A 230,686-nucleotide genomic window follows, 5' to 3' on the forward strand; every position below is an offset into this window, starting at 1 on the left:
CGTGCCGACGATGGTGCTGCCGATGAGGTGTTTAATCGTCGTTGGATAATAAAAAACCCCGCAATCGCTTGCGGGGTTTTTAGTGTTACAACATCAGCGCTTGCGCGGTGGCGGCAAGTCCGTACACACGCCTTCGCACACTTCGGCGCGCTTTTGCCAACCTACCGATCGATTCACCCAGCGTCGGGTGTGGGTGGATGGTCTTGCCGATGTCGGTGCCGTCGCAGCCCATTTCGATGGCCAGCGCGATTTCGCCGCTTCATCGTTCACCTGTCACCCGCATGCGTGCCGACGATGGTGCTGCCGATGAGGTGTTTAATCGTCGTTGGATAATAAAAAACCCCGCAATCGCTTGCGGGGTTTTTAGTGTTACAACATCAGCGCTTGCGCGGTGGCGGCAAGTCCGTACACACGCCTTCATACACTTCAGCGGCCATACCGATCGATTCGCCCAGGGTCGGGTGCGGGTGGATGGTCTTGCCGATGTCGGTGCCGTCGCAACCCATTTCGATGGCCAGCGCGATTTCGCCAATCATGTCGCCCGCATGCGTGCCGACGATGGTGCCGCCGATGATGCGGTGCGTTTCCGCGTCGAACAGCAGCTTGGTGAAGCCTTCGGCGCGGCCGTTGGCCACGGCACGGCCCGAGGCGGCCCACGGGAAGTGGCCCTTCTCGACCTTGATGCCCTTGGCTTTCGCTTCGTCTTCCGTGATGCCGGCCCATGCCACTTCCGGGTCCGTGTAGGCGACCGATGGAATCACCTTGACGTCGAAGTGCGACTTCTGGCCGGCGGCAGCTTCCGCTGCCACGTGGGCTTCATGCACGGCCTTGTGCGCCAGCATCGGCTGGCCGACCAAATCGCCGATGGCGAAGATGTTCGGCACGTTGGTGCGCATCTGGCTGTCGACTTCGATGAAGCCGCGGTCGGTGACGTTCACGCCGGCCTTGTCGGCAGCGATCTTCTTGCCATTAGGGCTGCGGCCCACGGCGACCAGCACCAGGTCGTAGACTTGCGGCGCCGGCGCCGTGGCGCCCGCTTCGGCCGCTTCGAACGTGACCTTGATGCCTTCCGGCAACGCTTCCACGGCGACCGTCTTGGTCTTGGTCATGATGTTGTCGAAGCGCTTTTCATTGAACTTCTGCCACACCTTGACGGCATCGCGGTCGGCGCCCTGCATCAGGCCATCCATCATTTCGACCACGTCGATGCGTGCGCCAAACGTGGAATAGACGGTCGCCATTTCCAGGCCGATAATGCCGCCGCCGATGACCAGCATGCGTTTCGGGATCTGGCGCAATTCCAGCGCACCCGTCGAATCGACGATGCGCGGGTCTTCCGGCACGAAGGGCAGCTTCACCACGGACGAACCGGCGGCGATGATGGCTTGCTTGAACTGCACGACTTTTTTCGAGCCGTCGCCTGCCGTCACTTCGATGTGGTTCGCGCTGAGGAACTGGCCCACGCCCGTCACCACTTGCGTCTTGCGCGCCTTGGCCATGCCGGCCAGGCCACCCGTCATGTTCTTGATGACGCCTTCCTTGTACGCGCGCACCTGGTCGATGTCGATCGTCGGCTTGGCAAACGTCACGCCCGTATTGGACATGTGCGCCGTTTCATCGATGACGGAGGCGACGTGCAGCAGCGCCTTCGACGGGATGCAGCCCACGTTCAGGCACACGCCGCCCAAGGTGGCGTAGCGCTCGACGATGACGGTGCTCAGGCCCAGATCGGCCGCGCGGAACGCCGCCGAATAACCGCCAGGACCGCCGCCCAATACCATCATGTCGATATCGATGTCGACCTGGCCGCTGTAACTGCCGGCCGGGATGGCGGCGACAGGTGCCGCTGGTGCCGCAGCCGGAGCTGCTGCCGGAGCGGCTGCGGCAGGTGCAGGAGCCGCCGCAGGAGCGGCTTCAGCCGCACCTTCAGCCGCTTCCAGCACCAGCAAGGCGCTGCCTTCGGCGATCTTGTCGCCGACCTTGACCTTGATTTCCTTGACCACGCCCGCGTGGGTCGATGGAATCTCCATGCTGGCCTTGTCCGATTCGACCGTGATCAGCGACTGGTCCACCTTGATGGTGTCGCCTACCTTGACCATCAGTTCGATGACTTCGACTTCCTTGAAGTCGCCGATATTCGGTACTTTTACCTCTACTGTGCTCATCAATCGCTCCTTACAGCAGAATTTTGCGCATGTCGGCCAGGACTTCGCCGAGGTACACGGAGAATCGCGCGCCCATCGCGCCATCGACCACGCGGTGGTCGTAGGACAGCGAGGTGCCCATCATCAAACGTGGCTGGAAGGCCTTGCCATCCCATACCGGCTTGATCGAGGCCTTCGACAGACCCAGAATCGCCACTTCCGGCGCATTCACGATAGGCGTGAAGTGCGTGCCACCGATGCCGCCCAGGGACGAAATCGTGAAGCTGGCGCCCTGCATGTCGGCCGGTTTCAGCTTGCCTTCGCGCGCCTGCAAGGACAGTTCCGTCATTTCGCGGGCGATCTGCGAGACCGACTTCTGGTCCGCGCCCTTGATCACGGGCACCACCAGGCCATTCGGCGTGTCGGCCGCAAAGCCGATGTTGTAGTACTGCTTGAGGATCAGGTTTTCGCCCTTGGCGTCGAGCGAGGCGTTAAACGCGGGGAATTTCTTCAGCGCGGCCACGGAGGCCTTGATGACGAAGGCCAGCATGGTCAGCTTGGCCGCATCCTTGTTCTTCGCGTTGGCCGCGTTGGTGTCGACGCGGAACGCTTCCAGGTCGGTCACATCCGCTTCGTCGAACTGCGTGACGTGCGGGATCATGACCCAATTGCGGTGCAGGTTAGGACCCGAGATTTTCTTGATGCGCGACAGCGGCAGCAATTCTGTGGTGCCGAATTTGCTGAAGTCCAGCGACGGCCATGGCAGCAAGTCCAGGCCCACGCCGGAACCGGCCTTGGCGACCGGCGCACTGGCGGCGCCTGGTGCGGCAACAGCGCCCGACATCACGCCCTTGACGAAGTTCTGCACGTCTTCCTGCGTGATGCGGCCCTTCGGACCGGAACCGCCCACGCTGGTCAGCTCCACGCCCAGTTCGCGCGCGAACTTGCGGATCGATGGCGACGCGTGCGCCAGCTTGCCGTTGACGGCAGGCGCGGCGGCAGGCGCCAGGGCAGCGGCGACCGGCGCCGAAGCGACGGCAGCGGCTGGTGCGGCGGCGGCTTGCGCTGGCGCAGCGGCAGCAGCGGCAGCGGCGCCGGTCGTTTCCACCACCAGTACCAGACTACCCTTGGCGACCTTGTCGCCGACCTTGACCTTCAATTCCTTGACGATACCGGCGTGGCTCGATGGGATTTCCATGCTGGCCTTGTCCGATTCGACCGTCAGCAGCGACTGCTCGACGGCGATCGTGTCGCCGACCTTGACCATCAGTTCGATGACTTCGACTTCCTTGAAGTCGCCGATATCGGGCACGGTCACTTCGACCAGACCGCCAGCGGCGGGCGCTGCGGCAGGTGCGGCGGCAGCGGCAGCTTCAGCAACTGGCGTGGCTGCCGGTGCAGGCGCAGCGGCGGCGGGTGCCGGAGCGGACGCGTCGTCCGCCACTTCCAGCAGCAGCACCAGCGAACCTTCGGCGATCTTGTCGCCCACGTTGACTTTCAATTCCTTGACGACACCGGCGTGGCTCGATGGAATCTCCATGCTGGCCTTGTCCGATTCGACCGTGATCAGGGACTGGTCAACCTTGACCGTGTCGCCCGGCTTGACCATCAGTTCAATGATCTCGACTTCCTTGAAATCGCCGATATCCGGGACTTTGACTTCCACAATGCTCATAGCTTGCTCCGTTATTTTATTTGTCAGATGGACCCGCACACACGCCAGGGCGGCGCTTTCGCACCGCCCTGGCATCATCGGGTCCGCACAACGATTACTGGGTCACCGGATTCGGTTTGTTCGCGTCGATGCCGTACTTGGCGATCGCCTGCTCCACCACCGACACGTCGATCTTGCCTTCGTCAGCCAGCGATTTCAACGCGGCCACGGTGACATAATAACGGTTCACTTCGAAGAACTCGCGCAGCTTGGCGCGGCTGTCCGAGCGGCCAAAGCCATCGGTGCCCAACACTTTGTAGGTGCGGCCCTTCGGCATGAAGGCGCGGATCTGTTCTGCAAACGCGCGCATGTAGTCGGTCGTGGCGACGATCGGGCCGTCCGTGTCCTGCATCAGCGACGTCACGTAAGGCACGCGCTGCTGTTTCGACGGGTTGACCATGTTCCAGCGTTCCGCATCCTGGCCATCGCGGGCCACCAGCGTCAGCGACGGTGCCGACCACACGTCCGCAGCCACGCCCCAGTCGTTTTGCAACAGTTCGGCGGCGAAGATCGATTCGCGCAGGATGGTGCCGCAGCCGATCAGTTGTACGCGCAGCTTGGCGTCAGCCTGGCCTTCCTGCAGCTTGTACATGCCATTCAGGATGCCTTCTTCCTGGCCTGGCTTGATGCCTGGCTGGGCGTAGTTCTCGTTCATGATCGTGATGTAGTAGAACACATCTTCCTGGTTGGCGATCATGCGGCGCAGGCCGTCCTGGATGATGACGGCGACTTCATGGCTGAAGGTCGGGTCGTACGGCATGCAGGTCGGGATGGTCGCGGCGAAGATATGGCTGTGGCCATCTTCGTGCTGCAAGCCTTCGCCGTTCAGCGTCGTGCGGCCGGCCGTGCCGCCCATCAGGAAGCCACGGGCGCGCATGTCGGCCGAAGCCCATACCTGGTCGCCGATGCGCTGGAAGCCGAACATCGAGTAGAAGGTGTAGAACGGGATCATGATGCGGTCGTTGGTCGAATACGACGTCGCCGCAGCGATCCACGAGCTCATGCCGCCCGCTTCGTTGATGCCCTCTTGCAGGATCTGGCCGGCCTTGTCTTCGCGGTAGTACATGACCTGGTCTTTGTCGACCGGCTCGTACAACTGGCCTTTCGGGTTGTAGATGCCGATCTGGCGGAACAGGCCTTCCATGCCGAAGGTACGCGATTCATCGACCAGGATAGGCACCACGCGCTGACCCAGGTTCGGGTCCTTCAGCAGGGTCGAGATGACGCGCACGAACGCTTGCGTGGTCGAGATTTCACGACCTTCCGGCGTGGCTTCGAGCACGTTCTTGAACGCGTCCAGGCCAGGCACGGGCAGGGTTTCTTCCGACTTCTGGCGGCGCTGCGGCAGGTAGCCACCGAGGGCCTTGCGGCGCTCGTGCAGGTAGACCATTTCCGGCGCGTCGTCGGCTGGCTTGAAGAACGGAATGTCGGCCAGCTTGTCGTCAGGGATAGGCAGCGAGAAGCGGTCGCGCATTTCGCGAATCGCTTCGTCGTCGAGTTTTTTCGTCTGGTGCGCCGTGTTGCGCGCTTCGCCGGACTTGCCCATGCCGTAGCCCTTGATGGTTTTCACCAGCAGGACGGTAGGCTGGCCCTTGTGTTCCTGGGCGATCTTGAAGGCCGCGTAGATCTTGTGCGGATCGTGGCCGCCACGGGTCAGGCGCCAGATATCGTCGTCCGTCATGTTGGCAACCATTTCCAGCAGCTTCGGATGCTTGCCGAAGAAGTGCTTGCGCACGTAGGCGCCGTCCTTGGCCTTGTAGTTCTGGTATTCGCCGTCGACGGTTTCCATCATGACGCGCTGCAGGATGCCGTCCTTGTCTTGCGCCAGCAGGGCGTCCCAGCCCGGACCCCAGATGACCTTGACGACGTTCCAGCCGGCGCCACGGAATTCGCCTTCGAGTTCCTGGATGATCTTGGTGTTGCCGCGCACAGGGCCGTCCAGGCGCTGCAGGTTGCAGTTCACCACGATGACCAGGTTGTCGAGCATGTCGCGGGCGGCCAGGCCGATCGCGCCCAGGGACTCCGGCTCGTCCATCTCGCCATCGCCGCAGAAGGCCCAGATTTTACGGTTGTCGGTTTTCGCGATGCCGCGTGCGTGCAGGTATTTCAGGAAGCGCGCCTGGTAGATCGCCATGTGCGGGCCCAAGCCCATCGACACGGTCGGGAACTGCCAGAAGTCAGGCATCAATTTAGGATGCGGGTACGAGGACAGGCCCTTGCCGTCGACTTCCTTGCGGAAGTTCAGCATCTGCTCTTCGGAGAGGCGGCCTTCGAGGAAGGCGCGCGCGTAGACGCCGGGCGAGGAGTGGCCCTGGATGTACAGCAGGTCGCCGCCGTGGTCGGCCGTTGGCGCGTGCCAGAAGTGGTTGAAACCGATGCCCAGCATGTTCGCCAGCGAAGCGAACGAGGACAAGTGGCCGCCCAGGTCGCCGTCGGCGCGGTTGGCCTTGACCACCATGGCCATGGCGTTCCAGCGCATCCACGAGCGCAGGCGCTCTTCGTATTCCAGGTTGCCTGGGCAGTGTGCTTCTTGTTTGGTGGGGATGGTATTGACGTAGGCGGTGGTGCTGGAGAACGGGATCTGGGCGCCACGGCGGCGGGCCAGGTCAACCATGCGCTCCATCAGGTAATGCGCGCGTTCCGGACCTTCATTTTCCAGCACGGCTTCGAGCGCGTCCAGCCACTCCTTGGTTTCCTGCATATCCGGGTCGGTGCCGATCTGTGTCGTTACCTGGTTCAGTTGAGCTGACATCTGTTGAGTCTCCTTTGTGAACGCCCCACCCCGATTTTCCGGATCGCTGTCGGACGGTATTTCGCTGATTATTTACTATTAAGTCGGTTTAGTGTGGGGATTCTAACAGCGTATTTAGTATTTTTCAAATTACGATATAGCATTTCATATTATGAAATCACCCTATGGAATTTATGCTGCAGTGCCGCAAATTCTGCCCGGAAATTAGGATGAGTAGAGTAGCAAATAGCGCCGAAACCGGAAAACTTGCCTACCCTGGCCGCCCCTGCTCTACGAGCACATTAGCAAACCGAATTAAAACCCCAGTCGTCCGCACAGGCATACCGGGCCAAGCGGGCCTGAAAAATGTCGAGGGCAAGGCGCAGCGACGCAGACAGTACGCCAGTACGGCAAGGAGCTGCAACGCCGCCATCGGCATTTTCTCAGGCTCGCGTTTCCGGCCCGCTGTTGTTAAGCCTTGCGCTTTGAAACGCATGGCACTGATTAACTTAAAGGCTTGGCGCCAAAACCGCCCCTTTGCGCCGGCCGGCTTTATAATCTGTCTTTTCCCTCCCACACAGCCTCCCTACCATGCCAGCACAACTGATCGACGGAATCGCCCTCTCCCAAAAACTGCGCAGCGAGATCGCCACGCGCGCCGCCGCCCTCACGGCCAAGGGCACCCAGCCCGGCCTGGCCGTGATACTCGTCGGCGAAGACCCGGCCAGCCAGGTGTATGTCCGCAACAAGGTCAAGGCGTGCGGCGACGTGGGTTTCCACTCGGTGCTGGAAAAATATGAAGCGGACCTGTCCGAAGCGGACTTGCTGGCACGCATCGCCAGCCTGAACGCGGATCCCGCCATCCACGGCATCCTCGTGCAAATGCCCTTGCCCAAGCACATCAACCCGCACAAGGTCATCGAAGCGATCTCCACGACGAAAGACGTGGATGGCTATTCCGTGCTGAGCGCCGGTGAACTGATGACGGGCTTGCCGGGCTTCCGCCCGTGCACACCGTATGGCTGCATGAAACTGATCGAAAGCACGGGCGTCGACCTGCGCGGCAAGCACGCCGTCGTCATCGGCCGCAGCAACACCGTCGGCAAACCGATGGCCCTGCTGCTCTTGCAAGCGAACGCTACCGTCACCATCTGCCATAGTGCGACCCCGGACCTGGGCCTGTACACACGCCAGGCGGACGTGGTCGTGGCCGCCGTCGGCCGCCGCAACACCCTGACGGCCGACATGGTCAAGCCGGGCGCCATCATCATCGACGTGGGCATGAACCGCGACGATGAAGGCAAGCTGTGCGGCGACGTGGATTTTTCCGGCGTGAAAGAAGTCGCCTCGCACATCACCCCGGTACCGGGTGGCGTGGGTCCGATGACCATCACGATGCTTCTCATGAACACGGTAGAAGCTGCCGAGCGCATTTAAGAATCACCCGGGGCGGCATGACCGCCCTTTTATATATGGAACCGACGATGAAACCCAATCCCCTGCTTGATTTTTCCGGCCTGCCACGCTTCGACGCGATCACGCACGAGCATGTCACGCCCGCCATCGATACCTTGCTGGAACAGGCGCGCGCCACGGTGGCGCAGCTGGAAGCGCCCATGGAAGAAGTGAGCTGGGACAACTTCGTCGCGCCCCAGGACCAGATCGCCGAAACCCTGGGCCGCGCCTGGAGCATCGTCAACCATCTCAACAGCGTGATCGATACGCCGGAACTGCGCGCCGCCTACAATGCGAACCTGCCCAAGGTGACGGAATTCTTGACCGAGCTGGGCCAGAACGAAATCCTCTTCGGCAAATACAAGCAATTGCAGGCCCGCGCCGATTTCGCCAGCCTGTCGCCGGCGCGCCGGCGCATCGTCGAGAATGCCGTGCGCGACTTCCGCCTGGGCGGCGCCGAGTTGCCAGAGGACAAGAAAGAGCGCTTTGGTGCCATCCAGGAAGAACATGCGGCCGTCGGCACGCGTTTTTCCGAGAACGTGCTAGACGCCACGAATGACTACAAGTTGCTGGTCGAGAACGAAAGCGACCTGGCCGGCCTGCCCGACGACGTGAAGGCCGCCGCGCGCGCCGCCGCCGAAAAAGCGGGCAAGCAAGGGTACGAATTCTCGCTGCACTTCCCGTCGTATTACCCGATCCTGCAGTTTGCCGACAATCGTGCGCTGCGCGAAACCATCTACCGCGCCAACGCCACCAAGGCCTCGGACCAGGGCGACGTCTTCAGCAAGAAAGAGGACTGGGACAACACGCAAAACATCGTTACCTTGTTGCGCCTGCGCAACGAAGAAGCACAACTGCTCGGCTACGCCAATTTCGCCGAAGTGTCGCTGGTGTCCAAAATGGCCACCTCGCCCGCGCAAGTCATCGCTTTCCTGGAAGACCTGGCCCAACGCGCCCGTCCGTTCGCCGAGAAGGACCTGGCAGAACTCAAGCAATTCGCCCAGGAAGAACTGGGCCTGGACGAGCTGCAGGCGTGGGACGTGCCCTATGCCTCCGAAAAGCTGCAGGAACGCCGCTACGCGTTCTCGGCCCAGGAAGTCAAACAGTATTTCCCTGAACACAAGGTGATCGACGGCCTGTTCCGCCAGATCCAGAACCTGTTTGCGGTCGAGATCAAACTGGATACGGCGCCCGTCTGGCACCAGGACGTGCGCTTTTACCGCATCGAGCGCGACGGCACGCTGGTCGGCCAGTTCTACCTGGACCTGTATGCGCGCGCGGGCAAGAGCGGCGGCGCCTGGATGGACGATGCGCGCGGCCGCCGTGCCGACGCTCAGCACGTGCAAACGCCGATCGCTTATCTCACCTGCAATTTCACGGAACCGGCCGTGGTCGATGGCCAGGTTCAGCCGGCGCTGTTTACGCACGACGAAGTGATCACCCTGTTCCACGAATTCGGCCACGGCCTGCACCATATGCTGACCGTCGTCGACGAACTGGGCGTGTCGGGCATTGCCGGCGTCGAATGGGATGCCGTGGAACTGCCATCGCAATTCATGGAAAACTTCTGCTGGGAATGGGAAGTGCTCGAACACATGACGGCACATGCCGTCACGGGCGAGCCGCTGCCGCGCGCACTGTACGACAAGATGCTGGCGGCCAAGAATTTCCAGTCCGGCTTGCAAACCCTGCGCCAGGTGGAATTTTCCTTGCTCGACATGCATTTGCACTACGATTACGATGCCAGCACGGGCCAGAGCGTGCAGCAGCTGATTGACGGCGTGCGCGCCAAGTTCGCGCTGATCATCCCGCCCCCGTTCAACCGCTTCCAGAATTCCTTTGGGCATATCTTCGCTGGCGGCTACGCGGCTGGCTACTACAGCTACAAATGGGCCGAGGTGCTGTCCGCCGATGCCTATGCGGCGTTTGAAGAAGCCAGGACGCTGGGACCGGCCGCCACCACGGCAGCGGGCAAGCGTTACCTGCAGGAAATCCTGTCCGTCGGCGGCTCGCGCCCGGCGCTGGAATCATTCACCGCCTTCCGTGGCCGCGAACCGTCGATCGACGCCCTGCTGCGCCATAGCGGCATGGCAGCCTGAGTTCGCCATGAGCCGAGTCGATTTTCACAGCAACGTGCCCGACAAGCTGGCCTACGCCTGCCGTCTGGCACGCAAAGCCTATATGGCGGGCAACAAGGTCGTCGTGCTGGCGGCCGACAGCGTCCAGCTCGACGCCTTGAACAGCGCCATGTGGACCTTTTCCGCCACGGATTTCCTGCCGCACGTGCTGGCCGGCGACCCGCTGGCGGCGCAAACCCCAATCATATTGACCGATGACGCGGCGGCCGAGTTGCCGCACCACGACATCCTCGTCAACCTGTCGCAGGTGCCGCCGCCCAACTATGCACAGTTCCAGCGCGTGTTCGAAATCGTCTCCATGGATGAGCAAGATGCGCAGGCGGGCCGCCAGCGCTTCCTGCACTACCGCCAGCAAGACGTGCAGCCGACGCACTTCGTGGCGGGTAACTCAGTGGACAAACAATGAGCCAGCAGCCATTCGACCAGGGCATTCCCCTGCTGACGGAGGTGCTGCTGGGGCCGGAGGTGGCTGAGGTGGCGCCCGCCATGCCAGCCGAGCCTGTTGTCGAGGCAACGCCAGCGTTGCCGCCCAGCATGCCGCAACCCGACTGGGACGCCATCGAACAGCGGCTGACGCAGCGCATCCTGCACCAGGTGCAGGGCAAGATCGACCATCTGCTGGAAGAGCGCATCGCCCACGTCCTGCAGACGGCCCTGCAAAACGCCCTGATCGGCATGCGCGGCGCCCTGCGCGCAGACTTGCAGCAGTCGCTGGAACAGATCGTGGCGCATGCCGTCAGCCATGAACTGGGGCATTTGCACCCACCTGCACAGCAATCAAGCCACCTTTACCCCTAACAGCGAATTGCCGGGGTCGGACCCTGAGGGTCCGACCCCAGTCCTTGCCGCTGGGTTAATGTCAGCATTCCCCCTACACCTTTCCCCCTCCCAACGCCATTCTTTGGTGCGCTCGCGCCTGCGAAATCGGTGCATCACGCCTCACTTTGGTGATTGTTGCGACAAAATGCAAAAAGCCCCAAAAGCGCCTTTGCGCCGCCTGTTTTTTGTTGTACCTTTCTTCACACGTACCGCCATTCGAAGCGGTTTCACGAGACGCCGCCGTATCTTTATCCATTGGAGAATGTTTATGCTGCTCAAGACCAAAGTCCTTCCTCTCGCCCTCGCCCTCGCTTTTGCCGGCCATGCGGGCGCGCAGGAAATCATCAAGATAGGCCACGTCGCCCCGGTCTCTGGCGCCAGCTCCCACCTCGGCAAGGATAATGAGAACGCGGCCAAGATGGCCATCGAGGATTTGAACGCCAAAGGCTTCAAGATCGACGGCAAAGTCGTGAAATTCGTGCTGGTGCCCGAAGATGACGCAGCCGATCCCAAGCAGGGCACGGCTGTGGCGCAAAAACTGGTCGACGCCAAGGTCAATGGCGTCGTCGGCCACCTGAACTCGGGCACGACGATTCCCGCCTCGCGCATTTACTTCAATGCCGGTATTCCGCAGATTTCACCGGCGGCCACCAACCCGACGTACACCCAGCAGAAATTCAACACGGCCTTCCGCGTGGTGGCCAACGACAACAAGCTGGGGGGAACGCTGGGCGCGTATGCCGTGGGCAAGCTGCAGGCGAAGAAAATCGCCGTCATCGATGACCGCACGGCCTACGGCCAGGGCGTGGCGGAACAGTTCGTCAAGGGCGCCAAGAAAGCGGCGCCTGGCGTACAAATCGTCGGCAAGGAATTTACGAATGCCAACGCGACCGACTTCAATGCCATCCTGACCAGCATCAAATCGAAAAATCCCGACCTGATCTTCTTTGGCGGCATGGATTCCGTGGGCGGCCCCATGCTGCGCCAGATGAAGGCGCTGGGCATCAAGGCCAAGTTCATGGGTGGCGATGGCTTGTGCACGGAGCCGCTGGGCAAGCTGGCGGGCGACGCCGTGGGCGAAGACATGGTCACCTGCGCGGAAGCGGGCGGCGTGACGGGCGCGCAGCAAAAAGGCATGGACGATTTCCGCGCCCGCTACAAGCAGAAATACAATATGGAAGTGCAGCTGTACGCGCCGTATGTGTACGATGCCGTGATGACCATGGCCACCGCCATGGCCGACGCCAAATCGTCGAAACCGTCCGTCTACCTGCCATTCCTGGCCAAGGTGCACTACCAGGGCGTGACGGGCCCGATCTCGTTCGATGCCAACGGCGACATCAAGGATGGCGCGCTGACGCTCTTTACGTACCGAGATGGCAAGAAAACCAAGATGGAAGTCATCAAGTAAGCGGCTGTTCCGCCACGTAATCGCGTAAACCTGCGGCCAGCGCGTCGAAGGTGGCGCGGCAGCGCAGGCTGCCGCGCAAGTCTGCATGCATGGTGACCCAGGTTCCCATCGGTAGCGAAAACGCTTGCGGCAACACGCGCCGCAGGGCCGGATTGCGCGCCGCCAGCCCCGCCTGGCACACGCCGATGCCGGCGCCCGCCCGTATCAGAGCCAGTTGCGCCAGGTCGCTGTCGCTGCGCCAGGCAAAGTTTTCCCGCGAAAAACCCTCAAAGGCGGCGCCCGCGTTGCGCACGAACGGACTCGCCTCGTCGTAGCCGATGACGGCGTGCTGTGCCAGATCAAGCAATCCCATCGGCGTGCCATGGCGCGCCAGGTAATCCGCGTGCGCATGCAGGCCCAGTTCGATATCGCCCACCTTGCGCGCCACCAGCTGCTCCTGACGCGGACGCAGCATGCGCACGGCAATGTCCGCCTCGCGGCGCAGCAAATCCTGCACCTTGTTGCTCAACACCAGTTCAATGACCAGTTCCGGATGGCGTTCGCGCAAGCTGGCCAGGATGGGCGGCAGCACTTCCACGCCCACCACTTCGCTGGCGGCGATGCGCACGACACCGGCCACGCCCTGCCCCTGGCTGCTGGCGGCGCGCTGCATCAGGGCGGCCGTGTGCTCCATGGTTTCCGCATGGGGCCGTAGCGCCAGCGCCACTTCCGTGGGCAGCAAGCCCTGCTGGGAGCGCGTAAACAGGGTCGCACCCAGCTCCTTTTCCAGAGCGGCGATGTGCCGGCCGACGGTGGGCTGCGTGATGCCCAGCGCGCGGGCCGCGCCGGACAGCGAGCCGTGCTTCAGCACGGCCAGCAGCGAACGATAGTATTCCCAGGCAATGGCAGTAGTCATGCATAAATGTATAGCCTCTGCTCGATGTTCGTCAATTCTCAATTAGGCTTGCGCGGCAGATACTGGCGCCATCAACCACACGGAGGACAATATGGACAAAACAGTATTGGTACTGGGCGCCACGGGCGGCATCGGCGGCGAGATGCTGCGCCAGCTCCTGGCGGCGGGCTGGCAGGTACGCGCCTTGACGCGGGGAACAATACAAGCGCCACGGGGAGACAACATCGCATGGCTGCGCGGCGATGCGCTGTCGCGCGCGGATGTGCTGGCGGCCGCCAAAGGCTGCGCCGTCATCGTGCACGCCGTCAACCCGCCCGGCTACCGCCACTGGGGCCGGCTGGTGCTGCCCATGCTCGACAACACCATCGCCGCGGCGATTGCCGAAAACGCCACCATCGTGCTGCCCGGCACCGTGTACAACTTTGGCCCCGATGCCTTCCCCGTGCTGGCAGAGGACGCGCCGCAGCACCCGCAGACGCGCAAGGGCGCCATCCGCGTGGAACTGGAAGCACGGCTGGAGCGAGCCAGCACGCAGGGCGCCAGGGTCATCATCGTGCGCGCGGGCGACTTCTTCGGCCCCCGCGCCGGCAACAACTGGTTTTCGCAGGGCCTCGTCAAGCCTGGCCAGAGCGTGCGCAGTATCCTGTATCCGGGCGCGCCCGGCGTGGGCCACCAGTGGTCCTACCTGCCCGACGTGGCGCGCACCATGCTGCAATTGCTGGCCATGCGCGCTACCCTGCCCGCGTTTGCGCGCTTTCACATGGCCGGCCACTGGGACCACGACGGCCGGCAAATGACGGGGGCGATTGCCCGCGTGGTGAAACAGGCCACGGGAACCACGCCCGCCATCCGGCGCTTTCCGTGGTGGCTGGTGGCGCTGGCGTCGCCGTTCGTGGCGACCCTGCGCGAGATGCGCGAGATGCGCTATCTGTGGCAAACGCCCTTGTCCATGGAGAATGCGCGGCTGCTGGCCGTGCTGGGCCAGGAGCCACATACGCCGCTCGACGAGGCGGTGCGGGCAAGCCTGGAAGGCATGGGCAATTTAGATGCAGCAGACAAAAAAAATGCGCCGGGATTGCCGGCGCGCTAATTGCAGGTACTGCGGCACAGATTATTTCTGTGCCAGTACCCATTTAACCAGGGTATGGGCTTCCGCATCGCTCACTTGCGGATTGGCTGGCATCGGGATCGCGCCCCAGGTGCCGGAACCGCCCTTCATGACTTTCGCCACGAGCTTGGCTTCCGCGTCTTTTTGACCGGCATACTTGGCAGCCACGTCTTTATACGCAGGGCCCACCAGTTTCGTGCTCACCGCATGGCAAGCCATGCAGTTTTTTGCTTTCGCCAGGTCCGGATTGGCCAACGCTGCTTGCGATGCCAGAGCCGATACGGTCAATACACTCACCAACATAAAACGTTTCATTGTCTTTTCTCCAAAGTTACTTCCTGCGGCATTTTACTGTGTTTCCGCAGATGCACCACGAGCCCAGATCAAGCGTTTCAATGTAGGAACGCAATGTAGTAGCGATTAGGCACTCATATTCTGCCCCATCTGCGCGTGCCTGACCATGTTGTTTGTAAGGCGATGTAACGCCAGGCGGCCCCGCACGGTCAAACGGGGCCGGCCGTCGCACTTATACAACAAATCAGCGTTTCTGTTTTTTCAGCTGCGACAGGTCACGCACGGCGCCGCGGTCGGCCGAGGTCGTCAGCGCCGCATACGCCTGCAGCGCCTGCGACACGTAGCGCTCGCGCTTGACGGGCAGCCAGGCATCGTCGCCCTTCGCTTCCATGGCGGCGCGGCGCGCGGCCAGCTCGGCATCCGTCACGCGCAGGTTGATGCTGCGCTCGGGGATGTCGATGTCGATGAAGTCGCCCTCTTCCACCAGGCCGATGGCGCCGCCTTCGGCCGCTTCCGGCGAGGCATGGCCGATCACCAGGCCCGAGGAACCGCCCGAGAAGCGCCCGTCCGTGAACAGCGCGCACGCCTTGCCCAGGCCCTTGGATTTGATGTACGAGGTCGGATACAGCATTTCCTGCATGCCGGGACCGCCTTTCGGGCCTTCGTAGCGGATGATGACGACGTCGCCCTCATGCACGGTATCGGCCAAAATCGCTTCAACAGCGGTATCCTGGCTTTCGAACACGCGCGCCTTGCCCGAGAATTTCAAAATGCTTTCATCCACGCCGGCCGTCTTGACGATGCAGCCCTTTTCGGCCAGGTTGCCGTACAAGACCGCCAGGCCGCCATCCTGCGAATACGCATGCGCCTTGTCGCGGATGCAGCCGGTGGCGCGATCCGTGTCGACGGCCGCAAAACGCTCCGACTGCGAGAACGCCGTCTGCGTCGGCACGCCGCCCGGGGCGGCGCGGAACAACTCATGCACGGCCGGATTGTCCGTGCACATGATGTCGTTTTGCGCGATGGCGTCGGCCAGGGTCGGCGCGTGGATGGTCGGTAAAGTGGTGTTGAGCAGGCCGGCGCGTGCCAGTTCGCCCAAAATGCCCACGATGCCGCCCGCGCGGTGCACGTCTTCGATATGGTATTTGTCCGTCATCGGCGCGACCTTGCACAGGCACGGTACCTTGCGCGAGATGCGGTCGATGTCGGCCATCGTGAATTCCACTTCCGCCTCGTGCGCGGCCGCCAGCAAGTGCAGCACGGTGTTGGTCGAGCCGCCCATGGAGACGTCGAGCGCCATGGCATTTTCAAATGCGGCCTTGGTGGCGATCGAGCGTGGCAGCACGGTGTAATCGTCCTGCTCGTAGTGGCGCTTGGCCAGTTCCACGATCAAACGTCCCGCGCGCAGGAACAGTTGCTGGCGGTCCGAGTGCGTGGCCAGAATCGTGCCGTTGCCGGGCAGGGCCAGGCCCAGCGCCTCGGTCAGGCAATTCATCGAGTTGGCCGTAAACATGCCGGAGCAGGAACCGCAGGTCGGGCAGGCCGAGCGTTCGATTTCCGCCACGTCGGCGTCGGACACGCTGCTGTCGCCCGCCTTGATCATGGCGTCGACCAGGTCCAGCTTGATGATCTTCTGCGTGCCGTTGACCACCTTGACGACCTTGCCCGCTTCCATCGGCCCGCCGGAAATAAACACGACGGGGATGTTGATGCGCATGGCGGCCATCAGCATGCCCGGCGTGATCTTGTCGCAGTTCGAGATGCACACCATGGCATCGGCGCAGTGGGCGTTGACCATGTATTCGACGGAGTCGGCGATCAGGTCGCGCGAGGGCAGCGAATACAGCATGCCGCCGTGGCCCATGGCGATGCCGTCATCGACGGCGATGGTGTTGAATTCCTTGGCCACGCCGCCGGCCGCCTCGATTTCGCGCGCCACCATCTGGCCCAGATCTTTCAGGTGCACGTGGCCGGGCACGAACTGGGTAAATGAGTTGACGACGGCGATGATCGGCTTGTCGAAGTCGCCATCCTTCATGCCGGTGGCGCGCCACAGGGCGCGGGCGCCAGCCATGTTGCGGCCGTGGGTGGTGGTGCGGGAGCGGTATTGCGGCATGATGGGGTCCTTCCAAGGATGATTGATGCCTGACTGCGCGGATTTTCAACAAAACCCTGCATGCAGTGGGGGTACGTCAGATTGCCTTGCGCGCGCGCCCCTGTCAAATATATGATGCACATGTCTGTGAGTCGTTTTGTATATCACAGCAATCAATCCACATGGAAACACATATGAATCTTGAGCTGCGCCAGCTGCGCTACTTTGTCACCGTTGCCGAGGAATTGCACTTCGGCCGCGCCGCCGCGCGCCTGCACATGACGCAGCCGCCCCTGTCGCAAACCATCATGGCGCTGGAAGAGCTGCTGGGCGCGCCCCTGTTCGTGCGCACGCGCCGCGAAGTGCAGCTGACGCCGGCAGGCAGCGCCCTGCTGCCCGAGGCACGCCGGTTGCTGGCGCAGGCGCTCGATTTGCCCGCGCTGGTGCGGCGGGCCGCGCAGGGCGAGGCGGGGCGTCTGAGCCTGGCGTTTGTCTCCTCGGCCGATTACAGCGTGCTGCCGCCATTGCTGCGCGCTTATCAGACGGCCTATCCGCAAGTGCAAATCCAGCTGCAGGAAGCCACCTCCGACTTGCAACTCGACGAATTGCTGGCCGGACGCACGGATGCTGGCCTGTTGATCCCGCCCCTGCCCGAGAAGGCGAAGGGAGAACTCGACTACCTGCCCGTGCTGACCGAACCTCTGGTGCTGGCCGCGCCGTCCGGCCTCGACATATTGAAGTCGCCGGGCCCCGTGCGCCTGCGCGACCTGCCGCCCCTGCCTTTGATCATTTTCCCGCGCGCGATATCGCCCGCCCTGCACGACGCCATCCTCGGCGTGTTCCGCGCGGCCGGCATCACGCCGCAGATCGGCCAGGAAGCGATCCAGATGCAAACCATCGTCAGCCTCGTCTCGGCTGGCATGGGCATCGCGCTTGTGCCACAATCGGTATCGAATCTGATGCGCCCGGGCGTAGAATACAGGCCGTTGCAGGACGCCACGCCGCTGGTGGAAACGGGCCTGGCCTGGCGCCGCGACAATCCGTCCGCCGTGCTGCAGGGTTTCCTGGCGCTGCTGCGCAAGCAGATCAACGCGACCGCCGATTAAATTAAGTGGCCGCTAAGGCAAAAAACCGCAAGCGCCCCCATACTACGCAACCTTGGCTTTAAACAAAGAAAGAAACCCCATGCTGATACACCCGATGCCCGACCCGATCGCCATACAAATCGGCCCGCTCGCCGTGCACTGGTACGGCCTGATGTATGTGCTGGCCTTTGCCCTGTTCATTATCCTGGGCAGAGTGCGCATCAAGCAGCCGCATATCGCCGTGCTGGGCTGGAAGAAGGAAGACCTCGACGACATGCTGTTCTACGGCATGCTGGGCGTGGTGATCGGCGGACGCCTGGGCGAAGTGCTGTTCTACCGCCCCGAATACTTCATGCACAATCCGCTGGAGATCTTCATGGTCTGGCATGGCGGCATGTCCTTCCATGGCGGCTTCCTGGGCGTTATCCTGGCCATGTATCTGTGGAGCCGCAAGGCGGGCCGCAACCTGTTCGACGTGCTCGACTTCATCGCCCCGCTGGTGCCGCTCGGTTATGCGGCCGGCCGCTTGGGCAACTTCATCAATGCCGAACTGCCGGGCCGCATCGCGCCGGAGAGCTTGCCGTGGGCCATGCAGTGGCCGGGCATTCCGTATCCCGTGCACCCGTCGCCCCTCTACCAGATGCTGGTCGACGGCATTTTGGTGTTCATCATCCTGTGGCTGTATGCGCGCAAGCAGCGTCCGCGCATGGCCGTGGGCGCCATGTTCACCCTGCTGTACGGCTGCGCGCGCTTCTTCACGGAATACTTCCGCACGCCGGACTGGGAAGTCGTGTGGCTGGGCGTGCCCATCACCTCGGGCCAGATGCTGTCGCTGCCGATGATCGTCGGCGCCATCGCGCTGCTGGTGTGGGCGTATAAAAGCCAGGTGATGGGCACGCCGCCCACCAAGGCCCGCGTGGCGGACGCCTGATCGGCCGCCCTAGGCCTTCAACCTGCTGGTAATCACTTTCCATTGCGCCGGCGTCACGGGCGTGATGGACAAACGGCTGCCCTTCTTCAACAACAGCATGTCTTCCAGCTCCGGCATCTGGCGCATCTCGGACAGGGGCAGCAGCGCCGTCTTCTTCACGCCGCGCACGTCGACGCTGATCCAGCGCGGCTGTTCAAGCGTCGCCTTCGGATCGAAATACTTGCCGCCCTCTTCAAACTGGCTGTGATCGGGATACGCGCCGCTGGCCACTTCGGCCACGCCCGCCACGCCCGGCTGCGGGCAGCTGGAATGATAAAACAGCACGCCATCGCCCGGCCGCATGCCATCGCGCATGAAGTTGCGCGCCTGGTAGTTGCGCACGCCGAACCAGGGCATGGTGTGCTGCGGTGCTGCCATCAGGTCGTCGATGCTCACTTCATCGGGTTCGGATTTCATCAGCCAATATTGTTTCATGCAGACTCCGTGTGAAAGCGACAGACGTAAAAAAACAGTTGCGCATGATGCGGCAACCGTTTTCAGTGGTAGTGCAAATTAGGCCCCGCCTGTGCCGCTATGCCGGCATCCCGAACCAAACGGTTCAAGGTGGTCACGTTAGTTCAATTTCGGGTTCGTCGAACGAGCGACGCTCACTCCCATCAAACAAAATTCGCAACCGATGCGCATAAATGGTTCAAGGAATATATGGCAATCGCGAACACCGCAGGGTAGACCCAAGTTTACTCCTTTGATCGCGCATCGCAAAGACAAATCGTACTGTGTCCGCTTAAAATCCAATTAATAACACTGAACAAAACCGTAGCGAGCGGCGATGAATTGTGGCCAAGAAGCGCAGCTGTGCTTGAGCACAGCGAGCATCGCAGGCCGCAAGGCGCGACGCGTAGTAGGTTTGGTTCGGTGTTTAAAAAAGATTTTCCTGGGGCGTCAGTGCACTATCCAGGACGGTGTGCATGGCCGAGATTTTCTGCTTCACTTCGAGTATCGTCAACTCCGACAGCGGGCCTTGCGGCGACTTCACGGAGAGGAATTCCGCGGCCACGCCCAAGGCGGCCAGCACGGCGATGCGGTCATTGCCCTTGACCTTGCCCGCGTCGCGGATGGCTTTCATTTTACTATCGAGATAGATCGCCGCTTCGCGCAGCGCGCGCTCTTCACCGTCGCGGCACACCATGCTGTAGGACTGGCCCATGATATTGACATCGACACGCGGCATTACGCTTCCTTCTCGTTCTCGGCAATATAGGCACCCGCTTCCGAAGCGGCTTGCTCCAGGCCGGCTTGCACCAGTTCGGGAATTTTTTCCAGCAACGCTTCCACCCGCTCCTGCGCCTCGCGCATGCGTTGCACATACAGGGCGTTCTCGGCGGCCAGCGCGGCATTGTCCTTGCGCAGTTGCGCGTTTTCACGGCGCAGCGCATGGGTCATTTCGGCCAGCAGGCCTATTTTGTCGGATAATTCGTTGAATTCGGAAATCATCCCGCCACTATAGGGCGGACGCTCCATGGGCGTCAATCGAATCACGCCGCTGTCACACATATTTACATCAATGCAGGGCAGTTGGCGGACAATACACGCTTTTTCCGGCGCTTTTCGCCAAGTGCGCGCATCTGCCAGCGCCGCGATGGCAGCGTTTTACTCGTCGACGTAATCAGGTTCGATATCGAGTCCGCCATAGCGGTTTTCGCAAGAGCGGCGCACCAGCGTCTGTTGTCCGCCCTTGCCGTCAAGCACCATCGTCAAGTCGCGGCAAGTACGGCGGTAGCTGCCAGGCTTGGCGTCCGTCCCCGAGGGCGTCAGGCGCACTGCCAGCGGCACCGCATTGCCCAAGCCCTTGTTGCTCCACTGGCGCGTCTTGCCATCCTCTTCATCTTTCAAGGTACGCACGGCGGCCGTCAGCAAGGCTTGCTGTTCCCTGGCATTGAGCCTGGCGATGGTGACGTCGGACAGGAAAGGCGGATACACGACGGGCGCCGGGTCCTTGCCCTGTACATCCCACTTGCCGCTGTTCTGCGTACAGGTGCGGCGGCTCAGGTCCTGCGACTTGTCGCCCGCCGTGACGACGAATTTCAGGTCGCGGCAGACGTGCGCCTTCAGGCTATGTTCCGTCATGCCGGAGTTGCTGAAGTTATACGTGACTTTCACCAGCACGCCGCTGTCGCCACCGTTGTCCCACACATGCGCTTCCTGGTCGTCGTCATCCTTGTTGAGGTCGTTGAACAGGTCGCCCAGCAACATTTCCTTTTCCAGCGGGCTCAAGGTAGCCACAGTGATCTCGTCAACGATGGTGGGCGTGTGCGCGCTAGCATTACCCAGCCAGGCGAGGCCGATGACGGTGGCGCCCAGCAGGCGCAGCACGGGACGGAAAACAGGAAATGGCATGGTATTCTTTCTGGAGCAAGTGGCGATATGTGGCGATATTGATATGCAATAGCAATCATCTTATCAAATTCCATAGTACAACTCTGTTTCCTGCGCGTACAGGAACGTCCCCCTTTCGTACGGCATGCTAGAGTCGCTGCTGTTGCTGACGCCCGGGAACGCGGCTTGTGCTGGCGCAAACCCAGTGCAGATGCAGGCTCTGCTGATCATGTATGTATATGCTCCTCTTGAATAAGCCCTTGAAGTTGACCCATACCGTCCCTATAATTAGCACTCGTTAGTAGAGAGTGCTAACAAACTCTTTCGTAGCAATCCTCAGGACTGATGGTGCTTGCCAGACCACTGCAGGGAACGCTACGCGGCGGGCGACGCCGCGATGCACCACTGCCGCAGACAGGCAAGGACAGGATGACATGGGGTTTGCTTGACCGTTGCGGGCTGCTTTCAACGGCGGTCACTGAAAGCACGTCTGGCGCTGTGCCGGACATGTATTCATTTAGCAACACCTATCCATTGAACTTTAAGGAGTTTTGTATGAATCTGCGCCCATTGAACGATCGCGTCATCGTCAAACGCCTCGACCAGGAAACCAAAACTGCGTCCGGCCTCATCATTCCTGATGCAGCTGCTGAAAAACCGGATCAAGGCGAAGTCCTTGCCGTAGGCAATGGCAAGATTCTCGACGACGGCAAAGTCCGTCCTCTGGATGTCAAAGTGGGCGACCGCGTCCTGTTCGGCAAGTACGCCGGCCAAACCGTCAAAGTTGACGGCGATGAGCTGCTGGTCATGCGCGAAGAAGACATCATGGCGATCGTCGTCAAGTAATTGTTTCCACGTTGTAGACAGATACATCCCGAAACTCAGGAGAATTGAACATGGCAGCTAAAGAAGTAGTATTCGGCGACGCAGCGCGCGCCAAGATGGTCGAAGGCGTCAACATCCTCGCCAACGCAGTCAAAGTAACGCTGGGCCCGAAAGGCCGCAACGTCGTCCTGGAGCGCTCGTTCGGCGCCCCTACCGTCACCAAGGATGGTGTGTCGGTAGCGAAAGAAGTTGAACTCAAAGACAAGCTCATGAACATGGGCGCGCAAATGGTCAAGGAAGTTGCTTCCCGCACCAGCGACAACGCCGGCGATGGCACCACCACCGCCACCGTGCTGGCACAAGCCATCGTGCGCGAAGGCATGAAGTTCGTTGCCGCCGGCATGAACCCGATGGACCTGAAGCGCGGTATCGACAAAGCAGTTGCCGCGACCGTCGAAGAACTGGCGAAAATCGCCCGTCCTTGCACCACGACCAAAGAAATCGCCCAAGTTGGCGCGATCTCGGCGAACTCGGACTACTCGATCGGCGAGCGTATCGCTGAAGCGATGGAAAAAGTCGGCAAAGAAGGCGTCATCACCGTGGAAGACGGCAAGTCGCTGAACGACGAGCTGGACATCGTTGAAGGCATGCAGTTCGACCGCGGCTACCTGTCGCCATACTTCATCAACAACCCAGAGAAACAAGTTGCCGTACTGGACAGCCCATTCGTCCTGCTGTGCGACAAGAAAATCTCGAACATCCGTGACCTGCTGCCGGTACTGGAACAAGTCGCCAAAGCTGGCCGTCCACTGCTGATCATCGCGGAAGACATCGAAGGCGAAGCGCTGGCAACCCTGGTTGTGAACAACATCCGCGGCATCCTGAAAACTTGCGCAGTGAAAGCACCTGGCTTCGGCGACCGCCGCAAAGCCATGCTGGAAGACATCGCTGTCCTGACGGGCGGCCAAGTGATCGCTGAAGAAGTCGGCCTGACCCTGGAAAAAGTGACCCTGGCCGAACTGGGCCAAGCGAAACGCATCGAAGTGGGCAAGGAAAACACCATCGTCATCGATGGCGCCGGCGAAGCTGCCTCGATCGAAGCACGCGTGAAACAAGTGCGTGTACAGATCGAAGAAGCGACCTCGGACTACGACCGTGAAAAACTGCAAGAGCGCGTCGCCAAACTGGCTGGCGGCGTTGCCGTGATCAAGGTTGGCGCTGCCACCGAAGTCGAAATGAAAGAGAAAAAAGCCCGCGTTGAAGATGCACTGCACGCGACGCGCGCTGCCGTGGAAGAAGGCATCGTGCCAGGCGGCGGCGTAGCCCTGCTGCGCGCACGCGCCAACATCACGGTCAAGGGCGACAATCCTGATCAAGATGCCGGTATCAAGATCGTCCTGCGCGCAATGGAAGAGCCACTGCGCATGATCGTGCAAAACGCTGGCGAAGAAGCTTCGGTCGTCGTGGCAGCCGTACTGGCTGGCACGGGCAACTATGGCTACAACGCTGCCAATGGCACGTATGGCGACATGGTGGAAATGGGCGTCCTGGACCCAGCCAAAGTGACCCGTTCGGCGCTGCAAAACGCCGCTTCGATCGCTTCGCTGATGCTGACAACCGACTGCATGGTCTGCGAAATCGCTGACGACAAAGCAGGCGGCGGCATGGGCGGCGGCATGGGTGGTATGGGCGGCATGGGCGGCATGGACGGCATGATGTAATGTCCGGCATCCCCGTGCGCAGGCGACGGCGCACGGGGATGCATAGCCGGGACAGGACAGGCAGACCAAAAGCTGCCAGCGCCTGCCCGGCGGCCCCGAGAGCCATCTTCTACGGAAGGTGGCTTTTTTTCGCCTATTCATTTGGCAAGCCCGTTAGCAAGCCCGTTGGCAAGCCCGGCGATTGCCCACCCGCGCGTTTTGCTTTAGCATGGCCGCCATCGTCCCTCTTTCTCACGCCACCATCATGCAGCCACGCGCCTCCTCTTCCAAAACCACCATCATCGCCGGCATCCTGGCCGGCTTGCTGGCCGCCGGCCTCGGCGCCTTTTACCTGCACCAGCAGTCCGCCCCGCACGCTGACAATGCCCCGGCCGCGAACAGCCAGGCGGCGCAGGAGCAGAACGCGCGCGCCGTCGATGCGCTGATGGCTTTGCCGGAAATCAAGGCTTGGTCGGCGCATATCGAAAAGGCTAGCGGCGGCCGCGCGCACGGTGCCGTGATGGAAACGTCGCCGGAAACGCGCCTCGTCGATGGCGTCGTTTGCTATCAGCTGAGCTTTTTCGAAAGCACGCCCGACGCGGCCCACCGCTGGGAAAGCTTTGTCGTCACGCCCGACGGCAAGCGCATCCTTGTCGACGATATCGTCAACGGTGACCTGATCAGCCTGGAACAATGGCGCAAGGACAGCGCGCCCATGCAGCGCATCGCCACGCAATAACGCCCCAGGCCGGCTGCGGGCGCGATGGCCAGGGATGCTGGTGTTGCAGCGCAAGCTTTACTTTCTGACATCGAAGCCCGATACTCGCCCACATGCCCGCCACCTCTGTCCGTCCCCTCGCGCCAGACGACGCCAGCGCCTACCGCGCGCTGCGCCTGGCCGGCATCGCCGAACTGCCCGCCGCCTTCTGCACCACGCACGCAGCGGAAAGCGGCTTGCCGCTGGCACAGATCGCCCAGCGCTTGCGCGCCACCTCACACCAAATAATATTTGGCGCTTTCAACGAAGAACAATTGATCGCCATTGCCGGCCTGCGCCGCGAACCGATCGCCGTCGTGCATGACAAGGCCAGCCTGTGGGGCGTGTATGTGGCGCCGCAGGCGCGTGGATGCGGCGCGGGACGGCAACTGGTGCAGGCGACCATCGCCCATGCCTGCACCATTCCCGAGCTGGGCCGCGTGCGCCTGGCCGTGGCGCAGGATAACTACGCGGCATTGAGCCTGTACCTGGGCTGCGGTTTTACCCTGGCGGACGGTCCCGCAGCGGAAGGCATGCTGCAATTGCAGCTGCTGCTGCCCCGCCCCGCTCGTGCAAGTGCCTGTGCAAGTGCAAGCCCAAGTGCCGAAAGTAATGTCTTTATGAAAATCAATACCTTACAAATCCCTGCGAAATAGCGGACAGGCCGTTTTTTCTGTTGCAAGCAAACGCGGCAGGCCTTAGCATCGCGGCTTACAAAAAAAACTTGGGGGAGAGCCAATGTCATCGGCCGAGACACAAACCGCCACGGGCAAAATGCCGCGGCAAATACCATACATCATCGCCAACGAAGGCTGCGAACGCTTCAGCTTTTACGGCATGCGCAACATCCTGACCGTTTTCCTGATCAGCACCCTGTTGCTGCAGCTTCCGGCCGAGCAGCGCACGGGCGAAGCCAAGCACGTCTTCCACACCTTCGTCATCGGCGTGTATTTCTTCCCGCTGCTGGGCGGCTGGCTGGCCGACCGCTTCTTTGGCAAGTACAACACCATCTTCTGGCTCAGCCTCGTGTATTGCGCCGGGCATGCCTCGCTGGCCATTTTCGAGAACAATGTCAAGGGCTTCTATTTCGGCCTGTTCCTGATCGCCTTCGGCTCCGGCGGCATCAAGCCTCTTGTCGCCTCGTTTGTCGGCGACCAGTTCGACCAGACCAACAAGCACAAGGCCAAGCTGGTCTTCGAGCTGTTTTACTGGATCATCAACTTCGGCTCCTTCTTCGCGTCTTGGCTGATGCCGATGTTCCTGCGTGACTTCGGCCCGGCCGTCGCCTTCGGCATTCCCGGCATCATGATGCTGGCCGCCACCATGGTGTTCTGGATGGGCAGCAAGAAATACGTGCACGTGCCGCCGGCGCCGCCGAATCCCGACTCGTTTACCCGCGTCGCCCGCACGGCTCTGCTGGCCCGTGTCGATGGCGGTTCACGCCCTGGCCTGTACGTGGCCTATGTCGGCGTGATCGGCGCGCTGTATGCGTTCTACAGCGTTCCCGAATGGGGTTTCGTGATTTCGGCGTGTACCGCGCTGGTCCTGCTGCTGGCCTTCGGCAGCATCGGCACGGCCATGCAGCTGGAACGCGCGCGCGGCATCCACCCGGATGATGCCGTCGAAGGCGTGCGCTCGGTCCTGCGCATCCTCGTCATCTTTGCCTTGGTCACGCCCTTCTTCTCACTGTTCGACCAGAAGGCCTCGACGTGGATCGTGCAGGCCGAATCGATGACCAAACCGGAAGGCTTCCTGCCATCGCAGATGCAGGCGCTCAACCCGTTGCTGGTAATGCTGCTGATCCCGTTCAATAACCTGGTACTGTACCCTAGCCTGCTGCGCTTTGGCTGGCAGCCGACGGCATTGCGCCGCATGACGGCCGGCATCGGCTTTTCCTCGCTGTCGTGGATCGTCATCGGTATGCTGCAACTGTCGCTCGACAGCGGCAATTCCGTTTCCATCTTCTGGCAGATCCTGCCCTACGCGCTGCTGACCCTGGGCGAAGTACTGGTGTCGGCCACGGGCCTGGAGTTTGCCTACAGCCAGGCGCCAGCATCGATGAAGGGCGCCATCATGAGCTTCTGGAATCTGTCGACCACCGTCGGCAACCTGTGGGTGCTGATCGTCAACAAGAGCGTGATGAACGAAGGCGTGATCAGCAAGATCGGCCAGAGCGGCATCAGCGTGACGGCCTTCCAGATGTTCTTCTTCGCCGCCTTTGCCGCCGTCGCCATGCTGGCCTTCGGCCTGTATGCAAGGCGCTACAAGATGGTGGACAACTACCGCCAGACGGCCATCCCGGCAAAAGCGTGATGCACGCCTGATCTGCCGCAATGAAGAAGGGCGCCCTCGGGCGCCCTTCTTTACGTCGTCACCGTCGGTGCGTCGCGCCCCGTGCGCTCGCGGATCTGCGCCACTTTTTCCGCCACGGCGATCAGTCCCGCCAGCGCCTCCTGGGTCGGAATGCCATGTTGCGCCGGATCGGCTTCATAGCGCTCCAGGTACAGGCGCAAGGTGGCGCCCTCGGTGCCCGTGCCGGACAGGCGCAGCACGATGCGCGCGCCGTCCGTCATGATGATGCGGATGCCCTGCTGCCTCGTCACCGAGCCGTCGACGGGGTCGGTGTAGCTGAAATCGTCGGCCAGCGCCACCGTGTAGCCACCCAGCACCTGGCCCGGCAAGGCGGCCAGCCGGCCGCGCACGGCCTCCATCAGCTGCTGCGCACCGGCGCTGTCGATGTCTTCATAGTCGTGGCGCGAATAGTAGTTGCGGCCATACGTGGCCCAGTGCGCGCGCACGATGTCTTCCACCGGCAGCCCTTTCGCCGCCAGCAGGTTGAGCCAGAACAGCACGGCCCACAGGCCATCCTTTTCGCGCACGTGGTTCGAGCCCGTGCCGTAGCTTTCCTCGCCGCACACGGTGGCCATGCCGGCGTCGAGCAGGGTGCCGAAGAATTTCCAGCCCGTCGGCGTCTCGTGGCACGGGATGCCCAGCGCGCTAGCCACCCGGTCGGCCGCGCCCGACGTGGGCATGGAGCGGGCGATGCCGGTCAAGCCCCCACGGTAGCCGGGTGCCAGCATGGCATTCGCGGCCAAAATCGCCAGGCTGTCCGAGGGCGTCACGTCGAAGCGCCGGCCGACGATCATGTTGCGGTCGCCGTCGCCGTCCGAGGCGGCGCCAAAATCAGGCGCATCCTCAGCGGCCATGATGGCAATCAATTCCTGCGCGTTGACGGGATTCGGGTCGGGATGGCCGCCGCCGAAGTCTTCCAGGGGTACGCCGTTGATGACGCTGCCTTTCGGCGCGCCCAGCATGCCTTCCAGGATGGCCGTCGCATACGGGCCGGAGACGGCGTGCATGCCGTCAAAGCAGATACGCAAGCCGCCCGCGAACAGGGCGCGGATGGCGTCGAAGTCGAACAGCTGCTGCATCAGCTCCGCATAATCAAGAACGGGATCGATCACTTCGACCGTCATCTGTTCGATGCGCACAGTACCCAAGGCGTCGAGGTCGATGTCGGCAGCGTCGCTGATGCGGTACTCGGTGATGGTTTGCGTGCGCGCAAACATGGCTTCCGTGACCTTTTCGGGCGCCGGTCCGCCATTGGCGATGTTGTATTTGATGCCGAAATCGCCATCGGGGCCGCCCGGATTATGGCTGGCCGACAGGATGATGCCGCCGCTGGCGCCATGCTTGCGGATCACGCAGCTGACGGCCGGCGTCGATAAAATGCCGCCCTGTCCCAGCAGCACACGCGCATAGCCATGCGCGGCCGCCATGCGCAGCACCGTCTGGATGGCCGCGCGGTTGTAAAAGCGGCCGTCGCCGCCCAGCACCAGGGTCTGGCCACGGCAGTCGCCGAGCGTGTCGAACACGCTTTGCACGAAGTTTTCCAGGTATTGCGGTGCGCTGAAGACCGCCACCTTCTTGCGCAAGCCTGAAGTGCCGGGTCGCTGGCCGGCCATCGGCGCCGTATTGATAATTTGAATAGCCATCTTGCCTCCTTATTAACTTCTCATGTTAACCGATGCTGGCCGCAGGGCAAAGCGTTGTAAGCCTGCCACGGTGCGGCAAGCCACTTAACGCGACATCCCGGCATGCCATATAATGAGAATCATTCTCATATGCGGCATTCCTGGCTGCGGACTCATACATCGGACGCCGTGGTTGCACGCTATTACCAAGAACTGTTGAACTTTTGCTGGCGCAGCTTGCGCAACCGCGAAGCTGCTGCCGACCTGGTGCAGGAAAGCTATGCGCGCGTGCTGGGCGAACAGGCCGTGCGCGAACCGCGCGCGCTGCTGTACCACACGGCGCGCAACCTGCTGATCGACCAGCACCGGCGCGCCGCCTTGCGCCAGCACGAGGAACTCGACGCCCTGCCGGAAACGGCGCATCCTGCCGCGCCGCGCCATTTGCAACCGGAGCAGGCGCTGGAAAGCAGCCAGGACTGGCAAGCCTGCGTGGCCGCCATCGACGCCTTGCCGCCGCGCTGCCGCGACGCCTTCGTGCTGCACATCTTCGAGGAATTGCCGCACGCACAAATCGCCGCGCGCATGGGCATTTCCGTGAGCATGGTGGAAAAACATATCGCGCGCGGCATGCTCAGTTGCCAGGCACAGTTGCATTCTTTACGGGAAGCCACATAATGGCGGCCATGACCGCCCACCCGCCCCGCCACGCTTTCGGCCCCTCCGCCCAGGAGCAGGCGGACGTGCGCGAGTACGCCGCTTTTGCCGCCACGCAAGACCCGGTAGCGCTGGCGGCCGCCACCTGGTTCAGCCGGCGCGGCAACCTTGATGTGCAGCAACAGGCCGACTTTGCCGCCTGGCTGGCAGCCGATGCGCAGCACGCGCAAGCATATGCGCAGCTAAAGGATACGCACCGCAACGCGCGCAAAATTCCCGCGCAGGTGGCCGCACGCTGGGCAGTGCCGCAGGCAGCGCCACTTCCCCGCCGCCCGCTTCTGCGCTCCCTGCGCGTGCTGCCGTATGCGGCCGCCGCCATGTTGCTGCTCAGCGTGGGGGCGGGCGGTTACCAGTGGTGGCAACAGCAAGCCGTGTTCAGCCAGTCCTATGCCACCATGCGGGGCCAGCGCCTGGCCATCGCCCTGCCCGACGGCAGCAAGGTACAGCTCGATACGGCCACACAGCTGCACGTCACCCTGTACCGCCAGCGCCGCGAAGTGCGTCTGGCGCACGGTGAAGCGCTATTCCAGGTGCAAGCGAAGCAAGGACAACCGTTCGACGTCCTGAGCGGTCCTTTGACAGTGACGGTGGTGGGCACGCAGTTTTCCGTGCGTAACACGCTCGAACACGACGGCCAGCTGCGCGTGGCCGTGCAACATGGCCAGGTGCGTGTGGCGGGCGCGCGGCAGGAGCAGGTCGCGCTGACGGCCGGCCAGGGCGTAACTGCCGACGCCAGCGGCCACCTGTCTGAAGTCGCCAGCCTGGCCCCAGGCAGCGTGGCGCCGTGGCGCGACGGCAGGATCACCTTCGATAACGTGCCGCTGGGCGCGGCGCTGGCCGAATTCGAGCGCTATGGCGACACGGGCCTGGTCGCGCGCGATCCCGCCGTGGCCAGGCTGCGTATCGGCGGCAGCTTCAGCCTGACCCAGCTCGACCGCTTCGCCGCCGCCCTGCCGCAGCTGCTGCCCGTCCACGTCGTACGCGATGGTGCCGTCAGCGAGATCCGCATGGCGGCAAAAATGCCGGCGCAAGCCCCTGCGATACGGCTGCCTGAAAAATAAATGCAAATAGTTCGCATTCGCAGGTGAGGATTTGGCGCACTGCCGCGTCTACCAAGTTAATCGACAATAAATTAACCTGGAGAAATGCAACATGTGGTCCCCCCGCCTCAATCTGACACCCGCCCCCTTCGCCCTGGCCGCCATGCTGGCCCTGGGCAGCATCCCCCTGGCACAGGCGCAAACGGCGCCCACCGTCAAGCTGGCCATCGCTGCCCAGCCGCTTGGGCAAGCCCTGAATGAACTGGCGCGGCAAGCCAATCTGCAACTGCTGTTCGCCCCCGAGCTGGTGGCCGGCAAGACGGCGCCCGCCGTCAGCGGCACGCTGAGCGTGGCCGAGAGCCTGGAGCGCCTGCTGGCCGGCAGCGGCCTGGCCGCCAGCATCGACGGCAGCAGCGTCATCATCCGTCCGGCGCCCGCCGCCACGGGCAAGGTGGCGACCCTGGCGGAAATCACCGTCAGCGCGCGCCAGGAGGCGACGAGCGATACGGAACTGACGAAGTCGTATGCGGCGCAGGCGGTCAGCATCGGCAAGGGCCGGCAAAGCCTGCGCGAGATTCCCCAGTCCGTCTCCGTGCTGACGCGCCAGCAACTGAACGACCAGAATTTGCTGAGCCTGGACGACGCCATGCGCGGCGTGACGGGCATCACCGTCGAAGCCAGCAGCACGGGCGGCAACCACGGCAACTTTTATTCGCGCGGCTATGCGCTCGACGCGGTGCAGGTCGATGGCGTGATGACGCCGGCCAGCACGGGCAATGACTTGTCGGCCGGCTTCGGTCTGGCCATCTATGACAGGGTGGAAGTGCTGCGCGGCCCTGCCGGCCTGTTCCAGGGCGCGGGCGATCCGGGCGGCACCATCAACCTGGTGCGCAAGCGGGCGCGCGACACCTTCGCCGCCAGCGGCGTGCTCAGCGCAGGTTCCTGGGACCGCTACTATGCGGAAGCGGACGTGACGGGCCCCCTGAGCGCGGACGGCAAGGTGCGCGGCCGCCTGGTGGCGGCGTATGAACACCGGCGCTCCTTCGTCGACCACGTGTATGCGGAAAAGCCCTTGCTGTACGGCACCGTTGCCGTCGATCTGGCGCCGGGCACCGTGCTGACGGGCGGCGTCACCTGGCAGCAATACAAGGGCCGTCCCGCCTTCGGCCTGCCCGCCTATGAAGACGGGCGCCTGCTCGATGTGCCCCGCTCGACCTACCTGGACCCGGCCTGGAACCACATCACGGAAAAGGTCACGGAATACTTTGCCGAGCTCGACCATAAACTGGACAACGGCGGCCAGGTCAAGGTGACCGCCCTGTACCGCGAGCAGGATGAGCCATCGCGCAACTTCGGCTGGTCCGACTGCTCGGCCGACCCCGTCACGGGCGACAGCTGCCTGATCAGCTGGAACTACCGCAGCCACTGGAAGACGCAGGGCTTGGACGCTTACCTGGCTACGCCGTTCCAGGCATTTGGCCGCAGCCACGACCTGATCGTGGGCGCCGACTATCGCCAGGTGCACAAGAATTTCCGCTACGGCGGAGGCAAGGCCACCCCGATCAACATCTACCATCCGGATAACAATATCCCCCAGGCCAGCTACACTTTTACTGACGGCAACGACAACCGCACCAAACAGTTCGGCCTGTACGCGCGCACCCGCCTGCAGGCGACCGACCGCCTGGCCATCAACCTGGGCGGGCGCCTGACGCACTGGGACAACCATACCGTCAACCGCAACGCGTATTTCAACCAGTTCACCGACGTCAGCAACACCATCAATGCGAAATTCACGCCGTATGCGGGCCTGGTCTATGAGCTCGACAAGCAGGTGTCGGCCTATGGCAGCTACACGCGCATTTTCTCGCCTCAATCCACCACGGACGCTGCCGGCCAGACCCTGAAGCCGCGCACGGGGCAGCAATTCGAACTGGGACTGAAGGCGGAGCTGTTCGACAAGAACGTCAACGCGCATGCGGCCCTGTTCCGCATGGAAGATGAAAATCGCGTCATGCCCGATCCGGCCAACCCGCTGTTTTCCATCGGCGCGGGCAAGATGCGCAGCCAGGGCATGGAAGCCGAACTGAGCGGCAGCCCCGTGCCGGGCTGGAACATCACGAGCGGCTATTCCTACACCAGCACGCGCACCCTCGAAGGCAGCGACGACCAGAAGGCCCAGCTGTACACCTTCATCGCGCCGCGCCACAATCTCAACCTGTGGACCACCTACCGGCTGGCCGGCGCGCTCGACAAGGTCAGCGTGGGCGGCGGCTTGCGCAGCGTCAGCAGCATGTACCGCCTGAACGGGCCCGTGAAATTCGAACAGGGGCCCGTCACCACGGTGGGCTTGCAGGCGGGCTACCGCCTCAGTCCCAAGCTGGAGCTGTCACTGACGGTGAACAACCTGTTCGACAAAAAATACTACACGCGCGTGTGGGCCGCCTACGGTTCCAACTTCTATGGCGAACCGCGCAACGCCATGCTGACCCTGCGCGGCCAGCTGTAACGCGCCCCGCCAGGACGGCCGCCGCCAGCAATGGGGCGGCCGTCCCCGTTTACAACATCGTACTCTTGCATGTCTCGCAACCCCACACTATAATAAGAATAGTTCTCATTCACATTTGGATTCCGTTCGGAGTCTGCATCCCGCATGTCCCGCCTGCCATCGATCGGCCAGGACGGCATGGCTGATGCGCAGCTGGATGACACGCTGCGCCAGCCAGGCATCCCCGCCAAGCAAGCCTTCCCATATCAACAACGAAAAAAGGTAGTTTCATGGTGCGAGCACGTTCGCTGGCCGGCGCTGCCGCCGCCACTTTCCGGTACTTTGCAGCGCTGCGGCAAGCACGTTCCTCACCACAAACTAAGGCATACAGCATGCACATCACTTCCATCGCGCGCCCCGGCGTCCTCGCCACCGCCCTGCTGGGCGCAGCCCTCGCTTCTGGCTCAGCCAGCGCGCACCAGATCTGGCTGCAGCAAGACGGCAAGACAGCCAGCGTGTACTTCGGCGAGTTCGGCGACAACCTGCGCGAAGCGTCGCCCGGCCTGCTGGACAAGTTCAGCATCAAGAACGTGACATGGATCTCGGCCAAGGGCGCACAGCCGCTGCAGGCAAGCAAGACGGCCGGCGCGTTCATCCTGAATGGCAAGGTGGGCGCCGGCGAAAGCATCATCGTCGAGGAAGACAACTACCCGTCGTGGGAAGAGAAGAAGGATGGCAAGAGCACGCGCACCGTGTGGATTCCCGCCGCGCGCCTGATCGCCGACAGCAAGGCACAAGCGCCCGCGCTGACCCTGGACCTGGTGCCAACCGGCAAACCGGGCCAGTTCCAGGTCAGCTACCAGGGCAAGCCGCTGGCGCAAGCCAAGGTCAACGCCGTGGTGCAATCGGGCTGGGGCAAGGAAGCGTGGAGCGATGCGCAAGGCCTGGTCAGCTTCCCGCTGCCATGGAAGGGCACCTATGTACTGGAAGTGCAGCACACGGACAAAACGGCCGGCCAGCGCGGCACACAAGCCTATGACAAGGCCATGTTCGTAACCACCCTGAGCCTGCTGCAGCCGCAAGGCGTGACGCCGCTGCCGGCCGGCCCGGCCCAGCCACCGAGCAAGGATCACGACTGACCATGCAAGCGCCAGCCAATACTGAAATCACTGAGAAAATGCCGCGCCTGCGGCTCTCCGCCGGCGCCGTCTACCGCCTCGGCGTGGCTTCCCGCAGCGTGGCCGCCATCGTTGGCGGCTACGTGCTGGCCGCGCTGGTCACCATGCTGCTGTCGGTAAGCCTGCCCATGGCCCGTTCCGAAGCCGTCATGACAGCCACCCTGCTGTCGTTTGCCATCTACACCTGCGCCGTGATGTGGGTCTTTGCCACGCGCAGCGCCCTGCGCGCCTGGCTGGGCCTGTTGATTCCCGCCGCCATCATCGCCGCCATCCTGCAGTGGATGGACGCACTATCCTGGAGTTTCGCATGAAAGAAGGTTTCCGCCAGTCGATGGCTTGGCTGCACACCTGGTCCGGCCTGCTCGTCTGCTGGATTTTGCTGCTGGTGTTTTGCGCCGGCACGGCCAGCTACTACCGCAATGAAATCACCCTGTGGATGCAGCCCGAATTGCATGGCGCCGCCGCCAGCCAGGTAAGCACAGAGGAAGCGGCCAAGGTCGCGCAAAAAGCGATGCAAGAACGCGCCACGGGCGCCACGCGCTGGTTCATCAGCCTGCCCGGCGAGCGCAATCCCGCCACGCAGCTGGGCTGGAGCAAGCCATCGCAACCGGGCGAAAAGAAACGTGGACGGCGCGGCAATTTTCATAGCGAAAAAGCCGACCCGGCCACGGGCGAGGTGCTATCGAAGCCGCGCGAGACGCGCGGCGGCGAATTCCTCTATCGCCTGCACTTCGACCTGCACTACATGTCGGCCATCTGGGGCCGCTGGATCGTGGGTTTCTGCGCCATGTTCATGTTCGTCTCCATCATCAGCGGCATCGTCACGCACAAGCGCATCTTCAAGGACCTGTTTACCTTCCGTCCGAAAAAGGGCCAGCGCTCGTGGCTCGACGCGCACAACGTGACAGCCGTGCTGGCACTGCCCTACCACATCATGATCACCTACACGGGCCTGGTCACCCTGATGTTCCTGTACATGCCATCTGGCGCCACGGCCGCCTACAAGGGCGACCAGGATGCCTTCTTCGCCGAAGCGTTTCCCGGCCGCTCGGGCGACAGCAAGCCGGCCGGCGTGGCCGCGCCGCTGACGCCCCTGGCGCCTCTCGTGCGCCAGGCGGAACAGCAGTGGGGCGGCAAGGTCGAACGCATCTCCGTGAATCACCCGGGCGACGCCAACGCCACCATTTCGCTGACGCGCGCCGGCGGACGCGACATGTCGTCGAAGCAGCCCTCGATGGAGTTCGATGGCGTCACCGGCAAGCTGCTGTCGACCGATGGCAACGCGCAGCCTGGCGCCGCCGCCACGCACGGCGTCATGGTTGGCTTGCACGTCGCGCATTTCGGCGGACCGCTGCTGCGCGCGCTGTTCTTCCTCTCCGGCCTGGCCGGCTGTGCCATGGTCGCCACGGGCGCCCTGCTGTGGGCCGTCAAGACGCGCCAGAAGCAAGCCAAGGCGCTGGCCGCCGGCAAGCGCGCCAGCTTCGGCCTGCGCCTGGTCGAGGCGCTCAACATCGGCGCCATCGCCGGCATCCCGATCGCCTTCGGCGCCTACTTCTGGGCCAACCGCCTGCTGCCGGTGGCGATGGAAGACCGGGCGAAAGAGGAGATCGCCTGCTTCTTCGGCGCCTGGGCCCTGGCCGCCATCATCGCCCAGCTGCGCCCCTCGCGCGCCATGTGGCGCATGCAGCTGGCCGTGGGCGCCTTCCTGCTGGCGTCATTGCCCGTGCTGAACGTCTTCACCACCAATTCACACCTGGGCGTGACCCTGTTCCTGGGCCGCGGCCCCGTGGCGGTGGCCGCCTTCGACCTGGTGGTGCTGGCGCTGGGCCTGGGCCTCGCGTATGCGGCGTTCAAATTGAAGCCGCTGCCCGTGAAGGCGGCCAAGGCGGCGCCAGTAAAACCGGTGCAGACGATGGAGGCCGCGTGATGGAGCTGCTGTCGAACTTCCTCGTCTTTGCCCTGTGCTATGCGGGCCTGTCCTCGCTGTGCCTGGCCATGGACCGCCACTATGCCGACCTGCACGGACGCGGCGCCGAACCGCCCGCGCCGCTGCGCCGCCGCCTGCAATGGGCAGGCTGGCTGGCGCTGGCGGCCGGACTGGCTTGGGCCATGCACATCGCCGGCGGCGGCTACGGCCTCGTCTACTGGGTCGGCAGCCTGACGGGCTGCGGCTTGCTGCTGATCTGGCTGCTGCCCTACGCACCGCACCAGGCCATGCGCCTGGCGCGCATGATCGGCGGCGCGGCCGTGCTGGCCGCCGTCGCGCTGGCAGTGCTGTAACGATCATGACCATGCTCCCCCTGCTGTCCACGCAGCTGGAAAGCCATTACCGCGCGCACCACGGCTGGCTGGCGCACTGGCTGCAACGGCGCCTGGGCAATGCTTTTGATGCCGCCGACCTGATGCAGGACACTTTCATCCGCCTGCTGGCCAGTGCCCCCGCACAGCCGCAAACACCGGCCCTGCGCGCGCCGAAGGCTTACCTGGCCACCGTCGCCAAGCATTTGCTGATCAATCATTTACGGCGCCAGTCGCTGGAACGCGCGTGGGCCGATGCGCTGGCCGCGCAGCCAGAGCAGTACCAGCCCTCCGTCGAGCAGCGCGCGCAAATCCTGCAGGCGCTGCAAGCGGTCGACGCCATGCTCGATGGCTTGAAACCGAAGGTGCGCGCCGTCTTCATCCTGGCGCAGATCGAAGGCCATGCGTATGCGGACATCGCCGCGCAGCTGGGCATCGGCGAACGCTCCGTGAAGCGCTACATGGCCGAGGCGCTGACCGAATGCGTGCTGCAGGCGCCGGACTGGGCGCCATGAGCAGCGCCGCTCCCCTGTCTCCCCCGCTATATCCTCCGCTATCGCGCAAGGTGGCGCGCCAGGCCGTCGAATGGTATTTGCTGGAGCAGTCGGGCCAGGCCACACAGGATGATCTGGCGGCATCGGCCGAATGGCGCGCGCGCGACCCGGAACATGCGCGCGCCTGGAGCAAGGTGCAGCAGGTCGGCCAAACGGCCAGCCTGCTGCCGCCGGATCTGGCCGCGCCCGTGCTGCGCCGGCCGCAGCGCCGCGTGGCCGTGCAAGTGCTGCTGGCGCTGATGACGGCGCCCGCCGCCTGGCTGCTGGTGCGCCATGAACTGCTGGCCGACTACCGCAGCGGCGTGGGCGAACGGCGCGACGTATCGTTGCCCGATGGCGGCACCCTCGTGCTCAACACGGACAGCGCCGTCGACCTGGCGTATGGCGCCGATGAACGTTTGCTGACGCTGCGCCGCGGCGAAGTGCTGGTGCAGACGCGCCCCGACCATGCGGGCAGCCGCCCCTTCATCGTCGCCACCTGCCATGGCCGCATCCGCGCGCTGGGCACACGCTTTACCGTGCGCGTCGACGACGACAGCAGCCGGGTGACAGTGCTCGAACACGCGGTGGAAATCACGCCGCGCGCGCCCTCGGCCACCGTGCGCACGCTCATGGCGGGACAGCAATGCCGCTTCGACGCCAGCCACGCCAGCCTGCCCGCGCCGGCGCCGCCGCAAGCCGATGCATGGGTGCGTGGCATGCTGGCGGCGCAGGACATGCGCCTCGATGCCTTCGCCTTTGAACTGTCACGCTACCGCCCCGGCCTGCTGCGCGTGGAACCGCAGGTGGCGGGCTTGCGCCTGACGGGCGCCTTCCAGCTCGACGACACGGACGCCGTGCTGGCAAGCCTGGCGCGCATGCTGCCCGTCGACGTGCTGTACCGCACCCCATACTGGGTCACCATCGCGGCCCGCAAAAAATAATTTATAAAAGTTGGCCCTTTTTCTCGGCACGGCCTGTCCTATGGGTATTGCAACGATACCTTACAACGACACTCCACCGGAAAGGCCAGACCATGCACCCACCCCGTTTGACTCCCCTCGCGCACGCCATCGGCAGCGCTGTGATCCTGCTGTCGCTGGCACAGGCGCCGGCCATGGCGGCCGATGCCACCGCGCCGGCCACCGCGCAAACGGCCTTCAACGTGCCGGCCGGCGAGCTGTCCGCAGCCATCGCCAGCTTTGCCATCGAGGCCAAGGTCAGCGTGGGCGCGGCGGCCGAACTGCTGCAAGGCGTGCGTACGCCAGGTCTGAACGGCAGCTACACGGTGCCGCAGGCACTGGCCCGTTTGCTGACCGGCACAGGACTGGAAGCACTGCCCAGCGGGGAACGCAGCTACGTGCTGCGCAAGACGGGCGCTGCATCGCACGGCGCGCCGATTGCCGCCACCCTGGACGAAGTGGCCGTCAGCTCCAGCGCCCTGCGCGACGGCACCACGGAAGGCAAGCGCGGCTACGCAGGCCTGACCAGCGCCACGCGTTTGAACCTGTCGCTGCGCGAAACGCCGCAGGCGGTCAGCGTCATCACGCGCCAGCAGATCGACGACCAGGGTTTGCGCACCTTGCAGGACGTGCTGCTGCAGGCGCCCGGCATCACGGTCGACCATTCGTCGAGCACGCGCGAATACGACCAGGTGTTTTCACGGGGATTTGAAGTGACGTCGTACATGTTCGACGGCATCCCGACCAGCAAGAACCTGGAAGCGCGCACCTACGACATGGCCATCTACGACAGGGTCGAAATCATCCGCGGCGCGACGGGCCTGATCAGCGGCACGGGCAGCCCGTCGGCGGCCGTCAACCTGGTGCGCAAGCGCCCGGGCCGCCGCTTTGCCGCCACGGCCGGCGCGCAACTGGGATCATGGGACCGCTACCGCATCGAAGGCGATGTCTCGACGCCCTTGACTCTTGAGGGCAAGGTGCGCGCGCGCGTCGTCGCCGCGCATGAAGACCAGCGCTCCTTCATCGACCGCTACCGCCAGAAAAAGGACGTGCTGTACGCCATCGTCGAAGCGGACCTGACGCCATCGACGGTGCTCAGCGCCGGCATCAACTACCAGCAGGAAAAGCTGAAAGGCGCGGGCCGCGACTTCCCCATGTTCTATGCCGACGGCTCGCAGACCAGCTTCCCCCGCGCGATGAACGGCACGGCCGCGTGGAGCACGTACGAGCGCGAACAGAGCATGCTGTTCGCCACGCTCGACCACTATTTCGACAACGACTGGATCGCCAAGCTGGCCGTCAGCCGCAGCAGCAACCAGTACGACGCCTTGCAGGGCTTTTCCGGCAATGGCTACCCTGAGCGCGTGACGGGCGGCGGCATGCGGCTGTGGCTGGCCAACTGGCACAGCAAGCCGCAACAGACCTCGCTCGACGCCTATGTCAGCGGCCCGTTCCAGGCCTTCGGCCGCCAGCATGAACTGGTGCTGGGCGTGAGCGCCTCGGAACTCAAGACGAACAGCCCCATCTATCCGGGCTGGCGCCTCGATGGCTATGACTACACGGTGCCGGATATCCACGCCTGGAATGGCGCCATGCCGGTGCCCGACTACAGCGGCACGCGCCTGGGCAGTTCGTACGACAAGGAACAGGAAAGCGGCCTGTATGCAACCCTGCGCCTGCGCCCGACGGACGCGCTGTCGGTGATTTTTGGTGCGCGCCTGTCGTACTGGAAGCGCGACATCCGCAGCGACTATGTCAATGACACGGACCTGTACGACGCGATGCGCGAAAACGGCAAGATCACGCCGTATGCGGGCCTCGTCTACGACCTGGGCCGGCACTGGTCGGCCTACGCCAGCTACACCAGCATCTTCACGCCGCAAAGCCAGCGCGACGTCCACAGCCGTTTCCTGGCGCCGCTGGAAGGCAAGAACTATGAAGTGGGCGCGAAGGGCGAATTCTTCGGCGGCAAGCTCACCACCAGCGCCGCCCTCTTCCATCTGAAGCAGGAAAACCTGGCAGAAGCCGATCCGGGCAATGTCTGGATCATCGGCACGGGCGGCGGTTCCTACGCCTATCACACGGTCAAGGGCGCCACCACGCGCGGCGTCGAGGCGGAAGTCTCGGGCCAGCTGCGTCCCGACTGGCAACTGACGGCCAGCTATGCCTACAGCCGCATCCGCAACGCGGCTGGCGCACGCATCCAGACCAGCCAGCCGCAAGCCATGGCCAAGCTGTGGAGCACCTGGCGCCTGGCGCAAGGCGTACCGGGCCTGGTGCTGGGCGGCGGCGTGAACTGGCAGAGCGATATCTACATGGATGACCGCGGGCCGAATGGCGAACGCTTCACGCAGAAGGCGTATGCGGTGGCGGGACTGATGGCGCAGTATCAGGTCAGTGCGCAGCTGGTGGCGACCCTGAACGTCAACAATGTCTTCGACAAGAAGTACTACTCGACGGGCATGGGCGGCTACTACGGCGATCCGCGCAACGCCATGCTGTCGCTGCGCTATCAGTTCTGAATGACTTCACTACTTTTGAGCAGCACCTCGATGCCTTCGGGCGCCATGGCGCGGCCCAGGTAGTAGCCAAACGCCTCGTCGCAACCCATCTCGGCGAGCAGTTCCAGCTGCGCACCGCTTTCCACGCCGCCGGCGATGGTGCGCAGTCCGAGCGTGCGCGCCATCACCACGATGGCGCGCACCATGACGCCGTCGCCGCCCGGCTTGCCCAGGTCGTCGACGAAACACTTTTCGATCTTCACGGCATCCATGGGAAAGCGTTTCAGGTAAGTGAGTGAAGCGTCGCCCGTGCCGAAATCGCTGATGGCAATCGCCATGCCCAGCTGGCGGAACTGGCGCAGTATCAGTTCGCAGTTCTGGTTGCGGTCGATCAGGATGCCGGCGGCGATTTCCAGTTCGATGCAATGCCCCGGCACGCCGGCCGCCTCCAGCGCGGCGGCGAAATTGCGCGCGATATCGCGCTGGTAGAACTGCCGCGCCGACAGGCTGACGGACACCGTCAGCCTCTGCCCCTGCGCCATCCAGCTGCGCGCCTGTTCCACCGCCGTGGCCAGCACCCAGGCGCCCACCGGCAGGATCAAGGCGCTTTCTTCCAGCACCGGCAAAAAATCGAGCGGCATCATCAGTCCCAGTTCCGGGTGCTTCCAGCGCAGCAGCGCCTTCACGCCCGTGATCCTGCGCGTCTTCAGGTCCATGCGCGGCTGGTAGAACAGGGCGAATTCGTTGCGTTCGAGCGCATGGCGCAGGGCCGTCTCGAGGATGGTGCGCGAATACGACTGCGTCTGCATGCGCGCGGCGTAACGCAAACAAGTGCCCGGCGCGTGGCGCTTGGCCGCGTACATGGCCAGGTCGGCCTTCTCGATCAGCGCATTGACGTCGTCGTCATCGTCCGGGTACAGGGCCACGCCCACGCTGGCCGCCACCGACAGGCTGTATTCGCCGATGACGAAGGGCGCGGCGATGGCGGCGACGATCTTTTCGGCCACCCGCTCGGCATCGTGCGCCGTGCGCAGTTCCGTCAGCAGGATGATGAATTCATCGCCGCCCTGGCGTGCCACCGTGTCGACCTTGCGCACGCACTGCTGCACCCGGCGCGCGAACTCCGTCAGCACCTGGTCGCCCACGTCGTGCCCCAGGCTGTCGTTGATGGATTTGAAGCGGTCGATATCGACGAACAGCACGGCCAGCAAAGCCTGGTGGCGGCGCGCGTAGGCGATGCCGTGCTCGAAGCGGATCTGGAAATGCAGGCGGTTCGGCAAGCCCGTCAAGCCGTCGTGGTGGGCGATGAATTCCAGTTGCTGCTCGGCGCGCCGGCGCGCCGACACATCGTGCAGCAGCAGCACCGCGCCGCCCTGCGCCAGCGGCGCGCAACTGTATTGCACGTCGATGCGCTTGCCATCGAGATGGCGCAGCAGCACGGCACCGCGCGCCACCTCCAGCACTTCCTGCCGCGCCACGCAGTCGCGCACCTGGCGCGCCGCATCGACAGGCGCGCCGTCATGGAACAGCGGTAGCAGCTCGGTCACAGGCTGGCCCAGGCCATCGTCGCCCAGCAAGCCACCCATGCTGCTGGCGCGGGGATTCATGTACTGCACCACGCCATCGTGGTCGGTGCCGATGACGGCCGCCGGCAGCGCGTGCAGCAGCGCCAGCGCATCCGCCATGCGCTGCGCCTGCGCTGCCTGCAGCACCACGCCCGTCGCATGGCGCATGCGCCACATGCGCGCCGCCTGCCACTGGCAGGCCAGCAGCGCGCTCAGCACCACGGTCAGGGTCAGGCACAGCGCCAGCAGCAGCGCCGTCATGCGTCACCCGGCAGGCGGAAAGTGAAGAACATGGTTTTCCTTTGCAACGCGCGCCATGCGGCCGGGCGCAGATCCATGCGGAAAGGAAATAGTATAAGAATTTCGGCGCGATATTTGCCTGATCGGACGCCGCTTGACTGGCATCAAGCGGCGCGGGGCGGGCCTGCATCAGGTCAGCGACAGTCTCCGGATCGGCGCGGCCACGCCGGGAACGGCATGCAGTTTGAAGATGCTGACGGCGTCGGCCAGGCTGGCCGCCTGCTGCTGCAGCGCGTCCGCGGCGGCGGCGGCCTGCTCCACCAGGGCCGCGTTCTGCTGCGTCACGCCATCCATCTGGCTGATGGCGATGCTGATCTGCTCGATGCCGTCGCGCTGCTCCACGCTGGCCACGGCGATCTCGCCGATGATGGCATTCACGCGCTGCACGCTGCTGACCACATCGTCCATCGTGCGCCCCGCCTGGCCCGCCAGCACGCTGCCCTCTTCCACCGTGCGCACGGATTCGCCGATCAGCTGCTTGATTTCCATGGCCGCCGCGGCCGACCTGTGCGCCAGGCTGCGCACTTCGGTGGCCACGACGGCAAAGCCGCGTCCCTGCTCGCCCGCGCGCGCCGCTTCCACGGCCGCGTTCAGGGCCAGGATATTCGTCTGGAAGGCGATGCCGTCGATGACGGCGATGATGTCGACGATGCGCTTCGACGAGGCATTGATATGGCTCATGGTCTGCACCACCTGCGCCACGGCCTCGCCACCGCGCTGCGCCACGTCGGACGCGCCGCCGGCCAGCTGGCGCGCCTGGTCCGCGTTGTCGTTGTTCTGCCGTACGGTGGAGGTCAGCTCGATCATCGCGGCGGCCGTTTCTTCCAACGAACTGGCCTGCTCCTCCGTGCGCGAAGACAGGTCCATGTTGCCGCTGGCGATTTCGCCCGACGCCGTGGCGATGGCGTCCGTGCCGACGCGCACCCGTCCCACGATGTCGGCCAGATTGCCACTCATCACCTTCAAGGCACGCAGCAGGTCGCCGATTTCATCGCGGCTGCTGTCGGCCACCACGGCGCGCAAGTCGCCGGCCGCCACTTGCTGGGCGATGCCGACGGCCGCGCCCAGCGGCACCGTGATGCTGCGGATCAGCCACCACACGGTGACGCTGCCGACCACCAGGGTCACCAGCACGGTGGCCAGCATGGCGATGCTGGCGCTGCGGTGCGCGGCCGTATCCTGCTCCTTCATCTGCGCCATCAGGCTGTGCGACTGCTTGCCGATAGTGGCGACGATGGCGTCGATCTGGCGCGTCGGTTCGCGGTCCATGCCCTTGACCAGCGCATCGACCGTGTGGGCGCTGTCGGCGCGCGCGCCGTCATACTGCTGCAGCGCCGCCAGGTAGCTCACGCCCAGCGCGTCGTGCGCCTGCAGGGCTTGCGCCACGGGCGCCGTATCGAGTTTCAGCGCGGCCATCATGGCCTGCAAGCTGGCCAGTTCCTTGCGCGTCTGCGCGCCGCTGGCGACAAACGCTTCGCGGTAGCGCCGGAAGGCGGCAGCATCGCCGCCGCGCAGCAGGATGTTTTTCCATTCCTGCACCTGGATCTTGAATTCCACCTGCGCGCTGCGCGCCGCGTCGACCGCTTCCGTCAGGGCCACGGAGCGCTGCATGGCTTCCGCGCTGCGCGCGCTGGCCGCATCGAGTGCGCTCCAGCCGCGCACGCCAACGAATACCAGCGCTAGAAAGAAGAAGGCGCCCAACAAACCCAGGCGGATGGAGATTTTCAGATTCGCGAGTTGCATGTGTTTCTCCCGGCGGCAAGAACAGGATGGCAACAAAAGCGCCACCAAAACTATCCAATTCTCACCAAATGAAGAAATCATGCCGCGCACCCCGTGAAAAACCAAGCGGTGCTTTCGCCAGAGAAACACTTTCAGCACAGAAACAACAAATTACACGGGAAGATTGACTGTCTGGCCATATTGCCGGGCTCGCAGCATGGTCGGGCCGGCAATCTTGCCGGCAACGCTAGCGCGCCGCCGCGGCTGCGCCCGCGAACTCTTCGCGCAGCAGCGGATACAAACGCCGGTAGCGCGCCAGCCGCTCGTCGAGCATGGTGGACGCCTGCGGCGCGATCGTTTCCTGCACGGGCGGGCGCGTGCACACCTGCGCGGGCGACAAGCCCGTCACCGCCATCTGCGCCAGGCGCGCCGCGCCCAAGGTGCCGCCAGCCACGCCATGGTCGTGGCGCAGCACGTTCAGGCCCGACGCATTCGCGCACAGCTGGGCCCAGAAGCGGCTGCGCGAACCGCCACCGACGAATGACGCTTCTTCCAGCTGTGTGCCGGCACTGCGCAGGGCCGCATTGCCGTCGGCCATGGCAAAGGCCACGCCTTCCATCACGCTGTAGGCCAGTTCGGCGCGCCCGTGTTCCGTCGACAAACCAAAAAACACCCCGCGCGCCGTAGCATCGTTGTGCGGCGTGCGCTCGCCACTCAGGTAGGGCAAAAAGATCGGCGCCGTGCGCGCTTCCACGCCTTCGGCCAGCTTCACCAGTTCGCCGATGTCGGACGACTGCGTCAGCCGCGCCACCCAACTGAGGCTGGACGCGGCGCTGAGGATCACGCTCATCTGGTGCCAGCGCCCGGGCAGGCAATGGCAGAAGGCGTGCACGCCCTGGCCCGGATTGGGTGCGAAGCCATCGCTGCCGGCGAACAGCACGCCGGAGGTACCCAGCGACAGCAGACCGGCGCCCGCTTCCACCACCCCCAGGCCCACGGCGGCGGCGGCATTGTCGCCCGCGCCACCGGCCAGCAGCACCGCATGCGCGATGCCCCATTCCTGGCACAGCGCCGGGCGTATCTGCGCGGCGGCGTGGCTGCCTTCGACCAGGCGCGGCATGTGCTCGCGCGTCAAACCGGTGGCCGCCAGCATGCGCTCGGACCAGTCGCGTTTGGCCACGTCCAGCCACAGGGTGCCGGAGGCGTCGGACATGTCGGAGACGCAATCGCCCGTCAGCCGCAGCGCCACGTAATCCTTGGGCAGCAAGACTTTACTGATGGCGCGAAACAGCGACGGCTCGTACTTTTGCAGCCACAGCAACTTGGGCGCCGTGAAGCCTGGCATGGCCTGGTTGCCCGTGATGGCGCGCGACTCGGGCACCAGCGCTTCCAGTTCCACGCACTCGGCAAAGGCGCGCGTATCGTTCCACAAAATGGCCGCGCGCAGCACGTGCTGCTGCTTGTCGAGCAGCGTGGCGCCATGCATCTGGCCCGACAGCGCGATGCCGCGCAAGCCGGAAAACGCCACCGGCTGGGCGCTGCGGATGGCCGCGATCACGTCCAGCGTGGCGTGCCACCAGTCCTCCGGGTTCTGCTCCGACCAGCCGGGGTGGGGGCTGGACACGCGCAGCGTCACGCCGCTGCTGGCCAGGATGGTTTGCGCGTCGTCGGTCAGGATGGCCTTGACTTCGGAAGTGCCGATATCGATACCGAGATATGTCACGATGGTTCCATGTATAAAAGTGATTAAAGCCGGCCGTCAGGGGAAGGACTCGGGCATGTTCATGTGCAGGCAGGAGCGAAATTTCGACGGCGACATCTGCTTGTGGGCCAGGAACTGGCGGTTGAAATTGGACAGATTGTTAAAACCCGTGCGGTAGCAGATATCGGTGACCTTCATATCGGTATTCATCAGCAGCTCGCAGGCCAGCGCGATGCGCTCCTGGTTCACGTAATGGATGAAGGAGGTGCCCGTATGCTTGCGGAAGAAACGCGTGAACTTGAGCGTGTTCATTTCCGCCACGTCGGCCACGTCCTGCTCGCAAAAATCGAGCGTGATGTTCTGCTTGATGTACGCCAGCACCAGGTTGATGGTCGACGACATGTAGCGCCCCGCCTGCGCCAGATAAGTGACGCTGGCCAGTGCACGGCGTTCGCGGCAGCCGCACAGCTCGCCGAACAGGCGCGCGAACAGCTCCACCCGGCGCGGGCCTTGCGCCGTCGTCAGTTCCGCCATCAGCGGCGCCAGGCGCAAGCCCAGCGCGTCGGGAAACTGCAAGCCCCTGCCCGCCTCGCCCAGCAGAGTTTTCAGGGGCGCCATTTCCGGGAACAGCAGCGCGCAGCGGTCGATGAATTCACCGGAAAACTGCAGCACCAGGTCGCGCGCGGGCAGGCTCACGCCTTCGGCCAGCTCGCTGACCCAGTTGTGCGGCAGGTTCGGTCCCGTCAGCACCAGGTTGCCCGGCGCGTAACTGCCGATATGGTCGCCAACAAAAAACTTGCCGGTCGACGTTGTGATGATGTGCAGTTCGTACTCGGGATGGAAATGCCATTTCGCCACCACATGCGGGTAGCCGTGCGCCCACGCGCGAAACGATTCGTGTATCGGTTTGTGGATCAGTTCCAGGTCAGGCGTCACGGCGGTTCCCTTGCACAGTCTCGGTGGTTCTTATTCTAACCACTTGCCTGACCACTTAGCGCCAGGGCCAGCTCGGTGTCGGCATCGAACAGATGGATGTGTTCTTCGTCGAAAGCCAGGGCCAGCATCTGGCCCACTTGCGCCGCGCTGTTGGCAGCGTTCGCCGGCAGCAGCGCCGACAAGGTCAGTGCGCCGCACTGGAAGCTGATCAGCGCTTCCGCGCCCAGCAATTCCACCAGGTCGATCACGCACGCCAGGCCATGGCTTGCTCCACCAGGCTGCTGATCCTGCGGCGTGGCGGCACGCAAGTGGTTAGGGCGCAAGCCGAACACCACCCGCGTGCCCGACTTGAGCGTCGCGAAACGGGGCGACGTCAACGGCCAGCGGTAGCCGGAGCAAATGAGCAGGGTGCGCGCGCCATCCTTCTCGATCACGCCGTCGATGAAGTTCATGGCCGGCGTGCCGATGAAGCCGGCCGCGAACAGGGTGCGCGGATGGTTGTACAACTGGGCCGGCGTGCCGATCTGCTCGATATGCCCGCCCTTCATCAGCACCACGCGGTCGGCCAGGGTCATCGCCTCGAGCTGGTCGTGCGTCACGTACAGGGTGGTGGTGCGCAGGCGGCGGTGCAAGCGCTTGATGTCGGCACGCAGCTGCGCGCGCAGCTTGGCGTCCAGGTTCGACAGCGGTTCATCGAACAGGAATACCTGCGGCGTCTTGATCATGGCGCGCGCGATGGCCGTGCGCTGCTGCTGGCCGCCCGACATGGCGCGCGGCTTGCGATCGAGCAGGCTGTCCAGACTAAGGATGGCCGCCACCTCGCGCACGCGGCGCTCGATCTCGTCGGCCGGCACCTTCAGGCGGCGCAGGCCGAAGGCGATATTGTCGTACACCGTCATGTGCGGATACAGTGCGTAGTTCTGGAACACCATCGCCACATTGCGCTCGCGCGGCGGCAAGTCGTTGACGACGGCCCCGCCGATCAGCAACTCGCCGCCGCTGATGTCTTCCAGTCCGGCGACCATGCGCAGCAGCGTCGATTTGCCGCAGCCCGATGGCCCCAGCAGGACGATGAATTCACCGTCGTCTATCTCCAGGTCGAACGGCTGCAGCACCGCCGTCTTGTGGTCGTAAGTCTTGTGCAGCTGCCTGCAGGCGATGTTTGCCATGGTTACTCTCCTGCCAGTTCAATTTGGATCTTGACGTCGCGCGGGTGGCCCTTGGCCGCCTCCTCGAACGCCCGCACCCCGTCGGCGAAGTCGAAGGTGCGCGAGATGAAGGGTTTCACGTCGATCTTGCCCGAGGCCAGCAGCGCGATGGCGCGCGGGAAGATGTTCGCGTAGCGGAACACGGACTCGATGCGCGCTTCCTTGGCCTGGATGGCGACGATATCGAAGGGCACCTTATCGGGCGGCATGCCGACCAGTACCAGGCAGCCGTTGGGGCACAGCAGGTCGATGATGCCGTCATAGGCACGCATGCTGCCGCTGGCCTCGAAGACGATGTCGGCGCCCCAGCCTTGCGTCAGCTCGCGCACGGTATCAGCCAGGCTGGCATGACGCACGTCGAGCGTGGTCACGGCCGGATTGCCGGCGAACAGGGCCAGTTTTTCCGGCACCAGGTCGGCCAGGATCACGCGCGAGCAGCCGCCCGCCAGCGCCGCCAGGGCAGTCATCGCGCCGATGGTGCCGGCGCCGATCACCACCGCCACGTCGCCCGGCTTGATGGCTGCCTTCTTGGCCGCCTGCAGGCCGATGGCCAGCGGTTCGACGATGGCGCCTTCGCCGAAGCTGACGTTGTCGGGCAGCTTGAAGGTGAACGCGGCCGGGTGCACCACATACGGCGTGAGGCAGCCATGGATGGGCGGCGTGGCCCAAAAGCGCACGGCCGGGTCCAGGTTGTACAGGCCGCGCATGGTGGCCGGCGAATCGAACTGCGGCACGCCCGGCTCCATGCAGACGCGGTCGCCCACTGTCAGATGCGTGACTTCCGCGCCCACTTCGGCCACCACGCCGGAGGCCTCGTGGCCCAGCACCATGGGCGCTTCAACGGCGAAGGGGCCGATCTTGCCATGTTTGAAATAATGCACATCACTGCCGCAGATGCCCACCGTGTGTATCTTGATTTTCACGTCGCGCGCGCCGACGACGAGCGGCATGTCGATGTCGCGCAAGGTGATTTTTTCCGCCTGTTCCAGTACGAGTGCTTGCATGATGGTTTCCTTGTTTTTGTTTATTTATATTTATTTATGTTTGAGCATGGAGTTGAGCAGCCGTCCCAGGATGCCGACGAACAGCAGTGGCGGCAGCGCCAGCAGCACGGTGGACGCGTTCACCACGCCCCACGGCACTTCCTGGCCCATCGAGGTAAAGGCCGACGCCACCACGGGCAGGGTCATGCTCTTCGACGAGGTGAGCGCCAGCGCGATCATCAGCTCATTCCAGACCAGCACGAAGCTGAAGACGATGCCGCCCATCAGGGTCTTCGAGGCCACCGGCAAGGCCACGTGCCAGAACACCTGGTAAGGGCTGTAGCCATCCAGCGCCGCCGCTTCCTCGATCTCTTTCGGGATGCGCGCAAAGGCGGGAATCGACAGCCAGATGATGGTCGACAGGGTCACCAGCAGATACGTCACCACCATCGACAGGCGCGAGTCATACAGGCCCAGGTCGATCCAGATCGAGATCAATGGAATGGCGACGGCGACCGGCGGCAGGAAGCGCAGGGAGAGCAGGAAGAACTGGATATCCTTCTTCGCCGGGATCGGATAGCGGGCGATCGCATACGCGGCCGGCACGCCCAGCACGGCACCCAGCAACACAGCCAGGCCGACGATGGCCACGCTGTTGCCCAGGCCCGTCAGCACTTCCGGGCTGGCCAGCACCTGCCTGTAATTGGCCAGCGTCGGGGTGAAGAAAAAGCGCGGCACGGGAGTGACGATATCCATCAACTCCTTGAAGGAATTGAGCACGGCCCACAGGATGGGGAATAGCGCCACCAGCACGATCAAGGTGGTGACGGCGGTGGTGGCGACGGCGCCCAGGCCGCGCGTCATAGTCAGTTTTCCCATTTGGCGACCCGCTTCCAGAGTAAAGTAAAGATGACGGTCGTGGCCAGCATCATCAGCACGGCCATGCTGGACGCATACGAGACCTTGCCCATCAGACCGATGCCTTGCGCATACGCATACATGTCCAGCGTTTCAGTGGCGATGCCGGGGCCGCCCTTGGTCATCACGTAGATCAGGTCAAAGGAACGCAGCGACTCGACCATCTTGATGAACACCAGGCTCATGATGGGCACCTTCAGCATCGGCAGCGCGATATACGCATACACCTGCAGGGTGCCGGCGTAATCGAGGCGCGCCGCTTCCAGCGGTTCGGTGGGCAGCGTCTCCAGCAGTTTCAGGATGACGGCGCCGAAGAACAGGCCCCACTGCCAGATGTCGACCAGCGCCACCGCATACAGCGCCGTGGCGGGATCGGACAACAGGGCCGTGCCGCCCAGGCCCACGCATTCCAGCAGCCAGTTCAAAATGCCCATCAGGGGCGAATACATGAACTTCCAGATGAAGGCGGCAGAGACGCGCGGCAGCAGCACCGGCACGATCAGCAGCAGCGCGAGCAGATCGCGCGTGCGGCCCTTGATTCTCTCGAACAGGAACACGGCCAGCAGCACGCCGACGATCAGCGAGCCGGCCACGGTGACCACTTCCCAGATGGCCGACACCTGCACGGCATTGAGGAAGCGGCGGTCGCCGAACAGGCGCAGGAAATTGGCAAAACCGACATACTCGCTGTCGCTGTAGCGCAGCACGCGGTTTTGCAAGGCCAGGTTGATGGCGGCGATGCTGGGCACCAGGCCCAGTATCAGCAGGACCAGCAGCGGCAGCGTCAGAAAGACGGCCGGCAGCCAGGTGTGGCGTTTTTTACGGATGGTATGCGGCATAGGAAGTCAGCTTTCGAGCGTCATTTTTTCACCCAAAAGGCGACGACCGGGGTCGGACCCTGAGGGTCCGACCCCAGCATTTCGCCGTTGGGGGTGTTGGAACGGTACTACCGCCTTATTTGCGTTTCTGCGCGCGTTGCATCACTTCCGTCGCGTACTCGTTGGCCTCATCGAGCGCGCTTTGCACGTCGCCGCGCGTGCCCGTAAACACCTCCTCCAGCACGACGCCCAGGTTGTCGCCGATGTCCGGCCACTCGGGGCTGGGCCAGATGGTGACGCGCGAGACGGGCGTGGTGTCCGTCAGGCCCGCCTGGATCTGCGGCTTGACGTGCTTGCGGAAGTACTCGCTGGCGATGGTGCTGCTGCGGTTGTAGTCGCTGAAGACATTGTCCTTCAGGCGCGCCTGTTCCTGCTCCTTGCCCGTGGCCCAGGCAATGAACTTGCCGGCCGCCTGGCGCGTGCATTCATCCTTGGCGCCCGTGGCGGAGATGGCCAGGCCGTGGCCGTAAGCGGCCGACGGTAGCGGCGACGGAGGACGCACATAGCCCACCTTGTCGACCACCGAGGATTTTTTCGGGTCTTCCATCCAGTCGGCGAACGGCGTCGACTCGATCATGAAGGCTACCTTGCCGGACCTGAACGCTTCGAGCGCATTGCTCCAGTCGTAGGTGGCGCCGCCCGGCGGCGAATACTTGAACAGCTCGCGGTACAGGGTGGTCGCCTTGACGGCCTGCGGCGAATTGAAGGTGGGCACGCCATCCTTTTCCCACTTGCCGCCGGCGGCCAGCATGAACGGCGCCCAGCGCCAGACATTCATGCCCGAGCCGCGCTGACCGCGCGCCGCCCAGCCGTAAACATGGGGCGGGTTATTCAGTTTTTTCACGGCGGCGACCAGTTCGTCGAGCGTTTTGGGCACGGCGATGCCGGCCTTTTCCAGCAAGTCGCGGCGGTAGAACAGGAAGTCGCTGCCGCCGATCAGGGGCGCGAAATACGCCACGCCCTTGTAGGAAGCGACAGCGCGGCGGCCCGGCAGGAAGTCCTCGTAATCGGCCTCCTTGGGCAGGTATTTGAGCAGCGGCACGACCCAGCCTGCCGTGGCAAATTCGGCCACGTTGGCTTCATCGATGTAATAGATCTGGTAGGAGCCAGCCTTGGTGGAAGCGTCCAGCCTGGCCTTGGAGCGGCGGTCGTTTTCGCCGAAATAACTGATTTGTACCTTGGTGCCGTTTTTCTTTTCATACTCGGCCAGGGTCTTTTCCATCACCGTCAGCCCCAGGCTTTTTTGCGCCAGCACCTTGAGCACGGGCACCGAGCAACTTTGCGCCGAGGCGTCGGCAAACCCGGCGGACATGAGGGCGCCCCATGCAACAGCAGTCATGATTTTCATAACACGTCTCCATTTTTATAGTCCGGTGGTTTTCCACCGGTATGCCAACTATAAAAACAAAGACTGCGCACCACCACTACAAAAGGCGCGGGTTTCTAAATACTTTTTTTCACTTATGTTTCACTTCGCCGATATGGATTTGCCACCTCAATCCTGGCGAAAATCCTTGCGGTAGATATTGGTATCCTTGCCCGCCGGCGGCAGGCGCGAGAAGCGCTCGAAGCGCAAGCCCAGTTTATTGAGCAAATTGATCGATGCCTGGTTCTGCGGCGAGGTGATGCCGTACAGGGTGGGGATGCGCAGCGTGTGCCGGGCATGCCGCACGATGGCCGCCGTCGCCTCCCAGGCATAACCCTGGCCCCAGTAGGCGGGCAGCATGGCGTAGCCGATGTCGGGGCCGGGCAGGCTGTCGCGGCGTATCATGCCGCCCATGCCCATGGCCACGCCGTCGCTGCGGCGCTCGATAATGTAAAAGCAATAGCCATGCTCGCGGAACTGCGCTATCGGACCGGCTTCCAGCGCCGCGCGCGCCGCATCCACGGTATGGATGTTGCGGTCGCCGATATTGGCGATCCACGATGGCTCATTGATCAGCGCCAGGTAGAACGGCGCGTCCTCGGGCGTGAAGGTGCGCAGGCGCAGGCGGGGCGTCTCGATGACGATCATCGATTCTGTCACGGCGCCGCTCATGCCGGCCACTGCATCGGATCGGTCAGCAGCTGGTACATCACGTAGGCGTCGACATAACCCAGCTGCGCGTGGCGGAAGGCCAGCGGCAGGGTAGCGACGATGCCAAAGCCCAGCTTTTTCCACAGGGTGACGGCGCCCAGGTTGGTGCTGACGACGAAGTTGAATTGCATCGCCAGGTAGCCCGCACGGCGCGCTTCTTCCATGCAGTGCAGGCCCATCATGCGCCCCACGCCCACGCCCTGCGCGGCGGGATCGACCATGAACGAGGCGTTGGCCACGTGCGATCCATGCCCCGGCTGGTTCGCCACCAGCTTGTACATGCCCAGCAAGCGCTCGCTGCCCATCACGGCCACATAGCTTTGCACGCCGGGGCCGAACCAGTAGGCGTGGCACGCTTCACGCGTGGTATCGGCGGGGAAGGTGTAGGTGTCGCCAGCGGCCACCAGGGTCTGGAAAATCGGCCACATGGCGTCGAAGTCGGCTTCCTGGGCCGGACGGATATCAATTTCTTTCAAGGTGGTGCTCCCGATAACAAGTGATGGCAGATTGTATCAGCGCCCCAGGCGGAAATTGACCATTTCTGGCCGGCCTGGCAGTTGCAGACGCGATTGCGCGCGCGGCGCTTCGCTGACGATTTTCCCGCGGCGCAGTACCAGGCGCCGCGCCGCGCGCAGGCGCAGCGCTTCGACCGTGGAGCCGCAATCGAGGATCAGCAAGTCCGCATGGCAGCCGGGCGCGATGCCATAGCCGTCCAGGCCCAGGATGCGCGCCGGCGTCTCGGTCACGGCCAAAAAGCAGTCGTGCATCGCTTGCTGGCCCGTCATCTGCGCCACGTGCAGTCCCATGTGCGCCACTTCCAGCATGTCGCCCGAACCGAGGCTGTACCACGGGTCCATCACGCAGTCGTGGCCAAAGGCGACGGGAATGCCGGCGGCCAGCATTTCGGGCACGCGCGTCATGCCGCGCCGCTTCGGATACGTGTCGTGGCGCGCCTGCAGGGTGATGTTGATGAGGGGGTTGGCAATCGCCGCCACGCCTGCCTCGCGGATCAGGGGCAGCAGTTTGCTCACATAATAATTGTCCATCGAATGCATGGACGTCAGGTGCGAGCCCGTCACCCTGCCCTGCATGCCAAGGCGCTGGCTGTGGAAGGCCAGGGTTTCGATGTGGCGCGACAGCGGGTCGTCCGACTCATCGCAATGCATGTCCACCATCAGACCCTGTTCGCAGGCGAATTCGCACAGCAGGCGCACCGATTCGGCGCCGTCGGCCATGCTGCGCTCGAAATGCGGAATGCCGCCCACCACGTCGACGCCCATGGCAATCGACCGCTTTAAATTGTCAAAGGCGCCCGGGCTGCGCAAGATGCCATCCTGCGGGAAGGCCACCAGTTGCAGGTCGAGGTAGGGCGCCACCTGGCGCTTGACGTCGAGCAGCGCTTCCACGGCCAGCAGGCGCGGGTCGCAGATATCCACGTGCGAGCGGATGGCCAGCAAGCCGCGCGCCACGGCCCAGTCGCAATACTGCAAGGCGCGTTGCACCAGCGCGTCCTGCGTCAGCTGCGGTTTCAGCTCGCCCCACAGGGCGATGCCTTCGAGCAGGGTGCCGGAGGCATTCACGCGCGGCAAGCCGTAGCTGAGCGTGGCGTCCATGTGGAAGTGGGCGTCGACGAACGGCGGCGTGACCAGGTCGCCGGCGGCGTCGATCTCCTGCGCGCCCTGCACGGGCAAGGCAGGGCCGACGGCGGCGATGCGGCCGTCCTCGATGGCGATATCGATGGCACGGCGCCCATCGGGCATGCTGGCATTGCGGATGACTAGGTCCATGCGGACACTCCTTCGGTTGACTACGGTATCTGTTGCTTCCAGTGCACTGCCATCTTCTCGCTCAAGGATGTTGCAGTGCACGAATATACTCGCTGGCAAAAACGTAGCCATAGATTCGCTGACAACACCTTGCGCGTGCGCAAACTTCCCGCAAATGCTGCCGGGCGCATGAATAGGGCAAGCATGTGCCGCGCGGGTTGAATAAAATAACTTTCAACTAACTCGAATCACCGCTAGAATATTCATATTGCGTTGCATCATAAAAAGTCCATGATTAGCTGTTCAGCACGCTACCCACTTTACAAAACGCGGCCAACTCTGGTTTTCGGGATTTTGCAGAGCGTTTTGCCAGCATTTTAATCCGTACAAAGGAGTAAATATGTTTCCGCTTCCAGAACAATTTTCCAGCGCCGCCAAGTCGCAACTGGAAAGCCAGCTGCAAATCTTCAGCACCCTGACCAACAAAGTCTTCGAAAGCGCCGAGAAAATCATCGCCCTGAACCTGAACGCAGGCAAGGCCGCCATCTCGCATACGGCAGAAACGGCGCAGCACCTGCTGGAAACGCAGGACCCGCGCGACTTCTTCAGCTACAGCACCAGCCAGGCCCAGCCGAGTATCGAAAGCGTGCTGGCGTATAGCCGCCAGCTGTTCGGCATCGCTTCGAGCACCCAGGCTGAATTGCTGGCCTCGGCCAAGGCCCGCCTCGATGCGGCCGCCCCTGCCGTCCCCGCCGCGGTCAAGCCGGCGCCGGCTGTCGTCGCGCCTGCGCCCAAGCCGACCGCCGCACCGGCACCAGTGGCAACAGCACCTGCGCCCGCCGCCAAGCCTGCGCCAGTCAAGCCGGTCGAAGTGGCCAAGCCTGTCGCCAAGGCAGCACCCGCCCCCGCCCCCATTGCGGCGCCAGCAGCCAAGCCAGCCGCAGCACCGGCCAAGGTTGCAGAGAAGGTCGCCGACAAGCCCGCCGTGAAAGCCGTCGACGCCAAGCCAGTGGCCAAGCCGGAAGCGGCCAAACCCGCACCCGCACCTGTACCCGCCGCCGCCGCGCCAGCGAAAGCCGCCGCACCAGCGCCAGCAAAGCAGGCCGCGAAACCATTTCCTTCCAGCAAACCAGTCGCCAAACCGGCCAGCGCCGCCGGCAAGACCGTGGCCAAGGTTGCCGTGAAGCACGCCCCTGCGCCAGCCGCCAAGCCGTCAGCCAAGGCAGCCCCCAAGGGCGCGCCATCGAAACAGCTCGACATGCTGGGCGGCGGCAAAGGCAACGGCCGCAAGTAAGCCGCGCGCACGGCACTGATGCAGCAAAACAACGGGCTACGGCCCGTTTTTTGCGTGCCCGTCCACAGCGCGCTTTTCCGCCTTGTTGTATCCTACGCGTACTTTCCGTCCGCGTGCCCGTCCTTCCGCCCCGCGACACCCCATTACTCAAAACAAAAGGTAACCATGAGTTTATCGAGGCTCATCGCCGGCTTCGTGCGTCAGCATTGGCCGGCGTATGCCGCCGCCGCCGTCATGCTGACCGGCGTGGCGACACTGACCGTCTGGATCCCGCGCCGCGTGGGCGCCATCATCGACGCCCTGGCCGCGCACCGCATGACGGCCGCCGAACTGTGGCTTGAGCTGCTGACCCTGCTCGCCGTCGGCGTCGTCATCTACTTTCTGCGCGTGGGCTGGCGCATCACCCTGTTCAAGGCCGCCTACCAGCTGGGCGTGATGCTGCGCACGCGCTTCTACACGCGCATGTCGCAGCAGGGCGCGTCGTTTTACCAGAACCAGCGCACGGGCGACCTGATGGCGCTGGCGACGAACGACATCGATGCCATCGAAATGGCCGCCGGCGAAGCCATGCTGGCCGGCTTCGACGGCACCTTGACCTTGCTGATGGTGCTGGGCATCATGCTGCTGGGCGTGGACTGGCGCCTGGCCTGCATCGCCCTCTTGCCCTTCCCGCTGATGGGACTGGCCTTCTGGCGCATTTCCAGCCATATCCACACGGCGTCCACGGATTCATTAAAGCGCTTTTCCGCGCTGAACGACCATGTGCAGGAATCGCTGTCGGGCGTGCGCACCCTGCGCGCGCTGGGCCTGGAAGAGCGCAGCAGCGCCCAGTTCTCCACCCTGGCCGGCCATGCGGCCAACGCCAGCCTGACGGCGCAGCGCTGGGAGGCGGCGTATGAACCGGCCGTCGGCCTGACCCTGACGGCCGCCACCGCGCTGACCCTGGGCCTGGGCGGCTACCTCGTATGGCAAGACCAGTTGACCATCGGCGCGCTGACAAGCTTTTCCATGTATCTGGGCCAGCTGATCTGGCCCATGTTCGCCGCCGGCTGGGTGCTCTCATTGATCGAACGGGGCCGCGCCGCCTGGCAGCGCTTGCAACCCATGTTAGATGCGCCGCTGGCCATCGACGACCACGGAACGATTGATACGCTGACGCCCGGCCCATTGCAACTGACGGACATCGGCTTCGCCTACGCGGGCCAGACGGCGCCGGCCCTGTCCGGTATTTCGCTGCTGTTGCAGCCGGGCCAGACTCTGGGCCTGGTCGGCCCCACGGGCAGCGGCAAGTCAACCCTGCTGCGCGTGCTGCTGCGCCAGGTCACGCCGCAATCGGGCACGGCCACGTGGAGCGGCCAGCCGCTCGACGCCTACACCCTGCATGCGCTGCGCGCGGCCATCAGCTGGGTGCCGCAGGAATCGTTCCTGTTCTCCGCCAGCATCGCCGACAATATCGCCCTGGCCCGTCCCGGCGCCACGCGCGAGGACGTGGAACGGGCGGCGCAGCTGGCCGACATCCATGCCGATATTTTGCAATTCCCCGATGGCTATGCCACCCACGTGGGCGAAAAGGGCATCACCCTGTCCGGCGGCCAGCGCCAGCGCGTGGCGATCGCCCGCGCGCTCCTGGCCGACAACGGCTTGCTGCTGCTCGACGATGCCTTATCCGCCGTCGATACGGGCACGGAAACGCGCATCCTGCAACACCTGGAAGAACTGCGCCGCAAGCGTCCCGAGCGCAGCGCCATCATCGCCAGCCACCGCCTGAGCGCCGTCGTCAACGCCGACCTGATCCTGGTGCTGCGCGATGGCCACGTGACGGAAACGGGCAACCACGACGCGCTGATGCAGCGCGATGGCTGGTACGCCAGCCAGTGGCGCTATCAACAACTGGAGGCCAGCCTCGATGCCATCTAAGAACGATCAAGCCACCACCACGCCATCCGTGCGCCGCCAGGCCGTGCAAGCGATCGGCCTGCTGCGGCGCGCCGCCGCGCCCGATCTGCGCCATTTATATTGGGCCACCTTCTGGCTGATCCTCGCCGCCGCCCTCGAAGTGACGGGGCCGATTTTGGGCAAGGCCCTGATCGACCAGCATCTGCTGCCGCGCCACCTGGACTGGACGCGCATGTCGCTGCTGCTGGGCGGCTGCCTGCTGACGGGCTGGGTCGCTTCCGGCCTGCGCTACCTGCAGCTGGTGCGCCTGTCCGGCCTGGCCATGCGCTCGGTGCAGCGCCTGCGCGAAACCGTGTATCAGCACGTGCTGCGCCTGCCCATGGCCTTTTTCGACCGCGCCATCACGGGCCAGCTGGTCAGCCGCGTCACCAACGACACGGAAGCGGTGAAATCGCTGTACGTGCAGGTGCTGTTCGTCATCCTCGACAGCTCCATCGTTTTGGTCGGCACCATGGCCGCCATGGCCTTCCTCGACTGGCGCTTGATGCTGATCGTGCTGGCCCTGCTACCGGCCGTGCTGCTCATCGTCTTCCTGTACCAGCGCTGGAGCGCGCCGGCCGTCACGCGCGCGCGCGCCCTGCGCAGCGAGATCAACGGGCAGATCGCCGAATCGATCGGTGGCATGAGCGTGCTGCAGGCGAATAACGCGGAAAAGCGCTTCGGCCAGCGCTTCACGGGCATCAACCAGGACCACTACACGGCGCGCATGCAGGAATTGCGCGCCAACGCATGGCTGCTGCGCCCCGCGCTCGACATGCTCAACATCGTGCTGCTGGCCGTCGTCATCTTCAGCTTCGGCCAGCGCGAGATGGGCGCCCTGGAAGTGGGCGTGCTGTATGCGTTCATCAGCTATATCGCGCGCGTGATCGAGCCGCTGATCCAGATCACCATGCAGTTCAGCCAGCTGCAGCAGTCGGTGGTGGCGACGGCACGCGTCTCGGCCCTGCTGGACGAAGCGCAGGCGCTGGAACACGCGCAGGGAAGGGAAACACCGGCCCTGCGGCAGGACACAGCGGACAGCGACGTGCCCGCCGTGGACATCGCGCACCTGACCTTCGCCTACGTGGAAAACCAGCCCGTGCTGCACGACCTGTCGCTGAGCATTCCGCAGGGCGCGTTTTTTGGCATCGTCGGCCACACGGGCAGCGGCAAGTCGACTTTGCTCTCGCTGCTGCTGCGCTTTTATCCCGTCACGCAGGGCAGCATCGCCATCAATGGCGTCGCCCTCGACAGCATCGACAACGAGCACTTCCGCGCCGACGTGGGCCTGGTGCCGCAAGACCCCTTCCTGCTGGCCGCGTCGGCGCGCGAAAACATCGACATGGGCCGCGGCTACACGCAGGCGCAGATCGAGACGGCGGCGCGCGCCGCGCATGCGCACGACTTCATCGCCGCGCTGGAACACGGCTACGATACGCCGCTGGGCGAAGGCGGCTCGCGCCTGTCGTCGGGGCAGAAGCAGCTGATCGCGATTGCCCGCGCGCTGGCCGGCCAGCCGCGCATTTTGCTGCTGGACGAGGCAACGTCGCGCATCGATAGCCAGACGGAGCAGATCGTGCAGCTGGCCCTCAACGAGTTGCGCGGCAAGGTGACCATCATCGCCATCGCGCACCGCCTGTCGACGATTCGCGAGGCCGACCGGATCATCGTGCTCAATCACGGCCGCATCACGGAAGCGGGGCCGCACGAGGAACTGATGCAGATCGAAGGCGGTTTGTACCAGCGCCTGTACCTGCTGCAGCAACTGGCAATTTGATAGGCACGGGCGCCGTTGCGCGGCGCCACTTTTTTTCTGTACGGCATTAAAAATGCCGTACAGACGGGAGTATATTCATCTGGCGGGCAGCGCCGACGGCCCCAACCATACTTCCGGGGGCACCATGCGCAGCAAACTGTCGATCAGGAATATCTTTGCCGCCATCTTCCTGCTTAGCCTGGCACTCTCCATCGTCAGCCTGCTGGCCCTGTTCCGCGTCGCCACCAAACAGGCCGAAGCGAACCAGGTCACTGAAACGCGCTTCCAATCCTATCTGCTGGCCGATGAATTGCGGCAAAGCTCGGACGACCTGACCCGGCTGGCCCGCACCTACGTCGTCACGGGCGACGCCAGCTACGAGCAGCAATACATGGACATCCTCGACATCCGCAACGGCAAGAAGCCGCGCCCCGCCCACTACGAACGTATCTACTGGGACTTCGTGGCGGCGGGCATGCCCGTGCCGCCGTCGACGGGCCCCAGCGTGCCACTGGCCGAACTGATGCGCAAAGCCGGCTTCAGCGAGCAGGAATTTGCCAAACTGCAAGAGGCCCAGGCCAATTCCGACGGCCTGGTGAAGACCGAGGTGATCGCCATGAACGCCGTCAAGGGCTTGTTCGACGACGGCAGTGGCAACTTTACCAGGAAGGGTCCGCCCGACCTGGAAATGGCCCGCACCATCATGCATGATGCCCAATACCACCGCAACAAGGGCAAGATCATGCAGCCGGTGAATGAATTTCTCACCCTGCTGGACCAGCGCACCAGCGCGGCCGTGCAGACGGCGACGGGCGGCACCATGGCGGCCTATTCCGTCACCGTCGGCGTGCTGCTGGTATCGGTCATGGTTTCACTGCTGTGCCTGTTCCTCGTGTACCGCCACATCAAGCGCAACCTGGACCAGGCGATCGCCACGGCGCAATTGATCGCCGGCGGCGACTTGAGCATCGATGCCGTCATCGAACGGGCCGACGAAATCGGCGTGCTGCTCCACGCGATGAACACCATCAACGCCAACCTGACGGGGCTGATCGGCGACATCCGCAGCAGCACCGGCGAAATGTCGGTGGCCACGCACGAAATCGCGCTGGGCAATGCCGACCTGTCGGCGCGTACTGAAGCGCAAGCCAGTTCCCTCGAAGAAACGGCCAGTTCGATGGAAACGCTGACGGCGACGGTGCGGCAAAACGCCAGCAACGCCGGCGAGGCAAACCAGCTGGCCGCCACCGCCTCGGCCGTCGCCGTGCAGGGCGGCGCCGTCGTCGCCCAGGTGGTCAACACGATGGGCGCCATCAAGGAAAGTTCGAGCCAGATCGCCGACATCATCGGCGTCATCGACGGCATCGCCTTCCAGACCAACATCCTGGCCTTGAACGCCGCCGTCGAGGCGGCGCGGGCAGGCGAACAGGGACGCGGCTTCGCCGTCGTCGCCGGCGAGGTGCGCAGCCTGGCCCACCGCAGCGCTGCCGCCGCCCAGGAAATCAAGACCCTGATCGGCGCCTCCGTGGAACGGGTCGACGCCGGCAGCAAGCTGGTCGACGAGGCGGGGCGCACCATGGCGCTGGTGGTGGAATCGATCCAGAAGGTGGCCGCCATCATGAACGAAATCACCAGCGCCAGCCACGAGCAAAGCGCGGGGATCAGCGAGGTCAACCAGGCGGTCACGCAGATGGACAACATCACGCAACAGAACGCCGCCCTGGTCGAACAGGCGGCGGCCGCTGCCGAAAGCCTGCAGGAACAGGCACAAGCCCTGACCGCGGCCGTCGCCATCTTCCGCCTGAAAGGCAGCCCGCCGGCCACGGCCGCCCTGGCCCTGCGCTGACGTGCTGCCAAAGTGTGCACTTTCGCAAAAATCTGCACACAGCATGATATTTCTTGATTGCAACATCATATAATCATTGCAAACAGGCATGGTCATTGCGGGGGCGGGACGTTGGCAGGCAGACACACACGGGCATCGTGGCGAAGGGCGCATTGGCTGCTGGTATTGGCCTGCCTGCTGCCGCCTGCCGTTCAGGCCCAGGTCGGCAACCTTGAGCAGCATATCGCTGCCGTGCGCGAAGATGGCCGTTTCGTGCCCGCGCGCGCCCTGCAGCGCCTGCAAGAGGTGGAAACGCAGGCGCGCAGCGCGCCCCTGCCAGTGCGCGCGGAATTCCTTACCCAACTGAGCAACGCCCGCATGCGCCTGGGGCAGAACGATATCGCCATGCAGCTGGCCGAAGAACTGATCGCCTACGCCCGCATGAACAAGAGCGACGTGGCGCTGGCGAAAGGCATGCTCAACAAGGCCTACATCACGTTTGCCAGGAACGAAGGCCGCGCTTCGCATCTGCTGGCCTTCGAAGCGGAAAAGATCGCCGACCGCACGGATGACTTGCCCGTGCGCGTGCAGGCCACCATCAGCGCAGGCCAGTCGTGGGCCGAGGAAGGCAATTTCCCGTTTGCGCTGGCCAAGCTGCAGGCGGCCGTCGACCTGGCGCGCCAGAGCAATTCCCCCTCCAGCCTGGCCGCCGCCCTGAATGCCCTCACCCGGCTGTACACGCAAATGCGCGAATACGACAAGGGCTTCGAAGTGCTCGACGAGCTGCTCGCCGTCTCCGCCACCCTGGCATCGCCGGGCCGCATGGCGCAGGCGAAGAATACGGAGTACGGGCTGGCGCTCGACGCGCAACAGCCGCAACGGGGCCAGCGCGCCCTGCTGGCGGCCCTGGCGCTGGAACGCCAGCTGGACGCCCGCGGCATGGTGGCCGTTACCCTCGTCAATCTGTCGGACAGCTATCTGAAGGAAGGCGACTACGCACGCGCCCTGGGCCATGCGAATGAAGCCATCACGGCGGCTCGCCTGGTCAATAATGAACAGGTGGAGGCGACGGCACGCCTGAACATCGGCCAGGCGCTGATCGGCCAGGGACGTTTACAGGAAGGCAAGCAAAGCGTAGCCACGGGCCTGGCCTACTACGAGCGCACGGCCAACCAGCCGGACATGCAGGCCGTGCTGCTGGAATACGGCATGGCGCTGGAAAAGGCGGGCGACATGCGCGGCGCCGTCACGGCCTACCATCGCGAGCGGGGCATTTCCAACCAGCTGTTCGAAAAGCAGCGACAGAAGGCCGTGTATGAATTACAGGAAAAATATGAAGCGGAAAAGAAGCAGCGCCAGATCGAGCTGCTCAGCCGCGAAAATCAGCTGAAAAGCACGGAAATCGACAACCGCCGCCTGCAACAGCGCGTGTGGTGGCTGCTGGCGCTGGTGCTGGCCATGGCGTCCGTCATCGTCGGCTTGCTGTACCGCAAGGTGCGCCACGCGAACGTGCAGCTGAAGGTGAAGAACCAGGAACTCAAGCGCCAGAGCTCGCGCGACCCGCTGACGGCCCTGTACAACCGCCGCCACTTCCAGGAATTCATGCGCAACCATGCGGGCAAGCCGCTGCCAGCCACCGGCGACGCCGATGTCGTGGGGGCACTGTTCCTGCTCGATGTCGACCATTTCAAGCACATCAACGACCGCTACGGCCATGCGGCGGGTGACCTTGTGCTGACGACGATCGCCGAAACGCTGCACGATGTGCTGCGCGAAACGGACATGATCGTGCGCTGGGGCGGCGAGGAATTCCTCGCCTTCCTGCCCGCCGTCGCGCGGGACGGCCTCGACGATATCGCGCGGCGCATCCTCAACGGCATGGCGGCGCAAGTCATCCACTACCAGGGACAGGCCATCGAGGTGCACGTGTCCGTGGGCTTTGCGCCCTATCCGCTGGCGCCGCTGGGACGGCCGCTCACGTGGGAACGCAGTGTCAACCTGATCGACATGGCGCTGTACCTGGCCAAGGCGCACGGGCGCAACCGGGCGTATGGCTTGCGCGGTTTTCAGCAAGTGGAAAGAACGACCCTGGAAGCGGTGGAGCAAGACCTGGAACGCGCGTGGCGCGACGGCTATGTCGATTTGAGCGTGGTGCTGGGGGGAACGGACGGGATGGACAGTAGCAATACAGGAACAGCGGCGCATGGCAAGCAGGCAGGCGCCAGCGATGGCGTCGCGGCAGCAGCCATCATCTGACGGCTGCCGCGGGCTGGCGCGCTTATTGCAAGTATTACTTGTGCGCGGCGTCCTGCATCTTTTCGCCGGCTTTTTCCACTTTCTTGCCGACGGCATCGGCCGCTTCGCTCATTTTCTTGTCGGCGTCAGCGGCAACCTGATCCATCTTGGCGCCCGTCTCGGAAGCGGCCTGGCTCACGGCGGCGTCGGCTTTGCTAGCGGCGGCCTTGATGTCGGCTTCAGCCTTGGCAGCGGCCGCATCGATCTTCTGGCCAGCTTGTTCCGCAGGACCGGCGGCGACATCGCTCTTCTTCTGGCAGGCAGCCAGTGCCACAACCATCATCCCGGCGGCGCACACGGTCATCCAATTTTTGCTTACTTTCATGATATTCCCTTTCATTGTTATCAAAAGACACAGATCAGTTCGCAATATACACCTGCCTAAAATTTTCTAGCGTGCGCTAACGCACATAAAAACAGGCTTTTGTGGCGTAGTTGTAAGCAATGGTATCTTGATATTTTTTTAGCATCCCGTTCAGTGCGTGGCAGGCGCCGCTTGATAGCCATCCGTCAAGGTGTGCAGGAAAACGATCACGTCGGCGATCTCCGCTTCGTTCAGGGCGGGTGCCTGGCCCGGCTGGCGGTCGAACGGCGCTGCCACATTCACGTTGGCGTCCAGGCCGGGCGGCAGATCGTCGTACTTGCGCACCTTGCCATTTTTGTCTGTCGGATACCACTTTTGCGGCGCCGTGTCGCGCTGCACGTAAAAACGCAACACCTGCTCCAGGCTGTCAAAGCTGCCATTGTGGAAAAACACCTTGCGCAGGGCGACATTGCGCAGGGACGGCGTCTTGAAGCTGCCGCAATACTCCTTGTGCTGCATCAGGTCGGTGCGGTCCGGGCCGCACAAGCCCAGATCGAAGAAGGCCGGGTCCCCATTCGCTGGCAGCCTGGCATTGCGCGGCACACCGATATTGATCAAGCCGTAATCCGTAAATTGGGGAAAGGCGCCGCCGGAGCTCACCTGGCTGATGTGGCAGGAGGCGCAATTGCCCTTGCGTTCATCGTTGAACAGGGCCAGGCCGCGCGCTTCCTGCGGGCTCAAGACGGCCTGCTTGCGCAGCACGGCGTCGTACTTGCTCGTGTACGGATAGAAATCCAACGGGCTTTCCTGGAACACTTCCAGCGACATCAGCGCCCAGCGCAGCGCCTGGCCCGGCTGCTCGAAGATATCGGCGCCATACGTCTGGCGGAACTGCGCCGCCAGGGGGCCGGCGCGTAATTTGGCGACCACGGCGGCCGCATCGCGGTTGCCCATCTCGCGCGGCGACAACAAGGGCGCGAGCGCCTGTTCGTGGCCGGACTGGGCGCGGCCGTCCCAGTTGCGCCCGCCCGTGGGCCCCGCGTCGACGCTGTCGTCGCCATCGTCGTCGTGGTAGTGCTCGCTGAACGGCGGCGCGTTCTGGATATAGCGCAGCGAGGGCGCAGCGCGCGTGCCCGCATCCTTCAATTCCGGCCCGCCCAGTTGCACCGCCAGCGCGTTCGGCGGACCGTACGCGTGTTGGGGACTGTGGCAACTGGCGCAGGCCAGCTTGCCCGACACGGACAGACTGGGCTCGAAAAACATGGCGCGGCCCATGGCCGTCATTGCCGCCACCGAAGGCTGGCGTTGCAGGGTGGGCGCATACGCGCCCGCGTCTTGTTGCGGCGCGGGCTGGCAGGCGGACAGCAGGCACATGGCGAGCAGCAGGGCAGGTATCGTTTTCATCATGGGCTGGCAGCGTAGCAACGGCATGTGACAACTGCGTGACAAGTCGCTGCAAAACGTCATGTATCAAGTTCGTACATTACGTCATGTAACAGACGCTGACATGTCACGCAGCTGACATATTGCCTGCCTAGCATGCGACGTTTTCCACCCAGAAGGCATGAACATGAAACCGCACGCAAACACTTCTTTACGGCCCCTGCCGTTGCTACTGTCGCTGGGCCTGGCCGCCTGCGGCAGCGACTACGCCGTCACGCCCCACATCACGGGCCAGGTCATCGGCAGCTACTATGAAAACGCCCAGGTATGCCTGGAAAGCGCCACCGCCAAACTGACGTGCGACAGCGGCTCCGCCACCGTGCGCACGGCCGCCGACGGCAGCTACACGCTCGACGGCCAGGGCGCCGTGCTGGTAACCGTCGGCACGGACGCCATCCGCCATGAAGCCATCGGCGACGCGGGCAGCAAGGTCACGCAAAAGCTGCTGCTGCGCGCGCCCGCCGGCCACAGCGCCTTCGTCAGCGCCCTGTCGACGGAGCTGGCGCAAATCATGGACGGCAACGGCGGCGACTTTGCGGCCGCCAGCGGCAAGCTGGCCGCGCGCCTGGGCGTGTCGGAAGCGGGCCTGGCATCGGACTTCAACAAGGCCAGCGGCGACGAGCTGGCGAAACTGAAGGCGGAAAACGCCAGCGTGACGGCCTTGATCGCCAGCGCCAGCACACAGGCGGCACCCGCCGACGCGCTGGCCGCCCTGAACGGCGCCCTGGCGCTGAACAACATCCAGACCATCGTCGTCATCTACGCGGAAAACCGCGGTTTCGACAATCTGTACGGCCTGTTCCCGGGCGCGAATGGCGTGCCGGGCGTCAATCCCACGTCCAGCTCCGCCTACGTGCCGCAGAAAGACTATGACGGCAGCACCCTGCCCGTGCTGCCACCCACCTGGGGCGGCATGACGGCGGCAGGCCAGATCACCGTCATCACCCAGGCGCAATCGGCCAATTTGCCCAACAAACCGTTCCAGATCGACGACGCCGGCAGCCCCCTGTACCTGCCGCAATCGGTCATCACGCGCGACCTGGTGCACCGCTTCTACAACAACCAGATGCAGATCAACGGCGGCGCCAACGACAAGTTCGCCGCGTATTCCGATGCGGGCGGCCTCTCGATGGGCTATTACGACGGCAGCAAGATGCAGCTGTGGGACATCGCCAAACAATATGCGCTGGCCGACAATCTGTTCATCGGCGCCTTCGGCGGCTCCTTCCTCACGCACCAGTATCTGATCTGCGCCTGCGCGCCCACCTATCCGAACGCCGACACCTCGGTGGCCAAGGGATCGATTGCCAAGATCGACGTCGACGCCAACGGTAACTTCGTGCGCCTGACGCCGTCCGCCACGGCGCCGACCAGCGTCCTGAACGGCGCGCCCGCGTATGCCAACGACGGCGCGCTGACGCCGGCCGACAGCACGGGCATGTTCTATGCCGTCAACACCATGCAGCCGCCGTTCCAGCCCAGCAGCAACGCGCCCGCCTCGGGCGACAGCAGCAAGCTGTATGCGGACACGGGCAAGGCCAACACCCTGCCGCCGCAGACGCAGACGAATATCGGCGACCTGCTCTCAGGCAAGAACATCGACTGGGCCTGGTATGCGGGCGCCTGGAAGGATACGACGGCCCTGGCCACGGCCAGCGCACGCGCCGGCAGCTTCCCGAATCCGCCGAACTTCCAGTTCCACCATCAGCCGTTCAATTACTTTGCCAACATGGACCCGGTGAAGGCGCCCGCCTACCGCGCCGCCCACCTGCGCGACTTCGACAGCCAGTTCCTGGCCGACGCCAGCGCCGGCAAGCTGCCGCCCGTGGCCTTCTACAAGCCGCAAGGCAATTTGAACCAGCACGCGGGCTACGCCAGCGTGGCCGCTGGCGACGCGCACATCGCCAGCGTCATCGCCCAACTGAAGAAAAGTCCGCAGTGGAAAAACATGCTGGTCATCGTCACCTACGATGAAAATGGCGGCTTCTACGATCACGCAGCGCCGCCGAAGGGCGACCGCTGGGGTCCGGGCACGCGCGTGCCGGCCATCCTCGTCTCGCCGTACGTGAAAAAGGGATTGGTTGACCATACGCAATACGATTCGGCCTCGATCCTGCGCGCCATCACGCACCGCTTTGGCCTGCCCGTGCTCGACGGCCTGAGCACGCGCGACAAGGCGCTGGTGGCCAACGGCGGCAAGCCGATGGGCGACTTCAGCGCGGCGCTGGCGCTGGTGCCGCAAGAGTAGGGCTGCGTAAAGTGCGCCTGCCCGGTTTGAACGGGGCGGGCGTTTCAGCTGTTGGCGCTATTGGCCGGGGGCGGGGGCGGGGGCGGGGGTTGGGACCGCGTCGAGCAGCGAACGTTCGAGCAATTGCGACAAGGCCGTGCGCAGCGCCTGCGTGCGCGCCGCCAGTTCCGGCCGCTTGTAGCGCTCGGCGGCGATCAGGCTGTTTTCCAGGCAGACGCGGTCGCTTTTCGCCAGGCAAGCGTCGGCCAGGTCGAGCTGGGCGCTGGCCAGCGCCACTTTGACCTTGGCGTCGAGTTCCAGCGTATCGGGATCGTCGCCCCAGCGTTTCACGTGGATGGCCAGGCGCGTGGCGGCCACGTCCGGCTTGCCCGCATCGAGCGCCTGGTTGACGCTGTCTTGCAGCCCCGTCCACGCCTGTGCCCGCTGCTGTTGCTTCTCGCAAGTAGCGGCGGACTTGGTGATGTTCGCCTGCAAGCGTTTGATCTGCGCGGCGGGCGCCCTGGCGCTTTTCAGCACGGCCAGCGCGCTGCGCGCCCCGTCCAGATCGCATTGCGCCGCCAGCGCCGTGGCCGCTTCGACCTGTTCCGCCACGCTGGCCGGCTTGTCTGCCGGCTTGTTATAAAACCAGATACCGGTCAGCACCACGGCTGCCGCGATCCAGGTGCGCAAGCGCACGGGCGGGCGCGGCGGCGGCACCGAACCCTTGATGGCCGGTTTCGCTGGCGGCGCCTTGGCTGGCGCGGGCGCCGCTGCGGCAGCCGGTGGCGGGACAGGCTGGGGAGCGGGAGCGGGCTGAGGCGCGGCCTGCGGTGCAGGAACGGACGGGGCGACGGGCACCGGCGGTGGCATGCGCGGCGGCGGGGGCGGGGTCGGCGCTGCTACTTTCTCGACTACAGGCGCTGCAGCCACCTGGCGCGCGCCGCAAAACGGGCAATGCGCCACGCGCAGCGGCAAGGTCCGGCCGCAAGCGGCATTGATGCAAACTTCATTCACTGTTTCAGACACGTTCCAACCTTTTCCTGGATTTGCTCAGCTGCATTCTGCCGCAATATTACCTTACGCAAGCACGGCAACGGCGCACCGGCGCCGTGCTCCATGGCCTTGATACCGATCAAAAAGCCGCCGCCGCCGCGGCCTAAGCTGGAAACACCGGTCAAGGACAAGGAGAACGCCATGCCAGCCCACCTGATCATCGAAGACGGCCAGCCCTGGTGGTGGGACAGCGCCGATATCTGGGTCGTGCCGGGCAATGATCCGAATGGCCCGCCCGGCGCACCCATCGCCGGCACCAGCAATTACCTGTGGGGGCGCGTGCACAACACGGGCAACAGCGCCTCGAACGGCGTGCGCGTGGACTTTTACTGGGCCGACCCGTCCGGCCAGATCGCCGTCGGCGCCGCCACGCAGATCGGTTCCGCGTTTGCCGACTTGCCGCCCGGCGCCACGCAGGAAGTGCTGTGCCTCGTGCCCTGGGTACCCGTCATCGTCAATGGCGGCCACGAATGCCTGCTGGCCGTGGCCCACGGCGCGGGCGACATCAACCCGCTGCCCGACCCGCTGCCCAACGGTTTTCCCTTCCAGCCCACCTTGCACGAGCAGATCGCCCAGCGCAATGTCACCGTGGTGCTGGCGGCCAGGCGCGCGCAGTTGCTGGCCATCACGGTGGCGGCCCTGCCCCGTGCAGCAAGGAAAGTGGAATTGCACATTGAACATGGCGGCGAACTGCAGGCGCGTTTGCTGGCCACCCTGGGCCTGGAAAAATGGCAGCCGGCCAGGGACGCGCGCCTGATCGCGGGCCTGGCGCGCACGCCCCACTGCAACGGCGATGTGCCCGGCGAGCAAAAGCTGGTGCTGGAAGTGCCGCGCGGCCAGGCGCAGGCCGCGTACCTGAGCCTGCGCGCCGAAGCCTTGCCGCCACGCCAGTATGTGCTGCTGCGCGTGCTGGAGAGTCAGGACGGCAAGGTCATGGGCGGCGTCACGTATCTCGTCACCACTCTGGAGAAAGAGCAGGCGCAAGAACAGCACAGCCCCGAGGAGCAAGCATCATGAGCGACACCCCCATGCAGGTACTGACGCGGCCGTTCGCGATCGAGCCCGTCACCAATATCATGCTGCCCGATGGCATTTTCGACAATGCCATCTATGGCTTGCGCATCGCCGCCCACGTCAGCAACATGTCCAGCAGCGCGCTGACGAATGTCACGGTGTACCTGGAAAGCGTGGGCGCCCCCGGCATCGTGCCCGTGGCGCGCACCTTTTTCTTTGCCAGCATTCCCGCCGGCGCGGCCATGCTGATGATGTGGGACGCCGACTTCCAGCATGCGGCGCCCGGCAAGAGACTCGTCAGCTTTGTCGCCAAGGCCGACGGCTACACGCCGCGCCGCTCGATCCAGCAAATCTTCGTCTCGCAGACGCGCTTTGACAGCGCCACCAATACCTATACCTGCACGGTCGAGGAAGGCACCCTGGAACTGTCCAAGCCGCAAGGCCACCTGCCGGGCAAGCGCTGGGGCAGCACGGGCACGGATGGCAAAGGTGGGGAAAATGCGTGCCGCTGCCCGCCCGGCCTGGGGCCCATCGTGCCGACCGGCATGACGCTCGTCTGGACGCCAAACCCCGCCTACGCGGGCACGCATGGCGAGCTGCCGTTTTCCGACCCGTGGTGGAAGATACTCGCCATCATCATCGCCATCATCGCCGCGCTGGTGGCCATCATTGCCGCCGCGCTCGGCTCCGGCAAGGCCAGTTTCAGCGTGGGTGGCAGCTTCGAGGAAACGGAGCCCGACGTGCATTGCTGCTCGCTGGAAGGGGCCGGCTCGGGCCAGCCCGAATTCACGGTGGCGGGCGTGGCCTCGGCCATCGCCTCGGGCGCCATCGCCGTCGCCTGCTCCGATATCGCCGACCCGTTCTGGCGTGGCCAGGAAGCAACACCACCTGCCGCCAGCGAACTGACCCTGGCCGAACGCGTCGTGGCGCAATGGGTATTGCCGGAAGCGCCGAACGCTGGCCTGCCCTACACGGCCGACATCAGCTGGGAGTATCAACGTTTCACCACGGGCGCCACCTACCAGCATGCGGTGACCGAAACGCAAGTCAACATCCATGTGGCGGGGCCCGTGGAAACGGATACGCCCGCCGTCGTGCAAGCGTATGAACCGTTGTGGATACGCGCCAGCTTCCAGCGCGACAATGGCAATGTCTTCCGCGGTACGGAGCTGTATGCCTTCGTGCTGTTCCAGGCGCCGCAGGGCCTGTATTTCGTCGCATCGCTGACGGACGATGGCCTGGGCTTCGACCCGGGCGCCAACGACGGCGTGTATGCCGGCAGCCTGGACTTGAAACGGGCTTACCGCACCCTGCTGCAATATGATCAACAGGTCTACGGCACCTGGCGCGTGTTTGTCTTCGCCCAAGACGTCAACCTGACCAAGCCGGGCACGCCGCCGGAAATCGCCGCCCAGCACATCGGCGGCATGTTCGTCGCCAGCGCCATCGAAATCACTTTCGACGACACCCTGCCGTGCCCGCTCAAGGCGCAGGCGAATATCGTCGTCGTGTGAGGGGAGAAACCGCAAACGGCCGGGAAAAACGCGCAGGGCCAAGCGCCGGCCCGAAGACAGTACACCAGGACCGAGGGAAAGGCTACAAACTGTGGCCTTTCGTACAGCCGTTCGTCAGCGCGCCAAGAGCGGCTGAGAAAATGCTCAGGGCTAGGCGCCGCCTCGAAGACAGTACGTCAGTACGGCGAGAGGCAGGCAACAACGCCATGGGCGTTTTATCAGCCGCTCTCACACCTTGACAGCGTCAATCTTGGCGATCACCGTGCGCGGAATGATATCCGTTGCCGGGCAAGTCTCCATCGCGTCCGAATACGCGAGCCAGCGCTGCAAGCTTTCCATGCGGCGGATGGTGATGCCCTTGCCATTGATATAGCCGATCTGCTCGAAATTGACGGGGCTGGTGGTCAGCTTCGACACGGTGGGCGCATTGTCGACCAGGCGGTCGTAGGCCTTGCGCGCCTTGTGCTCCCACTTGGCCAGCACGGGGTCGTCAAAGCGGTTGCTTTCAAAATACACGGTGATCGTGCGGTCGTGATTGGCAAAGCCGACGATCGCCGCACCCTTGCGTATGGTCAGCAAGACATCTTCCTTGACGCCCGTGACGGGAACGAATACGGCAGCGCGCCCATCCGTATCTGGCCGCTCCATGGGAATATCTTGTCCGATTATGCTCATCACATCACACTCTTAGTCATCGCCTGTCGGCTTGTTGTCCCTGCATCACTGAAAGCGTGTCACCGTGCGCATGCGCGGCTTTGCCGCTGCGCCGCTCCGCTTCCAGGCTCGCTGCCATACCCTGCCATACCCATTCATACCATTTATCAAATAATACATTGCCATAAAGCACTACACAAGATAATCAGGGGCGCGGCAGCCACAGGTTCTCCTCCGGATGGGGAATGGTGTGCCCTGCTGCAATCACCTCAAGCAGCAATCACCTTATAATGCTGCGATTCCTTCACGCCAGACACCTTCGCACCATGACGCTTCCCGAGAATGACACCAGCCGGCTCGACGCCATCAGCGCCGCCGCCACCGAAGTGGCCGCGCAAAACGTGGCCGACCTGCTGGCCATGGCCATCTGTCACCGCCCGGACGAACCGGCCCTGATTGTCTGCGACAAGCGCAGCTGGCTCAACGTGGTACTGACGGAAGCGTATCGCCAGGCCTTGCCGGACGCGGGCTTCATCGATTTCGACGAGGTCACGCCCGACGCCGTGCTGGCCGCGTTTGCCGACCTGCCCGCCGGCAGCCTCGTCGTGCTGATCCAGTCGACCAGCTTCCGCCTGGAAGCGTTCCGCATCCGCATCGAGCTGTTCAAGCGGGGCCTGAAAGTGATCGAACACGTGCATCTGTCGCGCATGCCCGGCGTGCAGGGGCTGCACTACATCGCTTCGCTGGCCTACGACCCCGCCTATTATCGCGGCGTGGGCCATGCACTGAAAGCACGCATCGACCGCGCCCGCCACGGCATGGTCGACAGCGGCGGCGAGCAGCTGGTCTTCGCATCCCCGTTCGAATCGGCCAAACTCAATATCGGCGATTACGCGGGGATGAACAATATCGGCGGCCAGTTCCCCCTGGGCGAAGTGTTTACGGAAGCGCAGGACCTGGAAGCGGTGAACGGGCGCGTGCGCATCTTCGTCTTCGGCGACACACAGTTCATGGTCAACCGCCCCGACACGCCGATCACCCTGATCATCGACAAGGGCCGCGTGACGGGCACGGAGCACGCCACGCCGGAATTTCTGGCCATGCTGGAGATCATCCGCGCGCATGAGGGCGAAGTGTGGGTACGCGAACTGGGCTTCGGCATGAACCGCGCCTTTTCGCGCGAACAGCTGGTCAACGACATCGGCACGTATGAACGCATGTGCGGCATCCATCTGTCGCTGGGCGCCAAGCACGGCGTATATACAAAACCCCAGTTCAAGCGCAAGGATGCGCGCTACCACGTCGATATCTTCGCCGTCACCAAGGCTGTCTACCTCGACGACGAAAGAGTGTACGCGGACGGCGCGTGGACGCTGGAACCCGTCACCTTCAACTAAAAAATCCGGCCGCTGCCAGCTCGCGGTCCCATGGTGGCACGGGCTGGTACTCGGCCACCAGGAAATCGATCAGCGCGCGCACCTTCGGCGAAGGCTGGCGGCTGGCCGGATACAGCGCGCTCAAGTGGTTCAACGGCAGGTCCCAGCCAGACAGCACGGAAACAAGGCTGCCGTCGAGCAGCTTGCGCCAGGCGAGGAAGGTGGTGCTGTAGACGATGCCGAGTCCCCGCTGCGCCGCCTGCTGCAGCACCAGGCCATTGTTCGCAGTAAAACCCGCCTGCACGCGCACGCCCACTTCCTCTCGCTGTTCTCCCTCTCCCCGCTGGAAATGCCAGTGCGTGCCATCGGTCAGGTGGCTGAAATGCAGGCACTGGTGCTTCAATAAATCTTGCGGCGTCTGCGGCACGCCCCATTGCGCCAGATAGGCGGGGCTGGCGCACAGCACGGCGCGGCAGGGCGCCAGCGGGCGCATGGCCAGCGCGCTGCTGTCCGGGATGCCGCCCACGCGGATGGTCAAGTCAAAGCCGTGGCGTATCGGGTCGAGCAGGGCATCGTCGACAAACAACTCGGCCCGCACCTGCGGGTGCAGCAAACTGAAACGGGCGACGGCATCGGCCAGCCACGCGCTGCCAAAACTCGATGGCGCCTGGATGCGCAGCGGCCCGGCCAGCGCCGCCCCCGCTCCCGTCTGCGCCACGTGCGCCACCATGCGCGCCGCTTCCTGCGCCTGGCTGACGGTGGCCATGCACGGCGCCAGGTAGGCGCGGCCCGCGTCCGTCAGACTCACTTCGCGCGTGGAGCGGTGCAGCAGGCGCGCATGCAGGCGTTCTTCCAGCTGCATGATGGTCTTGCTGACCATGGCCCGCGTCAGGCCCAGGCGCTGTCCCGCCACGGTGAAGCTGCGCTGGCGCGCCACTTCGACAAAGATTTCCATCGCTTTTAGTTGATCCATGTCAAAGATTGTCTGCGTTTTGGCGACAATCTGTCAACCGCTGGGCGATTGTTTGCCGCCCTCGCCCATCCTACAATGGCGCTTTCCATAGACCTTCCGGAGCCGCCGCCATGCTGACTAAATCGCAACAAGAACAATACCAACGCGACGGCTATATCATCCTGCCCGATTTCAAGGGAGCGGACGAAATCGCCCTTCTACGCGCGCGCGCCGAACAGATTGTCAACGAATTCGATCCCAGCCAGAGTCAATCGATCTTCACCACGCGCGACCAGGCGAAGAACACCAACGATTATTTTCTCGCCTCCGACAACACCATCCGCTGCTTCTTCGAGGAAGAGGCGTTCGGCGCGGACGGCCAGCTGAAACAGGCCAAGTCCCTGTCGATCAACAAGATCGGCCACGCCATGCATGACCTGGACCCCGTCTTCCGCGCCTTTTCGGCCGACCCTAAACTGGCCGAGGTGGCGCGCGACCTGGGCCTGGCGGACGCGCAGGTCTGGCAATCGATGTACATTTTCAAACAGCCCGGCATCGGCGGCGAAGTGCGCTGGCACCAGGACGCCACCTACTTCGAAACCACGCCAGTCAGCGTGACCACGTTCTGGTTCGCGCTGGAAGACGCGACCCTGGACAACGGCTGCCTGTGGGCCGAACCGGGCGGCCACCGCGGTCCCCTGCGCGAACGCTTCATCCGCAACGGCGACGCCGTGCGCGTGGAAAAGCTCGACGCCATGCCCTGGCCCGACGACAGCACGGCCGTGCCGCTGGAAGTCAAGGCCGGTGCCCTCGTCTGCTTCCACGGCTTGCTGCCCCATTACAGCGCGCCAAACCGCTCGCCCGTCTCGCGCCACGCCTACACCTTGCACGCCACCGATGGCCAGACGGAATACGCGGCGCACAACTGGATCCAGCGCGACGCGGCGTTCCCCGTGCGGGGCTTCGTCTGATGCGCATCGACGTCTTCGCCGCCCACTGGGGCAATAACGAGCTGGCGCCCGAGGTCTTCATCGACAAGGTTCTGGCAGCCGGCTTCGACGGCATCGAGATGTCGCTGCCGCTGGACGCCGCCCTGCGCGAGGAATGGACGGACCGCATCGCGCAAGCAGGCCTGCAACTGATCGCCGCGCAGTGGGAAACCGTCTTCCACAGCGACTTCGAGCTGCACCGCGCCGCCCTGGCGGAACTGCTGGAGAATGCCTGCCTGGCGCGCCCCGTGCTGGTCAACACGCACACGGGCAAGGATTACTACAGCCAGGTGCAAAACGGGGAATTGATTGACCTGGCCGCAGCCATCTCGGCCCGGCACGGCGTGCCCATCGTGCATGAGCTCCACCGCAGCCGTTTCAGCGGCCACCCGATGCTGCTGTTGCCCTACCTGGCGCAGTATCCGGACCTGCCATTGACGGCCGACCTGTCGCACTGGTGCTGCGCCTGCGAATCGCTGCTGGAAGACCAGCCGCAGACCCTGGCGCAGGTGCTGCCGCTGGTGCGCCATGTGCACGCGCGCGTGGGCCACGCACAGGGGCCGCAGGTGGCCGACTTCCGCGCGCCGGAAGCGAAGGGGGCGCTCGACGCCCACCTGGCGTGGTGGGATGCCATCGTCGCCCTGCGCCGCGCGGCCGGCGCCGAGCGCATGACGTTCACGCCGGAATTCGGCCCTGCGCCCTACCTGCAAACGCTGCCGTACACGCAGCAGCCCGTGAGCGATGCCTGGGAACAGAATGTGGCCATGCTCGCCCTGCTGCGCGCGCGCTACGCCGGGTAGGCGCCGCGCATTGCAATTAAATAGCGCGCTATATATACTGTGCCCATGGATACCACCACCGCCCCCAATCCCCTGCACCAGGTGCCGCGCCTGGACAGCCAGCTGTGCTTTGCGCTGTACTCGACCTCACTCGCCATGAACAAGCTGTACCGCAAGCTGCTGCGCAAGCTCGGTCTCACGTATTCGCAATACCTGGTGATGATGGTGCTGTGGGAGCGCGATGGCTTGACGGTGTCGGAAGTGGGCGAGCGCCTGTTCCTCGACTCGGCCACCCTGACGCCCTTGCTCAAACGCATGGAGCAGGCCAGCTTGCTGAACCGCGCGCGGGCCGCCAGCGACGAGCGCCAGGTCATCATTTCCCTCACGCAACAAGGCGACCAGTTGCGCCACGAGGCGGCCCTGCTGCCCGAAGCCATCCTGACGGCCAGCCATTGCAGCGTGGAGCAAGTTGTGGACATGAAACAACAACTGAACCAGTTACGCGACAGCCTGATGAAAAGTGAATAAAAGCGCCGCTTTTCCGAGCAAAATCAGGCAAAGCATCGCCCTGACAGCGCCAGGCAAAAGCTGGCGCACAATCCGCCTTTCTTTATTACAAATCGATACAAGGAAGACCCCACCCTGCGTATAGAATAGTTGCCACTATTTCCTTACAACAACATCAGGGTGACCATGCGCATACCTTTCGGCTCCGTAGCCTCGTTGGCTTTGTGTTTTACCGTGTCGGCTTTCGCTGCCGAACCATTCGACGACAAGTTCCGCCAGCTTGAAGAAGTGCTGCCCACCCCGAATACCTACCGCACCGCCTCCGGCGCGCCAGGCCACGCCTACTGGCAGCAGCGCGCCGACTACACCATCCGCGCCACCCTGGATGAAGCCAAACGCGAAATCGCCGGCAGCGGCAGCATCACCTACCACAACCAGTCGCCCGACACCCTCGGCTACCTGTGGGTGCAGCTGGACCAGAACATCTACCAGCCCGATTCCGACGCGCGCCGCATGACCACGGCGCCCTCGCGCCAGGCGTGGGCCAAAACGGCGGGCGACGAGACGATGAAGTTCGAAGGCTTGCGCGGCATCCTCGCACGCGGCGACTTCCAGGGCGGCTTCCATATCCGCGCGTTAAAAGGCGCGGATGGCCAGCCTTTGAAATATATTGTGAACCGCACCATGATGCGCATCGACTTGCCGCAGCCTTTGAAACCAGGACAGGACTTCGTCTTCCAGATCGACTGGGATTACCGCATCAATGAACAGAAGGTGCTGGGCGGGCGCGCCGGCTATGAAGTTTTTGACGACAAGAACGCCCTGTTCGAAGTGGCGCAGTGGTTTCCGCGCATGGCGGCCTACTACGACGCGGCCGGCTGGCAGCACAAGCAGTTCCTCGGCTCGGGCGAATTCACGCTGGAATTTGGCGACTACGACGTGCAGCTGACGGTGCCCGCCGACCATATCGTCGCCGCCACGGGCGAACTGCAAAATCCGCAGGATGTGCTGTCTTCCGCGCAGCGCGAGCGCCTGGAAAAGGCCCGCGGCAGCGACAAGCCCGTCGTCATCGTCACGCAAAAAGAGGCGGAGGCGGCCGAAAAATCCGTCAGCCGCGCGCAAAAAACGTGGCACTTCAAGGCGGCCAACGTGCGCGACTTCGCCTGGGCCTCGAGCCGCAAGTTCATCTGGGATGCACAGGGTTACAAGAAGGGCGGCAGCGACGTGATGGCCATGTCCTACTATCCGAAAGAAGGCAATCCGCTGTGGGAAAAATACAGCACGCAAGCCATCGTGCACACGATCGAACAGTACAACAAGTACAGCATAGACTACCCGTACCCGACGGCCATTTCCGTCAACGGCCCCGTGGGCGGCATGGAGTATCCGATGATCTCGTTCAACGGCCCGCGCCCCGTGAAGGACAAGAAGACGGGCGAGCTGACCTATTCGAAGCGCACGAAATATGGCCTGATCGGCGTGATCATCCACGAAGTGGGGCATAACTACTATCCGATGATCATCAACTCGGACGAGCGTCAGTGGACCTGGATGGACGAAGGCCTCAACACCTTCGTGCAATACCTGGCGCAGCAGGCGTGGGAAGAAAACTATCCGGCCTCGCGCGGCGAGCCGCGTGAAATCGTCGACTACATGCGTAGCCGCGACCAGGTGCCCATCATGACGAACTCCGAATCGCTGCTGCAGTTCGGTAACAACGCCTATGCCAAGCCGGCGGCGGGCCTGAACATCCTGCGCGAAACCATCCTCGGACGCGAACTGTTCGACTACGCGTTCAAGGAATATGCGCAGCGCTGGAAGTTCAAGCGTCCCACGCCGGCCGACTTTTTCCGCACCATGGAAGACGCCTCCGGCACGGACCTGGACTGGTTCTGGCGCGGCTGGTTTTATACCACCGATCCGGTCGACATCAGCATCGACGGCATCAGCGAATACGGCGTGAGTTCAAAGGATCCGGCAACGGAAAAAGCCTGGAAAAAGGCGCAGAAGGACGCCCAGCCGGAATCGGTGACGAGCCGCGCCAACAAGGGCATGCCGCGCCGCGTCGATGCGCATCCGGAGCTGAAGGATTTCTACAACCAGCACGACGATTTCACGGTGACCAACAAGGACCGCAACGCCTACGCCGAAGCGCTGGCCGCCCTGGAACCGTGGGAAAAGGACTTGCTGAAACAGGGCAAGCACCTGTACCTGGTCGACCTGTCGAACCTGGGCGGCATGGTCATGCCCCTGATCCTGGAAATCGAACTGAAAAGCGGCAAAAAATACGTCGAGCGCGTGCCGGCCGAAGTGTGGCGCTACTCGCCGAAGAAAATCACCAAGGTCGTCATCACCGATGAACCGATGGTGGGCCTGGTGCAGGACCCGTACTGGGAAACGGCCGACATCGACAGCAGCAACAATAGCTGGCCGAGAAAGATCACGCCATCGCGCCTGGAACTGTTCAAGAGCGAAAAATCGCCCAAGGATAACCTGATGCGCGACTTTCATACGCCGTTGAAAGGCAGCGGCTCGGCCAAGGGCGACGAGGCGTGAAGCGCTGGCGCCTTCTCGCGGCAAGCCTGCTGGCCTGCGCCAGCATGGCCGCTGGCGCGCACAATTTCCATATGGGTATCGCCGACATCAGCTACAACGCGGCCAGCGGCAGCACGGAAGTGGTGCACACCTACACGGGCCACGACGTCGAGGCGCTGCTGACGAACCTGTACCAGCGCCAGTTCGACCTGGGCCAGGAAGACAGCGAAGCGGCCCTGCGCCGCTATGTGGAAAAACAGTTTTATCTCGTGGCGCCGGACGGCAAGCGATTGCGCCTGAACTGGGTCGGCATGAAGGTCAATGCCGACAATGTGGTGATTTTCCAGGAAATCGAACGCACGCGCCTGGCACCCGCCACGCGCATCCACAACCAGTTGCTGATCGATTTCCTGCCCAGCCAGCGCAATACCCTCAATGTGCAGGACAGCGGCACCATCCAGACGCTGATTTTCGACCGCAAGAATACGGAACTGCCGATCCGCCAAGTCCCACGATACCCATGACGCCACGCTCTCTTCCCCTCTTCCTCGCCGCCCTGTTTGCAGCAACCGCCGCCCACGCCGACGACATTTTCCAGCGCGTGCTGGTCGACGGATCGCGCCTGAACCAGCTCGGCGTGGCCGATTCGGCCAACGCGGGCAGCGTCACGCAACAGCAGCTCGACGCGCGCACCAGCTACCGGCCCGGCGAATTGCTCGAAGCCGTGCCGGGGCTGATCGTCAGCCAGCATAGCGGCGAAGGCAAGGCCAACCAGTTCTACCTGCGCGGCTTCAACCTCGATCACGGCACGGACTTGCGCACCAGCGTCGACGAGATGCCAGTCAACCAGCGCAGCCATGGCCACGGCCAGGGCTGGACGGACCTGAATTTCCTGATCCCCGAACTGGCCATGCGCCTCGATTACAAAAAGGGCCCGTATGCGGCGGCGCAAGGCGATTTTTCCTCGGCCGGCGCGGCGTCCATCGTCTATGCGAACCGCCTGACGCAAGGCATCGCCAGTGCGGGCATCGGGCAAAACGGCTTTCGCCGCGCCCTGCTGGCCGATTCGTTTGACGCGGGCGACGGCAGCCTGCTGTACGCGCTCGAAGCGCAGCAGAACGATGGTCCGTTCACGCAGCCGGACCGCTACCGCAAGCTCAATGGCGTGCTGCGCTACAGTCAAGGCTATGCCAACAACGGTTTCAACGTCACGGCCATGGCGTACGACGCCAGCTGGAATGCCACCGACCAGATTCCGCTGCGCGCCGTGCGGGACGGTAGCTTGGGCCGCTTCGACGCCATCGATGCCAGCGACGGCGGCAAGGCGCAGCGCTACAGCCTGTCGGGCGCCTGGCGCCAGACGACGGACGACGTGTCGTCCAGGGTCAGTGCGTATGTGATCGCCAACCGCCTGGCCCTGTTCTCGAATTTTACGTATGCGCTGGACGACCCCGATAACGGCGACCAGTTCGCCCAGCCCGACCGGCGCGTGACGTCCGGCCTCGACGCCAGCCATACCTGGCACCGCCACACGGACAGGGGCAGCAGCGACACCACCATCGGTCTGCAGCTACAGAACGACAATATCCACAATGGCCTGTACCACACGCGCCAGCGCCAGATCGTGTCGACCACGCGGCAAGACCATATCGTCGAAACCAGCATCGGCGTGTATGGCGAAAACAGCACGCGCTGGTCGCGGTCGCTGCGCACAGTGGCCGGCCTGCGCGCGGACGCCTACCGCTTCGACGTGCGCAGCGACCGCGCCGCCAATTCGGGCCAGGCCAGCGACCATTTGTTCAGCCCCAGCCTGAGCGTGATCGCCGGTCCGTGGCGCGAGACGGAAGCGTATCTCAACATCGGCAATGGCTTTCACAGCAACGACGCGCGCGGTACGACGATCACGGTCGACCCGAAGACGGGCGAGGCGGCCCCCCTGGTGCGCTCGCGGGGGCTGGAACTGGGCTTGCGCAGCGCCGCCATCGCCGGCCTGCAAACGTCGCTGTCGCTGTACCGCCTGGACTTCGATTCCGAGCTGCTGTTCATCGGCGACGCCGGTGCCACCGAAGCGGGCCGCCCCAGCCGCCGCTATGGCATCGAGTTTTCCAGCTACTACAAGGCGGCCAGCTGGCTGTCGCTGGACCTGGACCTGGCCTATGCGCGGGCACGCTCGCGCGGCAGCGACCCGGCGGGCGACTTCATCCCCGGCGCCATCGAAGGCGTGGCCCAGCTGGCCATGACGCTGACGCCGCGCGGGCCATGGTCGGGCTCTTTGCGCCTGCGCTACTTCGGCCCGCGCCCCCTGATGGAAGACAACAGCGTGCGCTCGTCGGCCAGCGTGGGCTTGAACGGGCGCCTCGCCTACCAGATCGACAAGACCTTGCGCGTGGAGGTCGAAGGCTACAACCTGGCCAACCGGCGCGACTCGGCCATCGATTACTACTATGCCTCGCGCCTGCCCGGCGAGGCGCAGCCGGTCGACGATATCCACTTCCATCCGGTGGAATCGCGCTCGCTGCGCCTGACCCTGGTAAAGAATTTTTAACGCAACAAGCATAATTCCTGGCGGACGTAACACAAGAGTCGCCGCGAAGTCGTAGAATGCCAGGCTGGATAAACTGAGACAGGCCGCGTTCCGGCCCGCACCGCCATGAGCACTTCCGCACCGATCTTTACCGACCCGTCCCACGTCAAGGACGCCTTGCGCGATGACGGCTATGCCGTCCTGCGCCCGCAGGACGTGGCGGCGCTGGCCGGCTGCCCGCTGGCCGCGCTGCGCGCGCTCGAACCGAGCTGGAACGCGCTGGCGCTGGACAATTACCTGAAAGATGGCGGCCGCTATCGCCGCCGGCGCCACTCGTGCTTCGTGCAGGATGGCGCGCGCCTGACGCAGACGGCGCACCGCCCGCACTGGCAACCGATCGAATACAACGCCCTGCATGGCGGCATGCACCGCCTGTTTGAGCCGGTCGAGCCGGCCATTGTCGCGCAGCCAGCCTGGCAACAGCTGATCCGCGCGCTGGGCGACGCCTGCTCGCAGGTGAAGGGCAGCCAGCCGTGGTTCATCGAGGCGCACCAGTTCCGCATCGATACGACCGATGGCATCGGCCGCCCCACGCCGGAAGGCGCGCACCGCGATGGTGTCGATTTCGTCGCCGTGCTGTTGATCGGGCGCGAACAGGTCAAGGGCGGCGAGACGCGCATCTTCGAAGCCCATGGTCCCAACGGCAAGCGCTTTACCCTGACCGAGCCATGGTCGCTGCTGCTGCTCGACGATGCGGCGGTGATCCACGAATCGACGCCGATCCAGCCCATCGGCGAACATGGCCACCGCGATACGCTGGTGCTGACGTATCGCGCGGGCCAGTTCCAGGGCGAAAACTGACAGGCGGCCACAGCATTCCCTGTGGCCAAAATAGTTACTTGGAAGTTACTTTTGCAGACTTAAATCCGATATAGTCACAGGATGTCGATATTGCGCGCTCACCGCGCCCAGCATCACCACACTGAAATTCTAGGAGAGGTCTGTGGACTCCAACAACCAAATCAAGCCTGACGAAATCGAGATCCTGATCGTCGAGGATAGCCCGACCCAGGCGGAGCGATTGCGCCGCCTGATCCAGTCGCTGCACTACAACGCGCGCGTGGCGGCGAATGGCCAGCTGGCCCTGGCCGCCATCCGCGAGCGCAAGCCGCACCTGGTGCTGTCCGATATCGTCATGCCTGAAATGAATGGCTACGACCTGTGCCGCGCCATCAAGTCCGATCCGACCCTGCGCGATATTCCCGTGATCCTCGTCACCTCGCTCAACGACCCGAAGGACATCATCCGCGGCATCGAGTGCGGCGCCGACAATTTCATCCGCAAGCCGTATGCGGAAGACTACCTGCTCAACCGCATCAGCCACATGCTGATGAACCAGAAGCTGCGCAAGAACCAGAATGTGGAAATCGGCATCGCCCTGTACCTGGGCGACCAGAAGCACTTCATCAATGCGGAGCGCCAGCAAATCCTCGATTTGCTGATCTCCACGTATGAACAGGCGGTGCAGGTCAACGGCGAACTGCAGGCACGTGAACGCCAGGTGATCGAATTGAACATGCGCCTGGCGCACCATGCGGCCGAACTGGAAACCATCAACCGCGAAATCGCCCTGAAAAACCTGGAACTGGCCGAGGCCAGCCGCATGAAGTCCGCCTTCATCGCGAATATGTCGCATGAACTGCGCACGCCGCTGAACGCCATCATCGGGTTTACCGGCGCACTGCTGATGAAACTGCCCGGCCCCCTGACGTCCGACCAGGACAAGCAGCTCAATACCATCCGCGCCAGCGCGCGCCATCTGCTCTCCTTGATCAACGACATTCTCGACGTGGCCAAGATCGAGGCGGGCAAGCTGACCCTGTCAATCGAGCCCGTGCACTGCCAGGAGCTGATGGCCGAAGTGGCCGACACCTTGCGCCCCCTGGCCCAGCAAAAGGGCCTGGCACTGGAAATGGCACTGGGCGAAGCGGGCCAGCCGCCCGCCATCATCGACACGGACCGCCGCGCGCTGACGCAAATCCTCATCAACCTGCTCAACAATGCCATCAAGTTCACGGAACAGGGCACGGTGCGCATCAGCCTGGCCCAGCGCGAAGAAGACGGCGGACTGGTGACGGAAATGAGCATCGCCGACAGCGGTGCCGGCATCAAGGAAGAAGACCAGGCGAAGCTGTTCCAGGCCTTTTCGCAACTCGATTCCACCTCCACGCGCCACGTGGAAGGCGCGGGACTGGGGCTGTACCTGTGCCAGAACCTGGCCAACGCCATCGGCGGCGCCCTGTTCTTCAATAGCGACTACGGCTCCGGCAGCACGTTTACCTTGGCCCTGCGCAGCAAGCCCTGATTCGGGTGCGCCGCAGCATAAATTCTGGATATTTTGCCATCTGAAGCAGATCGATACCGTAGTTCTACGGTATTGCACTGCACCATTTTCAGCGCTATAGTGGAACTGTCTCCTCCAATTTGTTCTCCGAACATTGGATTACGCCCGCGATTACAACCGCGGGCTTTTTTTTGCCTGCGTTTTACATTATCTTCATCTTTCCTTAACTAAATCAACCGATTTAGTTATATCAAACGCTTGAGATATGTGTTTAAATCTCCGGCATGATTGAAAAAACCGCCATCCCCACTCCCCACGCCGACGACGGACGCAAGCCCCGTTCCGATGGAGAACAGTCGCGCGAGCGGCTACTGCATAGCGCCATCCGCCTGTTTGCCGAGCAAGGCTACGCCAAGACGTCCACGCGCGAACTGGCGCAGGCGGCCGGCACCAACGCGGCGGCCATCAGCTACTATTTTGGCGACAAGGCGGGCCTGTACCGCGCCGCCTTCTCCCATCAACTATCGAATCCACAAGACAATATCGCCCTGTACGAGCAACCCCATTTCACCCTGCGCCAAAGTCTGGAAGGCTTTTATGCGCAATTGCTCGCCCCCATGCAGCAGGGCGAGATCGCGCGCGACTGCATGCGCCTGTGGTGCCGCGAAATGCTCGAACCGACGGGCCTGTGGGCGCGCGAGGTCGACCAAAACATCCGTGCCGAACACGAGGCGCTCACGCGCGTGCTGGCACGCCACCTGGGCGCGCCCGACAACAGCGACGACATGCACCGCCTGGCCTTTTCCATCGCCTCGCTGGCCCTGCAGCACATGGTGGGCGCCGAAGTGCTGCACACCTTGCGCCCGCAACTGATGGAAACGCCGCACGCCATCGATACCTGGCTGGCGCGCATGACCGACTACGCGCTGGCCATGGCCGACGTGGAGCGCCGGCGCCTGGCCACGCCTCCCTCTCCCCCCACCGCTCAACGACAAGCAGAAGGACCAGCATGACGACTATTCGATGCACCGTTCAACGCGCCCTCGCCGCCAGCATCGTGCTGGCGCTGGGCGGCTGCGCCCTGCAGGGGCCGCCCGCAGCGGTGGCCGCCAGCGCGCCCGCGCAATGGCAGGCGCCGCTGCCGCATAACGGCAAGCTGACGGACCTGGCCAGCTGGTGGCAGGGCCAGGGCGATAGCCTGCTGGTGGAATTGATCACCGATGCGCAGCAGGTCAGCCCCACCATCGCCGCCGCCGGCACGCGCATCGTGCAGGCGCGCGCGGACAGCATCGCCAGCGGCGCCGCGCTGGCGCCCAAGCTCGATGCGACCGGTAGCGTGGTACGCACCAGCCAGCAATCGGCCCAGCCTGGCGGCACCACCTCCCAGGCGGCCTTGCAAGCGTCGTGGGAAATCGATGTGTTTGGCGCCAACCGCGCCACGCGCGATGCGGCGCTGGAGCGCTACGACAGCGCCCGGGCGGGTTGGCATGAGGCCCGCGTCTCGGTCGCCGCCGAAGTGGCGAACCAGTACTACGCCTTGCGCACCTGCCAGCAACTGCAGGCCGTGGCCGAACAGGATGCCGTCTCGCGCCGCGACTCGGCACGCCTGACGGAACTGAGCGCCGGCGCCGGTTTCCAGCCGCCCGCCAACGCCGCGCTGGCCCGCGCCAGCGCCGCCGAAGGCGCCAGCCGCGCCATCGAACAGCGCGCCGCCTGCGACGTGAATGTCAAGGCGCTGGTGGCCCTGTCGGCCCTGCCGGAAGAGACGCTGCGCCAGAAGCTGGCGGCCAGCCCCTTTGTTGCGCCCTCGCCCGTGGCGATTGCGCAACTGCCGGCGCAAACCCTGGGCCAGCGTCCCGACATCTACAGCGCCGAACGCGAAGTGGCAGCGGCCAGCTTCGAAGTACGCGGCGCCCAGGCGCAGCGCTACCCCCGTCTGAGCCTGGCCGGCTCCATCGGCAAGGGCAATATCCGCGCTGGCGGCACCAGCATCACGGCCAGCACCTGGAGCATCGGTCCGCTGGCCGTCAGCCTGCCCATCTTCGACGGCGGCACCCGCCGCGCCCAGGTCGATGCCGCCACGGCGCGCTACGACGAAGCGGTGGTGAAGTACCGCGCCGGCGTGCGCCAGGCCGTGCGCGAAGTGGAAGAAGCCTTGGTCAACCTGGCCAGCACGGACGAGCGCAGCGGCCACGCGAAAACGGCCCTGGAAGGCTACCGCGTGTCGTTCGTCGCCACCGAAGACCGCTACAAGAATGGCCTGGCCAGCCTGATCGAACTGGAAGACGCGCGCCGCACGCGCCTGGCCGCAGAAAACACCGTGGTCAACCTCGAGCGCGAACGCAGCGCCGCCTGGGTAGCGCTGTACCGCGCCGCCGGCGGCGGCTGGAACAGCAGCAACGCCATCGCCAACAATGCCCCCTGACGGATACGACAACATGAAAAAAATGACCTTGAAACCGATGGCGCTCGCGCTGGCCGCCCTTTGCGTGGTGCTGGGCGCCGGCGTGGCCCTGTACTCCCCATCCTCCACGGCGGCCGACGATGCCAAGGACAAGAACGCGGCACCAAAGCCTGCGCTCACCGTCACCACGGCCAAGCCGCAAACGGCCAGCCTGCCCATCAAGCTGAAGGCCAACGGCAACGTGGCCGCCTGGCAGGAAGCCGTCATCGGCAGCGAATCGAACGGCTTGCGCCTCACCGACGTACGCGTGAATGTCGGCGACGTGGTGCGCGCCGGCCAGGTGCTGGCCGTGTTCTCGAACGACACGGTCAACGCCGACGTGGCGCAGGCGAAGGCCGCCGTGCTGGAAGCGGAAGCGAATGCCGCCGAGGCGGCCGCCAACGCCCAGCGCGCCCGCTCGCTGCAAAGCACGGGCGCCATCAGCGCACAGCAGATCAGCCAGTATCTGACGGCCGAACAGACGGCCAACGCGCGCATTGCGTCCGCCAAGGCGCAGCTGGCGTCGCAGCAGCTGCGCCTGAAATACACGCAGGTGGTGGCGCCCGACAGCGGCATCATCTCCTCGCGCGCGGCCACCGTCGGGTCGGTGGTGGGCGCCGGCACGGAACTGTTCCGCATGATCCGCCAGGGCCGCCTCGAATGGCGCGCCGAAGTGACTGCCACCGAGCTGCTGAATTTAAAACCCGGCACACTGGCGCAGGTGAAGGCGGCCAATGGCAGCGTCTTGACGGGCAAGGTGCGCATGATCGCCCCTACCGTCGATCCGCAGACGCGTTCCGCCCTCGTGTATGTGGACCTGCCGGCCAGCAGCGGCAACAATGCGCCGTTCAAGGCCGGCATGTACGCCAGCGGCGAATTTGAACTGGGCACCTCGGGTGCGCTGACGGTGCCGCAGCAGGCCATTGCCGTGCGCGATGGCTTCAGCTATGTCTTCCGCCTGAATGCCGACCAGCGGGTCAGCCAGATCAAGGTGCAGGCCGGACGGCGCCTGAGCGACCGCATCGAAATCATCAACGGCATCACGGCCGACACGACGATCGTCGTCAGCGGCGCCGGCTTCCTCAATGACGGCGATTTGGTCCGTAATGTGAAAACCCCGGTTCAGACGCCGGTGGCTGCACCGGCAGCGAAAAAGTAAGGAGAGGCCATGAATTTTTCCTCCCTCTCGATCAAGAATCCGATCCCGGCCATCATGCTGTTCGCGCTGCTGACCCTGGCCGGTCTGCTGGCCTACAAGGCCAATCCGGTGCAGGATTTCCCGGACATCGAACTGCCCATCGTCACCGTCAGCGCGGTGCTGCCCGGCGCCGCGCCGGCCCAGCTGGAAACGGAAGTGGCGCGCAAGATCGAAGACTCCGTCGCCACCTTGCAAGGCGTGAAAAACATCTACACCAAGGTGCTCGATGGCGTCGTCACGGTGACCGTCGAATTCATCCTGGAAAAGCAGATCGCCGAAGCCGTCAACGATGTGCGCGACGCCGTCGCCCGCGTCAAGGCGGACATGCCGGCCGAGCTGCGCGACCCCACCGTCACCAAGGCGTCCACCGCCGGGCGCGTGGTGCTGACCTTTATCGCCACGGCGAAACCGGGCGTGGACAACCCGCTCGACTCTCCCGACCTGTCCTGGTTCGTCGACAACACGGTAGCCAAGCGCCTGCTGACCGTGCCCGGCGTGGGCGCCGTTACCCGCGTGGGCGGCGTCTACCGCGAGATCCAGGTGGAGCTCGACGAGGCGCGCATGGCCGCATTGAAAGTGTCGGCCCTCGACGTCTCGCGCCAGCTGCGTCTGGTGCAGCGCGAAGCGCCTGGCGGCCGGGGCGACATCAGCGGCGCCGAACAATCGGTGCGCACCATCGCCACCGTCAAGACGGCCGATGAACTGTCGCGCGTGGAAGTGCCGCTGCCGGATGGACGCCATGTGCGCCTGGACCAGGTGGCCACGGTGCGCGACACCATTGCCGAACCGCGCGCACTGGCCGAGCAGGACGGCAAGACTGTCGTCGCTTTCGAGGTGTTCCGCACCAAGGGCGCCAGCGAAGTGGCCGTCGCCAAGGGCGCGCGCGACGCCATCGCCGACCTGCAGAAGGAAAATCCCAACGTGGTGCTGCAGCAGTCGATCGACAATGCCTTCCCCGTCGAGGAAAACTTCGAAGGCTCGATGGAGCTGCTGTACGAAGGCGCGCTGCTGGCCGTGCTGGTGGTGTGGTGGTTCCTGCGCGACTGGCGCGCCACCCTGGTGGCCGCGGCCGCCCTGCCCCTGTCCGTGATGCCGGCTTTCCTCGGTATCTACTGGTTCGGCTACACGCTCAATACCGTCACCCTGCTGTCGCTGGCGCTGGTCGTCGGCGTGCTGGTCGACGACGCCATCGTCGAAATCGAAAATATCGAACGCCATCTGCGCATGGGCAAGTCGCCCATGGAAGCGGCCATGGAAGCGGCCGACGAAATCGGCATGGCGGTGATCGCCACCACCTTCGCGCTGGTGGCCGTGTTCCTGCCGACGGCCTTCATGAGCGGCATTCCCGGCCTGTTCTTCAAACAGTTCGGCTGGACGGCCGTGCTGGCCGTGCTGGCCTCGCTGGTGGTGGCGCGCCTGCTCACGCCGATGATGGCGGCCTACATATTGAAACCGCTGGCGCACAAGGAAGAACAGGATGGCTGGCTGATGACGCGCTACCTGCACGTGATGCGCTGGTGCCTGAACCACCGCGGCGTCACGGCCATCGCTGCGGCCCTGTTCTTTGTCGGCGCCATCCTGCTGGTGCCGCTGCTGCCGACGGGCTTCGTCCCGGCCGCCGACCGCGCGCAGACGCAGATCAACCTGGAACTGCCGCCCGGTTCCACCCTGGCCGAAACGCAGGCCGTGGCAGCCATGGCGCGCGACGCGGCCATGCAGACGCCTGGCATCAAGGGCGTCTTCAGTTCGATTGGCGGCGGCTCCAGCGGCGACGCCTTCGCCCCCGGCGCGGCGGCCGAGGCGCGCCGCGCCGTGCTGACCCTGACCACCGTGCACCGCACCAAACGCAAGGAATCGATGGCGGGCCTGGAAACGCAGCTGCGCCACAAGCTCGATACGATACCCGGCGCCCGCTTCACGGTGGGGCCGCCCGACACTGGCGTCAAGATGCAGCTGGTGCTGCGTTCGGAAGACCCGGTGGCGTTGATGGCGGCGGCGCAAAAGGTCGAGCGCGAGCTGCGCGGCCTGAAAGGCATCGGCAACGTCAATTCCAGCGCCTCGCTGGTGCGCCCGGAAATCATCGTGCGTCCCGATTTTGCCAAGGCGGCAGACCTGGGCGTGACGGCGGCAGCCATCGGCGAGACGGTGCGCGTGGCCACGGCCGGCGACTACGATACAGACCTGACGAAAATGAACCTGCCCGAACGGCAAGTGCCGATCCGCGTCAAGCTGCCCAACAGCGTGCGCGCCGACCTGGCCGCCATCGAGCGCCTGAGCGTACCCGGCAAGAATGGTCCCGTGCGCCTGGCGAACGTGGCCAGCGTGACGATGGAAAGCGGCCCGGCACAGATCGACCGTTTGAACCGCAGCCGCAACGTGACGCTCGACGTGGAACTCGGTTCGCGCACCCTCGGCGAATTGAACGAGGAGGCGCGCGCGCTGCCATCGATGAAGAATTTGCCGCCTTCCGTGAAGATCGCCGAACTGGGCGACGCGCAGGAAATGGCTTCGCTGTTTGCCAGCTTCGGCCTGGCCATGCTGATCGGCGTGCTGTGCATCTACTGCGTGCTGGTGCTGCTGTTCAAGGACTTCATGCAGCCGGTGACCATCCTGGCGGCGCTGCCGCTGTCGATCGGCGGCGCCTTCGTGGCGCTGCTGATCACGGGCAGCGCCCTGTCGATGCCGTCGATGATCGGCCTGATCATGCTGATGGGGATCGTCACCAAGAACTCCATCCTGCTGGTCGACTATGCGATCCTGGCGCGCCAGGCCGGCATGAACCGCTTCGATGCGCTGGTCGACGCCTGCCACAAGCGCAGCCGGCCCATCCTGATGACGACGATCGCCATGGGCGCCGGCATGATGCCGCTGGCGCTGGGCTGGGGCGCCGATCCCAGCTTCCGTTCGCCGATGGCCATCACCGTCATCGGCGGCCTGATCACCTCGACTTTATTGAGCCTGCTGGTGGTGCCGGCAGTGTTCACCTATATCGACGACCTCGAGCACCTGCTCAAGCGCGGCATGGCGAAACTGCGCCGCCAGAAGGCGCCGCTGCGGCGCGATGACAGGGCGGCGCTGGAAAAATAAGCGCCGCCATTGTTTGCAAAATCGCCCCCTGCGGGCAAGGAAGCGAGGGACCGGCCACCAGGCCGCGCTCCCTCGCTTCCATCTATCTGGCATACTGCGCCCATTCTCCATGAACGCAATCTGCCCTGCCTATGAATTACCGCACTCCGCTCGTCCTGCTAATGGTATCCGCACTGCTCGGCGCCTGTTCGGACAAGACCACCCCCGCCAGCGCCGACCTGGCAGCTGACGTGGCAGCCGATGTCCCCGCTGCCGCTGCCGCTGACGATACCGCATCGGCCGAACACGTGCCGCCACCGGCCGCCACCGCGCCCAAGACGGAAGAGATGAATACGCCGCAGGCGCGCAAGCGCGAGGCGGGCATGATGCGTGCCGTCTTTGGCAAGGACTACCGCGGCGACAGCGACGATGCGCTGGCCGACCTGCCCGATCCGGACAACCATGTCGACAAACTCAGTTATGTCGTCAGCGCCATCAGCCACAGGCTGCTGCCAGATGGCCGTGCCATCCTGGTGGCGAATGCGGAAACGGCCAACACGGAAGGCACGGCCGAATCGGCGCACGCCTCGCCGGGACTGTTGAACGTCTTTTTCCTGGCGCCCAAGGGCCAGCCGGAAGAAGGCCAGTGGCAAGTCGTGAAACGGCTGGAAAACATCGCTGCCCTGGGCTCGTCGGGACAACTCGGTGAAGTCCACTGGGTCATGCTGGGCGCGACCAAGCCTGGGCTGGCGATCCGCCACGGCTATACGGGCCAGGGTTACACCATCACGCAACTGGCCCTGTTTGAAATCGGCGACGGCAAGGTCACCTCACTCGATGGCGCCATCGACCTGTACTCGGACAACATGGGCGCCTGCGGGCCTGAAACGGACGAGTGCTGGCTGGTCAAGGGGAACTGGCGCTTCTCGCCAGCGCGCAATGGCGGCGCCTACGACGACTTGCTGATCGATTTCACGGGCGCATCCGAAAAGATCAAACCGGGCGTCACGGTCAAACCGGACCAGGACCCGCCGCGCATCGCCACGCCACTGAACGGCCACGCGCGCTATGGCTTCGATGGCAAGGGATATAAACTGGTTGAAGGTAAAAATACGGTGCCTGGCGTTTAATGAGGTCAGCCCCGGGGTCAGACCCGCCGGGTCTGACCCCACGCAAGCCAGCTACCTGCGTGCCGCCTCCAGGCGCGCCAGCAGCGGCGCATACATAGCCCGCGTATGGCTGCTCCAGCGTGCCATGGCGTTGTCGATATCGGCACACAGGCGCTCGGCCAACACCTTGTCGCCCTGCTGCAGCGCCCAGATCGCGTATTCGGCGCGGCAGTCGAAGCTGTTGTAGCGCGTCAGCGCGTCGTCGAATTCCGCCTTCGCTTCCACCTGGCGCCCGCTTTGCGCCAGCGCGCGCGCCGTCAGCAGCGATACCATCTCGGGACGAAAATGCATATCCGTGCGGCGGATGAATTCCAGGTGCGTCAATGCCTCGGTACCGCGCGCGCACTCCAGGTAGGCGCGCGCCGCGCCCAGGCGAATTTCCAGGTCCGATGAAAATGCTCCCCGCAAGCAGGCTTCATACGTCGATGCCGCTTCCTGCGCATCGCCCGCTTCGAGCAGCGCGCTGGCCAGGCGCATCTGGTTTTGCGCCGTCGGCGTGTACTCGAAGGCGGCCTTCGCCTCCCGCAATTCCCGATTCGGATCGAGCACCTGCACGGCCACCGAGGCGACCTTGCGCGCGCCTTGCGGCAGGCGCGAATTGGGCAGGTAGATGGCGAAGAAATACACCACGCTGCCCAGCAGCGGGAACATGAATAAAATGAGCAGCCAGTACAGCTGCTGCCCGTTGCGCACCACGTGAATCGCAAAAAATACCGCGATCAGGATGTGGATGCCTATGCCAAAAATCGTCATGCTGCGACCTCGTTCGTTCGTAATGGGAGCCGCTGGCACCATGCCGCCGCTTTCCCTGGCTCAATATTACACCGGCCGCCCCGGCAAGCTCACCGGGAAGGCATGCGAACGGCCAAAAAAAAAGCAGGACAGCCGCGAGACTGTCCTGCTTCCCTGGCGCCACTATGGGCGTCAGAAAGTGCTGATGGCGTTCAGGAACCAGCCCCGGCTGCGGTACGACAAGTCCGTCAAATCGTCCGAGAAGGTCGTGAAGTTGTAGCCGATGCCGATCTTGGCGTGCTTCGCCACATGCCGGTAGACGCCGATCAGGGCGCCGGCGCGCGCATCCCCCGCCTCGCGCGCCTTCAGCCTGCGTCCCTCGATCAGGGCGTCCCACTCCTTGACGATATGAATATCGGCGCGCAGCACCAGCAATTCCGCGCGGCTGGAGAACCAGTCGCCCTGCGTCTTCGACGCCCGCAACTGGCCCGTGCGCACACCGAACTTGCCGCCCACGGACAGCCATGGCCTGACGTCATACGTCGTATCGACATTCAGGATATGGCTTTTCTGCGTGTAATCGAGCACCCCGCCCGTGACGCCGTCAACCTGGCCTGGCGATGGCAGGTTGTAAAAGTACGTGTACTTGAACAGGGTGTTCCAGCGGTCATTGTCGACCGGACGATACGCCGCGCCCGTCACGACTTCCGTGTAATCGCCATCGTAGAAAGCGCCCCGCGTGGAGCTGCTGCGCGACAGGTTGAACTTGCCCAGCAGGCGCCAATCGCGGTCCAGCTGGTAGCTCAGTGCATTACGCGTCAGCCACACCTTGCGGTGTTCGCTGTTCGCGTCCGTGACGCAGCCGCCGTCAGCCGGCACGGTGGCGCAACTGCCATCCACCGTGCCCAGCGACTTCGTGCGGTCGGTGCGGAACTCCAGCGCGCTGGAAAATTTCAGCCGCTCGTAGGCATACGCCGCCGTCAGGCCGATGGCATCGCGCTTCAAGTCGCCCGACAGGGGATTCGACAGCGTGCCCGTCTCGAACTTGACGCCCGTGGTCCAGCGCTCGGTGGGTGCCAGGTCCACGCCGAACGCGTGCGTCAGGCTTTGCGGCCCCGCGCCATTGCCCCAGCGGCTTTCCGCAAACAGGCCCGCCTTGTCATTCAGGCGATAGCGGCTGCCCGCCGTGAGAGTGGACTGGCGGCCGCTGTAGTTCACATCCGGCGTTTCCGTCTCCATGCGGTAGTTCAGGTAAACGCTGCTGCGCTCATCCATCTGCATGTTGCCGAACAGCTGGCCGCCCACGCCGCCGCTGCCGCCCGACGCTTCCGCTCCCAGGCGCAGGCGTTCGCTCACCTGGTAGGTGCCCCCCAGTCCCGCGCGGTCATTCAGGGCGCGGTTGCCGCTGCGCGACAAGGTATGCTGCACGAAGCCGTACATGTCCCACGGCGCATACAGCAATCCTGCCACGCGCGCCGATGCCACACCGGAAGCGAGCGTGGTGTCGGGGCCGTACTGCGGACCGCCGGCCATGCCCGCCTCGCGACCCTGCGTCACCAGCTGGCCCGTGATGCCGCCTTCCAGGCCCTGCTGTGGCACGGCGTTCGACGCCGGTATCTTTTCCAGCGCGCCGTCCCGGGCTTGCTGGCCCTCCTGCAGTGGCCGATAGTCGACGCGCAACACGGCGTCGCTACGCCCGCCATCCTGGCTCAGGATGGCGCTGGCATTGTCCCGACCCGCGCCAGCGGCATTGTCGCGGCGGTCGTGCCGCAGGCCTGCCGACACGCCCCACTCGGCATCGAGCTTGTGGCGCAGCGCCGCTTCCACTGCGCGCGCATCCTGGCTGGTGGCCGTGCGGTCGTCCGCTTTCAGCGACATTTCCGTGCGCTCGCCCAGCGGCAAGGTCGCCGCCAGGCCCGTTTGCCGCACCGCCTCGCCGTTCAGGGTCTGCATGCCGGGTCCCGCGTAACCGGCTTCGCGGTCCTGCCAGTAGGCGGCGATACGGCCGCGCGCCGCGCCGCCCAGGTCGGCCAGGTCCAGCGCACCGTCGAAGCGCTTCGCGTTGGCGGGGCGTCCGCCCGCCGTCGTCTGGTTGAAATCAAAACCGCCGCTCGATGAACTGAGCACGCTGCTGGCGTCGCCGCTGGAACGGGCTGCCTCGGCCTTGATCCAGGTGCCCGGCTTGTAGCGCAAGGTCAGGTCCAGCTCCTTGAGTGTCTGATCCGAACCCTGTTCGCCCTGGTGGTAATTGCTGACGCCGATGCGCACATGGTCGTTGAACCAGTGGCTGGCGCGCACCCCCACCGAAGTGCCGGAAATGGCGCTCAGGCCCGGCACATATTCATACGTCGCCACCAGGTACACGGGATTGCCGCTCAGGCTGGCGCTTTGCACCAGCGCGCCGCCATCGGCCACGGAGGACAGCGGCGAGCGCAAGGTCAGGCGTCCCTGCAGGTAGTTGATTTCATAATCCTGCGAGGGTGTCAGCTGGATGCGTTCGATCACCAGGCCCGAATCCTTGTCGCGCACTTCCACCCACAGGCGTTCCGAACCCTGCGTCAGATCCAGGTGGCGCAGATAGTATTGCGAACCGCCCGTGCCGCGAAATTCCTCTCGCGACTGCAAGGTGCCCGGCGAAGCGGCAAAGGCGTTGACCGTGCTGGCCTTTTCGCCATGGCTGGTGCTGGCGGCGCCATTCCACAGCAGATTGGCGCCATACAGGCCACGGCTGTACTGGGCCAGTTCCGAGCCGCTCCAGGTGGTCTGAAAATTCCCCCACATGACGGACGAATCGCCTTTTTCCAGGCGCACGTAAAAGCGCCCCTGGGTTGGCGCGTCGTCGACGGTGGTACTGTCGTCGCCGTACACGGGATAGTATTTATCCGGATCGATGCGGCGCAACAGATAGTTGGGGTCCTTGCTCTGGAAGTTGTGGAACAGGTCGCGCAGGGGCTGCTCGCGCGTGTCGGCACTCGCCGTCAGCAGATAGTCGCCCTTGATCTTGCCCTTCAAATAGAACGCGCCACGGCCATCGGCCCAGGTCTCGTTTTTATAGTGCTGTGTGTCGCCCGTGACCAGTTCAGCCGGTCCCTTGGTGCGGTCACGGCCAATGGTCAGATCAGCCAGCGCCACATAGAACCAGTCGCTATCGGCGATATTCAGGTTGCGGCGGAAGGTCATGCCCGCCCCGCTGGCATCCTTCACGGCCACTTCCACCGTATGCGGGCCGGGACGCATGATCTGGCGCATGGCAAACTTGCCGTTGGCGTCGACCGGCACGACCATACCCAGCGCCGTCACTTGCTGGCCAGGCTTGATCTTCTCGCCGCTGATGGTGACGCTGCCGCCCGATGCATCGATATTGCGCAGGATCAGACTCGACTCGCCCCAGCCGGCCAACGCTTCGCCACCGGCCTTCTTGCCCGGCGCTTCGACCGGCGCCACATCGAGCAGGCGCAGTGGCTGCAGGCGCGTCTCGTCGAACTTGCCGCTACTGTCGTACACGCGCAGCAGGTAGCCTGTCTGCTCCGGCGCATCCGCCGGCGCCTGCCATGCCGTGGCTTCGCCCATCGTCACGGGAACGATGGCAAATGGCTGTTCCTGCGTACTCTGTCCCTTGGCGAAAATGCGGATCTCGGCGCGCTGCTGGAAAAAGGCATAATTGGTGTAGGTGCCAAAACGCACAGGCGCCTGGCGCTGCGCGTAGGGTGCCGCCAGCCAGACATTCAAGGCCGGCGCAACGTTCAGGGGATCGTACTTGACCTGGATGTCGGAACGTTCCAGCGCCACATCGACGCAACGCTGGCGGTCCGCCTCCTGCTGCTGCGTATCGGTTTCCTGTACCACGCCGTCAATGCTGATGGAGAAGGCAGCATCGCGGTTGGCCACCTGACTGGCAACGGCACAATCGTCGATCTGCACCACCGTTTCGATGCGCCTGGCGGGCGGGCTGGCCACGGGGGGCAGTTCGACGGTTTCCTCGTACCAGGCGCGGATTTCCGTGCGGCGGTTCTGCGCCATGCCTTGCGGCGTGGCGTTCGACGCGATTGCCTCGCTCTCGCCCTTGCCGCTGGCGGAAAAGGCCGATGCCGGCAAGTCCAGTGCACGCATCAGATAGGCCGTGACGGCGAGCGCGCGCGCCTCCGACAGATGCTGGTTCGTCGGGAAAGTCGGCTTGAGCCAGGCGGCGATGCGCTGGTTGTCCGTATGCCCGATCACTTGCACGCGCACCTTCTGCTTGCCGCGCAAACGTGCGGCAAGCGCGTCCAGCCGGGCCGTGGCGGCCGGCAGCAGCACATCGCGGCCGGACTCGAAATTGGTGCCCGACAGCAGGTCGTCAAAGGTCACGCTCTGCTGCGCCGGCGTGGCCGGCGGCGCCGCCTCCAGGATCACGCGGCGCTCGGCACGGCTCAGGCCCGACGGCGCCAGGCCGCTGAAAGCCGGCGACTCCTGCTCGCCGCTCGAGGGCTGCTGCGCTCCCATGCTTTGGCCGTGGTCCAGCATTTTCCCCCGCGGCGCGGGCTCATTTGCCTGTTGCGCATGCGCACCCAGACAAACAAAGCCTATGCTGCCAAGCAAATACACGAGCCGTTTTGGAGCTGGCCTGGCTGCCGCTTTGTGGGCGCCTTGATTGCTAACGTTCATGGTCATTTTCGGTTTCATTGTGCGCCCTCGATCTCGATGACGAGGGGATATTCGTTTTGCAGTGCCTTCCAGCGCGCCTGCATCTCGCTTTCAATCGCCTTGCTGCGGCGTTGCGCCAGCGCGGCATCGCCGCCTGCGGCATACGCGATGCGCAGTACCGATGGCTTGGCGCGCAACTGGCTCACCAGGCCTTCGATGCGTCCGGCCCATTCCGCCTGCAAGGCCGTTTCGCCCGCAACGAATGCAGCGTCGCTCAACTCAAGACGCACTACCCGGTGGATCGTGGCGCCGAAGTTCAGCTTGACCACCTTGCCTCGGGTCAGGCGCACATCGCGCGGATTTTCCGTCGTGACGCGGTAGCCGCTCGGCAAGGTACGGTCGTCAAGCTTCATCACGAAGTTCGAGCCGCGGTCCGCATTCGGAATCGCCGGACAAGCCACGTGGAAGCGTCCTTCCGCATCCGTCGTCACCAGCAAGCCGCGCGCCGTCGCCATGCGCACTCCGGCAATACCCGCTTCGCCTTCATCCTGGTAGCCATTCGCGTTCTGGTCGTCGAATACCTTGCCGATGATGTCGGGACAATCGAAGGTCGCATCCGGCACCACCCGCACCGTGGCAGTAGCCAGGTTGGAAATACGCGTCCCGCCTGTCGCTGCCCAGGCCTGGTTGACGTATTCGCCATCGCCAACGCCGCTGCCCACCATCAGCATCAGTTTGTAGGTCTTCTTCTCCTTCGGCGCGAAGCCGCTTTCCTTCCAGCGCAGGCTGCGGCCATCGACGACAGGTTCCGCCGGTACACCGTTGCGGGTAGCGCTGCCGACGCGGTACTTGAAGCCGGCCGGTATCAGGTCGCGCACGTCCATCGCCCCCAGCGTTGCCGCCTGCGGATTGCTGGCCGTGATCGTGTACGGCACCAGGTCGCCGCGCGTGACGTTCAGCATCGGTGTCGTCTTCGTCACCATGATGCTGTCGCTGCCCAGCGGGTCGAGCGGAATATGGTTGTTCAGGATCGGTGCCGAACCGCCATTCGTGATGACAAAGCTCAGGTAGTACTGCGTGGTCCTGGCGCCTCCGGCGATCAGTCCCGTGCAGTTATTCGGATCGAGTTCCATCTTCGTCGACAATGCCGGCGCCAACTCGCTGGCCTGGATAAAGGCCGGATTCGGCACCAGGCCCACCGTCAATGGTCCCTTGCAGGCCGGCAGGCTGCCCGACGGCGCCAGCAGGTAGTTCGCCGGCGCTACCACGCTGAGCGTATACACGCCGCTGGGGAAGCCGTTCTGCAGCAGGAACTGGTACATGCCGTCGCTGCCCACAGTTTGCGTCTGCTCGGCAACTCCGCCCACCAGGTGCGTGGTGCTGTCGAAACCGGCAGGGCCGCTGATCGACACCACGGCACCAGCCACCGGCTTGCGCGTCACGGAGTCGTACACCACGCCGGCCGGATCAAGCGGCAAGTTCTGCTCGACGATACGGTCGCCGTCGCGCAAGGTCAGGCTGGTGATGCGGCTGCCACCTGGCACCACCACGCCTTCGCCTCCCGTCGAAACGGGCACATTCGGCATGTTGTTGCCATCCTTGAGGAAGGTGATCGTGTAGCCGGAACCCGTCGGCAAGCCACTCGCCTCGTAGCCGGGGCAATGCAGGTTGTCGAACTGGTAGAAGCCCTTCTCGTCCGTGATGGCGCGGCAGATCAACTTGCCTTCCTGGTGCAGTTCGGCCGTCCAGCCAGCCACGCCAGCATGGCTGCCATCGAGCGGACGCACACGGCTGCCATCGCGGTTCAGCCATACGTAACCGTTGATGACGGGCGGCTTCAATTGCGGTATGCCCTTCTCGCCGAACAGATAACCGCGCATGTCGTCGCCCGCCGCCAGCTTGATGCCGGTGATCGTATCCTTGTTGCCCACGCCGACAGGCTTGCTGGCGTTGGCCGACCCCACCGATCCTGGCAGCACCACCGTCTTGCCGTCCAAATAACCGGCCGGCTGCGTTTCCGTCAGGGTGTAGCCGGGAGCATCGCTGACTGGCACCGTATCGAACAGATAGCTGCCGTCGGCACCGGTCACCAGGCTCAGCTTGACCGGCTTGCCATCGGCGGAAATGCCGCTCAGGGCCACCGTTACGCCGGCAATGCCTTTCTCGCCATCGTTCTGGACGCCGTCGTTATTCAGGTCCGCATACACCACGCCACCGAGCTTGCCCAACATATGGCGTTCGCCAAACAGGTAACCGCTCGCCTGCGTCGCCACCGGCAGCACGATATCGCTGATCGTATTGTGTTCTGGCGCCGCACCGAAGCGGACGTTGTTCACCTTGCCGCCAGCGCTACCGGCCGTTTCGCGGCCGTCGAGATACACGGCAGGCTGGCTTTCCAGCAGGCTGTAGGTACCGGCAGGCAGGCCGTCGAAGCGGTAGCCGCCATCGGTTCCCGTCACCAGCGTACGGGTAAAACCGTTCGTGCCGCGCAAGGTGATTTCAATCTCCGCGATGCCCGCCTCACCCGCGTCCATGGCGCCGTTATCGTTCAGGTCGCGATACACGAAACCCCGCAACGACGACACCTGCTCGCGGAAATCATAGCCGCTGCCATTGCCCTGTGGCGGCAGGACGATGGCGCTGATGACATCCACCACGCCGGTACCGACCGGCTTGCCGTTGATGCTGCCGACAAAGGTACCCGTCGCACCCGGATAATTCCCCAGGCCGGCCGGCTGCGTTTCAGTGACCGTATAGCCGCCCGGACCCGATGGATACAGGCCAGGGAACGTGTAACTGCCATCGGCGTCCGTGACGACAGTGACATTGACCGGCTTGCCGTGGCTGTCGACGCCGCTCAGCGTCAGGCTCACGCCCGGCAGGCCTTCGCCCTTCTCGTAGCTGCCACTATCGTTCGCATCGCCGTACACGCGGCCGGAAATACTCGCCGCCAGCAGTTCGCCGAAGTCAAAACGCGTATGGCTCTTCGCCGCATCGAATGGAATGCGCGCGATGGCGTTGGCCGTGCCGATATCGCAGGCAGGATTGGCGCAGGATGCGGCGCCGTCGATCAAGCCCTTGCGGTGGCGTCCGTCCAGATAGGCGGCAGGTTGCGTTTCCACCAGCGTATAGCCGGCCGCATTCGCATTCGGCAGGTCGCCGAAGCTGTAGCTGCCGTCGGCGGCCGTGATGGCCGTGCGGTTGACCGGCGTGATGCCGTCGCGGGCGATGCCGGTCAGGCTGATGCCAACGCCGGCGATGCCCGTGGTTTCAGCCGTATCGCGTACGCCGTTGTCGTTGGCGTCGAGGTAGACGGCGCCGCTGATGGTGCCAGTCTTCTCGCCGAAATCGTAGCCCGTCAATTGCGCGCCCGGTGCGAGCGCGATGGCGCTGACCACGTTGGCCACGCTGGCATTGCCGCCGCCATTGCCGGCCACCTGGCCCGCATCGGCGTAATTGACCGGCTGCGTTTGTGTCACGGTATAGCTACCAGCGAGCAGGCCGTCGAAATGGTAGGCGCCGTTGGCATCGGTCAGCACCGTCACCGGACCGCCTGCGCCACCCGTCAATGTCAACGTCACGCCCGCCAACGGCGTGTCGCCGCTGCTGGCCGCGCCATTGCCATCCACATCGAGGTAAACCTTGCCGGCGATGCTGCCCGTCAGTTCGCCAAAATTGTAATCGCGCGCGCTGCCGCCATGCGGCAGCACGATGCCGCTGAACTGGTCGAAGCGGGGTGCGCTGCCGCCGATGCGGCCTGCCGCGACACCATTCACAGTGCCCACGCTTTCCGCGCCATCGAGGTAGGCGGCAGGCTGGATTTCGACAACGGCATAGCCGCTGCTGTCGCTTTGCGGCAGGCCCGTGAAGCTGTAGGCGCCGTCGGCCGCCGTTTGCAGCGTGCACAAGGCAGGCACGATCACGCTGCAGACATCGAAGCCGTCAGCCGTGGTGCCCGACAGGGTAAGCGTCACGCCGGCGATGCCCGTCTCGCCCGCGTCCTTGCGGCCGTTGCGGTTCGCATCGATATACACGTAGCCGGACAGCGACTGCGCCACGCCGCCCGCCGCGCCTGGCGCCTGGCCGAAATGGTAGCCCGTCGCCGTGGTACCGGGCAGCAGCACGATGGCGCCAGCAGTCCGGATAGCGGCACCCGGCACACCGGTGCCAGGCACGCGCACGGCGCCGTCGATCAGGCCACCCAGGCTGCCTGCCTGCGCACCCGTGTGATACAGGCTGGCCGGCGGCGTGACCGTCACGGCATAGCCGGTGGCGTCGCTCGGCGCCAGGCCGGCAATCAGGTAACTGCCATCCGCGCCCGTCTGGAAAGTGCAGCTCGGTACGGCACTGCCAGGACAGACTGGATGACCGAGATAGTCATTGCCGCTCAAGGTCAGCGTGACACCGGCCACGCCCGTGTTTTCACCACCCTGGCGCACCGCATCGCGGTTGCTGTCCATGTAGACGCTGCCGGCAATCGACGCCAACGCCAGTTCGCCAAAATTGCGCTCGGTGTAGCTCAGGCCCGGTTCGATGCTGCCGACGACGATGCCTTCCGGCGCCGCGCGTCCCGCGCTGTTCGCCACCACATTGCCGGCACCGTTCTGCTCCTTGCCATCCGCATAAGCGGCAGGCTGTGCCAGTTCGGTAAGCGTATAGGACTCTCCCAGACGGCTTGGCGGCACATTGGTGAAACTGTATTTGCCATTGGCGTCGGTGGTGGCCGTGCAGGCACTGCCCATCGCGGCGCACACGTCGGCGCCCCAGAAGGTCTGGCCGGAAAGCTTCACCTGCACGCCGGCGATGCCGCTTTCGCCCGCCTCGCGCAAGCCGTTATTGTTCTTGTCGGCGTACACGTAGCCGCTGATGGCCGCATGTGCGTACTCCTGGAACAGGTAGCCGGTCGCCGCGGTATTCGGCGCCAGCACGATCTGGCCGATGGTGTTGTGCGCCGCGCTGGCAGAGCAGTTGACGCCGCCGTCGCAGCTGGCCGGCGGCGGCGTGCCGCCGGCCGTGCCCGCGACTTCAAACAGGTCGGCATAATTGGCCGGCTGTGTCTCGACGAGGGTGTAGCCACCGGCTGCGGAACGCGGCAGGCGGTCAAACAGAAAGTCGCCGCTGCTGGTATTGAAGGTCAGCGGTGCGCCCGCCGTGCCGATATCGTTGCCCCAGAAATCCTGGCCGTACAGCGAGAATGTCACGCCGCTGGTAATTTTTTCACCGGCATCCATGCTGTTGCTGCGGTTCGCATCGTTATACACAGAGCCGCTGATGCTCGACTTGACGATCTGCACGTCGACGCTGGAACTGTTGTTGCCGGCATTCGGATCGCGCGAGGTACCCGGCGTCGGCACGATGCTGGCGGTATTCGTGATATTGCTGGCGAACGGCCCCGCATAGGCCGGGTATGGCGCCTTCACGGGAATCGTGATGACGACCAGATTGGCCGTATCGGCTGCGCCGGATGCAATCGGCAGCACGCCCAGCGTGCAGGTCACGGTGACCGGCGAACCACTGCTGACGCAGTTATTCAAGGCCAGCGGAGCGCCGGAGCCGAGGCGTGCCGTCGGTGCGCCCGTCAGCACGAAGCCGGCCGGCAGCACATCGGTGACAACCGTGCTGGCCGCCAGGGCGGGACCCAGATTGCCCACCACCAGGGTGTAGGTAAATGGCTGGTTGATGCTGAACGGCGATGCGGGCGACACGGTTTTTGACACCAGTATCAGATCGGTCTTCGGCAGCACGGTGGTGGTTTCCTCCACCACGTTGTTCGTCGCCAGCTTGTCGCCGGTAAACGGTGCCGCACCCGTCTCCAGCGATTCGACGCTGGCGCTGATCTTGTAGGTGATCGATCCCAGCGGCGCGTTGCTGACGGGACCCGTATCGAACTTCAGGCCAAAGACGCGATTGACGCCGCTGGCCAAGGTGCTGCCGCCGGGCGAGCTGGCCAGGTAGCACACCACATTCGTGCCCGCACCGCCGGGCTGGCTGCACGAGGCACCGGTCGGCAAGGTACTACCGGCGGCATTCCACAGCATGGTATACGGCACGGCCACGCCGTCTTGTGGCGGCGGCACGGGAGTCACGACCAGCTTCAGGCCGGTGGCCAGCGAAGGTCCATTGTTTTGCACGCTGACCTGGTACACCAGCGCATCACCGAACGGGCTCTGTTCGTAGCCCGTATCGACGGCCGACACACTCAGATCGAGCTCCTTGCTGATCACGGTGACCGTGGTGCTGTTGCTGTCGTTGGCCGCGTTGCTGTCGTCGGTCGTCGTGCTGATGGTGGCGCTGCTGATATAGGTCGCGTCGAGCGCATCCGGGTAGGGGAACACAGGAATGACCGAGAAAATCAGCTGGCGCGTCTCGCCGTCGCTGAGCGCAAAGTTCTGGCATTCGATGCCAGACTGTCCCGCATAGGGCGCACCGCTGAAGGCGGGCACCAGCGTGCATTGGGCAGCGCTGCCCGCGATGCTGGCCGAGCCGGCCACATAGGCCATGCGGGCCGGATCGATGACCTGGCGCAGTACCACATTGGCCGCGCTGCTGGGCCCATTGTTGCGGATCGAAGTGGTGTACACCAGCGGCACGCCGACGCGCACGGGGTTCGGCGCACCGGACATCGCCGTGACGCCGACATCGGCCTGCGGCACCACGGTGACGGTGGCGCCGGAGCTGTTGTTGGCCGTATTGATGTCGATGGCATCCGGGCTCGATACCTTGGCGGTATTGAGCAAGGCACCATCCTTCAATGGGCGGTTGAGCGTGATGGTGATGCTGCGCGACGCGCCATTGGCCAGGTTCCGCAGCGTGCAATTGACGGTCGAAGCAAAGCTGCAGCTTTCGCCAGCGCCGCTGCCGGCCAGTACCACGCTGCCACCCGTGGTGCCGCCGCTGCCGTTGTACCAGTGCGGCAAGGCGTCGACCACCTTGACGGTCGGTGCGGTGTCCGGGCCAGCATTGCTGACCACCAGGGTATAACTGAAGGTGTTTGACGCGGCCGGCAAGCTGGCCAGGGATGCCGTCTTGACGATGGCCAGGTCGACGTTCAACGGCGTCGATGTGACGCTGGCGGTGGCGCAATTGCCCGTGCTCGCATTGTCCGGCGGCTGGTGCGCCGACCCGGCGGCCATGCCGGTACAGGCGGTATTGCTCAAGGTGCCAGTAAAACCGGCTTGTGCGCGCGTGGTCAGAACCAGGGCAGGCAGTTTTGCGCCGCGCGCCAGGCTGCCAGGGATCGTGTAGGTACAGGTGACCAGCTGTCCGGCCACGCTGCATGTCCAGCCGGTGCCGCTGGCGCTGACATAGCTTTCTTGCGACGACAAGGTATCGGTCACGGTCACGGTGCCGCTGGCGGCGCTGGTGGAGGTGTTCGCATTGGTGACCGTGATGGTATTGGTGATCAGGCCATTGGCCGCGACCAGTCCTGGCGACTTGCTCTTGGTCAGGGTCAGGTGGGCGAATGGCGCGACGATGGTGTAGGTAGCCGAGGCCGGATTGTTCAAGCCATCGAGCGGCGCACTGCGTGCCACGTCCACGACGTTGGCGCCGCCAGTCGCACCCGCGGCGACGGTCAGCGGAATCAGGAACTTGGAAGAGGTGACGCCATACGCCAGCGCGCCGACACTGCAGGTGATCGTCCGGCCCGCCTTGGCGCAGCCGGTCGGCAAGGTGCCGATAATGAAATCGCTGGAAACCGTCGTCTTCACGGTGACGCCGCTGGCGTCCTGCGTGCCGCTATTGACGGCCCACAGGTTCAGGCTGACCGCCTCGCCTTCCGTCAACGAGCTCAGGCCGCTGGCATTCGACACCAGGGTTTGACGGGCATCGAGGTCGGTGCCCGGCTTGACCGTGACGATGACCTGGCTGGGTCCATTGTTGCCGTCTTCCGGGTCACCGGTCTGCAAGTCACTGGACGCCACCGACGCGCCATTGGTGATGGTGCCGGCGATGCTCTTCACGATGCGTCCGCCGATCGTGATGGGGGGAGCCTGCTGCCCGACGCCGATGGCCGCGCCGCTGTAAGTACAGGTCAGCACGGTGCCCGAACGGGCGCATGTCCAGCCAGTACCTGACGCCGATGCGTAGGTAAAATCCGCGCTGGCCGGCAAGTTGTACGTGACCTTGAATTGCGATGCGCTGTCCGGACCGGCATTCGCCACGTCCACCCGGTAAGCCACCGTTGCGCCGGCCTGTGCCGTACAAGCCGAAGGGCAACCGCTCAAGCCGGTCGTGCCGCTGGTGGCGACGCTCAGGTCCGCACCCTTGATGACGGTGACCGTCTTGATCGAATCGTTGTTGAAGTTGTTACCGTCCGTGTCCACATTGGCAAAAGACACGCTGGCCTTGGTCACCACGGCAGAAGCCGTCGAACCGGTACCGCTGAAATTGACTGTCCAATTCGCTGTCTTGCCCAGTCCGCTGCGCGTGCAATTAAGCAGTTGCGGACTGGCCGCCAGATTGAAGGCGCAACCGCTCGGCGCCGTGCTCGATGCAAAATTCACATTGACAGGCAGTGCCACCGCCAGGCGCACGGTGCCCGTGGCATCCAGCAGATCTTCATTATTCGTCACGACCACGGAAAAACTGGCCTTGCCGCCGCGCGGCACGGGGTCCGGCGTTTGCAGATAGGCGGAAACGGACAAATCAACCACCGCCGCCGACGCCGTGCCCGCCCCGCCAAGGGTACAGACGCAGACGATCAGCCATAACAGCCGTTGCAGGAGACCGCGGGGCCCTCCCCGCTTGCAGGAGATCAGACAGGAAAAGAAAGTTCGCAAAAAGGAGGACATAGGCATGGCAGTCGTCAGGAGGTTGTGCGGTGTGCTGCAACGGCACTTCCGGCTCAGAAAAAACAGCGAACAGCCTGTTTTTTCACCCTGCCTGCATGACAAGGCGGCACGAAAGTCAACAAATACTCAATGTGTAATTTTTAGCAACACTGATGATTTGCGACATTTTGGTGCATTTCTTGATGCTTCACAAGCAATAGAAATATTAAATGATTAATTAATTGAGATTTGACAAGAAAATACAAATTCCCACAAATTCACTTGCGCTCATGCCAACAAATGTGTCTATTTTATTATTTTTTACAATTGGTATTAAGCCAGCTTTCTTGGCCTAATACCCAGTAAATAGCAGAAAATAGCGTTAAATATACCAATTTCTGTCTATCTTCCACTATGTACGCCACCGTACATAGTGGAAGATAGAATGTTTACCATATGATATTTACAATAATTCAAATGACAACATTTATTGGTATCGAAAACAATATACGTTAAAAATCACGCAATAATTCCATGCGGAAATTTTTCATGCGCATCACCGTGAAAATGAGGTTGTTTAAATACAACATAAAAAATCGACGGCGCGCCGTCATGGGCAGGGAAAGGGGGGATTTTTGGAGAGAGAGGGAGGCAAGAGTGTACTGATTCAGCATGCATCCTGGCAAAAAAACTGGATGCTGCGGGTAACAGGGACTAAGAGGGTGTCCCGGCAGATGAATCCATCCCCTGCCGGGACAGGCTTTAAGGGCGGGCCGCTGCCGACCAGCCACCGCCCATGGCGCGGTACAGGTCGACCGAGGCGACGAGGATGCGCGTCTTCAGTTGCAGCAAGCCTACGTCGGCGCTGTACAAGGTACGCTGAGCATCCAGTTCTTCCAGGTAGGAAGCGTAGCCATTGCGGTAGCGGTTATGCGCGATACGCAGGGTATCAAACGCCGTGGCGCGGCGCGCGTCGTTTTCCACGGCTTGCTGCTGCAGCCGGTAGATGGCGCCCAGGCTGTTCTCCGTTTCGGCGAAGGCGTTGCGCACCACGTTTTCATACGTGTACACCAGCTGGTCGCGCTGCGCGCCGGCCGCATCCGTCTGCGCCTGCACGCGCCCGCCATCGAACAGGGGGCCGGCCGCCAGCGCCGTCAGGCGCCACAGGGCCGTCGGCGCATGCAGGAAATCGGTGAGCGTCGTGGCTTGCCCGCCGCCCACGGCCGTCAGCTTGAACGAGGGCAGCAGCTGGTCGCGCGTGGCGGCCAGGCTGGCGTTGGCGGCTGCCAGGTTGTGTTCCGCGCGCGCGATGTCGGGCCGCCGGCGCAACAGGTCGGACGGCAGGCCGGCAGGCACGCCCGGCGCCGCCAGCTCGGCCAGGGGCAAGCCGCGCGCGATGGCGCCAGGATTGCCGCCGACGAGGATCGCCAGCGCGTTTTCCTGCTCAAAAATCTGCCGCTGCAGCTGCGGCACCTGCTCCGCCGCCGCATGGTATTCCGATTGCGCCTGCAGCCATTCCAGCCGCGAGCTGTAGCCCACCTCGAACTGCTTGCGCGCCAGCTCGCCCGACTGTTCGCGCAGTTGCAGGGTCGATTGCGTCAGCGCCAGCTGCGCGTCGAGTCCCCGCAGATTCAGGTAACTCGTCGCCACGCTGGCGGCGATCGACAGGGCCGCCGCATCGAGACTGGCCTGTTCGGCGCGGTAACTCTCGCCGGCCGCGTCACTCAGATTGCCCAGCCGGCCCCACACGTCGATTTCATAGCTGGCCTGCAGTTCGGCCTGGAAGACATTCGTCACATATGGCTTGCCGCTCGAGGCCAGGGTGCGTGTGCGCGTGGGCGAACCGTCAAAGGCCAGGTTCGGCGCGCGGTTCGCATCGGCCTGCGCCAGGCGCGCGCGGTATTCCTGCACCCGAGCGCGCGCCACGCGCAAGTCGCCATTGCGCGCCAGCGCTTCGCCCACCAGATCACTTAGCACGGGGTCGCCGAAGGCCTGCCACCACAGCTGCTCGACTTGGGCCTCAGTCGCCGCCGGTGCGCCGATGGCTTGCGCGCGCCAGCCGGACGGCAGTTGCAGTGCCGATGCGGGTTGCGGTGGCGGATTGGCGGCGCAGCCGGCCAGCGCCAGCACGGCGGCCATCAGCCATATGCGGCGCTTCATGGCTTGGCTTTCTTTGGCGCAGGCGGAGGCGCGGGATTGTCCGCCGAGTCATTCAGCACGGCGGACGTGTCGACGCTGACCACCACCGACATGCCGGGCACGAGGCGGCGCGCATTCGCCTGCCCCGCATCGATGCGGATGCGCACGGGAATGCGCTGGGCAATTTTGAGGTAGTTGCCCGTCGCGTTATCGGCCGGCAGCACGGAAAATTCGGAACCGGTGGCCGGCGAAATGCGCTCCACCTGGCCCGTCAGCACGGCGCCGTCAAGCGCGTCGACGTGGAAGGTGGCGCTCTGCCCTTCCTGCACGCCGTTCATCTGCGTTTCCTTGAAATTGGCGATCACCCACATCTGGCGCGGCACCAGCGCCATCAGCTGCGCGCCCGAATTCACGTACGCGCCCTGGCGCACCGTCACCTGGCCCAATTGTCCATCGGATGGCGCCACGATGCGCGTGTTATCGAGGTCGATCTTCGCCGCCTTGACGGCCGCCTGCGCGTTCGCCACGGCCGCTTCCAGGGCCTGCTTGTTGACCACCACGCTATGCACGCTTTGCTGGGCGATGTCGAGATTGGCGCGCGCCTGCGCCAGCGCGGCCGCCATCTGCGCCTGCGTGGCGCGCGACTGGTCGTGTTCGCGCTGCGACAGCGAACCGTCAGCCACCAGCTGCTCCACGCGATTCAAATCGGCGCTGGCCTTGCGCGCCTGCGCTTCCGCGTTGGCCAACGCCGCCTCGCTGACGGAAATCCCCGCCTGCGCGCTGGCCTTCTGCTGTGCCCAGTTCGACAGCGCCGCCTGCTGCGCCGCCAGCTGGGCCTGCGCCTGCTCGTAGCGCTGCTGGTAGATGCGGTCGTCGATGCGCACCAGCAGCTGGCCCTCCTTGACGTCCATGAAATCCTGCACCGTCACTTCCACCACATAGCCGGACAGCTGCGTGCCGATGATGGTCACCTGCCCGCGCACGGTGGCGTTTTCCGTCGTCACGATGGGGCTGGTGAACGGCGGCAAACGCCACGCGTACAGCACGATCAGCACGCCCACCAGGGCCACGGCGGCAAAGGCCAGCGCGGACAGCCACTGGTGGCGCCGGTCCGGCTGCGCCATGGAAGGGGTGGCGGGTGCGGTGGGAGCTGCGGGCGGCGTGGTGTTATTTTCTGTCATTGTTCGGTTCCGAATTGGTAATGGGGACGATGGCCATGGCCGTCTGCGCATCGCGCACGGGGCCGACCAGGCGACGCGCGCCGGTGGTGATGCGGGTCCAGGACTGGCTGACCAGCATCCAGACCAAGGTGGCGATAGCGACGCCGGCGATCATCAGAAAGACGTCGTTGTAGGCGAGTACATTGGCTTCGCGCGTGGCGATGGCGCCCAGGCGCGCCACGCCCTGGGCGCTGCGCAAAGCGGGGTCCGTCAGCACGCCGCCGTAGCTTGCGGCACCCGACTGCACGCGCGCGGCCACCTGCGGGTCGAGCATGGTCAGGTGCTCGACCAGGTAACTGGAATGGTATTTTTCGCGCGCCGTCTGGATGGTGCCGACGATGGCCGACCCGAGCAAGCCGCCCAAGTTCTGCGTCATGGTAAACATCACGGAAAAACTCACCAGGTTGCGCGGTTCGGCGATCACGGCGCCCATGCCAGCCACCATGGTGGGACCGAGGAAATACGTGCCGCCAAAGGCCAGCAGGAACTGGCTGACATACATGTTGACGGGGCGCGTCTGGCTGGTGGCGTGCGCGTCGATCAGGGCGCCGGCGGCGATCAGCAGCAGCGCGAACATCAGCGAGCGGTTCAGAGTCTTCGGATTGATCGTCAGCGCGCTGACCACCAGGCCCGCCACGCTGCCCAGCAGGACCACGATGAACAGGTGCTGCATCTGGTCCGTGTTCAAGCCCAGCGCCTGCAGGAAGCCGACCGCCCCCGTCGACTCGGACAGCACGATGCGAAACAGCAGCACGGATAAAAACAGCTTGGCGATCTTGCCCGTGGTGAGCCAGCGCGTATTGAGCAGCGGACGCGCGCGGTTATGCTCGATGGCCAGCGAGGCGGCGATCAGCACGATGGAGCACGCCAGGCACACGCCCACCCACTCGGACTCCATCCACCACGCCGTGCGCCCCTGCGCCAGCACGGCGCACAGCAGGGCCACGCCGGGCGCGAACAGGATGAAGGTGAGGAAGTCGAGCGGCTCGAACGTTTGCACGCGGTCACCCGGTGGCAGTTTCAGGGCCAGCACGCAGCCCAGCGCCAGCAGGGCCAGTCCCAGTTCGAACAGGTACAGGCCATGCCATTCGCCGATCTGCAGCAGTTCGGAGGTGAAGATGCGCGCCAGGGGCAGCGCCAGCTGGGCAAAGCCCAGGCCCAGCACCACGCCCTTCAGGCGGTGCCGTGCGGGAAACGCCTGCAAGGTGTAGTACAGGCCCAGTACCCCCAGCGCGCCACCCACCATGCCATGCGCGGCGCGCACGGCGATTGCGGACGGCAAGGTATTCGCATACAGGTGGGCGAAGGTGACGAGCGCATACAACACCAGGAACGCTTCCGTGAACAGGCGCAGGCCGAACTGCTGGCGGAACTTCACCAGCAGCAGATTCATGGACACGATGGTCATCACGTAGGCGGCCGGCAGCCACTGCATCTGGTAGGCATAGGCGGCCAGCGAACCTTGCAGGTTCAGCAAATTGGCCGTCACCAGGCCGTTGCCCAGCCCCCCCGTCAGCGCGACGATCAGGCCGACGATGAAATACGCGACACGCTTGGGCGTCGAATGTTCTGGCGTCGATGGCGACCCGGGCAGGTTCGGGCGTTCGCCCGGCCCCCAGGTGCGAGGTGTGTACTTGTCCATGCGGTAATCGCGATCCGGTTTGCTGAAGCCGTTCTTTGCTGGTGTTATGGAAATAGTTGCAAATGAACAGTTCTAGTCAGCAGCATATCACCGCAGGACGTTTTTATTGTTTACATTGTTGCATGGCGTTGCGCGTGCGGCGATAACAGGGTAAGCAACGGGACCGGCAGGGGCCGGCCGATCCCGCCCCTGCGCGGATGCAGCCATTCACACGCGCGGCGGGTCCGTTTCGCGCGCGAACGCCCGGTGCGCCGCCAGCGCCTTTTTAAAGGCCGCCACGGCTTTCAGCACGTCGCCGGACGGTGCGACGATGACGGCGGGATCCGGCTTGCCATCGGGCAGGGCCGCCGGCACGCCAGCCTTGTCCAGCAAGCCCTTGCCCGCGCCGATGGCCAGCAGCGGCTTGCAGTGGCGATATTGCAGGCGCAGGAAGTCGAGCGCGTTGGCGTCCTCGCCCAGTTGCTGCACGGCGCCCTGGCCGTCGGGCACGACGACGGCGTCGAACAGCACGGACGGTCCCGCTTCGAGCGAGATTTCCACATCGAGCGGCGCACCGCCGCTGGTGTCGACCCGGCCAAGCTGGCTGCCCACCAGACGCGGCACGGCGCCATCGGCCAGCAACGCGGCATAGATATTGCGCACCTGCGCGCCATCGCTGCCCGGCCCCACCAGGATGGCCACGCGCAGGGTATGGATGCCCGTCTTGCCGGGGCGGAAAAAGAGCGACAGCGCTGGCGACGGCGCATACGCGGGCAGCGGCTGCAGGGAGGCGCGCGGCATGGCCGGCGGCAGCGCCAGGCCCAAGGCATCGGCCAGGTCCTGCGCCAGGGTTTCGTCGACATTGCGCAGCATGGCGACGATGCGCTGGCGAATCGCCACCGTCTGCACCTTGCTCAGTTCAAAGCGGAACGCGTGCACAATGTGCTCTTGTTCGACGGGCGTCTGGCTGATCCAGAAGAGGCGCGCCTGGCCATAATGCTCGGCGAATTTCTCGGGCTTGCCGCGCACCTTGTCGCCTTCGGCGGCGGCGGGAAAACTGTTGAAACCCTTCACGCCCGCCTGAAAGGGGCAGCCGCCCGCCAGCGAATTGGGTTCGTACGCGACCCGGCCACGGTTGATGGCCTGGCGGTGGATACCGTCGCGCTGATTGTTGTGCAGCGGCGCCAGCGGGGAGTTGATGGGGATTTCATGGAAGTTGGCGCCACCCAGGCGCGTGATCTGCGTGTCCACATACGAGTGGATGCGCCCCTGCAGCAGCGGGTCGTTACTGAAATCGATGCCGGGCACGATGTGCGCCGTGCAAAAGGCCACCTGCTCCGTCTCGGCGAAAAAATTGTCAGGGTTGCGGTTCAAGACCATCTTGCCGACGGGGACCAGCGGCACCAGTTCTTCGGGAATCAGCTTGGTGGGATCGAGCACGTCGAAGGGAAACGCTTCGGCCTGCGCTTCCGTGAAGAGCTGGAAGGACAGCTCGTATTCGGGATACTCGCCGCACTCGATGGCTTCCCACAGGTCGCGCCGGTGAAAATCGGAATCGGCGCCACTGATCTTGACGGCTTCGTCCCACACGAGCGAATGCGTGCCAGCCATCGGCGACCAGTGGAATTTGCAGAACACGGACTGGCCCTTGGCATTCACGAGACGGAAGGTGTGCACGCCGAAGCCCTGCATCATCCGATAACTGCGCGGGATGGCGCGGTCGGACATGGCCCACATCAGCATGTGCGTGATTTCCGGCGACAGCGAAGCGAAATCCCAGAAGGTGTCGTGCGCACTGGCCGCCTGCGGCATGCCATTGTGCGGCTCGGGCTTGACGGCGTGGATCAGGTCGGGGAATTTCATCGCATCCTGGATGAAGAAGACGGGGATGTTATTGCCCACCAAATCCCAGTTGCCCTCGTCCGTATAAAACTTCACGGCGAAGCCGCGCACATCGCGCGCCGTATCGGTGGAACCGCGCTCGCCGGCCACGGTGGAAAAGCGCACGAAGACGGGCGTGCGCTTGCCCGCCTTGGCGAACAGCGCGGCGCGCGTATGCTTGCTTTGCTCCTTGTAGCATTCGAAGTAACCATGGGCGGCCGAACCGCGCGCATGCACGACGCGCTCGGGGATGCGCTCATGGTCGAAATGCGTGAGCTTTTCACGCAAAATAAAATCTTCCATCAAGGTGGGACCGCGCAAGCCAGCCTTCAGCGAATTCTGGTTGTCACCCACAGGCACGCCCTGGTTGGTCGTCAGCACGCAGCCGCTGTCGTCGCTGCGGGCGCCATCGAGGGAAGCGTTACGCGCGTTCTCGCCCAGCGCGGGCTGGCCAGCGCCCGTCTTCGCAGAAGGTATCGTTTCGCCCGCGGTGCTGGCCGTGGCCAGCGCTTCGCCGGTTGCCACATGCACGCCTTCGGCCGGCGTGCGCGCCGCCTCGCCGTACTGGCCGTCCTCCTTGGGATTGACGGCCATGGCGGCGGCCAGCTGCTGGCTGGCGGCCGTCTTTTGCAGCAGCGCGCGGGTCACGTCATTGTCCGCGCCCAGGCTGTGCGGCGCATTGCTGTCGGATGGGCCGGACATGCTGCTCAAGACGGAACCCGCACCGTCTGTGGACGGCGTTTTCTTGGTGGTAGCCATTACATCTCCTGTGAGTAGTTTGCCCCGGGAGAACGCTACAACTCCCTCATTCAGCGCACGAACAGGGCAATCAAAATAATGATGGGAATAGGTATGCCGATCAACCACAACAAAATGGAGCGCATCATCACTCTCCTTTACTGCTTGCTACTGGGTGCGTGGGCGCTGCCCCGCCCCGCCATGACGGCGAAGGGTACAGCGCCCACGACAACTACCTTGCCGGACTGCGTATGCTTATTTACGCGAACCCAGCAGTTTCGACAGGCCATAGCCGGCAGCGGCCGCAATCAGCAGCGACATGGCCGGGCGCTCACGCACATAACCGCGTCCCGTCTCGCCGGCGCGCTGGCAGGCGGAGCCCAATTGCTTGCCGCGCGCCATCAGGGTTTCGGAAGCTTTGCTGACGCTGTCGCTGACCTGGTCGATGCGCTCGCCCACCTGATCCACGCCGTCATGGGCGCGCGTGGCCATCTTGTCGGCCAGCGGCTGGGCCTGGCTAGCCACCTTGTCGATGGTGCGGTGCAAGTCCTGGCGCGTATCCTGGGTGGTGCCGTTCATATCGGAGCTGGTTTTTTCAATCGCGTTCATGGTGGTTTCCTTTAACAGTGAATAATTTCAACCATGCTCGATGCCGTGACCGAATCATGATTCTCCTCGCTTCGGGGAAGAAGAAGCGGCTAAACGCTGCCGGGCTGAGCCATATCAAATACGGGATCAGCAGCAAGCTGTTGGCACTACCTTAACCGCGCCCGCCGTGCGCCACCGTGCGCTGCCACACCTTGAAGGCGAGACTTAAATGCCTGATGGAAATAACAATCTCCACCGGCCTGGTGAGGCCAGCGGGGAATACAAACATGTATGGATTTCTAATGGGATTTTCCGCATAATTGCGAGAGGCAATATCCATACATATAAACAGAATGTCCAAATCAAAAGCCATACAAGAAGATAGCCAGGCCAGTGCGTGGATCATGCCGTTCGTGCAGCACGGCGGCCCGCGCTACCTGCAGATCGCCGACATGCTCGAGCGCGCGCTGTCCGACGGCAGCCTGCGCGCGGGCGACCGCCTGCCGCCGCAGCGCCGCCTGGCCGCCCTGTTCCAGATCGACCTGACGACGGTGACGCGCGCCTACGACGAGGCCAAGCGCCGCAATTTGCTGGAGGGGCACGGCGCGCGCGGCACCTATGTGGCAGCGCCGAAGGTGGAATTGACGCAGATGCTGGACCTGAGCATGAACATCCCGCCGCCGCCCGCAGGCGTGGATTTCGACGACCTGCTGAAACAGGGCGTGGCACAGGTGCTGATGCGCACGGACAGCGATCTGTTGATGAGCTATCACCTGGGCGGCGGCGGCAAGGCCGACCGCGCGGCGGGCGCCGTCTGGCTCGCGCCCATGTTCGACCACGTCGAGGCGGAGCAGGTGGTGGCCTGCCCCGGCGCGCAGGCGGCGCTGGCAGCGCTGATATTGACCCTGAGCCGGCCCGGCGACAGCATATTGACGGAGCCAGCCGTGTATCCGGGCTTGCGCTCGGCAGCGGGACTGCTCAATCGCAAGACCATCGTCGTGGAAACGGACGCGGACGGCATGCTGCCCGATGCGCTGGAAAAAGCCGGCCGCAAGCACCGTGCGCGCCTGGTCTATCTGAATCCCACGCTGCAAAACCCCACCGCACACACCATGCCGGTCGCGCGCCGCCTGGCCATCACGCAGGTGGCCATACGCTGCGGCATGCATATCATCGAGGACGACCCGTACTGGCTGCTGGCCTCCGGCGCGCCGCCACCGCTGGCCCATTACGCGCCGGGCAACGTGTCGTATATCGCCACACTGTCGAAATGCCTGGCGCCGGGCTTGCGCATGGCCTACGCGCTGGTTCCCGACGCGCAGCTGCGCGAACGCTTCGTGCAAGCCCTGCGCTCGTTTTCCCTGATGGCCACGCCGCTGACGACGGCGCTGGCGACGCAATGGATACACGACGGCTCCGCGCACGCACTGCTGGCGGGCGTGCGCAGCGAAGCAGATGCCCGGCAGGACATCATCCGCACCATCCTGACGGGCAGCAGCCACGCGCGCAGCGACGGCATCCACGTCTGGTTTTCGCTGCCCAGCTACTGGACCTCGCGCGAACTGGCCGCCACGGCCCGCGCCCAGGGCGTGGCCGTGACGGCCTCGGACGCCTTCCACGCCAGCAAACCACCAAACGCCATCCGCATCTCGCTGGGCAGCATCCGCGACCGCGCGCGCCTGTCCAGCGCCTTGAAAAAACTGTCGCTGCTGCTGGCGCACAAGCCGGACGCGCGGCACGAGTTCGTGATTTAAGCCGACAAGGCAGGCGCTGGCAAGACCTGCTCCTGCCTCCCGCACTGCGCTCCCCGCTGTGGCAAAACATCCACGGAAAACCGGCGCCTGCCCCTTTGCCCACAATTTAATTGCTAGTCCGAATAGTTCTATGCGACGATACAAACCGCTTTGACCGTCCGCCCGGATGGCCGATTGCAGGCGCTTTCCTGGCAGCGGGGGACATGAATAAATTGTTAGACCTCAACACCCTCAAGCTTGCGCCTCCCTCCACCGCCCGCCCCTTAATGGAACGGCAACAGGTGCTGCGCAAGCTCTCCTCCCTTGGCGCCTTTCGCCTGGTGCTGCTGCGCGCGCCAGCCGGCTACGGCAAGACGTCGCTGATGCGCATGATACGGGCCGATGCCAGCGCGACTGGCGCAAACGTGGCCTGGCTGACGTTCGACAACAGCGACAACGATCCCGCCCGCCTGCTGCTGGGCATGCGCGCCGCCCTGCTCGTCACACAGGAAGCGCCACAGGACAACTATTTCCGGATAGGCGATACGCGTGTCACCCACCTCTTCCTCGACGACGTGGAACTGCTCGACACGAGCAATATCGCCCTTGTGTTCGCGCTGATCGCCGACGTGCTGCCGGCGCCGATGCACGTATTCATCGGCGCCCGCTCGCTGCGCGGCCACAGCGTGGCGGCGCTGAAAGCCAATGGTGCGCTGCTCGAACTGGACATGGAAGACCTGCAGTTCAGCCAGGCCGAGACGGCCAGCTACCTGCAACGCGCCCAATTCGACCTGTCCGCGGCCGACGTGGCACTGCTGCAACAGACCAGCGAAGGCTGGCCCGCTGCGGTCGAACTCATCGGCCTGGCCTGGAAGCGGCTGCAAGGCCGCGGCCATGTTACGCTGCCGCAATTGCCGGGCTTGCGCGACCTCGGCGAATACCTGGCCGAGGAAGTGTTCGAAGCGCAAAGCGACGACATCAAGGAATTTCTCATCGCGACGGCAGCCTTGAGCTCCTTCCACGCCGAACTGGCCGACTGCGTGCGCGCCAGCGGCGACAGCGCACGGCTGATCGCCGCCATCCACGCGGCCGGCTTGCCGATCCAGCCGCTGCAAAACAACTGGTTCCGCTACCACCCGCTGTTCGCCGAACACATCGTGCTGCACCACCAGCCGTCGCCAGAAATCTATGTGCGCGCGGCGGGCTGGCTGACGGACCACGGCCACGCGTTCGAGGCGATCGATTATTTCCTCAAGGGCGGCGAATACGAGCAGGCGGCCAATACGCTCGAGAGCATCGTCGGCAAGCTGCGCCTGCACGGCCAGTTCCCCAGCATTATCCAATGGTGCGACCAGTTGCCCGATGCGCTGCTGAAGAGCCGCCCGCCCCTCACCAGCGCGCTGGTCGTGGGCATGGTGTATTCGTCGCGGCGCGACGACCTGGCGCGCTGGCTCGACTACTTCCGCCAGCAGGCAGGCAAGCCGGACGCCGACCCGCTCTACGGCGAAGGATTGCGCGCGCTCGATCCCGTGCTGGCCTTCCTGGACGGCGACACCGCGCGCACCATCGCGCTAGCGGACCGCGACTGGCCGCAGCAGCGCCATGCCAATCCGAACGACCGCGCCACCCTGGCCTACGTGGCGGCCTACACCTGCCTGTGGCGCGGCATGCTCGACGAAGCCGCCGCGCTGCTCATCGAGGCACGCCGCGCCTGCCGCGAGTCGGGCACCATTTCCGGCCTGGCCATCGTCTACTTCCTGCAAGCCTACCTCGATGCAATCCAGGGCAATTTCGACGCCGCGCTGCAGCAGCTGGCGGCGATCGACGCGCTGGCCCAGCGCCATAGCGACAAGATCTCGCCGGCCCTGCTGTACCCGTTCAGCGCCGGCCTGATCTTGCTGATCGACTATGAGCGCAACGCCCTCGACCTGGTGGCCTCGCGCCTGACCTTCGCCCGCAGCCTGATCCCGCTGGGCTTGCCATGGGACTCGCTGAGCGCCGTCTCCATCGTGCAGGCGCGCATGCTGGCCATCAAGGAAAATCCCGCCGCCGCGACGCGCTGGCTGGAGGGGCAGATCATGCAGGGCCATCCGCGCTCGGCCTCGCCGGCGCGCGCGGCGCTCGAGGGCGAACTGTCGCGCATGGCGATCCAGACGGCACGCCCCGAGTCGGTGGCCGCCTACGCCGCCCTGCTGCTCGATGCCAGCTGGCCCGGGCACGAACGCTGCATCGTTTGCTGCCAGGAAATCGATGGCGCCGGCATCGTCCAGGCGCGCCTGATGATCCATGCGGCGCCCGGCGACGCGCTGGCGCGCATCGGCCAGTTGCTGGCGCATGCGCTGGCGGCCGGCCGTCTGTGGCGCGCCACCAAGCTGCGCGTGCTGCTGGCGATCGCCCTGCAGCGCAACGGCTTGCCCAAGGACGCGCAGCGGGAACTGGCGCTGGCGCTGGAACAGGCGGCGCGCTCGGGCATGGTGCGCAGTTTTCTCGACGAAGGCCCCGACATCCATCCGCTGCTGGCGCACATGCAGGCCAAGTCGCGCCACCTGCTCAGTATCGCCGCCGCGACCCACCTCGATGCCGTGCTGCGGGCGGCCGGCGCAGCGGCCGACGCCGCGCCACCGGCGGTGACGCTGACGCAGACCGAGTACGCGCTGCTGTCGCTGGTGGCGCAGGGCAAGTCGAACCAGGCAATCGGCGCCAACCTGTTTCTCTCCGTCAGCACGGTGAAGTGGCACCTGGGCCAGATCTTCCGCAAGCTGAACGCCGGCAACCGAGGCCAGGCAGTCTTCAACGCCCGCCAACTGGGGCTGCTACCCCAGCAATAGCGTTTCCGCACTGCCACGGCGGCGATTTTTTTCAAAAACTTCCACTAGTTGATATTCAGCGCGCGCCCGTCTTTTTACACTCGGCGGGTAGCGCCCGCGCGGCGCCACCTGTCCGTCCATGGGAAACACACCGATGTCAAAGAACCTGAACCTGCGCTCGCGCCTGCTCTGCGTGACCACCGCAATGTCGCTTTTGCTACTGGCGACAGGCGGCTACGGCGTGCGCGGCATCGCCCAGGCCAATGCGGCGCTGCGCAGCGTGTACGACGACAGGCTGGCGGCGCTTGGCCACCTCGAGCAGGTGGCGCGCGCCGGTTTGCACACGCAACTGCAGCTGGCCCTGGCCAGCGACGCCGCGTCGGCGCCGGCCACCTTGCAAGCCGTGCAGGCAACGCTCAAACGCGAGCGCATGGCGTGGGATGCCTACATGGCGACCTCGCTGACACCGGAGGAAACCCTGGCGGCGCGGCACGTCGCCGCGCTGCGCACGGACTTTGCCACGGACGTGTTCGCGCCAGCGCTGGCAGCCTTGCGTACGCACAATTACCGCGAGGTGGCGCGCATAATGCGCGGTCCGATGCAGCAGCGCTACCCGCAGGTGCAGCAGGCCATGAGCGAGCTGATCGACATGCAGCTGGTCGTCGCCAAGGCCGCATGCGATCACGCACAGGCCGACTACATCGTGCGCCGCGCCGTATCGCTGGCGGCCATGGCGCTGGGCCTGCTGATGGCGGCCATGGCCGGCTGGCGACATTGCACGGCGGCGCGGTGGCCCAGGTGGGTAAAAACATGGCGGCGATCCGCAAAGGCGCAGACCGGCGCGCCGGCAGTCGCGGCGGCATCGCCTGCCAGTCCGGCACCGTGGCGCTGACGCATCACTTCGCCAGCGCGCCGAACCAGCGCCGCGCGATGGCGTCGTAGGCGCCGTCGCGCTTCATGCGCTCAAACGTGCGCTGCCAGCGCATCACCAGGGCCGGGTCGGACGAGAGGGGGAAGGTGACATAGCTGCCGATCGAAAAGATCGGATACACCAACTCGACGGCGTCCGCCGTAACGCCCGCCTGTTCCAGCAAGGCCGGCAATTGCTCCTGGTCCAGCACCATCAGCGGGTACCGGCCGGCCAGCAGCATGGCCAGCATCGTGGCCGAGTTGTTCACCACTTCCAGGTTGGCAAAACCGGCCTGCCGCAAGTAACTATGGGAATAGAAGGCGCGCGGCGTCATCACGCCCGGCAATGCCTTTGCGTCGCTCACGCTGCCAAGGCGGATTCCCGCGCCGCGCCTGGCATAGAAATTCGTTTGCGAAACCAGCAGCGGCCCCACCCATAGGAATTGCCGCTCTCGCTCGGCCGTGCGCTTGGGACACACCAGTACCACGTTGGCGCCGTTCTGCGCCATCAGGTAAGCGCGCGCCCAAGGCACCAGACGCATCGGCGCACGGTCACCGAGCCGGCGCTGGATTTCCGCCACCACTTCGACGCAAAAGCCGGTGAGCTTGCCATCCTTGCTGAACGCCATGGGCGCAATCTCGGCCGTCAGTATCTCCAACGGCTGCGCCCGCACCTCGCCGCACAGCACCGCTGCCAGCACCATGGGTCCGAACCGCCACATCAGCGACATCGTGTCCTCCTTCGAGCCGACTCGCCGCCGGCAGAGGCTGGCGCAGACAGGCTTGCGCCGCCGTCCACGCCCTCGCATCCATGATAGCAGCGTGGCCTGCGCAGCGCCAGGCATGCCAAAAACCGTACTTTAGTAGGGCGAAAGGGCGGCCGCATTTGACTATATTCGTCGCTTTTCATCTGCCTGCCGCCATCTTGCTTCCCTGGAGCGCACACCTTGCCGTATCCTCACTTACTGAAGCTGACGCCACCTTTCGGCAGTGTTCCTCAAATGGAACGCGAAGCGCCGTTGCGCGAACTGTCCGCGGATGGCGCCTTTCGCCTCGTGTTGCTGCGCGCCCCCGCCGGCTACGGCAAGACGGCGCTGCTGCGCGCCGCCCATGCCCGGCGCGCACGCGCGGGCGCCCATGTCGCCTGGCTCAACCTGGACCGGAACGACAACGATCCGGCCCGGCTGCGCCGCAGCCTGCATGCCGCGCTACGCGTCGCGTCGGCGCACGCGCCCGGCAACGATGCCGTGTTGGCCAGCTCAAGCGTCACCCATTTGTATCTCGATGCCGTGGAACATCTCGATGGCGAGGCCATCCGCAGCCTGTTCGCCCTCATTGCTGGCGTCCTGCCGCCCTCGATGCACGTCTACCTGGCGGCCCGCGCGCTGCACCACGACGGTATCGCGACCCTGAAAGTGGCCGGTACGCTCGTCGAGCTCGATATGGATGATTTGCAATTCTCGCTGGCGGAAACGGCAAGCTACCTGCAACAGCAAAAGATCGACATCTCACCTGACGACATTGCCATTTTGCAACGCGTCAGCGAAGGCTGGCCGGCGGCCATTGCGCTGATCGCGCCGGCCTGGAAAAAACTGCGCCGTCACGAGGGAGTGGACAAGTTCATCCTATCCACCTTACCGGAATTCAACGACTACCTGCAGCGCGAAGTGCTTGGGGCGCTGGACAAAGCGATACGCCGCCTGCTGGCCACGGCCGCGCCGCTAACCACCTTTTGCGCCAGCCTGCTCGAGACGGCGCTGGGGCACGGCAACAGCGGGCAGCAGATGGCATTGCTGCAATCGGCCGGCCTGCCCCTGCGGCAACTGCCGGACGGCTGGCTTCGCTGTCACCCGCTGCTTGCCGGCCACCTGGCCCTGCGCCAGCCCGCGCCCAGTGCCATGTACGCCAGAGCGGGCACCTGGCTGGTGCGCCAGGGCCACGTCGAGCAAGCCATCGATTGCTTCCTCATGGCCGGCGCCCATGCGCAGGCGGCCGACACACTCGAGTCTGTCATCGCCGCGCTATGCGCGGGCGGCCAGTTCGAGCGCATCGTGCACTGCTGCGAACAGTTGCCTACCGCCATGCTGCAGCAGCGCCCGGCGCTATCGGGCGCCTTGCTGGTCGGGCTGCTGTGCACGGCGCGCGGCACCGAACTGGCAAACTGGCTGCATTTCTACCGCCGCCGCAGCGCCCTCGTTGGCGCCGACCCGCGCTATGCCGCCAGCCTCGACGGCATCGCTCCGCTACTGGCCTTTTTGGCCGGCGATACCGACCGCTGCATCGCGCTTGCCACAGGACACAAGCCACACGCATCGATGGCGCCGCCCGCCCCGGCCGATCCGCGCCACTTGGCCGCCTATACCTGCTTGTGGCGCGGCGAGCTGGCCGAGGCGGCGGCACTGCTGGTGACGGCGCGGCGCGATTGCGCCGCTGCCGGCTCACCCATCGGCATGGCCCTGGTCGGCTTCCTGCAAGCGTATCTGGATGCCATCGGCGGCAATTTTGACGCGGCGCTGCAACAACTGGCGGCCGCCGATGCACTGGCGCAACAGCACGCCGAGCAGATCCCCCCCTTCCTCTTCCATGGCTACAGCGTCGGGCTGGCCCTGCTGATCGCCTACGAGCGCAACCGCCTCGACCTGGTGACAGCGCGCCTCGCGCTGGCGCGCAGCCTGCCCGCCGCCGGACTGCCCTGGGACGCGCACGCCGCCATGCTGGTGATGCAGGCGCGCATGCTGGCGCTGCAACAGGGCCAAGCTGCCGCACGGCAATGGCTGGAAGCCGCCTGCCGCCAAGGGCGCACGCGGCTACCGCCACCCGCACGCGCCCTGCTTGAAGCCGAACAGTCGCGCATGGCGCTACTTGCCGGCAACCACGATGCCATATCCTGGCACGCCTCGATCCTGCTGCAACCCGTCTGGGCCGGCGATGAACGCTGCATCCTGCCCAGCCAGGAAATCGATGGCGCCGGCATCGCCCAGGCGCGCCTGCTGATACGGCTGGGGCCATTGCCTGCAGCCGAGGCCCTGATCAGCCGCCTGCTGACGCATGCGCTGGCCACCGGGCGCCGCTGGCGCGCCACCAAGCTGCGCGTGCTGCTGGCCATCGCCCTGGCCCAACTGGGCAAGGCCAGGGAGGCGGAAGCCGAAATGGCCCTGGCGCTGGAACAGGCGGCCGCGTCGGGCATGCAGCGCCTGTTCCTCGACGAGGGCAGCGATGCGCTCAGCTTGCTGCGCATCATGCGCGGCAAGGCGCGCCGCCTGCTCAGCACCCAGGCCGCCACGCACCTGGACGTGCTGCTGCGCGGCGCCGACACGTCCGTCACCGCCCTGCCTGCGGCGCAGCTCACACCCACCGAATCGACCTTGCTGGCCCTGGTGGCCCTAGGGCGCACCAACGGTGCCATCGCCAAGCAACTGGACCTGTCCGTCAATACCGTGAAATGGCACCTGGGGCAAATCTTCCGCAAGCTCAGCGTCAGCAACCGCGGCCAGGCCGTCTGCAAGGCGCGCCGCGTCGGTGTGTTGCCAATGCAATAGATGTTGCGGATCGCGCAATAGATAGCGCAAATCCATACTTAAGTATGGTGACCCCTAACTACATGACAAATATGATTTCAATCAATTGCTGGCCACCGCCGGCCGCATCGCATCGAACTTAGTTCATGAAAGAAACATGTTAAAAAAGACCACCATCACGACGCGCCTGGCCGGTGTCGTCCCGCCGCCAAACGCCGCCCAGGTGGAGCATCCCCCTATCACGCGGCCGCTGCCGGGCCTGCTCAAGAAACTGGGCACCATGACGGCCATCCGCGACATGCAACTGGTCGAGAAGAGCTTGCTGCGCACGCTCGGGCCGATGCTGAGCGTGCTGCAGACATCGCTCTACCGCACCGACGAAAACCGCGACGTCGTGCGCGTGCTGCGCCACTCGCGCAGCAGCGGCCCGACCGCCGACGGCGCCGAACGCATCACCGAACAGGTCGAAGAGGTACGCAGTGGCACCCATGTGCCGCCGCACGTGGCGCAGTTGCTGGCCGACATGTGCCTGCTGGGCCGTTCCTGCAGCCGGGCAATGGAGACGCACCTGATGATCGGCTATCCCTTGCATGGCGGCAACAAACTGTGCGGCTACCTGATCTTCGAACGCGGCCACGCCGTCACGCCGGTCGAGGATGCGGTCATCCACGGCGTGCTGGAAGTGTTTTCCAACTATTACGCCTTGCTCGACACCAGCCAGCGCGACCGCCTGACCGGCTTGCGCAACCGCCATTCGCTGGAACTGAACCTGGAACGCCTGTGGGACGAACTGGCGGCTCAATCGGGCGATACCGTCGACACCCCCGAAACGTATTGGCTGGGCTTGCTTGATATCGACCACTTCAAGCGCATCAACGACAGCTACGGCCACATCATCGGCGACGAAGTGCTGCTGCTGGTGGCGCGCCTGCTCGACGGCGCCTTCCGCAGCACCGACCTGCTGTACCGCTACGGCGGCGAGGAATTCATCGCCGTCATCGCCGCCAACGACCTGGAGCAGGCCACACTGGCATTCGAGCGAGCACGCCTGACGATTGCGCAATTCAACTTTCCGCGCGTGGGCGCGGTAACGATCAGCGGCGGGTTTTGCCTGGCCAGTTCCTCGGTCCTGGCCAACGCCATCGTCAGCCGCGCCGACCAGGCCCTGTACGAGGCCAAGCACGCCGGGCGCAACCGGATATTCCACTATGGCAGCCTGGTCGACGCCGGCATCCTTGCTGAAGTCGAAGCCGGCACCATCGAACTTTTTTGAGCCAGTTCCCCCGTTTTCATGGAGACACAATGACTAACTCCCAACAAGCTTTCCTGGCACAACGCAAGCGCTTCGAGGCCGACATGGTTGCGCGCTACGACATCGACGCGGCAAGCTACGCCGCCGTCAGCATCCTGCTGGCGCCGCTCGCTGTCTCCGTCTCGCTGGACAAGGGCGCGTATCTGCAACGCGCCGGCTCGCCGGTCAAGCACGTGTACTGGATTACCTCCGGCATCGTCTGCTGCGGCGTCAACACGCCGTCCGGCGGCGACATCACGGCCGCTTTCTTCACCGAGGGGCACAATGCCACGCCCTACCACGACCTGCTGCAGGGCGCCAGCGGGCTGCCCGCGCTGCACTCCCTGACGGCCGAGACGGCGGTCCAGGCCTTCCGCCTCGACTGGGACAAGGTCGTTGCCCTGCGTGCCAGCCACAGCGTGCTCGACGCCTATCACCTCAAGGTGATCGAATACATGCTCAAGCAGCAATCGCGGCGCAGCCATGCCCAGTACGGCGCGTCGGCGCAAACCCGGCTCGCATCGTTCCTGCGCGACCACCCCGGACTCGAGATGCGCATCTCGCAAAAGACGCTGTCCTCCTATCTGGAGATCACGCCGCAATACCTGTCCCAGTTATTAAGCAAGGGCAAGCGCAAAGATGAACACAGACAAAACAGGACGACCCGGCCCATGGCGCGGCTGATGGCATGACGCGCGCTGGCGCGCCGGCGCGACCGCGCTGGGCCGCCGCCCGGGATCCACGGAGACGACACGGATGAACGCAGACAAGCGGCGTAGCTGGATCAGCTCGCCTTACATACGCAAGGTGCTGAAAGTCTCATTCAGCAACGTCACGTTTTATGCGCTGGCCGCCTTGACCCTGTTGCACAGCGAACGGAACTACGAAGAACAGGCCGCCCTCGCCACGCAAAACCTCGCCTACGCGCTCGAGACCAGCGTCGCCGACGTCTTTGGCAAGATCGACCTCGTCCTGCTCGGCATCCAGAGCGAGGCGCAACAGCAGCTCGCTGCGCGCGGCATCGATGCCACGGTACTGCACGCCAGCGTGCTGCAGCAGCGCGCACAGATCCGTGAAATCGAAACGGTCGGCGTGGCCAACGCCAGCGGCGCCATCCTGTACGGCTCCCAGGCGCCGGCTGGGCAACCACCACTGCCCCTGCGCGACGATATCTTGCGCGCCGCGCGCGAGCCGCAATCGCAACTGATCATCGCGCCGCCGGGCATCAGCGCCGCCAGCGGCAAGCGCATGGTGCTCATGGCACGGCGCCTGAGCCGCAGCGATGGCGGTTTCGCCGGCGTGGTCTACGCGGAACTACCGCTGGACTACCTGACGCACCTGATCGCCGCCTTCGACGTCGGCCGCCATGGCGTCATCTCGCTGCGCAGCGCCGATATGGCGCTGGTGGCGCGCGTTCCCGAGCAGGCGTGGAACGAACGGGTCATCGGCAGCCGCACGGTCTCGGCCGCCACGCGCGCCAACGTCGCCGCAGAGCCTGCGGCGGGCAGCTACCGCACCGTGGTCACGCTGGATGGCATCGCGCGGCGCATGGCCTACCGCAAGAGCCCGCGCCAGCCCTTCTATATCTTCGTCGGCCTGGCCACGCAGGATTATCTGCGGCCCTGGTGGCAGCAACTGTCTGTGCTAATGCTGTTGGCCGCCGCCTTCACCGCCTCGACCATCGTCCAGGGCCGCAAGGCTTACCGCCGCCGCAAGGCCGAACTGGCGGCGATGGCCGAACTGCGCGGCAACAGGGAAGAGCTGCAGCACTCCGAACTGAAACTGCGCACGCTGTACAACTCGATCAGCGACGCGGTCCTGCTGGTCGACGCGCGAGGCCTGCTCGACTGCAACCGCGCCACCCTGGACGTGTTCGGTTGCGACAGCAAGCGCGCCTTCCTGGCCAACAGTCCGAGCGACCTGTCGCCAGCGCAGCAGCCATGCGGCGGTGGCTCGGCGTCCCTGTTCGCCTCGCAGATCGCGGTAGCGCTGTCACAGCGCGTCGTGCGCTACGACTGGGTTTACCACCGCCTCGACACGGGCAACGACTTCCGCGCCGAGGTGCTGTTGAGCACGATAGAACTGGACGGCGCACCGGTCGTCCAGGCCGTGGTACGCGATATCAGCGAGCGCAAGCTGGCCGAGGAACGCATCCGCCACCTGGCCTACTATGACGGCCTGACCGACTTGCCAAACCGGCGCATGATGATGGAGCAACTGGGCCAGGCCCTGGCCGCCAATCCCCTGTCGCAGAACTATAGCGCCATGATCATCATCAACCTCGACAGTTTCAAGGGACTCAACGACATCGAAGGGCGCGCCGCCGGCGACCGCCTGCTATGCGAGGTGGCCCAGCGCCTGCGTGACTGCGCCACCCCGGTCGACACGGTGGCGCGGGTGGGCGCCGACGAATTCATCATCCTGCTGGCCAACCTGGCGTGCAACGAAGCGGACGCCGCCGCACAGGCCGGCGCCGTGGCACAGCGCATTCGCGGCGAACTGTGCCACCCCTACCAGTTCTGCGCCGCCCCCCAACTCTGCCTCGCCACGGCCGGCATCGGCATCACGCTGTACCGCGGCCAGCGCCTGTCCATCGACGACATCCTGCGCCAGGGCGAAGCGGCGCTGGCCCACGCCAAGCAGAGTGGCCGCAACGGCATCTGCTTCTTCAACACGGCGATGCTGGTGGCGCTGGAGTCGCGCGCCATGCTCGAAGCAGCGCTGGGCAAAGCGCTGCACCGCGATGAATTCCAGCTGTACTACCAACCCCAGGTGGACCTGGCCGGTCGCCTGGTCGGCGCCGAAGCACTGCTGCGCTGGCTACCGCCGGACCGGCCGTCCGTGTCGCCGGCACAGTTCATTCCCCTGGCCGAGGAGAGCGGCCTGATCGTGCCACTGGGCCTGTGGGTGCTGCATACCGCCTGCGCCCAGCTGCAAGCCTGGGCAGGCGAGCCGGAAAGCGCGCAGCTGACCCTGTCCATCAACGTCAGCGCACGCCAGTTCCGCCGCCGCGATTTCGTCGAGCAGGTGCGCGACGCCCTGCAGCAGTACCAGATGCGGCCAGCGCAGCTGAAGCTGGAACTGACCGAGAGCGTGCTGCTCGACAGCGTCGATGACGTCGTCGAACGCATGCACGACATCCGCGCGCTCGGCGTCAAGATGTCGATGGACGACTTCGGCACCGGCTTTTCCTCGCTGTCCTACCTGCGCCGCCTGCCCCTGGACCAACTGAAAATCGACCAGTCCTTCGTGCGCGACGTCACCACCAACGCCAGCGACGCCGCCATCGTCCACGCCATCATTGTCATGAGCCAGTCGCTCGGCCTGCACGTGATCGCCGAAGGCGTCGAGACCGAGCCGCAGCACCGTCTCCTCGCGGAGAAAGGCTGCCAAGCTTTCCAGGGCTATCTGTTCGGCAAACCCATGCCCATCGCCCAGTGGAAGGCGCAGCAATTAATTCCCGACATCAACTAGTTCATTTTTACCACGCCCATTTCTATTTAGACTGGGCAATACAAAAGCGCCATGCGCGCCATCGTCACAGGAGAATGCATTGACAAACCATACGCAGAAGACCATGCCAGAGCCACCCACCGACCTCGCATCGACGATCAGCCATCTGCTGCGTTTGCGCGACACGCTGGTCACCACCGCGCAAGTCCTGCGCGACCTGCACTTTGCACAAAACACGCCGGCGCGCCGCGCCGCGCTGGAAGACACCGGCATGCTGCTGGAGAAACTGTCGTGCATGTATGGCGCGCCACCGGTTCAACAACAACAACAACAACAACAACAACAACAACAACAACAACAACAACAACAACAACAACAACAACAAGGAAGAAAACCATGAAATCGTCCAGCATCAAGTTCATGTTCACCACGGCCCTGGCCATTGTCGGCATCGTCATTGCCCTGGTAGGCTTCGGCATCTACCGTGTCAGCCTTGCGTCGGCAGCCGTCAGCGCCGCCCACGACTCGCGCTACGCCTCGTACCTGCTGGCGGACGAAATGCGCCAAAGCTCGGACGACCTGACACGCCTGGCGCGTACCTATGTCGTGTCGAGCGAACCGAAATGGGAACAGCAATACCTGGAAATTCTCGATATTCGCAGCGGCAAGAAGGCACGCCCCGTGCAGTACGAAAAAATCTACTGGGACTTCCGCGCCGCCGACATCGATCCGGGCAAGGGATCGGACAAGGCCATCGCGTTGACGAGCCTGATGAAAGCAGCCGGCTTCAGTGCGGCCGAATTCGCCAAACTCAAGGAGGCCGAAGTCAATTCGAACGACCTGGTGCGCACTGAAACCATCGCCATGAACATGGTCAAGGGCCTGTACGCCGACCAGAGCGGCGCCTTCACGCGCCGCGATGCGCCCGACCTGGCCAAGGCCCGCAGCATGATGCATGACGCGGCCTACCATGCCGCCAAGGCCCGCATCATGCGCCCGGTCGACGAATTCCTCGGCATGCTGGACCGCCGTACGGGCCTGGCCATCGACGAGGCGGAACAGGCCAAGCACTTCTGGTTCGGCGCACTGAGCGCTGTCGCCGTGCTGCTGATCGCCACGCTGGCGGCCGCCCTCTGGTATGTGTATCGCCAGATCGCCATCTCGCTCGACCACGCCGTACGCCTGTCCGACGTGATGGCCTCGGGCGACCTGTCGGCCGAGATCCGGCGCCAGGGTCCGGCCGAAGTGGCCAGGCTGCTGGGCGCGCTGGCCAGCATGCGCGACAGCCTGATGGCCGTGGTCGCGACGGTCCGCCACAACTCGGAAAGCGTAGCGCTGGGCAGCGCCGAAATCGCCGCCGGCAACCAGGACTTGAGCGCCCGTACCGAAAGCCAGGCCAGCGCGCTGGAACAGACTGCCGCCTCGATGGAAGAACTCAGTTCCACCGTCAACCAGAATGCCGACAACGCGCGCCAGGCCAATACGCTGGCGCAGCAGGCGTCCCAGGTGGCGCTGGCCGGCGGCGCCGTGGTCGCGCAAGTGGTCGATACCATGCGCGGCATCCACGCCGCCAGCAAGCGCATCGCCGACATCATCAACGTCATCGACGGCATCGCCTTCCAGACCAATATCCTGGCACTCAACGCCGCCGTGGAAGCGGCGCGTGCCGGCGAACAGGGACGCGGCTTTGCCGTCGTCGCCACCGAGGTGCGCAGCCTGGCCGGACGCAGCGCCGAGGCGGCCAAGGAAATCAAGTTGCTGATCAACGACAGCGTGGCCCGCGTCGAACAGGGCACGACCCTGGTCGACCAGGCCGGCAGTACCATGACGCGGGTCGTCGACAGCATCACCCGCGTCACCGACATCATGGCCGAAATCAGCTCGGCCAGCGTCGAGCAGAGCGCCGGCGTCGCCCAGATCGGCGAGGCGGTAACACAGATGGATGAAGTGACGCAGCAGAATGCGGCTCTGGTGGAACAGATGGCGGCGGCAGCCATCAGCTTGAAGCAGCAGGCCGGGGAACTGGTGCAAGCCGTCAGCGTGTTCCGCCTGGCAGCACCCGACGCCGCCGCAGTGCCGGCGACAGCCGCGCCACGCGCCAGCACCGTCCCTGCGCTGCGCCCCGCCGCCCGCACGCAACGCGCGCAGGTAACGCGCATCAGCGCCGCCAAGCCCGCTGCCGCACGCAGCAAGGCTAGCGAGTCGGACTGGGAAGAGTTCTGACAGGCTGCCGCAGCACAGTGCCGATGCCGTCACGGCATCGGTACCGCCGTACGCGGAGCATGCACGGCAATAGCGCAGCAACCGCACCGGCAAACAAAAAACCCGCTGACCTTTACAGGTAAGCGGGTTTTTTGATGAAACTTGGTGCCGTTGGCCGGAATCGAACTGGCGACCTTCACATTACGAATGTGCTGCTCTACCAACTGAGCTACAACGGCGAAGACCCACATTCTACAAACAATGCACAAAATTTGCTAGTGTCAACGCGAACTTTTTTGCATTTTTTTCGCGGCCCGGCTGCGGGCCGCTGAAAATCGCGGAAAAGTGCGGCTTTTTACTCAGCGTGGTAGGCCGTGACGCGGGCCACTTCGTCTTTCGAGCCGAGGAACACGGGCACGCGCTGGTGCAGCTTGTGCGGGGCGATGTCCATGATGCGCTGCTGGCCGTCGGTGGCCGCGCCGCCGGCCTGCTCGACGATGAAGGCCATCGGGTTCGCTTCGTACATCAGGCGCAGCTTGCCCGGCATCGAGGTGTCGCGCAGGTCGGCCGGGTACATGAAGATGCCGCCGCGGTTCAGGATGCGGTGCACGTCGGCTACCATCGAAGCGATCCAGCGCATGTTGAAGTTGGTGCCGCGCGGGCCCGTGTCGCCGGCCAGCAGTTCGTCGACATAGCGCTTCACGGGCGGATGCCAGTGGCGCGCGTTCGACATGTTGATGGCGAACTCCTTCGTCGTTGGCGGAATCTGCATATTGCTTTGCGTGAGGACCCACGAACCCATTTCCCGGTCCAGGGTAAAGCAGTTCACGCCATTACCGAAGGTCAGCACCAGCATGGTTTGCGGACCGTACACAGCGTAGCCGGCGGCGACCTGCTTGGTGCCGGCCTGCATGAAGTCCTGCTCGGTCGGCTGCCCCATGCCCTCCGGCGCTTTCAGTACCGAGAAAATGGTACCGATCGAGACGTTGACGTCGATGTTCGACGAGCCATCGAGTGGGTCGAACAGCAGCATGTATTCGCCCTTCGGATAGCGGTTCGGGATCGGGTGGATCGATTCCATTTCTTCCGACGCCATGGCCGCCAGATGGCCGCCCCACTCGTTCGCTTCGAGCAGGATCTCGTTGGAGATGATGTCGAGCTTTTTCTGTACTTCGCCCTGCACGTTTTCCGTGTCGGCCGTGCCCAGCACTTCACCGAGGGCACCCTTGCCGACGGCGTGGCTGATGGTTTTACAAGCACGCGCGACGACTTCGATCAGCAGGCGCAGTTCGGCCGGGATGCTGTTGTTCGAGCGCTGCTCTTCAACCAGGTATTGCGTAAGACTGATGCGTTTCATGAAATCCCTCTATTTTGATGAGTTATTGCGGTGTTAATTGGCCAATGCTTTGCTGACCACTTCCATCACGTCATTCGACAGGCTGGCCTGGCCGGCGACTTGTTCCAGCGCATCGCGCATGTGGCTTTGCAGTGCGGGCACGTAACGGCGCCAGCGGTCCATCGAGCGCGCCAGGCGGGCGGCCACCTGCGGGTTCAGGGCGTCGAGCGCGATGACTTGCTCGGCCCAGAAAGCGTAGCCGCTGCCATCCGCCGCATGAAACTGCGATGGATTGCCGTTGGTGAAATTGAAGATCAGGCTGCGCGCGCGGTTCGGATTTTTCAAGGTGAAGGCCGGGTGCGTCATCAACTGGCGCACGGCTTGCACATCGGTCGTTGGCGCGGCCGCCTGCATGGCGAACCACTTGTCGACCACCAGCGCTTCGTTCTCGAAATCGGTATAGAAGCTGGTCAGCGCCGCCTGCGCATGCGGCTGCGAGCCGGAATGAATCAGTGCCGCCAGCGCCGCGGCGCGGTCGGTCATGTTGCCGGCATTGTCGAACTGCAGCCGCGCCAGGTCCAGCTCCGCCGCCCCGGGTGCGATCAACAGATACGACAGGGCCAGGTTTTTCAACGCCCGCTTGCCGGCCGACAGCGCGTCGGGGCTGTACTCGCCCGGCGTCTGGTTGGCGTGGTATTGCGCCAGCAATTCCGGCTTCAAGGCTGCCGCGATGGTCGTGCGCATGAACTGGCGCGCCGCATGGATCGCCTGCGGATCGACTTGCGCCATGCGCTCGGCGATGATGGTTTCCGATGGCAAGATCAGGGCCAGCTCGCGGAAGGCAGGATCGAGCGTTGCATCGGCCAGCAAGGCGCGCTGCGCGGCGATGAAGGTCTCGTCCAGCGCCAACGCCGCGCCGCTGCTGACGGCATTGGCCAGTTTCAGCAGGCGTTCCATGGCCAGGCGCTGGCCCGCTTCCCAGCGGTTGACGGGATCGCTGTCGTGACGGAACAGGTGCAGCAGCTGCGCATCCGTGTAGTCATATTCGAGCACCACGGGTGCGGAAAAATCGCGCAGCAGCGATGGCACGGGGACTTCCCCAACCTGGATGAAGCGGAAGGTTTGCGACGCCTCGGTCAGCTCCAGCACGACGCTGGTGGCGCCGTTCGACGCCACGCCATCGAGGTGCAGCGGCAGGTCGCTGCCATCGGCAGCCAGCAAGCCGACGGTGACGGGAATGTGGAATGGCAGTTTTTTCGGCTGGCCCGGCGTGGCAGGGCAGCTTTGCGCCAGCGTCAGTTCAAACGTCTGGCTGGCAGCGTCGTAGCGCGTGGAAGCGGTGACGATGGGGGTGCCGGCCTGGCTGTACCAGCGCTCGAACTGCTTGAAATCGCGGCCATTCGCGTCCGCCATGGCGGCACGGAAGTCGTCGCACTGCACCGCCTGGCCATCGTGGCGTTCAAAATACAGGTCCATGCCCTTGCGGAAACCGTCGCGGCCCACCAGGGTCTGATACATGCGCACCACTTCGGCGCCTTTTTCGTAGATGGTGACCGTATAAAAGTTATTGATCTCGACGAAGGAATCGGGACGCACAGGATGCGCCATCGGGCCCGCGTCTTCGGGGAACTGCGCCTGGCGCAGGGTGCGCACCTGGTCGATGCGCGTGACGGCGCGGCCCGTGTCCGTACCGATCATGTCGGCCGAGAATTCCTGGTCGCGGAACACCGTCAAGCCTTCCTTCAGCGACAACTGGAACCAGTCGCGGCAGGTCACGCGGTTGCCCGTCCAGTTATGGAAGTACTCATGGCCCACCACCGCTTCGATGCCGGCGTAATCGACGTCGGTCGCCACGCGCGAATTGGCCAGCACATACTTGGTATTGAAAATATTCAAACCCTTGTTTTCCATGGCGCCCATGTTGAAATCGCCCACGGCGACGATCATGAAGCGATCCAGATCCAGCTCCAGGCCGAAGCGCTCCTCGTCCCAGCGGATCGAGTTTTTCAGCGACTGCATGGCGTAATCGGTTTTATCCAGGTTGCCCTCTTCCACCCATACCTGCAGCAGCACTTCGCGGCCGGACTTGAGCCTGTAATGCTCTTCCTGACACACCAGGCGCGCCGCCACCAGGGCGAACAGGTAGGATGGCTTCTTGAACGGATCTTCCCACTTGGCGTAATGGCGGCCGTCAGCGAGGTCGCCCTCCTCGATCAGGTTGCCGTTCGATAGCAGCACCGGATACTTGTCCTTGTCGGCGCGCAGCATGACCGTGTACCTGGCCATCACGTCCGGGCGGTCCGGGAAGAAGGTGATGCGGCGGAAGCCTTCCGCTTCGCACTGCGTGAAGAAATTATGGTTCGACACGTACAGGCCGGACAGCGAGGTGTTGTCCTGTGGCGCCAGCACGGTCTCGATCTCGAGCAGCACCTCGTCCGGCGCCTTGGGAATGGTCAGCATGCCGGCCGTCAGCTTGTACTGCGACGGCTTCAGCACTTTGCCATTCAGGCGCACCATCACCAGTTCGATGTGTTCGCCGTGCAATTCGATGCTGCGACTGGTACTGGCGGGGTTGTGGCGCATGTGGATCCGGCTCGCCACCACTGTGCGGGCGGGATCAAGATCGAAACCAAGTTCGACGCTGTCAACCAGGAAGCTGGGCGGCGTGTAATCTTTGCGGTAAATCGTCTGAGGGCTGTCTGTGCGCATAGGGAATGGGTGGGAGCGGAGGCAAAAGCCTATTTTACCAACACCAGCCCCCCGATAGTCGCGATTCAGCTCAGGAATGTTGGATTCCCTTACACGCAGACATACCAGGTAACATTCTGTAATAATGCATGGAAACAAATGGAACTATTCTTATAATACTAAGCGATGAATTGCGTCTACTATCAGGAGATCATGCAATGAAACGATATCTCACCATCATGATGGCCGCATTGACCGTGTTGCTGACCGGTTGCGCCACCACCATACGCAGCGATGTGACCGTCTTCCACGAGTGGCCTGCGCAATTGCAGGACAAATCGTATGCGTTTGAAGCGCCAGCGGCGGAAAACGATACGCTGGAATACCGCAGCTACCAGAATCTGGTGCGCGCGGAACTGGCCAAACACGGCTTCGGCGAAGCTTCCGGCCCTGCGGCAGCCAATTTGCGCGTGGCGATGCATTTTTCCACCGTCGACTATCCTGAGCGCGTGCTGCAAGCCTCCGATCCATTCTGGTATGGCCCCGGCTACTGGCCTGGCCGCTACGGTTATCGCTACGGCGCATGGCCAGGCTATGGCCGCTTTGGCTATAACCCCTACTGGTATGGCCCGATGGACATGGAAGAAAGCGTGCGCCATAAATACGAGCGCGAATTGCGCGTGACGATCAATGACCGCAGCGGCAAGAAACTGTATGACGTGACCGTGCAATCGACCAGCAACAAGCGCGCCACGTCGCAAGTGATGCCGGCCATGGTAGCGAGCGCCTTTGCCGACTTCCCCGGCCAGAGCGGCGTGCCCCGTAAAGTCGAAGTCAAGGTGGAATAATTACGTGGCAACACTAAAAACCCGGCTGGCGCAGCAATGCGCCAGCCGGTTTTTTTTCACCTAAGAATAATACGCCTCGGCGGCAAAGGTGAGCACGCCGATCAGGGCCACGGCCAGCACCAGCACGATCAGCAGGCGGCCGAACTTCGGCGCGCCATCTTTTTCGCTGCCGCCGCTCATGGCACGATGATGGTCGAGCCGGTGGTCTTGCGCCCTTCCAGGTCCGTGTGCGCCTGGGCGATATGGGCCAGATTGTAGCGCTGGTTGATCTCGATTTTGACTTCGCCGCTGCTGACGACGCCGAACAGCGAGGCAGCCATCTCTTCCAGGTTCGCGCGGTTCGAGGCATAGCTGAACAGGGCCGGGCGCGTGATGAAGAGCGAGCCGCGCGAGGCCAGTTCACTGAGGGTGAAGGCCGGCACGGGGCCGGAGGCGTTGCCGAAGCTGACCATCATGCCCAGCGGCGCCAGACAGTCGAGCGAGCCCGTAAACGTATCCTTGCCGATGGAATCGTAGACGACCGAAACACCCTTGCCGCCCGTGATCTCGCGCACGCGCTCGACGAAGTTTTCCGTGTTGTAGTTGATGACGTGGGCCGCGCCGTGCGCCTTGGCCAGCGCCGCCTTTTCATCGGAACCGGCCGTGCCGATCAGGTTTACGCCCAGCACCTTGGCCCACTGACAGGCGATCAGGCCCACGCCACCCGCCGCCGCGTGAAACAGGATGGTATCGCCCGCCTTCAGCGCCACCGTGCGGTGGAACAGGTATTGCACCGTCAATCCTTGCAGCATCATGGCGGCGGCCGTATCGAAGCCGATGCGCTCGGGCAGCGCCAGCAGCAGGGCCGCCGGCAAGTTGCGCTGCTGCGCATACGCGCCATTGATGCGCGCCGCGTAGGCCACCCGGTCGCCCACTTTCACTTCCGTGACGCCCTCGCCCACCGCCTCGACGATGCCAGCACCCTCGACACCGAGGCCATTGGGCAGCGGCTGCGGATACAGGCCCGTGCGAAAATACACGTCGATGAAATTGAGGCCGATGGCCTCGTGTTTCACGCGCGCTTCGCCGGGGCCGGGCGGCGGCAGTTCCACGTCCACGTATTCCATCACTTCCGGGCCGCCCACGCGCTGTACGCGGATGGCCTTGGTGCTAATCGTTGCGCTCATGCTCATCTCCTAGTCTGTGTGAATCAGGCGGCAGCGTTGGCCCGCGCCTGCAGCTGCGACAGCACCAGGTGCGCCGACGACAGATTCGTCGCGCACGCCACGTTGTGCACGTCGCAGGCGCGCACCAGGGCATTGATGTCCGGCTCGTGCGGCTGCGGCGTCATCGGGTCACGCAGGAAGATCACGCAATCGATCATGCCTTCCACCAACAGCGAGCCGATCTGCAAGTCGCCGCCGAAGGGGCCCGAATGCTTGCGCTCCACTTGCAAGCCCAGTTCGTTGATCAGACGGCCACCCGTGGTGCCCGTGGCCGACAGTTCGCAACCCTTCAAAAAGTCCAAATATTCGCCCGCCAAGGTAATCATGTCATCTTTTTTCTTGTCGTGGGCAATCAGGGCGATGCGTGTTTTCATGTTGGGAGCATTTTCAGTGGGTGGGGGAATTATTTCTTTTTCGACAGCAAGTAAATACCGGCCAAGACCAGGCTGGTGCCTGCCAGTTGCCAGTTGGTAATCGGCTCATCGAGAATCATGGCGCCCAGGAACAGGGTCGACACGGGGCCGATCATGCCCGCTTGCGAGGCGACGGGCGCGCCGATGCGCTCAACGGCGATCATCGTCATGAAGACGGGCATCACCGTGCAAAAGATACCATTGAGCAAAGACAAGCCATACACGGGCATGGGCTGGATCAGCAGTTCGACGGGGCGCAAAATGAAAAACTGGGCGATGCAGGCAAAGCTGGCCACGCACATCGCGTAGCTGACCAGGCGCATGGAGCCGATGCGCTTCACCAGCTCACCGGAACCGAGCAGATACACGGCATACGAACAGGCCGAACCCAGCACGAGAGTCGAGCCCAGCGCCACATTGCTGGCGCCGCCCTGCAAGTCGTGCACGAACACCAGCACGATGCCGCAATACGAGGTAAATAGGGCCAGCCACTGCAGGCGGCTGATGCTCTGCTTGAAGTACACGGTGGTAATCAGCAGCACGAAGGTGGGCGTGAGGAACAGGATCAGCCGCTCCAGCCCCACGGAAATATATTGCAGGCCCAGGAAGTCCAGATAGCTGGACAGGTAGTAGCCGACGAGGCCCAGCCCGACCAGGCGCCAGCGGTCGCTGGTCGACAGTGGCGGCTCCGTGCGCATCTTCCACCAGGCGATGACGGCGAACACGGGCAGCGAAAAGATCATCCTGAAGGCGATCAGGGTGACGGCGTCGATCTGGTAGCGGTACAGCAGCTTGGCGACGATGGCCTTGGTGGAAAACAGCACCGCCCCGCCCACGGCGATGGCCAGGCCACCGAGGTAGACGGAACGGGGAAGCGAAGATGGGGATGCTTGCGGGGAACTGGAGCTCATGCCCAGATTGTAATGGCAAAAGCGAAAGCAAGCTGATAACCCCAACGGCAAATACCGGGGTCGGACCCTGAGGGTCCGACCCCAGCCCTTGCATTTTGGGTTAGGAAATAACCACCACCACCGTCCCAGCATTGACCGTGGCCGTCGTCACCCGCGCAATCACGCTGCTTGGCGCCGCCGTGCCGATCAGCTTATTCACCTGCTTGAACTGCGCCACCAGCTTGCCAGGCGTCAAGGTCACCACCGTGTAACCCTGCGCATCCGTATTCAGGTGCTTGATCCATGGATTGTTGCCCAGGCCGGACAATTGCTGGGCCAGGCCCAGCAGGGTCGTGCTGAAGTCGGTGCTCGCTTTCAAGCCCGCCTGCACGGCCGCCACCGTCGCATCGAGTTGCGCTTCCGGCACGCCCTTGGCGGCCAGCGCGCCGCGCAGCTGCACGCGCAATTGCTCCAGCAGGCTGTCGACGGTGGGCGCGGCCTTGCCCATGGTGTAGTCGAGCAGGTTGACGTCGAGATTGACCGTGCCCAGGCCCGTGACGGGAATCGCCAGCGGGTAGCTGACGAGGGTGCCGATATCGCCCATCGTGCCGGCGGCCGACTTCAGGTAGCTGAAGAAGGAATCGGAGCTGACGCCGGCCGAGACCAGGTCCACCATCACGGGCGTGCCGCCGCCAGCGGCGTCGAAATCGTCGCTGACGGTGCCGGCAAAGAATGAGTGGATATCACCGGTCAGCGCCACCACGTTGCCGATGGCATTCGTTTTCAGGTGCGCCATCAAATTCTTGCGCTCGCTGTTGTAGCCATCCCACTGGTCGCAATTAAGCAGGAAACGCGTGAAGAACGGCGCCAGCGCCGCTTGCTGGCCGGAAGCGGCGACAAAGCTCGATGCGGCGCCCTTGGCCTGCACGTCGGGCTTGATCCAGCCGAAGGCGATCACTTGCGCTGCGGTGGCCGGTGAGCCGCTGTTGTAGGCGGCCACCGTGATGCCGGCCTGGGCCGCGCTCAAGCCAGCGCCCACGGCGGCGGCGCCCTGCGCGCTGGCATTGGCGGCGGCACCGGCGATGGCCATGGCCGCCGCCTGCGCCACGGTCGTCGACGCGCCCGCCGTCGAAGCGGCCACGATGGCGCAGGCCAGCGGCACGCTGCCGCCCACCAGTGGCAGGGTGCTGGCGATGGCCTTGCCCACGTTCGCCATGGCGCTCAATGCCAGCAAGGTGGCGATCGCATCGGTGCCATTCAAGCCCATGCGCAGCAGCGACACTTCATTGCCCCACAGCTTCCAGGTGGACGTGGCCGCCTTCATCTTGCCCTTCCACCAGTCGCGCTGCGTACTGCCCAGCATGCCGACGGCGGCCAGCGGGTCCGTGCCGGCTTTCGTGGCGGCCGCCATTTTCTGCCCTTCCACGCTGTCGAACAGCGCTTGCGGCACCAGGTAGCGGCTGCCGATGCTGCCCAGCGGCTTGCCCGTGGCGGGGTTGATGGTCGATTCGGCGATCGCGTGGTCGGCGCGGTACAGGCGCTCGTCCGTCATCACCAGCTGCATCAGTTTGCCGAACTGGAAATCGCGGTAAATCTGGATGTTCTGGAACGTCGTCGCGGCGGCATCAAACGTGACGTCGGCCGGCATGTACTCGAACCACGCCTGGTTGGCGCTGCGGCGGCGGGCCGGCTGGTGCAAATCGCTGCCGTCTGCGGCCACGATGCCTTCATAGGTGGAAGCGTCCTGCCAGGCGTCGTCCGTAAACTCGTGGTCGTCCCAGATGGCGATGAAGGCGAAGCGCTCGTGCACGGCTTGCAGGCGCGTATCGGTGCGGTATTTCTTGTACAGGTAGCGGTAGTCGGCCACCGTGGTGGCATACTTGGCGCCCGCGCTGCCGCTCTTGAACGTGCCATCGGGCAATTTCAGCTGGTCGTGGCGGCTTTCCACGGCGCCGCTCTGGAAGGCCTCGCCCACCGTTTCATAGATGTAATCGCCCAGGTGGACGATGAAATCGAGCGCTTCATTGGCGGCGATGTGCGACAGCGCGCCCCAGTGGTTGATGCTCCAGTCCTGGCACGTCAGGTAGGCGAATTGCAGCTGCGCTACGTCGCTAGTCGCGGCAGGCGCCGTCTTGAAACGGCCCACGTTCGAGCGCACGTCGCCGGCGATGAACTGGTAAAAATACACCTGGCCCGGCTGCAAGCCCGTTACCTTGTGGCGCAGGGTGTTGTCGAAATCGGCTTTCAGCGGCAGCTTGGCGTCGACGATGGGCGTGCCGGCCAGGGCCGTGTTGCCGCCCAGGGCGGCCGTATTATCGGTGGCGCTGACGATCAGGCGCACGGCCACGTCCGACTTGCCGGCCACGGCGGGGGCGACGGCGTCAAAACTGGCGGGCACGACGCGCGTCCACAGCATGGCGCTGTCGGCGCGCGGATCACCCGAGGCCACGCTTTGCGGGAATTTCCAGTCGCTGCCCGAGGCCAGCGGCACGCCAGGATCGCTGTAATCGGTGCTGCCGCAGGCGGCGAGGCCGACGGTGGCCACGGACACCGTGATAAAGCCACCCAATTTCAGAAATTGCCGCCTGTCCATTTGACTTGCCATGATGTCGCGCCCTCGATATGGTGAAAGCGCGTCACTTTAGCAACAGATTGTGTCATCCTGATGACGGGGCCATGCCGCTTGGCCGGGGGCCGATATGCTAAAATGTCGGCCACAATTGAACACCTAGTCTAAGGAAGATTCGACATGGCAGGACATAGCAAATGGGCCAATATCAAGCATAAAAAGGCTGCCACCGATGCCAAGCGCGGCAAAATCTGGACGCGCCTGATCAAGGAAATCACGGTCGCGGCCCGCATGGGCGGCGCCGACGCCATCACCAATCCGCGCCTGCGCCTGGCGGTCGACAAGGCGGCTGACGCCAATATGCCGAAAGACAACGTCCAGCGCGCGATCAACCGCGGCAGCGGCGGCGTCGATGGCGCCAACTATGAAGAAGTGCGCTACGAAGGCTACGGCGTGGGCGGCGCGGCCGTCATCGTCGAATGCATGACCGACAACAAGGTGCGCACGGTGGCCGAAGTGCGCAACGCCTTCAACAAGAATGGCGGCAACATGGGCAACGAAGGCTCCGTCGCCTTCATGTTCCAGCATTGCGGCCAATTGCTGTTCGCGCCGGGCACCGATGAAGACAAACTGATGGAAGCGGCCCTGGAAGCGGGCGCCGACGACGTCATCGCCGATGAAGAAGGCGGCTTCGAAGTGCTCACTCCCGTGCACGATTTCGCCACCGTCAAGGAAGCGCTGGAAGCGGCCGGCTTCAAGGCCGAAGTGGCCGAAGTCATCATGAAACCGGCGACGGAAACCGTGTATGCGGGCGACGACGCCATCAAGATGCAAAAGCTGATCGATGCGCTGGAGCTGCTGGACGATGTCCAGGAAGTCTTCACCAACGCATTAATAGAGAATTAATCACTCTGCACTCAAGGGCGGCACCGCCGCCCTGCAACCCACCTTGAACGAACGGTCCCTATGAAAATTCTGGTAGTCGGCTCTGGCGGCCGCGAACACGCCCTGGCCTGGAAACTGGCTCAGTCCGAACGCATACAGATGGTGTATGTCGCGCCGGGCAACGGCGGCACCGCGCGCGATGCGCGCCTGGTCAATCTCGACATCAGCGACCCGCAATTGCTGGCCGACTTCGTTCAGCAGGAACACATCAGCCTGACGGTCGTCGGCCCGGAAGTGCCGCTGGCAGCGGGCATCGTCAACCTGTTCCGCTCGCGCGGCCTGAAAATCTTCGGCCCGACGAAAGAAGCGGCGCAGCTGGAATCGTCGAAGGACTTCGCCAAGGCCTTCATGCAGCGCCACGGCATCCCGACAGCCGCCTACCAGACGTTTTCCGACGTCGCTCCCGCGCATGCCTACATCGACGCCATGGGCGCACCGATCGTCATCAAGGCCGACGGCCTGGCCGCCGGCAAGGGCGTGGTCGTTGCCATGACACTGGAAGAAGCGCACCAGGCGGTCGACATGATGCTGTCCGATAACCAGTTCGGCGACGCCGGCGCGCGCATCGTCATCGAGGAATTCCTCGCCGGCGAAGAAGCCAGCTTCATCGTCATGTGCGATGGCAAGAACATCCTGCCCCTGGCCACCAGCCAGGATCATAAACGCCTGAAGGACCACGATCAGGGCCCGAACACGGGCGGCATGGGCGCGTATTCGCCGGCCCCCATCGTCACGCCGGCCATGCATGCGCGCGTCATGCGCGAAATCATCGTTCCAACCATCCAGGGCATGGCCAAGGATGGCATCACGTTTACGGGCTTCCTGTACGCGGGTCTGATGATCGACGACAAGGGCACGCCGAAGACCCTGGAATTCAACTGCCGCATGGGCGACCCGGAAACGCAACCGATCATGGCGCGCCTGAAGACCGACCTGGTCACCGTCATGGAACATGCCGTCAACGGCACGCTCGATGCGGTGGAACTGGAATGGGACCGCCGCACGGCTGTCGGCGTCGTGATGGCCGCCGCCGGCTACCCGGATGATCCCGTCAAGGGTACGCCGATTGGCGACATCCCGGCCGAAACGGTCGACTCCGTCACCTTCCATGCGGGTACCCGCATCGAGGGCGAGCGCCTGGTCACCAACGGCGGGCGCGTGCTGTGCGTGGTGGGCCTGGGCGACAGCATCAAGATGGCGCAGAAGCAGGCCTATGAAACGGTGGAAAAAATCCATTTCGACGGCGCGCAGTACCGCCGCGACATCGGCTGGCGCGGTTTGAAGCATTGATCGCTCCATAGCGATCACACGACGGGCCGGCGCGGAATGCATCCGCCCGGCCCGTTTTGATTGTCACCTCTATTCCTCGCCATGACCATACCAACCGGCCTTGCCGCACCAGACAACGATGCCCCGGTGAGCCCCCTTGCGTGGCTGACGCTTGCCTCGCTGCTCGTTGCCGGCCTGGCTTGGTACTGGTTCAGCAGTTATGCCATACCGCGCTGTGACACCAGACAAACCGTGGCCGCGGTCACGGATGGCAAATTCAGCCTGCACGATATCCAACAGGCCGGCTATGCCTGGTCGCAAAAAACCCGTGGCTGCCTGGCCACCGTCATCCAGGACGGTAAGCCGATGCAATACGCCTGGACCATTTCGCGTGTGGAAGGCCGCCGCAAAAGCCGCCTGGAGTATGACCACGCGCATCCGGGCATCGCGCAAACGCGCTCCGACATCGCCTGGCATGGCGGCTTTGCGCAGCAGGGCCAGCCCATCGGGCGCGATGGGCTGAAGAAGGCGGTGCTGGCCGGCATGGATGCACTGCGCGGCAAGCCGCTCTACCATATCAACCTCAACGCAGTGGTGTCGCCGCAGCACTACCGTGAAATTGGCGATATTGAAGCGCTGGCACCATGCAAGGTAGTATCGCCCGGCGTGGTTTCCTGCCGCCTGCTGCTGGCCCGCAACGACCTTGCGCCGGCTGCCGCAAGCAAGGTGCTGGCCGTCTCGGTGCTGCAGCAAGGCGACTTTACTTTCCAGCGCAGCAAAAATGGCAAGAACTGGTCAGTAACACCGCAGTTCAGGACAGAACTGGATCAGGCGCAACTTCAATAGTACGCCGGGGAAACGTGATTGCATTGTAAAATTTATCATCTTAAATTTTGATAAACCCACTCCCGATGACAAGCAATCTCCCCGTGTCCACGCATACTTCCGTCGAGGCGCTGTATGTGCTGAAGCTGCTCACGCGCCGCCAGCGTGAGCAGGCGCTGGCGCATCCCGACTTGCCGCAGCTTGCCATCGGTGCGCCGCTACCCGACACCTTGCTGTGGTTGTACCGGCGCCAGATCATTACGTCCGAGGATGTGACGAGCCTGTCGTCGAGCGTGGCGCGCCACTTCAGCGGCGACGAGCTGGCACTGCGCTTGTCGATCTTGCAGCAGGTGGTGGAGGTGCTCAATCGCGAATCGCTCGATCATCTGCGCGACGAAGCGATCATTACGCCAGAGCTTTATCAACAGGCGCTACCGCACCTGCCCGGCGACGTTCTGCTGCCCACGCCGGGCGAAGCGCTGAACTGGATGCTGCATGTGGGGCTGCTGCCGCGCGCGCGGTTCAAGACCACGGTGCAGCGCATCGAGGCCGGCGGCAGCGACGATGCAAAGCGCGTGGTCCGGCATGCGCAAGCGCGCCAGGATGAACATAAAAAGGCGGTACGCGGCGTGGTCCTCGACGGTTTGTTTCCCGGCTCGCGCCTGGCCTGGCTGATCGGCGCGCCGCTGGCGCTGGCCGGCATGGTCTGGTATGTGATGAGCGGCAATTCCGTGCCCGAGTGCGACTCCACCGACACGCTCACCACCATGACACGCATGCTCAACAAGGCGGCGCCGGAAGGCACGGGCAAAGCAAGCCTGCACGACGTGAAAGAAGCCGGCTACGCCTCATCACAACATATCCGTGGCTGCCTGGCCACGATAGCACTCGATGGCGAGAAGATGGACTATGCCTATACCGTCGCGCGCGACGACAGCGGCAGCAAGAGCCGCATCAGCTATACGGGTGCGCAACCGTTGCTGGTCCAGGCGCGCTTTGGCACCATCCGCGATGGCGACTTTGCCCAGCAAGCCAAGCCCCTGGGGCGCGAGGCGCTGGAAAAGGCTTTCCGCGACGGCATGGATGGTGCGCGCATCATGCCCCAGCCACGGCAAGCGTTTTCGCTGACGCAATCGATGGAGCGCACGCGCGAAATCGCCGAAATCGAACCGCTGGCGCCATGCAAGGAAATCTCGCCGGGCATCTATTCCTGCCGCCTGCTGATCGAACGCAATGACGCCTTGCTGGGCATGCTCAACGGCGGCACGGCAGTGATGCAGGAAGGCGAGTTTACCTTCCAACGCGACGCTGCCGGCAATGGCTGGTCGGTAACGCCACAATTTGCCCTGGAGCTGCGCCAGGCCAAAATAAAAGAGTAAATAAAAGAGTAAATTCATGCATACCGAACCGCCCCACGCATCGCTGGACCAGCTGCACCAGCTGGGCCTGATCACCGCGCAGGAACTCGACGAGGCCAACTCGGAACGCGATGTCGCCGCCCATGAGCGCCTGCACCCGCCCGAGGAGCCGGTCGACATGCCGGAACTGGCGCAGGACGCCGACCTGGTCACCACCCTGGGCTGGTTGCTGCTGACCGATCTGCTGCCCAAGAATGACTTCGACAAGCGCGCGGCCACACTGCCACCCCGGCAACAGGCGCTGGCAGCAGAGGGGGTGCGGTACTACAACCGCCGCGAGGTCGACGCCTTGTACGAGCTCGATTTGCTGAACCAGTTCCAGCGCGATGCCGCACACGCGGCGGTGCCGGCCGACCGCATGTTCTACACGCCCTGGATCGCCATGCGCTGGCTGGCGGTCAACGGCGTACTATCGACGCAGCGGTTCGAAGCGCTGGCAGTGCGCGTGCGTGAACACGGCAGCGCACTGGCGCGCGAAATCATGGAAGCGTCCAGGCTGCGTCATGGTCACGACCGCATCCCGTACAAGCGGCCACCGGCCTGGAAAAGCGCCTTGATCGTGCTGGGCATGATCCTGGTGATGTCCGTGCTTTACGGTGTTGTGACCGGAGGCCTGCGGCCATGAGCACCGATCCGCGCCTCAAACCGCTCGGCGAACTGCGGCAACTGGACCTGATCACCAGCGACGAATACGACGATACGCTGGCCGAGCTGCAGATCATTGAGATCCAGCGCGCGCACAACGCCGCCGAAGACATCGATGTGCCCGAACTGGCGATGAATGCCGACCAGATCAAGACGCTGGCCTGGCTGCTGAGCGCCGAACTGGTGCCCGAGGAGCGTTTTTTCAGGATGCTGCGCAAGCTGCCCGCCGATGAACCACGCCGGCAACTGGCCAGCGCCGCGCTGCGGCAGGTGAACCGGCAAGCGGTCGATGCGCTGTACCAGCAGAACCTGATCAACGCCTGGCAGCGCGACGCCGCCCACGACAGCCTGCCGGCCGATCACCTTGCCGCCACGCCCGTCACGGCCTTGCGCCACATGCTGAAACAGGGCACGCTATCGCCGCTGCAATACAAGGAGCTGCAAGCGCGCACGCGCGCGAACGGCTCGCAACTGGCGCGCTTGATCGTCGACGCCGCCGGCAAACCGCCGACTCAATATGGCCGGCCCCGCCCGCGCCCTTCCATCATCATGGCTGCGGCACTGCTGCTGGCGATACTGACGATGCTGACGTATGCAGGACGCGCATGGTTCAAGCGCGAGCAAGCAGTGCCTGTGGCGCCGCTGGCGCAGCCGGCCGACACGATCGAACGCACGGACCTGCAACAGCGCGCGGCAAGCATGGTGGAGGGCGCCCGCCAGCCAGGCGCGGATGCGCCCCAATTCGAGGTGCAGGTAATACAGGACAAGCCGCCTCAGTAAAGCAGGGCCGGCAACAGCATCGCCGGTTTTGCTATCACAAAAATCCGTTACAGGGTACAATCCGTCCTTACTTTTTTATTTCGGCCTCGTCGGCCCACGCGATGTCGTCAACTCCCTCTCCTTCGGCCGTCAAAGCCTATTTGCTCGATTTGCAAAGCCGTATCGTGCAGGCGCTCGAAGCGCAGGACGGCAAGCCTTTCCTGACCGATGCCTGGCAGCGCCCCGAGGGTGGTGGTGGCATTTCGCGGCTGATCGAGGAAGGCAATGTGTTCGAGCGTGGCGGCGTGAATTTTTCGCACGTCACCGGCGCCGCACTGCCGCCATCGGCCGCGGCCGCGCGCCCTGAACTCGGTGGCAAGGCGTGGGAAGCGATGGGCGTGTCGCTGGTGCTGCATCCGCGCAATCCCTACGCGCCGACGGTGCACATGAACGTGCGTTTTTTCAGCACCGTGAATGCCGATGGCGCTCCCGTATGGTGGTTCGGCGGCGGCATGGACCTGACGCCGTACTACGGCGACGCGGGCGACGTGAAGCACTTTCACCAGGTGTGCCATGCTGCGCTGGCGCCGTTTGGCGCGCAGCTGCATCCGAAGTTCAAGCAGTGGTGCGACGATTATTTCTACCTGAAGCACCGGCGCGAAGCGCGCGGCGCCGGCGGCATCTTCTTCGATGACTTCAATGCCCTGGGCTTTGACGACAGCTTTGCCATGCTGCGCAGTGCCGGCGACGCCTTCATCGACGCGTATGTGCCGATCCTGGCGCGGCGCAAGGATACGCCTTACGGCGAACGCGAACGCGATTTCCAGTGCTACCGGCGCGGACGCTATGTCGAGTTCAACCTGGTATTCGACCGCGGCACCCTGTTCGGCCTGCAATCGGGCGGACGCACCGAGGCGATCCTGATGTCGATGCCGCCCGTGGTCAAGTGGCGCTACGACTGGCACCCGGAAGCGGGCAGTCCCGAAGCGGCGTTGTATACTGACTTCCTCGTGCATCGCGACTGGCTGCAGGCGTGAACGACGGTAGTACTGCGAGCAGTACGGCATGCGTGACGCTGCTGGGCGGCAGCTACGATCCGGTGCACATGGGCCATGTCGCGCTGGGCACGCATTTTTCCAGTCTGCTGCACGCCGATGAGCTGCGCGTGATTCCGGCGGGCGCGCCCTGGCAAAAGAGCAAGCTGGGCGCCACCGGCCAGCAGCGCGCCGAGATGGCCGGCCTGGCTTTTGCCGGCCTGCCCCTGCCCGTGGTGATCGACCGCCAGGAAATCGAGCGCAGCGAACATGGCCAGGCCAGCTACACCATCGATACCTTGCGCCAGGTACGCGCCGAGCTGGGAGTGCGCGCTTCCATCGTTTTCCTGATGGGCGCCGACCAGCTGCAGCGGCTCGCGACATGGCGCGAATGGCAGCAATTATTTGAATACGCGCATATCTGCGTCGCGGCCCGCCCCGGCTTCGCGCTGAATGACACAGCAGTACCGCAAGTGGTCGCCGACGAATTTTCGCGCCGCCTGGGGTCGCTGGACAGCATCCGCAACACGCCGCACGGTCTGACTTATCTGGCACAGGACTTCGCGGTGGATATCTCCGCCACCGAAATACGTGCGGCATTACAACGGGGGAATCGGGCAAACTCGCTTGTTTCCCCGCTAGTGCTAGACTATATTGAACAACATAATTTATACAAAAGCTAAATGGACATCAAAAAACTGCAAACCCTCGTCGTTGACGCCCTTGAAGACGTCAAAGGCCAAGACATCGCCGTCTTCGAAACGAGTCATCTGACCAGCCTGTTCGACCGCATCGCGATCGTCTCCGGTACCTCGAACCGTCAAACCAAGGCGCTGGCCGCCTCGGTGCGCGACAAGGTCAAGGACGCCGGCGGCCAGATCATCGGCATGGAAGGCGAGGAAACGGGTGAATGGGTGCTGGTCGATCTGGGCGACATGATCGTCCACATCATGCAAGCTCCTATCCGCGCTTACTACCGCCTGGAAGAAATCTGGGGCGACACCCCGATCAAGCTCGGTGCCGCCAAGCGCGCGCCGAAAAAAGCCGGCGACGACGAGCCGAAGAAAATCAGCGGCCATCTGGCGGCGAGCAAGGCCAAGGTCGAAGTTTCGCCCGTGATCGAAAAGAAAGCACCAGCGAAGAAAGCCACGGCAGCCACCGCCGCCAAGAAAGCCCCGGCGAAAAAGGCCGCCTCGAAAGCTGTCGGCAAGACCGTGAAAATCGCGCCGACCAAGACCGAAGCGGCTGCCGTGAAAGCCTTGAAAGCGCTGCCAGAGAAAAAAGTGCGCACCCCGCGCGCGGCCAAACCGGCAGCCGATGCTGCACCGGCAAAAACCGTGATCAAGCGTATCAAAAAAGTCGAAGCGTAAGCCTCGATGCAGCTCATCATCGCTGCGGTCGGCCATAAAATGCCGGCCTGGATAGAGACGGGCTTCGCGGAATACGCGAAGCGCATGCCGCCGGAATTGCGCATCGTGCTGAAAGAAATCAAGCCGGTGGAGCGTTCCGGCAGCAAGACCGCCGCTACGGCGATGGCGCTGGAACGCGAACGCATCGAAGCCGTCCTGCCCAAGGGCGTGCGCATCATCGCCCTCGACGAACGCGGCAAGGACCTGACCAGCGTCGGCCTGTCGCAGCAGTTGATGGCGTGGCAGCAGGATGGCCGCGACACCGCCTTTTTGATCGGCGGCGCCGACGGCCTCGATCCACAGCTCAAGGCGCGTGCCGAAGGCATGCTGCGCATTTCCAGCATGACCCTGCCGCACGGCGTGGTGCGCGTGATCCTCGCCGAGCAGCTATATCGTGCCTGGTCGATCACGCAAAACCACCCCTACCACCGCGTCTGAACTCCCCCATGAAAACGGCTGATCACAAGATCTACCTCGCTTCCAAAAGTCCGCGCCGGCGCGAACTGCTGCGCCAGATCGGCATCGATTTCGAATTGCTGCTGCTGCGCAGCGACGGCCCGCGCGGCGCCGACGTCACCGAGGAAGTTCTTCCCGGCGAATCGGCGCTCGACTATGTCGCCCGCGTGGCGAATGAAAAAGCCGCCTTCGCCTGGGACCTGGTGCGCCGCCGCCACCTGACCCCGCGCCCCGTGCTGGCGGCCGACACCACCGTCACCATCGACGGCATCATCCTCGGCAAGCCGGCCGACCGCCTTGAGGCTGTGGCGATGCTGCAGCAGTTGTCGGGCCGCACGCATCAGGTACTCACCTCGATCGCCGTGCACTACAAGGACTTCGCCGAGCAGCACACGCAGGTGTCGCAAGTGCGCTTCGGCGTACTCTCGCCCGCGTCCATCGCCGCGTATTGCGCCACGCCGGAACCGTACGACAAGGCTGGCGGCTACGGCATCCAGGGCAGCGCCGCGCTGTTCGTCGAGCATATCGAAGGCAGCCATTCCGGCATCATGGGCCTGCCCCTGTACGAAACCGCACAGTTGCTAAGACAGGCAGGTTTGCCCCTGCCCTGATCGGGTATGATGTCATTCGTTGCCTCCACTTCCCCGCCTCCATGAACGAAGACATCCTGATCAATATCACGCCGCAAGAAACCCGCGTCGCCCTCATCCTGCAGGGCGCCGTGCAGGAATTGCACATCGAGCGCACGCTCACGCGCGGCCTGGCCGGCAATGTGTATTCCGGCAAAGTGGTGCGGGTGTTGCCGGGCATGCAATCGGCCTTCATCGACATCGGCCTGGAACGCGCCGCGTTTCTGCACGTGGCCGACATCTGGGAAGCGCGCGGCCACGATGGCCAGAACGCCACGCCCGCTCCCATCGAAAAAATCCTCTTTGACGGCCAGGTGCTGACGGTACAGGTGATCAAGGACCCGATCGGCACCAAGGGTGCGCGCCTGTCGACGCAGATTTCCATCGCCGGGCGCATGCTGGTGTACCTGCCGCAAGACAAGCACATCGGTATCTCGCAGAAAATCGAAAAGGAAGCGGAACGCGAGCAATTGCGCGTGCGCCTGCAAAGCCTGCTGCCGCCCGATGAAAAGGGCGGCTACATCGTGCGCACGATGGCCGAGGATGCATCCGACGCGGACCTGAAGGCGGACGTCGACTACCTGCGCAAGACCTGGAGCACCATCACGCACGGCGCGCGCACGCGTCCCGCCACCAGCCTGCTGCACCAGGACTTGAGCCTGGCGCAGCGCGTGCTGCGCGACTTCGTCGGCGATGAAACGGCCACCATCCAGGTCGACTCGCGCGAAAACTATGTGAAATTGCGCGAATTCGCGGAAATCTACACGCCCAGCGAACTGACGCGCCTGCAGCACTACACGGGCGAGCGCCCGTTGTTCGATTTATATGGCGTGGAAGAAGAAATCCTGCGCGCACTGGGGCGCCGCGTCGACCTGAAATCGGGCGGCTACCTGATCGTCGACCAGACGGAAGCGATGACCACCATCGACGTCAACACGGGCGGCTTTGTGGGTGGACGCAATTTTGCCGACACCATCTTCAAGACCAACCTGGAAGCGGCGCACGCCATCGCGCGCCAGTTGCGCCTGCGCAACCTGGGCGGCATCATCATCCTCGACTTCATCGACATGGACAATGCCGAGCATCGCAACGCCGTGCTGGCCGAACTGAAACGCACCTTGTCGCGCGACCGCACCAAGGTGTCGGTGAGCAATTTCTCGCCGCTGGGCCTGGTGGAAATGACGCGCAAGCGCACGCGCGAATCGCTCGCCCACATCCTGTGCGAACCGTGCCCCGCCTGCGCCGGCAAGGGTCAAGTCAAGACCTCGCGCACCATCTGCTATGAAATCCTGCGCGAACTGCTGCGCGAGGCGAAACAGTTCAACCCGCGCGAGTTCCGCATCCTCGCCTCGCAGGAAGTCGTGGATCTGTTCCTGGAAGAAGAATCGCAGCACCTGGCCATGCTCGGTGACTTCATCGGCAAGAAAATTTCGCTGCAGGTGGAAAATGCCTACCACCAGGAGCAATACGACGTCATTCTGATGTAGCCATGCCGGGCACTGCCTTCTTCTGGCGCGACCCGGCTCTACCCCACGTGGAGAGCCGGCGCGCCTGCCACAGCCGGGCGTGCTACAAGGCGCACAGCCATCCCACGTTTTCGATTGGCGCCGTCGACGCTGGCGGCAGCATCTTTACGGGCAGCAAAGACGGCAAGGTCGCCCTCGGCAATGGCAGCCTGGTGCTGGTGCCGGCCGGCTGCGTGCACGCCTGCAATCCCCTGCCTGACGCCTTCTGGAGCTACCAGATGCTGCATCTCGATGCGCGGTGGCTGCAAGCGCACGCGCCGGCGCTCGATGGCGACACGGCGACGGTGTTGCACTGCCCGCGGCTGTACGCGCAATTTTGCGCCATGAATGCGCTGCTGTTTTCAAGGGCCGGCGTGGCAGAGAAGGATGCGGCACTGCTGGCGTTCCTGGGCGCTTGCGCCGACACCCGTGCAGACCTGCTGCCCTCGGAACGCAAGCCGCTGCCGCTGCAACTGGCGCCCGTGCTCGAAACGCTGCAGGCGCGGCCGTCGGCCAGCCTGCGGCAGCTGGCGCAAGCGGCAGGCCTGAGCCCTTATCAATTGATCCGCGCTTTTCGCGCCGCCACGGGCATGACGCCGCATGCCTACCAGCTGAACATGCACGTCAACCGCGCGCGCAGCCGCTTGCAGGCAGGGGCGGCGCTGGCGCAGCTGGCGCATGAGCTGGGCTTTGCCGACCAGAGCCATTTGCAGCGCGTCTTCAAGGCGCATGCGGGCATCACGCCGGGGCGCTATCGCTAGCCTGCAATTTTCTTCAATACGCGCCAGCGGCACCATTGCATACTCGCCTCCTTATCGTTCAGGAGCGCAAGCCATGCAGGACTTTTTATTGATCGCCGCCGCCCACTTTCTTTCCCTGCTGTCGCCCGGTCCCGATTTTTTCCTGATCGCGCGCACCTCGCTGGCCCACGGCTGGCGCGGCGCCGCCGGCACGTGCGTGGGCATTACGCTGGCCAATGCGGTGTTTATCGTGGCGGCGTTTGCGGGACTATCGGTGCTAAAGGCGGGCAGTACGGCATTCATGCTGGTGCGGCTGGCCGGATGCGCCTATCTGCTGTACCTGGGCTGGCTGTTCCTGCGCCATGCGGGCAAGAGCAGCCTGGATGCCAAACCCGCCACCGGCAAGGCGCGCTGGCGCGGTGGTGTCGCGATGGGATTTGTCTCCGCCATCCTGAACCCGAAGAATGCGCTGTTCTACGTCAGCCTGGCGGCCGTGCTGGCCAGCCGGCACACCAGCGCGGGGGCGATGGTGGCGTATGGCGCGTGGATGATTTTTGCCGTGCTGGCGTGGGATATGGCGGTGGCGCTGGCCATCGGCAGCAGCGCCCTGCGGCAGCGCTTTGCGCGCGCGCTGCCGCTGCTGGAGCGGCTGTCGGGCGTGATGCTGATCGTGCTGGCGGTGGTGCTGTTGGCGGATCAGGCTGGCAATGGATCCAGGTAAAACACGGCGTACACTTTCAGTGGCGACGTTTCCGTGGCTTTTTCCGAGCGCACGACGGAGCAGTCGTCGGCGGCCAGGCTGCGCCAGTTCTGGATGCCGGCCTTGGCAAACATCGCGTGCGCGGGAGCATTCGCGGCCAGATCCAGCACCAGGCAGGCGTTGCGCGGGCCGGCGCCATAGTTGACGGCGCGGATCTCGATGCCGAAGGTCGTCATCCACGGTTCCCACAAGCCTTTTTCCTTGCCAGCGGCAATACGCTCCAGCATCTCGCCAAACGTCAGGCCTTTCTTGACGGTATCGCGCAGTGCTTGCAACGACGGCGCCAGGCGGGGATCGGGCTGCTTGTTGCCGGCGCGAATTTCGGCGATCGCCTTCAATTCCTTGATGATGGCTGCATCGCGCTCCGTGTAGTCGCGCATGCGTGCGTAAAACTCGGCGTCGAGGAAGGGATTGACGGTCAGCTTGGCGACGCCCTCTTCGCGGCGTTTCGGGGAAGGCGTGGTGGTTTTGGTCATGGCGGTGGAGGGCAAAATACGTTGAGGGGCGCCAGTGTACCACCTTGCAGCGGCGCGGCCACTGGTGTTGCATCAGCCCCTGGGAGCGGCCGTCGATTCGCGCACCACCAGTTCGGGTTTCAGGCGCACGTCGAGCACCGCGGAATCGGGCGAGGCGATGGTTTGCAGGATCAGCCGGGCCGCTTCCGTGCCGATGCCGTGGTGGCGGATGCGGATGGTGGTGAGGGGCGGACGGATCATGTCCATGTACGGCATGTCGTTGTGGCCCACCACGGAAATATCTTCCGGACAGCTCAAGCCCAGTTCGCGGATGGCATCGTAGCAGCCGAGGGCCACCAGGTCGCTGCCCGTCACCACGGCCGTCGTCCGCGGCGACTGGCGCAGCAGCTCCAGCAGGGCCGCCTTGCCGCATTCGCGCGAATAGCCGCTGCTTTCAAACACGAACGCTTGCGAGGGATCGAGTTCGCTGGCCTGGATGGCGGCCAGGAAACCGAGGCGGCGCACGTGTCCTGTGGACAGGTTTTCCGGGCCGGCAATGTGCGCGATATGGCGGTGGCCCAGCGCCAGCAAGTGCTCGACGGCGAGGCGCATGCCGACCACGTCATCGCTGACGACGCAGGAAGCGACGCCCGTCTCGTCGCTGCGGTTGACGGTAACCACCGGCACGTTCTGGTCGATGCACATCTTGATGACGGGATCGTGGCGCCGTGCGGTAGCCAAAATCAGGCCGTCAACCTGCTGCCCCAGCAGCCGGTTGATGACGAACAACTGCTCTTCCTCGTCGGCACCCACGTTGGCGACGATGGCCAGGTAGCCATGCTTGCGCAAGCCTTCCTCGATGCCCAGCAGGATGGGCGGGAACACAGCGTTGGTGATGTCGGGCAAGACCACGCCGATGATGCGCGACTTGCGCGTGACCAGGGTGGAGGCGGCGCGGTTGGGCCGGTAACCGAGCCGGCCCGCTTCGGCCAGCACGCGCGTGGCCACCTCGGCGCTGACCATTTGCCGCGTTGCCGGGTTCATCACGCGCGAGACGGTGGAAAAGTGCACGCCGCTGGCCCGCGCGACGTCGCTTAAGGTGGGGTTCTTGTTTGTCATGGGCTTCCCGGATCGCAATACGGTGATTTTATCGCAAAAAATGCCCATGCCGTCAAAAACCGAGCAAACGCTTGCATTGAAATAATGCCGTTGCCCAAAGCGGTTTTGAGACTCTTAAGTACAATCCAGCCTTGACAGCGTGCAAACGCTTGCATAACATGGCCCGGATTGACCACTCGGGCCTGGTTGCCCTTCCCAGAATTCTTATGTCTACTTCCCACAGCAAGCACGCCGAACAGAACGGCGAAACCTTCAACTTGAAAGAAGCCGCCCTCGCCTATCACGCGGAACCCCGCGCAGGCAAGATTTCCGTGACGCCAACCAAACCGCTGGGCGACGCCCGCGCCCTGACCCTGGCGTACTCGCCGGGCGTGGCCTTTGCCTGCGAAGCCATCGTGGAAGATCCGCGCACGGCCGGCATCTACACCTCGCGCAGCAACCTGGTGGCCGTGATCACGAATGGCACGGCCGTGCTGGGCCTGGGCGATATCGGCCCGCTGGCCAGCAAACCGGTGATGGAAGGCAAAGCTTGCCTGTTCAAGCAATTTGCCGACGTCGACGTGTTCGACATCGAACTGGCCGAGAACGATCCCGACCTGTTCATCGACACCGTGGTGCGCATGGAGCCGACCTTCGGCGGCATCAACCTGGAAGACATCAAGGCCCCGGACTGCTTCTATATCGAGCAGCAATTGCGCAAGCGCATGAACATTCCCGTCTTCCACGATGACCAGCACGGCACGGCCATCATCGTCGCAGCCGGCATCCTGAACGGCCTGGAACTGGTGGGCAAGGATATCGGCAATGTGAAAGTGGCCGTCTCGGGCGCCGGCGCGGCCTCGATCGCCTGCCTCGACCTGCTCGTCTCGCTGGGCCTGAACAAGTCGCTGCTGAAAGTGTGCGACAGCCAGGGCGTGATCTACCCGGGCCGCGATGCCAGCATGGAAGAGAACAAGGCGCGCTACGCGAACGACACCAGCGACCGCGACCTGGCCGACGCCATGGTTGGCGCCGACATCTTCATCGGCGTCTCGAAGGGTGGTGTGGTCAGTGCACAGATGGTCGAATCGATGGCCGCCAAGCCACTGATCTTCGCCCTGGCCAATCCGCATCCGGAAATCGCCCCGGAAAAAGTGCATGCCGTGCGCGACGACGCCATCGTGGCCACGGGCCGCTCGGATTACCCGAACCAGATCAACAACGTGCTGTGCTTCCCGTACATCTTCCGCGGTGCGCTCGACGTGGGCGCCACCACCATCAACGAAGAAATGAAGCTGGCCTGCGTGCGCGCCATCGCCGCGCTGGCAAAAGAACCGTTGCCGGGCCACACCACCAGCGCGCTGACGCCGCTGCAACTGATACCATCGCCGTTCGACGAGCGCCTGCGCAGCTGGGTCGCGCCTGCCGTGTCGCAAGCGGCCATCGCCACCGGCGTGGCCACGCGCGTGCCGGCCAGCGTCAAGTAAAGCAGTTGAGGTAAAGCAGGAAAGCAGGACCGCGCCGCCCGCACATGGGGGCGGCGCGGATTATCGGATCAGTCCGGTACGCGGGGCTGCTGCCCCGCCCGCGCCGGCAAGGCGCCCGCCAGCGGAATCGCCAGCAAGATCATGAAGGCCATGCCGAAGACGCCATCGCGTATCATCGCGTTGAACATGGCGCCCAGCATCAGCGACAAGGTCAGCATCCCCAGCCACATGCCACGCTCGCCTCCCGTGCGCCAGGCATGTACGAGCAAGCCCACCAGTATCCACAGCAGTGCCAACAGGCCGAACAGGCCGATTTCCGACATGTACAGCATGTAGTCATTGTGCGGCGTCAATTGAACGTTGATCGGAGTACCCACTGTCCTGGCCCGGTATTCCTGCAGCCAGGTTCCCACGCCATGCCCCTGCAGCGGTTTCTCGGCAATGATTTGCAAGGTGACGCCATACATCGCCAGGCGAATGCCTTGCTCGCTGGTTTGCTTGCCTTCGGAAAAGGCGTCGATATCGGCCACCGTGTTGTCGACGCGCTGGCGCAGGCCCGACGCTTGCGCCAGCAGCAAGGTCAGCAGCATACCCACGGACAGCACGCCCAGCACATTGCGCCACGACAGATGCAGGTGGCGCGCACCGATGAGCATGCACAGCATGACAAAGATCAGGCTCCCTGTGCGTGTCTTGCCCAGCAACAGACCGGCCACAGCCACATACAGGAATTGCAGCAGGCGTGGCCAGTTGACGGGCCGCGCCGGCTGCTCGCTCAACTGGAACAGCATCCAGGCGGAAGCGATGCCCAGCAATATTCCCAGCAAGATCGACTTGTTGCCGGCATAAAACACATAACTGCGGAAAAAGCTCACATTCGGCAACACGCCCAGGTAATTGAGATAAAACAGGGTGGCGGCCACCGTGGCGCCGGCAAAGAAGGTCTTGACGGCGCGGTGCTGCCACGCGCCAGGACCGATGCTGGCAAAAAATAACAAGAAGACAAAAATCTGGTAATGCACGATATCGGTCCAGAATTCGCTGGGCGGACGCTCGAGGAAGATGCCGGCGCCCACGGAGACGACGCTCAGCGCCAGCACCGGCCAGCGCAGCGGGCTTTCCTTGACGTGACGCCAGCGGGTGGCAAAGTTTCCGGCCAGCAGGTAGGCGATGATGAACGCCACCACGCCGGTGTACATGAAGCCGATTGGAAAGAACAGGGTGAACGGCAAGACGGCAAGGATGGCTTGAGGCCATTGTGAACGGCGGGCAAAGAAATTCATGGAGGGAGGGGCTCGGTATCTAGTGAAAAACGGTGGCGCTGCAGCGCGACACACGGTGGCACGCCGGCGCAGCAAAGCAGTATCGCCTATGCATCAAGGCAAGTCAAACCGCTGCCCGGGCTAGCCGGACGGCGCCAGTGGCAGGCGTACTTCCACCAGCAAGCCCTGGCCGCCGCTGGCGCGGTGCAGCTGGATGGTGCCGCCATGCTGCTGCACCACGGAAGCGACGATGGCCAGGCCCAGGCCGCTGCCAGGCTGGGCCTGCTGCGGCGCACGGAAGAAGCGGTCAAACACGCGTTCATACAGGGCCGGCGCAATGCCCGGCCCCTGGTCCGCCACGTGCAGCACCGCCTGGCCCCGCTCGGCATGCAGCGACACCGTCACGCTGCCGCCATGCGGGCTGTACTTGATGGCGTTTTCCACCAGGTTGTCGATCAGCGATACCAGGCTCTCGCGCTGGCCCGGCACCTGCAGCGTGACGCTGGCTTGCAGCTCCAGCTCGATGCCGCCCACCTGCGCCAGGCCGGACAAGGCGGCCAACCGGTCTTGCAGCAGGATATCGAGCGCCTGTGGCGGCCGTTCGCCCGCCTGCGCCTGCACTTCGCTGCGCGTCAGCTGCAGCAACTGCCCCACCAGGCGCGCGGCGCGGTTGCCGCTGTTCAAAATTCCATCAAGCAATTCTTGCTGGCGCGGGTCGCTGGCCTGGGCCTGCAAGGCTTCGACATTCACACGCATGGCCGCCAATGGCGTGCGCAGCTCATGCGTGGCGTCGGCGATGAAGCTGCGTTCGCGCGCGGCGCTGGTGCCCACGCGTTGCAGCAGCGCATTGATATTGTCGACCAGCGCCGCCAGTTCGCCATGCGGTGGCTTGAAGGCCAGCGGGCGCAAATCCTGCGGCCCCCGCGCCGCCACCTCTTGCGCTACCTTGCGCCACGGGCGCATGGCCAGGCGGATCGACAGCCAGGCCGGTAGCAACAGGAAAGGCAGACTGATCAGTAACGGCAGCAGGTAATAGCCGTGTGAATTGATCGTGATGAAAAACTGCCATGGGCCGCCCACCTCCAGCACCGTCACGCGCGTGCGGCCCTCGGTCAGGCTGCGGCTGCGCCAGGCCTGGCCCTTGATGTACACCACTTCCATCTGCTCGGGGCCGGCGCTGCGGATACCGCTGGGCGCCTCCGGCGACTTGTAGACCAGCTCGCCGCCGCGCCACACCAGGATACGCGGTGCCAGTTCCGGCACTTGCCCCATTTCAAACTCCTCGCGCAGGGCTTCATCGATCATGCGCAAGCTGTGCTGCTGGCGGGCCGGCTGGTCGGCCAGGTTATCGGCCACGCTGATAATGGCGCGCAATACCCCGCGGCCCACATTACTGGCTTCGCCCGTCCCCTCGAACAGCACATAGGCCACGGCCAGGCTCCACAGCACCGTCAGCATCAGCATCTGCGCCATCATCAGGCGGCGCACCAGCGTGGGCCGGCGCAGCATGGCCCATACGTGGCCGATCATGCCGACGCGCCCGGTGCCGCAGGGGAATCGCCTTGCTGGTCGATGACATAGCCGACGCCACGCACGGTGCGGATATAGCCCTCGCCTATCTTGCGGCGCAAGTTACCCATATGCACATCCAGCGTATTGCTGGCGTTGGCCAGACCACCGGGCAGGATATGCTCTTCCAGCACGCGGCGCGTGATGACTCTGTTGGCGCGCATCAGCAGGGTTTTCAGCAGCGCATATTCGCTGGCCGTCAGTTCCACCGGCCGCCCCTGCACGCTGACCCGGCGCGTGGGCACCTGCAGCAGCAAGCCGCGCAGTTCGATGGTGTCGCCATCGAAGCCATAGCTGCGGCGGGCCAGTGCGCGCACGCGCGACAGCAGCTCGGCCAGCACGAAAGGCTTGACCAGGTAATCATCGGCGCCGCCATCGAGGCCGCGCAAGCGCTGCTCCAGCGTATCGCGGGCGCTCAGGATGAGCACCGGCAGACGCGCGGCGCGCAGCCGGGCCAGCAAGTCGAGGCCATCGCCGTCCGGCAAGCCCAGGTCCAGCAGCACCAGTTCGCAGCTGTCGTGCTCGATGCTGCGCGCCGCGTCTTCCAGGCTGCGCACCCACACCACTTGCATGCCCTGGTCGCGCAGGGCGATGCGCACGCCGTTGCCCAGGTCCATGTCGTCTTCAATCAGCAGTATTTTCATGGTGAGTATTAAACCACCGCAAGCTGAAGAATGGGTAAAGAAGCGCTCTTCATGCAATCTTAATAAAAGGCTCATTTCTCCTTCATGGCACAGGCCGATACTAGCCGCAGTCAATCGAGCCACTCCGGACTCGGTTCTCCACCTGACGGAAAACATCTTATGCAAGCAACTACTACCCTGTCCTCGACCCTGACACTGGCCAGCCTGCTTTTCATGCCTTTGTCCGCCCTGGCGGCCGAGCCAGCCTCCGGCAATGTCTTCACCATCGGTGGCGGCGTCGGCGCCGCCACCAGCTACTCGGGCGGCGACAAGATCCAGGCCTTGCCTGTCATCATCCTCGATTACGCCATGAGCAACGGCTTCTTCGCCAGTACCACGCGCGGCCTCGGCTATGGCGGCCAGGCCGGGCCCTTCAGCTACAGCGCCGCGCTCGGCTATCGTGGCGAGCGCGCCGACCACAAGCGCACGGGCGTCAATGGCATGGGCGGCAGCAACTACCTGAAGGGCATGGGTGCCGTCAAGGGCAACGCCAGCGCCCTGCTGGGGATGGGTTATTCGCCGCTGCCAGGCCTGCAGCTGAGCGTTTCGAGCGACATTCCCCTGACACAGCGCGACAATGGCGCCAATCTGCACCTGGGCGCCAGCGGCCAGATCTATGGCCGCAGCGACAGCAAGGGCCAGCAGCAGGACACCGTCAGCCTGAGCCTGCAAGCGGGCTGGGGCGAGAAAAAATATGTGCAGACCATGTACGGCGTGACGGCCGTCCAGGCCGCCAACACGGCGTTCAAGCGCTACACGCCCAAGGGTGGCTTCTATGAAGCGCAGGCCAGCGCCAGCTGGGAACACCGGATCGACGCGCGCTGGAGCGTCAACACCCTGGTCGGCGTGACGACCCTGCTGGGCGACGCCGGCAAGAGCCCCATCGTGCAGCGCAAGACCACGCCGATCGGCGCCGTCTACGCCACCTACCGTTATTGACCTCAGGCAAGGAAACGGCAAGCCACGCCTGCCGCCGCGCACGACAAAAAGCATGGCGCCCGCAATCCTGTTACGCTAAGTAATCCTCATGAAATTATTGTGAAGTTATGACGAACAGAACCGGATGCTATGCAAGGCGCCTGCTGCGACGCAGTGCGAGCACTGCTAGCAGCGGGCAACGCCGCAGAGCGCCGGTTATGGAAGTTAGAAATCACAATAATTTATTGGGGGTTACTTAGCACGACCGGTTGGCGCCTTGTTCACGCCTGGCGCTCACCGGTTCCCCCAACGTTTACCAGGAGGCATTCATGCGCGTAGACATCTACCGCCGGGCCGAGCACGACGACATTTTTTCCTACCTCGCCGTGCCGGAAGGAAAGATCATTCCTGAAGAGGTGACCAATACCGACTGGCAACTCGAAGTACGCGCCAGCGAAGTAGCCGACGATGCCGAGATCTTGCCGGACTACCATATCGAACAGCCGCACCAGCAGATCGCCGCCAAGGGTTATGCGATCACGGGCCTGAAAGACATGTAAACGAAAAAAGCCAAACCAGCATGTCTGCGGTTTGGCTTTATTGTATGCGCCGGACGGTGCCGGTCAGTATTCGACCGCCACCTCTTGCGCGCCCAGCATCTGCTCCAGCGCCATCTGCAATTCATCCGATGGCGCCACTTTCCACTCGTCCCCGAACTGCAGCACGCAACTGACGCCTTGCGGGCTGACCCGCGCAGCGATCGGCAAGCCCGTCTCGGCCCGGTGCGGCATGATCACGTCACGGATACGCTTGGCGTCCAGCGTGGCCGGCAAGGTCAGGCCCAGCTGGCGGCCATACTGCACGCGCGCGGCGATGATGTCGAAGGCGCTCTCGGCCGTGATACGCAAGCCACCCGAGAAACGGTCTTCCGACACCTTGCCCACGACGGCGAGGAATTCATCCTCCTTGAAGATTTTCCGGTTGGCGTCGAACAATTCGCCATATACGGTCACTTCCACCGTGCCGCTCTTGTCGTCCAGGGTAACGATGAGAATCTTGCCGCGCTGCGTCATCTGCGTGCGCAAGCCCGTGATGACGCCGGCCATCATGCGCGGTTCGCGCGACGGCGACAATTCAGACAGTTTCGTGCGCGCAAAACGGCGCGCCTCGGGCGCATACGAATCGAACAGATGGCCGGACAGGTAAAAGCCCAGGGCGATCTTTTCTTCCGTCAGGCGCTGCTTGTCACTCCACACGGGCACTTTGACGTACTCGGGCGGCGCCACCATGTCGCTGTCGTCGCCGCCGAACAGGCTCACCTGATTCGCCGCCTTGGCGGCCTGATCGGCGCATTCCATGGCGAACGCCACGGATGCGAGCAGGATGGCGCGGTCGACCTTCAGGCAGTCGAAGGCGCCGCTGCGTATCAGGGATTCGATGGTGCGACGGTTAATTTGCTTTTTATCAACACGTTTGCAGAAATCGAACAGGCTGGTGAAGGGTCCGCCCGCCTCGCGCGCGGCGATGATGGCTTCGATGGCGTTCTGGCCCGAGCCTTTCACGGCGCCCAGGCCATAGCGGATCTGCGTGACTTTCTTGCCGCTCACGGACGGCGCCGCGCCGCTCGGCGTGAAGCGGTAGTCCGATTCGTTGATATCTGGCGGCAACAAGGTCAGCTTGCAGATTTCCAGCGAGTCTTCCACCAGGATCTTGATCTTGTCCGTGTCGTCCATGGCCAGCGACAAGTTGGCGGCCATGAAGGCGGCCGTGTGGTGCGCCTTTAAATAGGCCGTGTGATACGACAGCAAGGCGTAAGCGGCGGCGTGCGATTTGTTAAAACCATAGCCGGCGAACTTTTCCATCAAGTCGAAGATCTCGTCGGCCTTGGCGGCCGTCAAGCCATCCTTGGCCGCACCCGCGCGGAAGATCTCGCGGTGCTCGGCCATCTCTTCGGCCTTCTTCTTGCCCATGGCGCGGCGCAGCATGTCGGCGCCGCCCAGCGAGTAGCCGCCGACGATCTGCGCCATCTGCATCACCTGCTCCTGATACACCATGATGCCGTAGGTTTCGGACAGAATCGCTTCCGTGCGCGGATCGGGATAATCGAAGCGTTCGCCGTGCTTGCGCTTGCAGAAGTCGGGAATCAGGTCCATCGGGCCCGGACGGTACAGGGCCACCAGCGCGATAATGTCTTCGAAACGGTCGGGACGGGCGTCTTTCAGCATACCCTGCATGCCGCGCGACTCCAGCTGGAACACAGCCACGGTCTTGGCCTTGGTCAACAGGTCGTAGGACGGCTTGTCGTTCAGCGGCAAGGTGGCCAGGTCGAAATCGGCTTGCGCGGGATCGAGCTGCTTGATGTAACGCACGGCGCGGTCGAGGATGGTGAGCGTGGTCAAGCCCAAGAAGTCGAACTTCACCAGGCCGACGGCCTCCACGTCATCCTTGTCGTACTGCGACACGACGCCCGAGTCGCCACCCTGCGTGTACAGCGGGCAAAAGTCCGTCAGCTTGCCGGGGGCGATCAGCACCCCCCCCGCGTGCATGCCGATATTGCGCGTGATGCCTTCGACTTGCTGCGCCAGCTCCAGCAACTGCTTGACCTCTTCCTCGTTTTCCAGGCGCTCCTTGAGCAGCGGCTCTTCCTCGATGGCGTCGGCGATCGACACGGGCTTGCCCGGCTTGAACGGGATCAGCTTCGAGATGCCGTCGCAGAAGTTGTAGCCGAAGTCCATCACGCGGCCCACGTCGCGGATCGCGCCTTTGGCCGCCATGGTACCGAAGGTGGCGATCTGCGAGACCGCCTCCTTGCCATACAAATCCTTGACGTGCTGGATGACGCGGTCACGCCCTTCCTGGCAAAAGTCGATATCGAAGTCGGGCATCGAGACGCGTTCGGGATTGAGAAAACGCTCGAACAGCAAGTTGTATTGCAATGGGTCCAGATCGGTAATCAGCAGCGAATACGCCACCAGCGAACCGGCACCCGAACCGCGGCCCGGGCCGACGGGCACGCCGTTTTCCTTGGCCCACTGGATAAACTCGGCCACGATGAGGAAGTAGCCGGGGAATTTCATGTTGCAAATCGTGTCCGTCTCGAATTTCAGGCGCGACTCGTAGCGCGGGCGCTCCTTTTCACGGCGCTCGGGATCGGGGTACAGCTGTAATAGCCGTTTTTCCAGGCCCGCCTGCGATTCGGCGACGAGGAACTCGTCGATCGTCATGCCGGGCGGCGTGGGGAAGTTCGGCAGTTGTGGCTTGCCCAGGGTCAAGGTCAGGTTGCAGCGCTTGGCGATTTCCACGGAATTGGCCAATGCGACCGGCAAGTCGGCGAACAATTCCGCCATGTCGGCCTGCGACAGGAAGCGCTGGCTGTCGTTGAAGCGCTTCACGCGCTTGGCGTTGGCCAGCATTTCGCCTTCGGCGATACAGGTGCGGGCTTCGTGGGCAATAAATTCTTCTGGAGAAATAAATTGCACGGGATGCGTGGCCACCACGGGTAAGCCCAGCTTGGCCGCCAGCGCCACCGCATGGCGCACCTGCGCTTCCTGGTTGGCCTGGCCGCCGCGCTGGATTTCGACATAGAAATGGCCGGGGAAAATCTCGGCCCAACGCTGGGCATTGCGTTCGGCCAGGGCCAGGTTGCCATTCTCGATAGCAATGCCAACATCGCCGAAATGCGCGCCGGACAGGGCGATCAAGCCATTCGCCGCGCTTTCGCCCGGGTACAGGTCGTAGGTATTCGTCGCCAGCGCCTGCAGCCACTCGATGCGCAGTTCCGCGCGTCCCTTGTACTGGTTGGTCAGCCAGGCCATCGACAGCAGTTCGCACAGTTGCAAATAGCCCATGCGATTCTTCGCCAGCAACAGCAAACGCGACGGTTTTTCGCGGTTGTCGTCATTCGTGATCCACACGTCGACGCCGACGATGGGCTTGATGCCCTTGCCGCGCGCTTCCTTGTAAAACTTGACCATGCCAAACAGGTTCGACAAGTCGGTGACGGCCAGCGCCACCTGCTTGTCCTTCGCCGCCGCCTTGACCACGTCGTCGATGCGCACCAGGCCATCGACGATCGAGTACTCCGAGTGCACGCGCAAGTGGACGAAGGCGGGACCGGGCTGTACCGCTTGCTGTGAACCTGCCGGAGCGCCGGCCTCTTGCATTACCATTTCCATCCTGTGTACCGTTTCGTGCAAAATTCAATGGGGTCTATTCTACCGCGTCGCGGCTACGGACCGGGTATCCTGGCTGGCCCGTCGGGCTTATAATATCGGCTGTTCAGTCCAAGCCGATCGCCATCATGCAAGCCATCACCCCAGCAACACCCGCCGTTTCCGCCGCCGTCAGCCCTCCGGCTTCCACCCTCGCCGCCACGTTTGTCAACATCGCCGCGTATAAATTCATTACGCTAGCCGATACGGAAGCCATGCGTCCCCTGTATCAGGAGCAATGCCTGGCGCTGGAACTGAAGGGCACCATCCTGCTGACGCCGGAAGGCATCAACATGTTCCTGTCGGGCACGCGCGAGCATATCGACAGCTTCCTCGCGTGGGTGCGCAGCGACGAGCGGCTGGCCGATCTGGAATGGAAGGAAAGCTTGTCGAACGAGCAATCGCACAAGCGCATGCTGGTCAAGCTGAAAAAAGAAATCATCACCATGCGCATGCCGCTGATCAAGCCGGAACTGGGTCGCGCGCCGTCCGTCGATGCGCACACGCTCAAGCGCTGGCTCGACGCCGGTGTGGACGACGCGGGCAAACCCGTGGTCATGATGGAAACGCGCAACGCCTTCGAAGTGGACGTGGGCACGTTCAACAACACGCTTGATTACCGTATCGACAAATTTACGGAATTCCCGGCCGTTGCCGCCGCGCACAAGGAAGAACTGGAAGGCAAGACCGTCGTCACCTTCTGCACGGGCGGCATCCGCTGCGAAAAGGCCGCCATCCACATGAAGGAAATCGGCTACGACAGCGTGTACCAGCTCGACGGCGGCATCCTGAAATATTTCGAGGAAGTGGGCGGCGAGCACTATACGGGCGACTGTTTCGTGTTCGACTACCGCACGGCCCTGAACCCGAAACTGGAACCGACGGAAACCGTGCAATGTTTCGTCTGCCGCGCCGTCGTCACGCCGCGCCAGCAACTGGCGCCGGAATACGTGTATGAGGTGTCATGCCCGCATTGCTACAAAGGTGACGAAAAATAAGAACCGGCGCCCCGCGCCTGCAGTAAACTGAAATGCCCATCCTGGCCATTACCTGCCAGGATGGGCATTTGCAATTGCGCCAGCACATTGCTGCACGTGGCGGTCATTGTGACAACATTTAGTCAGCCATATTCAAGCTGTTTGCCCGCCACCAGCTGCGGCCGAACACCAACAACGAGAAGAACGCCAGGCCGGCCAAAAAACCCGCCAGCAAGCTATTCGACAAGCGGCTGGTACGGCTTTCCGGCAAGGTTGGTCCCGCAATAAAGCGGCTCTTTTCCAGGTAGACGGCCGTGGCTTTCTGATTGTCGACAGTAATCGCATTGAAGACCTCCTTGACGGATTCATCATTCAAATCGCGCTTCTTGAAGACGTTTTCCTTGACCGATTCGAGCGAGCGCAAGACCGCTTCACCCGACTTGTTGCTATCGAGCGCAGCCTTGGCACCATCATAGTATTCGCGCAAGATGATATTTTGCTTTTGTTCGCGCTGCGCCTTGAGAATCGCTTCGTTTGCCATCAGGGCATCTACCTCGGTTGACATCAACTGCGTCGATGGGGACAGATAACGGGCACTATCCTCAGTCACGTTGACCACCTGGCGGGTTCCCTGCGCCGCTGCGTCAGGATAACGCGAAACAATTTTTCGCAGGGTATCGCCTTTACGGGCAAAGCTTTCCAACTTCTCTTTGTTGCTGATAATTTCGTTATCGAGCTTGGTAATCTTGCTGGTCAGATCCAGGTGCTTGGAACGCAAGAAGTCCGAATACACCAGGTAAATCACGCTATCCATCGTATAGCGACCCAGCAGGGCAACCATGCGTTGCGCATCCTGGGGCGTCGTCGCCTCGTAACTGATACGCAAACCGATGACATTGTTGCTGATATCCTTGGCCGTATCCATCAATTCCTTGGCATCGAGCTTGGTCATCGGATAAATCGGCTCCAGCAATTTGGAAAAATTGTCGCGCACGATCAGCGTACGGCGCAACTCTTGCACCGTAGGATCATTGTTCAGCTTGACTTGTTGCATATAGTCGTCAAAGCGACCACTGCTGCTTAATGCCGCCACATAGCGTTTATAGTCGCCCAGCGCGATACCCGGAGGTGGTTCCTTTTCCTTGTCCTTTTCCTTTTCCTTGTCTTTGTCATTGCTAACCAGTTCTTTTGGCACTGGTATCGCACCGCCAAACTGGTAGAAACCTTCGCTTTTGTACGTTGCCATATACAAGGTAAACAGCACGCACAATATCATCACGACTACTGTACCGCCCACGATCAATTTACGGCCTTTCCATAAAACGATCAGTATGTCCGTCAAAGAAAATTCAGGCGCACCTTGCTGCTCCGGCGCTTGTTTCATTTCTACCAGTTTGTCCATGATTCTTCTTTAAGTAATAAGTACATCAAAAATAAAACGATTGTCAGACCATCAGTCTGCATTGGCCTGGCGCGCCATCACCACGACCGGGCTATTGGATTGCGCAGTCCGCTGGGCATTCCAAACCCAGTCCTCGATGCCGCACTGCGGTTCATATTCGGTAACGATTTCCAGCAATAGCGTTCGTACGGCGACCTGATCGAACTGATCGCATGCCCTCGTCAATTCGCTGAGCATGCCTTCCAGCTTCGTCCAAGGGATTTCAGCCTCGCGCGCACGCATGATCAAAGGATGATCCGTGCCTTCAACATTGTCTCCAATCAACAACTCCTCATACAGCTTTTCGCCTGGACGCAAGCCGACGTGATGAATTTCGATGGTGCCATCGGGCGCCTGTTCACTTTTGACTTCCAGTCCGCTCAAATGCACCATGCGCTTGGCCAGGTCGACGATCTTGACGGGGTCACCCATATCCAGAACAAAGACATCGCCCCCCTGTCCCATGGCGCCCGCCTGCAGTACCAACTGCGCGGCCTCGGGAATCGTCATGAAATACCGCGTGATTTCCGGATGCGTGATGGTAATTGGCCCGCCCGCCATGATCTGTTTGCGGAACAAGGGCACAACCGACCCAGACGATCCCAGTACATTGCCAAAACGAACCATACAAAACCGCGTCTTGTCTTGTTTGCGGGCAAATGCCTGCAAAATCAGTTCTGCCAGTCGCTTGGTGGAACCCATGACATTGGTTGGACGAACCGCCTTGTCTGTAGAAATGAGGACAAAACGCTTCACCTGGGCATCGATCGCGGCACGCGCCATGCTCAGTGTTCCCAATGCATTGTTACGTATGCCTTCGATGGGATTATGTTCCACCAGGGGCACGTGTTTATACGCAGCGGCATGATACAAAGTTTCAACACGGAAAGTTCGCAGAATTCTTTCGCACTTGGCTGTTTCCAGCACTGATCCCAGGAATGGCAGCAGCTCCACCTCGACCCGCAGGGATTTTTTCAAACCCTGCAATTCCTGTTCGATGGAATACAAGGCAAATTCCGACATTTCATACAGAATCAGACAAGCGGGCCGTTGACGCAATATCTGGCGGCACAATTCCGAACCGATCGAACCGCCCGCCCCAGTCACCATCACCGTCTTGCCAGAAATACACATGGCCATCAAGTCCTGGTCTGGCTCCACCGCATCGCGCCCCAGCAAATCTTCGATTTCGATCTCGCGCAAATCCTGTACCTGCGTACTGGCCCGTATCAAGCTCTTGATCGGTGAAGTCACCAGCGTCTTGACTTTCAGCGGCTCCAGTTTTTCCAGAATACGGCGTTGCTGCGCCTTGCTCAGGGACGGCATGGCAAGCAGCACCTTGCTGATATCCTTGCTTGCCACTAAATCAGGTAAAACTTCGGGGGCATATACCCGTATCCCCCCGATACTTGCCCCATGCAATTCTTTCTTGTCATCAATCAAAGCGACTACCTTGTACTCGCCGGCATGGTTCAGGGCCTGTGCCAACTGATTGCCGGAAGCGCCAGCGCCATACACGACCACGCGAATGCCGTCCGCACGCCGGTTGGTGTACAAAAAGTACCCGCGTGCCAGAAAACGGCTGGCCGCCACATACATGATGGCGCACACCCAGAAGATGCCGAAGACGCCGCGCGACAAACCATTCATGCCGTTCAAAAACACCGCCATGGCCAGCAATACGGCCACGGTCAAACTGACGCCAAGCAAGACCACATACACTATCTTGTAGTCGATAAAGCGAATCACCGCACGGTACAGCCCCAATTTGATGAAAATAGGCAGTGAGACGAGCGGTGCCGCCAGGATCAGCCAAATGTAGGAATAAAACTGTGCATTGGCCAATCCATCGAAACGCAATGCAATCGCAATACAAAAAGTCAGCGGCAAGAAAAACAGATCGGCAAACGCCGCCACAATCTGTTTGTGAAACCGCGAAAAATTGAATATCGGCTTCATTCAATGCTTCCTTTCTCTGCAGCGGCTGGTGGCAATAGCAGGCAGCACCTGGCCTGCGCCATGATCGATACGCCATTGCCAGGCACAATCTGTGACAGACCGGACGAGATATTCATCAATGGGTTACTCCATCCCGGCGCACCACCTTCAGGAAAGTCAGGAACAGAATGCGCAGATCCAGTGCCAGCGAACGGCGCTGCAAATAGTCGACATCCAGTTTGACTTTGTCCACAATAGGCAACTCATCGCGCCCATTGATTTGCGCCCATCCGGTCAAGCCAGGCAAGATGCCATCGACACCGTGGCGGCTGCGCAGTTCGATCAGATCGTACTGGTTGAACAAGGCAGGACGTGGACCGACAAAGCTCATGTCACCCTTCAATATACTCCACAGTTGCGGCAATTCGTCGAGGCTGGACTTCCGCAAAAAGGAGCCTACGGGGGTCAGGAATTGCTTGGGGTCCGGTAACAAATGTGTCGCAACAGCGGGGGTATCGACACGCATTGTACGAAATTTCGGCATCTTGAAGATCTTGTTGTGCCGCCCGACACGATCAGACCAATACACGATGGGACCCGCGGACGTCAGCCGCACCATCAGGGCGACCAGGCCAATCGGAATAAGCAGCAACAACGACGCGATCAACGCCAATACCAAATCAAATACTCGTTTCATTCATCTTCCCTGATATGTATTCCCGTCCCGCGCGTTCGAGTGCCGCGCTACTATTGTATGGCGCGCGCCAGCCAAGAACGGACCTGGCTTTACTCGTATCGACCAGCAATTGCGCCGTCAATTTCGCATACATCTGTTTCTTCCCGCATAGCGTCGCCATGCCGCGCACCACGGCCGCAGGGATGGGCAATATGTACTGTTTCTTGCCCATGCCGCTACCTATGTGCCGGAAAATGTCTCCCAGCATTAAATTTTGCTCATCAGACACAAGAAATGTTTCTCCTGCAGCGGCGGGATGCGTGGCGCACACATGGAGGAAATCCACCAGATTCCAGATGCTCAACAAACTGCGCCGGGCGAGTATTCTACCAAAGGGCAATGGCAGGGATTTGGCGGCAAGCTTGAGCAACAAGGAAAAATTTCCTGGTGCGTCAGGACCGAAAACCAGCGTCGGCCGCACAATGACAAACTGCATCTCGGACGCAGGAATCAGCTCCCGTATCATTTGCTCCGCTTCATACTTGCTGATGGCATACAGGTCATGCGGAGCTGCCGCATCCTTTTCCGTAAACGGATGACCAGCGCTGGCATTGCCATTCACGCCGATCGAGCTGACAAAGACGAAGCGTTTGACGCCGCAACGCGCCGCGTCCGCGATCAAGTGCCGCGTCAGCTCCACATTTACCTTGCGAAACTCCGCCAACGGATCGGCTACTTCATCGTGCAGGACATGGGCACGCCCGGCAAGGTGAACGACGACATCGCAGCCCTCGAACACCCTGCTGTCGGGAGCCAGCGCAGCCAGATCCTGGACGACTTGCGTTATCTTGACCGGCTGCGTGCCCTTCGCACGCACGATCGCCCGCACCTGATGCTGCTGCTCGCTCAAATGGATGCATAACTGCCTGCCGATAAAACCATTGGCACCGGTCACAGCGATGTGGCTGGCTTCACCTTGATTATTTTGCACAATATAATTACCTGAAGAAAAACTACGCTGCCAGCTCACGCTGCCATGGGTGAATGGCTGTCTATCAATTGCGATACTTTCTGGACGCGTTCCAGGCATAGTTCACGAAATACCACGACGAAGCCAGGACTCCCAATTTTTCCAGATCGCGATAGGCGCGCCACACTTTCATGGCCGATTTGCTCTTGTTGCGAGAGAGAGATTGATTCACCACCCGGTAACGCATCAAATCTTCGCGCAAGCCATGCGCAACCAGCCCGCGCTTGAGCACGGTCAACCACAGGGCAAAATCATCGTAATAGGTACGCGTGATGGTCAATGGCCCTGTCTTCTCGCGATCGATGATGGCCGTGGAGGTGGCAATTGCCGTATTGCCCAGCAACTGCCGGTAAGTGAGGCTCAAGGGAATGGCAATCGGTTCGCCACAGCTCTCCCCATTCTCGGAAATACGCCGGAAACTGGTGTAGGACAAGGGGGCCGCCGTGCTTTCCATGAAAGCCAGCTGGCGCGTGAGCTTTTCCGGCAGCCATACATCGTCGCTATCGAGAAACGCAATATAGCGGCCGCTGGCAGCCTTCAATGCCGTTTCGCGCGCCACCGCCGCGCCACCGTTTTTTTCATGGCGAATCAGACGAATCCGCGCATCATCCGCAGCCAGGCGCTCGATGACAGCGCACGTATCATCTTTCGAACAATCATCGACGATCAACATTTCCCAGTGCGGGTAAGACTGGCTTTGCGCCGAACGTATCGTCGCCTCCACAAACCTGGCCGCGTTATAGGCCGGTGTGATGATCGATACCAGTTTATTATTTTCCATGCCACAAATCCCCTGTAGGTAACTTTTCACGCGCGCGGTCCAGCCAGCGCAAGCCAACGCGACGGCCGATGTCAATTTCCGGGCGTACAGGCCTTGCCTCATCGAATACAGCCAGCTGATCCCATTTCTTGTCCAGCATCTTGGCAACCACTTCCATTTCGCTACGGTCGTCGGCGGCGACTTCCGGATCATCGGCTTCGAGCCTGCCGGAACACAACGCACGCACGATCCTGTCGGCGTCGGCACCCGCAAAATAACGGTAGCGCGTAGGCGTCAGCGCTTCGACATAATCCGTGAATTGGGCAAAGCGGCGCGCCATCGTATAGCCGTAGCGCAAGGTACGGCGAATCACATCCAGTGGTTCATGCTGTTCCAATGCCTGCAGCTTGTGCAATTCGCTACGCTTGTCCAGATGCACGGCGATACCAGCCTCCTGATACGTGGAATGGCCCAGGCAGATAATCTTCTTGCCACAGGCACCCGCCTCAAACGCGGCGCTGCTGCCATTGACCAGCAAGATGTCACATTGCTGTATCAAGTCAAAGGTACTGGCTGTTTCACGTGCACCGATGCAGCGTATGCCCTGGCCTTTTGCCCAGTCCGCATAATAACGTTCGGAACTGGTGCCATCGGCGATGCCAATTTTTTCACTCCAGTTGGGATGGCAACGCAACACCACATTCGCCGCTGGAATACCCAGCGATGCCAGCACCAGTTCAAAGCCTTCCACGTAGCTATCCCAACCGCTTTCCTGTTCAGGATGTCCCTGAAACTCATTACGGCTGCTTGGCAGTATCAACACTTTGGGACCGGCAACGGCATCGGTCGGCCAATCGGCCTGGGTGGCATTCAGGTTGTAGGCACGCCATTCTTTCAGATTCGTGCGCACAAAGCGCGAGGCGATTAACTGGGCCGCCACGCCAGCCTGGCGCGCGGTCAACGGCACGTCACGGTACTGAGTATTCAGACGGTCGACGTCTTTCAAGGACAGACAATTAGCTTGTGGGATGAATTGCAACCCATCACTAAACCATGGCCGCTCCATCGTCAGGTAAGGAATGGCCAGTTGCTCGCACGCATAAGTGATGGCACGCGTGCCATCCATCCTGCCGTTAAAACAAATCACGCCTTCCAACTGATTGTTTTTGATCCATTGCGCGGCATTGCCAAACATCGTTTCGACGGGCTTGTAGAATGTTTCTCTTAGCGCCAGATAGTCCGGCAAATGCGTATCAGCCTCCGTTTCGGTACGCAGCAAAGTACATGCGCTCGATGAAGCCAATAAATTACGCTCGTCTTCGGACAAGTCGACGCGATGCTTGGCGCGCACCGAGGTGATGTGCGAAACCGGGAACGAACGGATGCCGCCTGCCATGCAAGTAGGACACTCCGCCAACTTGGAGGTTCCCTTCAAGGCCCGCCCATAACAATTGTCAAGCGCGCCGTCGCACGTCAGGAAGAACAATTCATGGCCGGCCTCCTTCAGCAGTGCCGACACATAATACAAATGTTCGACATGCGGCCGAAACGAATACAGGGAAACTAAACCTAAACGCATTTTTACACCTACTTTATTTTGTAATTCTGAATTTTGAAAACAATATGCCAAACATGACAAATTCGAACGCGATGAAGGGAAAACTCATCAGATCAGGGGCGAACAGCAACGGTGACAGGAACAGCACGGTATATACCGAAGAAATAAATCCAATTCGTAACAAGGACATTTCTTTCGCCCGTGCGAAGAAATTGGCGCAGCCTGTCAAGCCCCCCAGCAACAATGTTCCTGCGCACAACAAGAAATAACCACCATCATGGAACAACGCCCCAGGCAACGAGGGAAAGCGTCCCGCCAGGAACCAGTCAGTACTTTGTGGTCCCAGTATTCCCACCTTCGAGAGCAAGGTGCGCAAGTGATTAAACAGAATCAAGGGGTCGCCGTTATATTCCGCCTGATGCTGCAAATATTCGGCAAAAATGAAAATACTGTGGCACAGATAGGTGATAATCAACATGCCAAATGCAACAATGGAACCCAATATGGGAAATGCACTTTCCAGTTTTGCTGGCCATGCGAGCGTACCCAGTCCCATGTATTCCTGCATTCCTTCCATATATTCCGAAGCCGAAACACCATCGTGCGTAGCACTGGCACGCGACATGAACACGTAAAAAATATACATCGTCATCAGTGCTCCCAGCACCATTAATCCTGTCTTGGTTCTCGGTGACAGCGTGTACGCCTTACCGCCACGCTCCAGGCGCATGGCATAAAAAGCAAACGCAAATGTCAGAGCCAACAAGATGATGGTTCTACCGCCGGTAAGAATAGAATTGAGCATCACGAACAGGAACAGACTGCACAGAGTGATGCCTATCCTGGCATGGCTGAGAGAGGCAGGCTTGAGCATGATAGGCACCAGCGTCACCACAAAGCAGGTCGAAAAGGCATAGCCCATGACGCTGTACATTGACGATACACCCTCGCGCCCTTCGCCTAATTCACGCCACTCTTCCCTGGCTCGTGCCAACTCTCCGCTGTAATCGATATGCTGAATCTGAATCTTGTCAAACATGAGGGCCAACAATCCCAGCAAGGCGAGCAAGATGCTTACTTTCAAAATGCTGCGGGAGATACCTGTCGGAATTGCATATCGTTGCGTGTGATCATTACGAATATTCTTTTCCAGGAAATGGTGCGTCAACACGGCCACGAGCAAGGTCAACACAACGAACAGAATATCGAGCATCACCGCCTGGTGCATTTCCGAGGTCAGCGAGTAGGCAGGGGCGACTGCGACCAGAAAGAAATACAACAGCCAAATCCCAACAAATGCACGCAGACTATAAGACATAAGTTTGTTTCAATAAAAATAGGACAGCAAGGAACGGACTGTCGGTATTGCCGGCCAGGTTTTTCTTTCAGGCCAGAATCAGGAAGCCGCCCTGCGCCCGACGACAAACGCCAGCGACGCGTTGGCGAAGTAGTTTCCTGCGGCTAAAAACAGCGCCAACAGCGTAAAATTGTACGGATTCTGCATCCATGCAGTCCCATCCAAAGCAAAACGGCAATAGACGAAAGCCACCATAATCAAGATAAGCTGCGTCACCAGCAAACTCACATGGCGATGTGTAATGATCAAAAAGCTGGACCAGAAATCCGATACCCGAAACGCCGCCGCCGCCAACAAGGGGAGAAACAACGGCAAGGCATCCTGATACTGCCCATACCAGATGGGGATAGCCCAGGCTATCAATTTATTGGCGAGCAGTACAAGTACCAGTGCAGCGAGCAGCAGACCAACCGATACCAGCGCTGTCACGCGCAGCGCTTTCTGATCCGAACCAGCGACGCGCCGTTGTGCAATCAGCGGAAACAAGCCCGCATTCAAGAGCGCCTGCATCGACAGTGCCGCCACCAACGGTATCCATGCAAAGGAGTACAAGCCGAATTGCTTGGCGCTGAGGACATCAGCCGCCAGCCACCGGTCAACACTGGTACTCAAAAAGGATAACGTCGTGCCCAGCAACAGAATTGCCGCAACATGCCACTCCTTCTTTGTAAAGCCCGTCTTGCACAATCGAGCAAATACGGCCCAGGAAAAACCTATGCCTTGCAGCATCTTTTTCAACAAGGTAACGCTCAGCACGACGGTGACTAGCAGCTCGGCCAGCAAGATGTCCAGGGCACCACCGCCCAGCATGGCGACGCCACTGGCCACAACACAGCACAACACCGTTCTCAGCAATATCTGCAAGGAGTAAGGCACCATCTCCAGCCGGCTGCGACTATCGAGTACGATGAGCATGAAACTCTGTTGTGCCCAGCCATGAATGACGGCGATCAACAATGCCAACGCCGCCACATTGAGCGGCACATAACCAAACATCGGCGTTACGCACAGCAGCAGCGCCACCACCGACGTAATCATGCAGGCCTTGCCCAAAATGACCAGACCGCGTCGGTAGCGTTGACGGGCAAACATGGCCGGCAAGTCGCGCTGTGCCAATATCTGAAAACCACAGCTGCCGGCAACACAAAAAAATCCTGAGATTAGCAACAACTTCGACAGCAAGCCAAACTCGTCAACGCTAAGCAATCTGGCATAAATACCGATTCGAACAAAACCGATCAATGCGGCCAGACCGAGTATCGGTGTGTACTTCAGATGTGCAATCAGGCGCGCAGCCAAGGACTGAACGCCCCTAAAAGTTTTCAAAATTTCACTTCCGACATTTGTTTAAGCCGACGTGGCACATCTTGCCAGGACATGCGCACAATCGGCCAGTCATCACCGCGATCAGCATGTAGGGCCAATAGGTACTACAGATGCAATTCCTTCTTGAAATACTCGATGGTGCGCGTCAAGCCATCTTCCAGGTTGACCTTCGGCTCCCAACCCAGTTTTTCCTTGGCCAGCGCAATGTTTGGCTGACGCTGTTTCGGATCGTCCGACGGCAAGGGCTTGAAGACCAGCTTGCTGGTCGAACCCGTCAGCTTCAGGACCATTTCGGCCAATTCCAGCATCGTGTATTCACAAGGATTGCCGATATTCACAGGACCAGTGAAATCATCGGGCGAATTCATCATGCGAACCATTACATTGATCAAATCATCGACATAGCAGAAGCTGCGAGTCTGCTGGCCTTCGCCATAGATGGTGATGTCTTCGCCTCGAATTGCCTGCACAATAAAATTGCTGACGACGCGGCCATCGTTCGGATGCATGCGCGGGCCATAGGTATTGAAGATGCGCACCACTTTGATCAGCAAAGCGTGCTGACGCCAGTAATCGAAGAACAAGGTTTCAGCGCAGCGCTTGCCTTCATCGTAGCAACTACGGATACCCACCGGATTCACCCGGCCCCAGTACTCTTCCGGTTGCGGATGCACTTCCGGGTCGCCATACACTTCCGACGTCGATGCTTGCAGGATGCGCGCTTGCAGGCGCTTTGCCAGTCCCAGCATATTAATGGCGCCATGCACGCTGGTCTTCGTCGTTTGCACGGGATCGAACTGATAATGCACAGGCGAGGCCGGGCATGCCAGATTGTAAATTTGCTCAACTTCCACATACAGAGGGAAGGTGACGTCGTGGCGCATTACTTCGAAATACGGATTGGTCATCAAATGCGCGATGTTACGCTTGCTGCCTGTAAAGAAATTATCGACACACAACACATCATTACCAGTCCGGATCAATTCCTCGCACAAATGTGAACCAAGGAAACCGGCACCGCCGCTTACTAGAATTTTTTTCATCGCAATATGCTTTTAAAAGTTTGCCTATTCGGCAGGTTTGGCGGTCAAGCGCCCATCTCAATCTGTGGCGCTGCGGCTATGCCCGGCGGCCAATCGGGAAATACTCAAAACCATGCGCCAGCACCATCGCCGGGTCGTAAATATTACGACCGTCGAAAATCACCGGTGTCCTCAATTTGTCTTTAATTACAGCAAAATCAGGGCTACGGAATTCTTTCCATTCAGTCACGATCACCAAGGCATCGGCATCATCCAGGGCACCCAAATGCGATTCCGCAAAGGTGATGCCGTCTTGCCCGGCATAAATCCGCTTGGCTTCATGCAGGGACACCGGATCGTAGGCGCTCACCACGGCACCGGCCGCCAGCAAATCGGCGATCAGCTCCCGGCTTGGCGCCTCACGCATGTCATCCGTATTCGGCTTGAAGGCCAGGCCCCATATGGCGAAATGCATGCCCTTCAGGGAGGCGCCAAAACGAGCCTTGATCTTTTTGGTCAGCACATGCTTTTGGGCGTTGTTGACTGACTCCACAGCATTCAATATCTGCAAATCCTGCTGGTGCTCCTTGGCGGTGCCGATGAGCGCCTTCACATCTTTGGGGAAACAGGAACCGCCGTAGCCGCAGCCGGGATACAGGAAGTGATAACCGATGCGGGGATCGGACCCCATGCCCAAGCGCACCGACTCGATATCGGCACCGAGACGCTCGGACAAGTCAGCCAGTTCGTTCATAAAGGAAATACGCGTGGCCAGCATCGCGTTCGCTGCATACTTGGTCAGTTCAGCCGACTTCACATCCATGATGATCAGGCGCTCGTGATTGCGCTGGAACGGCGCATACAACTCACGCATCAAATGGATAGCCTGCTCATCATCGGCGCCGACGACGATGCGGTCAGGACGCATGAAATCGTCGATGGCAGCGCCTTCCTTCAAGAATTCCGGATTGGACACGACACTGCAAGCGATATCGACAGAACGCAATGCCAATTCTTCTGCAACCACAGCAGCCACCTTGCTGGCCGTGCCTACCGGCACAGTCGATTTATCGACAATCACCTTGTAGCCCTGCATGTGCTGACCAATGCTGCGCGCTGCCGCAAGCACATACTTCAGATCGGCCGAGCCATCTTCATCTGGAGGCGTACCGACAGCAATAAATTGCAGCGCAGCATGATCAACAGCCTTCTTGACATCGGTGGTGAACTGCAGACGGCCGGCGGCGATGTTGCGCTGTACCATTTCCAGCAGATGCGGCTCAAAAATAGGAATGCCACCTTCATTCAGGATACGGATCTTTTCCGCATCCAGGTCCAGGCACAGCACATTGTTGCCGACTTCCGCAAAACAGGTACCGCTGACCAAGCCAACATAACCCGTGCCTATGACAGTCACATTCATAATATTACTCTTTTAAAAATCTGATACTTTATTGATGGATAATGGCTATCTCGCCTGATTCACGCCCGCTAACAGAGGCAGGCATCAGGGCCATTCGAGCATGGGGAGCGCGACGCCTAACCGATCAGGTCCCAGGACAAAGCTGTACCGCGCGGCACATCGCTGGTCACGCACTTGCCCAGGAAAACGTCCATGAATTTGGTGGGCAGTCCCAGGCCAGGACGGATGGCACGCAGATTTTCCCGCGTCAACATCTCGCCGGCCTTGATATCTTGCGAAACATATAGCGAACGACGGAATTGCAGCGATTTCATCTCGGCCGCGGTGGGACCGTAAGCAACATGTCCCAGCGCTTGCCAGGCACGCTCGGTTTCCACCACCAACTGCGCCATTTCAGCCGGTTCCATCGAGAAGGTGCTATCGACGCCGCCATCGGCACGACTCAAGGTGAAGTGTTTTTCCACCACGCTGGCGCCCAGCGCCACGCTGGCCACCGACACGCCCACACCCATGGTGTGATCGGACAGGCCGACTTCGCAGCCGAATAATTCACGCAAGTGAGGAATCGTCAGAATATTCGTATTCGCGGCGGTGGCAGGATAAGTGCTGGTGCATTTGAGCAGGATCAAATCGCGGCAACCGGCCTCGCGCGCCGCGCGTACAGTTTCGTCGAGCTCGGCAACGGTTGCCATGCCGGTGGAAATAATCACAGGCTTGCCAGTGGCTGCCACGCGGCGTATCAGCGGCAAGTCGGTATTTTCAAACGAGGCAATCTTGTAGCAGTCCATGTCCAGCGTTTCCAGGAAGTCGACTGCCGTGTCGTCAAACGGTGTGCTGAACGGAATCATGCCAAGTTCACGCGCGCGCTTGAAGATAGGCGCGTGCCATTCCCAGGGCGTGTACGCTTCACCGTACAGCTTGTAGAGCGACGTGCCGGCCCAGAGGCTATTCGGATCACTGATGTGAAATTCCCGCTCATTCAGATCCAAAGTCATGGTATCTGGCGTATACGTCTGAATTTTCAGGGCATGCGCACCTGTTCTGGCCGCAGCCTCAACAATTTCCAGCGCGCGTTCCAGCGATTGATTGTGATTCCCGGACATTTCCGCGATCACGAATGGGGGATGGTTTTTGCCGATCAGGCGATTGCCGATTTTTATCGAATCAGTCATATTTTTAGTTCACCTTCTTAAAATAGCATGTGGAATCCCTGACATACGATGCAGCCAGGAACAGGCGGTGCGAAGGCTGGTTATCGCCCAGCACTTCGGCCCGTATTATCTTGATATCGGAACGCGCCGTACGCAGCCATTGCTCGGCACTTGCCAGCAATTCCGCACCCAAACCCCGTCGCTGCATACCGGGAACCAGGTAAATCGATACTTCGGCGCCATCGTCATGTACATCAAACCGCACCACGCCTGCAGCATAGCCGTCGGCGTGATAACCAATCAGCAAAATACGCTGCGCATCGTTTAACACAGCATCAAACCAGCGTTGATGATTCTCCGCCGTGATCGGCGCCGTATTGCGCGACACAGCACGGATTGCATCATCGTTACGCCAGGCCATCACGGCCGCCGAATCCCCAGCAGTGGCAAGGCGCAATGTGATGGCATTGCTCCCCATCAGACGGGCCACGCGCGCAGCACCGCGGCCATCGACAATCTCGAGACTGCGGCGCGAGAGGAAATTACGCAAACCCGGATTATCCAGCAATGCCAGATAATGGCGCAAGAAGGTCTCTTCCAAGGTATCGCCAAGCTCGATTCGCGGAGCATAAATGAAGCCGGCACGTGCCGCGTCATCGACCAGTTGCCGCTGATTTTCCGCGACGCAAACAGTCAATGCCGGCAGACCAAGGCAGCAACGCTCCCAAGTGGCGGTACCACCTGCCCCCATCGCCAAATCGGCTTGCGCCATCAATTCGGCCATGCGCGAGGTTTGCACGTGGCATTCATAGCCATGTTGCATACAGCTGGCTTCGATCGCCGCACGCGCCGGGTGTTGCGCACCAATCACGACATCGACCTGCACCTCCGGCCTGGCGGCACGTGCCAGAGCGGCAATGGCAGGCGCCGTGTAGTTGTCGGCATCTATGCCGCCGAAGAACACCAGGACGCGCTGCACAGCGGCATCGCGCGGCGTGACTCGGGCTTGCTGCACCACGAACTCCTGGCGCAGCAAGGCATAGGCCGGGCCCAGGAGTTTCTTGCACGACAACGGCAACAAATGATCGTAGCGCTGCTGCATGCCCAGATAAAAATTCTGGTCCAGCAAAATATCGCAGTCATGCCGGCGATCAGCAAGATCGTCGACGACCATAATCGTGTTCGCGAATGACCTCGCCGCACCTTCCCACTGCTCATCCAGCGCGTAATGGTCGACGATCAGGCAGTCATGTACCGGCCTGTGTGACAACACCTCGCGCACGTCCGCAATTTCTTGCTCCAGGGACACACCCAGCCAGGAAAAATGCGCAAGCTCACTGGCCGCGACCGCCATGCCATCCACCGGCGCGGGCAAGGCAATCACCTCGAACTTATGCGACAGCAGCCAGTTGATATAGTTACCGGGTAATGTTCGGCAAATAAAGGTGACTGTTGCGCCACGCGACCGGAGTTCTTCCGCCAGGGTCGCACAGCGCATGACGTGACCGCTCCCCATCTGTACGGAAGCATCGACGCGAATGACAACGGAGCTGCTCATCGCACCTTGAACAAGGGTTCCAAGGGTTTGCAGCGCAGCAAACCTTCCAACGTCCCATCCTTGACGGCGGCAACCAGCATCGGCACCACTTCTTCATACGCCGCGAACAGCTTCTCGAGATCGCTGTCGCTATGGCTGTAATTGACGTTATGGGTACCGAAAGTCAGAATTCCGCGCGCCAACATTTCTTGCATGAACAAGGTCTTGATATGCCATTGCGTGTACGGAGCAGCATCCTTGATCAGCACGAAACTCCAGCTCGGATGGCCGGCAACGCTCATGATGTGTTGCGCCGCATTCGCCTCGATGATGGCGTTCAGGCGATCGAGAATTTTCTGGCCCTGCTTCTGGATCGTCGCCACGACAGGTTCGCGCTGCAATTTTTCCATCGTTGCCAACGCCGCTGCCAGCGACAGCGTTTCGCCACCGAAGGTGAACGAGAAGAAAATTTCCTCCATCAGCTTCATGACATCGGCGCGGCCGGCCACGGCCGATACCGGATAGCCATTCGCCAGACCCTTGCCGAACGTCGCGAGGTCGGGCGTGACGCCAAACAGCTCTTGCGCGCCGCCATTGGCGTAGCGGAAACCTGTGATGGTTTCATCAAAGATCAGCAGCGCACCGTGCTTGTGGGCCAGCTCCTTGACGCCCTCGAGGAAACCTTCCTTTGGTGCGTACACATTCATCGGCTCGAGGATCACGGCCGAGATCTGCTCGGGGAAGTCGGCAAACAGCTTTTCCAGCGATGCCAGGTCGTTGTACGCAAAGGTATGCGTCAGTTCGCGCGTGGCAACGGGAACGCCGCGGTTGCGCGCGGTCGAACCGATGTACCAGTCCTGCCAGCCGTGGTAGCCGCACACGGCCACATGTTCGCGGTTGGTGTAGGCGCGCGCCAGGCGGATGGCGCCGGAGGTGGCATCGGAACCATTCTTGCCAAAACGCACCATCTCGGCGCAAGGCACGATTTCGCAGATTTTTTCCGCGACCTGCATTTCAATCTGGTGCGGCAGGCTGAAAATGACGCCCTCGTCCAATTGCGCCTTGACCGCATTGGTCACGTCCTCGTCGTTGTAGCCGAGCGTGATCGACGCCAGGCTGCTGATGAAGTCGATGTATTCATTGCCATCCACATCCCATACATGGCTACCCTTGCCGCGTTGAATAAAATACGGCGAAACACCCAATGGAAACTGGGTTTTGCTCTTGCTGAAAGTCTGCGAGCCGAGCGGGATCGTTTTAAGGGCGCGTTCCAATAACTCTTCAGAGCGTTGATAGCGTGTAGACATATTAGTTCTCTATGGTGGGGGGGGTAGTCGGTACGGCATCGGCGTCGAGCGATTTCTGATATCCCTCGTTACGTCCATGCATGGTGTTCCAATTTACTAATTCGGGGCGCTGCTCCAGCAGGGACAGGACATCCTGCATTGAAAACCGCGTGTTTTTCCGATACAGCGCGTCATAAATCATGGAGACCAGCTCGAAATCCTTCGGCTCATCCACCGTCCAGCGCAAATGCGACAAATCCGTGGTGTGACGGTACACGCCCACCTTATAGCGCCCGGTTTGCTGGTGAATGAACGGCGTGACATGCTCGCGCTGCGACGGCAGACGCGCTTCGCGCCACGCCTCATCCAGGCAAGAGGCACGGAAAATTTCCACATCGAGGCCATCCGGATAGGTGGCCTCGACGCTATTGCTGACGTAGTCGTAGCCGCCAGCCAGATAAAACGCGATGACCTCGTCGATCAACGTCGGGTCGGTCAGCGGACAATCGGCCGTCAGTCGTACGATATGCTCGGGCGCAAACGTTTGCGCCGCCTGGTGAAAACGCTCCAGCACGTCGTTCAGATCACCCCTGAAGCAAGCGATGCCGTTGGCCACGCACAATGCTTCAATCGCATCATCCGACGCTTCACGGCTCGTTGCCACCAGCAATTGGTCGATCTGGCGCACGTCGCGCAAACGCTCGATCTGGCGCAGCAGCATCGGCTCGCCCAGCAAAGGCTTGAGCACCTTGCCTGGCAGCCGCGACGATGAAACACGGGCTTGCAATATTGCCAATATCATGATTATCCCTTTGTCTGCTGCCACAAGGCCGGATTGACGATCGCTTCGTCGCAGATCGCAAACGCGTCATAGCCGGCGCGCGCGGCGCCTGCGGTCGTGTGTCCGGCCGCCGCGCATATTTCTTGTAGTTGCACACTGGAATTGACGCCACATACCACCTGGTCGATCTCCTCCAACCCGGTCACAAAGCCCAGCGCGGCTTGCAGCGGCGTCAAACCTAGTCCTGCAATAAAGCGGTGATAGGCGGCCAGATGCTCGCGCACACCGTCAAAATGGGCCGGCAATTCATGCGGTGCCATCAGCAGCAAGCCTTGCAGAAAAGCGGAGCGGGCATGTATTTCGACACCAGCCTGTTTCAATTTGCGCAAATGGCCGCTATGCAACAGACGCTGGTCCAGCACGTTGATCGGCAGCTGAATCAGGTCGATCGGGAAGCGCGCCAGTACGGCATCAATCTGCTGCCCGGTATACACGGACACGCCAATCTTGCTGACCAGGCCCCGCTGCTTCAACAGCGCCATGCGGGCCATCAGCACTTCGCCCCCGGGCAACAACAAATCGTCGACGCGGTGGATCAGCAAGCCATACACGCTGGGGCGCTGCAGCTTCCGCAGCGAGGCGTGCAGGCTGTCTTCCAGTTGCTGCGCCTCCACCTCACCCACTGCCGAAGCGGCAAACTGCGGCGTCTTGGTCACGATCTTGAAAGGCGCGGCAGGCGCCATCGCGCGGCCTAGCACCGCCTCGCTGTCGCCATACAGTGCCGCCGTATCGATCAATGTCAATTGCAGCTGGGCCGCAGCGGCGAGAATCGCCGCCACTTCCGCTTCGCTTACCTTGCCTGCCGTATTGGCGATACCGTAATCGAGCCCGAACTGAACTGCGCCCAAGCCTATTTTCATTTCAGCGCTTTCCGCAAGGCCTCGATAACGCGGTCTTGCTGCTCTTCCGTGAAGGTGGCATACATGGGCAGGCTGATGGCTTGCGAATAATAATGTTCCGCTTCCGGGAAATCGCCAGGCTTGAAGCCTTTTGCCTCATAGTAAGGCTGGATATGCACGGGAATATAGTGCAGATTGACGCCGATCGATTGTGCGCGCAGGGCGTCGAAGACGTCGCGGTGCGTCTGCGTCAAGCGCTCGGTCTGCAGGCGGATCACATACAGGTGCAAGCCCGAATAGCCGTCAGGATGCTGCCAGGGCGTGATGACAGGAAAATCTGCCAGCAAGGCATCATAGCGGCGCGCCATGACATGGCGATGCGCCACGAAGTCATCGAGCCGCGCCATCTGGCTCAGGCCAAGCGCCGCCTGCATGTCGGTCATGCGATAGTTAAAGCCGAGCGTGACCTGCTGGTAATACCAGGCGCCATCAGGCGCATGTGTCATCAGCTCAGGGTCGCGCGTAATGCCATGGCTGCGCAGTTGCTGCAGGCTGGTCGCCAACTGTGCATCTTGCGTGGTAGCCATGCCGCCTTCGGCACTGGTAATAATCTTCACAGGGTGAAAGCTGAAGACGGTAATGTCGCTGTAGCGGCAATTGCCTATGGGTTCGCCACGATACTTGCCGCCGATGGCATGCGACGCATCTTCGATAATCTTGAAGCCATATTCCTGCCCCAATGCATGGATGGCGAGCATATCGCAAGGCTGCCCCGTCAAATGCACGGGGATGACCACCTTCGGCAGACGCCCTGCCAGCTTCGCCTGCGCCAGCTTGCGCGCCAACGCCTCCACGCTCAGATTATAGGTGCGCGCATCGATATCGACAAAGTCGACATCGGCGCCACAATACAAGGCGCAATTGGCACTGGCAACGAAGGTATTGGGACTGGTCCAGACCAGATCCCCGGGGCCGACGCCCAGTGCCAGGCATGCGATATGCAAGGCACTCGTCGCGCTATTGACCGCTATCGCGTGGGCTACACCGCAATATGCAGCCAGCGCTTGCTCAAACGCCGGCACCGCCGGCCCCTGCGTCAGAAAGTCGGAGCGCAAGACATCGACGACAGCCTGAATATCGGCCTCGGAAATATCCTGTCGGCCATAAGGAATCATCGTCATGTTTTACGCGGTATGAGTAGGGTCAACGTGAGCCTGGATCAACTCGCGCAATTGTTCTTTGCTCAGGAAATCGGTATTGCTGCCGCTGTCATAACAGAAACCCGGCGGCACCAATGTGGCGCCCATCTTGTCGCAATACTCTTGCGTCGAATATTTGGCGCTCATCGGCAGGATGGCGTAATACTTGCCCATGTCAACGGTATTGAAACTATCGCTGGAAGTGATCATTTCCTCATGAATCTTTTCGCCTGGACGCACGCCGACCACCGGGAAGCTGCATTCGGGACCAATGGCTTCAGCCACATCGGTGATACGGTAGGAAGGAATCTTCGGCACCAGCACTTCGCCGCCCCAGGCGTTCTCGAGCGACCACAGGACCATGTCCACGCCCTCTTGCAGACTGATATTGAAGCGAGTCATCGCGGTATCGGTGATCGGCAGGACACCCGTCGCGCGACGCTCGAGGAAGAACGGAATCACCGACCCGCGGCTGCCCATCACATTACCGTAACGAACAACGCTGAAACGCAGATCGCGATGGCCAACGATATTATTTGCAGCAACGAACAGCTTATCCGAGCACAGCTTGGTAGCGCCGTACAGATTGATCGGCGCGGCAGCCTTGTCGGTAGACAACGCAACGACACGCTGCACTTTGGTATCCAGGCAAGCCTCGATCAGGTTTTGCGCACCCAATACGTTGGTTTTGATGCATTCGAACGGGTTATACTCCGCAGCTGGCACTTGTTTCAGCGCAGCAGCGTGAATCACGATATCAATACCTTCCAGCGCGCGGCGCAGACGGGCTTCGTCGCGGATATCTCCGATGAAATAACGAATACCGGCATATTTTTCGTCCGAAAACTCATGCGCCATTTCAAACTGTTTCAGTTCATCGCGCGAAAATACCACGAGGCGCTTGATGGTCGGATAACGCTCCAGCACAGTTTTGACAAAGGCCTTGCCGAACGAACCCGTTCCGCCGGTAATAAGAATAGACTTATCTGATAACATTTTTATATTATTAATTAAATGAGAATAACGAATTAAATAACCGCAACATGCTCAGCAGATGCCGATATCGTTAACAAATCGGCACCATATCCGTCAGGGCGACTCGATAGCACATTGCACCAACCAAGGGAAGGAGAGGGTAGATATCGCCCGAGACTCAGCCGAACATACATTTACCCTAGCCTGGTCAGAGCAACAAATTGACGTGCTTCAAAACGGGAACCGTAACAAGCTCAAAGTAATCCAGAGCCCGAGCAACACAGTCAGCCACTTTGCACTTTGACAACCGACTAATCTATGAATCATCCCATATTAAAGATGACATGAATTCAAGGAGATCAGAATGCGCTGAATGATGTAGACGCAAGATATTTCTAATTGCTTTTTAAAAATACAGTCGCACCATTTTAACATTATTGTCTTGCTAAAAATACGAAATTCTCGCCCAAAAAAACCACATCCCGCCATGCAGCCACAGTTCCATTTCTTCGCAAAAACGACAAACAGAAAGCAAATTGCCTGCATAAATATGCAGCGCCACATGCGGAAAATATTTTCAATTAAGCAAGCAATGACTCAATGACTGATGACGCAATCAACGGCCTGCCTGGCGCTTCCTCCCACATGGCAAGAGCGCTCCCGCAGCAACAAGCTAGGCCCTTCCGGCAACTCCGCCCAGCAACAAACACCGTTCCGACATTTCCAGATGCGACCTTCCAAGCCTGCATGATATATGTACCGCCGCCTATTTTCTAACCATCTTGTGCGGTTTTACACCTTGTCACAATTACGCACCAACGTAGCCAGTGCCGCCGCTTATAATATTTGACCTGCATGCCAGATTCTGCCGCACATGCTTTAAACGCACATGCTTTAAAGCAAGTCCATACTTAACAACGCCAGCCTCCCGCGAGCATGACAGCGAGCCGTGGCGCCAATGCGCCCATATCGATCAAAGAGCACAACCACGCCGTCAAATCCTTGGCGACAGCCTACGGGCTCCGCGCGAAAAATTATACATTCAATAAGTTTCGGCAAACAGCGCCAGACAGTCACGCCACATGCGGCAGCCACGCCGCGACCATTCCCGAGCGGCATCCAGCCATCACTGCGCACACACGGCTATTGGAGAGGCGCGCCCTAACGCAACAACATGCCGAAAAAAAAGCGCTGGAGATAATGCTCCAGCGCCTATGCCACCCAGTATACATACCGATAAAAATTACTACTTCAACAACCCACCCAGCAACGCTGCCACCTTCTGCTTCGGCTTGGCCGCGGCAGGCGCCATGCTGGCGGCAGCGGGAGCCGCTGCCTTGGCTGGCTCATACGGCTTCAGGAACCAGGGATCGGCCTTTTCGCGGCGGGCGCCGGGACCAAAGGCGGGACGCGCACCGCGCTCGGCGGAGCGGCTGTCGCGGCTGCTGTCGCCAGCATGGCGGCTCTCGGGAGCACGCGCGGGACGCGCCTCGCTACCTTCGGTCCGGCGCGGCGGACGGCGCTCGCTGTCGCTGCTGCGGGCAGGAGCTGGATTGAAGCCCGTCAATTCGCCGCGCTTGATGCTTTGCTTGATGAGTTTTTCGATGTCCGTCAGCAGGCGCTCGTCTTTATCCGAATAGATCGAAATGGCGTCGCCCGAGGCGCCGGCGCGGCCCGTACGGCCGATGCGGTGCACATAATCTTCCGCGTTGTACGGCAAGTCGAAATTGATGACGCAAGGCAAGTCGGATATATCCAGGCCACGCGCCGCCACGTCGGTCGCCACCAGCACGTCGATCTCGCCCTTCTTGAACGCTTCCAGCGCCGCCATGCGCTCTTGCTGGCTCTTGTCGCCATGAATCGCCGTGGCGCTCATGCCTTCCTGCTCCAGCACGCGGGCCAGGCGCGAGGCGCCGATCTTGGTGTTCGAGAATACGATGACCTGCTTCAGGTCGCGCTGGCGCAGCAGATGGGCTACCAGGGCATGCTTCTGGTCTTCCGTTACCTTGTAGACCACTTGCGTGACCTTGTCGGCCGTCTGGTTGCTGCGCGCCACTTCGATCGTCAGCGGATCGTTGAGGAAGGTCGCGGCCAGCTTCTTGATTTCTGGCGAGAACGTAGCCGAGAACATCAGGTTCTGGCGCTGCTTCGGCAGCAAGTTGATGATGCGCTGCAAGTCCGGCAAGAAGCCCATGTCCAGCATGCGGTCGGCTTCATCCATGACCAGCATCTGCACCTGGCTCAGGCTGATGTTCTTTTGCTCGATATGGTCGAGCAAGCGGCCCGGCGTGGCGATGACAATTTCCACGCCGCCGCGCAAGATGACCGTTTGCGGTTTCATGTCCATGCCGCCGAAAACGACCGTCGAACGCAGCGGCGTGTGCTTGGCGTAGGCCTTGACGTTTTCCGCCACCTGCACCGCTAGTTCGCGGGTCGGCGTCAGGATCAGCGCGCGCACCGGGTGGCGCGCCGGCGACATGCTGCTGCTGGCATGCGCCATCAGCAACTGGATGATCGGCAAGGAAAAACCGGCCGTCTTGCCGGTGCCCGTTTGCGCGGCGCCCATCACATCGCGCCCTTGCAGCACTACGGGAATGGCTTGCTCCTGGATCGGTGTCGGACGGGTGTATCCCTGATCGGTCAGTGCGCGCTGGATTTCAGGCGCGAGGCCAAAATCGGCAAAAGTCAGGGTGGGGGCAGCGGATGCTGCAGGTGCAGGTGCAGGTGCAGGTGCAGCGGCGGGCGCCGCTTCAGGGGCAATCGCCGGGCTGGGCGTAGGAGTCGATTCGGTTTCAGACATAAATTTTCTGGTGTGCCTCCGCACTGCGGAAGCCATGCTTTCTCAATAAACAACATTTCGGGGCACAGGCAGCTCCGTCTTGCAAGCCATGGATCATCGTTCTTGCGGCACCTCCGTGCTCCGGGACATGCTGTATGGCGTATGCGGGAGCGTCGAAGAGATGTGCTGCGATGGCGGCGGAGATCGCGCCGGCGGAACATCGCGCGCAGAAGATACAATATCAGTGCTGTAAACGATACCCTAATTCACCGCAACTGTACACGGAAACCGTGATTTTTGAGCAAAAAGCGTTCCAGCAATGGCACGCTGGAATGCCGTATGATGCCAGCTCCGATGCCAGCTCCGCCGTCGCCCTGCCCTCACCATGCCCACCCCGCCTTTACCCCACGATCCGCAACCACAAGCGCCCAGCAAGCCGGGCAATGACGAGTGTTGCCACAGCGGTTGCACCTTTTGCGTGCTGGAAATGTACCAGGAAGACCTGGCCGCCTACGAAGAGGCCCTGAGGGCATGGCAACAACGCCAGCAAGCCGCTGCCGCACCTGCCACCCAAGGCATCAAAACACCGCGCAAGCGCGCCTAATTTCTTAATTAAAAGCTTTCCCACTCATCCACTGGCGCCGTGCGACGCGCCGTGCTGGCCAGTTGACGCGGTGCCGCGGCCGGCGTCACGGCTGCAGGCGCCTTGACGGTGACTGGCGCGCGCGGCCGGCTCACGGCGGCGCTGGCCACATCGAGCTTGAAGATGCTGACCACTTCGCTCAGGCTGGCGGCCTGCTCCTGCATCGATTCAGCCGCCGCGGCCGCCTCTTCCACCAGGGCCGCATTTTGCTGCGTCACCTGGTCCATCTGGGCGATGGCCTGGTTGACCTGCTCGATACCGGCGCTCTGCTCGCTGCTGGCGGCGGTGATCTCGCTCATGATGTCCGTCACGCGGGTGATGCTGGCAACGATGTCATCCATCGTGCGGCCCGCCTGATCCACCAGTTTCGATCCCGCCTCGACTTTCTCGACCGAATCGCCGATCAGGACCTTGATATCCTTGGCCGCCGCGGCCGAGCGTTGCGCCAGGTTGCGCACTTCCGTGGCCACAACGGCAAAGCCGCGTCCCTGCTCGCCTGCGCGCGCTGCCTCGACAGCGGCATTCAAGGCCAGGATATTGGTCTGGAAAGCAATGCCGTCGATGACGGCGATGATGTCGACGATCTTGCGCGACGAGGCATTGATCGACGCCATCGTGCCCACCACTTCGCTGACGACCTTGCCGCCCTCGATGGCGATGCTCGACGAGGTCAGCGCCATGGTGTTGGCCTGGCGCGCATTGTCCGCATTCTGTTTGACGGTCGAGGTCAGCTCTTCCATCGAGGAAGCCGTTTCTTCCAGCGAACTGGCCTGCTCTTCCGTGCGCGACGACAAATCCTGGTTGCCGGCGGCAATCTGGCTCGACGCCGTGGCGATGGTATCGGTGCCAGTGCGCACCTGGCCCACCAGGTTCTGCAGGCTGGCATTCATGTCTTTCAAGGCCTGCATCAATTGCCCTGTTTCATCTTGCGATTGCACAACGATATGCGCCGTCAAGTCGCCGGCCGCCACCTGGCGCGCCACGCCAACGGCCGCGATCAGCGGACGCGCCACACTGCGCGCCACCCACAGCGCCAGCAGCATGCCGATGACGACGATGCCCACCAGCAAGCCGATCAGGCTGGCGCGCGAGGCCGCATACGTTGCATCGGCGCTGGCACTCGAACGCACGCCACCGTCCGTATTAATCGACACCAGTTTATCGAGGAGCACCATCATGTCCGCCATGACCTTGGCCGACGGCCCCACGGCCAGCGCGCGCGCCTCTTCCTTTTTCATCTCGCGCGACAGGCTCAGCACGGTTGCGTGCAGGCGCATGAATTCATCGTTGAGCGCCAGGAAGCGCTCGAAGACTTCTTGCTCGCCCGGTTCGGAGATCAGGCGGCGGTAGTTGTCCCCATCGGCCTTCAGCTTGGTCTGCGTTTCCGTCATGCGCGTTTCGTTCTGCGCCATGTCGGCATCCTGCACAGCCAGCATGTGCGCCAGTTCCCAGCGGCGGAAATCGCTGACATCGCTGCGCATGGACATCGCCGCCAGCACGCTGGGCATCCAATTCTCGGACAGGTCGGTCGACGCGGTATTGATGCGCGCCATGGAAAAGATCGCCGACACGCCCAGCGCCGCCGTCAACAACAGCACGGCGCCAAACGACAAGATCAGCTTGGTGGCAATTTTCAGATCAAAAAACCATTTCATGCGTTGCGTTCCTTCATTAAACGGGTAAACGAGACAAGACAGGCGCGCGCACCGGCACATGCGCGGCGCGGGCAGTGGGGCGATCATGGAAGGCATCGCAGGATGAAGCGGAAGTGACCAGGGTTGAAGAGCAAGCGCAGCAGCTCCTATCGAAACGCGCATCAATTTCCACAAGGCAACATTTTATCACCGTTGTACTACCACGCAGAATGATTTGACCGCTGCGTGCAGCCAAAGTTCGCGTGTAGCGGACAGCGTGTCGCATTTTGCCCAGGCACCGTTGTTTCCACAGGGGAAATGCAGAAGCAGGCGTAGGAGTCGGATGACACGAGGCAATGTTCCTAGCCTACATAAGCACGTCGGCTCATCCGATGCCCACCCGCACCCCCTGGTCCTATAGTGGATACAAGATTCAGCACAACGCTAGCAAGCCAGAAAAGCAGCGCCATCCAACAAAATCAGAAGACGAGGCCCTACCATGTACAAAGCTTATAGCAACCTGACCCCAGCAACGAATAGCCACGCCGCCGCCCAGCACAACTGGCAAGCCGCGCCAACAACGCCCATGATCAGCATCACGGGCGCGCAACAGAACGAATTGCTGCGCGCCTTGTCGCGCGCCGATCTGGAGCGCCTTTTTTGCCAGTTGGAACTGGTCGCTTTGCCTGCCGGCAAGCACCTGTTCGATTGCGGCGGCAAGATTGAATACACGTATTTCCCCACTAACGCCATCGTTTCCCTGTTGTATGTGATGGAAGACGGCGCCACCACCGAGATCGCCGTCATCGGCCGCGAAGGTGTCGCTGGCGTGGTGCTGTACGAAGCCGAGCGCGCCACCTGCACCGCCATCGTGCAGACGGCCGGCTACGGTTACCGCCTGAAAACGGCCTTCCTGCGTGAAGTGTTCAATGAGGGCGGCGCCCTGGCGCAATTACTGATGCGCTACACCAGCGCCATGTTTGCGCAAATGGCACAGAATGTGGTGGGCGGCCGTCATTGCAGCATCGAACAAAAACTGTGCCGCTGGCTGCTGGACCGCCTCGACCGTTCGCTGTCGAACGAGCTGAAGGTCACGCAAGACACCATGGCCAACATGCTGGGCGTGCGCCGCGAAAGCGTCACCGTCACGGCCCGCAAGCTGCAGGACGAAGGCTTGATCCAGTACCGTCGCGGCACCGTCGAAGTGCTCGACCGCGAAGGCCTGGAAGCGGCCGCCGGCAATTGCTACAAGGCGGCGCGCGCCGGTTTCGAACAATTCCGCAGCGGCATCAGCGCACACAACTAAGTAATCAGCGCTAATTAATCAGCGCGAGCACGCTTCGGCGTGCTTTTTTCATTCCGGGGCGTTAACTCTGCTGCAAACCAGATGCCCCTCATCAGCAGCGGCAGTGGCGACCAACCACCAGTGCGGCTTGCGATCTTCAAACGAGTGGTATTCGGGCGCAAACGCGGCCTGGCCAGGATCATCAAAACTGCCCACCAGCAAGGCTACCGTCGGCGCATCGTCGATGGCGCCGATGGAACTGCCGCAAGCGGCGCAAAAGGCCCGGCTGGAATACTCGGAAGAACGGTAAGTGGCCGGTGTGCCGGCCGTACCCGTCCAGCGTACTTGATCGCGCGCAAACTCCACCCAGGCCACCGTCGGCGCGCCCGTGTGCTGCTGGCAATTGCGGCACGAGCAGCTGTGCGGATTGCTGCCCTCGCCTGTTACTTCGAAGCGCACTGCGCCACATAAACAGCCGCCTTTCTGCACCACTTTCCCCATTGCGTCTCCTCGTTTGCACCGTTGCGTACCCCGCCAGCTGGCACGGTCCCGGTACAATATTGCCATAAACCCCTCGCTGGCGCGACCCGCAACGGAGAGCGCCGGCATTACGAAAGAATAAATGGAAGACATCAATTGCGAAGGCTTGCCGCACATCCGCGTACTGGCAGGCGAAAACACCGACGGCCCCGTGTATGAAACCCTGCCAGCGCGCCAGATCGACGAACACGTCTACGAACTGCTGGCCTCGCCCGGCCTGACCCTGAACCTGGCGCGCGGCGACATCGTCAGCATCGTCGACCCGCTGGCCCCCGCCGAAGTCTTAAAGCGCGGCGGCAACTTCTGCATCCAGATCTATGCTGACGACGTGCCGCAAGAAGCAGTCGACCAACTCGAGCGCGACGTGCAGGAGCAACTGGGCGGCACCATGGATGGCCAGTACAAGGGCAATCTCACCTTCAGCGTGCCGGGACACCACGGCATCTACAACGTCAACGGTCCCTTCGACGCCTTCCGCACGGCGACGGGCGTGGAATGGTATTTCGCCAACATCTACGTCAACCTCGACGACGACGATGATGAAACCTTGCTCAACTGGTGGGTGGATATGTAAGCATGCCCGTGCGCCAGGCAGGGCCATGACACATGTCAAAGCTCCGCTCTGGCACACATCAAGCTGCTTGCCCGCGCCTTGCGTACGCTCTCTCTATCGTCAACCACAGAGAGAAACGATATGCCCTACATTGCGCGTGCCGACTATGCAAAACAAAAAGAAATGGTGGGAAATGGCGAGTGCGTTACCCTGGTCAGACATCTCGCTGGCGCCCGCGCCTCATCGCTTTGGCGCGAAGGAGACAAAGTGCCGGACCTGCTGGAAAAAGGCGGCATTTCGAAAGGCACGGTGATTGCCACCTTCGTCAACGGCCGCTATCAGAATCTGCGGCAGGGCAACCATGCGGCGCTATTCATTCGCCAGGTGCCTGGCGGCATTGAAATTTTCGACCAGTGGCGCAACCATAAACCTAGCGCCCGCGTGATCTACTTTGGCCGTTCGGCGGCCGGGGCATCGAATCGCCCCGAACTCTATTCGGTGGTGGAATGAAGCCGCTCGCACTGCTGGCATTGCTCATCGCTGCCGCGGCGATGCGGCCAGTTGCAGCAGCCCCCGATGCGTCCGTTTCTTGCCCGCAAGCAGCTCCATCAAGCTGGAACCTGCCAGCCGCCAGGCTCGACAGCGTGCGCGTGCTGTCCTATCCGACGGATCAGCCGCCAGTGGACGGTGAAGCCTTGCCTATCCTGGCTCCAGTCCGGGAATGGACACGCGCCGGCACCTTGTATCAACGCTGGGACATCAATTTTGATGCGCCCCAATATCTGTTCCAGGTGGACTGCCTGTATGCCGGCTCCGAGCGCTACCTGCGCATGGCTTTGCCAAGCGTCAAACAGTGCGTCGCAGCCATTACACAGCGAACGAAAATAGTCAGGTTTCAGTGCAAATAGTGCGTTCAGTACCACTCATCAAGCCACTCCCCGCAGTTGCGTCAAACATGCAAAAATCCATTCATAAATGACTGGTAAGCAAGGTCAGCAAGCGGCAAGCGCGTTCGATGTGCGGCCGCCCTACGATTGACATATCTCAAGGTAGCGGCCCAGCACCTTGTCCATGCCCAGCTCAAGACATTCGACCACCAGCGCATGGCCGATCGACACTTCCAGGATGCCGGGAATGTCCAGGAAACGCGCCAGGTTGTGCAAATCGAGGTCGTGCCCGGCATTCACGCCCAGTCCCAACGCCTGTGCCCGCCGCGCCGCCTGCAGATACGTCTCAAACACGGCATCGCCTTGCTCGCTGCCATGGCTTTCCGCAAACCGCTCCGTGTACAGTTCAACGCGCGCTGCCCCCACCTCGCGCGCCCATTCCAGCGCCGGGTAATCGGCATCGACAAACAGGCTGACGCGGATGCCCAGGTCGTTCAATTGCGCAATGGCGGGACGCAACAACGCTGCATGCTGTTCGATGTCCCAGCCGTGATCGGACGTCAATTGCCCCGGCATGTCAGGCACCAGCGTGCATTGTGCGGGTCGCGCATCTTTCACGACCTGCAGAAATTCCGCCGCCGGATAGCCCTCCACATTCAGCTCGCGTCCCCGCTCCGCGCACAGGCGCTGCAATGGCGCAACATCGTCGTAGCGCGCATGGCGCTGATCCGGGCGCGGGTGCAAGGTGATGCCGGCGGCGCCCAGATCGAGAAAGCGCGTGGAAAACGCGAGCAGATCCGGGAAATTACGGCCGCGCGAATTGCGCAGCAGGGCGATTTTATTGACGTTGACGGAGAGCTGGGTCATGGCAGGAATGGAGTGAAAGTGACGAGTCTGGCAGCGATTGTAGCGGATCGCCCGCTCGGGGCACCGCCAACCGAACTCAGCGCTACGTGCTACGATGCAAGACAAGTTCCTTTCAATATATACCATGACCTACCAGCTATTCCTGTTTGACCTGGACGATACCCTGCTCGATTTCCGGGCGTCCGAAAAACGCTCGTTCCTGCACACCATGCACGAACTGGGCTTGCGCGACAGCATCGACGCGCTGTTCACCCAGTACCAGGCGATCAACGTCGAGCTGTGGAAACGTTTCGAAATGGGCACCGTGAGCAAGGATTTCCTGAAGGTGGAGCGCTTCCGCAAGACGTTTGCGCTGAACAGCATCGCCATCGACCCGGAACTGGCCAGCCGTTTGTATCTGGAATCGCTGCCGGACACGGTCGTGCTCATCGATGGCGCCAGGCAAGTGTGTGAAACGCTGTCACGCATCGGTGAAGTGGGCATCATCACCAACGGCGTCGAGTCCATCCAGAACCGCCGTATCGCCGCCTCCGGCCTGAGCGACTACATTTCCTTCGTCGCCACCTCCGAAGCGTGCGGCCACGCCAAGCCGGACGTGCGCTTCTTCGAATACGCCGCCAACATGGCGCGCGCATTCCGCAAAGATACAAGCATCATCATCGGCGACCGCCTGGACGCCGACATCCTGGGCGCCAACCGCTACGGCATCGACAGCTGCTGGTTCAACCCGGACAGCATGGCCAACACCTCGACCGCCATCCCCACCTGTGAAGTGGCCAGCCTGCATGAGATCGTGCCGGTGCTGGACCTGATGCAAGTCAAGCTGAAACAGGCTTGATCTTCCACAAACGCACCACCTGAAATACGCTGGCAGCGGCACGAAAACAGGCCGCTGTTCGCGTACCATCAGGACTCCGCTCCCGGAAGCGAATCCATGCCGAACTTCACGTTCCTGATCATCATCGTGGCGCTCATCCTGCTTTACGTCATGCGGGTCAAGCGCCAGACGGCGAGGTCACGTGCGCCGATGGGGCTGCACAGAAAACCCGTGATGACGGCACGCGAGCAGCAGATGTACCACCTGCTGCAGACGGCCTTGCCGGAATGCACAGTGCTGGCGCAAGTGGCATTTTCCGCGCTGGTGACGGCAAAAGGGAGGGAAAACAGAAACCGTTTCGACCGCAAGGTGGCCGATTTTGTCCTGTGCAGCCAGCAACTGCACGTCATCGCCGTCATCGAACTCGACGACAGCAGCCACGCCGGACGCGAACGCGAAGACAAGGAGCGCGACGCCATGCTCAGGCTAGCCGGCTATGACACCTTGCGCTATGCCAACTTCCCCTCCCAACAGGCGCTGCGCGCCGACATCGAGCAACTGCTGCTGAAAAAGGCCGGCGTCGTATCTGCCTGATGACACCATCCTGACATCAATCGCGCGTCAGCACTTCCAGCAACTCAATCTCGAAGATCAAATTGGAATGCGGCGGTATCAAACCCACCTGCCGCTCGCCATACGCCAGATGCGCCGGCACCCACAGCTTGCGCGTGCCACCGACCTGCATGCCGTGCAAACCCAGAATCCAGCCCTGGATCACCTTATTATTGCTCAGCACGCAGCGAAAAGGCTCGCCCCGCTTGTGCGACGAGTCGAATTCCGTGCCATCCTCCAGCCAGCCCCGGTAATGCGCCGTGATCAGCGCGCCACGCGCCGCCGCCTTACCATCACCGACCACGATATCGTCAATTTTCACTTCAGCCGTCATCTCGTTTCATCCATCATCAATCGCAATGCCGCGATTGTACGACAGCGCGAAAAAGCGCAGGCAGTTACCCGCAGGGGCCTTTTTCTATTACTGCCAAATTCTGATGGGTATCTCGTGAGTCGAACACGGTACCAACGGATCGGGAGAAAAAATATCCAAACAGTAGCCGATGTTTACGTGGCTTAACAAGCAGTTGCCAGAGGTGTGTGAGTAAGTGTGTAAGCAAAGAAGCCTTACAACAAAAAAACTTTTTACCCTCGCCTGTTTTGCTTGTTACAAGCAAGTGTCGCACGTAAAATGACCGCCTACACATTAGCATAAGTGAGTACATCAATGGAAAAAGCAGTAAGCAAAGAAGCAATCAGCGTTCGATACATTTATTCAGCCTGCGTAATAACAACAACACCTGACTTATCCATTCTTCACGATCCCTGGTTTACAGAAGGCATTTACGATGGAAGCTGGTTTCACTTCCCAAAGATCGAAAATCCGCTTGAAAGTATTGGCGATGTAGATTTCATCTACGTATCGCATATACATCCTGACCACTACGACAGTGATTTTTTGAAAAAATATTTCGAAAAATATGGCGTAAAAAAGGTATTGATAGCAAATCACCTACCAAATCATCTCGCAGGAAAAATGCGAGCAGATGGGATAGAGCCGACAATATTGACGGAAAAACTGACAATAGGTAAAACCACCGTAGAAATCATTCCTCAGAAAACAGGAAGTATTTCTGACATTGATTCAGCGATAATCGTTAAATATCAGGCGACCAACGACAAAAAACATTGCGTGGTAAATGCCAATGATATTATTTTTGACGAGGAAATGCGCAGCCAGTTGAAATCCGTAGCCAATGAAGTTGATATTTTGCTTTGCGGCTATACAGGTGCAGGCCCCTATCCCCAAACCTACTTTGACACGTCAAACGATAAGCTTTTGGCTGAAGCCAACAATAAAAAACTGGCTTTTTTTGAGCGATACAAAACTCTCGTAAAAACAATAAACGCCAAAGTCAACATTCCATTTGCCGGAAAATATATTTTGGGCGGAAAACTTGTTGGTCTGAATGATTTCAGAGGTGTTGCCGATCCCGTTGAAGTCCTGGAGTTTGATGAAAAAGCTGTTGTGCTTGCCGATAACGGCGGTGAAATCGATACGGACAATCTCAATCCAAGCCGCATCAGGAAAGAAAAATACGATGAGCGTGAAAAAATAAAACGTATTCAAGAAATACAAACAATGCGAATGGATTACGAACGTCTGATTGCAAAAGAAGAAATAGAACAACTTCCACTGAAACGTCTGCTTTTTCCCGCAAGTCGCAACGCGGTAAGCAAGTCTGAATGCGATGAAAACTATTATTTTTGCATACGACTGCCTAACGAACAAGTTGCCGTAATAAACGCCAATAAAAATGAACCTAAATTTTTAACATTTTTTGACAAGTCCGCTGCACTGCCAACGCCACATAGTGAAATCATTATTGATCCAAGATATTTATTTGGTTTATTGACTAATGTTTATCATTGGAACAATGCTGAAGTCGGCTCTCAGTACGATACTCGCAGGGTACCAAACAGCTTAAACAGAAAAGCGCAAGCATTCCTGAACTACCTGGCCATCTAATCAAACCAGTTCAGCAGCCGCTTTAAGCATAGCAGGACGCAAGTCAATGTAGCGTTGTATAGCCGCCATATTGCTGTGTCCTGCCAATACCACAGCACACGCACTCCAACGCCACGTCCTGCGAAGTTTGCAAGCCCCCCGCTGTTAATTAGGAGAAGAGGGATCCAAGTCTGCCATTCAGACAAAGCCACTAGCACCCTAAATGTCAAGACCCGCCTGGTTATAAACACGTTTAACAAATAATTCTGGCTTTTTTGCCTGCCATTTCTTCATGGCCTGAATCGGCGTTTCGTTGTTGAGAGCACGCTGTGGGATGTTGTGGTTATAGATTTTCAGGTAATTGCGCAGTGTTGATTCGAGCTCGTCCCTGGACGCGAAGCGGGTCTGGTTGACGACCTCGCTGATGCGGCCGTTGAAGCGTTCCACCATACCGTTGGTCTGCGGATGGCGTGGCGGGATCAGGCGATGTTCGATCGCCAGTTGCTGGCATAGCATGTCAAACGCGTGCTTGCCGCTGGGAATCCGGTCGCCCGTTTCCGGGTCTTTTTTCCTGCTGCTAAAGCGGTCGGTGAACTGGCTGCCATTGTCGGTGAGCAGCTTGACGATGGCGATCGGACAGGCTTTGTTGAGCTTGATCAGGAAGTCGGTGCTACTACTGTCGGACTGGTCGGCATAGATCTCCATGAAGACCCAGCGCGTGGCGCGGTCGATGGCGACGAACAGGTAACGGCGTGCGGTTTCGTCAGGCATCTGCGGCAAGTACTTGATATCCATATGTAAAAAGCCTGGCTCGTAGTCCTTGAACGACTTTTTGGTGACGGGCTTATCGGTTTCCCGGGCGGCCAGTTCAAGCAGGCTGGAGACACCATGGCGACGCAGGCAGCGTCCCAGGGCGGCGCGCGAAAGCGCTGGATTGACGAACTCGCGGGCCACCGCCAGCAGGTCGTCGGTGGGCAGCAGCAGCGTGGTGCGCAGCTCCACGACGATCAATTCCTGCGCAGGCGTGAGCGTGGTGTGCATGGTACGTGGCCGGTGCGAAAGATCCTGGGCGCTGTCGCGGTTCTGCCACTTGCGGATCGTCAGACGACTGACGTTGTAGCGTTCAGCCAGTTCCCGTTGAGAGAGCGTCGATTTGCGGATTTCGTCACGGATCAGATGAGTGGTGCGGGCTTGGCTGTGAAGGGCTTGGCTCATGGCGCTGGTAGTTGGGTGGCAGGATTCAACAGTGTACTCAAAAGCAACCTGGCCCTGAAAAATGGCAGGCTGCGAGTTGGAATATGATCACCTATATCTAAACAGCTAGCTAATCCGAATGAAAAATCCTTGCGCTGACTGCCATACGCATAAAAAAATCCCCGGCAGTTACCCGCTGGGGATTTTTTTTGCTGCAAATTCTGGTGGGCCTCCCGTGAGTCGAACACGGCACCAACGGATTATGAGTCCGCTGCTCTAACCAAGCATGAGCTAGAGGCCCAAGGGGGACTGCGGCGTGGCGGCGCTGTTGATGCCCGCCTCGCACGGCCGTTTTGGAAACGGACACGCGAGGATAGGGGTATCAGGGGCGTACGTCAAGCCCTATTGGCTTCTAGTTGCCTTCCAAGAAGCTTTTCAGCTTGTCGGAGCGCGATGGGTGGCGCAGCTTGCGCAGCGCCTTGGCTTCGATCTGGCGGATGCGCTCGCGCGTCACGTCAAATTGCTTGCCTACTTCTTCCAAGGTGTGGTCGGTGGACATTTCGATGCCGAAACGCATGCGCAGCACTTTCGCTTCGCGTGGCGTCAGGGAATCGAGCACGTCCTTGACCACGCCCCGCATGGACGCGTGCAGCGCTGCGTCTGCCGGTGCCAGGGTGTTGTTGTCCTCGATGAAGTCGCCCAGGTGGGAGTCGTCGTCGTCGCCGATCGGCGTTTCCATCGAGATCGGTTCCTTGGCGATTTTCATGATCTTGCGGATCTTGTCCTCGGGCATTTCCATCTTGATCGCCAGGGTGGCCGGATCGGGTTCCGCGCCCGTTTCCTGCAGGATCTGACGCGAGATCCGGTTCATCTTGTTGATCGTCTCGATCATGTGCACGGGAATACGGATCGTGCGCGCCTGGTCGGCGATCGAGCGCGTGATGGCCTGGCGGATCCACCAGGTGGCATAGGTCGAGAACTTGTAGCCGCGGCGGTACTCGAACTTGTCGACGGCCTTCATCAAGCCGATATTGCCTTCCTGAATCAGATCGAGGAATTGCAGGCCGCGGTTCGTGTATTTCTTGGCGATCGAAATCACCAGGCGCAAGTTGGCCTCCGTCATTTCGCGCTTGGCCTTGCGCGCCTTCATTTCACCGGCCGCCATCTGGCGGTTGATGTTGCGCAAGTCCGGCAGCGGCAGCACAACCCGCGCCTGCAGGTCGATCAGGCGCTGCTGCAGTTCCTTGACGGTCGGAATGTTGCGGCCCAGGATGGCGCTGTACGCGTGCCCTGCGTTGACTTCGCCATCGACCCAGTCGAGGTTGGTTTCATTGCCGGGGAAGACCTTGATGAAGTGGGCGCGCGGCATGCCGCAGCGGTTCACGGCCACGTCGAGGATCTGCTTCTCGATATGGCGCACTTCATCGACCTGGCCGCGCAGGGTGTCGCACAGCTTTTCCACCACCTTGGCCGTGAAGCGGATGCCCAGCAACTCTTGCGAAATGGCGTCCTGCGCCTTGGCGTAGGGCTTGGAGTTGTAGCCTTCTTTCTCGAAAGCGCGGCGCATCTTGTCGAACTGCTGCGAAATGACGGCAAATTTTTCCAGCGCCGTGCGTTTCAGGGTTTCCAGCTGCTCGGCGGAGAAGCCGGCCGCGCCGGAAGCGTTCGCCTCTTCCTCTTCTTCGACTTCCTCTTCTTCCGCTTCGCCTTCTTCCTCGTCTTCTTCGACGGGAGCGGCCACGACAGGAGCGGCGGCGACCGGTTCGCTTTCATCGACGAGGCCGTCGACGATTTCGTCGATCTTGATCTCTTCGTTGGCGATGCGGTCGGCGGCGGCGATGATTTCGGCAATCGTCACGGGACAGGCCGAAATGGCCTGGATCATGTCTTTCAAGCCATCTTCGATGCGCTTGGCAATCTCGATCTCGCCTTCGCGCGTCAGCAGCTCGACCGAGCCCATTTCGCGCATGTACATGCGCACGGGGTCGGTGGTGCGGCCAAAGTCGGAATCGACGGTCGACAATGCGGCCTCGGCCGCCGCTTCCGCCTCGTCGTCGCTGGTGACGACGGCAACGTTATCGGACAGCAACAACGTTTCCGCATCGGGCGCGTGTTCGTAGACGGCGATGCCCATGTCATTGAAGGTACCGATGATGCCTTCGATGGCTTCCGGGTCGACGATGTTTTCAGGCAAGTGATCGTTGATTTCGGCGTAGGTCAGGAAACCGCGTTCCTTGCCGAATTTGATCAGTGTCTTGAGTTTCTGGCGCCGGCGCTCGAGTTCTTCCTCGCTCGCTTCCGTGTCGGACGAGAAGGCGTCTTTCAGCAGCGCGCGCTCCTTCGCCTTGCGGTCCTTGGCCTTGGCCTTGTCGACGGCCTTCAGTTCGGCCCGCTCGACGGCGTTCAGGGCGGCGACTTCATCATTTTCTGGCTGGAATTCTTTTGGCTTGCGACCGCGGCGGCCTGGTACTTTTACCGACGGCAAGACATAACCGGACGTATCGATGGCCGCCAGGGTGGCGGCGTCGGTGGTCTGGCTGACCACGGGCGCGCTGGTCACGCGCGCTTCTGGCCGGTCGAGCGCCTTTTCGGCTTTCGTGGTAACTTTGGTGGGCTTTGCAGCCGCTTTGGATTCGGGTTTCTTGATTGGCACAGGCGCTTTCGATTACACAACGACTTGCTTTACGGTGGATTAGGATAAAGTTTGCTGCCAGTTCCCTGTCTACCTGCGGGAACCACCATCTTCGAACCTGCCGACTACGCAAATCCGACACTGTTACGTTACTTACACCTCATCGGCCACGATCCGCGGGAAGCGCAGCAATTCCTGTCCACCGGCTGTTGCCAGCCGCCTCGGCAAAAATTCCTGCATCGACCGCGTTGGGAGCGAGAGCCTGGCGCGGCTTGCCAGCGTCTGCGAGCCTTGCCCGCAACGCCGAAAACGCCAGTTGGCCCTGGCTGCCGACACGATCCACCGCGCCGATCAAGAGCCTAACTTACTGAAAACAAATACTATTTACGAAACAGAACTAGCTTGCCAAAGCACACAATACTTAGCATTTAATTATAGCACGCGAAAAATGTTTTTCCAGTGCGCGCCATACCCTCAGGGCAAGATTAGCGATTCACCAACTCGGCATCGCGCTCACGCTCCAACTCGCCTTGCTCCTGCGTGATTTCGCGGTAGCGTACACCAATTTTCTCCGATGGCAAACCCGACGCAAACAATTGCTGCAATTCCGCCTTCAAGGCATTCAATTTGATCTCGCGGATGGTGCTCACCAGCCACGACAATTCGCTGTCGTAATCGGATTCCGTGCCGGCCGCGATCTCGCCGATGATCTCGTCGTATTCGCTGCCCAGCTCCTTCAATTGCTGCGCCAGCGCGGCAAAACTGCCGTGCTCACCCAGCGCCTGACCCACGGCCACCAGCTGCCCCAGGCTGTGGGCCGCATCCGGCCCCAGGTGCTGGAAAGCGGTGAGAGCCGCTTCGTCGATGCGCAGGCTCAGGGGCGGATGCGCCACCAGCATGCGCATGATCTTCAATTCCAGTCCCACGGGCACGGGGCGGCCCGATTTCGGCGGCGCGCGGCGCGCCACGGCAACGGGTTTCGCCAGCTCGAACAGGGCTTCGATCTCGGCCGGCGTGGACTGCGTCAGCTGCGCCAGCCCACGCACGATCTGCAGGCGCAGGGACGACGGCGCCATCAGCTGCAGCAGGGGCTTGGCGTCGAACTGCACGCGGGCACGCCCTTCCGGTTCCGACAGATCATGCTCGCCCGACACTTCTTTCAGCAAGAATTGCGACAACGGCATGGCTTCATGCACTTGCTGCTCAAAACCTTCGGCACCGAATTCGCGGATATAGCTGTCGGGATCGTGCTCGGACGGCAAGAACAGGAATTTGATGGTCTTGTTGTCCGACACATGGGCCAGGCTCGCTTCCAGCGCGCGGCGGGCGGCGCGGCGGCCGGCCTTGTCGCCGTCGAAGCTGAAAATCACGTTATCGGTCTGGCGCAGCAGCTTTTGCACGTGGGTGGGCGTGCACGCCGTGCCCAGCGTTGCCACTGCCTGCGGGAAACCCATCTGCGCCAGCGCCACCACGTCCATATAGCCCTCCGTCACCAGCACATAGCCGGCATCGCGGATGGCCTGGCGCGCCTCGAACAGCCCATATAGTTCGAAACCCTTGGAAAACAAGGGGGTTTCCGGCGAGTTCAGGTATTTCGGTTCACCATGGTCGAGCACGCGCCCGCCAAAGGCGATGACCTGGCCTTTGGTATTGCGAATCGGAAACATGATGCGCTCGCGGAAACGATCGTAGCGCTTGCGGTTATTGCCCTCTTCATCGACCTTGTCGATCACGAGACCGGCCTCGGCCAGGGCAGTCACGTCGTAATCGGGGAAGACGGAACGTAAATTATCCCAGCCGCCGGGCGCAAAACCCATACCGAAGCGAGCGGCCACTTCGCCCGTCAAGCCCCGGTTCTTCAGGTAGGCGATGGCTTCCGGCGCGTGGCGCAATTGACCGCGGTAGTAATCGCAGGCCTGCGTCATGGCGTCGGACAGGGCCATGCTTTGCGCCTGGATCTGCGCGCGCTGGGCCGGCGGGATCTTGTCATCCGCTTCCGGCACGACCATGCCCACGTTCTGCGCCAGGTCCTTGACGGCGTCGACAAAGCCCATGCCCGAGTATTCGATCAGGAAGCCGATCGAGGTGCCATGCGCGCCACAGCCGAAGCAGTGGTAGAACTGCTTGGTGGGGCTGACGGTAAAGCTGGGCGATTTTTCACTGTGAAACGGGCACAAGCCCATGAAATTGGCGCCACCTTTTTTCAGTTGCACATAGCGGCCCACGACATCGACGATATCGACGCGGTTGAGCAAATCGGAAATGAAGGATTGAGGTATCACTGGCTAGGGCGGGTCTTGTTATAGGTCAGACTATACTACCGCACGTGGCCTGAGGTTGAGCCAGGTCAACGTGTGGGCGATTTGAGCGGCTGCCAGCATGGGCCGGCAGCCGGTTACTACTATTGTATGCTTACGCTGCCGGCGTCAGGGCTTTCTTGACCAGGGCGGACACCACCGTCATGTCGGCGCGACCAGCCAGCTTCGGCTTGACGATGGCCATGACCTTGCCCATGTCTTGCGGACCGGCGGCGCCCGAGGCGGCCACGGCGGCAGCCACTTCAGCCGCCACTTCTTCATCCGACAGGCCGGCAGGCATGTAGCCCGCCAGGTGCACCAGCTCGGCTTTTTCGATGTCGGCCAGGTCGGCACGGCCACCCGCTTCGAACTGGGTGATCGAATCCTTGCGCTGCTTGATCATCTTTTCCACGATGGCCGTCACGTGGGCATCCGTCAATTCGATGCGCTCGTCGACTTCCTTGCGCTTGATTTCCGCCAGCAACAGGCGAATCGTGCCCAGCTTGCCCGCTTCCTTGGCGCGCATGGCGTTTTTCATGTCTTCGGTAATTTGTTCTTTCAAGCTCATGGCAATCCTCGTTGGTCAGTATGGGAACGGTGCTCGTGCGCGGCCAGAAACAAGTACGGGCCACAAAAGCGAAAACCCGCTGCGGCGAACCGGAGCGGGTATGCGACTCATCTGAAGTATCACTCCAGGCGAATCAAAACAAAACCCGTGGCGAACAATGCGCCGAACTACCCGGGTTGGTTCTGACTGAACAGTCTTAGAATAATTTTTTCGGCAGTTGTTGGCTGCGGATGCGTTTGTAATGACGCTTTACAGCAGCTGCCAGCTTGCGCTTGCGCTCAGCTGTTGGCTTTTCGTAGAATTCGCGTGCGCGCAATTCGGTCAGCAGACCCGTTTTTTCGATGGTGCGTTTGAAGCGACGCATTGCGACTTCGAACGGCTCGTTTTCTTTAAGGCGAATAGTGGTCATGTAAAATTCAAACCGTTGAGGTGGTGTATAGGAAGAGATAGATAGTAGCAGCTTTTATTCGGAAAGGGAAGCCCCGCCCCCACTTGCGTGCGGCTTGTCGCCTGAGATTGCCGCCCGGTTGTGGCGTAAACCACGCATCCGGACGGCAGCATCGCTTAAACGGCCATCTTGCGGCGGCGCGCCATGAAACCCAGCAAACCCAGGCCAGCCAGCAGCATGGCATACGTACCGGGTTCCGGCACGGCGCTGACATTCATGCTGACGCCGTCCAGGAAAGCCGAGGTATCGCGGGCATTGCCCGGATTGGTGCCGGCAAAGCTCAAGGTATGGCTGCCTGCGCCGATATTGAGCGCATTCACATTGAAGCTGGTCCAGCCCGTGTTGCTCACGCCATACTGGCCCAGCTGCGTGCCGTCCAGGCTGACCGTCACGGACTGGCCCTGGTCGTAACCAGGGCGCAGCGCCAGGTTGAAGGCGAAGGTGTAATTGGCCGCGCCCGCGCTGACGAAGCTTTGCGAGACCGATGCCGTGTTTTGCAGGAACGCAAAGGCGTTGCCTTCCTTCGCCACGCCATTCCAGGCCGTGTAGCTGGCCGACACGCCGGCGCCACCGGTGAAACTCCAGCCCGGCGCCACGTCGCCATAGAGATAGCCCCCACCGACGGTATTGTTTTCAAAACCGCCATTGCTCAGCACGGGCGTGCTGGCAAAGGCGCTGGTGCTGAGCAAGGCAACTGCGGCGGCGGCGATCAGGCGTTTCATGGTGACTCCAGGGTAATGTTTATTTAATTGCCATCAGACACAGAAAATGTCTGGAAGTCAATTTACATGCCAAGTATTCAACACCGTTTCATTGAAGTCAAGAAAATTATCACCTGCGGTCACAAACTGCGGCCACGCAACAACCAAGTATTACTGTAAGGCAATTCCTGCCGCCACGCCCGAGGCCCAGGCCCACTGGAAGTTGTAGCCGCCCAGCCAGCCCGTCACGTCGACCGCTTCGCCGATGAAATACAGGCCCGGCACCTTGTTGGCCATCATGGTCTGCTGCGACAACTCGCGCGTATCGATGCCGCCCCGTGTCACTTCGGCCTTGCGGTAGCCTTCGGAGCCGTTCGGCACGATGGACCAGGCATTGATGGCCTGCCCCAGCTTGCGCAACTGGGCGTCGGGCATGTCGGCGATGCGCGCATCCGGCGCCAGGCCGTTGACGGCAAGCAAGCAGTCAGCCAGGCGCTGTGGCAGCCATTGCGCGACGATATTGCCCAACTGCTTCTTCAAGGTGCCCTTGCCTTCGATCAAGGTCTGCGCCACGTCCACTTCCGGCAACAGGTTGATGACGATGGGCTCGCCCGGCAGCCAGTAGCTGGAAATTTGCAAAATCGCCGGACCGGACAGGCCGCGATGGGTAAACAGCAAATCTTCGCGGAAACGCGCACCCGTCGCCTTGCGGCCTTTCAGGCTGCCCGTTTCCACATCCACTTCCAGGGCGATGCCGGACAGTTCCGCGAACGGCGCCCAGCTGTCCGCATCGAACGTCAGCGGCACCAGGGCCGGACGCGGCTCGACCATCGTCAGATCGAATTGCTTGGCGATGCGATAGGCAAAATCCGTGGCGCCGATCTTCGGGATCGACAAGCCGCCCGTGGCGATGACGATGCTGGCCGTCTCGATATCGCCGCCATCGGTCTGCAGCACGAAGCCACCATCAGCTTGCTGGACAACATTGTCGATCTTGCACGGCATGCGCCAGTGCACGCCGCCAGCGGCGCACTCGTCCTTGAGCATGTCGATGATCTGCTCGGCCGATTCATTGCAGAATTGCTGGCCCTTGTGCTTCTCGTGGTAGCCGATCCGGTATTTTTTCACCAGCGCGAGGAAATCCTGCGGCGTGTAGCGCGACAGCGCGCTTTTGCAGAAATGCGGATTTTCCGAGAGGAAATTTTGCGGGGTGGCGTTAATATTGGTGAAATTACACCGTCCACCACCCGAGATGCGGATCTTTTCGGCCAGCTTGGCCGCGTGATCGATCAACACCACGCGCTTGCCTTGCTGGGCGGCAACAGCCGCACACATCATGCCGGCCGCGCCCGCGCCGATCACTGCCACATCAAATTGTTTTGCCATAAGAATTCCGGTCACCGCTGATTACAAAGACGCCATTGTAAACTGCGGCGACGCGGCTAGCGCGGCCGTGCAGCAATCTGCCGCGATGTCATCAGGCATTGCTCCACTTGCCCGGCGATCGACGGCGGCACGGGCACCTCGCCGCGCAGCACGGCGGCGATCCAGGCGGCCGTGGTGGCCGCATCGCGCTCGGCGGGCAAATGCGGCAACTCGTCCACCAGCAACTGTTTTTCCACCAGCACCGTGCGTTCGCTGCCGTGAAACCAGTCGATCTGCTGCGCCTTGTTGGCGTTGGCCACCGTCTCGCCCTCCGTGCCGCGCATCAGGAAAGCGTCGCCGCGCGCGGGTTCAGAGGCGGTCAGGAAATATTCGCCGAGCATTTCCAGGTATTCGGGATGCGTGTACGACACCAGGCGCAGGGCCGGCCCGGCGAACGGCTGCATGATCTTCACCAGGGTATGCGTGGAATTGCGCACGCCCAGCACGCGCCGCAGCGACAGCATGTGTGCCAGGCGCGGCGCCAGTGAGGCGATGGGCAGGAAGGCGACTTGCCCGCGCGCCATGGCGGCCTCGGCTTGCGCATGGTCCGCCGAAGCGGGCACACCCAGCGCGGCCAGCACTTCGGCCGTCGTGATACGGCCCGGGTCGCTGGTGACGCCATGCACGAGCACGGGGGCGCCCGCGCGCGCCAGCAGCAGCGCCAGCAAGGCCGTCAGATTGGCCATCTTGCGCGCGCCGTTGTAGCTGGGAATGATGATCGGCGCAAATTCACCTGCCGGCGCGGCCAGGGGAACGAACGAGGCTTCGGCAGCGTCGAGGAAACCGGCGATCTCGTCCACCGACTCACCCTTGATGCGCATCGACAACAAAATGCCGCCCAGTTCCAGGTCCGACACGCGGCCCTCGAGCATGGCGCGGTACAGGGCGCGGGCGTCATCGCGCGTCATGCTGCGCGCGCCGTTCTTGCCGCGTCCTATTTCTTTGATGAAACGTGCAGCGGGGAATGGCTCACCGGCCACATCGGTATGGGGGATGGAAACAGTCGTCATGGCGCCAGCTTACACGGATTGGCGCCGATGCAACAGCCGGGCAAGCGGAAGCGCGGGTGTGGCGCCCCAGGAAGCGCAGCCTGCCACAATAACAACTCATCCGCTGCCATTTGGCGGCCAGCCACGCCGCCAGGCCGCATTTCCGCTACACTATTGCCTCTTAAAGAACGCAATAGCGAAAGCCGAGCCAGAATCATGAATACGCCAGACATCGAAAATATCAACGTCACTTCCTTCGCGCCCATGCCAACACCGGCCGATCTGCACGCCAAACTGCCGCTGTCGGAGAGCGCCTTCGACACCGTCAGCCGCGGCCGCGAAGCGCTGCGCAACATCATCGACCGCAAGGACCAGCGCCTGTTCGTCGTCGTCGGTCCGTGCTCGATCCACGACCCCGTCGCCGGCCTCGATTACGCGCGCCGCCTGAAAGCGCTGCAAGAGGAAGTCAAGGACACGATGCTGCTGGTGATGCGCGTGTATTTCGAAAAACCGCGTACCACCACGGGCTGGAAGGGCTATATCAACGACCCGTACATGGACGATTCGTTCAAGGTCAACGAAGGCATGGAAAAGGCGCGCCAGTTCCTGCTCGACGTGTGCGAACTGGGCATGCCTACCGCCACCGAAGCACTGGACCCCATCTCGCCGCAATACCTGGGCGACCTGATCGCCTGGACCGCCATCGGCGCGCGCACCACCGAATCGCAGACGCACCGTGAAATGTCGTCCGGCCTGTCGACGCCAGTCGGCTTCAAGAACGGCACCGATGGCGACATCAGCATCGCGGTGAACGCGATCCTGTCGTCGGCGCACCCGCACTCCTTCCTGGGCATTAACGCCGAAGGCAATGTCGCCATCGTGCGCACGCGCGGCAACGCGTATGGCCACGTGGTGCTGCGCGGCGGCGACGGCCGCCCGAACTACGATTCGGTGTCGATCGCCATCGCCGAACAGGCGCTGGCCAAGGCCAAGCTGCCGGCCAACCTGGTGGTCGACTGCTCGCACGCGAACAGCTACAAAAAGCCGGAACTGCAACCGCTGGTAATGGCCGACGTGGTCAACCAGATCCGCCAGGGCAACCGCTCGCTGGTGGGCGTGATGATCGAATCGAACATCGTCAGCGGCAACCAGAAGATCCCGCAAGACCTGTCGCAACTGACCTACGGCTGCTCCGTCACCGACGGCTGCATCGACTGGGACACGACGGCCACCATGCTGCGCGATGCGCATGCGCACTTGCTCAATCGTCCGAAATAAACGGCCGGGGTCAGACCCCCTCTTGCGTTGGCGCTGAGCCTGCCGTTCGCGGCATTGAGGGTCTGACCCCATACACCTACGCCATCTGCACATGCGGCAGCACGGCGAACGATCCCGCCAGCGCCTGTTCGGCCTTGCTGGCCGGGATATTGAGTTCATTGACGTCCAGGTAGATGCGCCCGTCCATGATGCGCACGGCGTACATGCGCGCCATGCCCTGCACGGGTGCCACCAGGCGGCCCGAATCGAGCTCGATGATCCAGCTGTTCTTCGGCCCCATCAGATTTTTCTGCATCAGCACCCCGTGCGCCAGCGGGCCGCCCAGGCAAGGCACCGTGTCGAGCAGCGCGTACACCGTGTCGTCCACCGCGCGAAACAGCGCCACGCCCGGCAAATCCTGCCACCCCAGTCCCCGCTGCACCATGCGCGCGCCCGCCAGCGGCATGTCCTTCAGGCGGCAAATCATTTTCCATTGTTCCGGCATTGCTAGCTCCTTGAAAAAGGCACACGCTTGCCTAAGCAAGAGCGGTGCCAGTGCCGGCACAGGCGAAGAATGGGCAAAATACGCGGCAAAACGGCACCGCGCCGCACTGCGCAAGTGCACACTGCCGCCGAAATGGTGCGCCGGCCGCACGGTGTAGTGCCCGGCTTTCCTTTACAATGGCGGATTACTCCTCCCTATTTAGCACCTTCATGATTGTTCTTGGCGTCGAATCCTCCTGTGACGAAACCGGCCTGGCCTTGTACGACACGCAACGCGGCCTGCTGTCGCACGCCCTCTATTCGCAAGTCGCCATGCACGAGCAATATGGCGGCGTAGTGCCGGAACTGGCGTCGCGCGACCATATCCGCCGCGCCATCCCGCTGTTGGAAGAAACCTTGGCGAAGGCCGGCATCACCCTGCCCGAGATCGACGCCATCGCCTACACGCAAGGTCCGGGACTGGCCGGCGCGCTGCTGGTCGGTTCCTCCGTTGCCTGCAGCCTGGGCCTGGCCATCAACAAGCCGGTGCTGGGCATCCACCACCTGGAAGGCCATCTGCTGTCGCCATTGCTGGCGTCCGAGCCGCCGGAATTCCCCTTCATTGCGCTGCTGGTGTCGGGCGGCCACACGCAGCTGATGCGCGTCGATGGCGTGGGCCAGTACACCATGCTGGGCGAAACGCTCGATGATGCGGCCGGCGAGGCGTTCGACAAGTCGGCCAAGCTGCTGGGCCTCGGTTATCCGGGCGGTCCCGCCATTTCGCGCCTGGCCGAATTCGGCGACCCGCTGGCCTACAAGCTGCCGCGCCCGATGCTGCACTCGAAGGATTTCAACTTCAGCTTTTCCGGCCTGAAGACGGCCGTGCTGACAGTGGTGAAGAACCATGAAGAAAAAGTCATCGCCAATATCTGCGAGCAGGACAAGGCGAATATCGCGCGCGGCTTCGTCGACGCCATCGTCGACGTGCTGACGGCCAAATGCGTGGCGGCCCTCAAGCACACGGGCTTGAAACGCCTGGTGATCGCCGGCGGCGTGGGCGCCAACGCGCAGCTGCGCGCTTCGCTCAACGCGGCCGCCACCAAGAAACGTTTCAAGGTGTATTACCCGGAGCTGGAATTCTGTACCGATAACGGCGCCATGATCGCCTTCGCCGGCGCCATGCGCCTGCAGATCAACCCGCAGGCCGCCAAGTACGATTACTCGTTCAATGTGCGCCCGCGCTGGCCGCTGGACGAAATCCGCGAAGTCTGATCACTCCAGCAGGAAGTTGCGCGAGCCCGCCAGGGCCGCGCCCTCTTCCACCGTTTCATCCTTCAAGTCCACGCCCGACAGCTGCCGGCTGAACGCCTGCGACAGCAGGTAGTGCAGCCGGTACGCGGCCGGCGCATACGCCAGGCCCTCGGGGCGCACGTTCGAAATGCAGTTGCGGCGCTCGTCCAGCAAGCCCACTTTTGGCGCCCACGTCAGGTACAGGCCCAGGCTGTCCGGGGAACTCAAGCCTGGCCGCTCGCCGATCAGCACCAGCACAGCCTTCGCCTGCAGCAATTGCCCCACCTCGTCGCCCACCGCCACCCGCCCCTGCGCCACGATGTGTACGGGCGACAGCGTCCAGGCCTCCAGCGCCAGCCGTGCGCGCAGGGCGGCCAGGAACGGCGCCGCGTGGCGCTGCACGGCCAGCGCCGACAGGCCATCGGCCGCCACCAGCGCCAGGTCGACTCCCGTAGCACCGGCCACCAGCCGCGCGCGTGAAACGTCGTCGAGCCGGCGCCCCAGGTCGGGCCGTTGCAGATACTCGGCGCGCGTGGCGGCCGCGCTGTGCAACTGCACGCTGGCTTGCTCTTGCGCAGCCAAGTCGCGTGCCAGGGCTTCGCCATCGAGCGCCATGTGCACGGCGTCGCGCGCCTGCGCGTGGGCCAGCTGGAACGCCAGCCGCGCACTGGTCGGCACGCTGACGCCGCGGCGCCCGAGAGCGATGCGCGCCGCCGTATGCGCGCGCAATGCCTGCCAAGGGGCTTTCCCGTCCATGCATCCTCCCTAGCCTTCCAGGCGCAGCAGGGCCGCCTGGAAGGCCGGCGCCAGCGCCGTGTGCAAAAGGCCCTGCGCATCGGTGATCCGCATGCGCGCCAGCCAGGCCGCGAATTCGGGCGCCGGACGCAGGCCCAGCACGCGGCGCGCATACAGGGCGTCGTGGAACGAGGTGCTCTGGTAACCGAGCATGATGTCGTCCGCGCCCGGCACGCCCATGATGAAATTGCAACCGGCCACGCCCAGCATGGTCAGCAAGGCATCCATGTCGTCCTGGTCCGCTTCCGCGTGGTTGGTGTAGCACACGTCGCAGCCCATGGGCAGGCCCAGCAGCTTGGCGCAGAAATGGTCTTCCAGCCCCGCGCGCATGATCTGCTTGCCGTCGTACAGGTACTCGGGGCCGATGAAACCCACCACCGAATTGACCAGCAGCGGCTGATATGCGCGCGCCACCGCATACGCGCGCGCTTCGCACGTTTGCTGGTCCATGCCGTGGTGCGCGCCGGCCGACAGGGCGCTGCCCTGCCCCGTCTCGAAATACATGACGTTGCTGCCCACCGTGCCGCGCCCCAGCGACAGGGCCGCCGCCTGCCCCTCGGCCAGCAGCGACAAGTCGATGCCGAAGCTGCGGTTGGCCGCCTGCGTGCCGGCCACCGACTGAAACACCAGGTCGACGGGCGCGCCGCGGCGTATCGCCTCCAGGGTATTGGTGATGTGCGTGAGCACGCAGGACTGGGTGGGTATTTGATACTGGTCGATGACGGCATCGAGCAGGTGCAGCAGCGAGACCACCTGCGCCACATTGTCGGTGGCGGGATTGATGCCAATCACGGCGTCGCCGCTGCCCAGCAGCAGACCGTCGAGCATCGACGCCGCAATCCCCGTGGCGTCGTCCGTCGGGTGGTTCGGTTGCAGCCGCGTGGACAAACGCCCTTCCAGGCCCAGGGTATTGCGAAAGGCCGTGACGACTTTACATTTCCTGGCCACCAGCACCAGGTCTTGCAGGCGCATGATTTTTGAGACGGCGGCTGCCATTTCCGGCGTGATGCCGGCGGCGACCTGGGACAGCGTTGGCGTATCCGTCGCGTCATCGAGCAGCCAGTCGCGAAAGTCGCCCACGCACAGGTGCGCGATGGGGGCAAACGCGGCGCGCTCATGGCTATCGATGATCAGGCGCGTGACTTCATCGTCTTCGTACGGCACCAGCGCCTCATTGAGGAACAGCGATAGCGGCACGTCCGCCAGCGCCAGCTGCGCCGCCACCCGCTCGCGCGCGCTCGATGCCGCCACACAAGCCAGCACGTCGCCCGAACGGGGCGGCGTGGCCTTGGCCAGCAGCTCCTTCAAGCTGGCGAACTGGTAAACATGGCTGTCTATCGTATGGTTGAAGCGGGACATAGATTGTGCTCCAAGGCATATCCAATGCCCCATTCTACGCCAGGCTACAAACTGCGCAGCGCGCCTTCCAGCTGCGGATAGCGGAAGACAAAGCCGTCGGCCAGCAGGCGGCGCGGTGCCACCCTTTGGCCTTCCACCAGCAAGTCGGCCTGCTCACCCAGCAAGGCGCGCATGACGAAGGCTGGCGTGGGCATGATGCTGGGGCGGTGCAGCACCGCGCCCGCCACCTGGGCGAAGCGGCGCTGCTCGATGGCTTCGGGCGCGCAGAAGTTATACGCGCCGCTCACCGCGCCCTGTTCGCTGCGGCGCGCCAGATGGGCGATGCCGCGGATGACGTCGCGCACGTGCACCCACGACACCCATTGCTTGCCGCTCCCGAGCGGGCCGCCCACGCCGAAGCGGATCGGCAGCAGCATCTGCGGCAGCGAACCCTGGTGGCCGAAGACGAGGCCAAAGCGCATGCAGCCCACCTGCACGCCAAATTTCTCCGCCTGGCGCGCGGCCGCTTCCCATTCCTGGCACAGCTGCGACATGAAGATGGCTTGCGGCGCGCTTTCCTCCGTCAATTCCGTCGCGTCGCCCTGCGGCTGCACGCCGTAATAGCCGATGGCCGATGCCGACAGCAGTACGCGCGGCTTGTGCTGCGCGCGGGCGATCCACGCCACCAGTTCCTGCGTCAGCGCCACGCGGCTGCGGCGCAAGGCCGCCTTGCGCGCGTCCGTCCAGCGCTTGCCGACGATGCGCGCGCCGGCCAGGTTGACCACCATGTCGATGCGCTGCGCATCCGATAATTCATCCAGCGACCGGATGCAGCGCACCCGGCCGTCAAAGGTCCACGCGGCCTGTTTCGGCTGGCGCGTCAGCACCGTCACCGCATGGCCATCGGCCAGCAAGGCGCTGACCAACTGCTGGCCGATGAAACCCGTGGCGCCCGTTACCAGCACGGACTGCGGTGTACTGGCAAACTGCAAATCCTCCGTCTCTTTTTCCTCCACCTCTTTGCGCCGGCCCAGTTGCCAGACCGCATACGCGTCGCGCAGGCCGGACAGGCCCACGCCCACGCCGCACAGTGCGAGGAAGACGCTGAGCCAGCCATACGGCTGCCACACGAGGGCTGTCGGCAGGTTCGCCCACTCGCTGCTGTTCAGGGCCAGCAGCGCGATGAAGGCGCCCGCGTTAATCGCCAGCACCGTGTGCGTGACGCGCTCCGTGGCGGGCAAGAGGCGGGTCTGGTCTTCCACGACGAAATCCCACAGGGTCAGCACGATTTCCACGCCAAACACGATCACCAGCACCCAGGCCCAGGCGCCATGCCACTCCCAGGCGGCCAGGCCGACGAACAGCAAGCTGTAGATCAACGCACGCGTGGCATGGATGGTCAATTCCAGGCGCGCCGAGGCCTTTTGCGGCAACGCTTCCGTGATTTCATGGTGGTAAATGGTGTCGAAGGCGCCCAGGCAGCCTTGCGCCGCCATCAGTTGCAGGGCCAGCAGATGCGTATTCATGGTGTCTCCTTGTGTAGGGCCGGCGCGGCGGATTCGCGGAACACGCCGACCTGGGTAAACGTGGTGCCGAACAGGGCGTGGCGGATCTCGATGCGGATGTTGAACTGCTGCGGCGTGTCGTTGCGGTGGCACAGATAGGTCTTGCCAGGCGTGAGCACGCCGGGCAGCGGCATCCGCCAGCCGAAAAGATCGAGAAAATAGCCGTCGCTGGTGAAGTGCAGATTGCCATCCTCGACGTGCAGCACGAGCTTCATGCCCAGGCCCATGCCCACGTATTCGAGCACTTCGCCTTTTGCGCTTTCGGCCATGTAGGAGGTGAAGCGGATCGGCGCGCGCCCGTGCAGGCGGTAGGTGCGCTGCTTGAAGATGAAGGGGCAAGCGGGGCGCGAATAGACTTCGATATCCACGGGGAAATCGTGGTCATCGTACGGAATCAGGGCGCCGTCGATGAAGGGGCGCGTGAGCCAGCCCAGCACCTTGCCCAGGCGCGAACTGGTCAGCTCACTGAGCTCGCCCCGGTAGTACAGGGGCTGGCCCGGCGCGGGATTTTTCTCGAAGCGGCGACGGATGTCCGGGTGCAGCGTCAGCCACTGCTCGCCCATGACCTTCCTGAACAGCTCTCCTTCGGACGGGCCGTTCATGGTTTTTTACCTGGCTTGCCCGGCTTGTCGTCCGGGCTGAGGAACTTGGCCACCTTGCCGCCCATGGACAGCATGCGCTGCAGGGTGGCCGGCGGCAGGTTTTTATAGTCGCTGTAGGTGCTGCTGAGCATTTCCAGGAAGGCCAGCACCTCGCCCATGCGCGCCAGCGTTTCCGGCGGTATCGCCGCATCCTGCTCGCCCTCGATCGCGCATTCGCGCAGCACCGTCAGGGTGGGATCGATCTCGCGCCGCTTGCGCTCTTCCATGATGACGCGGAAGATTTCCCACACATCCTGCAGGGCGACAAAGTGGTCGCGCCGGTCCCCCATCACGTGCGTGATGCGCGCCAGGCCCCAGCTTTGCAATTCCTTCAGGCTGTTGCTGACATTCGAGCGGGCCACGTTCAGGCTGGCCGCGATGTCTTCCGCCGTCAAGGGTTCGTTGGCCAGGAACAGCAGCGCGTGGATCTGCGCCACGGTGCGGTTGACGCCCCAGCGGGTGCCCATCTCCCCCCAGTGGAGGATGTATTTCTGAGTAGTCGGGCTTAATTCCATGATTTCTCTTATTTCTGTCGTTACAGAAATGTAAGACGAAACAGAAATCGAGTCAAGCGCGATTCGTCAGGTGCGTGCGGGCGGCTGGCCCATGGCGCGCAGGAAGGCTTGCTGCGAGGCGTGCAGCTGGCCATAACCGAGTTCGCGGTACACAAGACCGTGGCGTGGGGCCAGCTCGGCGATGATGCGCGCCAGCGCCGGGTAGTGGCGGTGGTTCCAGGTGGGGAACAGATGATGCGTCAGGTGCAGGTTCAAGCCGCCGAGCCAGTAGCCGAGCCAGCGCAGGCGCCGCGGTTGCGGCGTCCAGTCGCAGGCCGTGTAAAACGTGTGCTGGTACCAGTCGTGCGGCAGGGTGCCGTCCACGCCCGGCTGGAAAAATTCCACTTCGGCCCAGTGCGTGCCAAGGATCAGCGCCACCAGCGCGCACGAGGCGAGCATCTGGCCCACGAAATACGCGCCCAGCACCACGCCCCAGCCTATGCCCTGCTGCTGCAGCACCCACATGGGCAGCGCCAGCACCAGCGCCACGTGGCCCAGCTTCCAGCCCAGGAACGACAGCCAGCCGCGCCAGCCCTGCAAGCGGCTGTGCGCGGCCACGGGCGTCTTGCCGAAGCGGTCCAGCCAGTCGCCATACCAGTTCAAATACGGCAGCGACAGGGCCGCCACCACGGGCCAGTACAGGTATTGATAGCGGTACTGGGGCGACCAGCTTTGGTACGGCGTCTGGCGCAGGAAGGGATTCGGTTCCGTGTCGAGGTCATAGCCTTCCACGTTGGCATACGTGTGATGAAAGTGCACGTGGCGGATGGTCCAGAAATCCGTGTCCACGCCCACGGGCAAGCCCACCAGGCGGATCAGGATGCGGTTCAGGCGTCCCTGGCGGAAGACGGCGCTGTGGGCCGCGTCGTGCAGGGTATTCATGGCCAGCGCCATGGCCGCGACCAGGCAGGCGACATAGCTGGCGACAAACGGCCAGGTGCTGTCGGCGTTCAAGGCCAGCGCATACAGCCCCGCCGTCAACGCGGCCAGGAACACGGTCTTTGCATGCAGGCGCAGGTCGCCGAAGCGGTGCTTTCCCTCGCTGGCGAGATAGGCGTCGGCGCGCGCGCGCAATTCGCGGCGGAAGGCGGAATCGCGGGCTGGCTGGAAGCGCAGCGGCGGCAAGGAAGGCACAGGCGTCACGCGCGCGTCCCCGCCGCGGCCGGCCACCACAGGCGGCGCGCGCCATCGAGGCCATGCGCCAGCAGCGCGGCCAAAAACACCATGCCCCAGGCGTCGCGCGCGCCATACCAGCCCAGATACAGGACCGGCATGGCCAGCGCGATGGCGACCCAGGCGATGGCGCCCCAGCGGCGTGCATCGGACAGGCCGCCCAGCGCCAGCGTACCGCCAAAGATCAGCGCGAACAGGATGGCCTGCTGCGCGCCGGCCAGCGCCGCTTCGTGGTTGACGTAATAGATCACCAGGCCAAACAGGATCACGCCGCCGATGCCGATGAACAGTTCGGGCACCTCGAAAGTGCCGCGCGACTGCCAGTGGGGAAAGCGCGCGCGCAGCCATTTGAACAGTTTGCCGTTGCTGGCCAACAGGGGGTTGTGCGTGGGTGTCATGCCCTTCACGCCATAGCGCATTTCCACGCCTTCGAGTTCGGCCTGGAAGCTGCCGAACAGCCTGTCCCACAGCAGCAGGGTGCCGCCGAAATTGCGGTTGATGTAGCGTTTATCCGTGCCGTGGTGCACGCGGTGGTGCGACGGCGTCACCATGACTTTGTCGAGGATGCCGGACTTGTTCACCAGCGCGTTGTGGTTATACAACTGCACCGTGTAATGCAGCGACGAGACGACGAGGAAGATTTCCAGCGGCACGCCCAGCACGGCCAGGATGGCGATGAAGGGGAAATTCGTCAGCGACGAATACCAGGAATTGCGCACGCCCAGCGACAGATTGAAATGCTCGCCCTGGTGGTGCACCACGTGCACGGCCCACAGCAAAGGAATTTTGTGGTGCAGCCGGTGCATCCAGTAAAAGCACAGGTCCCAGGCAAAAAAAGCGAAGACCCATTGCGCCACCACGGGCCACTGGTCCACGATGTGCAGGTTCACATGGCGCAGCAGCAGGGCAAACGCGGCCACTTCCACGCCGCGGAACACCCACATCAGGATGTGGCCGGAATTGAGATTGAAAATGACGTCTTTCCACGGCACGGGGGTCTTGCGCACCCATTTGAGGATCAGCAGTTCGGCCAGCACGAAGGCCAGCATGACAAGGAAAGAGAGGGCAAAAGGATTCATCATGATGCGGTTTTGATGGAAATGGCGCGGCGGGCTGCCCAGAATACCTGCATTTTCGCCAACATGCCGCCCGCCACGCCCACGGCCAGGCCGGCGGCCAGGTCGATGCTCACGTGCCGGCGCAGTGCGATGATGGCGTAGCAGATGGCCACGCCCAGCGCCACAGCCAGTGCGGAGCGCAGCAGGTGGCGCTTGTCGCACAAGGCCCACACGCACAGCAATGTCAGGGCGCCATGCAGCGACGGCAGGCAGTTTTGCGTGGAGTCCGCCGACTGCAGCATGCGCAGCGCCTGCGTGCTCCAGGCATTGCCGTCACCCACGGGCGGATACGCGAGGGTGGTCGGGTACAGCAGGAAGACCACGCCGCACGCCAGCGCGGAGAGCGCCATGGCGCGCGCCAGCCAGCGCACGCGCGCCGCATCGGCCGCCAGGTAGGCGTACGGGATCAGGATGAAGAAGGACAGGTACAGCCAGATGGCCGCGTCGCTGTAGGGAATGGCGCGATCCAATGCCGTTTCCGGCAGCAGCACGCCCTGCCCTTGCAGCACATCGCTGGAAAAGTACACGAGGCCGACGCTGCCCCAGCCAGCCAGCAGATGCAGCAGGCGGCAGCGTACGGTCATGGAAGAAGGATTCATGCGCTCGCAAGGCGCCGGATGCGGCGCCGTTTCATGGTGGGGTCAAAGGGAGGCAGTTCGCCGCTCACCGTCCAGGCCAGGCCGTCGACGGCCACGCCCAGGCCGCGCAGCACCGCTGCCAGATGTGCGCGCAAGGCCGCCAGGCCCGCGTCGTCCAAAGCCGCATGCAGCAGCAAGGCGCTGTCGCCCTGCTGCACCAGGCGGTAGTCGGCGTCCGGCGGCAAGGCTTGCGCGAACGCGCGCGTCAGCACGTCGGCAAACACGGCGATGGGGGCGCCACTGCGTTCAGAGGGAAGCAGCAGCATGTCGTCGCAACGCCCTTCGATGCCATCGATGGCGCGTGTGGCGCGGCCGCAAGGGCATGGCGTGGCGCGGGCGAGCAAAATATCGTCGAGGCGGTAGCGCACGATGGGCTGCGTGATGCGCGTGAAGTCCGTAATCACGGGCACAAAACGACGTTCTTCAGCGTCGAGCCATTGCGGTTCGATGTGCACGTATTCCTCGTTCAGGTGCAGCACACCGTGCTCGCAGCTACTGGCAAGAAAACCCTCGGTGGCCTGGTAGATTTCATGCACGGCGCCGAACGCCTGCACGATCAGCGCGCGGTCCTGCGCTTCCAGCACTTCGGCCACCGAGATGACTTTTTTCGGCGCCAGCGCCAGGCTGCCATCGATGACACGCAAGGCCAGCTGGCGCAGCACCTGGGCCGGTGCGACGATGACGGAAGGTTGATAGCGCGCCAGCTGCGCGCACAGGCTGTCGAACGGTTCGAACAGGTCGTAGAAGGCAAAGGTCAGCCACGGCGAGCGCACGGCCGTGTACAGATTGCTGTTCGCGCGCAGGAACAGGGCGACTCTTTCGCCGGAAAACAGGCCGTCGGGCAGCGCCTTGGCCAGCATCACGCCTGCCCATTGGGCCTTTTCGCGGGGGCTGACGGTAAACACGGCGCGCCGCGACGAGGTGCCGGACGACAGGCCCACCGTGATGTCGCCGACGGCCGGCGTGAAGTCGCGGCTATGCTCGGCCGCCATGGCCGCGTCCATCGCCTGCGCCAGGGTGACGCCCTCGGTGTTCATGGCGTCGAAATGCTCGAGCATCAGCGCCTTGTTCATGGTGGGCCACTGCGCCAGGGGCAGCGCGCGATAGGCAGCGAAATAGCGGCTGCGCGCGCACAGCACATCGATGAAACGCGCCAGCTGCTCCTGCTGGTAGACGTCCAGCTGCGCGCGGTGTGTAAAACGCAGGCGGCGCGTGCGCCAGTACGACAGCAATAACCAGACAATACGCTTCACGGGCGGCCCGCCACAGGCAAATAATCGAGCGTATCTTCATGCGTGATGCGGATCTGCGCATTGCCCGACTGGTGCAGCTGGTACAGCCGGTTCAGGGTGGCGTAGTACGGCGCGCGCTTGTGCTGGATGAGGAACGACAATTCGGACGGCCCGCGCAGCTGCTGGAAACTCTCCGGCACCCAGGCCGCGTCCGATGCCAGCAAGGTCCAGCCGCCATCCTGCAGCACGAAGGCGCCCAGATGGCCGATGGCGTGGCCCGGCAGATCGACGATGTAAATCTCGCCCGTGCCGCTGACGTCGCGCCCGTGCGTGAATGGCAGCAGGGCCGCCGGCAAGGCCGTCTCGGGCACGCTTTCGACAAAAGCCAGGCGGTCGGCAATGTCGGGCGGCAGCAGCTCGGGCACGAAGGCCTGGCGCACGGCGGCCACGCCGGACAGGCCGCGCACGGCGTCCCAGCCCGTTTGGGAGGCCATCAGCCGCGCGCCGGGAAAGTCGCGCAGGCCGGCGATATGGTCGGCGTGGAAGTGCGACAGCAGCAAGGTGTGGATGTCGCCAGGCGATACGCCATGCGCGCGCAGCTGGCCCCGCAGCGATTCATTTTCGTCAAACGAAATCGGCGTCACCCACGCATACAGGCGGTACACGCCTTTCGACGTGGCGGCGCGGAAGTGTTCGGCGTAGCCGGTGTCCCACAGGTACAGGCCCGCGCGCGTCTCGATCAGGTAGGCGCGCGAGGGGAAGCAGCGGCTGGCCAGCCCGCTGCCTTTCAAGACCATGCACGAGGGATGGGTGCAGTGGCCGACACGAAACGCGGTGATGCTAGCCATTGCGCTCCTTGCCCACCTTGTGCGCCGCCGCTTCCTGGCGCATCCACTGCGCCGTCAGGGCGATGCCTTCCTGCAGGCTGACGATGGGACGGTAGCCGAGCACCTTGCGCGCCTTGGCGTTATCGAGCGTCATGTCGAAACTGAGCGCGCCGATGCTATAGGGTGTCAAGGATGGCTCGCGCCCCGTAAAACGCGAAGCGAACTGCATCAGGCGGGCAAGCAGCGCCAGCACGCGGTAAGGCACGCTGACGATCTGGAACGGCTGCTGCAAGTGCTCGCAAAACAGCGTGTGCAAGATGTCGCACAGGCGTGCCGGTTCGCCATTCGTGATGTTGAAGGCGGCACCGGAAGCGATGGTCTTGTGCACGGTGGCCAGCCACATCGCGTGCACGACGTTGTCGACATAGGTGACGTCGATGGTGACCGCGCCGCCGTTGGGCAGCGGCAGCTTGCCGCCGCGCTCCTGCAGCACGCGCGCCAGCCGCGGAATCAGCACCTGGTCGTACGGGCCGAAAATGGCGCGCGGACGCAGGATCACGCAGGTCATGCCGCGATGGCGGTCGACCGACTCCTGCACCAGCTTTTCCGCCATCGCCTTGGAGCGCGCATACGCGTTGACGAAGGCATCGGGGCGGAAGGTTTCCGGCACCTCGTAGCGGTTGCGGTAATCGAAATACATGGCCGGCGTGGAAATGTGCACGAAGCGCGCCACGTGCTGGCTGGCGGCCGCGCGCAGCAGCTGGCCCGTGGCCGTGACATTGGCGGCGATGAAGTCGCGCTCGGCGCCCCATGGCGAGGACAGCGCGGCGCAGTGCCAGACGGTGTCCATGCCGCGCACCAGTTCGTCGACCTGGCGCGGCGAGGCTTGCGCCAGATCGAGCGGCACAAATTGCGCGCCCATGCGCTCCAGTTCACGGCCCACGGCGGCGTTGCGACCCGTGGCGCGCACTTCCACGCCCTGCGCCAGCAGGGTGCGCACGGCATTGCGCCCCAAGCCCCCCGTCGCTCCCGTGACCAGTATCCGCCTCATCGCACCACCTTCACAGATCAAGAATCATGCCGCCGATGGTCAGGCCTGCAGCCGTGCCCATCATCAGCAAACGCTGGCCGGCCACGGCCCGCCCCGTCATCACCGCCTCGTGCAGGGCGGTGGGCAAGGAGGCAGCCACCTGGTTACCATGCGTTTCAAAGATCTTGATGATTTTAGCATCGGGAACGTCAAGGATGCGCGCCGCATGCGCGAGCCCCAATGGGCTGGCCTGGTGCGGCACGACCACATCGACTTTCTCCAGTCCCGCACCTGATTCGGCCATCAATTCCGCGAGGAAATCCGGCATCACCTTGACGGCCAGGCGGAATACGGCCTTGCCATCCATGCGGAACAGATAATCGCCCGGTTCGCAGCCGTTGCGCGGATTGCGCTCGGTGCCGCCGCCGCGGATTTCGCAATAGCGGCGCCCTTCCGGATACGTGCCCATCTTGTAGGCGCGGATGCCGGCGCTGCCGTCACCGCGCTCGACGATGACGGCGGCGGCGCCGTCACCAAAGATCATCGACGCTTCCGGCTCGCTCCAGTCGACGCCGCGCGAGGCGAGGTCGGACGAGACGATGGCGATGCGCCGGTAGGCGCCGCCGGCCAGCATGGACGCGGCCACGCGGAAGGCGGCCATGAAACTGAGGCAGCTGGCGTTGACGTCGAAGCTTTGCGTGCCGGGCGGCAAGCCTGCATGCTCGGCCACGAAGCAGGCCGTATTCGGCAAGGCTTGCTCGGGCACGCCGCAGGCGCAGATCAGCAGATCGATGTCGGATGGACGCAGGCTGGCGTTCTTCAGCGCGTCGAGCAGGGCGGCGGCGCCCAGCTGGCTTTGCGATTCATCGGGCGCGGCGACAAAGCGCGACAGCACGCCGCTCTTGCGCAGGGTGTAGCCAGCCGGATGGCCCAATTTCAGGTCCAGGCTTTCGGAAGTGACGCTGTGCGAGGGCACGGCTTTGCCCGTCGCGATCAGGCGAACTGGAATCATGTTTGCCTTTATGTAAGTTAAATACGAAAAAACACGGTTAATGGAGCGCGCTCAATCGAGTACCAGCGGCGGCAGCTTGACGCCGCAACTCTTGCAGAAACTGGCATCGTCATCGAGCCCTTCTTTCAGGCACGTGGGACAGGTACGCGTGGTGACCAGCTTGGAACTGCGCTGTACCGTCATTTCGGCACTGATAATGCCGGTAGGCACTGCCAGGATGCCCCAGCCGAGCAACATCATCAGCGAAGCGATGGTGCGCCCGATGTCGGTGCGCGGCGTGATATCGCCGAAACCCACCGTGGTCATGGTGCTGATGGCCCAGTATATCGATGTGGGGATGCTGCTGTAACCGTGATCCGGCCCTTCCACGACATACATCACAGTACCCAACAGAAAGACCACCATCATGACAAAAGACAAGAAAATGAGGATCTTGCGCCGGCTGGCCAGCAAGGCCCGCCCCAGCACCGTGTATTCATGCACATAGGACGTGAGCTTGAGGATACGGAACATGCGCAGCAGGCGCAAAATACGCACGTCGATCAGCACATGCGCGCCCGGCAGCAGCAAGCCGATGTAGGTCGGCACGATGGCCAGCAAGTCGATGACACCGAAAAAACTCTTGGCGTAGCGTACCGGATGCTGCAGGCACGACAGGCGGGCAAAATATTCGATGGTGAATAAAATGGTGAAAAACCATTCCAGCGCCGTCAGCCAGGTGCCATAGCGCTCGGCCACGGAGGCGACGCTGCTGAGCACGACCACCGTCACGCTGATCAGGATGGCGGCGATCAGCAGCAGGTCAAAGGCGCGGCCCGTGCGCGTTTCCGCCTCGAAAATGACGGTGTACACCTGCTCGCGCCAGCCCCGCTCGGGCTTGCCAAATTTTTGCTGCGTTTCCTGTGCCGCCAATTGCTGCGGCGTCAAGGGTGCCGCGCCGCTCTTCGTCGCGGCTTTCATGTGGGTAGTGTGCTCATATATTATTATTGTATAGATAATTTACAAAGCACGGCGACACGCACGATTGCGCTGCAGGTTTCACTACAACAACGCTACGACAGCTTTTTCGCCAGCAACACGGCATTACGCCGGTCGCGTTCGGCTTGCACGATGTCCGTCGTGCGCGCTTCCGACAGGCCCACCGTGTGCAGCACGGTGGCCGTCAGCTGCAGCGCCGACTCCAGCGCCTCGGGCACGACCAGGGTGGCGCCCGCCTGTATCAGGGCCACCGCATGCGCCTCGTCGCGCGCGCGCGCATACACGGGCAGCTGCGGATATTCGCGGCGGATCGATTTCACGGCATGCAGCACGGAGGCCGCATGGTCCATGGTCAGCACCACGGCGGCAGCCCGGTCCGCATTGACCTTTTGCAACAGTTCGGCGCGCGACGCATCGCCGAAATACACGGGGAAACCGCGCGGATGCAGGGTCGTCACCAGGCGCGCATCATTTTCAATCGCCACATACGCGATATCCTGTTCCGTCAGCACCTTGGCCAGCAACTGCCCCACCCGGCCGAAACCGGCGATGATGACGGTGCTGCCCTGCGGCGGCAACGCGCCGCGCGACAGGTCGGCCAGCTGATGGTGGTGGCGCCGTTCCCACCAGTTGCCGAACGCGCGCGCCGCCTTGGCCAGCGCCGGCGTGGCAAACAGGCTCAGGCCCACCACCAGCATGACGAATTGCGCCACCTGCGGACCGATCAGCTTGGTACCGAGCGCATACGCGACGACGATGAAGGCGAACTCGCCGCCCTGCCCCAGCAGCACGCCCGTTTCCACGGCGCGCCCCCAGTGAAAGCCGCCGATGCGGAAAATCACGCTGATGACCAGGGTTTTCAGCGCAAACAGGCTCAGCACGGCCAAGGGAATCAGAATCGGCGACTTGAAGATTTCGCGCACGTCGATCTGCATGCCCACGGACATGAAGAACAAGCCCATCAGCAAGCCCTTGAAGGGTTCGATCGTCACTTCCACTTCGTGGCGAAATTCCGTCTCCGCCAGCAGCAAACCGGCCAGCAAGGCGCCCAGCGCCATCGACAGGCCCGCCAGATACGTCAGGCCCGCAATGCCCAGAGTGCTGAGCAAGGTCAGAGCCATGAACACGTCCGGCTGGCGTTTCTTGACGAAAAACTGGAACAGCGGACGAATCACGCGGCGCCCCAGCAGATAGATCAGCAGGATGGCGCCCGCCGATTTCACGGCCGCAAAGCTGAGCAGATACGCCAGGTCGTCGCTGCGCCCGCTGGCGAACACGTCGATCAGGATAAACAGCGGCACCACCATCAGATCCTGGAACATCAAAATGGAAAAGCCCGCCTGGCCGCTTGGGGTCTGCAGCGAGCGCTGGTCGGTCAGCAACTGCATCACCACGGCCGTGGACGACAGCGACAGCACCAGGCCCAGCACGATGGACGCTTCCAGCGACAGGCCAAAATAGTACGCGACGCCGCCGATCAGGCAAGCGCTGACCGCCACCTGCCCCACGCCCGCGCCGAACACCCAGCGCCGCAGCGCCCACAACCGTTCCGTCGACAGTTCCAGGCCAATCATGAACATCAAAAACATCACGCCCAGCTCGGCCAGGCCGCTGACTTGCTCGGCACGCACGAACGAAAAATACGTCAGCCACGTGAAGTCACCGGCCCACAGGCCGAAGCCGAAGGGACCGAACAGGGCGCCGACGGCCAGGAAGCCGAGCACCTGGTTGACCTTCAGGCGTTGCAATAGCGGAATAAAAATCCCGGCCAGGGCGAGAAACAGCAGGGTTTCCCGCAAATACGGTAAGGCGTGTTGCTCTTCCAAAATAATCCTAACTAAATATCATTCTTGCTGAATTGGTAGTGTCGCATGCTGGGCCACGGCGAAGCAGGCCCACACGCGATATTTTTTGCCTAAGAGCAACACATCCGTTCTTATTTCGGCGGCGCCAGCATGTCCGCACGGGGGCGGTCCCAGCCCGGTACGTAGGCGGGACAAGGGCGGCTGCGGAACTGCTGTAGCTCCACGGTCGTAAAATTGGGCAGCATGCCGGGGTTGAAACGCACATCCGTCAGCTTATCCGCATGCAATCTGGGCATGCGGGCAAAGCGGAACCAGGCGTCGACATAGCAATTGTCTTCCTGCAGCGCGCGCAAGGCGGCCAGGCTGCCTGCCGCCTGCGCGGAGACGGCGATGCCGGGCGCCAGTTGCCGCCCTTGCTTGCCCGTCTCGGCCAGTCCGGCCGGGCAGGCGGCGGGCGCCAGCGACCCGGGCAGCAGGCTCAGGGTGCCGCGCCGCAAGGTGTACACGTCGGTCTTGCTGTCGAGCGAAACGTAAATCCAGCACAGCGGGTGGCTGGGGAAGGCCGTCATCGCCACATCCCACACGCGCGTGCCGGGGTCCAAGCGCTGCACGGCCGCCTCGATGCGCGTACGGCCGATGGCCGAGGCCACGCCCTGCGTGCCAATAAAAGTGGCGGCCAGCGCGAAGGCCAGCAGCAGCGCTCCCCGTCCCCGCTCACCGGCCCGCCCTTGCAGCACGGCCAGCACCACGCCCAGCCCCAGCAAGACAGCCAGCGAGGCAGGCGCCAGATAGGATTTATAGGTGAAGAAACACAGGGCCGCCGCCAAGGCGGCCAGCAGCACGCTTTTGACGATGCCATAGCGCAAGGACATGATCACGGGCACGCCCAGCAGCACCCAGAACATGGGTTCGACAATGAAGACCATGTCGCCATACAGCCAGCGGCTGTCGAACGGATAAAACGGGTGCAAGCCATAGGAATTGAGGAAATCCATGCCCATGTGCAAGCAGAATCCCAGCAACAGACAGGCCGCCAGGCCCACTCTGGCAGGTACGCTGCTTTTCAGCAAGCGGCGTGCGCCGGGCCACAGCAGCCACAGCAGTGCCAGCAACAACAGCGCCTGCGGCAAGGCCAGCAGCAAGGTATGCGTGTGGCCACGGTGGTGCAGCATATAGCCGAACGGGCGCGGCAGCAATCTGGTCAGCACCAGGTCCAGGTCGGGCGCGTTGCTGGCAAACCAGGCAGTAAACAGAAACAGCGCGCGCCGGGTGCGCTGCGCGGGGGCTTGCGGCTCGGGCGGCAGGCTGCGGTGTAGCAGTTCGCCGACCCCGAGGCCGATGACCGAATGTGTAATATTATCCATCGGGCAATTTTACAGGATGCGGCCACCCCAAGAGCAAAGGCTGGGGTCGTACCCTCAGGGTACGACCCCGGATTCTGCCATTGGACTTGTTCAATCAAGCGGTTACAGTGCCTGTAAATCTTCCCCGCGCATGCCCACCAGCAAGGCGCGGCCATCGGGCAGCACGCGGAACTCGCCATAGCGGGCCTTTTCCCAGCGCGCCGCCTCGCCTTCCTTGAAGAACCAGGCATCGCTGACCAGCACCCAGTTGCCATCCTTCGGCGTCAGCTCGAGCAGGAATTCGCCGGGCGCCAGCGCCTCTTTGGTGTACGGACGCAGCAGTTCTGCCACGCCGCGCGCATCGCGCCTGGCCACCACGAGGGGCCGGCCTGGCGCCCTGTCCACGCTGGCCAGGGTGCTCAGCACGCCGAGGTTGACGAAATTGAGGCGCATGTAATCGCCCTGCATCAGCGAGCGGGGATCGACGGGTTCCAGCGCCACGAAGATGGCTTGCCCCTTGGCGATCAGCTGCTCTTTCTGCCAGATGCCGCCATTGGCGACCAGCAGCACCAGCAGCAAGCCCCCAAGCACGCCGAGACGGACATTGCGGCTCTGGGTAGCCACAGCCGATGGTTTACTTTCCACCAGATGCAGCACGGCGCCGCGCGTAGCCAGCCACGACAGTGCGCACAGCACGGCGCCGGCCACGGCCAGCAACGCCGCCTTGCTGGCCAGCGGCCAGGCCAGCTGGTAATAAAAGCTGCCGATGATCCACGCCGCCGCCAGCGCAGCCGCCACGGCCACGCGCGTGCGCCCGCTCGTCACACAATACGCGAGGATCAGCAGCACGGGGCCCAGCGCCGGCATGAACCACGCCAGCACGACCAGCACCAGCGCCACGCCAATGGCGGGCAACTGGCGCAGCGCCGGCCAGCGCCATCCCGTCCAGACGGCCGCCGCCGTGGCCAGCACGAGCGACACCCCATTTAACGCCTGCGCATACCAGGCGCTGGTCTGGTGCCGGCTTACTTCGCGCGCCACGTCGCCGGCAATACCACCGCCCAGCGCACCACCCAGCATGAAGGTCATGCCGGACCAGAAGACCAGCCCCAGCAAGATGGCCAGGACCCACCCCGTCGACAGCGATTCCAGGAAGGCGGCGACGGGCGCGCCGCGGCCATCGTTGAAGGCCTGCTTCTGCAGCCAGTGCGCGCCCAGCCAGAGTGCCAGGGCCAGCATCCAGGCCAGATACAGTTGCGTTGGGTCGTTCTCGAAAATCCAGTCGCGCGTGCTATCGATGATGCCCAGTCCCAGCAAGCCGCAGGCGACCAGCCCCAGCAGCACACGCAGCCAATCGCGCGGCAGGGTAGCGGCCACCATCAGGCAGGCCAGGCACAGCAACAGCGAGGCAATCTGCGTGGAACAATCGCGGTACAGGGCATAGCCGAGCAAGCTGCCGCCCACCAGCAGGCAGGGCACGGCCAGCTGCTCGACAAACAGCGCCACGCCGCGCATGCGGATCAGCAGCACAGACACCACCAGCACGATGGCCGCCACGATATATGCGCCGGGACCGTGGCGCACCACGCTTTCCAGGCCCGCACCCAGCGCCAGGACCAGAGGGATGGCGGCCAGCCAGGCGCCGAAGGCCGTCATCAGCACCAGCGGCCACGGCCGGACATCCTGCACGGGACGGCTGGTACCCGACGGTAACAAACCGGCGCGCGTGGCGTCGTCGATCAAGGTGGCGAGCGCATCGGCTCGCTGACTGTTCATATTGCTCATGCCGCCTCCTGGCGCGTGCGCCACAAAATGCCTTGCACGGTGAGCGCCAACAGCACGGCCGCAAACAAGCCCAGCATCACCAGCCTGCCGATGCCATCGCCATTGCCACCGCCATTGAACAGCAGGTATCCCAGCCCCCACACCAGCAGGGTGTTCAGGCCCAGCGCGACGGCGCTCAGGCCGAACACGTCAAACAAGCTGCGCGTGGCCAGCAGGACGCCGGCGACGGCCAGTAAGCCCAGCCCGGCCCAGTACGGCGATTCGACCTCGCTGCCGAACAGGGCGCTGACGGCCGTGCCCGTGATGAGGATGGTGGCGAGCACCAGGCCCAGGCGCAAGGCCCAGCTGCCCGCGCCCGTCCAGCGCGCCAGCAGGGGCGAGACAAACGCACAGGCCAGCAGCACGGCCAGCCAGCCGCTGACGAAAATGCTCAGGTCGGCCGAATTGATGCGCCAGCTGTGGTGCGCATGCGCCTGCATCCACAAGGCCGCGGCCGTCGAAAAAATCAGCATCCACGGCGTCCACAGCACGTCGCTGCGCGCCACCAGGCACAGGGGCAAGGCCAGCGCGGCCCACAGGGCGAACAGCTGCCACGGATCGGCGCCCGTCTGGTACGTCTGGCCGAAATACGCGAACAGGCCGCCGATGGCCAGCAAGGCCATCAGCAACAGCGGCACGCGCGCCTTGGGTACGGCGAAGGCCCCCACGCAGGCGGCGGCCAACACGCCTTGCAGCAGGGCAAAGCGGCCCATGCGACCCAGGTCTTCCCAGTTGGCGGCCACCCAGCAGATCAATCCCATGCCCAGCAAGGCGGCGCCCAGCACGGCGACGCCGCGCGGCAGCCAGTAGGCCAGGCGCGCGGGTTCGCGCTGGAAGCCGGCCACTTCCTGCAACTGCCGGGTTTGTCGGGCATCGAGCGCATGGGCCGAGGCGAGTTGATACACGGCGAGGCGTAAATCCATCGTCTGCTTTCTTTGTCAGGAAATAGGGGGCGTCAGGTCAGCGCTCGACGTTCACGCCGCGCCAGAAGGCGACGTGGCCGGCAATTTGCTTGGCGGCATCCTTGGGCTGGGGGTAATACCAGGCGGCGTTGGCATTCGTCTGGCCATCGACGACAAGGTCGTAATAGCTGGCCGTGCCCTTCCACGGGCAGATGCTGGTGTGGCTGCTGGGACGCAGGTAGGCCTGCGTCACCTTGGACAAAGGAAAATATATATTGTTTTCAACGACTTGCACCTGATCGTCGGCCGCTTGCGCGATGACGACACCATTCCAGCTGGCTGTTGGCATTTGACTATCCTCCTTCTGCGCCGAGTGTAGCGCAAAAAGTCTGTCATGGCGCGCGCCATTGGCGCCCCGCTCAGGCGCCGCTGATGATCTGGCGCAAGGCTTGCTCAAACACTTCGGGCGGCTGGCCGCCGGAAATCAGGTGGCGCTCGTTGATGATGACGGCAGGCACCGAGTTGATGCCGTTCTGCTGGTAGAACCGCTCCTGCGCGCGCACCTCGTCCGCGTAGGCATCGGAGGCCAGCACCTCGGCCGCCTTCACGGTATCGAGGCCCACCTTGCCGGCCACGGCCAGCAGCACCTCGTGCGAGGACGGATTCTGGCCCTGCGTGAAATACGCATCGAACAGCGCCATCTTGAGTGCCTTCTGGCGCCCTTCGATCTCGGCCCAGTGCAGCAAACGGTGCGCATCAAACGTGTTGTAGATGCGGCCGCGCTTGTCCATGGCAAAGGTAAAGCCCAGCTGCTCGCCGCGCGCGCGGATCGCTTCGCGCGACTGCGCCATCTGTTCCGGGGTGGAACCGTATTTGCGGGCGATGTGTTCGCCGATATCCTCGCCTTCGGCCGCCATATTGGCGTTCAGCTCGAAGGGCTGGAAGTGGATCTCGGCCTGGACGGTGCCGTCCAGCTTGGCCAAGGCTTGCTCCAGCGATTTCAGGCCGATCACGCACCAGGGGCAGGAAACGTCAGAAACGAAATCGATACGGATGG

At 62.7% G+C, this 230,686-nt stretch carries 185 protein-coding genes, 2 tRNA genes, 1 other RNA gene and 1 pseudogene (1 of these 189 only partly in view); 85 read left to right on the forward strand and 104 right to left on the reverse strand.

Annotation, left to right across the window (positions count from 1 at the left end; genetic code table 11):
* Positions 1–377: 377 nt before the first annotated feature.
* The 3 genes from lpdA to aceE form a co-directional block, all read right to left on the reverse strand.
* Entirely contained in the window at positions 378–2,165 is a 1,788-nt protein-coding gene (gene lpdA / locus O0882_RS04120) for a dihydrolipoyl dehydrogenase (RefSeq protein WP_289945551.1), read from the reverse strand.
* A 10-nt stretch (positions 2,166–2,175) separates the two neighbouring features.
* On the reverse strand, positions 2,176–3,819 hold the full coding sequence (gene aceF / locus O0882_RS04125; RefSeq protein ID WP_289945552.1) for a dihydrolipoyllysine-residue acetyltransferase: 1,644 nt from the start codon (positions 3,817–3,819) through the stop codon (positions 2,176–2,178).
* Positions 3,820–3,913: 94 nt separating this feature from the next.
* The gene (gene aceE, locus O0882_RS04130; RefSeq protein WP_289945553.1) at positions 3,914–6,610 is read right to left on the reverse strand and encodes a pyruvate dehydrogenase (acetyl-transferring), homodimeric type; all 2,697 of its coding nucleotides are present in this window, start codon (positions 6,608–6,610) and stop codon (positions 3,914–3,916) included.
* Positions 6,611–7,180: 570 nt separating this feature from the next.
* Between aceE and folD the strand changes: the two genes are divergently transcribed.
* The 5 genes from folD (at position 7,181) to O0882_RS04155 (ending at position 12,412) form a co-directional block, all read left to right on the forward strand.
* The gene (gene folD / locus O0882_RS04135; RefSeq protein WP_289945555.1) at positions 7,181–8,026 is read left to right on the forward strand and encodes a bifunctional methylenetetrahydrofolate dehydrogenase/methenyltetrahydrofolate cyclohydrolase FolD; all 846 of its coding nucleotides are present in this window, start codon (positions 7,181–7,183) and stop codon (positions 8,024–8,026) included.
* Positions 8,027–8,061: 35 nt separating this feature from the next.
* Complete coding sequence (locus O0882_RS04140) at positions 8,062–10,143, forward strand: M3 family metallopeptidase (protein ID WP_289946821.1); 2,082 nt, start codon at positions 8,062–8,064, stop codon at positions 10,141–10,143.
* A gap of 7 nt (positions 10,144–10,150) precedes the next feature.
* On the forward strand, positions 10,151–10,588 hold the full coding sequence (locus tag O0882_RS04145) for a DNA polymerase III subunit chi (protein ID WP_289945558.1): 438 nt from the start codon (positions 10,151–10,153) through the stop codon (positions 10,586–10,588).
* A complete protein-coding gene (locus tag O0882_RS04150) occupies positions 10,585–10,980 on the forward strand; it encodes a hypothetical protein (protein WP_289945560.1) in 396 nt (131 codons plus the stop codon). Before O0882_RS04145 ends, O0882_RS04150 begins: the two co-directional genes overlap by 4 nt.
* Before the next feature lie 289 nt (positions 10,981–11,269).
* Entirely contained in the window at positions 11,270–12,412 is a 1,143-nt protein-coding gene (locus O0882_RS04155) for a branched-chain amino acid ABC transporter substrate-binding protein (RefSeq protein WP_071075745.1), read from the forward strand.
* Here O0882_RS04155 and O0882_RS04160 read toward each other — a convergent pair.
* Positions 12,405–13,307: a LysR family transcriptional regulator gene (locus O0882_RS04160; RefSeq protein WP_289945563.1), complete on the reverse strand. Its 903-nt coding sequence runs from the start codon at positions 13,305–13,307 to the stop codon at positions 12,405–12,407. The genes O0882_RS04155 and O0882_RS04160 overlap by 8 nt on opposite strands.
* A 91-nt stretch (positions 13,308–13,398) precedes the next feature.
* Between O0882_RS04160 and O0882_RS04165 the strand changes: the two genes are divergently transcribed.
* Positions 13,399–14,397, forward strand: a complete 999-nt coding sequence (locus O0882_RS04165; RefSeq protein ID WP_289945565.1) for an NAD-dependent epimerase/dehydratase family protein — start codon at positions 13,399–13,401, stop codon at positions 14,395–14,397.
* 21 nt (positions 14,398–14,418) lie between these two features.
* On the opposite strand, the gene O0882_RS04170 is transcribed toward O0882_RS04165, so the two are convergent.
* Together O0882_RS04170 and ilvD are read right to left on the reverse strand one after the other, a co-directional pair.
* On the reverse strand, positions 14,419–14,730 hold the full coding sequence (locus O0882_RS04170) for a c-type cytochrome (RefSeq protein ID WP_071075742.1): 312 nt from the start codon (positions 14,728–14,730) through the stop codon (positions 14,419–14,421).
* 223 nt (positions 14,731–14,953) lie between these two features.
* Positions 14,954–16,825 (reverse strand): dihydroxy-acid dehydratase, encoded by a 1,872-nt coding sequence (gene ilvD, locus O0882_RS04175; RefSeq protein ID WP_289945568.1) that lies wholly within the window; start codon positions 16,823–16,825, stop codon positions 14,954–14,956.
* 173 nt (positions 16,826–16,998) lie between these two features.
* Between ilvD and O0882_RS04180 the strand changes: the two genes are divergently transcribed.
* Together O0882_RS04180 and lgt are read left to right on the forward strand one after the other, a co-directional pair.
* A complete protein-coding gene (locus O0882_RS04180) occupies positions 16,999–17,910 on the forward strand; it encodes a LysR family transcriptional regulator (RefSeq protein WP_289945570.1) in 912 nt (303 codons plus the stop codon).
* 79 nt (positions 17,911–17,989) lie between these two features.
* Positions 17,990–18,820, forward strand: coding sequence for a prolipoprotein diacylglyceryl transferase (lgt, locus tag O0882_RS04185; protein ID WP_289945572.1), 831 nt, complete (start codon positions 17,990–17,992; stop codon positions 18,818–18,820).
* A 9-nt stretch (positions 18,821–18,829) separates the two neighbouring features.
* On the opposite strand, the gene O0882_RS04190 is transcribed toward lgt, so the two are convergent.
* The 5 genes from O0882_RS04190 to O0882_RS04210 form a co-directional block, all read right to left on the reverse strand.
* A complete protein-coding gene (locus O0882_RS04190; RefSeq protein ID WP_099762388.1) occupies positions 18,830–19,294 on the reverse strand; it encodes an EVE domain-containing protein in 465 nt (154 codons plus the stop codon).
* A 78-nt stretch (positions 19,295–19,372) separates the two neighbouring features.
* A non-coding RNA gene (gene ssrS / locus O0882_RS04195) (6S RNA) lies at positions 19,373–19,550 on the reverse strand.
* Between the two features lie 189 nt (positions 19,551–19,739).
* Entirely contained in the window at positions 19,740–20,051 is a 312-nt protein-coding gene (locus O0882_RS04200; protein WP_034747344.1) for a cell division protein ZapA, read from the reverse strand.
* Positions 20,051–20,341, reverse strand: coding sequence for a DUF904 domain-containing protein (locus tag O0882_RS04205; RefSeq protein WP_306594795.1), 291 nt, complete (start codon positions 20,339–20,341; stop codon positions 20,051–20,053). Before O0882_RS04205 ends, O0882_RS04200 begins: the two co-directional genes overlap by 1 nt.
* Positions 20,342–20,470: 129 nt before the next feature.
* Positions 20,471–21,217: a hypothetical protein gene (locus O0882_RS04210; RefSeq protein ID WP_289945578.1), complete on the reverse strand. Its 747-nt coding sequence runs from the start codon at positions 21,215–21,217 to the stop codon at positions 20,471–20,473.
* A 534-nt stretch (positions 21,218–21,751) separates the two neighbouring features.
* On the opposite strand from O0882_RS04210, the gene groES reads away from it, so the two are divergent.
* The 5 genes from groES to O0882_RS04235 all read left to right on the forward strand — a co-directional run bounded on the left by groES (position 21,752) and on the right by O0882_RS04235 (position 26,791).
* Positions 21,752–22,042, forward strand: coding sequence for a co-chaperone GroES (gene groES / locus O0882_RS04215; RefSeq protein WP_010400979.1), 291 nt, complete (start codon positions 21,752–21,754; stop codon positions 22,040–22,042).
* A gap of 50 nt (positions 22,043–22,092) precedes the next feature.
* The gene (groL, locus tag O0882_RS04220) at positions 22,093–23,742 is read left to right on the forward strand and encodes a chaperonin GroEL (protein ID WP_010400981.1); all 1,650 of its coding nucleotides are present in this window, start codon (positions 22,093–22,095) and stop codon (positions 23,740–23,742) included.
* A gap of 208 nt (positions 23,743–23,950) precedes the next feature.
* A complete protein-coding gene (locus O0882_RS04225) occupies positions 23,951–24,460 on the forward strand; it encodes a hypothetical protein (protein ID WP_289945580.1) in 510 nt (169 codons plus the stop codon).
* Positions 24,461–24,552: 92 nt separating this feature from the next.
* Positions 24,553–25,134, forward strand: a complete 582-nt coding sequence (locus O0882_RS04230) for a GNAT family N-acetyltransferase (protein WP_289945582.1) — start codon at positions 24,553–24,555, stop codon at positions 25,132–25,134.
* Between the two features lie 118 nt (positions 25,135–25,252).
* Positions 25,253–26,791, forward strand: coding sequence for an oligopeptide:H+ symporter (locus tag O0882_RS04235; RefSeq protein ID WP_289945584.1), 1,539 nt, complete (start codon positions 25,253–25,255; stop codon positions 26,789–26,791).
* Positions 26,792–26,841: 50 nt separating this feature from the next.
* On the opposite strand, the gene O0882_RS04240 is transcribed toward O0882_RS04235, so the two are convergent.
* Positions 26,842–28,473 carry an alpha-D-glucose phosphate-specific phosphoglucomutase gene (locus O0882_RS04240; protein WP_289945585.1) on the reverse strand — a complete coding sequence of 544 codons (1,632 nt, stop codon included), beginning with the start codon at positions 28,471–28,473 and terminating at the stop codon, positions 26,842–26,844.
* Between the two features lie 168 nt (positions 28,474–28,641).
* Between O0882_RS04240 and O0882_RS04245 the strand changes: the two genes are divergently transcribed.
* The 10 genes from O0882_RS04245 (at position 28,642) to O0882_RS04290 (ending at position 40,187) form a co-directional block, all read left to right on the forward strand.
* On the forward strand, positions 28,642–29,127 hold the full coding sequence (locus O0882_RS04245; RefSeq protein ID WP_289945586.1) for a sigma-70 family RNA polymerase sigma factor: 486 nt from the start codon (positions 28,642–28,644) through the stop codon (positions 29,125–29,127).
* A complete protein-coding gene (locus O0882_RS04250; RefSeq protein ID WP_289945587.1) occupies positions 29,127–30,227 on the forward strand; it encodes a FecR domain-containing protein in 1,101 nt (366 codons plus the stop codon). The genes O0882_RS04245 and O0882_RS04250 overlap by 1 nt, the downstream gene beginning before the upstream one ends.
* Positions 30,228–30,318: 91 nt before the next feature.
* Positions 30,319–32,715, forward strand: coding sequence for a TonB-dependent siderophore receptor (locus tag O0882_RS04255; RefSeq protein ID WP_289945588.1), 2,397 nt, complete (start codon positions 30,319–30,321; stop codon positions 32,713–32,715).
* Between the two features lie 371 nt (positions 32,716–33,086).
* Positions 33,087–33,833, forward strand: coding sequence for a DUF4198 domain-containing protein (locus O0882_RS04260; protein WP_289945589.1), 747 nt, complete (start codon positions 33,087–33,089; stop codon positions 33,831–33,833).
* A 2-nt stretch (positions 33,834–33,835) separates the two neighbouring features.
* Positions 33,836–34,183 (forward strand): DUF3649 domain-containing protein, encoded by a 348-nt coding sequence (locus tag O0882_RS04265; protein WP_289945591.1) that lies wholly within the window; start codon positions 33,836–33,838, stop codon positions 34,181–34,183.
* A complete protein-coding gene (locus O0882_RS04270; RefSeq protein WP_289945593.1) occupies positions 34,180–35,799 on the forward strand; it encodes a PepSY-associated TM helix domain-containing protein in 1,620 nt (539 codons plus the stop codon). Before O0882_RS04265 ends, O0882_RS04270 begins: the two co-directional genes overlap by 4 nt.
* Positions 35,799–36,152 (forward strand): DUF3325 domain-containing protein, encoded by a 354-nt coding sequence (locus O0882_RS04275; protein WP_289946823.1) that lies wholly within the window; start codon positions 35,799–35,801, stop codon positions 36,150–36,152. The genes O0882_RS04270 and O0882_RS04275 overlap by 1 nt, the downstream gene beginning before the upstream one ends.
* 5 nt (positions 36,153–36,157) lie before the next feature.
* Positions 36,158–36,685: a sigma-70 family RNA polymerase sigma factor gene (locus O0882_RS04280; protein ID WP_289945595.1), complete on the forward strand. Its 528-nt coding sequence runs from the start codon at positions 36,158–36,160 to the stop codon at positions 36,683–36,685.
* Positions 36,652–37,647 carry a FecR domain-containing protein gene (locus O0882_RS04285; RefSeq protein ID WP_289945598.1) on the forward strand — a complete coding sequence of 332 codons (996 nt, stop codon included), beginning with the start codon at positions 36,652–36,654 and terminating at the stop codon, positions 37,645–37,647. The genes O0882_RS04280 and O0882_RS04285 overlap by 34 nt, the downstream gene beginning before the upstream one ends.
* Positions 37,648–37,739: 92 nt before the next feature.
* On the forward strand, positions 37,740–40,187 hold the full coding sequence (locus tag O0882_RS04290) for a TonB-dependent receptor (RefSeq protein ID WP_289945600.1): 2,448 nt from the start codon (positions 37,740–37,742) through the stop codon (positions 40,185–40,187).
* On the opposite strand, the gene O0882_RS04295 is transcribed toward O0882_RS04290, so the two are convergent.
* The 12 genes from O0882_RS04295 to O0882_RS04350 form a co-directional block, all read right to left on the reverse strand.
* The gene (locus O0882_RS04295) at positions 40,178–41,992 is read right to left on the reverse strand and encodes an EAL domain-containing protein (RefSeq protein WP_289945602.1); all 1,815 of its coding nucleotides are present in this window, start codon (positions 41,990–41,992) and stop codon (positions 40,178–40,180) included. The genes O0882_RS04290 and O0882_RS04295 overlap by 10 nt on opposite strands.
* A gap of 168 nt (positions 41,993–42,160) precedes the next feature.
* Entirely contained in the window at positions 42,161–43,774 is a 1,614-nt protein-coding gene (locus O0882_RS04300) for a methyl-accepting chemotaxis protein (protein WP_289945604.1), read from the reverse strand.
* A 226-nt stretch (positions 43,775–44,000) separates the two neighbouring features.
* Complete coding sequence (xylB, locus tag O0882_RS04305) at positions 44,001–45,476, reverse strand: xylulokinase (RefSeq protein ID WP_289945607.1); 1,476 nt, start codon at positions 45,474–45,476, stop codon at positions 44,001–44,003.
* Between the two features lie 36 nt (positions 45,477–45,512).
* Positions 45,513–46,391, reverse strand: coding sequence for an AraC family transcriptional regulator (locus O0882_RS04310; RefSeq protein WP_289945608.1), 879 nt, complete (start codon positions 46,389–46,391; stop codon positions 45,513–45,515).
* Positions 46,392–46,426: 35 nt separating this feature from the next.
* A complete protein-coding gene (ugpC, locus tag O0882_RS04315) occupies positions 46,427–47,560 on the reverse strand; it encodes a sn-glycerol-3-phosphate ABC transporter ATP-binding protein UgpC (RefSeq protein ID WP_289945610.1) in 1,134 nt (377 codons plus the stop codon).
* A 2-nt stretch (positions 47,561–47,562) separates the two neighbouring features.
* Entirely contained in the window at positions 47,563–48,603 is a 1,041-nt protein-coding gene (locus tag O0882_RS04320; protein WP_289945613.1) for an NAD(P)-dependent alcohol dehydrogenase, read from the reverse strand.
* 30 nt (positions 48,604–48,633) lie between these two features.
* Positions 48,634–49,461 (reverse strand): carbohydrate ABC transporter permease, encoded by an 828-nt coding sequence (locus tag O0882_RS04325; RefSeq protein ID WP_289945615.1) that lies wholly within the window; start codon positions 49,459–49,461, stop codon positions 48,634–48,636.
* Positions 49,449–50,339 (reverse strand): sugar ABC transporter permease, encoded by an 891-nt coding sequence (locus O0882_RS04330; RefSeq protein WP_289945617.1) that lies wholly within the window; start codon positions 50,337–50,339, stop codon positions 49,449–49,451. The genes O0882_RS04325 and O0882_RS04330 overlap by 13 nt, the downstream gene beginning before the upstream one ends.
* A gap of 115 nt (positions 50,340–50,454) precedes the next feature.
* Complete coding sequence (locus O0882_RS04335) at positions 50,455–51,717, reverse strand: sugar ABC transporter substrate-binding protein (protein WP_289946825.1); 1,263 nt, start codon at positions 51,715–51,717, stop codon at positions 50,455–50,457.
* A gap of 156 nt (positions 51,718–51,873) precedes the next feature.
* On the reverse strand, positions 51,874–52,416 hold the full coding sequence (locus O0882_RS04340) for a GNAT family N-acetyltransferase (RefSeq protein WP_289945620.1): 543 nt from the start codon (positions 52,414–52,416) through the stop codon (positions 51,874–51,876).
* On the reverse strand, positions 52,413–52,931 hold the full coding sequence (locus O0882_RS04345) for a GNAT family N-acetyltransferase (RefSeq protein WP_289945622.1): 519 nt from the start codon (positions 52,929–52,931) through the stop codon (positions 52,413–52,415). Before O0882_RS04345 ends, O0882_RS04340 begins: the two co-directional genes overlap by 4 nt.
* A 36-nt stretch (positions 52,932–52,967) precedes the next feature.
* The gene (locus tag O0882_RS04350) at positions 52,968–54,242 is read right to left on the reverse strand and encodes an amidohydrolase family protein (protein ID WP_289945625.1); all 1,275 of its coding nucleotides are present in this window, start codon (positions 54,240–54,242) and stop codon (positions 52,968–52,970) included.
* 379 nt (positions 54,243–54,621) lie between these two features.
* Between O0882_RS04350 and O0882_RS04355 the strand changes: the two genes are divergently transcribed.
* From O0882_RS04355 to O0882_RS04375, 5 genes are all read left to right on the forward strand, one after another.
* Positions 54,622–55,515, forward strand: a complete 894-nt coding sequence (locus O0882_RS04355) for a phasin family protein (protein WP_289945627.1) — start codon at positions 54,622–54,624, stop codon at positions 55,513–55,515.
* Positions 55,516–55,680: 165 nt separating this feature from the next.
* Positions 55,681–57,432, forward strand: a complete 1,752-nt coding sequence (locus O0882_RS04360) for an ABC transporter transmembrane domain-containing protein (RefSeq protein WP_289945629.1) — start codon at positions 55,681–55,683, stop codon at positions 57,430–57,432.
* On the forward strand, positions 57,422–59,227 hold the full coding sequence (locus O0882_RS04365) for an ABC transporter transmembrane domain-containing protein (RefSeq protein WP_289945632.1): 1,806 nt from the start codon (positions 57,422–57,424) through the stop codon (positions 59,225–59,227). Before O0882_RS04360 ends, O0882_RS04365 begins: the two co-directional genes overlap by 11 nt.
* A 124-nt stretch (positions 59,228–59,351) precedes the next feature.
* The gene (locus O0882_RS04370; protein WP_289945634.1) at positions 59,352–61,052 is read left to right on the forward strand and encodes a methyl-accepting chemotaxis protein; all 1,701 of its coding nucleotides are present in this window, start codon (positions 59,352–59,354) and stop codon (positions 61,050–61,052) included.
* Positions 61,053–61,217: 165 nt separating this feature from the next.
* Positions 61,218–63,287, forward strand: a complete 2,070-nt coding sequence (locus tag O0882_RS04375; RefSeq protein ID WP_354670241.1) for a GGDEF domain-containing protein — start codon at positions 61,218–61,220, stop codon at positions 63,285–63,287.
* A 34-nt stretch (positions 63,288–63,321) separates the two neighbouring features.
* Here O0882_RS04375 and O0882_RS04380 read toward each other — a convergent pair whose 3' ends face one another.
* Together O0882_RS04380 and O0882_RS04385 are read right to left on the reverse strand one after the other, a co-directional pair.
* Positions 63,322–63,651 (reverse strand): hypothetical protein, encoded by a 330-nt coding sequence (locus O0882_RS04380; protein ID WP_289945636.1) that lies wholly within the window; start codon positions 63,649–63,651, stop codon positions 63,322–63,324.
* A 150-nt stretch (positions 63,652–63,801) separates the two neighbouring features.
* Positions 63,802–65,034 (reverse strand): cytochrome c peroxidase, encoded by a 1,233-nt coding sequence (locus O0882_RS04385; RefSeq protein ID WP_289946829.1) that lies wholly within the window; start codon positions 65,032–65,034, stop codon positions 63,802–63,804.
* A 166-nt stretch (positions 65,035–65,200) separates the two neighbouring features.
* Here O0882_RS04385 and acpA point away from each other — a divergent pair, with 166 nt between their 5' ends.
* Positions 65,201–67,321, forward strand: a complete 2,121-nt coding sequence (gene acpA / locus O0882_RS04390; protein WP_289945637.1) for an acid phosphatase — start codon at positions 65,201–65,203, stop codon at positions 67,319–67,321.
* 57 nt (positions 67,322–67,378) lie between these two features.
* Here acpA and O0882_RS04395 read toward each other — a convergent pair whose 3' ends face one another.
* Positions 67,379–68,326, reverse strand: coding sequence for a hypothetical protein (locus O0882_RS04395; RefSeq protein ID WP_289945639.1), 948 nt, complete (start codon positions 68,324–68,326; stop codon positions 67,379–67,381).
* On the reverse strand, positions 68,311–68,496 hold the full coding sequence (locus tag O0882_RS04400; protein ID WP_289945642.1) for a hypothetical protein: 186 nt from the start codon (positions 68,494–68,496) through the stop codon (positions 68,311–68,313). Before O0882_RS04400 ends, O0882_RS04395 begins: the two co-directional genes overlap by 16 nt.
* On the opposite strand from O0882_RS04400, the gene O0882_RS04405 reads away from it, so the two are divergent.
* Together O0882_RS04405 and O0882_RS04410 are read left to right on the forward strand one after the other, a co-directional pair.
* Complete coding sequence (locus O0882_RS04405) at positions 68,495–69,370, forward strand: hypothetical protein (protein WP_289945645.1); 876 nt, start codon at positions 68,495–68,497, stop codon at positions 69,368–69,370. The genes O0882_RS04400 and O0882_RS04405 overlap by 2 nt on opposite strands.
* On the forward strand, positions 69,367–70,881 hold the full coding sequence (locus O0882_RS04410; RefSeq protein WP_289945646.1) for a hypothetical protein: 1,515 nt from the start codon (positions 69,367–69,369) through the stop codon (positions 70,879–70,881). The genes O0882_RS04405 and O0882_RS04410 overlap by 4 nt, the downstream gene beginning before the upstream one ends.
* 228 nt (positions 70,882–71,109) lie before the next feature.
* Here O0882_RS04410 and O0882_RS04415 read toward each other — a convergent pair whose 3' ends face one another.
* Positions 71,110–71,529 (reverse strand): hypothetical protein, encoded by a 420-nt coding sequence (locus O0882_RS04415; RefSeq protein ID WP_289945647.1) that lies wholly within the window; start codon positions 71,527–71,529, stop codon positions 71,110–71,112.
* A 332-nt stretch (positions 71,530–71,861) separates the two neighbouring features.
* On the opposite strand from O0882_RS04415, the gene O0882_RS04420 reads away from it, so the two are divergent.
* Entirely contained in the window at positions 71,862–72,932 is a 1,071-nt protein-coding gene (locus O0882_RS04420) for a hypothetical protein (protein ID WP_289945649.1), read from the forward strand.
* On the opposite strand, the gene O0882_RS04425 is transcribed toward O0882_RS04420, so the two are convergent.
* Entirely contained in the window at positions 72,925–73,884 is a 960-nt protein-coding gene (locus O0882_RS04425) for a LysR family transcriptional regulator (protein WP_289945651.1), read from the reverse strand. The genes O0882_RS04420 and O0882_RS04425 overlap by 8 nt on opposite strands.
* Before the next feature lie 110 nt (positions 73,885–73,994).
* On the opposite strand from O0882_RS04425, the gene O0882_RS04430 reads away from it, so the two are divergent.
* From O0882_RS04430 to O0882_RS04490, 13 genes are all read left to right on the forward strand, one after another.
* Positions 73,995–74,834, forward strand: coding sequence for a phytanoyl-CoA dioxygenase family protein (locus O0882_RS04430; protein WP_289945653.1), 840 nt, complete (start codon positions 73,995–73,997; stop codon positions 74,832–74,834).
* On the forward strand, positions 74,834–75,652 hold the full coding sequence (locus O0882_RS04435; protein ID WP_289945655.1) for a sugar phosphate isomerase/epimerase: 819 nt from the start codon (positions 74,834–74,836) through the stop codon (positions 75,650–75,652). The genes O0882_RS04430 and O0882_RS04435 overlap by 1 nt, the downstream gene beginning before the upstream one ends.
* 45 nt (positions 75,653–75,697) lie before the next feature.
* On the forward strand, positions 75,698–76,159 hold the full coding sequence (locus O0882_RS04440; protein ID WP_289945657.1) for a MarR family transcriptional regulator: 462 nt from the start codon (positions 75,698–75,700) through the stop codon (positions 76,157–76,159).
* A gap of 165 nt (positions 76,160–76,324) precedes the next feature.
* Positions 76,325–78,694: a M1 family metallopeptidase gene (locus tag O0882_RS04445; protein WP_289945659.1), complete on the forward strand. Its 2,370-nt coding sequence runs from the start codon at positions 76,325–76,327 to the stop codon at positions 78,692–78,694.
* Entirely contained in the window at positions 78,691–79,197 is a 507-nt protein-coding gene (locus O0882_RS04450; RefSeq protein WP_289945660.1) for a DUF6702 family protein, read from the forward strand. Before O0882_RS04445 ends, O0882_RS04450 begins: the two co-directional genes overlap by 4 nt.
* Entirely contained in the window at positions 79,194–81,218 is a 2,025-nt protein-coding gene (locus O0882_RS04455) for a TonB-dependent receptor (RefSeq protein WP_289945663.1), read from the forward strand. Before O0882_RS04450 ends, O0882_RS04455 begins: the two co-directional genes overlap by 4 nt.
* A 105-nt stretch (positions 81,219–81,323) precedes the next feature.
* Positions 81,324–82,058: a 2OG-Fe dioxygenase family protein gene (locus O0882_RS04460; RefSeq protein WP_289945666.1), complete on the forward strand. Its 735-nt coding sequence runs from the start codon at positions 81,324–81,326 to the stop codon at positions 82,056–82,058.
* 142 nt (positions 82,059–82,200) lie between these two features.
* Positions 82,201–83,562 carry a response regulator gene (locus tag O0882_RS04465; RefSeq protein ID WP_289945667.1) on the forward strand — a complete coding sequence of 454 codons (1,362 nt, stop codon included), beginning with the start codon at positions 82,201–82,203 and terminating at the stop codon, positions 83,560–83,562.
* A gap of 263 nt (positions 83,563–83,825) precedes the next feature.
* Positions 83,826–84,554 (forward strand): CerR family C-terminal domain-containing protein, encoded by a 729-nt coding sequence (locus O0882_RS04470; RefSeq protein WP_289945668.1) that lies wholly within the window; start codon positions 83,826–83,828, stop codon positions 84,552–84,554.
* A complete protein-coding gene (locus tag O0882_RS04475) occupies positions 84,551–85,966 on the forward strand; it encodes an efflux transporter outer membrane subunit (protein ID WP_289945670.1) in 1,416 nt (471 codons plus the stop codon). The genes O0882_RS04470 and O0882_RS04475 overlap by 4 nt, the downstream gene beginning before the upstream one ends.
* A 13-nt stretch (positions 85,967–85,979) precedes the next feature.
* On the forward strand, positions 85,980–87,143 hold the full coding sequence (locus O0882_RS04480; RefSeq protein ID WP_289945671.1) for an efflux RND transporter periplasmic adaptor subunit: 1,164 nt from the start codon (positions 85,980–85,982) through the stop codon (positions 87,141–87,143).
* Between the two features lie 9 nt (positions 87,144–87,152).
* A complete protein-coding gene (locus O0882_RS04485) occupies positions 87,153–90,269 on the forward strand; it encodes an efflux RND transporter permease subunit (protein ID WP_289945672.1) in 3,117 nt (1,038 codons plus the stop codon).
* Between the two features lie 131 nt (positions 90,270–90,400).
* Complete coding sequence (locus O0882_RS04490; protein ID WP_289945673.1) at positions 90,401–91,378, forward strand: hypothetical protein; 978 nt, start codon at positions 90,401–90,403, stop codon at positions 91,376–91,378.
* A 51-nt stretch (positions 91,379–91,429) separates the two neighbouring features.
* On the opposite strand, the gene O0882_RS04495 is transcribed toward O0882_RS04490, so the two are convergent.
* From O0882_RS04495 to O0882_RS04505, 3 genes are all read right to left on the reverse strand, one after another.
* Positions 91,430–92,170, reverse strand: coding sequence for a tetratricopeptide repeat protein (locus O0882_RS04495; RefSeq protein WP_289945675.1), 741 nt, complete (start codon positions 92,168–92,170; stop codon positions 91,430–91,432).
* 171 nt (positions 92,171–92,341) lie between these two features.
* Positions 92,342–96,631 (reverse strand): OmpA family protein, encoded by a 4,290-nt coding sequence (locus O0882_RS04500; protein WP_289945677.1) that lies wholly within the window; start codon positions 96,629–96,631, stop codon positions 92,342–92,344.
* Positions 96,632–96,807: 176 nt separating this feature from the next.
* Positions 96,808–105,417, reverse strand: a complete 8,610-nt coding sequence (locus O0882_RS04505) for an SdrD B-like domain-containing protein (RefSeq protein ID WP_289945679.1) — start codon at positions 105,415–105,417, stop codon at positions 96,808–96,810.
* Positions 105,418–105,568: 151 nt separating this feature from the next.
* On the opposite strand from O0882_RS04505, the gene O0882_RS04510 reads away from it, so the two are divergent.
* The gene (locus tag O0882_RS04510; protein ID WP_289945681.1) at positions 105,569–105,781 is read left to right on the forward strand and encodes a hypothetical protein; all 213 of its coding nucleotides are present in this window, start codon (positions 105,569–105,571) and stop codon (positions 105,779–105,781) included.
* A gap of 524 nt (positions 105,782–106,305) precedes the next feature.
* Here the strand turns inward: O0882_RS04510 and O0882_RS04515 are convergent.
* The 6 genes from O0882_RS04515 to O0882_RS04540 all read right to left on the reverse strand — a co-directional run bounded on the left by O0882_RS04515 (position 106,306) and on the right by O0882_RS04540 (position 114,136).
* The gene (locus O0882_RS04515) at positions 106,306–107,703 is read right to left on the reverse strand and encodes an efflux transporter outer membrane subunit (protein WP_289945683.1); all 1,398 of its coding nucleotides are present in this window, start codon (positions 107,701–107,703) and stop codon (positions 106,306–106,308) included.
* Positions 107,700–108,806, reverse strand: a complete 1,107-nt coding sequence (locus O0882_RS04520; RefSeq protein WP_289946830.1) for an HlyD family secretion protein — start codon at positions 108,804–108,806, stop codon at positions 107,700–107,702. The genes O0882_RS04515 and O0882_RS04520 overlap by 4 nt, the downstream gene beginning before the upstream one ends.
* Before the next feature lie 43 nt (positions 108,807–108,849).
* Positions 108,850–110,544 (reverse strand): MFS transporter, encoded by a 1,695-nt coding sequence (locus O0882_RS04525; protein WP_289945685.1) that lies wholly within the window; start codon positions 110,542–110,544, stop codon positions 108,850–108,852.
* Between the two features lie 207 nt (positions 110,545–110,751).
* Positions 110,752–113,163, reverse strand: a complete 2,412-nt coding sequence (locus O0882_RS04530) for a catalase (RefSeq protein WP_289945687.1) — start codon at positions 113,161–113,163, stop codon at positions 110,752–110,754.
* A gap of 234 nt (positions 113,164–113,397) precedes the next feature.
* Positions 113,398–113,751, reverse strand: coding sequence for a hypothetical protein (locus O0882_RS04535; RefSeq protein ID WP_289945688.1), 354 nt, complete (start codon positions 113,749–113,751; stop codon positions 113,398–113,400).
* Positions 113,752–113,902: 151 nt separating this feature from the next.
* Positions 113,903–114,136 (reverse strand): hypothetical protein, encoded by a 234-nt coding sequence (locus O0882_RS04540; RefSeq protein ID WP_289945690.1) that lies wholly within the window; start codon positions 114,134–114,136, stop codon positions 113,903–113,905.
* Here O0882_RS04540 and O0882_RS04545 point away from each other — a divergent pair.
* The 3 genes from O0882_RS04545 (at position 114,135) to O0882_RS04555 (ending at position 119,162) form a co-directional block, all read left to right on the forward strand.
* Positions 114,135–115,484, forward strand: coding sequence for a PLP-dependent aminotransferase family protein (locus tag O0882_RS04545; protein WP_289945692.1), 1,350 nt, complete (start codon positions 114,135–114,137; stop codon positions 115,482–115,484). The two genes, O0882_RS04540 and O0882_RS04545, sit on opposite strands and share 2 nt — an antisense overlap.
* Positions 115,485–115,687: 203 nt before the next feature.
* Complete coding sequence (locus tag O0882_RS04550; protein WP_289945694.1) at positions 115,688–118,291, forward strand: LuxR C-terminal-related transcriptional regulator; 2,604 nt, start codon at positions 115,688–115,690, stop codon at positions 118,289–118,291.
* 133 nt (positions 118,292–118,424) lie between these two features.
* Positions 118,425–119,162 (forward strand): Tar ligand binding domain-containing protein, encoded by a 738-nt coding sequence (locus O0882_RS04555; protein ID WP_289945696.1) that lies wholly within the window; start codon positions 118,425–118,427, stop codon positions 119,160–119,162.
* A gap of 4 nt (positions 119,163–119,166) precedes the next feature.
* On the opposite strand, the gene O0882_RS04560 is transcribed toward O0882_RS04555, so the two are convergent.
* Positions 119,167–119,910 (reverse strand): transporter substrate-binding domain-containing protein, encoded by a 744-nt coding sequence (locus tag O0882_RS04560; protein WP_289945697.1) that lies wholly within the window; start codon positions 119,908–119,910, stop codon positions 119,167–119,169.
* A gap of 270 nt (positions 119,911–120,180) precedes the next feature.
* On the opposite strand from O0882_RS04560, the gene O0882_RS04565 reads away from it, so the two are divergent.
* The 6 genes from O0882_RS04565 to O0882_RS04590 all read left to right on the forward strand — a co-directional run bounded on the left by O0882_RS04565 (position 120,181) and on the right by O0882_RS04590 (position 129,664).
* Complete coding sequence (locus O0882_RS04565) at positions 120,181–122,718, forward strand: LuxR C-terminal-related transcriptional regulator (RefSeq protein WP_289945698.1); 2,538 nt, start codon at positions 120,181–120,183, stop codon at positions 122,716–122,718.
* A 136-nt stretch (positions 122,719–122,854) separates the two neighbouring features.
* A complete protein-coding gene (locus O0882_RS04570) occupies positions 122,855–123,970 on the forward strand; it encodes a GGDEF domain-containing protein (RefSeq protein ID WP_289945700.1) in 1,116 nt (371 codons plus the stop codon).
* 29 nt (positions 123,971–123,999) lie between these two features.
* Positions 124,000–124,680 carry a Crp/Fnr family transcriptional regulator gene (locus O0882_RS04575; RefSeq protein WP_289945702.1) on the forward strand — a complete coding sequence of 227 codons (681 nt, stop codon included), beginning with the start codon at positions 124,000–124,002 and terminating at the stop codon, positions 124,678–124,680.
* Positions 124,681–124,744: 64 nt separating this feature from the next.
* Positions 124,745–127,462: an EAL domain-containing protein gene (locus tag O0882_RS04580; RefSeq protein WP_289945704.1), complete on the forward strand. Its 2,718-nt coding sequence runs from the start codon at positions 124,745–124,747 to the stop codon at positions 127,460–127,462.
* Between the two features lie 79 nt (positions 127,463–127,541).
* On the forward strand, positions 127,542–127,841 hold the full coding sequence (locus O0882_RS04585) for a hypothetical protein (protein WP_289945705.1): 300 nt from the start codon (positions 127,542–127,544) through the stop codon (positions 127,839–127,841).
* On the forward strand, positions 127,838–129,664 hold the full coding sequence (locus O0882_RS04590; RefSeq protein ID WP_289945706.1) for a methyl-accepting chemotaxis protein: 1,827 nt from the start codon (positions 127,838–127,840) through the stop codon (positions 129,662–129,664). Before O0882_RS04585 ends, O0882_RS04590 begins: the two co-directional genes overlap by 4 nt.
* A gap of 142 nt (positions 129,665–129,806) precedes the next feature.
* On the opposite strand, the gene O0882_RS04595 is transcribed toward O0882_RS04590, so the two are convergent.
* From O0882_RS04595 to pepN, 3 genes are all read right to left on the reverse strand, one after another.
* Positions 129,807–129,882 (reverse strand) — tRNA-Thr (locus tag O0882_RS04595).
* A gap of 116 nt (positions 129,883–129,998) precedes the next feature.
* Positions 129,999–131,000, reverse strand: a complete 1,002-nt coding sequence (locus O0882_RS04600; RefSeq protein ID WP_010401051.1) for a class 1 fructose-bisphosphatase — start codon at positions 130,998–131,000, stop codon at positions 129,999–130,001.
* Between the two features lie 33 nt (positions 131,001–131,033).
* Positions 131,034–133,688, reverse strand: coding sequence for an aminopeptidase N (gene pepN / locus O0882_RS04605; RefSeq protein WP_289945708.1), 2,655 nt, complete (start codon positions 133,686–133,688; stop codon positions 131,034–131,036).
* Between the two features lie 197 nt (positions 133,689–133,885).
* On the opposite strand from pepN, the gene O0882_RS04610 reads away from it, so the two are divergent.
* Positions 133,886–134,515, forward strand: a complete 630-nt coding sequence (locus tag O0882_RS04610; protein ID WP_289945710.1) for a DUF4136 domain-containing protein — start codon at positions 133,886–133,888, stop codon at positions 134,513–134,515.
* A gap of 176 nt (positions 134,516–134,691) precedes the next feature.
* Here O0882_RS04610 and O0882_RS04615 read toward each other — a convergent pair whose 3' ends face one another.
* From O0882_RS04615 to O0882_RS04630, 4 genes are all read right to left on the reverse strand, one after another.
* On the reverse strand, positions 134,692–135,681 hold the full coding sequence (locus tag O0882_RS04615) for a quinone oxidoreductase (protein WP_289945712.1): 990 nt from the start codon (positions 135,679–135,681) through the stop codon (positions 134,692–134,694).
* A 23-nt stretch (positions 135,682–135,704) separates the two neighbouring features.
* Positions 135,705–136,094: a methylglyoxal synthase gene (locus tag O0882_RS04620; RefSeq protein WP_071075681.1), complete on the reverse strand. Its 390-nt coding sequence runs from the start codon at positions 136,092–136,094 to the stop codon at positions 135,705–135,707.
* Positions 136,095–136,123: 29 nt separating this feature from the next.
* Positions 136,124–137,044, reverse strand: a complete 921-nt coding sequence (locus O0882_RS04625) for a DMT family transporter (RefSeq protein WP_289945716.1) — start codon at positions 137,042–137,044, stop codon at positions 136,124–136,126.
* A gap of 100 nt (positions 137,045–137,144) precedes the next feature.
* A complete protein-coding gene (locus O0882_RS04630) occupies positions 137,145–139,628 on the reverse strand; it encodes an alkaline phosphatase D family protein (RefSeq protein ID WP_289945717.1) in 2,484 nt (827 codons plus the stop codon).
* Positions 139,629–139,772: 144 nt separating this feature from the next.
* Here O0882_RS04630 and O0882_RS04635 point away from each other — a divergent pair, with 144 nt between their 5' ends.
* The 14 genes from O0882_RS04635 (at position 139,773) to O0882_RS04700 (ending at position 151,947) form a co-directional block, all read left to right on the forward strand.
* Positions 139,773–140,498, forward strand: a complete 726-nt coding sequence (locus O0882_RS04635) for a YebC/PmpR family DNA-binding transcriptional regulator (RefSeq protein ID WP_010401062.1) — start codon at positions 139,773–139,775, stop codon at positions 140,496–140,498.
* 60 nt (positions 140,499–140,558) lie between these two features.
* A complete protein-coding gene (purD, locus tag O0882_RS04640; protein ID WP_099762331.1) occupies positions 140,559–141,827 on the forward strand; it encodes a phosphoribosylamine--glycine ligase in 1,269 nt (422 codons plus the stop codon).
* Between the two features lie 126 nt (positions 141,828–141,953).
* On the forward strand, positions 141,954–142,652 hold the full coding sequence (locus O0882_RS04645; RefSeq protein ID WP_289945722.1) for a hypothetical protein: 699 nt from the start codon (positions 141,954–141,956) through the stop codon (positions 142,650–142,652).
* Between the two features lie 83 nt (positions 142,653–142,735).
* Positions 142,736–144,010 (forward strand): hypothetical protein, encoded by a 1,275-nt coding sequence (locus O0882_RS04650; protein ID WP_289945724.1) that lies wholly within the window; start codon positions 142,736–142,738, stop codon positions 144,008–144,010.
* A gap of 16 nt (positions 144,011–144,026) precedes the next feature.
* A complete protein-coding gene (locus O0882_RS04655) occupies positions 144,027–144,674 on the forward strand; it encodes a hypothetical protein (RefSeq protein WP_289945726.1) in 648 nt (215 codons plus the stop codon).
* On the forward strand, positions 144,671–145,474 hold the full coding sequence (locus O0882_RS04660; RefSeq protein WP_289945727.1) for a hypothetical protein: 804 nt from the start codon (positions 144,671–144,673) through the stop codon (positions 145,472–145,474). Before O0882_RS04655 ends, O0882_RS04660 begins: the two co-directional genes overlap by 4 nt.
* A 101-nt stretch (positions 145,475–145,575) precedes the next feature.
* Positions 145,576–146,490 carry an oxygen-dependent coproporphyrinogen oxidase gene (hemF, locus tag O0882_RS04665; RefSeq protein ID WP_096237670.1) on the forward strand — a complete coding sequence of 305 codons (915 nt, stop codon included), beginning with the start codon at positions 145,576–145,578 and terminating at the stop codon, positions 146,488–146,490.
* Positions 146,487–147,170: a nicotinate (nicotinamide) nucleotide adenylyltransferase gene (nadD, locus tag O0882_RS04670; RefSeq protein ID WP_289945728.1), complete on the forward strand. Its 684-nt coding sequence runs from the start codon at positions 146,487–146,489 to the stop codon at positions 147,168–147,170. Before hemF ends, nadD begins: the two co-directional genes overlap by 4 nt.
* Positions 147,171–147,857 (forward strand): ribosome silencing factor, encoded by a 687-nt coding sequence (rsfS, locus tag O0882_RS04675; RefSeq protein ID WP_141170571.1) that lies wholly within the window; start codon positions 147,171–147,173, stop codon positions 147,855–147,857. It abuts the gene before it with no gap.
* Positions 147,858–147,863: 6 nt separating this feature from the next.
* On the forward strand, positions 147,864–148,334 hold the full coding sequence (gene rlmH / locus O0882_RS04680; protein WP_034747108.1) for a 23S rRNA (pseudouridine(1915)-N(3))-methyltransferase RlmH: 471 nt from the start codon (positions 147,864–147,866) through the stop codon (positions 148,332–148,334).
* An 8-nt stretch (positions 148,335–148,342) separates the two neighbouring features.
* Positions 148,343–148,963: a Maf family protein gene (locus tag O0882_RS04685; protein WP_289945730.1), complete on the forward strand. Its 621-nt coding sequence runs from the start codon at positions 148,343–148,345 to the stop codon at positions 148,961–148,963.
* 41 nt (positions 148,964–149,004) lie between these two features.
* A complete protein-coding gene (gene rng / locus O0882_RS04690; RefSeq protein WP_034747098.1) occupies positions 149,005–150,468 on the forward strand; it encodes a ribonuclease G in 1,464 nt (487 codons plus the stop codon).
* Positions 150,469–150,470: 2 nt separating this feature from the next.
* Entirely contained in the window at positions 150,471–151,247 is a 777-nt protein-coding gene (locus O0882_RS04695) for an AraC family transcriptional regulator (RefSeq protein ID WP_289945733.1), read from the forward strand.
* A 73-nt stretch (positions 151,248–151,320) separates the two neighbouring features.
* The gene (locus tag O0882_RS04700) at positions 151,321–151,947 is read left to right on the forward strand and encodes a LysE family translocator (protein WP_289945734.1); all 627 of its coding nucleotides are present in this window, start codon (positions 151,321–151,323) and stop codon (positions 151,945–151,947) included.
* Here O0882_RS04700 and O0882_RS04705 read toward each other — a convergent pair.
* Positions 151,923–152,462 carry a hypothetical protein gene (locus tag O0882_RS04705; RefSeq protein ID WP_289945736.1) on the reverse strand — a complete coding sequence of 180 codons (540 nt, stop codon included), beginning with the start codon at positions 152,460–152,462 and terminating at the stop codon, positions 151,923–151,925. The two genes, O0882_RS04700 and O0882_RS04705, sit on opposite strands and share 25 nt — an antisense overlap.
* A 72-nt stretch (positions 152,463–152,534) precedes the next feature.
* A complete protein-coding gene (locus tag O0882_RS04710) occupies positions 152,535–153,560 on the reverse strand; it encodes a LacI family DNA-binding transcriptional regulator (RefSeq protein ID WP_219132892.1) in 1,026 nt (341 codons plus the stop codon).
* Positions 153,561–153,766: 206 nt separating this feature from the next.
* Between O0882_RS04710 and O0882_RS04715 the strand changes: the two are divergent.
* Positions 153,767–155,005 (forward strand): annotated as a pseudogene (locus tag O0882_RS04715) (malic enzyme-like NAD(P)-binding protein); the annotation flags it as partial.
* A gap of 89 nt (positions 155,006–155,094) precedes the next feature.
* On the opposite strand, the gene O0882_RS04720 reads toward O0882_RS04715, so the two are convergent.
* The 3 genes from O0882_RS04720 to O0882_RS04730 form a co-directional block, all read right to left on the reverse strand.
* Positions 155,095–156,309 carry an O-antigen ligase family protein gene (locus O0882_RS04720; protein WP_289945745.1) on the reverse strand — a complete coding sequence of 405 codons (1,215 nt, stop codon included), beginning with the start codon at positions 156,307–156,309 and terminating at the stop codon, positions 155,095–155,097.
* A gap of 120 nt (positions 156,310–156,429) precedes the next feature.
* On the reverse strand, positions 156,430–157,818 hold the full coding sequence (locus O0882_RS04725; protein WP_289945747.1) for an ATP-binding protein: 1,389 nt from the start codon (positions 157,816–157,818) through the stop codon (positions 156,430–156,432).
* Entirely contained in the window at positions 157,815–158,501 is a 687-nt protein-coding gene (locus tag O0882_RS04730) for a response regulator (protein WP_219888349.1), read from the reverse strand. The genes O0882_RS04725 and O0882_RS04730 overlap by 4 nt, the downstream gene beginning before the upstream one ends.
* Positions 158,502–158,660: 159 nt before the next feature.
* Here O0882_RS04730 and O0882_RS04735 point away from each other — a divergent pair, with 159 nt between their 5' ends.
* Positions 158,661–159,479, forward strand: coding sequence for a MipA/OmpV family protein (locus O0882_RS04735; protein WP_289945749.1), 819 nt, complete (start codon positions 158,661–158,663; stop codon positions 159,477–159,479).
* Positions 159,480–159,787: 308 nt separating this feature from the next.
* Positions 159,788–160,018, forward strand: a complete 231-nt coding sequence (locus tag O0882_RS04740; protein ID WP_289945751.1) for a DUF6139 family protein — start codon at positions 159,788–159,790, stop codon at positions 160,016–160,018.
* A 63-nt stretch (positions 160,019–160,081) separates the two neighbouring features.
* On the opposite strand, the gene dnaE is transcribed toward O0882_RS04740, so the two are convergent.
* Complete coding sequence (gene dnaE, locus O0882_RS04745; protein WP_289945752.1) at positions 160,082–163,621, reverse strand: DNA polymerase III subunit alpha; 3,540 nt, start codon at positions 163,619–163,621, stop codon at positions 160,082–160,084.
* Between the two features lie 137 nt (positions 163,622–163,758).
* Between dnaE and O0882_RS04750 the strand changes: the two genes are divergently transcribed.
* Entirely contained in the window at positions 163,759–164,667 is a 909-nt protein-coding gene (locus O0882_RS04750) for a sulfurtransferase (RefSeq protein WP_289945755.1), read from the forward strand.
* 118 nt (positions 164,668–164,785) lie between these two features.
* Here O0882_RS04750 and O0882_RS04755 read toward each other — a convergent pair whose 3' ends face one another.
* From O0882_RS04755 to pseI, 11 genes are all read right to left on the reverse strand, one after another.
* Positions 164,786–166,048, reverse strand: a complete 1,263-nt coding sequence (locus O0882_RS04755; RefSeq protein ID WP_289945756.1) for a lipopolysaccharide biosynthesis protein — start codon at positions 166,046–166,048, stop codon at positions 164,786–164,788.
* Positions 166,049–166,099: 51 nt separating this feature from the next.
* The gene (locus tag O0882_RS04760; RefSeq protein WP_289945757.1) at positions 166,100–168,046 is read right to left on the reverse strand and encodes a nucleoside-diphosphate sugar epimerase/dehydratase; all 1,947 of its coding nucleotides are present in this window, start codon (positions 168,044–168,046) and stop codon (positions 166,100–166,102) included.
* Positions 168,047–168,161: 115 nt separating this feature from the next.
* Positions 168,162–168,722: a sugar transferase gene (locus O0882_RS04765; protein ID WP_289945758.1), complete on the reverse strand. Its 561-nt coding sequence runs from the start codon at positions 168,720–168,722 to the stop codon at positions 168,162–168,164.
* Positions 168,706–169,731, reverse strand: coding sequence for an NAD-dependent epimerase/dehydratase family protein (locus tag O0882_RS04770; protein WP_289945759.1), 1,026 nt, complete (start codon positions 169,729–169,731; stop codon positions 168,706–168,708). Before O0882_RS04770 ends, O0882_RS04765 begins: the two co-directional genes overlap by 17 nt.
* Positions 169,732–169,756: 25 nt before the next feature.
* Entirely contained in the window at positions 169,757–170,512 is a 756-nt protein-coding gene (locus O0882_RS04775) for a glycosyltransferase family 2 protein (protein ID WP_289945760.1), read from the reverse strand.
* A complete protein-coding gene (locus O0882_RS04780) occupies positions 170,502–172,070 on the reverse strand; it encodes a hypothetical protein (RefSeq protein WP_289945762.1) in 1,569 nt (522 codons plus the stop codon). The genes O0882_RS04775 and O0882_RS04780 overlap by 11 nt, the downstream gene beginning before the upstream one ends.
* A gap of 13 nt (positions 172,071–172,083) precedes the next feature.
* Complete coding sequence (gene wzy, locus O0882_RS04785) at positions 172,084–173,367, reverse strand: O-antigen polysaccharide polymerase Wzy (protein WP_289945764.1); 1,284 nt, start codon at positions 173,365–173,367, stop codon at positions 172,084–172,086.
* 78 nt (positions 173,368–173,445) lie between these two features.
* Positions 173,446–174,705 carry a hypothetical protein gene (locus O0882_RS04790; protein WP_289945766.1) on the reverse strand — a complete coding sequence of 420 codons (1,260 nt, stop codon included), beginning with the start codon at positions 174,703–174,705 and terminating at the stop codon, positions 173,446–173,448.
* Positions 174,706–174,836: 131 nt separating this feature from the next.
* The gene (locus tag O0882_RS04795; RefSeq protein ID WP_287775145.1) at positions 174,837–175,775 is read right to left on the reverse strand and encodes a UDP-glucuronic acid decarboxylase family protein; all 939 of its coding nucleotides are present in this window, start codon (positions 175,773–175,775) and stop codon (positions 174,837–174,839) included.
* A gap of 76 nt (positions 175,776–175,851) precedes the next feature.
* On the reverse strand, positions 175,852–177,177 hold the full coding sequence (locus O0882_RS04800; RefSeq protein ID WP_289945771.1) for a UDP-glucose/GDP-mannose dehydrogenase family protein: 1,326 nt from the start codon (positions 177,175–177,177) through the stop codon (positions 175,852–175,854).
* 116 nt (positions 177,178–177,293) lie between these two features.
* Positions 177,294–178,280 carry a pseudaminic acid synthase gene (pseI, locus tag O0882_RS04805; RefSeq protein ID WP_289946832.1) on the reverse strand — a complete coding sequence of 329 codons (987 nt, stop codon included), beginning with the start codon at positions 178,278–178,280 and terminating at the stop codon, positions 177,294–177,296.
* Here pseI and O0882_RS04810 point away from each other — a divergent pair.
* Positions 178,206–178,370, forward strand: a complete 165-nt coding sequence (locus O0882_RS04810; protein ID WP_289946895.1) for a hypothetical protein — start codon at positions 178,206–178,208, stop codon at positions 178,368–178,370. The genes pseI and O0882_RS04810 overlap by 75 nt on opposite strands.
* On the opposite strand, the gene pseG is transcribed toward O0882_RS04810, so the two are convergent.
* From pseG to O0882_RS04845, 7 genes are all read right to left on the reverse strand, one after another.
* Positions 178,354–179,886, reverse strand: coding sequence for a UDP-2,4-diacetamido-2,4,6-trideoxy-beta-L-altropyranose hydrolase (pseG, locus tag O0882_RS04815; RefSeq protein ID WP_289945774.1), 1,533 nt, complete (start codon positions 179,884–179,886; stop codon positions 178,354–178,356). The genes O0882_RS04810 and pseG overlap by 17 nt on opposite strands.
* On the reverse strand, positions 179,883–181,172 hold the full coding sequence (locus tag O0882_RS04820) for an aminotransferase class III-fold pyridoxal phosphate-dependent enzyme (protein ID WP_289945776.1): 1,290 nt from the start codon (positions 181,170–181,172) through the stop codon (positions 179,883–179,885). Before O0882_RS04820 ends, pseG begins: the two co-directional genes overlap by 4 nt.
* A 1-nt stretch (position 181,173) precedes the next feature.
* Positions 181,174–181,953 (reverse strand): glycosyltransferase family protein, encoded by a 780-nt coding sequence (locus tag O0882_RS04825; RefSeq protein ID WP_289945777.1) that lies wholly within the window; start codon positions 181,951–181,953, stop codon positions 181,174–181,176.
* Between the two features lie 2 nt (positions 181,954–181,955).
* The gene (locus O0882_RS04830; protein WP_289945779.1) at positions 181,956–182,852 is read right to left on the reverse strand and encodes an aldo/keto reductase; all 897 of its coding nucleotides are present in this window, start codon (positions 182,850–182,852) and stop codon (positions 181,956–181,958) included.
* Positions 182,849–184,006 (reverse strand): UDP-4-amino-4,6-dideoxy-N-acetyl-beta-L-altrosamine transaminase, encoded by a 1,158-nt coding sequence (gene pseC, locus O0882_RS04835; protein WP_289946833.1) that lies wholly within the window; start codon positions 184,004–184,006, stop codon positions 182,849–182,851. The genes O0882_RS04830 and pseC overlap by 4 nt, the downstream gene beginning before the upstream one ends.
* A 9-nt stretch (positions 184,007–184,015) precedes the next feature.
* Positions 184,016–185,026, reverse strand: coding sequence for a UDP-N-acetylglucosamine 4,6-dehydratase (inverting) (pseB, locus tag O0882_RS04840; protein WP_289945780.1), 1,011 nt, complete (start codon positions 185,024–185,026; stop codon positions 184,016–184,018).
* Between the two features lie 1,225 nt (positions 185,027–186,251).
* On the reverse strand, positions 186,252–187,805 hold the full coding sequence (locus tag O0882_RS04845) for a DEAD/DEAH box helicase (RefSeq protein ID WP_289945782.1): 1,554 nt from the start codon (positions 187,803–187,805) through the stop codon (positions 186,252–186,254).
* Positions 187,806–188,169: 364 nt separating this feature from the next.
* Here O0882_RS04845 and O0882_RS04850 point away from each other — a divergent pair, with 364 nt between their 5' ends.
* Positions 188,170–188,388: an oxidoreductase-like domain-containing protein gene (locus tag O0882_RS04850; protein ID WP_289945784.1), complete on the forward strand. Its 219-nt coding sequence runs from the start codon at positions 188,170–188,172 to the stop codon at positions 188,386–188,388.
* An 8-nt stretch (positions 188,389–188,396) separates the two neighbouring features.
* On the opposite strand, the gene O0882_RS04855 is transcribed toward O0882_RS04850, so the two are convergent.
* Positions 188,397–190,082: a methyl-accepting chemotaxis protein gene (locus O0882_RS04855; protein WP_289945786.1), complete on the reverse strand. Its 1,686-nt coding sequence runs from the start codon at positions 190,080–190,082 to the stop codon at positions 188,397–188,399.
* Positions 190,083–190,647: 565 nt separating this feature from the next.
* On the opposite strand from O0882_RS04855, the gene O0882_RS04860 reads away from it, so the two are divergent.
* On the forward strand, positions 190,648–191,367 hold the full coding sequence (locus O0882_RS04860; protein WP_035828139.1) for a Crp/Fnr family transcriptional regulator: 720 nt from the start codon (positions 190,648–190,650) through the stop codon (positions 191,365–191,367).
* Positions 191,368–191,415: 48 nt separating this feature from the next.
* Here the strand turns inward: O0882_RS04860 and O0882_RS04865 are convergent, their stop codons facing one another.
* Positions 191,416–191,847 (reverse strand): GFA family protein, encoded by a 432-nt coding sequence (locus O0882_RS04865; protein ID WP_289945787.1) that lies wholly within the window; start codon positions 191,845–191,847, stop codon positions 191,416–191,418.
* Positions 191,848–191,968: 121 nt separating this feature from the next.
* Here O0882_RS04865 and O0882_RS04870 point away from each other — a divergent pair, with 121 nt between their 5' ends.
* The 3 genes from O0882_RS04870 (at position 191,969) to O0882_RS04880 (ending at position 193,347) form a co-directional block, all read left to right on the forward strand.
* Positions 191,969–192,460 (forward strand): DUF4265 domain-containing protein, encoded by a 492-nt coding sequence (locus tag O0882_RS04870; protein ID WP_289945789.1) that lies wholly within the window; start codon positions 191,969–191,971, stop codon positions 192,458–192,460.
* 120 nt (positions 192,461–192,580) lie between these two features.
* Positions 192,581–192,949 (forward strand): BPSL0067 family protein, encoded by a 369-nt coding sequence (locus O0882_RS04875; RefSeq protein ID WP_289945790.1) that lies wholly within the window; start codon positions 192,581–192,583, stop codon positions 192,947–192,949.
* Positions 192,946–193,347, forward strand: a complete 402-nt coding sequence (locus tag O0882_RS04880) for an STY0301 family protein (protein ID WP_289945792.1) — start codon at positions 192,946–192,948, stop codon at positions 193,345–193,347. The genes O0882_RS04875 and O0882_RS04880 overlap by 4 nt, the downstream gene beginning before the upstream one ends.
* A gap of 120 nt (positions 193,348–193,467) precedes the next feature.
* On the opposite strand, the gene O0882_RS04885 is transcribed toward O0882_RS04880, so the two are convergent.
* Positions 193,468–194,193: a pyridoxine 5'-phosphate synthase gene (locus O0882_RS04885; protein WP_289945793.1), complete on the reverse strand. Its 726-nt coding sequence runs from the start codon at positions 194,191–194,193 to the stop codon at positions 193,468–193,470.
* A gap of 124 nt (positions 194,194–194,317) precedes the next feature.
* Between O0882_RS04885 and O0882_RS04890 the strand changes: the two genes are divergently transcribed.
* Both O0882_RS04890 and O0882_RS04895 read left to right on the forward strand, forming a co-directional pair.
* Positions 194,318–195,031, forward strand: coding sequence for a YjjG family noncanonical pyrimidine nucleotidase (locus O0882_RS04890; RefSeq protein ID WP_289945794.1), 714 nt, complete (start codon positions 194,318–194,320; stop codon positions 195,029–195,031).
* A gap of 96 nt (positions 195,032–195,127) precedes the next feature.
* Positions 195,128–195,604: a DUF2726 domain-containing protein gene (locus O0882_RS04895; protein WP_289945795.1), complete on the forward strand. Its 477-nt coding sequence runs from the start codon at positions 195,128–195,130 to the stop codon at positions 195,602–195,604.
* Positions 195,605–195,620: 16 nt separating this feature from the next.
* Here O0882_RS04895 and O0882_RS04900 read toward each other — a convergent pair whose 3' ends face one another.
* The gene (locus O0882_RS04900) at positions 195,621–195,956 is read right to left on the reverse strand and encodes an FKBP-type peptidyl-prolyl cis-trans isomerase (protein ID WP_289945796.1); all 336 of its coding nucleotides are present in this window, start codon (positions 195,954–195,956) and stop codon (positions 195,621–195,623) included.
* A 333-nt stretch (positions 195,957–196,289) separates the two neighbouring features.
* Between O0882_RS04900 and O0882_RS04905 the strand changes: the two genes are divergently transcribed.
* A complete protein-coding gene (locus O0882_RS04905) occupies positions 196,290–197,591 on the forward strand; it encodes an MBL fold metallo-hydrolase (protein WP_289945798.1) in 1,302 nt (433 codons plus the stop codon).
* A gap of 198 nt (positions 197,592–197,789) precedes the next feature.
* Here O0882_RS04905 and O0882_RS04910 read toward each other — a convergent pair whose 3' ends face one another.
* From O0882_RS04910 to ybiB, 9 genes are all read right to left on the reverse strand, one after another.
* On the reverse strand, positions 197,790–198,785 hold the full coding sequence (locus tag O0882_RS04910) for an IS481 family transposase (protein WP_289945800.1): 996 nt from the start codon (positions 198,783–198,785) through the stop codon (positions 197,790–197,792).
* Between the two features lie 201 nt (positions 198,786–198,986).
* Positions 198,987–199,065: transfer RNA gene (locus O0882_RS04915), tRNA-Ile, on the reverse strand.
* A 111-nt stretch (positions 199,066–199,176) separates the two neighbouring features.
* Positions 199,177–201,417 carry an RNA polymerase sigma factor RpoD gene (rpoD, locus tag O0882_RS04920; RefSeq protein ID WP_141170612.1) on the reverse strand — a complete coding sequence of 747 codons (2,241 nt, stop codon included), beginning with the start codon at positions 201,415–201,417 and terminating at the stop codon, positions 199,177–199,179.
* Between the two features lie 464 nt (positions 201,418–201,881).
* A complete protein-coding gene (dnaG, locus tag O0882_RS04925; RefSeq protein ID WP_071075631.1) occupies positions 201,882–203,678 on the reverse strand; it encodes a DNA primase in 1,797 nt (598 codons plus the stop codon).
* 130 nt (positions 203,679–203,808) lie between these two features.
* Entirely contained in the window at positions 203,809–204,261 is a 453-nt protein-coding gene (locus O0882_RS04930) for a GatB/YqeY domain-containing protein (RefSeq protein ID WP_058049818.1), read from the reverse strand.
* Between the two features lie 196 nt (positions 204,262–204,457).
* Entirely contained in the window at positions 204,458–204,670 is a 213-nt protein-coding gene (rpsU, locus tag O0882_RS04935) for a 30S ribosomal protein S21 (protein WP_008451879.1), read from the reverse strand.
* Positions 204,671–204,825: 155 nt separating this feature from the next.
* Positions 204,826–205,431: an FxDxF family PEP-CTERM protein gene (locus O0882_RS04940; RefSeq protein ID WP_289945802.1), complete on the reverse strand. Its 606-nt coding sequence runs from the start codon at positions 205,429–205,431 to the stop codon at positions 204,826–204,828.
* Positions 205,432–205,581: 150 nt separating this feature from the next.
* Entirely contained in the window at positions 205,582–206,796 is a 1,215-nt protein-coding gene (locus O0882_RS04945) for an NAD(P)/FAD-dependent oxidoreductase (RefSeq protein WP_289945804.1), read from the reverse strand.
* Between the two features lie 56 nt (positions 206,797–206,852).
* Complete coding sequence (gene ybiB / locus O0882_RS04950; protein WP_289945806.1) at positions 206,853–207,845, reverse strand: DNA-binding protein YbiB; 993 nt, start codon at positions 207,843–207,845, stop codon at positions 206,853–206,855.
* A 195-nt stretch (positions 207,846–208,040) separates the two neighbouring features.
* On the opposite strand from ybiB, the gene O0882_RS04955 reads away from it, so the two are divergent.
* Positions 208,041–209,102 (forward strand): 3-deoxy-7-phosphoheptulonate synthase, encoded by a 1,062-nt coding sequence (locus O0882_RS04955; protein ID WP_289945808.1) that lies wholly within the window; start codon positions 208,041–208,043, stop codon positions 209,100–209,102.
* A 76-nt stretch (positions 209,103–209,178) separates the two neighbouring features.
* On the opposite strand, the gene O0882_RS04960 is transcribed toward O0882_RS04955, so the two are convergent.
* Entirely contained in the window at positions 209,179–209,586 is a 408-nt protein-coding gene (locus tag O0882_RS04960; protein ID WP_289945809.1) for a nitrite reductase (NAD(P)H) small subunit, read from the reverse strand.
* A gap of 209 nt (positions 209,587–209,795) precedes the next feature.
* Here O0882_RS04960 and tsaD point away from each other — a divergent pair, with 209 nt between their 5' ends.
* Positions 209,796–210,836 carry a tRNA (adenosine(37)-N6)-threonylcarbamoyltransferase complex transferase subunit TsaD gene (tsaD, locus tag O0882_RS04965; RefSeq protein ID WP_289945811.1) on the forward strand — a complete coding sequence of 347 codons (1,041 nt, stop codon included), beginning with the start codon at positions 209,796–209,798 and terminating at the stop codon, positions 210,834–210,836.
* Here the strand turns inward: tsaD and eutC are convergent, their stop codons facing one another.
* The 19 genes from eutC to O0882_RS05060 form a co-directional block, all read right to left on the reverse strand.
* Positions 210,837–211,610 (reverse strand): ethanolamine ammonia-lyase subunit EutC, encoded by a 774-nt coding sequence (eutC, locus tag O0882_RS04970; RefSeq protein ID WP_289945812.1) that lies wholly within the window; start codon positions 211,608–211,610, stop codon positions 210,837–210,839.
* A gap of 9 nt (positions 211,611–211,619) precedes the next feature.
* Positions 211,620–213,008, reverse strand: a complete 1,389-nt coding sequence (locus O0882_RS04975; protein ID WP_289945813.1) for an ethanolamine ammonia-lyase subunit EutB — start codon at positions 213,006–213,008, stop codon at positions 211,620–211,622.
* 44 nt (positions 213,009–213,052) lie between these two features.
* On the reverse strand, positions 213,053–214,513 hold the full coding sequence (locus O0882_RS04980; protein WP_289945814.1) for a TIGR01777 family oxidoreductase: 1,461 nt from the start codon (positions 214,511–214,513) through the stop codon (positions 213,053–213,055).
* Positions 214,510–215,154, reverse strand: a complete 645-nt coding sequence (locus O0882_RS04985) for a DUF4166 domain-containing protein (RefSeq protein WP_289945815.1) — start codon at positions 215,152–215,154, stop codon at positions 214,510–214,512. The genes O0882_RS04980 and O0882_RS04985 overlap by 4 nt, the downstream gene beginning before the upstream one ends.
* Positions 215,151–215,708: a GbsR/MarR family transcriptional regulator gene (locus O0882_RS04990; RefSeq protein ID WP_096237725.1), complete on the reverse strand. Its 558-nt coding sequence runs from the start codon at positions 215,706–215,708 to the stop codon at positions 215,151–215,153. The genes O0882_RS04985 and O0882_RS04990 overlap by 4 nt, the downstream gene beginning before the upstream one ends.
* 66 nt (positions 215,709–215,774) lie before the next feature.
* Positions 215,775–216,890: an acyl-CoA desaturase gene (locus tag O0882_RS04995; RefSeq protein ID WP_289945818.1), complete on the reverse strand. Its 1,116-nt coding sequence runs from the start codon at positions 216,888–216,890 to the stop codon at positions 215,775–215,777.
* A complete protein-coding gene (locus O0882_RS05000) occupies positions 216,887–218,002 on the reverse strand; it encodes a sterol desaturase family protein (protein ID WP_289945820.1) in 1,116 nt (371 codons plus the stop codon). The genes O0882_RS04995 and O0882_RS05000 overlap by 4 nt, the downstream gene beginning before the upstream one ends.
* On the reverse strand, positions 217,999–218,637 hold the full coding sequence (locus O0882_RS05005) for a phosphatase PAP2 family protein (RefSeq protein WP_289945823.1): 639 nt from the start codon (positions 218,635–218,637) through the stop codon (positions 217,999–218,001). Before O0882_RS05005 ends, O0882_RS05000 begins: the two co-directional genes overlap by 4 nt.
* Positions 218,634–219,929: a F390 synthetase-related protein gene (locus O0882_RS05010; RefSeq protein ID WP_289945826.1), complete on the reverse strand. Its 1,296-nt coding sequence runs from the start codon at positions 219,927–219,929 to the stop codon at positions 218,634–218,636. The genes O0882_RS05005 and O0882_RS05010 overlap by 4 nt, the downstream gene beginning before the upstream one ends.
* On the reverse strand, positions 219,926–220,756 hold the full coding sequence (locus O0882_RS05015) for an MBL fold metallo-hydrolase (RefSeq protein ID WP_289945828.1): 831 nt from the start codon (positions 220,754–220,756) through the stop codon (positions 219,926–219,928). Before O0882_RS05015 ends, O0882_RS05010 begins: the two co-directional genes overlap by 4 nt.
* The gene (locus O0882_RS05020) at positions 220,749–221,786 is read right to left on the reverse strand and encodes an SDR family NAD(P)-dependent oxidoreductase (RefSeq protein ID WP_289945831.1); all 1,038 of its coding nucleotides are present in this window, start codon (positions 221,784–221,786) and stop codon (positions 220,749–220,751) included. Before O0882_RS05020 ends, O0882_RS05015 begins: the two co-directional genes overlap by 8 nt.
* 10 nt (positions 221,787–221,796) lie before the next feature.
* Positions 221,797–222,777, reverse strand: coding sequence for a 3-oxoacyl-[acyl-carrier-protein] synthase III C-terminal domain-containing protein (locus O0882_RS05025; protein ID WP_289945833.1), 981 nt, complete (start codon positions 222,775–222,777; stop codon positions 221,797–221,799).
* A 51-nt stretch (positions 222,778–222,828) separates the two neighbouring features.
* Entirely contained in the window at positions 222,829–223,737 is a 909-nt protein-coding gene (locus O0882_RS05030) for an ion transporter (protein WP_289945835.1), read from the reverse strand.
* Positions 223,738–223,829: 92 nt separating this feature from the next.
* Positions 223,830–225,581, reverse strand: coding sequence for a cation:proton antiporter (locus O0882_RS05035; RefSeq protein ID WP_289945838.1), 1,752 nt, complete (start codon positions 225,579–225,581; stop codon positions 223,830–223,832).
* Positions 225,582–225,691: 110 nt separating this feature from the next.
* Complete coding sequence (locus O0882_RS05040; RefSeq protein ID WP_289945839.1) at positions 225,692–226,924, reverse strand: metal-dependent hydrolase; 1,233 nt, start codon at positions 226,922–226,924, stop codon at positions 225,692–225,694.
* Between the two features lie 102 nt (positions 226,925–227,026).
* The gene (locus O0882_RS05045) at positions 227,027–228,688 is read right to left on the reverse strand and encodes a GDYXXLXY domain-containing protein (RefSeq protein ID WP_289945840.1); all 1,662 of its coding nucleotides are present in this window, start codon (positions 228,686–228,688) and stop codon (positions 227,027–227,029) included.
* Positions 228,685–229,650, reverse strand: a complete 966-nt coding sequence (locus O0882_RS05050; RefSeq protein ID WP_289945842.1) for a DUF2157 domain-containing protein — start codon at positions 229,648–229,650, stop codon at positions 228,685–228,687. Before O0882_RS05050 ends, O0882_RS05045 begins: the two co-directional genes overlap by 4 nt.
* Before the next feature lie 37 nt (positions 229,651–229,687).
* A complete protein-coding gene (locus O0882_RS05055; RefSeq protein ID WP_289945843.1) occupies positions 229,688–229,978 on the reverse strand; it encodes a DUF427 domain-containing protein in 291 nt (96 codons plus the stop codon).
* A gap of 70 nt (positions 229,979–230,048) precedes the next feature.
* Positions 230,049–230,686, reverse strand: the 3' portion of a protein-coding gene (locus tag O0882_RS05060; protein ID WP_289945844.1) for a DsbA family oxidoreductase. The gene runs 34 nt beyond the window's last position; only the last 638 of its 672 coding nucleotides appear in the window; the start codon falls outside the window, past its right edge; its stop codon occupies positions 230,049–230,051.

It is taken from the genome of Janthinobacterium sp. SUN073 (assembly GCF_030397665.1).
In the GTDB taxonomy this organism is placed as follows: Bacteria; Pseudomonadota; Gammaproteobacteria; order Burkholderiales; family Burkholderiaceae_D; genus Janthinobacterium.

Bases quoted from the DNA above. Each gene is read 5' to 3' on its own strand.
- O0882_RS04885 (WP_289945793.1), bottom strand. From the start codon at position 194,193: ATGACCCAGCTCTCCGTCAACGTCAATAAAATCGCCCTGCTGCGCAAT.
- aceE (WP_289945553.1), bottom strand. From the start codon at position 6,610: ATGTCAGCTCAACTGAACCAGGTAACGACACAGATCGGCACCGACCCG.
- O0882_RS04930 (WP_058049818.1), bottom strand. From the start codon at position 204,261: ATGAGCTTGAAAGAACAAATTACCGAAGACATGAAAAACGCCATGCGC.
- acpA (WP_289945637.1), top strand. From the start codon at position 65,201: ATGAAACCGCACGCAAACACTTCTTTACGGCCCCTGCCGTTGCTACTG.
- O0882_RS04360 (WP_289945629.1), top strand. From the start codon at position 55,681: ATGAGTTTATCGAGGCTCATCGCCGGCTTCGTGCGTCAGCATTGGCCG.
- O0882_RS04285 (WP_289945598.1), top strand. From the start codon at position 36,652: ATGCGTGCTGCAGGCGCCGGACTGGGCGCCATGAGCAGCGCCGCTCCC.
- O0882_RS04800 (WP_289945771.1), bottom strand. From the start codon at position 177,177: ATGAATGTGACTGTCATAGGCACGGGTTATGTTGGCTTGGTCAGCGGT.
- O0882_RS04730 (WP_219888349.1), bottom strand. From the start codon at position 158,501: ATGAAAATACTGCTGATTGAAGACGACATGGACCTGGGCAACGGCGTG.
- O0882_RS04735 (WP_289945749.1), top strand. From the start codon at position 158,661: ATGCAAGCAACTACTACCCTGTCCTCGACCCTGACACTGGCCAGCCTG.
- wzy (WP_289945764.1), bottom strand. From the start codon at position 173,367: ATGTCTTATAGTCTGCGTGCATTTGTTGGGATTTGGCTGTTGTATTTC.
- ybiB (WP_289945806.1), bottom strand. From the start codon at position 207,845: ATGACGACTGTTTCCATCCCCCATACCGATGTGGCCGGTGAGCCATTC.
- O0882_RS04420 (WP_289945649.1), top strand. From the start codon at position 71,862: ATGACGCTTCCCGAGAATGACACCAGCCGGCTCGACGCCATCAGCGCC.
- O0882_RS04500 (WP_289945677.1), bottom strand. From the start codon at position 96,631: ATGGGAGCGCAGCAGCCCTCGAGCGGCGAGCAGGAGTCGCCGGCTTTC.
- dnaE (WP_289945752.1), bottom strand. From the start codon at position 163,621: ATGCAAGAGGCCGGCGCTCCGGCAGGTTCACAGCAAGCGGTACAGCCC.
- O0882_RS04150 (WP_289945560.1), top strand. From the start codon at position 10,585: ATGAGCCAGCAGCCATTCGACCAGGGCATTCCCCTGCTGACGGAGGTG.
- O0882_RS04890 (WP_289945794.1), top strand. From the start codon at position 194,318: ATGACCTACCAGCTATTCCTGTTTGACCTGGACGATACCCTGCTCGAT.
- O0882_RS04460 (WP_289945666.1), top strand. From the start codon at position 81,324: ATGAGCACTTCCGCACCGATCTTTACCGACCCGTCCCACGTCAAGGAC.
- O0882_RS04520 (WP_289946830.1), bottom strand. From the start codon at position 108,806: ATGGCGCAGCCGGACCGGCGCCACCAGTGGCTGTCCGCGCTGGCCTTT.
- O0882_RS04580 (WP_289945704.1), top strand. From the start codon at position 124,745: ATGAACGCAGACAAGCGGCGTAGCTGGATCAGCTCGCCTTACATACGC.
- lgt (WP_289945572.1), top strand. From the start codon at position 17,990: ATGCTGATACACCCGATGCCCGACCCGATCGCCATACAAATCGGCCCG.
- O0882_RS04750 (WP_289945755.1), top strand. From the start codon at position 163,759: ATGCAAGCCATCACCCCAGCAACACCCGCCGTTTCCGCCGCCGTCAGC.
- O0882_RS04320 (WP_289945613.1), bottom strand. From the start codon at position 48,603: ATGCAAGCACTCGTACTGGAACAGGCGGAAAAAATCACCTTGCGCGAC.
- pepN (WP_289945708.1), bottom strand. From the start codon at position 133,688: ATGCGCACAGACAGCCCTCAGACGATTTACCGCAAAGATTACACGCCG.
- O0882_RS04405 (WP_289945645.1), top strand. From the start codon at position 68,495: ATGCCAGCCCACCTGATCATCGAAGACGGCCAGCCCTGGTGGTGGGAC.
- O0882_RS04705 (WP_289945736.1), bottom strand. From the start codon at position 152,462: ATGACCAAAACCACCACGCCTTCCCCGAAACGCCGCGAAGAGGGCGTC.
- hemF (WP_096237670.1), top strand. From the start codon at position 145,576: ATGTCGTCAACTCCCTCTCCTTCGGCCGTCAAAGCCTATTTGCTCGAT.
- O0882_RS04415 (WP_289945647.1), bottom strand. From the start codon at position 71,529: ATGGAGCGGCCAGATACGGATGGGCGCGCTGCCGTATTCGTTCCCGTC.
- O0882_RS04875 (WP_289945790.1), top strand. From the start codon at position 192,581: ATGCCCTACATTGCGCGTGCCGACTATGCAAAACAAAAAGAAATGGTG.
- O0882_RS04200 (WP_034747344.1), bottom strand. From the start codon at position 20,051: ATGCCGCGTGTCGATGTCAATATCATGGGCCAGTCCTACAGCATGGTG.
- O0882_RS04760 (WP_289945757.1), bottom strand. From the start codon at position 168,046: ATGAAGCCGATATTCAATTTTTCGCGGTTTCACAAACAGATTGTGGCG.
- O0882_RS04905 (WP_289945798.1), top strand. From the start codon at position 196,290: ATGGAAAAAGCAGTAAGCAAAGAAGCAATCAGCGTTCGATACATTTAT.
- O0882_RS04975 (WP_289945813.1), bottom strand. From the start codon at position 213,008: ATGTCCCGCTTCAACCATACGATAGACAGCCATGTTTACCAGTTCGCC.
- O0882_RS05040 (WP_289945839.1), bottom strand. From the start codon at position 226,924: ATGGATAATATTACACATTCGGTCATCGGCCTCGGGGTCGGCGAACTG.
- pseI (WP_289946832.1), bottom strand. From the start codon at position 178,280: ATGTCCGGGAATCACAATCAATCGCTGGAACGCGCGCTGGAAATTGTT.
- pseB (WP_289945780.1), bottom strand. From the start codon at position 185,026: ATGTTATCAGATAAGTCTATTCTTATTACCGGCGGAACGGGTTCGTTC.
- O0882_RS04865 (WP_289945787.1), bottom strand. From the start codon at position 191,847: ATGGGGAAAGTGGTGCAGAAAGGCGGCTGTTTATGTGGCGCAGTGCGC.
- O0882_RS04350 (WP_289945625.1), bottom strand. From the start codon at position 54,242: ATGGACCTAGTCATCCGCAATGCCAGCATGCCCGATGGGCGCCGTGCC.
- O0882_RS04555 (WP_289945696.1), top strand. From the start codon at position 118,425: ATGTCAAAGAACCTGAACCTGCGCTCGCGCCTGCTCTGCGTGACCACC.
- O0882_RS04230 (WP_289945582.1), top strand. From the start codon at position 24,553: ATGCCCGCCACCTCTGTCCGTCCCCTCGCGCCAGACGACGCCAGCGCC.
- O0882_RS04545 (WP_289945692.1), top strand. From the start codon at position 114,135: ATGCCGTTCGTGCAGCACGGCGGCCCGCGCTACCTGCAGATCGCCGAC.
- tsaD (WP_289945811.1), top strand. From the start codon at position 209,796: ATGATTGTTCTTGGCGTCGAATCCTCCTGTGACGAAACCGGCCTGGCC.
- O0882_RS04265 (WP_289945591.1), top strand. From the start codon at position 33,836: ATGCAAGCGCCAGCCAATACTGAAATCACTGAGAAAATGCCGCGCCTG.
- aceF (WP_289945552.1), bottom strand. From the start codon at position 3,819: ATGAGCATTGTGGAAGTCAAAGTCCCGGATATCGGCGATTTCAAGGAA.
- O0882_RS04810 (WP_289946895.1), top strand. From the start codon at position 178,206: ATGCGCACCTGTTCTGGCCGCAGCCTCAACAATTTCCAGCGCGCGTTC.
- rlmH (WP_034747108.1), top strand. From the start codon at position 147,864: ATGCAGCTCATCATCGCTGCGGTCGGCCATAAAATGCCGGCCTGGATA.
- O0882_RS04145 (WP_289945558.1), top strand. From the start codon at position 10,151: ATGAGCCGAGTCGATTTTCACAGCAACGTGCCCGACAAGCTGGCCTAC.
- O0882_RS04990 (WP_096237725.1), bottom strand. From the start codon at position 215,708: ATGGAATTAAGCCCGACTACTCAGAAATACATCCTCCACTGGGGGGAG.
- O0882_RS04485 (WP_289945672.1), top strand. From the start codon at position 87,153: ATGAATTTTTCCTCCCTCTCGATCAAGAATCCGATCCCGGCCATCATG.
- O0882_RS04435 (WP_289945655.1), top strand. From the start codon at position 74,834: ATGCGCATCGACGTCTTCGCCGCCCACTGGGGCAATAACGAGCTGGCG.
- O0882_RS04425 (WP_289945651.1), bottom strand. From the start codon at position 73,884: ATGGATCAACTAAAAGCGATGGAAATCTTTGTCGAAGTGGCGCGCCAG.
- O0882_RS04820 (WP_289945776.1), bottom strand. From the start codon at position 181,172: ATGTCTACACGCTATCAACGCTCTGAAGAGTTATTGGAACGCGCCCTT.
- O0882_RS04530 (WP_289945687.1), bottom strand. From the start codon at position 113,163: ATGGCTACCACCAAGAAAACGCCGTCCACAGACGGTGCGGGTTCCGTC.
- pseC (WP_289946833.1), bottom strand. From the start codon at position 184,006: ATGATTCCTTATGGCCGACAGGATATTTCCGAGGCCGATATTCAGGCT.
- O0882_RS04780 (WP_289945762.1), bottom strand. From the start codon at position 172,070: ATGCGTTTAGGTTTAGTTTCCCTGTATTCGTTTCGGCCGCATGTCGAA.
- O0882_RS04695 (WP_289945733.1), top strand. From the start codon at position 150,471: ATGCCGGGCACTGCCTTCTTCTGGCGCGACCCGGCTCTACCCCACGTG.
- O0882_RS04190 (WP_099762388.1), bottom strand. From the start codon at position 19,294: ATGAAACAATATTGGCTGATGAAATCCGAACCCGATGAAGTGAGCATC.
- O0882_RS04940 (WP_289945802.1), bottom strand. From the start codon at position 205,431: ATGAAACGCCTGATCGCCGCCGCCGCAGTTGCCTTGCTCAGCACCAGC.
- ilvD (WP_289945568.1), bottom strand. From the start codon at position 16,825: ATGCCGCAATACCGCTCCCGCACCACCACCCACGGCCGCAACATGGCT.
- eutC (WP_289945812.1), bottom strand. From the start codon at position 211,610: ATGGACGGGAAAGCCCCTTGGCAGGCATTGCGCGCGCATACGGCGGCG.
- O0882_RS04290 (WP_289945600.1), top strand. From the start codon at position 37,740: ATGCACCCACCCCGTTTGACTCCCCTCGCGCACGCCATCGGCAGCGCT.
- O0882_RS04170 (WP_071075742.1), bottom strand. From the start codon at position 14,730: ATGAAACGTTTTATGTTGGTGAGTGTATTGACCGTATCGGCTCTGGCA.
- O0882_RS04455 (WP_289945663.1), top strand. From the start codon at position 79,194: ATGACGCCACGCTCTCTTCCCCTCTTCCTCGCCGCCCTGTTTGCAGCA.
- O0882_RS05025 (WP_289945833.1), bottom strand. From the start codon at position 222,777: ATGATTCCAGTTCGCCTGATCGCGACGGGCAAAGCCGTGCCCTCGCAC.
- O0882_RS04385 (WP_289946829.1), bottom strand. From the start codon at position 65,034: ATGAAAACGATACCTGCCCTGCTGCTCGCCATGTGCCTGCTGTCCGCC.
- O0882_RS04540 (WP_289945690.1), bottom strand. From the start codon at position 114,136: ATGATCCACGCACTGGCCTGGCTATCTTCTTGTATGGCTTTTGATTTG.
- O0882_RS04960 (WP_289945809.1), bottom strand. From the start codon at position 209,586: ATGCCGGAACAATGGAAAATGATTTGCCGCCTGAAGGACATGCCGCTG.
- O0882_RS04740 (WP_289945751.1), top strand. From the start codon at position 159,788: ATGCGCGTAGACATCTACCGCCGGGCCGAGCACGACGACATTTTTTCC.
- O0882_RS04560 (WP_289945697.1), bottom strand. From the start codon at position 119,910: ATGTCGCTGATGTGGCGGTTCGGACCCATGGTGCTGGCAGCGGTGCTG.
- O0882_RS05020 (WP_289945831.1), bottom strand. From the start codon at position 221,786: ATGAGGCGGATACTGGTCACGGGAGCGACGGGGGGCTTGGGGCGCAAT.
- O0882_RS04655 (WP_289945726.1), top strand. From the start codon at position 144,027: ATGCATACCGAACCGCCCCACGCATCGCTGGACCAGCTGCACCAGCTG.
- O0882_RS04755 (WP_289945756.1), bottom strand. From the start codon at position 166,048: ATGGACAAACTGGTAGAAATGAAACAAGCGCCGGAGCAGCAAGGTGCG.
- O0882_RS05005 (WP_289945823.1), bottom strand. From the start codon at position 218,637: ATGAATCCTTCTTCCATGACCGTACGCTGCCGCCTGCTGCATCTGCTG.
- O0882_RS04400 (WP_289945642.1), bottom strand. From the start codon at position 68,496: ATGGCGTTCTCCTTGTCCTTGACCGGTGTTTCCAGCTTAGGCCGCGGC.
- O0882_RS04660 (WP_289945727.1), top strand. From the start codon at position 144,671: ATGAGCACCGATCCGCGCCTCAAACCGCTCGGCGAACTGCGGCAACTG.
- O0882_RS04160 (WP_289945563.1), bottom strand. From the start codon at position 13,307: ATGACTACTGCCATTGCCTGGGAATACTATCGTTCGCTGCTGGCCGTG.
- O0882_RS04830 (WP_289945779.1), bottom strand. From the start codon at position 182,852: ATGAAAATAGGCTTGGGCGCAGTTCAGTTCGGGCTCGATTACGGTATC.
- O0882_RS04495 (WP_289945675.1), bottom strand. From the start codon at position 92,170: ATGACGATTTTTGGCATAGGCATCCACATCCTGATCGCGGTATTTTTT.
- O0882_RS04870 (WP_289945789.1), top strand. From the start codon at position 191,969: ATGGAAGACATCAATTGCGAAGGCTTGCCGCACATCCGCGTACTGGCA.
- O0882_RS04535 (WP_289945688.1), bottom strand. From the start codon at position 113,751: ATGAACGCGATTGAAAAAACCAGCTCCGATATGAACGGCACCACCCAG.
- O0882_RS04330 (WP_289945617.1), bottom strand. From the start codon at position 50,339: ATGCCGCATACCATCCGTAAAAAACGCCACACCTGGCTGCCGGCCGTC.
- folD (WP_289945555.1), top strand. From the start codon at position 7,181: ATGCCAGCACAACTGATCGACGGAATCGCCCTCTCCCAAAAACTGCGC.
- O0882_RS05030 (WP_289945835.1), bottom strand. From the start codon at position 223,737: ATGAAAGCCGCGACGAAGAGCGGCGCGGCACCCTTGACGCCGCAGCAA.
- O0882_RS04490 (WP_289945673.1), top strand. From the start codon at position 90,401: ATGAATTACCGCACTCCGCTCGTCCTGCTAATGGTATCCGCACTGCTC.
- O0882_RS04475 (WP_289945670.1), top strand. From the start codon at position 84,551: ATGACGACTATTCGATGCACCGTTCAACGCGCCCTCGCCGCCAGCATC.
- O0882_RS04205 (WP_306594795.1), bottom strand. From the start codon at position 20,341: ATGGAGCGTCCGCCCTATAGTGGCGGGATGATTTCCGAATTCAACGAA.
- O0882_RS04590 (WP_289945706.1), top strand. From the start codon at position 127,838: ATGAAATCGTCCAGCATCAAGTTCATGTTCACCACGGCCCTGGCCATT.
- O0882_RS04850 (WP_289945784.1), top strand. From the start codon at position 188,170: ATGCCCACCCCGCCTTTACCCCACGATCCGCAACCACAAGCGCCCAGC.
- O0882_RS04340 (WP_289945620.1), bottom strand. From the start codon at position 52,416: ATGAGCGGCGCCGTGACAGAATCGATGATCGTCATCGAGACGCCCCGC.
- O0882_RS04855 (WP_289945786.1), bottom strand. From the start codon at position 190,082: ATGAAATGGTTTTTTGATCTGAAAATTGCCACCAAGCTGATCTTGTCG.
- O0882_RS04860 (WP_035828139.1), top strand. From the start codon at position 190,648: ATGATCAGCATCACGGGCGCGCAACAGAACGAATTGCTGCGCGCCTTG.
- O0882_RS04380 (WP_289945636.1), bottom strand. From the start codon at position 63,651: ATGAAAGTAAGCAAAAATTGGATGACCGTGTGCGCCGCCGGGATGATG.
- O0882_RS04275 (WP_289946823.1), top strand. From the start codon at position 35,799: ATGGAGCTGCTGTCGAACTTCCTCGTCTTTGCCCTGTGCTATGCGGGC.
- O0882_RS04900 (WP_289945796.1), bottom strand. From the start codon at position 195,956: ATGACGGCTGAAGTGAAAATTGACGATATCGTGGTCGGTGATGGTAAG.
- groES (WP_010400979.1), top strand. From the start codon at position 21,752: ATGAATCTGCGCCCATTGAACGATCGCGTCATCGTCAAACGCCTCGAC.
- O0882_RS04235 (WP_289945584.1), top strand. From the start codon at position 25,253: ATGCCGCGGCAAATACCATACATCATCGCCAACGAAGGCTGCGAACGC.
- O0882_RS04910 (WP_289945800.1), bottom strand. From the start codon at position 198,785: ATGAGCCAAGCCCTTCACAGCCAAGCCCGCACCACTCATCTGATCCGT.
- O0882_RS04945 (WP_289945804.1), bottom strand. From the start codon at position 206,796: ATGGCAAAACAATTTGATGTGGCAGTGATCGGCGCGGGCGCGGCCGGC.
- O0882_RS04270 (WP_289945593.1), top strand. From the start codon at position 34,180: ATGAAAGAAGGTTTCCGCCAGTCGATGGCTTGGCTGCACACCTGGTCC.
- O0882_RS04440 (WP_289945657.1), top strand. From the start codon at position 75,698: ATGGATACCACCACCGCCCCCAATCCCCTGCACCAGGTGCCGCGCCTG.
- O0882_RS04210 (WP_289945578.1), bottom strand. From the start codon at position 21,217: ATGCCATTTCCTGTTTTCCGTCCCGTGCTGCGCCTGCTGGGCGCCACC.
- O0882_RS04445 (WP_289945659.1), top strand. From the start codon at position 76,325: ATGCGCATACCTTTCGGCTCCGTAGCCTCGTTGGCTTTGTGTTTTACC.
- O0882_RS04470 (WP_289945668.1), top strand. From the start codon at position 83,826: ATGATTGAAAAAACCGCCATCCCCACTCCCCACGCCGACGACGGACGC.
- O0882_RS04825 (WP_289945777.1), bottom strand. From the start codon at position 181,953: ATGATATTGGCAATATTGCAAGCCCGTGTTTCATCGTCGCGGCTGCCA.
- O0882_RS04630 (WP_289945717.1), bottom strand. From the start codon at position 139,628: ATGGCAAGTCAAATGGACAGGCGGCAATTTCTGAAATTGGGTGGCTTT.
- rsfS (WP_141170571.1), top strand. From the start codon at position 147,171: ATGGACATCAAAAAACTGCAAACCCTCGTCGTTGACGCCCTTGAAGAC.
- O0882_RS04565 (WP_289945698.1), top strand. From the start codon at position 120,181: ATGGAACGCGAAGCGCCGTTGCGCGAACTGTCCGCGGATGGCGCCTTT.
- O0882_RS04225 (WP_289945580.1), top strand. From the start codon at position 23,951: ATGGCCGCCATCGTCCCTCTTTCTCACGCCACCATCATGCAGCCACGC.
- O0882_RS04725 (WP_289945747.1), bottom strand. From the start codon at position 157,818: ATGATCGGCCACGTATGGGCCATGCTGCGCCGGCCCACGCTGGTGCGC.
- O0882_RS04140 (WP_289946821.1), top strand. From the start codon at position 8,062: ATGGAACCGACGATGAAACCCAATCCCCTGCTTGATTTTTCCGGCCTG.
- O0882_RS04895 (WP_289945795.1), top strand. From the start codon at position 195,128: ATGCCGAACTTCACGTTCCTGATCATCATCGTGGCGCTCATCCTGCTT.
- O0882_RS04575 (WP_289945702.1), top strand. From the start codon at position 124,000: ATGACTAACTCCCAACAAGCTTTCCTGGCACAACGCAAGCGCTTCGAG.
- O0882_RS04430 (WP_289945653.1), top strand. From the start codon at position 73,995: ATGCTGACTAAATCGCAACAAGAACAATACCAACGCGACGGCTATATC.
- O0882_RS04710 (WP_219132892.1), bottom strand. From the start codon at position 153,560: ATGACAAACAAGAACCCCACCTTAAGCGACGTCGCGCGGGCCAGCGGC.
- O0882_RS04570 (WP_289945700.1), top strand. From the start codon at position 122,855: ATGTTAAAAAAGACCACCATCACGACGCGCCTGGCCGGTGTCGTCCCG.
- O0882_RS04550 (WP_289945694.1), top strand. From the start codon at position 115,688: ATGAATAAATTGTTAGACCTCAACACCCTCAAGCTTGCGCCTCCCTCC.
- O0882_RS04295 (WP_289945602.1), bottom strand. From the start codon at position 41,992: ATGACGGCGCTGCTGCTGGCGCTGTGCCTGACCCTGACCGTGGTGCTG.
- O0882_RS04155 (WP_071075745.1), top strand. From the start codon at position 11,270: ATGCTGCTCAAGACCAAAGTCCTTCCTCTCGCCCTCGCCCTCGCTTTT.
- pseG (WP_289945774.1), bottom strand. From the start codon at position 179,886: ATGAGCAGCTCCGTTGTCATTCGCGTCGATGCTTCCGTACAGATGGGG.
- groL (WP_010400981.1), top strand. From the start codon at position 22,093: ATGGCAGCTAAAGAAGTAGTATTCGGCGACGCAGCGCGCGCCAAGATG.
- O0882_RS04765 (WP_289945758.1), bottom strand. From the start codon at position 168,722: ATGAAACGAGTATTTGATTTGGTATTGGCGTTGATCGCGTCGTTGTTG.
- O0882_RS05000 (WP_289945820.1), bottom strand. From the start codon at position 218,002: ATGATGAATCCTTTTGCCCTCTCTTTCCTTGTCATGCTGGCCTTCGTG.
- O0882_RS04720 (WP_289945745.1), bottom strand. From the start codon at position 156,309: ATGAATTTCTTTGCCCGCCGTTCACAATGGCCTCAAGCCATCCTTGCC.
- O0882_RS04685 (WP_289945730.1), top strand. From the start codon at position 148,343: ATGAAAACGGCTGATCACAAGATCTACCTCGCTTCCAAAAGTCCGCGC.
- O0882_RS04410 (WP_289945646.1), top strand. From the start codon at position 69,367: ATGAGCGACACCCCCATGCAGGTACTGACGCGGCCGTTCGCGATCGAG.
- O0882_RS04615 (WP_289945712.1), bottom strand. From the start codon at position 135,681: ATGAGCGCAACGATTAGCACCAAGGCCATCCGCGTACAGCGCGTGGGC.
- O0882_RS05055 (WP_289945843.1), bottom strand. From the start codon at position 229,978: ATGCCAACAGCCAGCTGGAATGGTGTCGTCATCGCGCAAGCGGCCGAC.
- O0882_RS04635 (WP_010401062.1), top strand. From the start codon at position 139,773: ATGGCAGGACATAGCAAATGGGCCAATATCAAGCATAAAAAGGCTGCC.
- O0882_RS04845 (WP_289945782.1), bottom strand. From the start codon at position 187,805: ATGTCTGAAACCGAATCGACTCCTACGCCCAGCCCGGCGATTGCCCCT.
- O0882_RS04365 (WP_289945632.1), top strand. From the start codon at position 57,422: ATGCCATCTAAGAACGATCAAGCCACCACCACGCCATCCGTGCGCCGC.
- O0882_RS05015 (WP_289945828.1), bottom strand. From the start codon at position 220,756: ATGGCTAGCATCACCGCGTTTCGTGTCGGCCACTGCACCCATCCCTCG.
- O0882_RS04955 (WP_289945808.1), top strand. From the start codon at position 208,041: ATGAATACGCCAGACATCGAAAATATCAACGTCACTTCCTTCGCGCCC.
- O0882_RS04300 (WP_289945604.1), bottom strand. From the start codon at position 43,774: ATGCAACTCGCGAATCTGAAAATCTCCATCCGCCTGGGTTTGTTGGGC.
- lpdA (WP_289945551.1), bottom strand. From the start codon at position 2,165: ATGAGCACAGTAGAGGTAAAAGTACCGAATATCGGCGACTTCAAGGAA.
- O0882_RS04515 (WP_289945683.1), bottom strand. From the start codon at position 107,703: ATGAAGCGCCGCATATGGCTGATGGCCGCCGTGCTGGCGCTGGCCGGC.
- O0882_RS04620 (WP_071075681.1), bottom strand. From the start codon at position 136,094: ATGAAAACACGCATCGCCCTGATTGCCCACGACAAGAAAAAAGATGAC.
- O0882_RS04600 (WP_010401051.1), bottom strand. From the start codon at position 131,000: ATGAAACGCATCAGTCTTACGCAATACCTGGTTGAAGAGCAGCGCTCG.
- rpsU (WP_008451879.1), bottom strand. From the start codon at position 204,670: ATGACCACTATTCGCCTTAAAGAAAACGAGCCGTTCGAAGTCGCAATG.
- O0882_RS04280 (WP_289945595.1), top strand. From the start codon at position 36,158: ATGACCATGCTCCCCCTGCTGTCCACGCAGCTGGAAAGCCATTACCGC.
- O0882_RS04985 (WP_289945815.1), bottom strand. From the start codon at position 215,154: ATGAACGGCCCGTCCGAAGGAGAGCTGTTCAGGAAGGTCATGGGCGAG.
- rng (WP_034747098.1), top strand. From the start codon at position 149,005: ATGAACGAAGACATCCTGATCAATATCACGCCGCAAGAAACCCGCGTC.
- O0882_RS04180 (WP_289945570.1), top strand. From the start codon at position 16,999: ATGAATCTTGAGCTGCGCCAGCTGCGCTACTTTGTCACCGTTGCCGAG.
- O0882_RS04255 (WP_289945588.1), top strand. From the start codon at position 30,319: ATGTGGTCCCCCCGCCTCAATCTGACACCCGCCCCCTTCGCCCTGGCC.
- O0882_RS04480 (WP_289945671.1), top strand. From the start codon at position 85,980: ATGAAAAAAATGACCTTGAAACCGATGGCGCTCGCGCTGGCCGCCCTT.
- O0882_RS04355 (WP_289945627.1), top strand. From the start codon at position 54,622: ATGTTTCCGCTTCCAGAACAATTTTCCAGCGCCGCCAAGTCGCAACTG.
- O0882_RS04700 (WP_289945734.1), top strand. From the start codon at position 151,321: ATGCAGGACTTTTTATTGATCGCCGCCGCCCACTTTCTTTCCCTGCTG.
- O0882_RS04795 (WP_287775145.1), bottom strand. From the start codon at position 175,775: ATGAAAAAAATTCTAGTAAGCGGCGGTGCCGGTTTCCTTGGTTCACAT.
- O0882_RS04510 (WP_289945681.1), top strand. From the start codon at position 105,569: ATGGCAGTCGTCAGGAGGTTGTGCGGTGTGCTGCAACGGCACTTCCGG.
- O0882_RS05045 (WP_289945840.1), bottom strand. From the start codon at position 228,688: ATGAGCAATATGAACAGTCAGCGAGCCGATGCGCTCGCCACCTTGATC.
- O0882_RS04250 (WP_289945587.1), top strand. From the start codon at position 29,127: ATGGCGGCCATGACCGCCCACCCGCCCCGCCACGCTTTCGGCCCCTCC.
- O0882_RS04610 (WP_289945710.1), top strand. From the start codon at position 133,886: ATGAAACGATATCTCACCATCATGATGGCCGCATTGACCGTGTTGCTG.
- O0882_RS04260 (WP_289945589.1), top strand. From the start codon at position 33,087: ATGCACATCACTTCCATCGCGCGCCCCGGCGTCCTCGCCACCGCCCTG.
- O0882_RS04325 (WP_289945615.1), bottom strand. From the start codon at position 49,461: ATGGGAAAACTGACTATGACGCGCGGCCTGGGCGCCGTCGCCACCACC.
- O0882_RS04240 (WP_289945585.1), bottom strand. From the start codon at position 28,473: ATGGCTATTCAAATTATCAATACGGCGCCGATGGCCGGCCAGCGACCC.
- O0882_RS04335 (WP_289946825.1), bottom strand. From the start codon at position 51,717: ATGACTGCTGTTGCATGGGGCGCCCTCATGTCCGCCGGGTTTGCCGAC.
- ugpC (WP_289945610.1), bottom strand. From the start codon at position 47,560: ATGGCAAACATCGCCTGCAGGCAGCTGCACAAGACTTACGACCACAAG.
- O0882_RS04525 (WP_289945685.1), bottom strand. From the start codon at position 110,544: ATGGACAAGTACACACCTCGCACCTGGGGGCCGGGCGAACGCCCGAAC.
- O0882_RS04625 (WP_289945716.1), bottom strand. From the start codon at position 137,044: ATGAGCTCCAGTTCCCCGCAAGCATCCCCATCTTCGCTTCCCCGTTCC.
- O0882_RS04775 (WP_289945760.1), bottom strand. From the start codon at position 170,512: ATGGAAAATAATAAACTGGTATCGATCATCACACCGGCCTATAACGCG.
- O0882_RS04880 (WP_289945792.1), top strand. From the start codon at position 192,946: ATGAAGCCGCTCGCACTGCTGGCATTGCTCATCGCTGCCGCGGCGATG.
- O0882_RS04980 (WP_289945814.1), bottom strand. From the start codon at position 214,513: ATGAATACGCATCTGCTGGCCCTGCAACTGATGGCGGCGCAAGGCTGC.
- O0882_RS04370 (WP_289945634.1), top strand. From the start codon at position 59,352: ATGCGCAGCAAACTGTCGATCAGGAATATCTTTGCCGCCATCTTCCTG.
- O0882_RS05050 (WP_289945842.1), bottom strand. From the start codon at position 229,650: ATGGATTTACGCCTCGCCGTGTATCAACTCGCCTCGGCCCATGCGCTC.
- purD (WP_099762331.1), top strand. From the start codon at position 140,559: ATGAAAATTCTGGTAGTCGGCTCTGGCGGCCGCGAACACGCCCTGGCC.
- O0882_RS04165 (WP_289945565.1), top strand. From the start codon at position 13,399: ATGGACAAAACAGTATTGGTACTGGGCGCCACGGGCGGCATCGGCGGC.